The 230,686-nt window shown below is 49.9% G+C and carries 196 protein-coding genes, 2 tRNA genes and 5 pseudogenes (2 of these 203 running past the window's edge); 76 read left to right on the top strand and 127 right to left on the bottom strand.

What is annotated here, in order from left to right; all coding sequences use genetic code 11:
- Positions 1-536, top strand: a pseudogene (locus BV405_RS18115) (IS256 family transposase); its annotated part reaches 559 nt to the left of the window's first position; the annotation flags it as partial.
- A 65-nt stretch (positions 537-601) separates the two neighbouring features.
- Here BV405_RS18115 and BV405_RS10690 read toward each other — a convergent pair.
- From BV405_RS10690 to BV405_RS10720, 7 genes are all read right to left on the bottom strand, one after another.
- On the bottom strand, positions 602-919 hold the full coding sequence (locus tag BV405_RS10690) for a hypothetical protein (protein WP_140054554.1): 318 nt from the start codon (positions 917-919) through the stop codon (positions 602-604).
- Positions 920-930: 11 nt separating this feature from the next.
- Positions 931-3,129 (bottom strand): motility associated factor glycosyltransferase family protein, encoded by a 2,199-nt coding sequence (locus BV405_RS10695; RefSeq protein WP_086480833.1) that lies wholly within the window; start codon positions 3,127-3,129, stop codon positions 931-933.
- Complete coding sequence (gene fliS, locus BV405_RS10700; protein WP_086480834.1) at positions 3,119-3,556, bottom strand: flagellar export chaperone FliS; 438 nt, start codon at positions 3,554-3,556, stop codon at positions 3,119-3,121. The genes BV405_RS10695 and fliS overlap by 11 nt, the downstream gene beginning before the upstream one ends.
- A 37-nt stretch (positions 3,557-3,593) precedes the next feature.
- Complete coding sequence (gene fliD / locus BV405_RS10705; RefSeq protein ID WP_086480835.1) at positions 3,594-5,336, bottom strand: flagellar filament capping protein FliD; 1,743 nt, start codon at positions 5,334-5,336, stop codon at positions 3,594-3,596.
- A gap of 40 nt (positions 5,337-5,376) precedes the next feature.
- Complete coding sequence (locus BV405_RS10710) at positions 5,377-5,802, bottom strand: flagellar protein FlaG (RefSeq protein WP_176330117.1); 426 nt, start codon at positions 5,800-5,802, stop codon at positions 5,377-5,379.
- A gap of 150 nt (positions 5,803-5,952) precedes the next feature.
- On the bottom strand, positions 5,953-7,119 hold the full coding sequence (locus tag BV405_RS10715; protein ID WP_086480836.1) for a flagellin N-terminal helical domain-containing protein: 1,167 nt from the start codon (positions 7,117-7,119) through the stop codon (positions 5,953-5,955).
- 139 nt (positions 7,120-7,258) lie between these two features.
- Positions 7,259-8,464 (bottom strand): flagellin N-terminal helical domain-containing protein, encoded by a 1,206-nt coding sequence (locus BV405_RS10720; protein ID WP_086480837.1) that lies wholly within the window; start codon positions 8,462-8,464, stop codon positions 7,259-7,261.
- Between the two features lie 304 nt (positions 8,465-8,768).
- Here BV405_RS10720 and BV405_RS10725 point away from each other — a divergent pair.
- The 5 genes and pseudogenes from BV405_RS10725 to BV405_RS10740 form a co-directional block, all read left to right on the top strand.
- Positions 8,769-9,145, top strand: a pseudogene (locus BV405_RS10725) (transposase); the annotation flags it as partial.
- A 225-nt stretch (positions 9,146-9,370) separates the two neighbouring features.
- Positions 9,371-10,234, top strand: a pseudogene (gene istA, locus BV405_RS10730) (IS21 family transposase); the annotation flags it as partial.
- A 63-nt stretch (positions 10,235-10,297) separates the two neighbouring features.
- A pseudogene (locus tag BV405_RS10735) lies at positions 10,298-11,445 on the top strand (IS3 family transposase).
- Positions 11,446-11,463: 18 nt separating this feature from the next.
- The gene (locus BV405_RS18020) at positions 11,464-11,595 is read left to right on the top strand and encodes a hypothetical protein (protein WP_281251668.1); all 132 of its coding nucleotides are present in this window, start codon (positions 11,464-11,466) and stop codon (positions 11,593-11,595) included.
- An 18-nt stretch (positions 11,596-11,613) separates the two neighbouring features.
- Positions 11,614-11,994: pseudogene (locus tag BV405_RS10740) on the top strand (IS110 family RNA-guided transposase); the annotation flags it as partial.
- Between the two features lie 242 nt (positions 11,995-12,236).
- Here BV405_RS10740 and BV405_RS18025 read toward each other — a convergent pair.
- The 14 genes from BV405_RS18025 to BV405_RS10810 all read right to left on the bottom strand — a co-directional run bounded on the left by BV405_RS18025 (position 12,237) and on the right by BV405_RS10810 (position 28,075).
- Positions 12,237-13,400: a flagellin N-terminal helical domain-containing protein gene (locus BV405_RS18025; protein ID WP_086480840.1), complete on the bottom strand. Its 1,164-nt coding sequence runs from the start codon at positions 13,398-13,400 to the stop codon at positions 12,237-12,239.
- A 146-nt stretch (positions 13,401-13,546) separates the two neighbouring features.
- Positions 13,547-14,725 (bottom strand): flagellin N-terminal helical domain-containing protein, encoded by a 1,179-nt coding sequence (locus BV405_RS10750; protein ID WP_086480841.1) that lies wholly within the window; start codon positions 14,723-14,725, stop codon positions 13,547-13,549.
- Between the two features lie 305 nt (positions 14,726-15,030).
- On the bottom strand, positions 15,031-16,314 hold the full coding sequence (flgL, locus tag BV405_RS10755; RefSeq protein WP_086480842.1) for a flagellar hook-associated protein FlgL: 1,284 nt from the start codon (positions 16,312-16,314) through the stop codon (positions 15,031-15,033).
- 5 nt (positions 16,315-16,319) lie between these two features.
- Positions 16,320-18,506, bottom strand: a complete 2,187-nt coding sequence (flgK, locus tag BV405_RS10760) for a flagellar hook-associated protein FlgK (protein ID WP_086480843.1) — start codon at positions 18,504-18,506, stop codon at positions 16,320-16,322.
- 58 nt (positions 18,507-18,564) lie between these two features.
- On the bottom strand, positions 18,565-19,560 hold the full coding sequence (gene flgJ / locus BV405_RS10765; protein WP_086480844.1) for a flagellar assembly peptidoglycan hydrolase FlgJ: 996 nt from the start codon (positions 19,558-19,560) through the stop codon (positions 18,565-18,567).
- An 81-nt stretch (positions 19,561-19,641) separates the two neighbouring features.
- Positions 19,642-20,727, bottom strand: a complete 1,086-nt coding sequence (locus tag BV405_RS10770) for a flagellar basal body P-ring protein FlgI (protein ID WP_086480845.1) — start codon at positions 20,725-20,727, stop codon at positions 19,642-19,644.
- Between the two features lie 9 nt (positions 20,728-20,736).
- Complete coding sequence (gene flgH / locus BV405_RS10775) at positions 20,737-21,399, bottom strand: flagellar basal body L-ring protein FlgH (protein ID WP_086480846.1); 663 nt, start codon at positions 21,397-21,399, stop codon at positions 20,737-20,739.
- 44 nt (positions 21,400-21,443) lie between these two features.
- The gene (flgG, locus tag BV405_RS10780) at positions 21,444-22,229 is read right to left on the bottom strand and encodes a flagellar basal-body rod protein FlgG (RefSeq protein ID WP_086480847.1); all 786 of its coding nucleotides are present in this window, start codon (positions 22,227-22,229) and stop codon (positions 21,444-21,446) included.
- Positions 22,230-22,257: 28 nt separating this feature from the next.
- Positions 22,258-22,998 (bottom strand): flagellar basal body rod protein FlgF, encoded by a 741-nt coding sequence (locus tag BV405_RS10785; protein WP_086480848.1) that lies wholly within the window; start codon positions 22,996-22,998, stop codon positions 22,258-22,260.
- Positions 22,999-23,227: 229 nt separating this feature from the next.
- A complete protein-coding gene (locus BV405_RS10790; protein ID WP_086480849.1) occupies positions 23,228-25,351 on the bottom strand; it encodes a flagellar hook-basal body complex protein in 2,124 nt (707 codons plus the stop codon).
- A gap of 25 nt (positions 25,352-25,376) precedes the next feature.
- Positions 25,377-26,084, bottom strand: coding sequence for a flagellar hook assembly protein FlgD (locus tag BV405_RS10795; RefSeq protein ID WP_086480850.1), 708 nt, complete (start codon positions 26,082-26,084; stop codon positions 25,377-25,379).
- Positions 26,085-26,099: 15 nt separating this feature from the next.
- Positions 26,100-26,552 (bottom strand): flagellar basal body rod protein FlgC, encoded by a 453-nt coding sequence (gene flgC / locus BV405_RS10800; protein ID WP_086480851.1) that lies wholly within the window; start codon positions 26,550-26,552, stop codon positions 26,100-26,102.
- A gap of 2 nt (positions 26,553-26,554) precedes the next feature.
- Positions 26,555-26,956: a flagellar basal body rod protein FlgB gene (flgB, locus tag BV405_RS10805; RefSeq protein WP_086480852.1), complete on the bottom strand. Its 402-nt coding sequence runs from the start codon at positions 26,954-26,956 to the stop codon at positions 26,555-26,557.
- Positions 26,957-27,151: 195 nt separating this feature from the next.
- Complete coding sequence (locus tag BV405_RS10810) at positions 27,152-28,075, bottom strand: hypothetical protein (RefSeq protein ID WP_140054560.1); 924 nt, start codon at positions 28,073-28,075, stop codon at positions 27,152-27,154.
- 47 nt (positions 28,076-28,122) lie between these two features.
- Here BV405_RS10810 and cysC point away from each other — a divergent pair, with 47 nt between their 5' ends.
- The gene (gene cysC / locus BV405_RS10815; RefSeq protein WP_086480854.1) at positions 28,123-28,731 is read left to right on the top strand and encodes an adenylyl-sulfate kinase; all 609 of its coding nucleotides are present in this window, start codon (positions 28,123-28,125) and stop codon (positions 28,729-28,731) included.
- Here the strand turns inward: cysC and BV405_RS10820 are convergent.
- From BV405_RS10820 to BV405_RS10835, 4 genes are all read right to left on the bottom strand, one after another.
- The gene (locus tag BV405_RS10820; protein WP_086480855.1) at positions 28,726-29,880 is read right to left on the bottom strand and encodes an acyl-CoA dehydrogenase family protein; all 1,155 of its coding nucleotides are present in this window, start codon (positions 29,878-29,880) and stop codon (positions 28,726-28,728) included. The genes cysC and BV405_RS10820 overlap by 6 nt on opposite strands.
- Before the next feature lie 55 nt (positions 29,881-29,935).
- The gene (locus BV405_RS10825) at positions 29,936-30,697 is read right to left on the bottom strand and encodes a 3-hydroxyacyl-CoA dehydrogenase (RefSeq protein WP_086480856.1); all 762 of its coding nucleotides are present in this window, start codon (positions 30,695-30,697) and stop codon (positions 29,936-29,938) included.
- 154 nt (positions 30,698-30,851) lie between these two features.
- A complete protein-coding gene (locus BV405_RS10830; protein WP_245832295.1) occupies positions 30,852-32,543 on the bottom strand; it encodes an AMP-binding protein in 1,692 nt (563 codons plus the stop codon).
- A gap of 361 nt (positions 32,544-32,904) precedes the next feature.
- On the bottom strand, positions 32,905-33,474 hold the full coding sequence (locus tag BV405_RS10835) for a TetR/AcrR family transcriptional regulator (RefSeq protein WP_086480858.1): 570 nt from the start codon (positions 33,472-33,474) through the stop codon (positions 32,905-32,907).
- A gap of 264 nt (positions 33,475-33,738) precedes the next feature.
- Between BV405_RS10835 and BV405_RS10845 the strand changes: the two genes are divergently transcribed.
- Entirely contained in the window at positions 33,739-34,920 is a 1,182-nt protein-coding gene (locus BV405_RS10845) for a thiolase family protein (RefSeq protein ID WP_086480860.1), read from the top strand.
- Positions 34,921-35,039: 119 nt separating this feature from the next.
- Here BV405_RS10845 and BV405_RS10850 read toward each other — a convergent pair whose 3' ends face one another.
- Positions 35,040-36,974 carry a methyl-accepting chemotaxis protein gene (locus BV405_RS10850; RefSeq protein ID WP_086480861.1) on the bottom strand — a complete coding sequence of 645 codons (1,935 nt, stop codon included), beginning with the start codon at positions 36,972-36,974 and terminating at the stop codon, positions 35,040-35,042.
- A 386-nt stretch (positions 36,975-37,360) separates the two neighbouring features.
- On the opposite strand from BV405_RS10850, the gene BV405_RS10855 reads away from it, so the two are divergent.
- The 3 genes from BV405_RS10855 to BV405_RS10865 all read left to right on the top strand — a co-directional run bounded on the left by BV405_RS10855 (position 37,361) and on the right by BV405_RS10865 (position 40,317).
- Positions 37,361-37,969, top strand: coding sequence for a hypothetical protein (locus BV405_RS10855; protein ID WP_086480862.1), 609 nt, complete (start codon positions 37,361-37,363; stop codon positions 37,967-37,969).
- Between the two features lie 82 nt (positions 37,970-38,051).
- Positions 38,052-38,789, top strand: a complete 738-nt coding sequence (locus BV405_RS10860; RefSeq protein ID WP_086480863.1) for an oxygen-binding di-iron domain-containing protein — start codon at positions 38,052-38,054, stop codon at positions 38,787-38,789.
- A gap of 331 nt (positions 38,790-39,120) precedes the next feature.
- A complete protein-coding gene (locus tag BV405_RS10865) occupies positions 39,121-40,317 on the top strand; it encodes an amino acid aminotransferase (protein WP_086480864.1) in 1,197 nt (398 codons plus the stop codon).
- A gap of 97 nt (positions 40,318-40,414) precedes the next feature.
- Here BV405_RS10865 and BV405_RS10870 read toward each other — a convergent pair whose 3' ends face one another.
- On the bottom strand, positions 40,415-43,141 hold the full coding sequence (locus BV405_RS10870; RefSeq protein WP_086480865.1) for an EAL domain-containing protein: 2,727 nt from the start codon (positions 43,139-43,141) through the stop codon (positions 40,415-40,417).
- Between the two features lie 597 nt (positions 43,142-43,738).
- Between BV405_RS10870 and BV405_RS10875 the strand changes: the two genes are divergently transcribed.
- A complete protein-coding gene (locus BV405_RS10875) occupies positions 43,739-43,951 on the top strand; it encodes a hypothetical protein (protein ID WP_086480866.1) in 213 nt (70 codons plus the stop codon).
- Here the strand turns inward: BV405_RS10875 and BV405_RS10880 are convergent.
- Positions 43,948-44,607 carry a DsbA family protein gene (locus BV405_RS10880; RefSeq protein ID WP_217895627.1) on the bottom strand — a complete coding sequence of 220 codons (660 nt, stop codon included), beginning with the start codon at positions 44,605-44,607 and terminating at the stop codon, positions 43,948-43,950. The two genes, BV405_RS10875 and BV405_RS10880, sit on opposite strands and share 4 nt — an antisense overlap.
- A gap of 129 nt (positions 44,608-44,736) precedes the next feature.
- On the opposite strand from BV405_RS10880, the gene BV405_RS10885 reads away from it, so the two are divergent.
- Positions 44,737-45,444 (top strand): 16S rRNA (uracil(1498)-N(3))-methyltransferase, encoded by a 708-nt coding sequence (locus BV405_RS10885; RefSeq protein ID WP_086480868.1) that lies wholly within the window; start codon positions 44,737-44,739, stop codon positions 45,442-45,444.
- Between the two features lie 159 nt (positions 45,445-45,603).
- Here the strand turns inward: BV405_RS10885 and hemH are convergent, their stop codons facing one another.
- The 32 genes from hemH to rpsB all read right to left on the bottom strand — a co-directional run bounded on the left by hemH (position 45,604) and on the right by rpsB (position 82,189).
- Positions 45,604-46,647, bottom strand: coding sequence for a ferrochelatase (gene hemH, locus BV405_RS10890; protein WP_086480869.1), 1,044 nt, complete (start codon positions 46,645-46,647; stop codon positions 45,604-45,606).
- Between the two features lie 174 nt (positions 46,648-46,821).
- Complete coding sequence (locus BV405_RS10895; protein WP_140054563.1) at positions 46,822-47,106, bottom strand: DUF6482 family protein; 285 nt, start codon at positions 47,104-47,106, stop codon at positions 46,822-46,824.
- A gap of 158 nt (positions 47,107-47,264) precedes the next feature.
- Positions 47,265-49,046: a GGDEF domain-containing protein gene (locus tag BV405_RS10900; protein ID WP_086480871.1), complete on the bottom strand. Its 1,782-nt coding sequence runs from the start codon at positions 49,044-49,046 to the stop codon at positions 47,265-47,267.
- 270 nt (positions 49,047-49,316) lie between these two features.
- Positions 49,317-50,291: an RNA polymerase sigma factor RpoS gene (gene rpoS, locus BV405_RS10905; protein ID WP_086480872.1), complete on the bottom strand. Its 975-nt coding sequence runs from the start codon at positions 50,289-50,291 to the stop codon at positions 49,317-49,319.
- A gap of 500 nt (positions 50,292-50,791) precedes the next feature.
- Positions 50,792-51,772 (bottom strand): DUF368 domain-containing protein, encoded by a 981-nt coding sequence (locus BV405_RS10910; RefSeq protein WP_217895628.1) that lies wholly within the window; start codon positions 51,770-51,772, stop codon positions 50,792-50,794.
- A 72-nt stretch (positions 51,773-51,844) separates the two neighbouring features.
- Entirely contained in the window at positions 51,845-52,519 is a 675-nt protein-coding gene (locus BV405_RS10915) for a protein-L-isoaspartate(D-aspartate) O-methyltransferase (RefSeq protein WP_086480873.1), read from the bottom strand.
- Between the two features lie 9 nt (positions 52,520-52,528).
- The gene (gene surE / locus BV405_RS10920; protein WP_086480874.1) at positions 52,529-53,299 is read right to left on the bottom strand and encodes a 5'/3'-nucleotidase SurE; all 771 of its coding nucleotides are present in this window, start codon (positions 53,297-53,299) and stop codon (positions 52,529-52,531) included.
- 63 nt (positions 53,300-53,362) lie between these two features.
- A complete protein-coding gene (gene truD / locus BV405_RS10925; RefSeq protein WP_086480875.1) occupies positions 53,363-54,499 on the bottom strand; it encodes a tRNA pseudouridine(13) synthase TruD in 1,137 nt (378 codons plus the stop codon).
- An 87-nt stretch (positions 54,500-54,586) separates the two neighbouring features.
- Positions 54,587-55,066, bottom strand: coding sequence for a 2-C-methyl-D-erythritol 2,4-cyclodiphosphate synthase (gene ispF / locus BV405_RS10930; protein ID WP_086480876.1), 480 nt, complete (start codon positions 55,064-55,066; stop codon positions 54,587-54,589).
- Positions 55,067-55,094: 28 nt separating this feature from the next.
- Positions 55,095-55,841 (bottom strand): 2-C-methyl-D-erythritol 4-phosphate cytidylyltransferase, encoded by a 747-nt coding sequence (gene ispD / locus BV405_RS10935; RefSeq protein WP_086480877.1) that lies wholly within the window; start codon positions 55,839-55,841, stop codon positions 55,095-55,097.
- A 25-nt stretch (positions 55,842-55,866) separates the two neighbouring features.
- Complete coding sequence (ftsB, locus tag BV405_RS10940) at positions 55,867-56,226, bottom strand: cell division protein FtsB (protein ID WP_086480878.1); 360 nt, start codon at positions 56,224-56,226, stop codon at positions 55,867-55,869.
- A gap of 172 nt (positions 56,227-56,398) precedes the next feature.
- Entirely contained in the window at positions 56,399-57,694 is a 1,296-nt protein-coding gene (gene eno, locus BV405_RS10945) for a phosphopyruvate hydratase (RefSeq protein WP_086480879.1), read from the bottom strand.
- Between the two features lie 218 nt (positions 57,695-57,912).
- Positions 57,913-58,785: a 3-deoxy-8-phosphooctulonate synthase gene (gene kdsA, locus BV405_RS10950; protein WP_086480880.1), complete on the bottom strand. Its 873-nt coding sequence runs from the start codon at positions 58,783-58,785 to the stop codon at positions 57,913-57,915.
- Between the two features lie 134 nt (positions 58,786-58,919).
- The gene (locus tag BV405_RS10955) at positions 58,920-60,557 is read right to left on the bottom strand and encodes a CTP synthase (RefSeq protein ID WP_086480881.1); all 1,638 of its coding nucleotides are present in this window, start codon (positions 60,555-60,557) and stop codon (positions 58,920-58,922) included.
- A gap of 251 nt (positions 60,558-60,808) precedes the next feature.
- Entirely contained in the window at positions 60,809-62,359 is a 1,551-nt protein-coding gene (tilS, locus tag BV405_RS10960; protein WP_086480882.1) for a tRNA lysidine(34) synthetase TilS, read from the bottom strand.
- A gap of 162 nt (positions 62,360-62,521) precedes the next feature.
- Positions 62,522-63,493, bottom strand: coding sequence for an acetyl-CoA carboxylase carboxyl transferase subunit alpha (accA, locus tag BV405_RS10965; RefSeq protein ID WP_086480883.1), 972 nt, complete (start codon positions 63,491-63,493; stop codon positions 62,522-62,524).
- Positions 63,494-63,920: 427 nt separating this feature from the next.
- Positions 63,921-67,406 carry a DNA polymerase III subunit alpha gene (gene dnaE, locus BV405_RS10970; protein WP_086480884.1) on the bottom strand — a complete coding sequence of 1,162 codons (3,486 nt, stop codon included), beginning with the start codon at positions 67,404-67,406 and terminating at the stop codon, positions 63,921-63,923.
- 147 nt (positions 67,407-67,553) lie between these two features.
- A complete protein-coding gene (rnhB, locus tag BV405_RS10975) occupies positions 67,554-68,159 on the bottom strand; it encodes a ribonuclease HII (protein WP_086480885.1) in 606 nt (201 codons plus the stop codon).
- A gap of 63 nt (positions 68,160-68,222) precedes the next feature.
- On the bottom strand, positions 68,223-69,407 hold the full coding sequence (gene lpxB / locus BV405_RS10980) for a lipid-A-disaccharide synthase (RefSeq protein ID WP_086480886.1): 1,185 nt from the start codon (positions 69,405-69,407) through the stop codon (positions 68,223-68,225).
- 56 nt (positions 69,408-69,463) lie between these two features.
- A complete protein-coding gene (gene lpxA / locus BV405_RS10985; RefSeq protein ID WP_086481168.1) occupies positions 69,464-70,231 on the bottom strand; it encodes an acyl-ACP--UDP-N-acetylglucosamine O-acyltransferase in 768 nt (255 codons plus the stop codon).
- A 2-nt stretch (positions 70,232-70,233) separates the two neighbouring features.
- Entirely contained in the window at positions 70,234-70,677 is a 444-nt protein-coding gene (gene fabZ, locus BV405_RS10990; RefSeq protein WP_086480887.1) for a 3-hydroxyacyl-ACP dehydratase FabZ, read from the bottom strand.
- A 67-nt stretch (positions 70,678-70,744) separates the two neighbouring features.
- Complete coding sequence (gene lpxD, locus BV405_RS10995; RefSeq protein WP_086480888.1) at positions 70,745-71,815, bottom strand: UDP-3-O-(3-hydroxymyristoyl)glucosamine N-acyltransferase; 1,071 nt, start codon at positions 71,813-71,815, stop codon at positions 70,745-70,747.
- A 52-nt stretch (positions 71,816-71,867) separates the two neighbouring features.
- On the bottom strand, positions 71,868-72,413 hold the full coding sequence (locus BV405_RS11000; RefSeq protein WP_086480889.1) for an OmpH/Skp family outer membrane protein: 546 nt from the start codon (positions 72,411-72,413) through the stop codon (positions 71,868-71,870).
- A gap of 29 nt (positions 72,414-72,442) precedes the next feature.
- Entirely contained in the window at positions 72,443-74,812 is a 2,370-nt protein-coding gene (gene bamA / locus BV405_RS11005) for an outer membrane protein assembly factor BamA (protein WP_217895629.1), read from the bottom strand.
- 38 nt (positions 74,813-74,850) lie between these two features.
- On the bottom strand, positions 74,851-76,206 hold the full coding sequence (gene rseP / locus BV405_RS11010) for an RIP metalloprotease RseP (RefSeq protein WP_086480890.1): 1,356 nt from the start codon (positions 76,204-76,206) through the stop codon (positions 74,851-74,853).
- Between the two features lie 19 nt (positions 76,207-76,225).
- Positions 76,226-77,440, bottom strand: a complete 1,215-nt coding sequence (gene ispC / locus BV405_RS11015) for a 1-deoxy-D-xylulose-5-phosphate reductoisomerase (protein WP_086480891.1) — start codon at positions 77,438-77,440, stop codon at positions 76,226-76,228.
- Positions 77,437-78,252 carry a phosphatidate cytidylyltransferase gene (locus tag BV405_RS11020; protein ID WP_086480892.1) on the bottom strand — a complete coding sequence of 272 codons (816 nt, stop codon included), beginning with the start codon at positions 78,250-78,252 and terminating at the stop codon, positions 77,437-77,439. The genes ispC and BV405_RS11020 overlap by 4 nt, the downstream gene beginning before the upstream one ends.
- Positions 78,245-78,991, bottom strand: a complete 747-nt coding sequence (locus BV405_RS11025; protein ID WP_086480893.1) for an undecaprenyl pyrophosphate synthase — start codon at positions 78,989-78,991, stop codon at positions 78,245-78,247. The genes BV405_RS11020 and BV405_RS11025 overlap by 8 nt, the downstream gene beginning before the upstream one ends.
- Before the next feature lie 49 nt (positions 78,992-79,040).
- Positions 79,041-79,598 (bottom strand): ribosome recycling factor, encoded by a 558-nt coding sequence (gene frr, locus BV405_RS11030; RefSeq protein WP_086481170.1) that lies wholly within the window; start codon positions 79,596-79,598, stop codon positions 79,041-79,043.
- Between the two features lie 10 nt (positions 79,599-79,608).
- Positions 79,609-80,334 carry a UMP kinase gene (pyrH, locus tag BV405_RS11035; RefSeq protein ID WP_086481171.1) on the bottom strand — a complete coding sequence of 242 codons (726 nt, stop codon included), beginning with the start codon at positions 80,332-80,334 and terminating at the stop codon, positions 79,609-79,611.
- Positions 80,335-80,455: 121 nt separating this feature from the next.
- Entirely contained in the window at positions 80,456-81,319 is an 864-nt protein-coding gene (tsf, locus tag BV405_RS11040) for a translation elongation factor Ts (RefSeq protein ID WP_086480894.1), read from the bottom strand.
- Positions 81,320-81,457: 138 nt separating this feature from the next.
- Positions 81,458-82,189 (bottom strand): 30S ribosomal protein S2, encoded by a 732-nt coding sequence (gene rpsB, locus BV405_RS11045; RefSeq protein WP_086480895.1) that lies wholly within the window; start codon positions 82,187-82,189, stop codon positions 81,458-81,460.
- Positions 82,190-82,599: 410 nt separating this feature from the next.
- Here rpsB and map point away from each other — a divergent pair, with 410 nt between their 5' ends.
- From map to BV405_RS11095, 9 genes are all read left to right on the top strand, one after another.
- Positions 82,600-83,373 (top strand): type I methionyl aminopeptidase, encoded by a 774-nt coding sequence (map, locus tag BV405_RS11050; protein WP_086480896.1) that lies wholly within the window; start codon positions 82,600-82,602, stop codon positions 83,371-83,373.
- Between the two features lie 15 nt (positions 83,374-83,388).
- Positions 83,389-86,082 (top strand): [protein-PII] uridylyltransferase, encoded by a 2,694-nt coding sequence (locus tag BV405_RS11055; protein ID WP_086480897.1) that lies wholly within the window; start codon positions 83,389-83,391, stop codon positions 86,080-86,082.
- A gap of 219 nt (positions 86,083-86,301) precedes the next feature.
- On the top strand, positions 86,302-87,498 hold the full coding sequence (dapC, locus tag BV405_RS11060) for a succinyldiaminopimelate transaminase (protein WP_086481172.1): 1,197 nt from the start codon (positions 86,302-86,304) through the stop codon (positions 87,496-87,498).
- Positions 87,499-87,605: 107 nt separating this feature from the next.
- Positions 87,606-87,956: an ArsC family reductase gene (locus BV405_RS11065; protein ID WP_086480898.1), complete on the top strand. Its 351-nt coding sequence runs from the start codon at positions 87,606-87,608 to the stop codon at positions 87,954-87,956.
- A 107-nt stretch (positions 87,957-88,063) separates the two neighbouring features.
- On the top strand, positions 88,064-89,104 hold the full coding sequence (gene dapD / locus BV405_RS11070) for a 2,3,4,5-tetrahydropyridine-2,6-dicarboxylate N-succinyltransferase (protein ID WP_086480899.1): 1,041 nt from the start codon (positions 88,064-88,066) through the stop codon (positions 89,102-89,104).
- Positions 89,105-89,308: 204 nt separating this feature from the next.
- On the top strand, positions 89,309-91,282 hold the full coding sequence (locus tag BV405_RS11075; RefSeq protein WP_086480900.1) for an adenylate/guanylate cyclase domain-containing protein: 1,974 nt from the start codon (positions 89,309-89,311) through the stop codon (positions 91,280-91,282).
- Between the two features lie 428 nt (positions 91,283-91,710).
- Entirely contained in the window at positions 91,711-92,859 is a 1,149-nt protein-coding gene (dapE, locus tag BV405_RS11085) for a succinyl-diaminopimelate desuccinylase (protein WP_086480902.1), read from the top strand.
- Between the two features lie 42 nt (positions 92,860-92,901).
- The gene (locus tag BV405_RS11090; RefSeq protein ID WP_086480903.1) at positions 92,902-93,216 is read left to right on the top strand and encodes a hypothetical protein; all 315 of its coding nucleotides are present in this window, start codon (positions 92,902-92,904) and stop codon (positions 93,214-93,216) included.
- Positions 93,206-93,592: a hypothetical protein gene (locus BV405_RS11095; RefSeq protein WP_086480904.1), complete on the top strand. Its 387-nt coding sequence runs from the start codon at positions 93,206-93,208 to the stop codon at positions 93,590-93,592. The genes BV405_RS11090 and BV405_RS11095 overlap by 11 nt, the downstream gene beginning before the upstream one ends.
- Positions 93,593-93,705: 113 nt before the next feature.
- On the opposite strand, the gene BV405_RS11100 is transcribed toward BV405_RS11095, so the two are convergent.
- Together BV405_RS11100 and BV405_RS18030 are read right to left on the bottom strand one after the other, a co-directional pair.
- Positions 93,706-94,122: a hypothetical protein gene (locus tag BV405_RS11100; RefSeq protein WP_086480905.1), complete on the bottom strand. Its 417-nt coding sequence runs from the start codon at positions 94,120-94,122 to the stop codon at positions 93,706-93,708.
- Between the two features lie 127 nt (positions 94,123-94,249).
- Entirely contained in the window at positions 94,250-94,681 is a 432-nt protein-coding gene (locus tag BV405_RS18030) for a cold-shock protein (protein ID WP_086480906.1), read from the bottom strand.
- A gap of 256 nt (positions 94,682-94,937) precedes the next feature.
- On the opposite strand from BV405_RS18030, the gene BV405_RS11110 reads away from it, so the two are divergent.
- Positions 94,938-95,156, top strand: coding sequence for a SlyX family protein (locus tag BV405_RS11110; protein ID WP_086480907.1), 219 nt, complete (start codon positions 94,938-94,940; stop codon positions 95,154-95,156).
- Positions 95,157-95,270: 114 nt separating this feature from the next.
- Here the strand turns inward: BV405_RS11110 and BV405_RS11115 are convergent, their stop codons facing one another.
- From BV405_RS11115 to BV405_RS11130, 4 genes are all read right to left on the bottom strand, one after another.
- Positions 95,271-95,585 (bottom strand): BolA family protein, encoded by a 315-nt coding sequence (locus tag BV405_RS11115; protein ID WP_086480908.1) that lies wholly within the window; start codon positions 95,583-95,585, stop codon positions 95,271-95,273.
- Between the two features lie 216 nt (positions 95,586-95,801).
- The gene (locus tag BV405_RS11120) at positions 95,802-97,286 is read right to left on the bottom strand and encodes a DUF3422 family protein (protein WP_086480909.1); all 1,485 of its coding nucleotides are present in this window, start codon (positions 97,284-97,286) and stop codon (positions 95,802-95,804) included.
- Positions 97,287-97,503: 217 nt separating this feature from the next.
- A complete protein-coding gene (locus BV405_RS11125) occupies positions 97,504-100,101 on the bottom strand; it encodes an ABC transporter permease (RefSeq protein WP_176330118.1) in 2,598 nt (865 codons plus the stop codon).
- 1 nt (position 100,102) lies between these two features.
- The gene (locus BV405_RS11130) at positions 100,103-100,849 is read right to left on the bottom strand and encodes an ABC transporter ATP-binding protein (protein WP_086480911.1); all 747 of its coding nucleotides are present in this window, start codon (positions 100,847-100,849) and stop codon (positions 100,103-100,105) included.
- On the opposite strand from BV405_RS11130, the gene BV405_RS11135 reads away from it, so the two are divergent.
- Positions 100,848-101,609: an arylesterase gene (locus BV405_RS11135; protein ID WP_342743952.1), complete on the top strand. Its 762-nt coding sequence runs from the start codon at positions 100,848-100,850 to the stop codon at positions 101,607-101,609. The genes BV405_RS11130 and BV405_RS11135 overlap by 2 nt on opposite strands.
- Before the next feature lie 123 nt (positions 101,610-101,732).
- Here BV405_RS11135 and BV405_RS11140 read toward each other — a convergent pair whose 3' ends face one another.
- A complete protein-coding gene (locus BV405_RS11140) occupies positions 101,733-101,993 on the bottom strand; it encodes a DUF1653 domain-containing protein (protein ID WP_086480912.1) in 261 nt (86 codons plus the stop codon).
- 49 nt (positions 101,994-102,042) lie between these two features.
- Complete coding sequence (locus BV405_RS11145; protein WP_086480913.1) at positions 102,043-102,969, bottom strand: DMT family transporter; 927 nt, start codon at positions 102,967-102,969, stop codon at positions 102,043-102,045.
- Positions 102,970-103,106: 137 nt separating this feature from the next.
- Here BV405_RS11145 and BV405_RS11150 point away from each other — a divergent pair, with 137 nt between their 5' ends.
- The gene (locus BV405_RS11150) at positions 103,107-103,619 is read left to right on the top strand and encodes a pyridoxamine 5'-phosphate oxidase family protein (RefSeq protein WP_086481174.1); all 513 of its coding nucleotides are present in this window, start codon (positions 103,107-103,109) and stop codon (positions 103,617-103,619) included.
- A 34-nt stretch (positions 103,620-103,653) separates the two neighbouring features.
- Here the strand turns inward: BV405_RS11150 and BV405_RS11155 are convergent, their stop codons facing one another.
- The 3 genes from BV405_RS11155 to BV405_RS11165 all read right to left on the bottom strand — a co-directional run bounded on the left by BV405_RS11155 (position 103,654) and on the right by BV405_RS11165 (position 106,511).
- A complete protein-coding gene (locus tag BV405_RS11155) occupies positions 103,654-103,986 on the bottom strand; it encodes an Rdx family protein (protein WP_086480914.1) in 333 nt (110 codons plus the stop codon).
- A gap of 161 nt (positions 103,987-104,147) precedes the next feature.
- Complete coding sequence (locus BV405_RS11160) at positions 104,148-105,080, bottom strand: DHH family phosphoesterase (RefSeq protein WP_086480915.1); 933 nt, start codon at positions 105,078-105,080, stop codon at positions 104,148-104,150.
- 240 nt (positions 105,081-105,320) lie between these two features.
- Positions 105,321-106,511 carry an MFS transporter gene (locus BV405_RS11165; RefSeq protein ID WP_086480916.1) on the bottom strand — a complete coding sequence of 397 codons (1,191 nt, stop codon included), beginning with the start codon at positions 106,509-106,511 and terminating at the stop codon, positions 105,321-105,323.
- 225 nt (positions 106,512-106,736) lie between these two features.
- Between BV405_RS11165 and BV405_RS11170 the strand changes: the two genes are divergently transcribed.
- Positions 106,737-107,207 (top strand): RrF2 family transcriptional regulator, encoded by a 471-nt coding sequence (locus BV405_RS11170; protein ID WP_086480917.1) that lies wholly within the window; start codon positions 106,737-106,739, stop codon positions 107,205-107,207.
- A 74-nt stretch (positions 107,208-107,281) separates the two neighbouring features.
- On the opposite strand, the gene BV405_RS11175 is transcribed toward BV405_RS11170, so the two are convergent.
- Positions 107,282-108,544, bottom strand: coding sequence for an MgtC/SapB family protein (locus BV405_RS11175; protein ID WP_217895630.1), 1,263 nt, complete (start codon positions 108,542-108,544; stop codon positions 107,282-107,284).
- A gap of 323 nt (positions 108,545-108,867) precedes the next feature.
- Between BV405_RS11175 and BV405_RS11185 the strand changes: the two genes are divergently transcribed.
- Both BV405_RS11185 and BV405_RS11190 read left to right on the top strand, forming a co-directional pair.
- Positions 108,868-109,680: a hypothetical protein gene (locus tag BV405_RS11185; protein WP_086480920.1), complete on the top strand. Its 813-nt coding sequence runs from the start codon at positions 108,868-108,870 to the stop codon at positions 109,678-109,680.
- 168 nt (positions 109,681-109,848) lie between these two features.
- On the top strand, positions 109,849-110,058 hold the full coding sequence (locus tag BV405_RS11190; protein ID WP_086480921.1) for a PA3496 family putative envelope integrity protein: 210 nt from the start codon (positions 109,849-109,851) through the stop codon (positions 110,056-110,058).
- 20 nt (positions 110,059-110,078) lie between these two features.
- On the opposite strand, the gene BV405_RS11195 is transcribed toward BV405_RS11190, so the two are convergent.
- The 5 genes from BV405_RS11195 to prfB form a co-directional block, all read right to left on the bottom strand.
- Entirely contained in the window at positions 110,079-111,080 is a 1,002-nt protein-coding gene (locus BV405_RS11195; protein ID WP_086480922.1) for a potassium channel family protein, read from the bottom strand.
- 9 nt (positions 111,081-111,089) lie between these two features.
- On the bottom strand, positions 111,090-111,980 hold the full coding sequence (locus tag BV405_RS11200) for a bile acid:sodium symporter family protein (protein ID WP_086480923.1): 891 nt from the start codon (positions 111,978-111,980) through the stop codon (positions 111,090-111,092).
- Between the two features lie 118 nt (positions 111,981-112,098).
- On the bottom strand, positions 112,099-112,467 hold the full coding sequence (locus tag BV405_RS11205) for a hypothetical protein (RefSeq protein ID WP_086480924.1): 369 nt from the start codon (positions 112,465-112,467) through the stop codon (positions 112,099-112,101).
- Between the two features lie 118 nt (positions 112,468-112,585).
- A complete protein-coding gene (lysS, locus tag BV405_RS11210) occupies positions 112,586-114,112 on the bottom strand; it encodes a lysine--tRNA ligase (RefSeq protein ID WP_086480925.1) in 1,527 nt (508 codons plus the stop codon).
- Positions 114,113-114,207: 95 nt separating this feature from the next.
- Positions 114,208-115,306 (bottom strand): peptide chain release factor 2 gene (gene prfB / locus BV405_RS11215; RefSeq protein WP_140054568.1). Its coding sequence is split into 2 segments (ribosomal slippage): positions 114,208-115,230 and positions 115,232-115,306, totalling 1,098 coding nucleotides; the frame shifts between segments, so codons are not numbered across the junction.
- Positions 115,307-115,689: 383 nt separating this feature from the next.
- On the opposite strand from prfB, the gene BV405_RS11220 reads away from it, so the two are divergent.
- Both BV405_RS11220 and BV405_RS11225 read left to right on the top strand, forming a co-directional pair.
- Positions 115,690-116,532, top strand: coding sequence for a hypothetical protein (locus tag BV405_RS11220; RefSeq protein ID WP_086480926.1), 843 nt, complete (start codon positions 115,690-115,692; stop codon positions 116,530-116,532).
- 30 nt (positions 116,533-116,562) lie between these two features.
- On the top strand, positions 116,563-117,036 hold the full coding sequence (locus BV405_RS11225; RefSeq protein ID WP_086480927.1) for a FliG C-terminal domain-containing protein: 474 nt from the start codon (positions 116,563-116,565) through the stop codon (positions 117,034-117,036).
- A 108-nt stretch (positions 117,037-117,144) separates the two neighbouring features.
- Here BV405_RS11225 and der read toward each other — a convergent pair whose 3' ends face one another.
- From der to trmJ, 13 genes are all read right to left on the bottom strand, one after another.
- Complete coding sequence (gene der, locus BV405_RS11230) at positions 117,145-118,563, bottom strand: ribosome biogenesis GTPase Der (protein WP_086480928.1); 1,419 nt, start codon at positions 118,561-118,563, stop codon at positions 117,145-117,147.
- A 112-nt stretch (positions 118,564-118,675) separates the two neighbouring features.
- Positions 118,676-119,818 carry an outer membrane protein assembly factor BamB gene (bamB, locus tag BV405_RS11235; RefSeq protein WP_086480929.1) on the bottom strand — a complete coding sequence of 381 codons (1,143 nt, stop codon included), beginning with the start codon at positions 119,816-119,818 and terminating at the stop codon, positions 118,676-118,678.
- A gap of 1 nt (position 119,819) precedes the next feature.
- Positions 119,820-120,464, bottom strand: coding sequence for a YfgM family protein (locus tag BV405_RS11240; RefSeq protein WP_086480930.1), 645 nt, complete (start codon positions 120,462-120,464; stop codon positions 119,820-119,822).
- 83 nt (positions 120,465-120,547) lie between these two features.
- Positions 120,548-121,825, bottom strand: a complete 1,278-nt coding sequence (hisS, locus tag BV405_RS11245; RefSeq protein ID WP_086480931.1) for a histidine--tRNA ligase — start codon at positions 121,823-121,825, stop codon at positions 120,548-120,550.
- Positions 121,826-121,982: 157 nt separating this feature from the next.
- Positions 121,983-123,092, bottom strand: a complete 1,110-nt coding sequence (gene ispG, locus BV405_RS11250) for a flavodoxin-dependent (E)-4-hydroxy-3-methylbut-2-enyl-diphosphate synthase (RefSeq protein WP_086480932.1) — start codon at positions 123,090-123,092, stop codon at positions 121,983-121,985.
- A gap of 285 nt (positions 123,093-123,377) precedes the next feature.
- Positions 123,378-124,319, bottom strand: coding sequence for a RodZ domain-containing protein (locus tag BV405_RS11255; protein WP_086480933.1), 942 nt, complete (start codon positions 124,317-124,319; stop codon positions 123,378-123,380).
- Between the two features lie 69 nt (positions 124,320-124,388).
- Positions 124,389-125,150, bottom strand: a complete 762-nt coding sequence (pilW, locus tag BV405_RS11260) for a type IV pilus biogenesis/stability protein PilW (RefSeq protein ID WP_086480934.1) — start codon at positions 125,148-125,150, stop codon at positions 124,389-124,391.
- A 74-nt stretch (positions 125,151-125,224) separates the two neighbouring features.
- Positions 125,225-126,379, bottom strand: coding sequence for a dual-specificity RNA methyltransferase RlmN (rlmN, locus tag BV405_RS11265; RefSeq protein ID WP_086480935.1), 1,155 nt, complete (start codon positions 126,377-126,379; stop codon positions 125,225-125,227).
- 232 nt (positions 126,380-126,611) lie between these two features.
- Positions 126,612-127,040 carry a nucleoside-diphosphate kinase gene (ndk, locus tag BV405_RS11270; RefSeq protein WP_086481175.1) on the bottom strand — a complete coding sequence of 143 codons (429 nt, stop codon included), beginning with the start codon at positions 127,038-127,040 and terminating at the stop codon, positions 126,612-126,614.
- Between the two features lie 237 nt (positions 127,041-127,277).
- The gene (locus BV405_RS11275) at positions 127,278-127,601 is read right to left on the bottom strand and encodes a HesB/IscA family protein (RefSeq protein WP_086480936.1); all 324 of its coding nucleotides are present in this window, start codon (positions 127,599-127,601) and stop codon (positions 127,278-127,280) included.
- Positions 127,602-127,747: 146 nt separating this feature from the next.
- Positions 127,748-128,893 (bottom strand): IscS subfamily cysteine desulfurase, encoded by a 1,146-nt coding sequence (locus BV405_RS11280; protein ID WP_086480937.1) that lies wholly within the window; start codon positions 128,891-128,893, stop codon positions 127,748-127,750.
- A 192-nt stretch (positions 128,894-129,085) separates the two neighbouring features.
- Complete coding sequence (iscR, locus tag BV405_RS11285) at positions 129,086-129,559, bottom strand: Fe-S cluster assembly transcriptional regulator IscR (RefSeq protein WP_086480938.1); 474 nt, start codon at positions 129,557-129,559, stop codon at positions 129,086-129,088.
- Positions 129,560-129,877: 318 nt separating this feature from the next.
- Complete coding sequence (gene trmJ, locus BV405_RS11290) at positions 129,878-130,684, bottom strand: tRNA (cytosine(32)/uridine(32)-2'-O)-methyltransferase TrmJ (RefSeq protein WP_245832296.1); 807 nt, start codon at positions 130,682-130,684, stop codon at positions 129,878-129,880.
- Between the two features lie 349 nt (positions 130,685-131,033).
- On the opposite strand from trmJ, the gene BV405_RS11295 reads away from it, so the two are divergent.
- Positions 131,034-131,828, top strand: a complete 795-nt coding sequence (locus tag BV405_RS11295) for an inositol monophosphatase family protein (RefSeq protein WP_086480939.1) — start codon at positions 131,034-131,036, stop codon at positions 131,826-131,828.
- 194 nt (positions 131,829-132,022) lie between these two features.
- Here BV405_RS11295 and secF read toward each other — a convergent pair whose 3' ends face one another.
- The 5 genes from secF to queA all read right to left on the bottom strand — a co-directional run bounded on the left by secF (position 132,023) and on the right by queA (position 138,082).
- On the bottom strand, positions 132,023-132,946 hold the full coding sequence (gene secF, locus BV405_RS11300; protein ID WP_086481177.1) for a protein translocase subunit SecF: 924 nt from the start codon (positions 132,944-132,946) through the stop codon (positions 132,023-132,025).
- An 80-nt stretch (positions 132,947-133,026) separates the two neighbouring features.
- Positions 133,027-134,877: a protein translocase subunit SecD gene (gene secD / locus BV405_RS11305; RefSeq protein ID WP_086480940.1), complete on the bottom strand. Its 1,851-nt coding sequence runs from the start codon at positions 134,875-134,877 to the stop codon at positions 133,027-133,029.
- 75 nt (positions 134,878-134,952) lie between these two features.
- Complete coding sequence (gene yajC, locus BV405_RS11310; RefSeq protein ID WP_086480941.1) at positions 134,953-135,285, bottom strand: preprotein translocase subunit YajC; 333 nt, start codon at positions 135,283-135,285, stop codon at positions 134,953-134,955.
- Positions 135,286-135,735: 450 nt separating this feature from the next.
- On the bottom strand, positions 135,736-136,854 hold the full coding sequence (tgt, locus tag BV405_RS11315) for a tRNA guanosine(34) transglycosylase Tgt (RefSeq protein WP_425435137.1): 1,119 nt from the start codon (positions 136,852-136,854) through the stop codon (positions 135,736-135,738).
- Between the two features lie 160 nt (positions 136,855-137,014).
- Complete coding sequence (gene queA / locus BV405_RS11320) at positions 137,015-138,082, bottom strand: tRNA preQ1(34) S-adenosylmethionine ribosyltransferase-isomerase QueA (RefSeq protein WP_086480943.1); 1,068 nt, start codon at positions 138,080-138,082, stop codon at positions 137,015-137,017.
- Between the two features lie 239 nt (positions 138,083-138,321).
- Between queA and BV405_RS11325 the strand changes: the two genes are divergently transcribed.
- From BV405_RS11325 to BV405_RS11355, 7 genes are all read left to right on the top strand, one after another.
- Positions 138,322-138,408: transfer RNA gene (locus BV405_RS11325), tRNA-Leu, on the top strand.
- A 492-nt stretch (positions 138,409-138,900) separates the two neighbouring features.
- Complete coding sequence (locus BV405_RS11330) at positions 138,901-140,610, top strand: M48 family metalloprotease (RefSeq protein WP_086480944.1); 1,710 nt, start codon at positions 138,901-138,903, stop codon at positions 140,608-140,610.
- A 70-nt stretch (positions 140,611-140,680) separates the two neighbouring features.
- Positions 140,681-141,871, top strand: a complete 1,191-nt coding sequence (locus tag BV405_RS11335; RefSeq protein ID WP_086480945.1) for a site-specific integrase — start codon at positions 140,681-140,683, stop codon at positions 141,869-141,871.
- 87 nt (positions 141,872-141,958) lie between these two features.
- Entirely contained in the window at positions 141,959-142,318 is a 360-nt protein-coding gene (locus BV405_RS11340) for a hypothetical protein (RefSeq protein WP_140054570.1), read from the top strand.
- On the top strand, positions 142,311-142,619 hold the full coding sequence (locus BV405_RS11345) for a YkvA family protein (RefSeq protein WP_086480947.1): 309 nt from the start codon (positions 142,311-142,313) through the stop codon (positions 142,617-142,619). Before BV405_RS11340 ends, BV405_RS11345 begins: the two co-directional genes overlap by 8 nt.
- Positions 142,620-142,686: 67 nt before the next feature.
- The gene (locus BV405_RS11350) at positions 142,687-143,265 is read left to right on the top strand and encodes a hypothetical protein (RefSeq protein ID WP_086480948.1); all 579 of its coding nucleotides are present in this window, start codon (positions 142,687-142,689) and stop codon (positions 143,263-143,265) included.
- A 68-nt stretch (positions 143,266-143,333) separates the two neighbouring features.
- Positions 143,334-143,771: a DUF2787 family protein gene (locus tag BV405_RS11355; protein WP_086480949.1), complete on the top strand. Its 438-nt coding sequence runs from the start codon at positions 143,334-143,336 to the stop codon at positions 143,769-143,771.
- Positions 143,772-143,848: 77 nt separating this feature from the next.
- On the opposite strand, the gene BV405_RS11360 is transcribed toward BV405_RS11355, so the two are convergent.
- Positions 143,849-144,739: a restriction endonuclease gene (locus BV405_RS11360; protein ID WP_086480950.1), complete on the bottom strand. Its 891-nt coding sequence runs from the start codon at positions 144,737-144,739 to the stop codon at positions 143,849-143,851.
- A gap of 431 nt (positions 144,740-145,170) precedes the next feature.
- Here BV405_RS11360 and BV405_RS18120 point away from each other — a divergent pair, with 431 nt between their 5' ends.
- The 4 genes from BV405_RS18120 to BV405_RS11375 all read left to right on the top strand — a co-directional run bounded on the left by BV405_RS18120 (position 145,171) and on the right by BV405_RS11375 (position 149,176).
- The gene (locus tag BV405_RS18120; RefSeq protein WP_425435138.1) at positions 145,171-145,545 is read left to right on the top strand and encodes a DUF4113 domain-containing protein; all 375 of its coding nucleotides are present in this window, start codon (positions 145,171-145,173) and stop codon (positions 145,543-145,545) included.
- A gap of 9 nt (positions 145,546-145,554) precedes the next feature.
- On the top strand, positions 145,555-148,203 hold the full coding sequence (locus BV405_RS11370) for a hypothetical protein (protein WP_086480952.1): 2,649 nt from the start codon (positions 145,555-145,557) through the stop codon (positions 148,201-148,203).
- A gap of 259 nt (positions 148,204-148,462) precedes the next feature.
- A tRNA-Leu gene (locus BV405_RS17685) sits at positions 148,463-148,543 on the top strand.
- Positions 148,544-148,759: 216 nt separating this feature from the next.
- Positions 148,760-149,176 (top strand): GNAT family N-acetyltransferase, encoded by a 417-nt coding sequence (locus tag BV405_RS11375; RefSeq protein WP_086480953.1) that lies wholly within the window; start codon positions 148,760-148,762, stop codon positions 149,174-149,176.
- 38 nt (positions 149,177-149,214) lie between these two features.
- Here the strand turns inward: BV405_RS11375 and BV405_RS11380 are convergent, their stop codons facing one another.
- The 3 genes from BV405_RS11380 to BV405_RS11390 form a co-directional block, all read right to left on the bottom strand.
- Positions 149,215-152,562: an ABC transporter substrate-binding protein gene (locus BV405_RS11380; RefSeq protein WP_086480954.1), complete on the bottom strand. Its 3,348-nt coding sequence runs from the start codon at positions 152,560-152,562 to the stop codon at positions 149,215-149,217.
- A 249-nt stretch (positions 152,563-152,811) separates the two neighbouring features.
- On the bottom strand, positions 152,812-154,746 hold the full coding sequence (locus BV405_RS11385) for an FAD-dependent monooxygenase (protein ID WP_086480955.1): 1,935 nt from the start codon (positions 154,744-154,746) through the stop codon (positions 152,812-152,814).
- Between the two features lie 219 nt (positions 154,747-154,965).
- A complete protein-coding gene (locus BV405_RS11390) occupies positions 154,966-155,463 on the bottom strand; it encodes a M48 family metallopeptidase (RefSeq protein ID WP_086480956.1) in 498 nt (165 codons plus the stop codon).
- Between the two features lie 266 nt (positions 155,464-155,729).
- On the opposite strand from BV405_RS11390, the gene BV405_RS11395 reads away from it, so the two are divergent.
- The 3 genes from BV405_RS11395 (at position 155,730) to BV405_RS11405 (ending at position 158,072) form a co-directional block, all read left to right on the top strand.
- The gene (locus BV405_RS11395; RefSeq protein ID WP_176330119.1) at positions 155,730-156,719 is read left to right on the top strand and encodes a sensor histidine kinase; all 990 of its coding nucleotides are present in this window, start codon (positions 155,730-155,732) and stop codon (positions 156,717-156,719) included.
- Between the two features lie 30 nt (positions 156,720-156,749).
- Positions 156,750-157,121, top strand: a complete 372-nt coding sequence (locus BV405_RS11400) for a response regulator (protein ID WP_086480958.1) — start codon at positions 156,750-156,752, stop codon at positions 157,119-157,121.
- A 129-nt stretch (positions 157,122-157,250) separates the two neighbouring features.
- A complete protein-coding gene (locus BV405_RS11405) occupies positions 157,251-158,072 on the top strand; it encodes a substrate-binding periplasmic protein (RefSeq protein ID WP_086480959.1) in 822 nt (273 codons plus the stop codon).
- Positions 158,073-158,111: 39 nt separating this feature from the next.
- On the opposite strand, the gene BV405_RS11410 is transcribed toward BV405_RS11405, so the two are convergent.
- Entirely contained in the window at positions 158,112-159,119 is a 1,008-nt protein-coding gene (locus BV405_RS11410; protein WP_086480960.1) for a substrate-binding domain-containing protein, read from the bottom strand.
- A gap of 38 nt (positions 159,120-159,157) precedes the next feature.
- On the opposite strand from BV405_RS11410, the gene BV405_RS11415 reads away from it, so the two are divergent.
- Positions 159,158-159,571, top strand: coding sequence for a globin family protein (locus BV405_RS11415; RefSeq protein WP_086480961.1), 414 nt, complete (start codon positions 159,158-159,160; stop codon positions 159,569-159,571).
- A gap of 58 nt (positions 159,572-159,629) precedes the next feature.
- Here BV405_RS11415 and BV405_RS11420 read toward each other — a convergent pair whose 3' ends face one another.
- The 3 genes from BV405_RS11420 to BV405_RS11430 are packed head-to-tail and all read right to left on the bottom strand — an operon-like array spanning position 159,630 to position 161,937.
- Positions 159,630-160,388, bottom strand: coding sequence for a substrate-binding periplasmic protein (locus tag BV405_RS11420; RefSeq protein ID WP_176330120.1), 759 nt, complete (start codon positions 160,386-160,388; stop codon positions 159,630-159,632).
- Between the two features lie 54 nt (positions 160,389-160,442).
- Positions 160,443-161,078, bottom strand: a complete 636-nt coding sequence (locus tag BV405_RS11425; RefSeq protein ID WP_086480963.1) for a FecR family protein — start codon at positions 161,076-161,078, stop codon at positions 160,443-160,445.
- Positions 161,079-161,130: 52 nt separating this feature from the next.
- Positions 161,131-161,937 (bottom strand): substrate-binding periplasmic protein, encoded by an 807-nt coding sequence (locus tag BV405_RS11430; protein ID WP_086480964.1) that lies wholly within the window; start codon positions 161,935-161,937, stop codon positions 161,131-161,133.
- A gap of 308 nt (positions 161,938-162,245) precedes the next feature.
- Here BV405_RS11430 and BV405_RS11435 point away from each other — a divergent pair, with 308 nt between their 5' ends.
- The 9 genes from BV405_RS11435 (at position 162,246) to BV405_RS11470 (ending at position 171,988) form a co-directional block, all read left to right on the top strand.
- Positions 162,246-163,610 carry a YjiH family protein gene (locus tag BV405_RS11435; protein ID WP_086480965.1) on the top strand — a complete coding sequence of 455 codons (1,365 nt, stop codon included), beginning with the start codon at positions 162,246-162,248 and terminating at the stop codon, positions 163,608-163,610.
- Between the two features lie 545 nt (positions 163,611-164,155).
- Entirely contained in the window at positions 164,156-164,323 is a 168-nt protein-coding gene (locus BV405_RS17690) for a hypothetical protein (protein ID WP_176330122.1), read from the top strand.
- Between the two features lie 627 nt (positions 164,324-164,950).
- Positions 164,951-165,892 carry a 1,2-phenylacetyl-CoA epoxidase subunit PaaA gene (paaA, locus tag BV405_RS11440; protein WP_086480966.1) on the top strand — a complete coding sequence of 314 codons (942 nt, stop codon included), beginning with the start codon at positions 164,951-164,953 and terminating at the stop codon, positions 165,890-165,892.
- A gap of 14 nt (positions 165,893-165,906) precedes the next feature.
- Positions 165,907-166,200 (top strand): 1,2-phenylacetyl-CoA epoxidase subunit PaaB, encoded by a 294-nt coding sequence (gene paaB / locus BV405_RS11445; RefSeq protein ID WP_086480967.1) that lies wholly within the window; start codon positions 165,907-165,909, stop codon positions 166,198-166,200.
- A gap of 59 nt (positions 166,201-166,259) precedes the next feature.
- Positions 166,260-167,024: a 1,2-phenylacetyl-CoA epoxidase subunit PaaC gene (gene paaC / locus BV405_RS11450; RefSeq protein ID WP_086480968.1), complete on the top strand. Its 765-nt coding sequence runs from the start codon at positions 166,260-166,262 to the stop codon at positions 167,022-167,024.
- A 125-nt stretch (positions 167,025-167,149) separates the two neighbouring features.
- Positions 167,150-167,689: a 1,2-phenylacetyl-CoA epoxidase subunit PaaD gene (paaD, locus tag BV405_RS11455; RefSeq protein WP_086480969.1), complete on the top strand. Its 540-nt coding sequence runs from the start codon at positions 167,150-167,152 to the stop codon at positions 167,687-167,689.
- A gap of 150 nt (positions 167,690-167,839) precedes the next feature.
- Positions 167,840-168,937 (top strand): 1,2-phenylacetyl-CoA epoxidase subunit PaaE, encoded by a 1,098-nt coding sequence (gene paaE / locus BV405_RS11460; protein ID WP_086480970.1) that lies wholly within the window; start codon positions 167,840-167,842, stop codon positions 168,935-168,937.
- Between the two features lie 428 nt (positions 168,938-169,365).
- The gene (ercA, locus tag BV405_RS11465; RefSeq protein WP_086480971.1) at positions 169,366-170,529 is read left to right on the top strand and encodes an alcohol dehydrogenase-like regulatory protein ErcA; all 1,164 of its coding nucleotides are present in this window, start codon (positions 169,366-169,368) and stop codon (positions 170,527-170,529) included.
- Entirely contained in the window at positions 170,513-171,988 is a 1,476-nt protein-coding gene (locus BV405_RS11470) for an ATP-binding response regulator (RefSeq protein ID WP_086480972.1), read from the top strand. The genes ercA and BV405_RS11470 overlap by 17 nt, the downstream gene beginning before the upstream one ends.
- Positions 171,989-172,105: 117 nt before the next feature.
- Here BV405_RS11470 and BV405_RS11475 read toward each other — a convergent pair whose 3' ends face one another.
- A complete protein-coding gene (locus tag BV405_RS11475) occupies positions 172,106-172,825 on the bottom strand; it encodes a YebC/PmpR family DNA-binding transcriptional regulator (RefSeq protein ID WP_086480973.1) in 720 nt (239 codons plus the stop codon).
- Between the two features lie 310 nt (positions 172,826-173,135).
- On the opposite strand from BV405_RS11475, the gene BV405_RS11480 reads away from it, so the two are divergent.
- Positions 173,136-174,224, top strand: coding sequence for a methyl-accepting chemotaxis protein (locus BV405_RS11480; protein WP_086480974.1), 1,089 nt, complete (start codon positions 173,136-173,138; stop codon positions 174,222-174,224).
- A gap of 118 nt (positions 174,225-174,342) precedes the next feature.
- Here the strand turns inward: BV405_RS11480 and fghA are convergent, their stop codons facing one another.
- Together fghA and BV405_RS11490 are read right to left on the bottom strand one after the other, a co-directional pair.
- On the bottom strand, positions 174,343-175,182 hold the full coding sequence (gene fghA, locus BV405_RS11485; RefSeq protein WP_086480975.1) for an S-formylglutathione hydrolase: 840 nt from the start codon (positions 175,180-175,182) through the stop codon (positions 174,343-174,345).
- Between the two features lie 91 nt (positions 175,183-175,273).
- The gene (locus tag BV405_RS11490; RefSeq protein WP_086480976.1) at positions 175,274-176,398 is read right to left on the bottom strand and encodes an S-(hydroxymethyl)glutathione dehydrogenase/class III alcohol dehydrogenase; all 1,125 of its coding nucleotides are present in this window, start codon (positions 176,396-176,398) and stop codon (positions 175,274-175,276) included.
- A 191-nt stretch (positions 176,399-176,589) separates the two neighbouring features.
- Between BV405_RS11490 and BV405_RS11495 the strand changes: the two genes are divergently transcribed.
- The 5 genes from BV405_RS11495 (at position 176,590) to ahpF (ending at position 183,263) form a co-directional block, all read left to right on the top strand.
- Positions 176,590-177,456, top strand: a complete 867-nt coding sequence (locus BV405_RS11495; protein ID WP_086480977.1) for a LysR family transcriptional regulator — start codon at positions 176,590-176,592, stop codon at positions 177,454-177,456.
- A 229-nt stretch (positions 177,457-177,685) separates the two neighbouring features.
- Positions 177,686-178,771, top strand: coding sequence for an amino acid ABC transporter substrate-binding protein (locus BV405_RS11500; protein ID WP_086480978.1), 1,086 nt, complete (start codon positions 177,686-177,688; stop codon positions 178,769-178,771).
- A gap of 46 nt (positions 178,772-178,817) precedes the next feature.
- Complete coding sequence (locus BV405_RS11505) at positions 178,818-180,503, top strand: diguanylate cyclase domain-containing protein (protein ID WP_086480979.1); 1,686 nt, start codon at positions 178,818-178,820, stop codon at positions 180,501-180,503.
- A gap of 320 nt (positions 180,504-180,823) precedes the next feature.
- Positions 180,824-181,390, top strand: a complete 567-nt coding sequence (gene ahpC / locus BV405_RS11510; RefSeq protein ID WP_086480980.1) for an alkyl hydroperoxide reductase subunit C — start codon at positions 180,824-180,826, stop codon at positions 181,388-181,390.
- A 322-nt stretch (positions 181,391-181,712) separates the two neighbouring features.
- Positions 181,713-183,263, top strand: a complete 1,551-nt coding sequence (gene ahpF, locus BV405_RS11515; protein WP_086480981.1) for an alkyl hydroperoxide reductase subunit F — start codon at positions 181,713-181,715, stop codon at positions 183,261-183,263.
- A 380-nt stretch (positions 183,264-183,643) separates the two neighbouring features.
- On the opposite strand, the gene BV405_RS11520 is transcribed toward ahpF, so the two are convergent.
- Together BV405_RS11520 and oxyR are read right to left on the bottom strand one after the other, a co-directional pair.
- Positions 183,644-184,168, bottom strand: coding sequence for a glycine cleavage system transcriptional repressor (locus BV405_RS11520; protein WP_086480982.1), 525 nt, complete (start codon positions 184,166-184,168; stop codon positions 183,644-183,646).
- A 186-nt stretch (positions 184,169-184,354) separates the two neighbouring features.
- On the bottom strand, positions 184,355-185,251 hold the full coding sequence (gene oxyR, locus BV405_RS11525; protein WP_086480983.1) for a DNA-binding transcriptional regulator OxyR: 897 nt from the start codon (positions 185,249-185,251) through the stop codon (positions 184,355-184,357).
- Between the two features lie 322 nt (positions 185,252-185,573).
- On the opposite strand from oxyR, the gene BV405_RS11530 reads away from it, so the two are divergent.
- Positions 185,574-185,777 carry a hypothetical protein gene (locus BV405_RS11530; protein ID WP_086480984.1) on the top strand — a complete coding sequence of 68 codons (204 nt, stop codon included), beginning with the start codon at positions 185,574-185,576 and terminating at the stop codon, positions 185,775-185,777.
- A gap of 643 nt (positions 185,778-186,420) precedes the next feature.
- On the opposite strand, the gene putA is transcribed toward BV405_RS11530, so the two are convergent.
- Entirely contained in the window at positions 186,421-190,065 is a 3,645-nt protein-coding gene (putA, locus tag BV405_RS11535; RefSeq protein ID WP_245832297.1) for a bifunctional proline dehydrogenase/L-glutamate gamma-semialdehyde dehydrogenase PutA, read from the bottom strand.
- 283 nt (positions 190,066-190,348) lie between these two features.
- Between putA and BV405_RS11540 the strand changes: the two genes are divergently transcribed.
- The 4 genes from BV405_RS11540 to BV405_RS11555 all read left to right on the top strand — a co-directional run bounded on the left by BV405_RS11540 (position 190,349) and on the right by BV405_RS11555 (position 195,138).
- Positions 190,349-190,825, top strand: a complete 477-nt coding sequence (locus tag BV405_RS11540; RefSeq protein ID WP_086480985.1) for an Lrp/AsnC family transcriptional regulator — start codon at positions 190,349-190,351, stop codon at positions 190,823-190,825.
- Between the two features lie 123 nt (positions 190,826-190,948).
- On the top strand, positions 190,949-191,920 hold the full coding sequence (locus BV405_RS11545; RefSeq protein ID WP_086480986.1) for a tetratricopeptide repeat protein: 972 nt from the start codon (positions 190,949-190,951) through the stop codon (positions 191,918-191,920).
- A 156-nt stretch (positions 191,921-192,076) separates the two neighbouring features.
- Complete coding sequence (locus BV405_RS11550) at positions 192,077-193,828, top strand: diguanylate cyclase (RefSeq protein ID WP_176330123.1); 1,752 nt, start codon at positions 192,077-192,079, stop codon at positions 193,826-193,828.
- Positions 193,829-193,971: 143 nt separating this feature from the next.
- Positions 193,972-195,138, top strand: a complete 1,167-nt coding sequence (locus BV405_RS11555) for an MFS transporter (RefSeq protein ID WP_086480988.1) — start codon at positions 193,972-193,974, stop codon at positions 195,136-195,138.
- 90 nt (positions 195,139-195,228) lie between these two features.
- Here the strand turns inward: BV405_RS11555 and rarD are convergent, their stop codons facing one another.
- Both rarD and BV405_RS11565 read right to left on the bottom strand, forming a co-directional pair.
- Entirely contained in the window at positions 195,229-196,146 is a 918-nt protein-coding gene (gene rarD / locus BV405_RS11560) for an EamA family transporter RarD (RefSeq protein WP_245832298.1), read from the bottom strand.
- Positions 196,139-197,185, bottom strand: coding sequence for a hypothetical protein (locus BV405_RS11565; protein ID WP_086480990.1), 1,047 nt, complete (start codon positions 197,183-197,185; stop codon positions 196,139-196,141). The genes rarD and BV405_RS11565 overlap by 8 nt, the downstream gene beginning before the upstream one ends.
- Positions 197,186-197,435: 250 nt before the next feature.
- On the opposite strand from BV405_RS11565, the gene BV405_RS11570 reads away from it, so the two are divergent.
- The gene (locus tag BV405_RS11570; RefSeq protein WP_086480991.1) at positions 197,436-197,888 is read left to right on the top strand and encodes an Lrp/AsnC family transcriptional regulator; all 453 of its coding nucleotides are present in this window, start codon (positions 197,436-197,438) and stop codon (positions 197,886-197,888) included.
- Positions 197,889-198,053: 165 nt separating this feature from the next.
- Positions 198,054-199,310 (top strand): GGDEF domain-containing protein, encoded by a 1,257-nt coding sequence (locus BV405_RS11575; protein ID WP_140054576.1) that lies wholly within the window; start codon positions 198,054-198,056, stop codon positions 199,308-199,310.
- A gap of 101 nt (positions 199,311-199,411) precedes the next feature.
- Here BV405_RS11575 and BV405_RS11580 read toward each other — a convergent pair whose 3' ends face one another.
- Entirely contained in the window at positions 199,412-201,505 is a 2,094-nt protein-coding gene (locus BV405_RS11580; protein WP_086480993.1) for a methyl-accepting chemotaxis protein, read from the bottom strand.
- 306 nt (positions 201,506-201,811) lie between these two features.
- A complete protein-coding gene (locus tag BV405_RS11585) occupies positions 201,812-203,311 on the bottom strand; it encodes an alanine/glycine:cation symporter family protein (RefSeq protein ID WP_086480994.1) in 1,500 nt (499 codons plus the stop codon).
- 464 nt (positions 203,312-203,775) lie between these two features.
- Between BV405_RS11585 and BV405_RS11590 the strand changes: the two genes are divergently transcribed.
- From BV405_RS11590 to BV405_RS11600, 3 genes are all read left to right on the top strand, one after another.
- Positions 203,776-206,910: a PAS domain-containing hybrid sensor histidine kinase/response regulator gene (locus BV405_RS11590; protein ID WP_086480995.1), complete on the top strand. Its 3,135-nt coding sequence runs from the start codon at positions 203,776-203,778 to the stop codon at positions 206,908-206,910.
- A gap of 131 nt (positions 206,911-207,041) precedes the next feature.
- Entirely contained in the window at positions 207,042-207,935 is an 894-nt protein-coding gene (locus BV405_RS11595) for a response regulator (protein WP_176330124.1), read from the top strand.
- Between the two features lie 334 nt (positions 207,936-208,269).
- A complete protein-coding gene (locus BV405_RS11600) occupies positions 208,270-209,979 on the top strand; it encodes a cation:proton antiporter domain-containing protein (RefSeq protein WP_086480997.1) in 1,710 nt (569 codons plus the stop codon).
- Positions 209,980-210,123: 144 nt separating this feature from the next.
- Here BV405_RS11600 and BV405_RS11605 read toward each other — a convergent pair whose 3' ends face one another.
- The 5 genes from BV405_RS11605 to BV405_RS17695 all read right to left on the bottom strand — a co-directional run bounded on the left by BV405_RS11605 (position 210,124) and on the right by BV405_RS17695 (position 215,439).
- Entirely contained in the window at positions 210,124-211,374 is a 1,251-nt protein-coding gene (locus BV405_RS11605) for a diguanylate cyclase (RefSeq protein ID WP_086480998.1), read from the bottom strand.
- A gap of 32 nt (positions 211,375-211,406) precedes the next feature.
- Positions 211,407-213,530, bottom strand: a complete 2,124-nt coding sequence (locus tag BV405_RS11610) for a PAS domain-containing protein (protein ID WP_086480999.1) — start codon at positions 213,528-213,530, stop codon at positions 211,407-211,409.
- Positions 213,527-214,543 (bottom strand): ABC transporter substrate-binding protein, encoded by a 1,017-nt coding sequence (locus BV405_RS11615; protein ID WP_086481000.1) that lies wholly within the window; start codon positions 214,541-214,543, stop codon positions 213,527-213,529. Before BV405_RS11615 ends, BV405_RS11610 begins: the two co-directional genes overlap by 4 nt.
- Before the next feature lie 232 nt (positions 214,544-214,775).
- Positions 214,776-215,180 (bottom strand): hypothetical protein, encoded by a 405-nt coding sequence (locus BV405_RS11620; RefSeq protein WP_086481001.1) that lies wholly within the window; start codon positions 215,178-215,180, stop codon positions 214,776-214,778.
- 112 nt (positions 215,181-215,292) lie between these two features.
- Positions 215,293-215,439, bottom strand: a complete 147-nt coding sequence (locus BV405_RS17695; protein WP_176330125.1) for a hypothetical protein — start codon at positions 215,437-215,439, stop codon at positions 215,293-215,295.
- Between the two features lie 35 nt (positions 215,440-215,474).
- Here BV405_RS17695 and BV405_RS11625 point away from each other — a divergent pair, with 35 nt between their 5' ends.
- From BV405_RS11625 to BV405_RS11635, 3 genes are all read left to right on the top strand, one after another.
- A complete protein-coding gene (locus BV405_RS11625) occupies positions 215,475-215,924 on the top strand; it encodes a DUF2383 domain-containing protein (RefSeq protein ID WP_086481002.1) in 450 nt (149 codons plus the stop codon).
- 107 nt (positions 215,925-216,031) lie between these two features.
- Positions 216,032-217,246 carry an EAL and HDOD domain-containing protein gene (locus BV405_RS11630; protein WP_086481003.1) on the top strand — a complete coding sequence of 405 codons (1,215 nt, stop codon included), beginning with the start codon at positions 216,032-216,034 and terminating at the stop codon, positions 217,244-217,246.
- A gap of 145 nt (positions 217,247-217,391) precedes the next feature.
- Positions 217,392-218,618 (top strand): EAL and HDOD domain-containing protein, encoded by a 1,227-nt coding sequence (locus tag BV405_RS11635; protein WP_086481004.1) that lies wholly within the window; start codon positions 217,392-217,394, stop codon positions 218,616-218,618.
- A 170-nt stretch (positions 218,619-218,788) separates the two neighbouring features.
- Here BV405_RS11635 and BV405_RS11640 read toward each other — a convergent pair whose 3' ends face one another.
- The 7 genes from BV405_RS11640 to BV405_RS11670 form a co-directional block, all read right to left on the bottom strand.
- Entirely contained in the window at positions 218,789-219,109 is a 321-nt protein-coding gene (locus tag BV405_RS11640) for a Rieske (2Fe-2S) protein (RefSeq protein ID WP_086481005.1), read from the bottom strand.
- Positions 219,110-219,134: 25 nt separating this feature from the next.
- A complete protein-coding gene (gene sufT, locus BV405_RS11645; protein ID WP_086481006.1) occupies positions 219,135-219,680 on the bottom strand; it encodes a putative Fe-S cluster assembly protein SufT in 546 nt (181 codons plus the stop codon).
- Between the two features lie 17 nt (positions 219,681-219,697).
- On the bottom strand, positions 219,698-220,930 hold the full coding sequence (locus BV405_RS11650; protein ID WP_086481179.1) for a SufS family cysteine desulfurase: 1,233 nt from the start codon (positions 220,928-220,930) through the stop codon (positions 219,698-219,700).
- 71 nt (positions 220,931-221,001) lie between these two features.
- A complete protein-coding gene (gene sufD / locus BV405_RS11655) occupies positions 221,002-222,306 on the bottom strand; it encodes a Fe-S cluster assembly protein SufD (RefSeq protein WP_086481007.1) in 1,305 nt (434 codons plus the stop codon).
- Positions 222,303-223,055, bottom strand: coding sequence for a Fe-S cluster assembly ATPase SufC (gene sufC, locus BV405_RS11660; protein ID WP_086481008.1), 753 nt, complete (start codon positions 223,053-223,055; stop codon positions 222,303-222,305). The genes sufD and sufC overlap by 4 nt, the downstream gene beginning before the upstream one ends.
- 241 nt (positions 223,056-223,296) lie before the next feature.
- A complete protein-coding gene (sufB, locus tag BV405_RS11665) occupies positions 223,297-224,739 on the bottom strand; it encodes a Fe-S cluster assembly protein SufB (RefSeq protein ID WP_086481009.1) in 1,443 nt (480 codons plus the stop codon).
- A gap of 79 nt (positions 224,740-224,818) precedes the next feature.
- Entirely contained in the window at positions 224,819-225,349 is a 531-nt protein-coding gene (locus BV405_RS11670) for an SUF system Fe-S cluster assembly regulator (protein ID WP_086481010.1), read from the bottom strand.
- Between the two features lie 417 nt (positions 225,350-225,766).
- On the opposite strand from BV405_RS11670, the gene BV405_RS11675 reads away from it, so the two are divergent.
- Both BV405_RS11675 and BV405_RS11680 read left to right on the top strand, forming a co-directional pair.
- On the top strand, positions 225,767-226,012 hold the full coding sequence (locus tag BV405_RS11675; protein ID WP_086481011.1) for a hypothetical protein: 246 nt from the start codon (positions 225,767-225,769) through the stop codon (positions 226,010-226,012).
- A 38-nt stretch (positions 226,013-226,050) separates the two neighbouring features.
- Entirely contained in the window at positions 226,051-228,117 is a 2,067-nt protein-coding gene (locus BV405_RS11680; RefSeq protein WP_086481012.1) for an alpha/beta hydrolase, read from the top strand.
- A gap of 93 nt (positions 228,118-228,210) precedes the next feature.
- On the opposite strand, the gene BV405_RS11685 is transcribed toward BV405_RS11680, so the two are convergent.
- Together BV405_RS11685 and guaA are read right to left on the bottom strand one after the other, a co-directional pair.
- On the bottom strand, positions 228,211-229,524 hold the full coding sequence (locus BV405_RS11685; protein ID WP_086481013.1) for a PepSY-associated TM helix domain-containing protein: 1,314 nt from the start codon (positions 229,522-229,524) through the stop codon (positions 228,211-228,213).
- Between the two features lie 125 nt (positions 229,525-229,649).
- A protein-coding gene (gene guaA / locus BV405_RS11690; RefSeq protein WP_086481014.1) for a glutamine-hydrolyzing GMP synthase crosses the window boundary here: on the bottom strand, positions 229,650-230,686 show its 3' portion. The gene runs 541 nt beyond the window's last position; the window shows 1,037 of its 1,578 coding nt (coding positions 542-1,578); the start codon falls outside the window, past its right edge; the stop codon is at positions 229,650-229,652.

Below are 230,686 nucleotides of genomic sequence, written 5' to 3' on the forward strand. Positions count from 1 at the left end.
GGCTGAATGTACTGGCTGATCTATAGAACCGGAGTGTAAAAGACATTCTGATCGCCTCAGTGGATTGCCTGAAAGGCTTCCCTGAAGCGATTGATACCGTTTTCCCGAAAACCGAGGTGAAGCGTTGTATCATCCATCAGATCCGCAACAGCGTGAAGTGCGTTTAGGGCAACATAACCCAGAATGCGGCCGAACAGACTTTAGACGAGCTGGAAACGAAATGGGGTACTCAGTACCCACTGGTGATCAAGTTCTGGCGGAGCAAGTGGGGGACCTCTCGGTTTACTTCAAGTATCCGGAACAGGTGCGCAAAGCGATTTACACGACCAATGCGTTTGAGGCGATGCACCGCCAGTTCCGTAAACTGACCAAGACCAAAGGTGGCTTAGCCAATGAAAACGCGTTGCTCAAGCTGCTGTACACAGGTACGTTAAGGCATCAGAGCGATGGACGCATCCGGTGCAAAACTGGAACCTGACACTATCGCAGCTGAGCATCCCCTCGAAAGCCGGATCGACGGTTACGTGGATCTGTAAGTAATGCGTGACACAGAACGATGCCCCCCCCTCGGATAGTCTCCATGGCCTAAATCAACTATAAACTAATTATTTTTATAAGCTTGAATTCCTTTCTTAGCTACAACATGATTTTTTGATTCCTGAGCAATTGCTTTCCTCTTATGTGCAGCCAGCAATGCTAGCTGCTTCATTTCTTCCATAAGCAAGAGCCCTTCGTCTTTAATGAATGACTTTTCATGGTCAGAGAGTGCAAAGATCTTAGATTCAAAGAAGAAAATAATATCCTGCTCTACAAGGTCGCACTTCACACTGACACTTACCCAGTCATCAACTGAAGCAGACTCTTTGATATCGGAAAATTGCTTAACAATATCTGACCAAGAAGTTAGCCTATCATGCATTAGATACACCATTAAAACATGTCATATCTTGACTCCTGATCCCAATTTAGAGCACAGGTATCAAAGTCTTCTTTAATGCCAATGAATAGTTTTCTTAGCTCATCAAACTGATTATTAATTACCTGCAACCTTAACTTTTCAGAGACAGGCAGCATAGCTGTAGAGTTGACGATACTTAGAATATAAAGCAATGAACCATCAACAAGCGAGTACATCCAAGCATCTTCATCCGGCAACATATCCTCACTATGAAACGGTATAGAAAAATAATCAACAAGATCCATAGCTTCATCAATACTTTTAAGCGGCTTGATATTCATTATAGCCTTGTCACATAAATCACCGAGCTTCACTTTCACTGACTCCAGTTCACTAAGCAATTTCTGATAACTTTTTTCTGGCATTAGGCTAAAGTGAGCATCAAATACTGAAGTAACAACAGTCTTCTTATCGAATCCAGACAAGCCATTATCTAAATCAATATTTTCCTTTGATAATGGCTCCGAACCGATTATTTTTGCTCCATTACTACAGTTATTGAATGTTAAAGAACCTTCAAATGTTGCATTCCACCCGGTTAAAATTTCTTCTAATACCCTTTTGAACATAGGAAGAAAGCCTGAAGAATAAACCTCCTGATCGCCAAAATTGGATGGATAAACCTCTGCTTTTGGATTGATTTTATAAAGATCAGACTCACCGTCTTTCAGTTGTTCGTACGCACTATATTTGGAATGATGTTTTTCAGGGTCAAGAGTACCCATATCAACACCAAACAAATAAAAGTCCCGATAACCCATTAAAACTGTGGCACTAATAGCGGTATGAACGCAGCTAGGAGCTAAGCGCGGTATGAGAGCCACACCAGAATCTTTTAGAACTTTATAAACTAAAGAGGAGCCAGACTCGATGTCTTTAAGCATCATACCTGAACGGTTAAATAATGTTGCTGTTCTGGGATGAACCTGAGAAACACCTATAAAAATAGTGTTCTTAATCATTTCAGAGAAACTATCAACACCTTTACTTGACTGCTCTATCCACAAGGGAACATGAGCCGTTCGTTCCAACTCAACATGGAAGTCAGGTTCTATACCCATCATAACCAAAGGTCTAAGTGCAGTCCCACAACTAACAATAACAGCTTTATCCTGAACGCTGGCTATAAATTCAAGATCATCATCTAGAGATGGGCCATTACCAATAATAAAAACAGGAAATTTGCTTTGTCCAAAACCCTTAGCTACATTCCTATTTGAAGCAAGGAGAGGAACATTATTCGCTATATTACCCATAGTATGGGCAATACTATATCTCGAGTCATCATAGAAGCCATAACCACTCAAGTAGCTATAAGAAATCGCAGATTTAATATCTTTAAAAATTTCCTGATAAGATTCTAGAAAAAAAGCACTATACAAGTAGGCACCAGCAACATTATGGCGCCCTATGCTGTTCACAACATGAGAGATATCACTTACCAGATCTTTTTGACAGTTATTGATTAGAATTGCAATATACTTACCAGAAGATAAAAAGCGATCTAATATGGCAGCCCAATCAACCAGTTGCATCGAGGCGAAAAAAATATCTGGATTTGGCTCAGCGATTATTAATTTTCGAATATCATAATCCAAGCTCAAGCGCTCAATATCAAAGCCCAAACCAACAGAAAAGATAAACATCAAATTAATCTGTTGTGGCAGTATCCTATTATTGCTTGGCTGAAGCGTTTCATCTTCTTGTTTAAAAAATGAGCTAACGGATATCTCTTCTACTAAGCCTTTCAAGGCTTCATGCTGAAACTGAGCAATTTTGCTTAGAGAAGCATTATGAAGGTAATTAACCTCATCCGGAAGCTCATTAGAACCAGAGCCGATAATGTAGGGGCGTTGAATCGGTGATGAAGAATATTTTTTGAAATTATCTAAGCACTCAACAACGGGATTCTCACCATAGATTACTTTTTCATTCAAACGGTCGAATAAATTTATATTGCCTGATTGATCATATATCAGAAAATACTGTTCCTCACTATATTCTTTGAACATTTCATAAATATCAGGCAAGTGTTGTTTGAACGCTGCCAAATTATCAGTTAGGCGCTTCTCAATAAAAGCGGCAACCAACTCATAGTCTGTAAAACTCTCTGTATCGTTTTTTATATTTCGTGGAGAATTTTTTTCCTGCATAACCTTTTTATCCTGCATCCGTACTTACCTGAGGCCCTTTCTGACGCATATTTTCAGCCTCAATCACAGCATCCATAGGAATTGAATCCCAACCAGCCTTAATTTCCCCCATAACCTTTTCAACAGACTCTATCTTGTCAACCTTCATTTCTGATGAGGCAGTAATCAACTCATTCAGACAGAAATCATACAAAGCAAGCAGATTACCAGAAACCTCTTCATTTTTGTCTGACTGAAGGCTGGCTGCTAGGGTTGTAATAATGGCCTGAGTTTTTGAGATATGAAATGACTTCTTCTCATAGTCCTTATTCTGCACAGCAACCTTTGCCTGCTTTAGAAAGATCATACAGCCATCAAGTAATTTTTTGGTTATCTGATATGGGGATGCACCTTCCAGCCCGCTTTCTACACTTACATTTTTATACTGATTGATCGCTTTATTCATGGTAGAACCTTTATCTTTTGTATTTCACGGATGGGAATTATTTCGCCGCACCCGGTAAAGCAGCAAGTTGAGGGCCAATATACTGCATAATTGAATTCATTTTGGCCATGGTGGCATCTAGGGCTGTAAACTGCTGCTTTAATGTTTTCTCGTAACTTTCGATATAACGCGCATGGGCTTCGTACTGAGCCTCAATATCTTTCATCTGTTCCTGAAAAGAGTCTTCCTTTCCTTTAATAATCCCTGTGAAGCTGACAAAGTTATCAAGTTGAGAGCTAATTTCATCACCAAGTCCAGCTGTTGATGCAGCCCCCTCACCAGCAAAAAGTTTTTGCAGATCTGTCATATCACCAGCCAGTGCAGCATTCAGGCGATCACTATTGGTAGCCAAAGTGCCATCACTCTCAATCTCAAGACCAATAGAGTAGAGAGTGTTTAACTCTGAGTCTGCACCATCTACCTGGCGCGTAATCAGGTTATTCAATACAGATTCCACGTTACGAAGGATGGGGTCGGTACTTAATTTACCGGCAATAAAATTCCCCTCTTCATCTGTTGAACCTTTCAGCTCGTTCATTTTCTCCCGTAGCTTGTTATAGGCGGAAGCAAATGCATCAATTTTCGATTTCACATCACTCTGACTATTGCCTACAGTTAAAGATGCTGTTTCAGCATCTGCAGTACCAGCATCCTTAGACTGCTTAAGCGCGGTAATGGTAAGACCGGAAACGGCAGCATCAAAAGTGTTGGTATCATTTGTAATTGAAACACCATCAACTTTAATCTCTGCATCAGATGCAGCTGTACCAATAACCATATTTCCAGCGCCAGTAGTCAAACCACTCAGGTTAGCTGACTCACCTATCACATTGCCATCCGCATCTTCACCATCGGAAGAGGTAACAATAAGGTTATTACCAGTACCAGTGATTGATGACTGGTAAACTAGCTTCCCATCAATAATGTTAGCGGTTACACCAAAGTTATCATCAGCACTATTGATAGCTGCAACAACAGCATCTAATGACTTTGTTTCATCTGGGTCTATATCAACATTAAAGGTTTTTCCATCAGCCTCAAACGTTAATCGACCTGCCAACCCAGTTTCCTTTGTGCTATCCGCACGTAGGGTCATATCGGCATTCGTCCCAGTAGTAGCAAAGGAGCCAACATTAGCATTGCTGGCCTCAACTGCAACGGTTCCGGATGTTCCCAACTTGAAATACTCGAGTCTACCATCCACTACCTTAGCCGATATACCTGCAGCTTTAAGGTCTGTATCAGCATTGATTTTATCTTTGATCGCCTCAAGTGACTCAGAACCGTCCAGAGTGATGGTTTTGGTTGTAGCAGCTCCAGTAGTGAACGTAAGATCACCCGCTTTACTGAGCGCCGTTGTAGTGCTGGCAAAAAAATCACTTTGGTATTTCTCCGAGCGCCAAAATGATGTTGCCTTACTCCCCTGGGCAAGAGAGACCACTTCAATATCGTAACTAGAAGCAACTGCACTATCGCCAGCTTCAACTTTGATCAGATCTCCACTGGCAGGCTGTGTCAGCGTGGGCGTCATTTTGGTAAAGAGGCTACTGTCTTTCAGTGCATCTGAAGCGCTTTGAAAGTCCGATAATGCACTTTTCAGGATACCAAGGCCCGAAATCGAGTCTTCAATTTGGATCTCTCTTCGAGTCAATTGATTAACTTTAGGCTCTGTTGCTACTCTCACTAAGCCATCTAGCATAGTAGACAGATCCAAACCTGATCCGATACCTAAAAAGTTCATAACGATCTCCTGATAGCGATTTACGCTATGCGTTTAAAATTTAAACTTCGTCTGACAAAAGATTGAAGGCAGAACGGGCATCCCCTTGCAAAAACTCCTTCATCACCTCATCCAGCCTTTTGGCAATAGCAATCGTCTGCTCGGATGGGATCTGACGAATCACTTCGTCCGTGTCTTTATCTACTACTTTTACAATAACTTTCTGCAGCTCTTTCTCAACCTGAAGACGCAAGCTTACTTTTTGAATATCTGCATACTGATTCACTTTTTCAACGGCATCACGGAGATCTTCTTCACTGCCCTCTTTGCCTGCCATTGAGGATTTGAGCTCTTCAATCGCTGAAGCCCTCGCATTTTCCAGTTTAACCCCCGCCTCAGTGGTAACCTTATCAACCTGAGTAGCGGAATTTTTTTGCCGCATATCTGCGCTATGCCCATACGCATCTGTTGAAGAATCAATTTTCATGCCAACCCCCATTCACCATCGGCTTACTAACAGTATAACTTTTATATCGGCCTGTGCAGCTAAAGCTTAAAATGAATTTTGCTGCTTTTTGTAGCCAAAAAAAAAATCCCGCCGAAGCGGGATTTTTGACTGTTAACTGTTGCGTAGTGATTAACGCAGCAGAGACAGTGCAGTCTGAGGCAGCTGATTCGCCTGAGACAGGATCGTAGTAGATGCCTGCTGTATGATCTGGTTACGGGTCAGCTCAGCAGTTTCTGCTGCGAAATCAGTATCCTGAATACGCGCACGGGAATCAGAAACGTTAACTACAGCCGTGGTGTTATTGCGTACCATGGAAGTTAGACCGTTCTGCTCTGCCCCGAGTTTTGCACGCTGCTTATCCACTTGCGTCACAAGATCACTCATAGCATCTAGCAGAGTATCCGTTGCAAATGCATACAGCTCATTCATCTGGGTATCATCCCAACCAGTTGAAACAGCACCTGTTACTGTAATCACATTAGTAAGTGCCGCCTCAATCAATGAGGCGTTAGCTGTAGATGCAGTAGGTTCAGAGGACAGAATTGTAGCCAGCGCAGACATGTTGAACGTAATGCTGTTATCTTTGCCCATTTCATTAGCAGCTACACTATCACCTACAGTGTTATTGAATAGCGCAGAAACTGCATCCTGAACACCAGATTCATCGTTAGCCACCATATAAGCAGCCACCAACTTACCTACCGTTCCATAGTTTTGAATGTTTGTACTATCTAAAGCCGACATGACACCTGTAATACTTTCATCATCAGCAACTTTTCCAAACAAAGCAGCTAATTTAGCATTACCAGTTGTTACTGTATCCTGCTCACCAGAAAAGGCACCCGACTGAATCTGAAACCCTTCTGAAGGAGACTCACCATTCAGAATTTTCAGGGTACCGTAAGCTGTACGATCAGCAATGTCGTTATTCACCTTACCTAGTTTCTCAAATTCCTCTGCCAGAGCACTACGATCGTCACTGGAAAGAGTTCGATTCCCCCCCTGAACAGCCAGCTGCCGCATGCGCTGAATATTATTGGTAATCTCCCCCAAAGCACCTTCAGCGATCTGAGCGATGGATATGCCGTCGTTAGCGTTACGACTAGCCTGATTAAGACCTGTAATCTGAGTGGTCAGACGATCAGAAATCTGCAAGCCTGCAGCATCATCACGCGCACTATTAATACGGCTACCAGAAGACAGCTTTTCAAAAGAACTATTCATGCGTGCAGTCACGTCCATCAGATTTTTTTGACCTGATAGCGATGCAACATTAGTATTTACAAATAAAGCCATAACATAATCCTCAAACTCTATTGCAGCTTTTAAGCCAAACAAATCTGCTTTAATCAAGATCCGCTAGCAACTACAAACTTTTAGCTTCGGCAGGGAAGTTCTGAAAAAAATTCAGACCCCCTATTATTTAAAAGAGCAACTATCGTAGTAAAGACAGTGCAGTCTGAGGCAACTGGTTTGCCTGAGACAGAATGGTAGTAGAAGCCTGCTGAATGATCTGATTACGTGTGAGTTCAGCTGTTTCAGCTGCAAAATCAGTATCCTGAATACGAGCTCGGGAATCCGACACATTTACAACAGCAGTCGTATTATTACGCACCATAGAGGTCAAACCATTTTGCTCTGCACCAAGCTTTGCACGTTGCTTATCAACTGAAGTCACCAAGCCACTCATGGCATCCAGCAAAGTATCCGTCATAAACCCATGTAGCGTATTCAGCTGAGCATCGGAATAACCACCGTCTGAGTCAATTGCTGTTGCCGCCGCTACCCCAACAAAACTACCAGTACCTGTCAGCACAGCTGACATATCAGCTGTTGCATGATCAGCTGTCAGTGTTGTCGTAAGAATCTTAGTCAACTCATCCACATCAACCGCAAAGGCACTATTCTCACCCATTGTGCTCAACTTACCAGCCTGCGCTGCAAAATCAGCACCAAAGATAGCATCAATAGCAACCCCAACATCCGACTGACCTTCTTGGATCATGTATGCTGCCGTGATTTCACCAATGGTACCCAAAGCACTAAGGGCCTCAGCACTGATCAGCGAAATATCGATACCGCCAGCAATAGTACCAGCTTCAATCTCATTTTTAGCAATCTGGCCAAACAAAGATGCCAGCTTAGCATTACCTGTTGTAACAGTATCCTGCTCACCACTAAAGGCACCGGACTGAACCTGGAAACCAGCAGAGTTAGCATCATAATTCAGGATTTTCAGCGTGCCGTAAGCTGTACGATCTGCAATATCATTATTGACGTTCGCCAGCTTTGAGAACTCTTCACCCAAGGCACTACGATCATCGTCAGATAATGTACGGTTACCGCCTTGAACAGCTAACTGGCGCATACGCTGGATGTTATTGGTAATTTCACCCAAAGCGCCCTCAGCGATCTGGGCGATAGAGATACCATCATTAGCGTTACGACTAGCTTGGTTTAAACCAGTGATCTGAGTGGTAAGACGGTCGGATATCTGCAACCCTGCAGCATCATCACGAGCGCTATTAATACGACTACCTGAAGACAGCTTCTCAAAAGAGCTGTTCATACGGGCTGTCACATCCATCAAATTTTTTTGACCTGACAGCGATGCCACATTGGTATTTACGAATAAAGCCATGGGAAACCTCACACTTACTCAAAGCTATTAAGAGCGCTATTAGCTCATGTAATATCCTTATCGGCTGCGCAGAAAGTGACTTTAATTTTTTCTTAGTAAATTTTTATGCCGTACATCAATCGAGTAGGAGGAGGCCTCACGGCCTCCGTCCTCTCACACTACCGTACAAGCGTGGGTCGCATACGGCGGTTTGAATAGACTTTTAGTGATTCGTACCCATCTCGCAATGAGTATAAACTGTCCAGGTTGAATATACCGGACACCTCAAGAAGAGATAAACTCTTCATAACAAGAGGTGCTGCCCATGACTGCAAAACGAAGCTATAAGCAATATCCTCAAGAGTTTAAGGAAGAGGCTGTCGCCCTTGTCATTGAGCAAGGGTACTCTGTCCCGGAAGCGGCTAAATCTCTGGGTGTTGCCACCAATTTACTCTACCGCTGGAAAGACAAGCAGGAACAGTCTAACGGTGAGTCATCTTTGGCAGAGACAGAACAAGAAGAGCTCAAAAGGCTTCGTCAAGAAGTTAAAACACTGCGCATGGAGAAAGAGATTTTAAAAAAGGCCAGCGCTTTCTTTGCGAAAGAAATGAAGTAAAACACCACTTTATTAACACGCACTGCCAGAGCTATCCGGTACGACTGCTCTGTCAGGTCATGAACGTCAGTAAATCGGCGTTCTACGCATAGAAAGCGCGCCCAGCAAAGATTATTGCATATTCTGCCCCAACGTGAACGGTCATTCTGGTCGAACGTGAACACCGATTCTGGCCCAATGTGAACACCCATTCTGGATTGAACGTGAACAGTTTTACTCCGTCTCCAGAATCACTGTTCACGCTCCAGATTCCGCCTCCGCATTGATTTTTCCAACTGGTAACCTGCTCCCTTTTTCGTCTGGAGAGCGGTATGCCAAACAAGAGATTATCAATGCGACAATTACGAGAAATCTTGCGCCTGCGCTTGCAGGCAGACCTCAGCGTCCGGCAGATTCAACGCAGCCTGCGTGTCAGTGTCGGGGCCGTATCCAAAGTCCTCAGCAAAGCGGCTGAGCTGGATATAGACTGGGCAGCCGTGGAGGCTTTGGATGATGTCCAACTCGCCAACCGCTTTTACCCCAAAGCCGATAACCGCCAATCCAATCAGTTTGAGATGCCGAACTGGCGAGAGGTTCATCAGGAACTGTCTCGCAAAGGGATGACCAAGCATCTGCTTTGGGAGGAATATACCCAGCAGTATCCCAACCGCAGTTACAGCTACCCGCAGTACTGCCATCACTATCAGGTCTGGCAGAGGAAGCAGCGCCGGTCGATGCGACAGACACACCGGGCCGGTGAAAAGCTGTTCGTTGATTATGCAGGACAGACGGTTCCAGTGGTGAGCGGTACAACCGGCGAAGTGCGTTTTGCTCAGATCTTCGTTGCCGTTATGGGAGCATCTAACTACACCTTTGCCGAAGCGACCTGGACGCAGAACCAAGCCGATTGGTTAGGTAGCCATCTACGTGCCTTCGAGTTCCTGGGCGGGGTGCCAGAACTGGTGATCCCAGACAACCTCAAAAGTGGTGTCTCCAAAGCCTGCCGATATGATCCTGACGTTAATGCGGCCTACCAACAGCTGGCAGCCCACTATGGCACGGCCATCGTTCCCGCCCGGCCTTACAAGCCGAAAGATAAAGTCAAGGCAGAGGTTGGCGTACAGATTATCGAACGCTGTATCCTGGCACGCCTGAGACACCAAACGTTCTTCTCATTGGCGGAGCTGAACACCTGTTAAATCGACCAGCCTTCTCTAGACACTTATTTGCTTTACAATTTAGTGCCCTGAGGAGATGTCATGAAATCCAAGTTTACAGAAGAGTTTAAGATACAAGCTGTCAAACAGATCACCGAAGAAGGTTATGCCGTCAGCAGTGTTTCTGAACGAATCGGTGTTTCGAGCAACAGTCTATATAACTGGCTGAAGCGGTACGGGGAGAACAGCGAGCAATATCTCCAATCCTCTGAATAGGAAGCACGCATTAAAGCGTTAGAGAAAGAACTGAAGCGGGTGACCCAGGAGCGCGATATCCTAAAGGAAGCCACGGTATTTTTCGCCAACGAGTCCAAGAAAAGTACGCGCTCATAAAATCCCGGCTCACCCTATACCCCATTCGCCTGATGTGTCAGACACTTCGCATCCAGCGCAGCGGATTTTATGCGTCGATGAAGCAGTCTGTGTCTGATCGGGCTAAAGAAGACAGACGATTGCTTGGGTTAATCAAACAATCTTGGTTAGAGAGTGGCTGCGTTTACGGGTATCGAAAAGTCAAAAGTGATCTACGAGACCTCGGAGAAACCTGCAGTAAACACCGGGTAGCTCGTCTTATGAAGCAGGAGGGGTTGAGAGCTCAAGTTGGCTATCGCAATCGTAGAGGTATGTATGGCGGCAAACCCGCTCATGTTGCCGATAACTTACTCAACCGAGATTTTTCTCCCGACCGGCCCAATCAACGCTGGGTAACAGACATTACGTATATCAAAACTCACGAAGGTTGGCTTTATTTGGCTGTGGTGCTCGATCTGTTTTCAAGAGCGGTTATTGGTTGGTCAATGAGCTCACGAATGGAGAGTGAGTTAGTCACACAAGCATTATTAGCCGCTGTCTGGCGTCGCAAACCCAAAGAAAGGGTGCTCATCCATTCAGATCAAGGTAGCCAATTTACAGGTTATGAGTGGCAGGACTTTTTGGCAAAGCACAATCTTGAGGGTAGCATGAGCCGTCGGGGTAACTGCCATGATAATGCTGTAGCAGAAAGCTTTTTCCAGCTACTCAAGCGAGAGCGAATCAAAAAGAAGATCTACCCAACAAGAGCTAAAGCTCGATCAGACATTTTTGACTATATCGAGATCTTTTATAACTCTCGGCGTAAACACGGTCACGCAAATAATCTGCCGCCACTGGTTTACGAACAGGTTGGGGTTAACAAGACAAACACGGTCTAGAGAAGGCTGGTCGATTCAATGTCAAAGAGCGCACGGCAACGCAGTCTTCGTTTACCGCAAGCGCTGTTCATCGAGCTTCAGGAAGCACACGACCACTATTGTTATCTGAACCAACGTATCGCGGTACAGGATCAGAAAATCAAAGCCTGAGTTGAACAGGATGAACTCTGCCAACTGGCGAAAACAATACCGGGGGTTGGCGATATGGTCTCGAGCCTATTGGTCGCGAGCGTCGGCGATGGCCGACAGTTCAAAAACGGACGGCATATGGCGGCATGGATGGGGCTGGTGCCACGACAGTATTCGACAGGTGGTCGAAATACATTGCTGGGTATCAGTAAGCGAGGCAATAAACGATTACGCAGTCTCTTTGTCCATGGCGCAAGGGCTGTGTTAGCACACTGGAAAGCAGAAACAGGTCTGTTCAATCAGTGGTTGGGCAGGCTGCTGGAAACCAAGCCCTACAATGTGGCTTGTGTCGCTTTAGCCAATAAACTGGTGCGTATTGCGTGGGCGGTGCTCAGCAGTAAAACCGCATTTAAGGCTTGAGCGATCACCGGGTTTGCAGGTACTTATGATGATGAAAACGGTTGAACCGTCCGGATAGGATCCCGTTCTATAAAAACAGTAGCGAATACTGTGGTTTTTTTAGGGCTATCCGGCGCGGATGCTCATCGAGGAGCGGAGGACAAGAGCCTCCAACGAGACTCCGAATACATTAGCGCAAAACCACCTCGTCGTTGAAAGTGCTTGCAACAACGAGGGGAGCCATACATTTTATAACTTAGTAACTACCCTAAAAGGGTCAGTGCTGTCTGCGGCAGCTGATTAGCTTGGGATAGAATGGTAGTCGACGCCTGCTGAATAATCTGATTACGGGTCAACTCAGCAGTTTCTGCTGCAAAGTCCGTATCCTGAATACGGGATCTAGAGTCCGAAACATTAACAACAGCGGTTGTATTATTCCTCACAACAGAAGTCAGACCGTTTTGCTCTGCCCCTAATTTAGCGCGCTGCTTATCTACCTGAGTAATCAAATTACTCATCGCATCCAGCAATGAGTCCGTCGCAAATGCTGTTAATTCATTAAACTGAGTCCCATCATACCCTGTTGATACAGCTCCGGTGAGGTTCAAAACACCTGATACAGCCGCCGCTACCAAAGACGCATTAGCTGCTGATGCCGTCGGCTCATTAATCAAAATCGTTGCTAGGGCAGAGGCATTGATCGTTACTCCGTTATTAACACCCAGCTCGTTAGTGGCAATAGAAGCTACATAATTATTAAACAATTCACCTACAGCATCGCTAACCCCAGACTGGTCGTTTACGACCATATAAGCAGCAACTATCTCACCTACTGTGCCATAGTTCGCAATAGTAGCACTGGTCATATCTGACAAATTAGCGGTGATAGACTCGTCATTCGCGATTTTGCCGAACAAAGCTGCAAGCTTAGCATTTCCTGTAGTAATGGTATCTTGCTCTGCAGCATAAGCACCTGTCTGAATCTGAAAACCTGCAGTCGGAGAGTCTCCATTAAGAATTTTTTGTGTACCAAAAGCGGTTCTATCAGCGATGTCATTATTGACATTTAGCAGCTTCTCGAATTCTTGTCCAAGCGCTGAACGATCCTCTGATGACAAGGTTCGATTCCCCCCCTGAACAACCAGCTGACGCATGCGCTGGACGTTGTTAGTAATCTCGCCCAGCGCACCCTCAGCAATTTGGGCAATAGAAATACCATCATTTGCATTACGTGTTGCTTGCTCCAATCCAATGACCTGAGTAGTAAGACGATCAGAGATCTGAAGCCCTGCTGCATCATCTTTAGCACTATTGATGCGACTACCGGAAGAAAGCTTCTCAAAAGAGCTATTCATACGCGCAGTCACATCCATCAAGTTTTTCTGGCCGTTCAAAGCGGCTACATTGGTATTTACGAATAAAGCCATTTTAAGCCTCGTTATTTAATTCAATTGTTACAAGATATAGTCCGCAAGAACGGAGATACAGATACAGATACAGATACAGATACAGATACAGATACACAAATATGAAGGGATCCTTTCTTGACAAGGATAACCCACCGAAAAAAGTCTTACCCCAAAAGTGTCAACGCTGTTTGTGGCAACTGGTTAGCTTGGGATAAAATGGTAGTTGACGCCTGCTGAATGATCTGATTACGAGTCAACTCTGCAGTCTCGGCAGCAAAATCTGTATCCTGAATACGCGAACGTGAATCAGATACATTCACTACTGCAGTTGTATTATTTCGCACCACCGAAGTCAGGCCATTTTGTTCAGCACCTAGCTTAGCACGCTGCTTATCGACCTGCGTAATCAAGCCACTCATCGAATCCAACAAAACATCTGTAGCAAAACCATGAACAGTATTTAACTCCTCACCCGACCAATTTGATACAGTTGTCAACTCAGATGATAGCCCAGTAATGTTTGCACTAACCAATATAGTGGCAATTTCAGAGGAGTTGGCCGCCGATGCAACTGTTTCTTTAGTTAGAATAGTAACCAAGCTACTTACATTAACCTCTGCTGCTGCGGTTGTTCCAAGCTCGCTGACATTACCCTCTACAGGAGTGAAAAGGGCAGCTGCAGCCAGACTGACGGCGGAAACATCATTTACCATCATATAGCCTGCAATTAACTTCCCAGCCGTGCCCATCGCCCCCAAATCAGAAGCCGTCGCATTAGTTATCAGCGACAGCGCACCTACCCCAGACTCGTCAACTGCGACCTTACCAAATAAAGCTGTTAGCTCAGCATTACCAGTAGTAATAGAATCCTGCTCTCCAGCATAAGCCCCAGTCTGAATTTGAAATCCAGTTTCTGGAGATTCGCTATTGAGAATTTTCTGCGTACCAAAGGCTGTACGGTTAGCTATACCATTATTTACATTTAGCAACTTTTCAAATTCTTGGCCAAGGGCTTCACGATCATCCGATGACAAAGTTCGATTCCCGCCCTGGACAGCCAACTGACGCATGCGTTGTATGTTATTTGTCATTTCTCCTAAAGCGCCCTCTGCAATCTGGGCAATCGATATTCCATCATTGGCGTTACGGGTAGCCTGCTCCAAACCGATTACCTGTGTTGTCAAACGGTCAGAGATCTGAAGGCCCGCGGCATCGTCTTTTGCACTATTAATTCGACTGCCAGAAGACAACTTCTCAAAAGAGCTGTTCATACGTGCAGTTACGTCATTCAGGTTTTTCTGGCCGTTAAGAGCGGCAACATTAGTATTTACAAATAGAGCCATATTCAGTCCCTTCCGTTCTAACTGGTTTTGGACGCGCGACCCAAAAGCCACATATCAAATTAGTATCGTCAGACACAGCTAGTCTATTGTTATGCACCTGACTTTACCTTACAGCAAAGCAAACACCATGCCACAAAAAAAAACACTTAAAAATCAACAAGTAAACAGTCAGTACCGGCAAAAACTAAAATCAGAATTCAAAAACGGCAAGGTTATAATCTTAGGTAGGAAAAGAATGGCCGTTGTGGCTATAAAAATGCCGCTCATCTGGAGCGGCATTTTCTAGTTTGGATAATTCACCTTCGTTAACTGATGTAATTAAACAGGCTTAAAGCTGAGATTTTACTGAAGGTCTGCTGAGAGGCCTGAAGCGCCGTCTGCTCAAGCACGAAACGACCAGTGGCCTCCGCATAGTCCAGATCCTCGAGATTGCTTACCTGCTCTTTCAGGAAAATCTCAACACTAGCATTATTACCACCAACAGCCTCAATACTGTTACGCCGAGTCCCATGCTCAGTTCGAGCAACCTCAACACTATTCAGCCAACTATCCAGATCATTAAGGGAGGATGCCAGCATATCTTTATCTTTATCCGCCCCAGAAAAACTGGCAAGAGTAGTCGCCAAACGCTGCATTCCCGTAAGCATATCCTGCTTTTCGTTATTTACACGTAAAGTGAAAGTATCACCAGCAACAGGAGCCTGGTCTGCAGGTGCTGGAGGCACAACCGGCAACGATAATGTCAGATCTCCCGTTGAAGCATCAGCGCCACTATTCAAATAATCAGCTAAAGCCTCTAGAGTGTTTGCTGTACCAACTGAAGGTGCAGATAGATCTATGATGCTACCGGTAGGCCCAGTAACAACAATTTCCGGAGGAACAGTAGCGTCGTTGGTAATCTCGATCTGATAATCACCAATTTGATGCCCATCTAAGAAGGCATGACTTCCAGTAGATGAAATATCACCTGTGCTTGCATTCTGGTCTGACGGATAACTCTTTAAAGCATTTTCAGCAAATAAAGCAGAAGGGATATCTTCAAAAATCTCTTTGCCCGTCATATTTAAAGCCGAGCGCACGCTATCCGAAGTTTGCACTGAACGCTCTTTCGAATCCCCTTGATAGCTATAGCTACCATCTGATTGCTTAGCGAAAGGGGCGGTGTCTACTTTACTACCGGAGAAAATGTAATTGCCTTGCTCATCTTTGGTATTGATCAGCTTTTCAAGCTGATCAGTAATTTCACGCATCTCAAGCCCGATAGTCTTACGCCCATCATCGCCAATTGCATCGTTATTAGCCTGGATCATCAACTGACGAGCACGCTGGAGACGATTATGAATCGTCTCCAAGGTAGACTCACTTGTACGTAAACTTTTCTCTGCATAATCAATATTCTTGCTGTACTGTTCCATGTTCGCCAGCTTGTTCTTGGCATTAAACGCCAAGGTACTGGCCACAGGATCATCGGAGGGGGTTAATACTCTTTTACCAGTACCCAGTTGCTGTGAGGTATAAAATAATTCTGTCTGCTTTTTGAGAATACTGTTGGTATTGTTATGGTTAATCAAAGAGGTAGAAACTCTCATTTTTATTATCTCCCTACAGCATTAATCAAAGATGAAAACAGCTGCTGCGAAACAGCAATTAACTGTGCCGAAGCGTTATAGGCTTGCTGAAACTTAACTAAGTTTGCTGCTTCTTCATCCAAATTAACACCCGACACTCCTTCACGCAGATTAATACTCTGCTCAAGAATCGCAGCACCGGACTCCGCATTAATTTTAGCTTCCGCAGTTTGAATCCCAACAAACTCAGCAATATGAGAGTATGAATCCTGGTACGTCACTTTTCCGTCATCAATAACGCCTTTTGACTGAAGGTCGGAAATTGCTGCGCCATTGGAATTATCGCCAAAACCATCGGTATTAAAACCAATCAGAACAGCATCACCAGCTTGAGGGATCCCCCCCAAATCCATTGTGAAGCCCCAATCATCAGGAATGACATTCTGGGTTTCCCCTAGCGTAAAGCTCTGGGTTGAAAACTCATAGTCAGCTGCTGGAGTTGTATATGAGGAGTTAGGAATAATGATTTTGTATTCCATCGTGGAATCACCTGTTGTGTAATTACCGTCAGGATCAAACTCCACCTTGACGCCGTTCGGTAAATCCACGACCTCATTGATACCATCGCCATCATTATCAGGCAGATAAGCTTTAATACTGCCATCGCGTTGATCAAAATATACGCTTGGTAGTTCTGGTGTATCCGCAGAAAATGAGGCTGGCACACCAGAGGATTTGAAGACTTGGTTAACTTCACGTGAAATAACTTCAACAGATCCTTTGTTATAAGATGCTTCTATGGCACGCATTGGTGATGCTAGCGCAATCTCATCACCATCAGTGATTTCTCGCTGAATATCCATTGCTCCATTACGAGTTGGTGAAATGGTAAAGTCATCCCCTTCATACACTCGATCTGCGGCAGAGGATGGTATTGAAAAGGCAAAGCCATCTACCTCAATATTTCCAGAGCGTAAATCATCAAGAGAAACCACAGACTTATTAGTAGCCGGAGTTGTAGAGGTATCAGTAAAACGCAGTTTATTACCTTCAGAATCTCGTAGGGTAAAGGTTGCGTCAGGCCCTCCAGACAAAGCGCTTAATCGATAATCTTTGTTAGTCAAAGCAGATGGATCTCTAATTTCCACCTGAAGCCCCAAGCTGCTATTAGAATTGTTATCTTGGTATGAAGTCACCCGTGATTCCATCAGCTCACGTTCGTTCACATCTCGAAAAAAATGACCACCTAAATCATTATTTAGATTCATCCCAAGCTTATGCTGATCATTGAAAGTTTCCGAAATTGTAATGGCTAATCGACCCAACTCATTCATAGCAGGGTTAAGAACCTCCTCACGAAAGCGCAACAAGCCTCCCATCTCCCCGCCGGTAACAAGATCCGTAATCATCTTGTCACCTTCTTTTGGATCAGTGTAATACACATCTAAAGCATTTTGCTCAGAGCGCCCTGGAGCTGCTTTTATACTGAAAGAGTCTTCATTGATAACCAACGGAAAACCATCACCAATGAATACAGACACTGTCCCATCTGATACTTCTGTGGTCTTAACACCAACATACTCACTCAGTTCACGAATTTTTTCATCACGCAAGTCCAGCAAATCATTAGGCGGAAGACCACCGCTTCGTCCATTAGAGCGAGAAATCTCTTTATTTAATTCAGCAATAGCTCCGGATATCCGGTTAATATCCAAGATATTCGTTGCCATCTGTGTATTGAGATTATCACTGGTATTTTTGTACCTATCATGAACCAAGTTAAATCGATTAACTAAAGTTTCAGCCTGGGACAAAACCAAGCCTCTTAAAGGCTGAGAGTCAGGCTCATCATTAAGCGATTCCATTGCTGCAAAAAAGTCATTTAATACAGCTCCTGGGCTTGAAGACGGATCAGCTAAAAGATTATCCAGCTGTTTTGCATAGTCCAATACAGCCTCATACTCTTTGGCAAGGCTTGTATCGTTTCGCACCTGCTGGGTAAGAAAAGACTCTGAGATACGACGAATCGTCGTGGTCATCGCACCAGTACCAAAATAGCCTTCACCAGTACCATAGGCAGGTGTCGTCTGCTGAATAGCCTGCTGACGGCTGTACCCAGGAGTATCCACGTTTGCGATATTGTGACCCGTAGTGTTCAGTGCATTCTGGTGAACATGGGTACCCGAATAACCTAATTTAAGAAGATCTGTCATCGTTCCGCTCCAATATCAAGAACCTCATTTGGCTCTTAACACAGTGAATAACCCGGCATCATCCCTGGCTATTTTGATAATTTTTTACGGCAACAGTCATACTGGTGCTGTTGATAATTCGTTGAATTTTTTGCGCATAGGCCGGATCAGTTGCGTAACCTGCATCCTGCAGGCCTTTAGTAAACTTAACCGGATCTGAAGCATGCTTCAGTGCTTCGGTATAACGAGGGTTACTCTTAAGAAAATCAGCATAATCTTTGAGGCTTGCTTCATAGTTATCGTAAGCCCTGAAAGGAGCTTGCTCTCTCTGAGCGACACCACCACGGTACTCAAGGGTAGAAACAACAGCAGACTTACCTGACCAACGGCTATCCGCCTTAATACCAAACAGGTTAAAGCTGTTCTTACCCTTTTCATCGTGAATCATGTAGCGTCCCCAGCCTGTTTCCAGAGCAGCCTGAGACAACATCACCTTCGGATCAACACCCAGCTCTTTTGCCGCTTTTTCAGCGATAGGGTACAGAGAGCGGACAAAGTCTTCCGGCGACGAGAACCCTTTTTCGATTCGTTTAGCTTCCTCAGCAGCTGCAGCTTTTTCAGCACGCTCAGCAGCAAACTTCTCACGCCAGCTCTGCATCAACTCGGGATCAAAACGACTGGCTGGGAAACGGCTTCCACGATCAAGCATTTCCTGAATAGAGATAGGATTACGGTTTTTATCGGCTTCGGTCTCAAGACCATAGTCTTTACTCAACTGCCGAACCAACACATCAGCCAAGCCGAAAGTACCACCCTCTGTGATAGTCACTGCCATCTGCTCATCGAACATCTGCTGATAGAAACGAACCTGCTCACTATCAAAAATTCCGTCTTTAGAAAGCAGCTCATTGGATTGGCGGGCATTTTTCATGATCATTTGAACCATCATGGCTTCAAACTGAGCGGCAACCTCTTTCAGCGCCTCGGGATCATCTTCCCTAGCCCCCTTTCTCAGAGACTCCAGTCCCTGAACATCGGTGACAACCCGCGCCTGATCATATCTGCTATTAATCATTTACCTGCCCTTCCAAAGCTATTGCCGCTTTCATCAATACAGGCTTTACCAGCAAAGTCTATGCCATCAAACAAAGACAGCTTAGATAACCACCAGATCTGCTTTCAACGCACCCGCCTGCTTTAAGGCCTCCAGAATCGCCATCAGGTCACCAGGGGCAGCCCCAACCTGGTTAACGGCACGAACAATCTCATCCAGTGTCACGCCAGGGGCAAACTTAAACATGGTTGAGTCATCCTGACGAATATCAATATTGCTAACCTGCTGGACAGCAGTCTCACCATCGGCAAGCGCATTGGGCTGAATAACTTCAGGAGCCTCTTCAATGGTTACTGTAAGACTACCGTGGGTCACCGCTGCCGGGGAGACACGTACATTTTGACCGATAACAATTGTCCCGGTACGCGAATTAATAATAATTTTTGCTGACTCTTCTCCCGGCTGAACCTCAAGGTTTTCCAGTACAGACAGATAGCTGACTCGCTGAGAAGGGTCTCGCGGAGCACGGACACGAATAGATACAGCATCATAGGCCTGAGCGACATTATCACCCAGCAGATCATTCACCCGCTCAGCAACCCGCTTCGCGGTTGTGAAATCAGGGCGATGTAGATTAAAGGTGATACTGTCGCCGTTATAGAAATTGTGAGCAACAGCTCGCTCTACCGTTGCACCATTAGGAATACGACCTACACTCGGCACATTAACCTGAATCCGTGAACCATCTGCACCTTCAGCTCCAAGACCACCAACAACCAGGCTACCCTGTGCCACAGCATAGGTATTTCCATCCGCGCCACGTAACGGAGCCATCAACAGGGTGCCACCGCGTAGGCTTGCCGCATTTCCAATAGAACTCACGGTTACATCAATACGCTGGCCCGGCTTGGTAAAAGGCGGCAATTCAGCATGGATAGTCACTGCAGCAATGTTTTTCGACTTAGGGTCGACACCGGGCGGCAAAGTAATGCCGAACTGGCTCATCATGTTGGCAAATGTCTGGTTAGTAAAAGGGGCTTTATCACCGGTTCCACTAAGGCCAACAATAAGGCCGTAACCAATCAGCTGGTTGGTTCGCACACCTTCAACGTTGGTAATATCTTTTAGGCGCTCAGCATGAGCTAAAGCGGCAACCATCATCAGAACAATTGAGATTAAATAGCGCATACGAGGCTCCTAGAATGGCCACCAACTACTGTTAAAGAAACGCGTCAACCACCCCTGCCGAGTTGTATCAGCCAAATCACCTGTACCACTATAGGTCAGCCGGGCATCCGCCAACTTGGTCGACATTGCCGTATTTTCCGGAGACACGTCATCCGGACGCAACAAGCCACTCACACGAATAACCTCTGATCCATTAGTCAGATTCAGCCACTTCTCCCCTTTCACCAACATCAGGCCATTTGGATAAATCTGATGAACCGTCACCGTAATACTTCCTTCAAGACTATTACTCTGACCTGTCGCTCCCTTTCCTGCAAAGGAAGTATCATTTTGAATACTTGTAGCCAGATCTACCGGCTGCTGTCCAAAAATAGTCGGATTCGCAATAGTGACGTCGTTCGATTTTGACAACGACGCATTTGTCGATTTTTTTGAGCTGGTGGTTTCGGTCAGTAACACCGTAATCACATCTCCGACACGGTAGGCCTTGCGATCACCATAAAGAGTCATACTGTAATTCTGCTGATACAGAGAACCATTACTGGCCGGTGGAGGAGCAATATGACTCGGCTGAACAGGCGCATAAAAAGGATCATCCGGTTTGATCATCTCTTCTTTAGACTGACAACCTGCCAATACAAACGCCAAAGTAAGTGCCATTATTCGCTTCATACCTAACCCCACCTCAAACCATCAAATCGCCGTAACACCCAGACTTACAAAGTCTGTGTCAGATTACGCAGCATACCATCCGCAGCTGATACTACTTTAGAGTTCATCTCATAAGCACGCTGGGTGGAAATCATATTCACCAACTCTTCCACAGCATTAACATTGGAGTTCTCTAGCATCCCCTGCTCAGTAGTTGCCAGACCATCATCACCCGGCACACCTACAATTGGAGCTCCGGAAGCAGCAGTCTCTTTAAAGAAGTTACCGCCAATAGACTGCAAACCAGTAGGGTTAACAAAGTCCGCAATAGTGATCTGACCAATCTCTTCTTCCTGAGCCTCGCCAGGCAGACGAACAGCGACAATACCATCACGACTGATACTCACTGACTGAGCGTTCTCTGGCACCTGAATCTCAGGCTCTAACAGAAAACCTGTGGCCGTCACGATCTGCCCCTCAGCATTCACCTGAAACTGTCCATTACGGCTGTAGCTAAGCGTCCCATCAGGCATCTGAATCTGGAAGAAGCCCCGACCATCAAGCGCCATATCCAAAGGCTGCTCGGTAACCTGCAAGCTGCTTGCCGTGTGCATTTTCTGAGTTGCAACCGTACGAACACCGGTACCCAGCTGCAGACCTGAAGGTAGCTGAGTATTCAGAGAAGACTGAGCACCTGGCTGACGAACCTGCTGATACAGCAGATCCTGAAAAATAGCTCGTTCTTTTTTAAAGCCAACCGTGCTGACGTTTGCCAGATTGTTTGAAATCGTACGCAGCTGTGTGTCCTGTGCGCTTAAACCTGTTTTACTGACCCATAAAGCTGAATGCATTGTCTTATCCTCAATTCGGTTTCAGTTGTTAGCTCATACGCATAACAGAAGCGGCCGCAGCCGAGTTTTCATCAACGGTCTTCATCATCTTGGTTTGCATTTCATACTGACGCGTTAATGACAAAATATTGATCAGTTCCTGAGCGGCATTGACGTTACTGGACTCAAGAAAACCTGATTCAACGGTAACGAAAGCATCTGCCGGAGCTGCCTCGCCGGAGCGAAGACGCATCAAGCCATCTAAGCCTTTTTCCATCTGCTGCTTGTCTGGGTTAACCAACTTAATACGGTCTACCTGCGCCAGTTCGTTAGCAGCCGCCCCCTGAGCCTGCACAGAGATCACGCCATCAACACCGATCTCAACGTGAGCCGCGGGTGGAATTACGATTGGCCCACCTTCACCCATCACCGGAAGCCCCTTGCCGGTTCGTAAAACACCGTTAGGGTCGATGACCATCTCACCAGAACGAGTGTAGGCCTCATCACCAGTATTCGATTGCACCGCAATCCAGCCATCACCCTGAATCGCAATATCAAGAGCACGATCAGTCTGAATAAAAGTTCCGCTTTGCATATCAGTAGCCGGGCGTTCCGTCAGCGCATAAACCCGGGTTGGAAAGTGCTCGCCAAAAACAGGCATTGCACGAGACTGTTCAAAGTCTGCTTTAAAGCCTGTCGTGTTTGCATTGGCTAGGTTATTAGCCCGGGCTGTTTGCGCCATCATATTGTGCTTGGCACCTGTCATGGCGATATAAAGCGCTTTATCCATAATGACCTACCTCGTAATCATCCTTTGCACTAACTGTCACAGGACAACATCAAAAAGGGTGAGCCTTTGCCGTTTTCCTTTAAAACCGGAAACTTACACCGCCTAAAAACGGCAAAGGGCTTGCAACTACCTAAGTAATTGCAAGCCCTATGCCAAGAATGCATTTCCGACACCCCAGAAAGAAAAAAGCCTCTCAAATAGAGAGGCTTTTAAGGTCAATATCAGTCTATCATCGCAGATTAATAATCGTCTGAGTAATGGTGTCTGCTGTCTGCAGCGTTTTGGCGTTTGCCTGATAATCACGCTGTGCGATAATCATATTCACCAGTTCCTCGGAGAGATCCACGTTAGAATCCTCTAATGCCTTGGACATAATATTACCGGCAATACTTACACCCGGCTCATTAACAACCGGATCACCCGAGGTTGTCGATGCTGCCCACATGGTACCACCCACCGGAGTGAGACCCTGCTCATTGCGGAAGTTAGCTAAAGCAACCTGACCAATCAACTGGGTCTGACTATTGGTATAGCGAGCGATAATCGTACCGGACTCATCAATATCTAATCCAGCCAACTCACCTGTCGCATAGCCATCCTGATAAAGAGAGTTAGCTCCAAAGGCACCTGCGAACTGAGTAGTATTGGTTAAATCAATCTCAAAAATCTGAGGTTCATCTGAACCGTTTTGGTTGCCTAACCCATCTTTAGGCACCCAATCCTTAATCTTCATTGTTGGAAGCGGCTCATCCAAAGCCCCAAACTCTGTAAAGTTAAAGGAGAAGTATTCCGGCGTATTGGCATTAGCATCTGTAACCATTTCACCATCAACCGAAACATACATATGCCAACGGTTTTCAGCCGCCTCAGATTCAAGCGCATTCAGAACCTTCAACATCGTCTCAGATGCTGCAGTATCATCCCCCCAATCCTTTTCTACATCCTGAAGAGCATTCAATGCTAGCTGATACACACCCGCTTCTTCAGTCCCCGGATTTGCATCCCGACGACTTTCAAGCTCCGTTACAATAGCATCATATTGGGCCTGATAGTCCTCTCCGAGAGTAGTGTATGGCGCATTAAAAGCGGTTCTCAGATTCCCAAGATTTAACTCATCTGTTAATGGATCGGCACCTGCCGTTAAAACATTCGACCTCAGATCACCTGTAACTTTATCAATCCCAGCATACGCTCGCTGACCGCCTGACAGAGTATTTTCAAGCTCAGATAAAGCACCATCAAAAACCCCTTTGGTTATTGTACCCGGTACAGTAGGCAGATAATCATTAATCGCACTGTAGACCTCTTCATAAAACTCTTTAATTCGTCCAGACGAGCTATCCACCATGCCTTCTAGAGCCGTTTTTATGCTACCAATGCGATTGGCATATTCCGCTTCAATTTCACTTGTATCAGCTGTGCCATCATTATTACCATTTGCGTCCGCACTAGAAATCGGATCTGAGCCGTCAAAGTTCCCTGCAATACTGAAACCACTACCTACAGCATCAAATATCGCCTGAATATCTGAATCAAGAGTGTCGTCAACACCTGCACCATTATTTCCAGAAGCACCCGCATCTCCCGGAAAAATATTTTCACCCTCATTAATACTGGTGTAGTTGCCAGTACCATCCATCACACCTTCAACACCATATCGTGCGGCACCAATCAATGTCTGGATAGCCCGTGTCGGCTCACCATACTCAGGCAAATACGGCGGCTGCTTAACAAAGTATTGTGTCATGGTGTGAGAGTTACCCAGGGTATCGTAGAGCACAGATGGGTAAATATGGGTATAAGTATCCGAGTCATTAGCATCAAAAATGTAGTTAGTCGGCGGCTCAGCACGAGAATCAAGGTTGAAAGCAATATCAACCTTGGAGGTTGCATTCGGCTCAACATTACTCTGCGAGATATAAATATTATCAATCACCCCCACAGAGATATCATCACCGTTAGCATTAGCTGGATAGCCTTGTAATTTCTGCCCCGTTGAGCTAATGACAAAACCTTCCTTGTCGATACCAAACATACCCGCACGGGTATAACTGGTCGTGCCATTACCATCTTTGACAATAAAAAAGCCGCTGCCGTCAATAGCAAGATCCAAGCTATTCTGAGTAAAGGTGGTGCCGCCCTGGCCGAATTGTTGAGCGATATTGCTTACACGAACACCATTACCAGTTAATCCCGTAGCAGAACCCAGACCTGATTTTGCATAAACATCGGCAAATTCAGCACGGGAACGCTTAAAACCAACAGTGCTGGCGTTTGCAATGTTATTACCAACAGTATTCAGATTCTTTTTGGCTGCTGACAGGCCAGAAATACCAAGACTGAATGTACCCATAATCTATAATCCTTCTTTTCTAAATTTAGAAAAATTCATTCACTTCGCTTAACGCAATCGAGCCTTTACCGGCAAGGTTTAGCCACACTTCGCCGCCATTGGCGATGGTGACACTGTTCACGTTAGCGTTGGTATAAGTCGTCAAGCTGTATGACTGACCTTCAATCTCAGCGCTGGACACAACCTGATAAAGACCAGGCTCCGCCATTTCGCCATTATCCATCACACCATCCCATTCAAAGTTAATCTGACCTTCTGAAAAATAGCCTGATTCGTTTCGATATTGGCTGGTATCGATAGTTTTCAGCACCTGACCGTTATTATCCATAATCTTCATATCCATGTTATTGGCTGAGGCAGGCACAAAAACACTACCAGTCAAATTACCACCCTCAATGAGATTGCCGATATTGGACTGAATCTGAACTTTACGACCAACCAGCGCAGAGGCCTGCAGCGCCTGTGAAGATTGCAGAGAAGTAATAAAACCCTCTGTAACCTTATTCAGGTTCTGAATACCTTCCACCATGGAAAGCTGTGATAGCTGAGCCATATATTCCGCATTACCTTGCGGCTCGAGAGGATCCTGATTATTCATCTGTGCAATCATGAGCTTCATAAACTCATCTTTACCCATCTCGTTACGCTTGGCAGCTTTTGCGGCTGCGTCAGCCTGATTACGGGCATCAATACTGTTGTTTGCCCAAAACTCGCTACTTGTGTCTATTGCCATGACCCACTACCTCGCTTACTGGCCTAACGTCAAAACACGCTGCATCATCTGCTTAGCGGTGTTCATGACTTCAACATTGGTTTGGAATGAGCGGGAGGCCGACAGCATATCCGCCATCTCTTCCACCACATTAACGTTAGGATAGAACACGTAACCTTCTTCGTTCGCCATCGGATGATCCGGCTCGAAACGTCTCTGCAGCGGCGCATCACTCTCAACAATACCGCGCACCAGAACACCTTCTCCTGCACTGTCACGAGGATCAAAGCTGGTCACCGGATTGCCGATTTCACCCTGCTTATAGTTTTCCAGCATAGGAGCAAAAACCGCCTTACGGGCACGATAGGTCTCATCAACACTACTACTAACACTCTGTGCGTTAGCCATGTTACTGGCAGTAGTATTCAGACGCAGAGTCTGTGCACTCATGCCGCTACCGGCGATATTGAAAACCTTACCTAAAGACATAATTATTCACTCCTCAGCGCTTTGCTCAGCCCTTTGAACTTACTGTTCAGAAAGGTAAAGCTGGACTGGAATTCAAGAGCATTTCGAGCGTACTGAGCCTGCTCGATATCCGTTTCTACCGTATTACCATCAACAGCTGGCTGAGTCGGAATCCGATACTTCAGCGAACTTTCAGTCGCTACGGCCTCTGCAGGGATATGACGCGCATTTGTTCTTTGCAGCTCCATGCGGTCACGGTTCTCATATTCCCCCCGCAGGATGCCTTTAAAATCCAGATCACGCGCTTTAAAACCCGGCGTATCTGAGTTTGCCAGATTGTTAGCCAGTATCTCTGCCCGCTTGGTTCGCACGGCCAGCGCTTCATCATGAATACCCAAGGCGTTCTTAAAGCTGATTGCGGTCATAATTTGCCCCACCTATTTTCTTTGGCCTTATAGATACAATCATCATGCCAAAAGAAAAAAAACCTTTAAAAACATACAGATAAGAAGATCAACAAAAACCAAAAAATTTAAAAAAGACAAAAAGGAAGATCATTGCCGCTTTTTTCGCAGGCGAAAAAAAACCGCCCGCAGGCGGTTTAGCTATACGCTATAAAATTAAGGGATATCAAAAAATGCATTCAATCCACTTTCTGTTTTATGGCGTGCAACCAAGGTAAACAGCTTGTCCGTTTCTATCAATTTCGCGCGCCCTTTATAGCGTTCTTCACTTTGCTGTGAGTTCAAAACCATTGTGTATTTGTTCAGACTACCATTATTAGTGACCGCAGGAATTCTTGGGTTGGACTTTACCCAATCAAAAATCTCCTGCTCTGGTCGATGGTGATCACTATATTTTGTTTTTAGGTTCTGTGCTTCTGGTAACTGGTAACGTGATAAGGTTGCATTCTGCTTATCCATAACAATGTTGGGTAAGCCATATTGACTGATGCAGCCCGATATAAAATCAGCAATGCCGGATATGTCAAAGAAACTAAAAAACTCGCTATCCAAGCGCTCAATAACAGCCTTGGCAGATTGGGCTTCCTCAGAAGAGAGGAACGGAGAGTAATAATCTGATGTATTCTCTTCAGAGAACAAATAATCCTCAAATTCAGACAAGACGGGTTGTCTTGCCTGCCGCATGCAGTCGTACTGATAATAGGATAAAGCCCTATCAAACGGCTCTCTGAAAACGGAAACCCTTTTGATCTCAGAGCCCAGGCAGTTATAGTGGTTACCTGCATTATGTGAAGAGATGAAAAAGCGATTTAGGAAGTCACCATAATCGTTCAGCAAGGCCCGCCAATCTCTGTCTTCATCACAACGAGCAATTAATGTACGAGGGAATGCTTTTGCCTCAATCGATAATCTCATACAGATCGTAATCGCTGAGTGGATACTCATTCCTCCACACTTTTTGATATGGTGAAATAAATACTTCTCGTCCTGACGGGTAACGGGCTGCACATAAGAGGGAATGAACTGAGCAGAATATCCGTTAGCGGTAAGTATCTGATTGATCTGTCCAATAAGATCCATAAGTTTTCTCCAAAATTTTGCAAACCATAACACACTGGGTAATACCTATGAAAAGCAACAATGTCCTGACCCGACACCTAAGCTCAATCCAAGGGCACCAGCACGCTTCACTAAAAAAACAAAAGCCTTGTGTTTTATGGTTCACGGGGCTCAGTGCCAGCGGGAAATCCTCAATTGCGAACCAACTTCAGAGCATGCTGCATGAGATGGAATTCCATACCTATCTCTTAGATGGCGACAATGTCAGACTTGGTCTCAACGCTGATCTTGGATTTAGCGCTGCGGACAGAAAGGAGAATATCCGAAGAGTCTCGGAAGTTGCTGCCCTCTTTGTTGATGCAGGGATTATTACACTCTGTACTTTTATATCCCCTTTTGAAAAGGACAGAAATGAAGCAAAACGTATTATAGGTAATGATTACTATATCGAGATATTTATAGATGCGGACTTGGATATCTGTGAGCAACGTGATCCGAAAGGAATCTACAAAAAAGCAAGGTCAGGAGTAATCAGAGACTTCACGGGCATTGACTCACCATATGAAGTCCCTGCTATGCCAGATATTCACGTAAAAACTGCCCTTAACAGTATTAACGAATGCGCAGATCAGATACTTGAATACCTTGTTCGATACGATAGGCTAGAGGCACTATAAACCTTTCAAAATCTCCCGGGCAATAATAACCCTCTGAATCTCGCTGGTACCTTCATAAATTGAAGTAACACGGGCATCCCTCGCGAAACGCTCCAGCGGATACTCTTTGACGTAGCCATTCCCCCCCATCAGCTGTAGTGCGCTGTAGCAGGCAGTATTGGCTTTTTCCGTGGCGAAAAGCTTGGCCATGGAGGCTTCTTTAGCAAAAGGTAGTCCCTGTTCTTTTTTCCAGGCTGCACTCATCAGCAGAAGACGTGCTGCCTCAAGTTCGGTGTAATGATCAGCCATCATCCACTGCAACCCCTGGAAACTCGCCAGTGGCTTACCGAACTGCTCACGCTCTTTGGTATAACGTGCTGCATAATCCATTGCCGCACTACCAATACCCAGCGCCAGCGATCCGATACCGATACGACCGCCTGCAAGCTCGGCCACCGCGATACGGAAACCATCATTCAGTTTGCCTATGATCGCTGAATCAGGAACACGACAGTTATCAAACAGAACTTCATTGGTGGCAGAGGCCTTCTGCCCCATCTTATCTTCTGCCTTACTGATCTTAACGCCCGGGTTATCGGCATCTACTAAGAAACAGGTGATACCTTTACCCTTAGGTGCGTCTTTATCAGTAACCGCCCAAACCACAAAAACACCTGCGTATTCGGCGCTGCTGATCCACTGCTTAGCACCGTTAATCACCCAGTCATCACCCTCTTTAACAGCACTGGTACGCATGCCGGATGGGTCAGAACCGGCATTGGCCTCACTCAGGCAGAAACTACCTGCCGGAAACTCACCGCTGCAGATTTTGGGGATATATTTCTGACGCTGCTCTTCGTTACCCACAACCTGAATCACTTCAGCTACCATATTGGTGACTGACATGGTGACGGCAGTGGAAGCACAAGCACGGGCAATCTCAGTCATCGCAACACTGAAAGCCACAACACCTGCTTCGGAACCACCGTACTCAGCTTTGACGTTGAGCCCCATAAAGCCCAACTCAGCCAGCTTATTCAGATTAGAAAGCAGGATTTCACGGTTACCGGTTTTATCCAGCTCCGCTGCAACCGGTTCCAATTCAGTCTCGGCAAACTTGCGAGCCATATCCTGAATCATCTGCTGCTCTTCGGTTAATGCCATCTGCATAGCGCTACCTCATTCTTTTAATCAATAGCTCATCATTCACAATCGCTTGATTGGCTTACGCCATGCGGATTGCACCATCCAGACGGATCACTTCGCCGTTGAGCATCGTGTTCTCAATAATATGGCAGGCCATTGCCGCAAATTCCGCAGGCTTACCCAGACGCTTAGGGAATGGAACAGAGTTGCCCAGCGCTTCGACTGCTTCTTCCGGGATATCGCTCATCATCGGCGTTTCAAAAACACCCGGAGCCAGCGTCATCACACGGATACCGTGACGGGAAAGCTCACGGGCCAGTGGCAACGCCATACCGGCAACGCCCGCTTTAGAAGAAGAGTAAGACGCCTGACCGATCTGACCATCAAAGGCAGCAATCGATGCCGTGTTGATAATGATGCCGCGCTCGTTATCCGCCATAGGTTCATTTTTCGCCATCGCCTGGGCTGCCAGACGGTTGACATTGAAAGTGCCCACCAGGTTGATATTTACACCCTTGGCAAAGAGTTCCAGCGAGGCAGGATTCAGGTCACGATCCAGCAGTTTCTGAACCACAACAATACCGGCACAGTGAACAACACCGTGCAGGCCACCATAGGATTCAACCGCCAGATTAACGGCGCTCTGTACATCTTCTTCCGAGGTGATATCAGTACCAATAAAGCTTGCACGCTCGCCCAGCTCAGCCGCCAGATCAATACCGGCTTTATTGATATCCGCCAGAACAACATTCGCACCCTGCTCGATAAGACGTCGGGTTGTCGCTTCACCAAGGCCTGATGCCGCACCAGTTACCAGAAATGTTTTGCCTGAAATTTGCATCTTGATATCTCTCTGTGTCGTCTTACCGGACTCTTATCAGTCTGTGGTCCGGCGCTGTTTATTTATGGATAAAGTTAAAGCTCTGACAGGAAAAAGAACGCCGGATCAGATCCGGCGCTCTTCCCTGATAATGACTTCTTCCGGAAAGCAAGGCTTAAGCTGAAACTGCCTCATCCTCGGCTTGTTTCCGCAAAATAAAACGCTGAATTTTGCCGCTTGGTGTTTTAGGCAGCTCATCAACAAATTCGATTTCCCGTGGGAAGGCGTGAGTCGACAGGCGTTCACGAACCAGATTCTGGATATCCTGAACCAGTTCATCTGATGCTTCATGACCATCACGCAGTACAACGTAAGACTTGATGATATGGCCACGCTTGGCATCCGGTTTACCTACCGCAGCACTCTCTGCAACCGCATCGTGCTCCAGCACTGTACCCTCCACATCTGCAGGGCCTACGCGGTAACCTGCCGTGGTGATAATGTCATCGTCACGGCCACTGAACTGGTAACAACCATCACGGTTCTCAAACACCATATCGCCGGTCAGGTAATACTTACCGTGGAAAGGTTTCTTCTCCTGCCAGGTATAACCCTGGAAGAAGAACGCCGGAGAGTTTTCCATATCAACCGCAAACTGACCTTCCTCGCCTGGACTGACTTCATTGTAGTCAGCATCCAGTGCCACCACGCGGTAACCCGGCAGGGCATAACCCATAGCACCGATGTGAACATTGTGCTCCAGTGAATGGTGGTTACAGCAGGTCATACCGGTTTCTGTCTGACCGTAGTGATCCATGACCGGACAGCCCAGTACATCACTGACCCAGTTCACAACCTCAGGGCTCAGTGGCTCACCTGCCGAGCTGGCACGGCGCAGTGCCAATTTGGGCTCCATCTCTTTGTGCGCATCACTGGCCATCATCATGCGATAAGCCGTTGGCGCTGCCGCAAGATTAGTAATCTGATACTTCTCCAGCATCTCGTAGGTGTTTTCAGTAGTGAAACCCGCTTCATTAAAGTGAGTCGCCACCCCCATACACAGAGGACCTGTGATCGCATAGTAAAGACCGTAAGCCCAGCCCGGATCTGCTACGTTCCAGTACTTATCATCCTGCTCCAGGCCAATGGCATACTTCATATAGATGTAGAAGCCCAACAGCGCCTTCAGCGGAACCGCAACACCTTTGGATTTACCCACAGTGCCGGAGGTGAACATCTGCAGGAAAGGCTGCTCTGCATCCAGAATAACCGGTTCAAACTGATCGCTCTGTGCTTCCAGTACACTGGCAAAGTGCAGGTCACCTTTTGCTCCGGCTTCGGAGGCATGATCACAAACCTGAACAACCGGCGGCAGGCCTTTAACCTGATCAAACTTATGACGGTTAGCCGCATCAGTAACCACAACCTTGGCATCGCACTGACTGATACGGTATTCGATCGCCTCATAACCAAAGGCAGTAAACAGCGGCTGATACACAGCGCCGATACGCCAGGTACCCAGAACAACAACCATCAGATCAGCAGTACGTGGCAGCATGCAGGAGATACGATCGCCAGCTTTCACGCCCTGAGAAGACAGGAAGTTTGCAAACTGCGCCGACTTTGCCTGCAGCTCAGCCCAGGTATGCTTTGAACTGGTGCCGTCGGCTGCTTCACAGAAAAGACCGACTTCATCGCCGCGGCCCGCTTCAACCTGCTTATCGCAGCATTCCACACAGGCGTTAAAACCTGTTTTAAGGCTACCGGTGAACTGAGCTTCCACCTGATCCATAGAGAAATCAGCCATAAAAGCCGCGTAGTGCTGCTTTTCAGCAGAGGAACTTGTCATAGGGTTTATTGTTGTCATGAGGATCTCCGAATATCCAACGCCTGATTATTTTTATTCGTGGCTGGCGGCCGGCTCTTACAGACATAAACAGTTTACGTAAACGTCATCCAGTCGCTCCAAAAAAAGCGCTCTACAGATAACTAGCAAGCGCTCGGTTTTTACAACAATTTAGCGATCCTTTACCGGACACGCAAGCCCCCGAAGTGCATTTTTCTACTCTTGGGCAGGCTCACTCAAGTCTCTATGTCGCTCATATCAGCCTCAATTTGCAGCAAGCTTTTGATCTGAAAACAAAAAAAGCCCGCCAAATAAAACATAAGGCGGGCTTTAATTGAGATTTCACTCTATAGATCAGAAAGAGGCTTATCCGACCTGATGATCAGCCAAGGCCGATCAGTTCCCCCAATGCCTGAGCCAGATCATCCGGCGTTTTCTCACCCTCAGCATCGTACCACTGCACCGTCCAGTTCAGCGCCCCCAGTGCAAAGCGGCGGATCAACGGCTGGTCGCCTTTGATCAGTCCTGCTGCGACACAGTCATCAATCACCTGCTGCCAGAGCTGTTCGTACTGATCACGCATATCGATCAACACATTCAGGGAATCGTCTGTCAGGCTTCGCCACTCATAAAGGGCAACCACGTGTGCATTTCTGTCGTTCAACAGGGTGCTCAGATGCGCTTTGGCCAGCGCTTTAAAACGCTCCTTGGGATCCGTCAGGCCCGTTAAGGCATGATCAGCAATCGCCATAGCGCTTTCCATACCATCCTGAATAACAGCGCAGAGAATCTCCTGCTTGTCGTTAAAGTGATGAAAGAGGCTACCGGACTTGATACCCATGGCATCAGCCAGCATACGAACCGTTGTCCGCTCGTAGCCTTGCTCACAGAACAGGCGAGCTGCGATAGCCACCAGTTCCTTGCGTCGTTTTGAATTATTAGTTAGAGTCATCTCAAATCTAGCGCTTGCTTGGTTTTTTGATTAATTGCCAACAAATTAACCACAATCCCCCCAAAGTGGTCAAATTTAAGAAGCAGATAATCTTGCTGCAGTGCGCATAAACACTGAGGTTCGGTGAAAAACTGCTCTTTTAGCCGGACGTTAACGCTTTTTTCAAAAAAGCCATCCACACTCATCGTTCGTGATCGAATCGCGGCACAATTCCAATTACTCCGCCTTCCGATCCGGATCCAATAACAAAAAAGGGTTTCAAGCATGAAAGAAGATGCAGTTGTAATCGTTTCCGGAGCACGTACTCCAATGGGCGGCATGATGGGCAGCCTGAGCACTCTGACCGCTCCTGAGCTGGGCGGCGTTGCCATTGCCGATGCGATCCGTCGCGCCAACCTGCAACCTGAAGATATTCAGGAAGTGATTATGGGCTGTGTTCTTCCGGCAAGCCTTGGGCAGGGGCCTGCTCGTCAGGCTATGATGAAAGCTGATATCCCGGTATCCACAGGCGCAACCACCATCAACAAGCTGTGTGGTTCCGGTATGAAAGCCGCCATGCTGGCTCACGACCTGATTAAAGCTGGCAGCAACGACATCATGGTTGCCGGTGGTATGGAAAGCATGAGTAATGCACCTTACCTGATGACTAAAGCCCGTAGCGGTATGCGTCTGGGTCACAGCGAAGTGAAAGACCACATGTTCCTGGATGGTCTGGAAGATGCCCGAACCGGCAAGCTGATGGGGGTTTTCGCTCAGGAGATCGCCGATGAGCGCGGCTACACCCGTGAAGCGATGGATGATTTTGCTATTGGTTCTCTGAAAAAGGCGATGGCTGCCATCGATAACGGCAAACTGAAAGCGGAAACCGTGGCGGTTACCGTTTCCAGCCGTAAAGGCGATGTGGTTGTTGCTGATGACGAGCAACCGCACAATGCGAATCTGGATAAAATCCCGACTCTGCGCCCGGCGTTCAAAAAAGACGGCACCGTAACCGCAGCAAACTCCAGCTCCATCTCTGATGGTGCATCTGCTTTGGTACTGATGCGTGAGTCAGAAGCTGAAAAACGCGGCCTGAAGCCTATGGCACGCTTTGTTGCCCACGCGACCAATTCCCGTGAGCCATCGGAATTTACTTTGGCGCCAATCGGCTCTATCGAGAAAGTGCTGGCTAAAGCAGGCTGGTCTATCGACGATGTGGATCTGTTCGAGATCAACGAAGCTTTTGCTGTCGTGACCATGCTGGCGATTGATGGCCTGAATATTCCGGCAGAGAAGGTCAACATCTACGGCGGTGCCTGCGCACAGGGTCACCCGATTGGCTCCACCGGCTCCCGTATTCTGGTAACTCTAATGCACGCGCTGCAACAGGAAGGAAAGAAACGCGGTATCGCTTCTCTGTGTATCGGTGGCGGTGAAGCTACTGCAGTAGCCGTTGAGTTACTGTAAGCCTTTTAGTAACTCTATCCTTTTAGTGTCTCTATATAGAAACTAAAAGCATCAAAAAAGCCGTCCAGCTTAAGCTGTGACGGCTTTTTTTGATCAATGGTTATCAGCTATTTAATGTGTTAAACCTTAAACCGGTCTACTTTCTGCCCCAGTTCATTCACCAGAGCTTCCAGCTCACGACTTGTTGTTGCCGCCTGATCAACGACTTCAAAGGTCATACGGGCTTCAGCCACAATCTGTTCCAGCGCCTGGGTCATGCTTTGGGCACGGGATGACTGATCTGAAGTCATGCTGGTGATCTCTTCAAACATACGATGCAGGTTATCCACCGAGCTACTGACATTAGCCAGACGTTCATCGGACTGACGCATCCCATCAATACTGTTACGGGCTACTTCACTGGCATCGTTAATCGCTTTAACCGCCTGCTTGGTTCCCAACTGCAGCTGATCAATCTGCTGCTCAATATCTTCAGTGGATTGCTGCGTCTTACTCGCCAGCATACGCACTTCATCAGCCACCACAGCAAAACCACGACCGCTCTCACCGGCTCGGGCTGCTTCAATAGCCGCATTCAGTGCCAGCAAATTGGTCTGTTCTGCAATGGACTTGATCATATCCAGCACATCACCGATCTGATCACTCTGGGTCGCAAGGCTGTTGATCACCTCGGCAGTTTTCTCAACATCCGTTACCAGTGCTTCGATGTCGTGACGCACACGACGGGAGATCATCGAGCTTTGGTTTGTCTCTTCACGGATCTGATCAACATTCCTCAGGGTTTCAGCAACACTCTCACTCTCTTCTGCCACACTTTCCGCAATATACGCTACGGAATCGGAAGCCTCGGAGGCTGCACCCTGCTGACGCTCTGTCGCCTCAGATGCCTGCAATGTGCCCTGATGCATAGTGCCCACCACTTCCGTGGTATGACGGGACAGCTGCTGCACATCATTGATAATCACCTGAATCGCTTCGACAAAGTGATTCACCTTCTCCGCCATATCGGTAATTTCATCGCTGCCTTTCACCTTAATACGCTGGGTCAGATCGCCTTCTCCGGCAGACAGGTCTTCCAGTGCATCCGTCAGCACATTCACACGGCGCAACAGGCGAACCGACAGCACAACCACCAGAACCACCACCAGCACGAGAGCACTGATAACAGAAACCACTGTCATCTGGGCGACAAGTTCATCTGATGAGTTCTCGATACTCTTGCCGATGCTTTCACGGGCGGCATCATTATTTTCATGAATCCCATCCAGACGCTTCTGCAACTCAGCAACGGATTCTGCACCACCAGCATCAATACTGGCTTTAACCGAACTGATACTTTGCTCAATCAGCGAGTTAAAACCGGTTTCCATTTTGCGGGTGCTTTCAATGACCGCATCCCGACTGACCCCCAAAACCAGACGGCCAATCACAGCACCATTCGGATTAATAGGCTGTTCGATAACAATCAGGCGCTCATGCTTTTTCGCAGCATCGATCACCTTGTCCAGAGAGTTATCGCCGGAGCCGGTTTTCATCAGCTCTTTAACCAGATCGCTTTTCCGGTTCAGATAACGGGTCAGGCGCTTACCGTAACCATCATAAAAACCCGCAAATACAACATGTTCACTGTCGTGAGCCATCTTTACATATTGGGTTAACAGAGGCGTATCACGATCCCAAACCGCCTGAGGAGCAACGGCCGCCAACAGCACCGCCATATTGCGGGATGTCTCCATCAGGGAGCTTTCCAGCAGAGCTACCGTGGCGTCTTTTTCCTGCTCAAGCTGAGCACGCAACTTAGTAGACAGGTCATCGGAAACACTCTGAGTCATCCGGCTGATCTGTGCCTGAACGCCATTACTGGCAGCCTGAAGTTCGTCAGAGACTTTTCCGTTTTCAATACTCAGACGACTCCGGATATCAGAGATAAGATTTTGGCCACCAGAAGTGGTCAGAAAGATAGTCAGCAGGGTTTGAATACCTGCCAGAAAGACAATAGCGATAATTACCGGGCGAAGTAATCGGCTATTCAGTGCAAATGACTGCTTCGACATAACAGTACCTAAATTCTTTTAGTAACTTGTGGTTACCTACCCTTCGGCAACATCATCATGCCTTAGGTATATTTATTATTTTTCCGGGCTTCAGATCCATAAAGCCTCAGACCTTGGGCAAAAGAATAATACTTTCGTCGCACAATAAAAACCGATTTATTACGCTTTTTTCAATCAAAAACCGCACCATTTTGCTGCAAAATCCGATTAAAACACGCTATTTTCGTGCAAAGCGGAAAAATCTAATTTTTGTACGTTTCCTGCCGATTATTACCTTCTGCTTTACGTGGCTATTCCCGTCAGCAAATGGTTGTCATCTTCCGACGGGCTAACCATAATTAGCTTAGTTTAAATATTCCTTTAATTGCCTGTCCGTGGTGTTTGCAATGCATTCCAGAAGCAAGAACAGTGCACACTTTTTTATTAACGCAGCGACCGTAGCTGCGGAGCTGAGTGAAGTTCTCACTGAAGCGAAAAATATCTCCCTGGAAGCCATGAATGCGAAAGCACTGGTGGCCCGGGCGGGCGATAACGTTCGTACCTTCAAGCCGATCACAGACTTTATGGTTGAACTGGCCAATGACACCATCTGGCTGGTAAAAGAGATCAACCGTGAAGCTCTGGTGCTTTCCCGGACGTCGCTGAACGAACTGCACAGCTCTGACGCCAATGCTCGCTTTGCAACCGCTCAGCAAAAAGCATCTGCCGCGCCTCATGTGGAAACCCTCGATCCCATCGCGAAAGAAGCCTACAACGAGCATCACCAGCAATCGGTTCAGCTAAGACGCCACATGCGTAAGCTGTTTGAACTGCTGGATGAGATCGAATCCCGCATGCTGGCTGCAAACGTGGTAACCGCGACATCCCGACTGGAAGCCGCTACTGCTGCCGACAGCTATCAGGCAAGCCTTGAAGGGATCGTGATTAAGCTGGAAAAAGCTGCCAACCGTATCAAACATATTGCAACCAAGTGCCGACATTCTCTGGAGCGGTGATCTGAAGATCACCCTCTGTACCTAATTTTCGTTGTCATCCGTCTGTACAGGGACGCCAACAGGAACCAAACCGGACTTAATTATGAAAGTTGTAAAACTCCATGAAGGTCGCAGCCACGAATGGCTGGTTTTCGGACGAGATGAAGAGCGTCCCAGCAAGATCATCGATACTAACCAGTACATGATCAAGACGACAAATCACGCCATCATGCTCGATCCGGGCGGCATTGAGCTGTTCTCCGCCATGCTGGCTGCTGTGGTTCACCATGTGCCGGTTAATCAGATTACTCATCTGTTTGCCTCGCATCAGGATCCGGACATCATCTCATCGCTGGGTCTGTGGGATAAAACCCTGCCCCACGCGGAACTGCACGCTCCCTGGCTGTGGGAAGGCTTCCTGCGCCATTTCGGCTGCAACAGCATCCGCTACAACCCGCTGCCTGATGAAGGTAAGAGCATTCGTCTGGATGACATCGAGATTCAGTTTATTCCGGCGCACTACATGCACTCTTCCGGTAACTTCAGCGTTTACGATCCTCAGGCAAAAATTCTGATGAGTGGTGATATCGGTGCTGCTCTGCTGCCGGATGGCGCACCTCTGTTTGTTGAAGATTTTGATGCCCACGTTGAAAAGATGCGTCTTTTCCACCAACGCTGGATGCCATCAAACCGCGCGAAGAAGGACTGGGTACGCCGTGTACGCCAGCTGGATATCGAGTATATGGCACCTCAGCACGGCGCTATCTTTAAAGGCCGAGATGTGCAGCGCTTCCTGGACTGGCTGGATGAGCTGGAAGTCGGCACAGGTATCGGCCACTAATTCAGGTCGATAGCAGCCATAACAAAGCCCGGTGAGAAACAGAAAAATCATCGGGCTTTTTCTTTTCCGAAAATATTTTCCACTATAAATCCCCTGCTCGTAACTTTTTCCATACACCTGAAAAGCGCTAACTCTGCATATTCAGACCCGTTTCCCCTGCCGTAAAAATATCCTTACACAACCCTGCCTCTTTCCGGCCTAAAGTGCCTTAACCTGCCGGTAAACCCCGCCTGAAAAGGCGTTACTATCAGTAGGTTATAACGGGCTACTTTCACAACGGTCCCGCCAAAAACAATAACTTTGAAACTGTTTTACTGCTTTGGAGCCATCCATGTTTGAGAATGTAAAAGCGATTCCCGGAGATGCCCTACTGGCCCTCATGATGGAATTCAAACAAGATCCTACGCCAACCAAAATTGATCTGGGTGTCGGTGTTTACAAAGACGACGCTGGTCTGACTCCTATTCTTCCGGTGGTAAAAAAAGCAGAAAGCCTGATTCTGGAAAATGAACAGAGTAAAGGTTATATCGGCCCTGCGGGTGCGCCGGAACTGGCACCTCTGCTGCAAGGTCTGATGCTGGGTGAGAACCACCCTCTGATTACTGAAAAACGCATCGCAACCACTCAGACTCCGGGCGGAACCGGTGCTTTGCGCGTTGCCGGTGATCTGGTTAATGCTCTGAATCCGGAAGCAAAAATCTGGGTAAGCGACCCGACCTGGTCTAACCACTTCCACGTTTTTGCAGGTGCCGGTGTCGAAGTACGCACTTACCCCTACTACGATGCACAACAGAATGCTCTGGCCTTTGACAACATGCTGGATGCGATTCGCCAGATGCCTGCCGGTGATGTGATTCTGTTGCACGCAAGCTGCCACAACCCAACCGGTATCGATCCGACTCTGGAGCAGTGGAAGCAGATCAGCGAGGTTGTGTCAGAGCGAGGACTGCTGCCACTGATCGATTGCGCCTATCAGGGTTTTGGTGACGGTCTGGAAGAAGATGTTCAGGGTCTGAAGCTGATTCTGGAGAAATGCCCGGAAGCACTGATCACAACATCCTGTTCTAAAAACTTCGGCCTATACAACGAGCGTATCGGTGCATTAAGCATCGTTGCGGCTCAGGCTGAGCATTGCAGTAATGTGTTCTCTCAGGCTTGTAACTGCATCCGTGCGAATTACTCCAACCCACCAGCTCACGGTGCGGCTATCGTCACTACAATTCTGGCTGATACCACACTGCGCCAGCAGTGGGAAACCGAACTGGCGGAGATGCGTACCCGTATTCACCGCATGCGTACCGAGCTGGTAAAAAATCTGGACGCTCTGTCTTCGGAGCGTGATTTCAGTTTTATCACGGCGCAGAAAGGTATGTTCTCTTACTCAGGTCTGAGCAAAAGCGAAGTGAAATATCTGAAAGAGAAATACGCGATCTACGCCGTTGATTCCGGCCGTATCAATATCGCTGGTATCAATGACAGCAATCTGGAGCGTCTAAGTCAGGCGATCTCCGAAGCGATCAGCCGTTAATCACTCTGATCCGCTTCGACGAAAAAGGGCCGCTTTTATGCGGCCCTTTTTTATGCGCCTGATTAGCAGGTCTCAGCTCACCAGCTCTTAATCGCGCCTAGCTCACCATCATGGTGCTTTCAGGATCTACCGGCACCGGCAGAATACCGTGTGATTCGGTGTGATGGATAAAGGCTCTGAAGTCAGCCGCCATCATAGGCTTGGCAAACAGATAGCCCTGCCCCTCATCACAGCCCTGCTGCTTCAGCCATTCGAACTGAGCGAAGGTTTCGATCCCTTCGGCAATTACAGGAATCTTCAGATTTTTACCCAACTGTAGTGCTGCAGCAACCACCGCTTCATTCTGCCCCGGCATACCTTCAGCGATCATGGTATCGCGCACAAACTCCTGCGCCAGCTTAAGGCGGCCGATCGGCAGACGCTGCAGGTACAACAGTGACGAATAGCCGGTTCCAAAGTCATCGATGGAGAAACGGAGACCCAACGCCCGCAAGCGATTCATCACCATTTCTGCCTGACGAATATCCTGTACCAAGACCGTCTCTGTAATCTCCAATTCGATATATTGCGCTGGCAGCTGATGACGTTCCAGAATCGCCTCAACCTGTTCTACAAAGCCCTGTGCCAGCAGCTGCAATGATGAGACATTGACACCAATACCGCCAAAATCCACGCCCTGATCCAGCCAGCGACGTGCCTGACGGCAAGCCTCATTCATCACCCAGCGTCCAATATGGTGAATCAGGCCGCGCTCCTCAGCCAGAGGAATAAAGGTCGCCGGTGAGATCATCCCCCGCTCCGGGTGGTGCCAGCGAATCAGCGCCTCGCAGCCAATCACTTTCTCCGTCTGTAGCCCGATCTGGGGCTGGAACATCAGGAAGAGTTCGCCATTGTGCTGAGCACTTTCCAGATCCTTCGCCAGCAGGGTATTTTCAAAAATCCGCTGACTCATCTGTTCTTCATGGAAACGGTAGTGTCCCCGCTGTTCCCGTTTCACTTCTGACAGGGCAATATCCGCCTGCTCCATGACCTGCTCGATGGTAGCCGGACCATCCATCCAATGAGAGATACCAATACTGGCGCTGATCCGCAGATCGTGACCATCCAGAATCATCGGTTGAGTCAGAGTATCCTGCAGATGCTCTGCCCACTGACGGATCTCCTGCACGTCCTTAGGCTCATCCAGCAGAATGGCGAACTCATCACCATCAAGTCGCCCGAGGAAACCTGAAGGCGGTAAAACCCGCCTGATCAGCTCTGCCACCCTATACAGCAGCAAATCACCAATACGATGCCCCAGGGAGTCATTAATCAGCTTGAAGTGATCAAGATCGACAAACATAACGGCAAAGGAATTGCCCTGAATATTGAGCTTATTCACCGCTCCCTGCAGACTCAGCTTAAAGCGCTCACGGTTGGCCACACCGGTTAACTGATCAAAGTAAGCTAATCGGCGCACTTCATCCTCAGAGCGCTTACTCTCTGTAATATCCATAATAGAGCCGCAAAGACGCACAGCCCGCCCCTGTTTGTTCCACAGCGCCTGACCACGCATCCTTATCCACAGCCAGTTTTCCTGTTCGCTGCGCACCCGGTAGCGAACATCCAGAACCTCATGCTGGGCGATGTGAGCTTTCACCGCATCCTGAACCAGAGCACGATCCTTAGGATGAACCCGCTGCAACCACATCTCTGTGCTCTGCCACTCCTGACCACACTCGGGAGCACGCTGTCCCAAAATCTCCAGAAAACGCGGTGCAAGATAAAGATGGCCAGTTTCAAGGTTCCAGTCCCAGATACCATCATTCGTTCCACGGATCGCCAGTTCAAAGCGCTCTTCACTGACCCGTAGGGCTCGTTCGGTGACCAGTCGCTGATCCACTTCACGGCGCAAACGGCGCACAGAGAAAAGAGCAAAAATAACCAGGGCCAACAGAAACAACGCCAGCGCAAAACCGGCATAACGATAAACCTGTTCTTTGTTGATCACCCCTGACATCTCTGGATGTAGCCAGCGGCGATGAATCAGGTCCCGCTCAGCATCACTGATGCTGTACAGTCCCTTTTCCAGCATAGAAACCAGTACATCCAAATCCTTACGGGTCGCAAAACGAACCGCATAACTGTAATTAGCATCACCACTGACATCCAGATTACTGATGCCCTCACGTTTGATATGCCACCAGGCGCTGGCAACCACAGAAATCGCAGCATCAGCATTGCCGGAAGACACCGCCAGCATCAGATCACGGGAGCTTTTTAGTTCCAGCAGGCGAATATCGGGATTAAAGAGTCTCAGATGTTCAACAATGGCAGTGCCACGAATAACCGCAACGGTTTTACCTGCCAAATCATCCAGAGTCTTAAAGCCCGGCGAGGTTTTACGAACAAAGATCTTGTTGGCCAGAAAGGTATAGGGAGAGGTAAACAGCAGGTACTCTTCGCGGTCTGGTGTTGCAGAGGCAGCAAAGACCATATCCACTTCACCATGCTCTGCGCCCTGCAGCAAAGCAGAATAGGACGGATAGAAGCGGGTCTTAAAATTCAGAGGTAGCTTGTCTTCCAGCAACGCCAGAAAATCCATCGCAACGCCGCGATAGTGGCCATCGTCATCCTGAGACAACGTATGAGGCGGTACAAAGGCGATACCGACAGTCACAACGCCCATACGCTGATCCAGCCATTGCTGCTCCTGAGCTGTCAGAGCAACCTCAGCATCGTCATTACTGCCTGCAAATACTGGTGAAACAAACATCAGAAGCAGCAATAACAGGACAAAAGCCGCGAGATTCATCTCACGACGACAACATCCCTGTAAGTACATTTTGCCTACCTCGGGTAAGATAAAATTTAAATACCTAATATTACACAAGATAACATTAGAACACCCGAAGCCAGATCATTATTTCATTGTGTAACTGCTTATTTCAGCGAAAAAGCCCCAGCAAATTCACGCATCAAAAATACAGCTTAAACACCTTGATACAGATCAAGCGAAGCTGTTTTTTTAGACTTATCGGTTAACATCAAAAGTAAAACTCGCCATCCTCTAAATCCCACATAAAACATCTGGAAAAAACAAAAATCATATCCAGTGAGGGAATGAATGAAACATTCAACATCATGCAGGAGCATTTTTTACCGCAGCGATCAGCTGTTGGTAGAACTGGAGTCTCTTTTGGGACAGCTGGAGCATAAACGCTCCCGACTTAAGGATAAGATAGGAGGTGTGGTTTCTTCGGCGAAAGGCCGCAGAAGAGCAGGGATCAGATCTCAGATCTGATAGCTCACTCCCTTCGGTGTGCTGGTTACAAAAAGATGCATTTAAAAGATTTATTAAATGCATTGCTTTTGCTCCAATACAAAACAAGACAAATAAATACAGCTTTATGCGTCATGTTAACCGAAGGGAGTCACCCTCATGTCATTGGATACACTTCGCCAGATCGTAGCCCTCAACCAGAGAATTTCTGACAGCAACGACCGCTTTGTTACCGACTTCAAAGCCATCATCGAAAAACTCGACGCCGGACGCGAAAGCATGATGCAACATGCTGATCAGCTGAAATCGATGAAGAAGCCGGAATCCGCTAATTGCGAAACACCACACTCCTCTTCTATCGTGAAGGCTTAAGCCTTCAGCCGCTGGTGAATCTGGTCGATCATCACCGAAGCGTCTTTGTAATCCAGAGCGATTTCAAACCACTTATCCGCAGTTTTCAGTACCAGAGTCGGAAAGCTTCTTGCTCCCAGGTGGTGATTAAAGGCTAATTCCTGCTCGAACTCTTCATTAACGTCCGGTCCGACAATCGCCTTTTCAAACGCACTGCGATCCATACCAACACTCTCTGCGCAATCTGCCAGGGTATCGATATCGGACGGATTTTTAGCCTTCAGATAGTAAGCTTCCTGAATGACTGCAATCATTGCATCCGCTTTACCCTCTTTTCTTGCCAGAAGAAGTGCACGGCAAGCCGGATAGGTGGAGCGTCTCGGCTGGCACTGTGTCCAGAAGTCATGGTTGAAACGGGTACCCACTGTCGCTTCTATCTTCTTCCAGATAGCAGCGATCTGCTCCTGCTGACCTTCCGGCATCGGCTCATCACTATCCGGGGCCAAACCGCCCGCCAAGGTGTAATAACCCAGCTCAGGGAAAGTCTTCCGGATCTCAGCCAGAACAGGCTTAAACGCCCAGCACCAGCTGCACATAGGGTCCATGATATAAACAAGTGCGGCCTGCTCATCCTGAATCAGCTGCTTTAGATAATCTGTCATTGAATTCGTGGCCATAACAAAACCTTTATCTTGCCCTTTCTCACCGCAACTCAGCTATTCTCATTTCAACAAATAGCCTTGTGCCGGACTTGCATTGCGGGCTGGTGGGATTATGATGCCTGCTTCTTAAGGCAGGGTATAACGATGAATTTAATCTTACTGTATGAGTCGGACTTTATCAGCGAGGATAAAGTTCATCTGACGGATCACAGAGCGCAACATATCCAGAAAGTACATCGGGCCGAAGTTGGCGACCAGCTTAAGGTTGGCCGGCTGAACCAGCTGATGGGCTCAGGTATTGTTCTGCAGTCAGACTCTGATGGGGTCATCCTGCAAACCACTTTCTCTCAGGAACCGCCAGCACCTCTGCCGCTGACCCTGATTCTGGCTCTCCCCCGCCCCCGTATGCTGGCCCGATCACTGCAGCATATCAGCACCCTGGGCGTAAAACGTCTGATCCTGCTGAATACCAAACGGGTGGAAAAAAGCTACTGGATGTCTCCGGAACTAAAGCCGGAAAAGATTCACGACAATTTGATTCTGGGGCTGGAGCAGGCGAAAGATACTCTGCTGCCGGAAGTGATTCTGGAAACCCAGTTCAAGCCTTTTGTTGAAGATCGTTTACCTGAGATTGTTGCCGGAACCCGGGGACTGGTAGCACACCCCGGTAGCCCGGATGCCTGTCCGCGTGGTCTTGAGGAAGAAACCACACTGGCGATCGGCCCAGAGGGCGGCTTTATCCCTTACGAGGTGGAAAAGCTGGTGGAAGCAGGTCTGCAGCCGGTGCACCTTGGAGATCGTATTCTGCGGGTAGAAACAGCGGTGACGGCACTGCTCGCCCGTCTGTTCTGACAAGAGTGTTTTGCTTAAAAGAGCGTTGCTGACACTTTCATCTCGCTTTCCGCAACAGAGACATTAAAAAGCCCTGATCACCATTTGGCGGCAGGGCTTTTTAGATTGCGTCCCTAAGAACGGATTAATATCCGGCCTGAAAAGTCAGCCGGTTCAGTATCAGGCACAAACCTTCTCCTGAATCAGATCCGCCAGCAGGCCGATATGATCGTCCCGGGCGTTCAACGCTGGAACATAACTCAGGGATTGGCCACCGGCTTCGCAGAAGATATCCCGGTTTTCGACCTGAATCTCTTCCAGGGTTTCCAGACAGTCAGCAGCAAAGGCCGGGCAGATCACATCCACCTTGCCGATCTCCTGCCCCCACTGCTCAAGGGTTTTATCGGTGTAAGGCTGCAGCCACTCTTCTCGGCCAAAACGGGACTGGAAGCTGCACAGCCACTCGCTCTCCTTCAAACCCAATCTTGCCGCCAGCTGCTCAGCCGTATGATGGCAATGCTGCGGGTAAGGGTCACCATTATCAGCATAACGCTTCGGGATGCCGTGGAAGGAGATCAGCAGACGCTCTCCCTTGCCATGCTCCTGCCAGTGGTCCTTCACGGATTGCGCCAGTGCATCCAGATAGCCATCGCGACGATAATAATCACGGATAAAACTGATCGCAGGGAATTCAGGTCGCTTGGCAATCACTTTAGCCAGCTTATCAAAGACTGCACCTGTGGTTGTTGCGGAATACTGTGGGTACAGCGGCAGTACAATCACCTCTTCCACGCCCTGATCCACCAGATTCTGCAGGCCTTTGGCCATGGCAGGATTACCGTAGGTCATCGCCAATTCTACCGGCAGATCCAGACCGCGTTTCTGCAGTTCAGCTTTGACTGCACTTTGCTGCTGCAAGCTGATAGCCAGAAGCGGAGAGCCCTGTTCGGTCCAGACCTCGGCATAGGCTTTCGCCACACGCTTAGGACGAACCTGAAGAATAATCCCGTGCAGAATCGGACACCACAGCCAGCGGGTCAGATCCACGACACGACGATCATGAAGAAATTCAGCAAGATAGCGTTTTACCGCCTCAGGGGTGGGAGCATCAGGCGTACCCAGATTTACCAGAAGTACACCCTGACGAAGATTTGAAGCACTGACGTTACGCTTAGATTCGGTAGCGGCAGACGCTGCGTTTGCAGCTAAGGTCACATCGGACATCGTTATTCCCTGTTTACAACACATCAACCCGGCCTGATCACTCACGTTGGTTTAAAACGTGGCTCAGTATCTGAGGCTCTTATACGGTGTTGCTATGATAACGTGTCCTGAGGAATAAAAAAAAATACCTGAAACTATTTTAGCTGCCTTTTTACAGGCAAAAGCTGCAGGGGATCAGGCGATCTGAGCGCGCCAGCCCTGGTTCATTACCGGCTGAGCCAGTGCAGAAAGACGGGAAAGAATACGGCGGGATTTAACCTGCTGAACCCCCAACTGCTGCAGCATATCGCGGGCGGTTTCTTCATCACGGAATACCAGAGGCTTACCCTTTTGTCCCTGCAGACGGTAGTTAGCCTCGCCATGACTGATCTCAACAGTGAAGTACACGCCTTCATGGTGAGACTGGATCTGAATATCGGTTGCCGGATGCTGTTCCAGATGATGGTGTAATTCTGTCATTTTCATAGTCATTATCTCATTATCATGTCTTATTCGCGGTTGGCGTTTTTACCAACCCTTCGTTTCTTACTTTCAGTAATACCTGTTATACGCAGGCTAAACGACAGAATTGCGACATTTCCATGACAGTTCGATGACAGCCGTCAAAGGAGTAGTTATCAGGCCAGACACTCTTCCGATTCTGAGAACAGATTCACAACAGAGCCGGCTAGTTGCGCTACCAGACTGTTGCCCTTGGCATGCTTGGCCTCGTGTTTGATATGACTCAGCTGGCTGGCAATCTCTTTCGCTGAGCCAAAATCTGCGGATTCCGAATCGATTGCCGCGACCGAGATACTCATCAGACCAAAAAAGCGTTTTTCACCAAAACGATCTTCCGCCCAGATGCCGCCATCGCCTAAGTGATCCGGACTGTAGAAACTGCGACGATACTGGCTGAACTCTTCCAGAGCCGCCTGCACATAATCCTGCCAGTTTGTACTCTGGAAAATCACCACGTAATCATCACCGCCGACATGACCGACAAAATCCAGCTGAGGATGACTGTGTTTTTTCAGCAACTGGGAAACACTCAACAGAATGTCATCGCCTTTGGCATAACCATACTGATCGTTATATGGCTTAAAGTTATCCAGGTCGAAATAACAGGTAACAAAGGAGGCCTTGGTCGCAATCAGCTGATCGATATGCTCCTGAATCAGCACATTACCCGGCAAGCCGGTCAGCGGGTTGGAGTTCTGTGCGCTTTTCAGCTGCATCTCGGTGATCATTTTCAGCAGATCAATCACCTGTCCGATACCGTAGTAATAACCGTTTTCCGTGATGATAAAGTCTTCTTCCAGACGATTGCGGTTCCTTTGAGTGACCAGCTGGCTGACCTTTTCCATACGCATGTGGCGCTCTACGGTCATAAAGCTCTGATCAAGAATCTGGCTGACCGGCTTTTTACTGTAAAGGTCACGGCCGAAGGCCTTACTCAGTTTCTGCAGCAAGCGGGATCGTTTGATCATACCCACCGGAACACCGCCGGATACCACAGGAACAGAGAACCAGTGTTCATTCTGCTCAAATATATCCACCACCTCTTCCACCAGGGTCTCAGGGGTCACCGGAGGGATATCCAGCTTCAGGCGACCTATCTGCCCATCATCCTTGTACATCTCTCTACTCTCCTTGATCTGTTGCCAGACCATCTGAGTTGACTGGGATACTTCCCGAACCGGGTGGGGATGCGGTCGGGCAAAATAATAGCCCTGCAGATAATCCACACCGATCTCTGACAGAGCTTCAAATTCCTGGCGGGTTTCGATTCCTTCAGCAACCACCTGGCTGTTAACCGCCCGGGCAATCTCAACGATTGAACGGACGAAGTCCCGTTTAACCTTATCTTTATCAATACCAGAAACAAAGTGACGGTCGATTTTGACGTATTCCGGTTGCAGCTCAGACCAGAGCCTTAAACTGGAATACCCAGCCCCCAGATCATCCAGCGCAATGGAAAAGCCTTCGCCCTGATAATGTCGAACCGCCCGACACATAAGCTCGTAATCATGAGTTGGCGAATGTTCGGTGATCTCAATAACCACCTGATCCGGTCTCAAGCCGTAATTATTCAACAGGTCTAATGTTAAACCTTTGTGATGATCTGCTTGCAGCAGGGTTTCAGGTGTCACATTCAGGAAAAGCTTCCCCGGCAGTTCCTGACGGGTAAAGTTTTCAATGGCACGGCTGCGGCAAACCCCTTCCAAAGCAAACAACTGCTGCTGGCGTTTGGCCTCTTCAAACAGACGAATAGGGCTGCAGAAATAGCTGTCAGCTGGCCCACGGCTGAGGGCCTCATAGGCAAAAATAGACTGGCCCTCGGCACCGATAATCGGCTGAAACAGGGTATTGATCTGTTGAGACTCGATAATTTCGAGCAACTCGGCGGTATGTGCCATTGAAATGTCATCTCCAGTAAAGCGGCACAGGTCTACCCCTGTGCAATAGGAGCAATTACACCAGCGAAAAATGACAAAATTGCTACAACACCGACTTAAGGATGCATAAGAGATGAAACTTAGATTTCAATCAAGAAGTCATTCCGGTCTGACAATTCCTTTTAACCGTTAGCGGATTTAAGCAGCCGGGGCTGTCCCGGGCAGCTTTTGAGCAGGCAATAAAAAAGCCATGGTGTGCACCATGGCTTTAAGCAAGCGGAGATCAAAGGGTCAGTCTGCAAACACAGACTCGATTGAGATACCCTGTTTTTCCATCATGCGACGCAGTCGGCGGAGGGCTTCTACCTGTATCTGACGCACCCGCTCGCGGGTCAGGCCGATCTCTTCACCCACCTGTTCCAGGGTTGAAGGTTCGTAGCCATGCAGACCAAAGCGGCGAACAACCACTTCAGACTGTTTCTCAGTCAGTTCAGAGAGCCAAAGATCCATATGCTGAGTGAAGTCATCTTTCTGCAGCACAGAGGCCGGATCCATATCTTCAGCATCAGCAATGGTTTCCACCAGAGGCTTATCCATATCACCACCCACAGGGTAGTCCATGGATGTGACACGTTCGTTAAGACCCAACATCTTTTCAACCGCTTCTACAGGACGATCCAGAGATGCTGCAATCTCTTCAGCAGTGGCTTCATGATCCAGCTTTTGGGTCAGTTCACGCGCGGCTCTGAGATAAACATTCAGCTCTTTCACCACATGAATCGGCAGACGAATGGTGCGGGTCTGATTCATCAGGGCACGTTCGATGGTCTGACGAATCCACCAGGTCGCGTAGGTAGAAAAACGGAAACCGCGTTCAGGGTCGAACTTCTCTACCGCACGGATCAGACCGAGGTTACCCTCTTCGATAAGATCCAGCAGGGAAAGTCCGCGATTCAGATAACGTCGCGCAATCTTAACCACCAGGCGGAGGTTACTTTCGATCATACGACGTCGGCCAGCCTCATCGCCTTTACGGGCAAGACGGCCAAAATAAACTTCTTCTTCAGGGGAAAGGAGTGGGGAGAATCCGATCTCGTTCAGGTAGAGCTGGGTGGCATCCAGACTTTTCTCAGATTTATCTTCACGCTCTAGGGCGCGTTCGAAATCTGCTTCTGCCTGCTTCTCAGCAGAGAGTGAGTCTGAATGGTTATCTGTATCTAATACAGTGTCCTGCTCTGTTTCAAAATCATGATCTAAAGTCGTCATAGCAGTATTCCCATGTCCTGTGGTGAGGTCTTTTTCTGAAAAGCACCATCACTATTATTTTTATCGATACAGGCCTGTGACTGGGTGTTGTGACTGCTCTACTTCCGATGTATCAAAATTATCACAACCGACCAAAATGGCCTTTAGTGCATTGTTTGAACATTTGCGCTCAATTCGTTGAGATTGTTGATACTGATTCGCTTACCACGAATCACCAGGTCTTTTGCAAAGCACTTAACCAGTTGATTTATAATAGTTTTTACAACTTGGTCAGTTCGAAATGCTTTGCGACTTTACAGATGACTAAGAGACTTCTCGGTCACCCCGTACCTATGACGCTATAACTTTCGTAGCAGGGTGTGCAACTGTTTTTTTTAATTCTTCAAAAAAACATCAATGAATAAAATTCACTGCGGAGGGAGAGGCTGCCTGAAAAATATCAAACAGCCTTGAAGATCAGTAAGATAGACAAATCAATCAGGATTCATCATTTGATTAATTTATTTTTCACCCTGACGATTAAAAAACCAGACCAGAGCAAAACCTAAAAACATCAGAATTATTGCCGGAACCAACTGGGCATTCATTCCGGTTAATTGCTCATAGGCCGATGGCAAAAGATTGTCATGGGTAATGGGGGCCGCCTTGCCGTGGCTGTCGATCTTGTACGACACCACCTGACGCCAGGGCCAGATCTGAGACAAAGACCCGATCAGTACACCGGTCAGCAGCGCCAGCGTCATCTGACGGAATCGATGGAACAACCAGCTCAGCACCTGAGAAAAACTCAGAATGCCCGCAGCACAGCCACCGGCAAACCAGAGCATGGTGATCAGCTCCAGATTCTTCACCGCATGCATAACGCCGCCATAAACGCCCATGATCAGTAGCAGGAAGCTACCGGAGATACCCGGTAAAATCATCGCGCAGATCGCAATAGAACCGGCAATAAAGACGTGAACAGGATTACCCACATCCAGTGTCGGCATCAGCTGGTTTATCAGCATCATCAGAATGACACCACCCAACAGAGCAAGGGTAGTTTTCCAGCTACGATCCTTAATCTCTCCGTAAATACTAAGTACCGAGGCGCTCACCAGCCCGAAGAAAAAAGCCGACAGTAAAACCGGCTGCTCTTCCAGCAGATAACTGATCACATGGGCCAGCAGCAAAATACTGCTGAGAATGCCGCCCAGCAGGGTCAGCAGGAAAGTACCATCTACCTTCTGCCAGACCGCTTTAAACCCTTCCTTACGCCAGGTTATCAGCAAGGACGGATTGATACTGCGGATCGACTCGATCAGTTGCTCATAGATACCTGTGATAAAGGCAACCGTACCACCGGAAACCCCTGGTACAGCATCGGCCGCCCCCATCGCCATACCCTTGATGAAAACCCGTATACCGTACTGATGATGCTTAACGCGGGATTGTGTAAGACCTGACGAGGATGAGTCAGAAGAAGGATTCGGCGTGCTCAAACAGGATACTCCCTAAAGAAAACAAATTCGGATAATCAAAGCCAAGACATCTGCGGATAAAACCCGATGAAACTAAACCAGTCCCGGCTGCAGAGGAACAAAATGGACAGACTCTAGCACTTCTGACTGATGACCGGACTCACTCCGGCAGACCCTTGTCAGCCATTGCTCTTCACCACTGCCGACAGGTACAACCATAATGCCGCCTTCAGCCAATTGTTCCAGCAACTGGGGCGGTACCGATTCAGGAGCTGCGGTAACAACAATCGCATCATAGGGAGCTTTTTCATCCCAGCCCTGATAACCATCGGCATGGTGCAGTTGGATGTTATTCAGTGTCAGCGCCTGAAAGCGCTCTTTCGCTTTAGGCTGAAAACCCGCAATACGCTCAAGACTGATCACCTGATCAAACAAACTTGCCAGAATAGCAGTCTGATAACCGGAACCGGTGCCTATCTCGAGGACTTTTTTCGGGCGCTCCGGCAAAGTCAAAAGCAGCTCAGTCATACGGGCAACAACCCAGGGCTGAGACAGCGTTTGCTGATAACCTATCGGCAGGGAGATATCTTCATAAGCCCGATGAGACAGGGCTTCATCGAGAAAAATATGCCTTGGCATACGAGCCATCAGAGTCAACAGCTCTTCGTTCTCAATCCCCTGTTCTTTCAGGCGATCCACCATACGGTTTCGGGTTCTCTGGGAAGTCATCCCAATACCCTGCAGATTCCATTTCTCAGACGCGTTCATCCTGACTCCTTAATCGGCGACCAGCTCAGTGGCAGAACTCACAGATACCAACCAGTTGGCGAGATTGTCGCGGGCTTTCTCCTGAGTCAGGTCGACATGCAAAGGCGTGATACTGATATAGCCTTCGGCAACCGCATGAAAATCGGTTTCTGGCCCGGCATCACGGGTGCCGCCTGCGGCAGGAATCCAGTAACGCTGCTTCCCTCGCGGATCCAGTACTGGCTCAGGCTCACCGGCAGGATGGCGTTTACCCAAACGGGTCAGGCGAATGCCCCGGATCTCCGAATAAGGCCGATCCGGAACATTGATATTCAGAATGCTGCCTTCAGGCAGATCCAGCGAGTGATAGCCGTCCAGCAGACGAGCCACAAATTCAGCCGCGGTATCAAAATGTTTTTTACCCGCCAGAGATACTGCAATGGAAGGCACCCCCAAAAAACGACCTTCTGTTGCCGCTGCCACGGTGCCGGAATAGAGCACATCATCACCCATATTGGCACCGTGATTGATTCCGGCAATCACCAGATCCGCTTCCGACTGAAACAGCTGAGACAAGCCCATATAGACACAGTCGGTTGGTGTGCCATCGATACTGTGAAAACCATTCTCCATGGTTTCAGGGCACAAAGGGCGACTTAGAGTCAGGGAATTACTGGCACCGCTGCGGTCACGATCCGGAGCAACAACGGTTACTTTTTCAGCTTCTGTTTTAAGACGTTCGGCCAGAACTCTCAGTCCTTCCGCACGAACCCCATCATCGTTTGATAAAAGTAATTTCATTCTCTAAGGCCTCTTCGTGCTCTTATTCTAAGATTCAACCGATTATCAGATTCAGCCGGATAACTAGCGATCTTCCGCTTCGGTGAAGCTACTGTCCCAACGGGCGACTTCCCGCAGCATGGAGGTAGCGAAAGTGCCCACCGGTAGCATAAAACTCAGAACCAAATCGGTCTGGCCGTTTTCCTGCTGCCAGTCCCAGTGCAGATGCTCAGGGATCAGACGCAGGGCACGGCGCTCAGGATTTAAACCGGAGCTTTCGATGCCTGCAGCTAACGCCGGATAACGACCAACCACTTCCGCTTCCAGTTCGCGGGCTGCTGCAGTGACTTTAGGCTCACCAGCCCCCCAAAGAGGCCCGGTCGGGTGAATCACACCATCTTCCAGTCGTTGCTGAACATCGGCATCGCCCAGCTCAATAGCAAACTGACTGCGACTACCCGAGAAGGTCGCCACATCACCTTCCAGCCATGCCTGCCAGTTATCACGCTCAATACGCTCTGCCAGAACACGGTTAAACAGCCAGCTGCGCAGCGCGGACAACATCATAGCGCGGCCATCTTTGTCACGCTTACTGAGTTTCAGGGATTCACCCGCCTCAACACGCATGACCGCCTTGCTCAGGTTGTTGCCTTTGCGGCCAAAACGCTGTTCGCCAAAATAGTTCGGCACGCCTTGAATAGCGATCTTATCCAGCAGGGCTTCTGCCGCAGCCTGATCACCGTCAAAGCCACGCAGGCGGATGGAAAACTTATTCGCCCGATGCACACCACGTTTCAGTTTCTTGCGGTGACGGATCGCTTTCAGGATCTCAACACCTTCAATACAGAACTCACTCCAGTCCGGAGATTCCAGACCAGGAATATGCACACTAAACCACTGTAACGTCACCGCATGACGATCTTTCATGCCGGAATAGGAAACCGCGTTAAAACCGACCTTGGCAAAACGCGCCAGCTGACGGGCGACCCAGTCGGTATTGTTGCCGCGTTTGCGAATCCAGAGGAAGTGATGCTCGCCTTCACCTTCCGGCTCAAAGCCCAGAATCTCCTCCACCTGAAAATCTTCAGGCTCAGCCCGAAGCTGTGCTGTCGCAACCGGGCCTCCCCAGGCATAAGGAAATTCCAGAGACAGCGGGCATACCAGATCCTCTTCCTCGTAGAAGGGTTTACGGTTTTCCGGTGCAGATGTGGATTCAGACATTCACTCAGTTCCAATTAAAAGAATACAGGGCCAAGGCCCAAAAATTGTTCAGTCGACAGACGTATGCGCTACGGGGAACCCAGAGCGTTAGGAATCAGCCTTGATCAGCAGCGCAACAGCATGGGCTGCAATACCCTCTTTACGACCGGTAAAACCCAACTTTTCAGTTGTCGTCGCTTTGACATTAACCGCTGAAATATCGACTTCCAGATCCGCTGCCAGATGAGCCCGCATCGCTTCAATATGCGGAGCCATTTTAGGTGCCTGGGCGACTAAGGTGCTGTCGATATTACCCACAACCCAGCCCTCTGCTTTCATAAGGCTAACCACATGGCGCAGCAGGTTGCGGCTGTCAGCACCTTCAAATTCAGGATCCGTATCCGGGAAGTGTTTGCCGATATCACCAAGGCCTGCAGCCCCCAAAAGCGCATCGCACAGCGCATGAATCAGGACATCACCATCAGAGTGTGCCAGCAGGCCTTGTTCGTAAGGAATACTAACACCGCCCAGAACCACATGATCACCGGGGCCAAACTTGTGTACATCAAAACCGTGACCGATTCGCATGGTCTCTCCTCAGATGAATAGGAATAAATTAAGACGCTGACCCGTTCTGCCCTGATACTTGCTGCTCCAGCTGCGCCCGGATAAAAAGCTCTGCAAAGGCCAGATCATCAGGGTGGGTCACTTTGATATTGTCTCTGTGCCCGGCGACAAGCTGAGGACTAAAACCAGCCCATTCAAGTGCCGATGCTTCGTCCGTAATCGTAGCGCCAGCAGCCAAACCGTCTTCCAAGGCACGATACAGCCTGCCAAAGCGGAACATTTGAGGTGTCAGAGCATGCCAAAGCGCGTTGCGATCTACCGTCTCAGAAACAGAACCATCCGGGTTGCTACGTTTCATGGTATCGGCAACCGGTAGCGCCAGAATCCCGCCAATAGCAGAATCTTTAAGCTGAGCTACCAGATCTTCGATATCGCTTTCCCGCACACAGGGGCGGGCGACATCGTGCACTAATACCCAGTCATCTTCAGATGCTTCGGCTGAAATCGCTTTCAGGCCATTAAGCACCGAATCCGCCCGCTCTTTACCACCGGCGACTTCCCGCAGAGAAACGCCCGTTGGCTTTTGAATAGCAGGCCAATAAGGATCTTCCGGATTAAGACAGATAACAAACTCCGCCTGAGGCAGAGCTATCGCCAGACGCTCCAGAGTATGTTCGATAATAGGACGGCCATTTAACGGCAGGTACTGCTTAGGACGATCCGCCTGCATTCGAGAGCCGACACCGGCAGCAGGAATAATCAGCCACATTTTGGGAGTGGTGGATAATTGACTCATAACGCACCCAGTCTTTGAATTCTGATCACTGGCTGACCACTTCCGGCTGACTGAGGCTACCGGGCTGGGATGCTGAAGAGGGAGAGGAAACCACTTTATTCTTCTGCCTGGATTCATCAATCAACAGAAAGAAGGTTTCGTTAGGGCGCACCATGCCCAGCTCATAGCGGGCGCGCTCTTCGATAGCGTCCAGACCGCTTCTCAGGTCAGCAACTTCAGCGGCAAGGGCATCATTTCGCTTAGCCAGCTCGGCATTTTCAGCCTTACGGACTTCAATACGGCTTTCCAGCTGCCAGGTTTCCGGCAAACTGCTCTCTCCAAACCACAGACGAAGCTGCAGTAAGACGATCAAGACCACCAGAATTAAATTAAGAAAACGAAACATGGGTTCGGTCTGTATCCCGATAGTAAGCCATCGATATCGGCCAGAGGGCAAAAGCGCAGGCCATTGAGAAAACAGGCATTATGAGTGAAAAAGCAGCGACAAAAAAGGGGAACCCTAAGGCTCCCCTCTTTTTACCGGCCCTTACGGGCAAGTATCAGATCTGATCGGCGAATTAAGCCTGACCTTTGATCTCTTTCAGACCGTTGTAAACGGCTTTGTCACCCAGCTCAGCTGCGATTTCCAGCAGGCGGTTGTACTTAGCAACACGGTCAGAACGGCACAGAGAACCAGTCTTAATCTGACCCGCAGCAGTACCTACTGCCAGATCAGCAATCGTGGTGTCTTCAGTTTCACCGGAACGGTGAGAGATCACGGCAGTGAAGCCCGCATCTTTCGCCATCTTGATCGCGTCCAGAGTTTCGGACAGAGAACCGATCTGGTTGAATTTGATCAGGATAGAGTTACCGATGCTTTCTTCGATACCACGAGCCAGAATCTTAGTGTTGGTTACGAACAGGTCGTCACCTACCAGCTGAACTTTGTCACCGATCTTCTTAGTCAGGTAAGCCCAGCCTTCCCAGTCAGACTCATCCAGACCATCTTCAATAGAAACGATCGGGTAGTTTTCAGTCAGAGCGGCCAGGTAATCACCGAAACCTTCTGCGTCGAATACTTTACCTTCGCCGGACAGGTCGTATTTGCCATCTTTGTAGAACTCAGATGCTGCACAGTCCAGAGCCAGAGTGACGTCTTTGCCCAGCTCATAGCCTGCGTTGCTGATCGCTTCTTTGATCACAACCAGCGCTTCTTCGTTAGAAGCCAGGTTAGGAGCGAAACCACCTTCGTCACCTACCGCAGTGTTCAGGCCTTTTGCCTTCAGAACCGCTTTCAGTGCGTGGAAAATTTCAGTACCGCAACGCAGTGCTTCGTTGAAAGAAGTGAAGTTAACCGGCTGAACCATAAACTCCTGGATATCAACGTTGTTATCCGCGTGCTCACCACCGTTCAGGATGTTCATCATAGGCACAGGCATAGAGAACTGACCGGCAGTGCCGTTGATCTCTGCGATGTGTGCGTACAGAGGCATGCCTTTGTCAGCCGCTGCTGCTTTAGCGGCTGCCAGAGAAACCGCCAGAATAGCGTTAGCGCCCAGAGTCGCTTTGTTCTCGGTACCGTCCAGTTCCAGCATCTTGTTGTCCAGCGCACGCTGGTCCGCAGCATCCATACCGATCAGGGCGGCACGGATAGTGGTGTTCACGCCTTCAATAGCTTTCAGAACACCTTTACCCAGGTAACGGCCTTTGTCGCCATCACGCAGTTCCAGCGCTTCGCGGGAACCGGTAGAAGCACCGGAAGGTGCGCATGCACGAGCACTAACGCCGGATTCCAGAATTACTTCGGCTTGTACCGTTGGGTTACCACGAGAATCAAGCACTTCAAGTGCTTTGATATCAACGATTGCTGTCATTTGGATTTTTCTCCAGGTTTGCTTAATAACGTAAAGCGATTCAATAAGGTTTTATCGCTCCCTGAGGGGAACGGCAGAGCTCTTTAACTGAAAGCTCTCTAACTAAAAATTCTCTAACTGAAACGACCGGAGCCAGTCTGGTCAGAACAGCTCCGGTCAGAAAATCAGGCTGAAAAGCAGCAAAGGCTGTTTATCAGCAACACCTCAATATCCGGATATTATCGGATATCCAGAGGGGCAAAGTCTTTAACCAGATCGTCGATGGCTTTCATCTGAGCCAGGAAAGGCTCCAGCTGCGCCAGCGGCAAAGCTGACGGGCCATCACACTTGGCCTTTTCCGGATCCGGGTGTGCTTCCAGGAATAAACCAGCAATACCCAGCGCCATACCGGCACGACCCAGCTGAGCCACCTGATGACGACGACCGCCGGAAGCTGCCCCCATAGGATCACGGCACTGCAGTGCATGAGTGACATCAAAAATCAGCGGCGCGCCTTTACAGGCTTTGCGCATCACATCAAAGCCCAACATATCCACAACCAGATTGTCGTAACCAAAGCTGGAGCCGCGTTCGCAGATCATCACCTTGTCGTTACCACACTCTTCAAACTTCTCCACCATGTTGCCCATCTGAGCCGGGCTGGTGAACTGCGGCTTTTTGATATTGATTACCGCACCTGTCTGCGCCATCGCCTGAACCAGATCGGTCTGACGGGCCAGAAACGCCGGTAGCTGAATCACATCAGCTACTTCTGCTACAGGCTGAGCCTGGTAGGGTTCGTGCAAGTCGGTGATCACAGGCACATTAAACTGCTGTTTAATCTCTGCCAGAATCTCCAGACCTTTTTCCAGACCCGGACCACGGTAGGAGTGGATCGAGGAACGGTTCGCTTTATCAAAAGACGCCTTGAACACATAAGGAATACCCAGACGCTGAGTCACCTCAACGTAGTGCTCAGCAATCTCCATCGCCAGATCGCGGGATTCCAGAACATTCATGCCACCGTAAAGTACGAACGGCAGGTTATTGGCACACTGAAGACCAGCAAACTCAATGATCTTGTCGCCCTGTAAAGAGTCAGGCTGTGACATGACGATCCCTCAATCAGATAACGGTTACAACGAGGCATAAAGGATGGCCGGAGCAGAGCGTTAACTCAGATATTTATCCGACCAACTGAAAGACAAAAGCCCTTAATTAAAAGGGCTTTTGCATTCGGTAGCTATCAGGCGTCCTGAGAGGCTGCCTTTTTGGCGAGACCCGCCTCAACAAAACCGGTGAACAGCGGGTGGCCGTCACGAGGCGTCGAGGTGAATTCCGGGTGGAACTGACACGCCACAAACCATGGGTGATCTTTCAGCTCAACCATCTCAACCAGAGATTCGTCACCGGAGCGTCCGGAGAAGATCAGGCCAGCTTTTTCCAGATCGCCAACAAACTGGTCGTTAACTTCATAACGGTGACGATGACGTTCAAAGATCACATCTTCACCATAGATTTCACGAGCCTTGGAGCCTTTCAGCAGCTTACAGTCCTGAGCACCCAGACGCATAGTACCGCCCAGATCAGAGCTGTGATCACGCTCTTCAATCTTACCTTCAGGGTTTACCCATTCAGTAATCAGACCAACAACCGGATGGGTTGTGTCGTGGGTGAATTCAGTCGAGTGCGCGTCAGCCATGCCTGCAACGTTACGGGCGTATTCAATGACCGCAACCTGCATACCCAGACAGATACCCAGATATGGAATCTTGTTCTCACGGGCAAACTGAGCGGTCAGGATCTTACCTTCAACACCACGCTCACCAAAACCACCCGGAACCAGAATCGCGTCTTTGTCTTTCAGACGGTCAGTGCCGTTGCGCTCGATCTCTTCAGAATCGATATATTCGATATTAACCTTGGTACGGTTCTTAATACCGGCATGGTCAATCGCTTCGATCAGAGACTTATAAGCATCCAACAGCTCCATGTACTTACCAACCATGGCGATGTTGATGCTCTTCAGAGGATTCAGTTTAGCGTCAGCGACCGCAACCCACTCAGACAGATCTGCCGGAGGGCACTGCAGGCCGAAACGCTTAACCACGATCTCATCCAAACCCTGAGCGTGCAGCATGCTCGGAATACGATAGATGGTGTCTGCATCTTCCAGAGAGATAACCGCTTTCTCGTCCACGTTGGTGAACAGAGAAATTTTACGGCGTTCGTTAGCTTCGATAGTCACTTCAGAACGGCACACCAGAATGTCTGGCTGAATACCGATAGAACGCAGTTCTTTAACAGAGTGCTGAGTCGGCTTGGTCTTAGTCTCACCAGCAGTCTTGATGTAAGGCACCAGAGTCAGGTGCATAAACATAGCGCGGTCAGAACCCACTTCTACCTTCAGCTGACGTACCGCTTCCAGGAACGGTTGGGACTCGATATCACCTACGGTGCCACCGATCTCAACCAGAGCAACATCACAACCTTCAGCACCCGCGATTACGCGGCTTTTGATCTCATCAGTGATATGAGGAATCACCTGAACGGTACCACCCAGATAGTCACCGCGACGCTCTTTACGCAGTACGTGCTCGTATACACGACCGGTCGTAAAGTTGTTGCGCTGAGTCATCTTGGTACGGATGAAACGCTCGTAGTGGCCAAGGTCAAGGTCAGTCTCTGCGCCGTCTTCCGTCACAAAAACTTCACCGTGCTGGAAAGGGCTCATCGTGCCCGGATCAACGTTAATATACGGATCCAGCTTCAGCATGGTAACTTTCAGACCACGGGCCTCAAGAATAGCGGCCAGAGATGCGGAGGCGATGCCTTTTCCCAAAGAAGAAACAACACCACCTGTGACGAAGATATATCGCGTCATGGATAACCTGTTTTATGCTGCAAATAAGAAAGAAGGGGGGTACTAACTTTTTGTCCCTGACGGCTGTCATAGGTACAAAAATAGATGGGAGTGCAGGATACCAGAAGGCCTTAGCTATCACAATTCAGAAGGCGGTAATTCATTAAGAAAAACCGGAACATTGAACAAAAAACCTTGTGCAGTTTTCAATACACCCTTTTGATAACAACATCGGATTCTTAGCAATCGCTAAGAGCTTTGAATATCGAAGCTCACTGACCTTGTTTACGGGAGATGATAACCGGTAGAGTTGCGACCCCCTGATCATCCTCTAACACTCTGATATCCCACCAGAAAACGCCCATATCGCTGGCACTCTCAGACTCTGAACCAACAGCATCCGCAGTCATCAGTGGCGACCAGGCACCAATCAGATGACTTTTACCCGCTTCAGTTTCCAGCCAGAACAGCCTTACCTGCCCCCGCAGCCAGGCAGGCACGCCTGTTTCCTGCAATAGTTTTTTCAGCGCTTTATTACCACGGCGCGGCAGGCGAAGAGACTCACCGCCCTCTCTTAGCGCTAACCTCAAAGACGCCGATACAGGTAGATACAGAGCACCAGCTTTCTGGGCAATCTGCCCCTTTACTACCGGCTCGACCTGAAAGCCCACGCCCTCTTTTACCAGACTGAAAGTGCCGCCATCACTCAGGCTATCGGGAGACCAAGATACAGAAACAGCATCTGAATCACTGGTCTGATCAGCCGGTGCAATCTCCTCAGCTTTTTCCGCCCCCCATTCCTTAAAAGCTGATTCATCCGTTAATTGAAGAATCAGCTGATCCCGATATCGACGGATCTCATATTGGGGTCGCCTAAAAAGAGGCTGAGCATCATCCTGAGCCATAACCAGCTCCTCGATGATAGTCATAATCTGACGGTAATCCGGCGGTAAGATGCCGGCACTCTGCAGCCAGAAACGCAACACATTCCGCTGCCGAGCCGCCGATAACTCCAGCAGTGCTAAACGAGAGAGCGAGCCCGCGGGGAGCATAACCCGCTCCAGATCGATCTCAGCCAGATCATTATTCAGACGGTCAGCATCAGCCAACACCTGCGCACTTCGCCCGGCGACCTTTATCAGATGCGGCCAACGTGACTTAAGCCGGAGGGTGATCTCATGGCGCAGAAAGTTACGGTCAAATTCAAGACTCTGATTTGACTCATCCTCAACCCAGCTCAGGCGTTTCTCTTCTGCATAAGCTTCAAGTTCTGCTCGCGGATAAGACAGCAAGGGACGATAAAGACGGCCCAACCCCAGAGGTCTTTCAATCGGCATTCCGGATAATCCCTGAGCGCCTGCGCCACGCATCAGTCGAAGGAGCAGGGTTTCCAGCTGATCATCGCCGTGATGAGCCATCAGAAGAAGATCTCCATCCTCCAGGCAGTTTTCAAATACCCTATAGCGCGCCTTTCTGGCCTGCTCTTCAATGGATGAAGTGCCATTTAGCTGAACACGTTCAACCAGACAATCAACCGATACCGAGCGGCTTTTTTGACCAGAGCGGCTTTCCTGAACAGAGAACTTTCCTTGAACAGACAGCCTTTCCCGATAGCATCGACACAGATTCAAACAGTGCTCCGCCCACCGATCCGCATTAGCACTTAAGCCGTGGTGAACATGAATCACCCTGAGGGATTTCTGACGTGAAGCACAATACTGCACCGCCAGATCCAGCAACACCACAGAATCCAGCCCACCACTCAGCGCCAGCCAAAGCTGGTTATGATCTGGTAATCCATCAAGCAGTTCAGGTGTCAGCATCTTGGCAAATTTATTTCAGGAGGTTGAAGAATTCATTCTAAGAGGATTGAAGTGCAGATCTTAAGGCAAAAAATAACCCCGACAAGCAAGGCTCATCGGGGTTATTAGAGACATTCAGGTCAGTAAACCCGACAGGTCTTTATCTTACCAGCTACCAAGCTTTTACCAATTGCCTAGCTCAGGATTACCGGCATAGTAAGACATCAGACGCTCGTAACGACGCTCAACCAGCTGCTCTTTGCTCAGACCACTCAGGCGATCCAGAGTTTCCAGCAGTTGCAGTTTCAGATCTGCCGCGACTTTCTCTGCGTTACGGTGCGCACCGCCCAGAGGCTCTTCAATCAGGCGATCAACCAGACCCAGCTCGTGCAGACGACCCGCAGTTACACCCATCGCTTCTGCCGCATCGTTAGCACGATCAGCACTCTTCCACAGAATAGACGCACAGCCTTCCGGAGAAATTACCGAGTAGATGGAGTTCTTCAGCATGATCAGTTCATCACACACACCGATCGCCAGTGCGCCACCGGAACCACCTTCACCAATCACGGTAGAGATGATAGGTGTCTGCAGACGGGACATAACCGCCAGGTTGTAGGCAATCGCTTCACTCTGACCACGCTCTTCTGCGTCGATACCCGGATAAGCTCCCGGAGTGTCAATAAAGGTCAGGATCGGCATTTTGAAACGCTCAGCCATCTCCATCAGACGGCAAGCCTTACGATAACCTTCCGGACGTGGCATACCGAAGTTACGGCGAACCTTCTCTTTTACAGAGCGACCTTTCTGGTGGCCGATAATCATTACCGGCTTGTCATCCAGACGGGCAATACCACCAACCAGAGCAGCATCATCGGCAAAGTTACGGTCACCGTGCAGCTCATCAAAGTCAGTAAAAATGTGCTCAACGTAGTCCAGTGTGTAAGGACGCTGAGGGTGACGAGACAGCTGAACCACCTGAGCCGGAGTCAGGTTGGAGAAGATATCTTCCATCAGCTTCAGGCTTTTACCCTGCAAACGGCTGATCTCTTCAGAGATATTCAGCTCGTTGTCATTGCCAACCAGACGAAGTTCATCAATTTTTGCTTCCAGCTCTGCGATAGGCTGTTCAAAGTCCAGATAGTTGGGGTTCATAGGTCCACGCTATTAAAATTCTATGCTTACGATTAAAAGCACACAGTCGCTATCAGAGCGCCTGTGAATAAGTCTTGTCCTGCCCGGCAATCCACACGGAGGATGGTTGCGATATTGGGCGTCGATTGCTTCAGAATAAGGGCTTCTGAAACATCTTCATTGTGGGGCTATCAACCTCAGCAGCCTGTTGGCTCTGGGGAAAACCCGCCACGTTTAAAACCGACAATAGTACGGCAAAGACCGCCTAAAAAAAACCTCTGCCGGTGGCTAAAGCGTTTCTGAAAAGTCACGGTCTGTTACTTTTCCCCTGTTTTCTGCCATCAGAAAGGCTAACCGACGCTTCAGGACAGAAATTCTTACTGTTTCAAACACAGGCGCTTGCTCAACACCTGTCGCTTCAAGTGATTAAACAGCAAAAACAAACAGCTTAGTCACCATAGGACAGGCGAACACTCTTCAGTCCAAAACCATCATAAAGGCTGTAGATAAGTTCATCGCTGGGGACTACGCGCCATTGATCCGACAGGCGAACGCGGCCGGATACTTCCGGGCGTTTGTAGGTAATCTCGACGGCAACGCCCTCATCAGGATGGGAAACCGTAAAGGGCTGCAACTTGCTTTGCAGCAGATCGAGATGTTTCTTGCCGATCTCTTTCTGATCCCACTTCAGCTGCAGACTATCACTGTAGCGAATACGGGATGCCAACAGGCTGGTTACCGCCTTAGCGCGAACCCTGAGACTGCCGGAATAATCATCAAAGCTGACATCCCCCTCAATCACTACCAACTGATCCTTCTGCAACTCCGCACGATGCGCTTCAAAGAGATCACCAAAGACAGAAACTTCGACCCGACCGGAGCGATCATCCAGAGTTACAAAAGCGATGGTGTCGCCGCGCTTACTCTTCATGGTGCGAATATCGATAATTAGTCCGGCCAGCTTCTGAGTCTCTCGGCTGGCGGCCAGATCACTCAGGCGAAGACGGGCAAAGCGACGCACTTCCGCTTCGTACTCATCAAACGGGTGACCAGTCAGATAGATACCCAGAGTATCTTTTTCACCTTTCAGACGCTCTTTGTCGGTCCACTGACGCACATGACGATGCTCAGCATAAGGATCGGAATCCTCTTCCGCTTCCAGCTCGCCAAACATATCCATCATGCCGATATTGGCGTTCATATTGCTCTGTTCAGCCGCCTTGAATGCATCCTCAAGACTGGCCAGCATGACAGCACGATTCGGCCCCAGCTTATCCAGCGCACCGCTTCGGATCAGCGCCTCAACCGTACGCTTATTCAGCTTGCGGGAATCGGTACGGGAGCAGAAATCGAACAGGTCTTTAAAAGGGCCGCCCTCTTTACGGGCCGCCACGATAGAATCGATCGGGCCTTCACCCACACCCTTAATCGCCCCCAGGCCGTAAACAATCGCGTTGTCATCGTTAACGGTAAACTTAAAGTCACCGGCATTCACATCCGGTGGCGTCAAAGGCAGCTTCATGTGGCGGCACTCTTCCACCAGAGTTACCACCTTATCGGTGTTCTGCATCTCAGTGGACAATACTGCAGCCATAAAGGCTTCCGGATGGTGACGTTTCAGATACGCGGTCTGATATGACACCAATGCATAAGCCGCGGAGTGGGATTTGTTAAAACCGTAGCCGGCAAACTTTTCCACCAGATCAAAGATGTTACCCGCAAGATCTTCATCGATATTGTTGTTCTTACAACCTTCAATAAAGCCACCGCGCTGCTTCGCCATCTCTTCCGGCTTTTTCTTACCCATCGCACGACGCAGCATGTCCGCGCCACCCAGGGTATAACCCGCCATCACCTGAGCGATCTGCATCACCTGCTCCTGATAGAGGATGATGCCGTAGGTCGGTTTCAGTACGGGTTCCAGACTTTCGTGCTGATAATCAGGGTGTGGATAAGAGATAGGCTCCTGATTGTGCTTACGCTTAATAAAGTCGTCTACCATGCCCGACTGCAGCGGCCCCGGACGGAAGAGTGCTACCAGTGCCACGATATCTTCAAAACAGCTGGGTCTCAGACGCTTAATCAGGTCCTTCATACCCCTGGATTCCAGCTGGAATACCGCAGTGGTTTCCCCCTGCTGCAGAAGGTCAAAGGTTGGCTGATCATCAAGGGGAATCTCGGCAATATCAAAGTCGGTATTACCCGCCTTCTCGTGCATCACCTTGATCGCCCAGTCGATAATGGTCAGGGTTCTCAGGCCCAGAAAGTCGAACTTCACCAGACCGGCTGCTTCTACGTCATCTTTGTCGAACTGAGCAACAAAACTGGAGCCGCCCTCTTCACAGAAGATCGGCGAAAAGTCCGTCAGTTTAGTCGGGGAGATAACAACACCACCGGCGTGTTTGCCAGTACCACGCACCGTACCTTCCAGCTTAAGGGCCATTTCCCAGATCTCACCGGCGTCTTCATCGGTGGCCAGAAAATCTCTCAGCTGCTCTTCCTGCTCATGGGCTTTTGCCAGCGTCATCCCCACTTCAAACGGGATCATTTTGGAAAGCTTATCCGCAAGACCGTAGGGCTTACCCTGTGCCCGGGCTACGTCACGTACCACCGCTTTTGCCGCCATGGTACCGAAGGTTGCAATCTGGGATACCGCATTACGGCCGTAGGTCTCTGCCACGTAGTCGATGACGCGGTCACGGCCGTCCATACAAAAGTCGACGTCAAAGTCGGGCATGGAGATACGTTCCGGGTTAAGGAAACGTTCGAACAGAAGGTCATATTCCAGCGGATCCAGATCGGTAATCTTCTGGGCATAGGCCACCAGAGAACCGGCACCGGAACCACGACCCGGACCTACCGGAACACCGTTATTTTTCGACCACTGGATAAAGTCCATTACGATCAGGAAGTAGCCGGGGAATCCCATGGAAATAATGGTATCCAGCTCAAAATCCAGACGCTCCCGATAGATCTTCTCTGTTTTCGGAAAATCCGGGGCACTGGTATCGAACAGCTGTTCCAGACGCTCAGTCAAACCATCATGCGAGACCTTACGGAAAAACTCATCCATGGTCATGCCTTCCGGAATCGGGAAATCAGGCAGGAAGTATTTGCCCAGCTGAACCTCAATCGTACAACGCTTAGCGATCTCAACACTGTTCTGCAAGGCTTCCGGAATATCGCTGAACAGCTCCGCCATCTCTTCCTGAGACTTCAAATACTGTTCTTCGGAGTAACCTTTATTACGGTGCGGATCATCCAGTGCACGGCCTTCACCGATACACACACGGGTTTCGTGGGCCCAGAAATCTTCCCGCTCGATAAAGCGCACATCATTGGTTGCAACTACCGGGCACTGACACTCATCCGCCAGTTTTACCGACTCGTGCACACAGAGTTCATCATCCGCGCGGAAAGTACGCTGCAGCTCAAGATAGAAACGATTCGGGAAGACCTGCATCCATTTCTGCAGCGCTGCGCGAGCTTCCGGATAATGTCCGCCAACCAGTAAACGACCCACTTCCCCCTCTTTCGCACCGGACAAGGCGATCAGGCCTTCAGCCTGCTCAGCCAACCACTCCTCTTTCAGGATATTCCGACCCTGATGCTGGCCTTCCAGATAGCCACGGGAAACCAGTTCGGTCAGGTTACGATAGCCGGTGTTATCCATCGCCAGCAGCGTCATACGGTATGGCTTGGCCGGATCATCAACATTCTCTAACCAGATATCCGCACCGGAAATAGGTTTGATGCCAGCTCCCTGCAGCGTCTTATAGAACTTAACCAGCGCAAACATATTGGATTCATCGGTGATCGCCAGAGCTGGCATCTGCAGCTCTTCCAGTTTGCCCGGAAGTTTTTTGATCTTTACCAGACCATCAACCAAGGAGTATTCGGTGTGTATGCGCAGGTGAACAAAAGAGGGGTTCATAAAGGTCTCGCAGGGATAACGATAAGGTCACACATTAAAATGGCGGACTGGCAGCGGTTTTACGACATCGATGAAATAAAAAACTAACCGCTGGCCATCCGCCGATTCAAGATCGACAAGTATAGAACAGTTTTCGTACAGCTCTGTCTACAGATCGAGACGTTGCTGAACCGGCTTGAAGGATCGGCGATGCTGAGGAATAGGCCCGAGCTTCTCAAGCGCTTCAAAATGCTGTTTGGTGGGGTAGCCTTTGTGTTTGGCAAAGCCATAACCGGGGTATTCAAGCTCAAGTTCTGCCATCTGGCGATCCCGATGAACCTTTGCCAGAATAGAAGCCGCACTGATCGCACTATGGCGAAGATCGCCTTTAACAACGGCCATAGAAGGACAAGGCAATTCAGGACAGCGATTACCATCCACCAGCACAAACTCAGCGGCAGGCTTTAAACCTTCAACTGCACGCTGCATCGCCAACATGGTGGCGTGCAGGATATTCAGGCGATCAATCTCTTCAACAGAACATTCGGCAATATGCCAGGCCAGCGCTTTCTCTTTGATCTCATCAAAAAGCAGCTCGCGTTTCTTTTCACTGAGTTTTTTGGAATCGGTCAGACCGGCGATGGGCTGCTCGGGGTCAAGAATCACAGCAGCAGTAACAACTGAGCCAACCAGGGGCCCGCGCCCTACTTCATCCACTCCGGCAAGCAACTTACCCTGATAGGGGATTTCCAGTTCAGGCCAGTCTTGTGCCATGTTCGCCTCAATGATTAAGTCGTTTAAATATTCGGTTTGAAGGAGTTTTTATGAGCTAACGGGCTAACCCTGATGTTCCTGAATCAGGTCGGAAAGCGTTTTTGCCGCAACCTGACTGGCTTCTCGCTTCAGCTCATGGTGCATCTGATAGAAACGCTCAACGAGAGCACGATAATTATCCGGATTCTGCAAGCGATCCAGAAGTAACTCGCTCAGGGACTCGACATTCGCCTTATCCTGAATCATCTCAGGTACCAGAGTCTCACCTGCAATCAGGTTCGGCAGCGAAATATGATCAACTTTGATCATACGGCTGATAATGGCGTGGCTTAACCAGGCCATTTTATACGCAACGACCATCGGCTTTTTCAGCAGCATCGCTTCCAGAGCAGCAGTACCGGATGCCAGAAGTACCGAATCTGAAGCACTCATCACCTCACGGGACATACCATCATAAAGATGGAAGCACTGCCTTAGCTCAGGTTTAACCTGCGCAAGCTGTTCTTCAATCTGCTGACGTCTCAGCTCGTTGGCACAGGGGATTGCAACCTGAAGTTCCGGCATCACCTCACAGCATCTGAGTGCTGTATCGATAAAGGTTTGGCCGAGGTATTTCACTTCGTTACTACGACTACCCGGCAGAACAGCAAGAACAGGCTGCTCTTTGGAAAGACCAAGCTGATCACGACAGGCGTTCTGATCGACATCCATCGGCAACTCATCTGCCAGAGGATGGCCTACAAAGGTCACCGGAATATTCTTACGATGATAGAACTCTGCTTCAAAAGGCAGCAGGGTCAGCATGCGATCAACACAACGGGCAATTTTCTTCAGGCGACCTTGTTTCCAGGCCCAGACCGATGGCGATACATAGTGCGCGACAGGAATACCCGACTCTCTGACCCACTCTTCAAGGGTCAGATTAAAGTCAGGCGCATCAATTCCCACAAAGAGATCAGGTTTTTCTTTCAGGCAGAGGTCGCGAACCTCCTTACGGATATTCAGCAGTTCACGCAAACGCCCCAGTACTTCCACCAGCCCCATGACCGACAGACGATCCATCGGCCAGTGGCTGATAAAACCTTCCTGCTGCATTCGGGGACCGCCGATACCAAAAAACTCCGCCGTTGGGTGGAGTTTTTTGAGTTCACGGATCAAGCCGGATCCCAGAATATCACCGGATAACTCTCCGGCTACAATGGCAATTTTCAGAGGCTTTTGCGGAGCAACCTGTGCCTGATCAGACATGCACGTCTTCCTGTCAATCTATCGGCTGATTTAAATGCCGGCGCAGCATAGAGCACTTAGCGAATGATGCCGCGACCAGATCCTTTAAGGCTTTTGATAAAGACAGACAACTCTTCACCAACTTCGCCACTTTCAAGCTCGCTGATAGCGGTGTCCAATCGCAGGCCTTTACGGAAAACCGTCTTATAGGCACGGCGCAGCTCACTGATTGCATCAGCGGAGAAGCCACGGCGCTTGAGGCCTTCAGCATTGATACTGTGGGATTCCGCAGGATTACCACTGACCATCACATAGGCCGGGATATCTTTCGAGATATAGCTTGCGCCGCCACACATGGAATGAGGTCCGATATGACAGAACTGGTGAATCGCCGATGCGCCACCAATGATAGCCCAGTCACCAATCTTAACGTGACCAGCAATAGAAGCATCTGAAGCGATAATGGTGTTATCACCAATAACAACATCGTGAGCAATATGCACGGTTGTCATGATAAGGTTATTGCTACCGATCCGGGTGATACCTTCATCCTGCACCGTGCCCCTGTGGATAGAGCAACCTTCCCGAATTTCATTGTTATCACCAATAATCAGACGAGTAGGCTCGCCAGCATACTTCTTGTCCTGACAATCTTCGCCAATGGAGGCAAACTGAAAGATCTTATTGCCTTTGCCGATGGTCGTCAGTTTAGTGATAACAACATGAGGACCAATCCAGGTACCAGCCCCGATTTCTACATCCGGGCCGATAATGGAATAAGGTCCGATCTCGACATCAGCGGCAATAACCGCTGATGGATCAACAATAGCTGTTGGATGAATCAGACTCACAGTTCTCTCTCTGCGCACAAAATTGAACCCTGACAAGCGAGTTCACCATCAACTGTAGCTTTACAGTCGAAACGCCAGATACCACGGCGAGGAGTACCTACAACTGTAGCCTCAAGCTTCAGTTGGTCTCCCGGAACAACAGGACGCTTAAAACGTACCTTGTCACTGCCAACGAAGTAGTAGATATGACCATCAGCCGGTTTCTTTTCCATGGTTTTGAAACCAAGAATACCTGCAGCCTGAGCCATAGCCTCAATAATCAGCACACCAGGCATAACCGGGTGATGAGGAAAGTGTCCATTAAAGAATGGCTCGTTCACCGTTACATTTTTGTAGGCAACGATCGACTCACCCAGCTCCATCTCTACAACACGGTCAACCAGCAGAAAAGGATAACGGTGGGGTAAGTATTCTTTAATTTCGTTAATGTCCATGACCATTCATTCAACCTCAAAAAAACCTGACTGCCACGTAGCAGCAGGTGCGCATAATGCGCTTCTGTCTGTTTTAAGTTTTTTGCTTAACTGCGGGTAATGACAAGCTTTTTTCAATCTTGCTCATTCGTTTCGCCAGACTATCCAGCTGGTTAAAACGTACCGCATTTTTGCGCCATGAGCGCATATCTGACATACCCGTACCTGAAGAGTAATGCCCAGGTTCACGAATATCACCGGTAACATTGGTGGTCATATTCAGTGTGACACCGTCACATATCGTTAAGTGACCGGCAATGTTACTGGCGCCGCCGATAAGACAATACCGACCAATAGAGCTACTGCCTGCAATGCCAACACAACCAGCAATGGCAGTGCCATCACCAATTTTTACATTATGGGCAATCTGAACCTGACTATCGATAATCACATCTGAGCCAATCACAGTGTCATCGAGAGCCCCACGATCAATATTGGTATTGGCACCTATTTCAGAACGGTCGCCTATGATAACACCACCCAGCTGAGCAATCTTTACCCAGCGACCATTTTCAGGCGCAAATCCAAAGCCATCACCACCAATAACGCAGCTGCTATGCAAGGTTACATCGCGACCCAGAACAACTCCGTGATATAGCGTGACATTGGGATACAAACGGCAATCTTTTCCGATAATCGTGTTTCTGCCAATAAAACAGTGGCTGCCAATTATCGCGCCATCTTCAACAACTGCATCCGCTTCAATGACGGCAAAGGCATCAATTTGAGCCAAAGAGGATACGGAAGCATCAGGGTGAATAACAGCCTGAGGATGAATACCGGGAGAGCAAGGCTTAACCGGATCAAATAGCTGGGTTAAGCGTGCATAACCTGCGTAGGGGTTATCTAGGACTATACAGTTAACGGGACATAGCTCGGACTGAGCGGATTTGAGCAAAACAACACCAGCCTGACAATCCGCCAAATGTTTCTGATAAGCCGGGTTTGCCAGAAAGCTGGCCTGTGAGGATGTCGCTTTTTGCAGTGTTGCCAAGCCATCAATACGAACTGAAGCGTCGCCATGCAGCTCACCACCTACTATCCCTGCTAACTCTCCCAGAGTGTATTCAAGGCTAACCGCATGAGCTTTTGGACGATCGGACATTCACAATTCCTTACTGGGAAGGCTTCAATATTTCGGCTGTGGTCTTAGGAGCTTATTGCACGGCTGACTGCATTTTGTTCAGTTGAATTATTACATCCTGAGTAATATCCAGCCTTTTATGCACAAAGGTAACTGCCTGGCGATCCAGAAGAAGATCAATTTTCTTAGCCTCGATCACCTGACGCACCGCATCATCCAGCTGAGGTCTCACACCGCGTATATAAGCCTCCTGACGCTGACGCTGCTCTTTCTGCAGACGCTGCCCAAGAAACTGGTACTCCTCAGCTTTTTCCTGAATATCCTTGCTTAACTGGCGCTTCTCGTCAGCACTTAGGGTTTCAGATTGAGCTTTAAGCCTTTCCTGAAGCTGTTTTGCCTCTTCGGCAAGACTGCGGATTTCCTGTTCATCCTGACTCAGGGCTTCACGGATACTTTTAAACTCTTCTCGCGCCTGATCTGTCCCAAGAAGAGCAGCCCTCCAGTCAAGTACCGCAATTTTCGTAGGTACAAAATCAGAGGTTTGCTCTGCTCTGGCAACACCTGAACTTATGACCAACAGCATAAGCAAGTTTGCACAAACAACCAGAAGACGCGTCATAAATCTTGTCCTTTTATACTCTTCTAAACTCAGAATGTCTGACCAATAGAGAACTGGAAGAACTCTGTATCATCATCGCTCTTAGCATTAAGCGCCTTAGAAACACTGAAATCCAGCGGTCCAATTGGTGACAACCAGGTTAAACCTAAACCTGTTGACCAACGTAACTCTGACAGATCAACACCTTCGGTACAGTTTGTTGATACCCGACTGCATTCCGTCATAAAGACATTACCGCCATCGAGGAAGACAACAGTCTGCAGACTACTTCGGTCTTCTACAAACCAAAGTGGATAAATCAACTCGACACCTGTCTCAACAAGGACGTTGCCGCCAAATGCTGAGGGATCATCACCGTCGGTAGGGGTACTCTTCGGCCCCAATGAGTTACCACGATAGCCGCGAACAGAGCCTAAACCACCAGAGAAATAATGTTCATAAAAGGGTAGCAAGCTATCACTGCCGTAACCATCGGCATAGCCCAGATCTGTTCGGAATTTCACAGAATAATCATCATCCAACGGGATGAAATAGCGGTTTTTATATTCCAGAGTAAAGAAGGTCATATCACTACCTGGCACTGCTATTTCAGCCGATAGCTTGTTGTAGCTACCGTCAGTAGCCATAACGCCCCGATTTAGCTGATTGTCAGTAATATAGCCACCAAGCTTAAACGCAGAGTGGTTATCCCCTTCATCTTCAATAAAGGTTAGCACTTCCTGAACCGGATCATCTCCTGTGTAAATACGAGTGTTATCCGCACCAATCGTTAGACCTACACGAGCTGTTTCAGAAATGGGATAGCCAAAGTTGACCTTGGCACCATAGGAGTCGGTTGCAAAACCGCTGATATCGGAATCTTCCAGATTACTTTCCTGATAAAAGACATTGATACCGCGACTCACACCATCAAGGGTGTAGTAAGGATCAAAGATAGAAAAGTCGAGTTTCTGCACAGTGTCACTTCGGCTCACATTGAAGCCGACATTTGTCCCACTTCCCAGAAAGTTTGACTGTTTAACACCGGCTCCAAAAATCACACCGCTGTTTTGTGAATAACCAATGGAAGCACTCAAACTCCCGGAAGGTTGCTCTTCAACAGTGTAATTAACATCAATCTGGTCATCCACACCAATAACACGAGGTGTATCTACCTGCACAAACTTGAAGTAACCCAGACGCTCTAATCGGGTTTTTGAGTTTTTAATCTCATCGGTTGACGCTGAAGCTGCCTCCATTTGAGTAATTTCCCGGCGTAACACCTCATCTTTAGTCGTCACATTACCGGTAAAGCTCACACGGCGAACGTAAGTCCGCTTTCCAGGCGCAACCATGATATTAAGCGTTACAGTCTGATCATCATGAAGATCGGGCACTGCGTTAATATTGGCAAAGGTAAAACCTTCTTTACCCAAGCGTTTTCGGATTGCTTCGGTGGTATTAACCATCTTAGTTCGGGAGAAGGTATCCCCCGGATTAAGCTCAATAAGCTCAAGAATTTCATCCGGCTCAACGACCAGATCACCGCTAAGCTTAATCTCTTTAACCTTGTAGGATTCGCCTTCAGTCACATTCACCGTTATATAAACATCTAATCGATCAGGGCTCACAGAAACCTGTGTCGAATCCACATTAAATTTCAGGTAACCGCGGTCAAGATACCAGTTACGAAGGCGTTCAAGATCCCCCTGAAGCTTAGGTCTTGAATATTGACTGGCCGATGTGAAAAGCGACCAATGCGACTTTGCCTCCAGCTCAAACCGCTTGGCAAGAGTCTCATTATCAAAGCGATCATTACCGGTGAAGTTGATATGTCGAATGGTCGCGACATCACCTTCACGAATTTTCACGTTCAGATTGACCTGGTTGTTACCAGCTGGCTCAATTTCTGTATCGATACTGGCACTGTAACGACCCAAACCGTGATACATACGCTCGAGTTCAAGTTCAACCTGCTCAAGTGTTACACGCTGCAGAATCTGGCCAGCCTTGAGACCAGATTGAGCAAGCCCCTCTTCAAGCTGTTCCGTTTTGATCTTATCGTTGCCTGTGATCACAATCTGATCGATTGCAGGACGCTCTTTCACCACGACGATCAACAGAGACCCATCACGCTCCAGGCGCACATCATCAAATAAGCCTGTTTCAAAAAGCGCCTTACTCGCTTCAACCAGATCCTGACTATTAACCTGCTGACGAAGCTCAATAGGGAAGGCACTGAAAACACGGGATGCCGAAACCCTCTGCAAACCTTCAACCCGAAGATCATCAAAAACAAACTGAGCCGCAGAAACCGGAGAAATGATGCTAAGCCCTGAAATAAGAAGAGTAGCGGCAAGTACTTGCTGGACTTTCAAAAGCCGCTTGATAGGGCTGAACTGTTGTATACGGGTGATCATAAAGGTCCAATATCCGTAAGAGACGAATTAACCAAAAATTAAAGACGCATCAGGTCGTTATAGAAAGCGATCATCATAAGACCAGCGAGCAACATCATACCAATTCGCAAACCAAACTGCTGAGCCTTTTCGGGCACCGGCCGGCCTGTAACTGCTTCTATCAGATAAAACAGAAGATGGCCGCCATCCAGTACAGGAATAGGCAGCAAGTTCAGCACACCAAGGCTGATACTGATGTAGGCCAGGAAAGTCAGGAAACTCTCTAACCCACCTTTCGCAGAATCACTGGCAACCTGCGCAATGGTGATAGGCCCACTCAGATTATCGACAGAAATAAGACCTACAATCATCTTCCGGATGGAATCCAGCGTCAGCACAATCATATCTGCCGTTTTAACAACGGCATGAGTCGCTGACGCAATAAAGCCATATTGAACTTCTCGCACCATGCCTTCAGGCCACTCTGCAGGCTTGGGAGCGGCACCGATATAGCCAATTTCGCGACCGTCATCCAGTCGCTTTAAACGAGGGGTAATCGAGAGACTCTCAATTCTCCCGCCACGATTTACCTCAAGAGCCAGTTTCTGATCAGGAGCCGTCTGAACCAGCTGCACCCAATGCATCCAGTCTTTAACAGGACTACCATTAACCGTCAGCAATTGATCTCCAGCCAGAAGACCTGACTGAGATGCCGCGCCATCCGGTAAAACCTGACCGATGACAGCTTCAAGATGTGGAGAGAAAGGGGTAATACCAATAGCTGTCAGCGGATTAGGTTCTTTTTCACCCGCCAACCAGCGTTCAACCGATAGCGTATGCTCGCTTTGGCGATAACCTTGCCATTCCTGAGTCACAATACGGATCTGACCGGTGTCACCAACTCTGCTTAAAAGCTGAATGCCAGCATCCTGCCAATTATAAACCGGCTCACCATCAATACTAATCAACTCAGATTGAGGCTCAATACCGGCTTCAAAAGCCAATGAATCAGACTGTACTGCACCAACAACAGGAGCCAGGGCACTGGTACCGGAAACAAACAGGACCCAGTACGTCAGGATAGCCAGCAGGAAGTTTGCAACAGGGCCTGCCGCAACAATAGCGATACGCTTCCAGACAGATTGCTGATTAAAAGCAAAGGGGCGTTCGTCTTCCGAAACCAGCCCTTCACGTTCATCCAACATGCTGACGTATCCGCCCAGTGGAATCCAGGCGATAGCATATTCAGTACCGGTTTTATCAAACCACCGGTACAGCGGCTTACCGAAGCCCACTGAAAACTTCAGTACTTTGACACCGCAGCGTCGTGCAACCCAGAAGTGACCGTACTCGTGTACCGTCACCAGAATACCGAGAGTTACAATTAACGCTAAAACCGTATGCACAACACCCATTTACGCTCTCCGAAAATCTTTACTGCGCTTTGACGCGATGCACGGCTAAATGTTCAAGATAAGGTTCACAGACCTCTCGGGCTTTGCGGTCACTGGCCAGAATCACATCCAGTGTATCTGCAGGTTCTACAGCAATAGCATCCAGCGCATATCGACACAGAACAGGAATTTGCTCGAAGCCAATCTTGCGATCAAGAAATGCCTGTACTGCAATCTCATTAGCTGCATTCAAAATAGCCGGAGCCGTACCGCCCAGAGTGAATGCCTGACGGGCAAGCGCCAGACAAGGAAATGCCACTTCATCCGCAGGCTCGAAGTTGAGCTGAGCTACTTCAAAAAGATTCAGAGTCTTCACTCCGGAATCAATACGTTCCGGCCAGGCAAGACCATAAGCGATTGGCGTACGCATATCAGGATTACCCATTTGAGCAATCACAGAACCATCGTTATACGCCACCATGGAATGAATAATACTTTGCGGATGAACGACAACCTGAATCGCCTCAGGCTGAACAGAAAACAGCCAGCAAGCCTCAATCAATTCCAAGCCTTTATTCATCAGACTTGCAGAGTCGACTGAGATTTTCTGCCCCATGGACCAATTAGGGTGTGCAACCGCCTGCTCAGGCGTCACCTCACTCAACTGCTCAGAGGTAAAACCACGAAACGGGCCGCCGGATGCGGTCAATAAAATCTGACTGACACCCGACTTTGACAGACTCGCATCATCAAAGTGAGTCCCCAGGTCAGGCAAGCATTGAAAGATCGCATTGTGTTCGCTATCGATCGGCAGAAGTTCAGCACCGGAGCGTTTTACCTCATCCATAAAGAGCTGACCGGACATCACCAGAGCCTCTTTATTTGCCAGCAAAATACGTTTACCGGCTTTTACCGCTGCAAGTGCCGGTAACAATCCCGCTGCACCAACAATAGCGGCAACAACGATATCGACCGTTTCATCTGAAGCAATTTGCTCTAAAGCTTCAGCACCAGTCAGAACCTGAGTCGACAGATGGGAGATTTTTTCAGTCAGAAGAGCTGCCGCTTTTTCATCAGGCACAACCGCGAATGCAGGCTCAAACTGCTGACAGATATCTGCCAGCTCCTGAACTCTCTGATAACCGGAAACAGCATAAAGCGAAAAACGGTCAGGATGACGGGCAATAATATCCAGCGTACTACCGCCAATGGAGCCTGTACCACCCAGCAGCGTGATCTTCTGAGGCTGACTCATAAACTTAGCCCGGTCAGCTTAAGGCTCAGAACAAAAAGAGGCACTGCAGCAGTCAGACTATCGATACGGTCCATAACCCCGCCATGACCCGGCAACAAATTACTGCTGTCTTTCATACCCCGATGGCGCTTAACCATGCTTTCAAACAGATCACCCAGCACAGATACAGCGGTCACCAGCAGTGTGATCACCAGCAAGGTCAACATCTGTTGCTGTGAAAGCGACCAGTACTGAGCACATACCAAAGCAAGCACCGCAGTGGCTGCCAGACCGCCATAGACACCCGCCCAGGATTTACCAGGACTCACTTTAGGCGCAAGCTTAGCTTTGCCGAATCGACGACCGGCAAAGTAAGCACCAATATCAGCACACCAGACGAGAAGGAGAATATAGAGCAACTCTTCCTTGCCTAACCAGAGACTGGTGCGCAGCTCGACAAAACCAACCCAACAAGGAACTAATACTGCGAAACCGATCAATAAACGTGCAGGCGTGGATTTCCAGAGGGCATTCTTCGGATACTTAACCACAAACCATAATGCTGCCAACCAACCACCGGCAGCAGCATAAAGAATCGCCAGATCCAGCTCAGCGGAACGAACATCGTTTAAGCCCAATAGCGCAATAGCCATCGCCAGGGGATAGATCAGGCGACCAGAGCCGGTCACACCGGAAAGGTTTGCCCATTCCCAGCTGCCCACTAAAACAATCGCAGAAACAAACAATATATAATAATCAACGGGCAGGCCAAAAAGCCCCCATAGCGCAAGCGGCGCCATAATCAAAGCGGTTAACACACGCTGTTTAAGCATCGGCTTTTCCTTCTACTTGTTCACTGGTTTTACCAAAGCGTCGCTGACGCCCGGCAAAATCTTCAATGGCTTCAGCCAATGCCTGTTCTTTAAAATCTGGCCACAGAAGTGGACTGTAATAAAACTCACTGTATGCAAACTGCCACAACAGATAGTTACTGATGCGCTGCTCACCGGCAGTACGAATACAAAGGTCTGGCGGAGGGAGATCACCCAAAGAGATATTCTGATTAAACAGTGTCTCTGTAATCTCTTCCGGTTTTAATACGCCATCAGCAACCTGCTGAGCCAACAGCTGAGCAGTATGCACAATATCCCAGCGCCCACCGTAGTTAGCAGCAACATTCAGCTGCAACCCACTGTTACCTTGGGTCAGGGCTTCCGCATCGGCTATTGCCTGCTGAATTTCAGGGGAGAAACCTGCCTTATCGCCAATAATGCGTAAACGGATATTGTACTTGTGCAACTTTTTCACTTCCCGACGCAGGGAGATCAGAAAAAGCTCCATCAGAGCATTAACTTCTTTCTGTGGTCGCTGCCAGTTCTCACTACTGAAGGCAAACAGAGTCAGAACGTCTACACCCTGGTCAACACAGCCTCGGATAACCGCGCGCACTGCATCCGCACCAGCTTTATGACCCGCTATACCCGGAAGAAAACGCTTTTTAGCCCAACGGTTATTACCATCCATGATGATGGCGATATGACGGGGAATATTATTTTGCTTCTTAGAATCCATGAATCGGCAACACTGTGGCACCCGCCTGAACGGCGGGTGCGGAGGAAGATCAGACCTGCATCAGATCTTTTTCTTTTGCAGCCAGCAGAACATCTGCCTCGGCAACGTATTTATCAGTCAGCTTCTGAATCTCGTCTTCTGCACGACGCTCTTCATCCTCTGTGATCTCCTTCTCTTTCAGCAGATCTTTAACAGAGCCGTTAGCATCACGACGGATATTACGGATCGCAATTTTGCCGTTTTCAGCTTCCTGACGCGCCTGACGAATGAAGTTCTTACGGGTTTCTTCGGTCAGAGCAGGCATAGGCACACGAATCACAGTACCGGCAGTACTTGGGTTCAGGCCCAGATCAGACGTCATAATCGCCTTCTCAATCGCCTGAATCATAGTACGTTCCCAAGGCTGAATGCTCAGGGTACGTGCATCTTCCACGTTGATGTTTGCAACCTGACTCAGAGGCGTCGGATTGCCATAGTAATCAACCGATACGCTATCCAGAATGCTTGGGTGCGCACGGCCAGTACGGATTTTAGCGAAAGCCGTGGTCAGAGACTCCAGGCTCTTTTTCATCCGCTGTTCTGCATCAGTCTTAATTTCGTTGATCACGGAAGTTTCCTCAGTCAATTAGTGTGCCTTCATCACCGCCGACAACCAGATTCAGCAGTGCGCCCGGCTTATTCATATCAAATACACGAACCGGTTTATTGTGGTCCCGAACCAAACAAATCGCGGTCAGATCCATCACTTCCAGTTTCTGTTCCAGAACACTGTCATAACTTAAGTGATCATATTTCACCGCGTCGGAGAATTTCACCGGATCTTTATCATAAACCCCGTCCACCTTAGTGGCTTTAATCACAACATCAGCGTCGACTTCGATACCGCGCAAACAGGCGGCAGAATCAGTGGTAAAGAACGGGTTTCCGGTTCCGGCGCTAAAGATTACCACATCTCCGGTATTCAGATAACGGATTGCGGAGCGACGATCGTAGTGCTCAACCACACCGCTCATTGGAATCGCAGACATCACACGGGTACGGATGTTGGCACGCTCCAGCGCATCACGCATCGCCAGACCGTTCATGACGGTTGCCAGCATTCCCATATGGTCACCGGTTACGCGATCCAGACCGGCCTGACTTAAAGCGGCCCCACGGAACAGGTTACCACCACCGATAACCAGACCAACCTGAACACCAATACCTACCAGCTGACCGATCTCCAGCGCCATGCGGTTCAGAACCGCAGGATCGATACCGAAGTTCTGCTCACCCATCAGGGCCTCGCCGCTTAGCTTTAAAAGAATTCGTTTGTACTGTGATGGTTTTTCATTCGCTGGCATCTGGGCAGCCTCCGGCAAGCAAGGGTCTATATAAACAGAGCGTAAAAACAGGGTGTCATATCGCACAATGGCGCGTGCAGCTTTCGCTGCACACGCCATTGAATTACATCAGAAATGCGAATTAAGCCAGTTGCTTACGCACTTCCTCTGCAAAGTCTTCTTCAACTTTCTCGATACCTTCACCCACTTCAAAACGGATGAAAGACTGTACTTCGCCGCCGTTAGCTTTAACGAAAGCAGCAACAGTCTGAGATGGATCTTTAACGAAAGCTTGTTCTACCAGGCTGTTCTCAGCCAGGAACTTCTTAACGCGACCAACAGCCATCTTCTCTTTGATCTCTTCAGGCTTACCTTCCATATCAGGTTGAGCCATGATGATCTCTTTCTCTTTCTGCAGCTCTTCAGCTGGCATGTCTTCCGGACGAGCAACGCGAGGGTTAACTGCTGCAGCGTGCATAGCAACGTCTTTAGCAACTTCAGCGTTTGCACCAGTCAGTACAGACAGAACGCCAATACGGCCACCGTGTACGTACTCGCCAACGATACCGCCAGCTGGAGCTTCTACGATCGCTGCACGGCGTACAGAGATGTTCTCACCGATTTTCTGAACCAGAGCTTCACGCGCTGCTTCCAGATCGCCAGCCATAACAGCAGCGATATCAGTTTCTTTAGCTTCGAATACTTTATCAGCAACAGCCTGAACGAAACCTTTGAAGTTCTCGTCACGAGCAACGAAGTCAGTCTCAGAGTTAACTTCCAGAACAACACCGTAGCTGCCGTCAGCCGCTACTTTAGTTGCTACTGCACCGTCAGCTGCAACACGGCTAGCTTTTTTAGCTGCCTTCATGCCGCTTGACTTACGCAGGTTTTCGATTGCCAGTTCGATGTTGCCATCAGTTTCTTTCAGTGCAGTTTTGCACTCCAGCATGCCTAAGCCAGTACGCTCACGCAGCTCTTTAACCATAGATGCGCTGATTGCAGCCATGATGAATAACCTCTTGATCTGATATGAAAAACCGGATTTGCAAAAGGGGGCTTACGCCCCCTTCGCAGAGTTAACTGTCGTCGCTGATCAAAATATCAGCGACGTATGACGGCTCTGTAACAGAGCCGGCACAATCAATTACTCTGCAGACTCTTCGCTAACTTCTACGAATTCGTCTTCAGAAGCGCTGCCTTCTTTGCCTTTCAGGCAAGCGTTAGCAACACCCTGTGCATAGATCTGAATCGCACGGATCGCGTCGTCGTTACCAGGAACAACGAAGTCAACGCCGTCTGGGTTGCTGTTAGTATCAACGATACCGATAACAGGGATACCCAGTTTGTTCGCTTCATTGATCGCGATACGCTCGTGGTCAACGTCGATTACGAACAGAGCGTCCGGCAGACCACCCATATCTTTGATACCACCGATAGAGCGTTCCAGCTTAGCCATTTCACGAGTGTTCATCAGAACCTCTTTCTTGGTCAGCTTGTCGAACGTACCATCGTTCTGCATCGCTTCCAGATCACGAAGACGACGGATAGACTGGCGGATAGTCTTGTAGTTAGTCAGCATACCACCCAACCAGCGGTGGTTTACGTATGGCATGCCAGCGCGAGCTGCTTCTTCTTTAACCACTTTGCTTGCTGCACGCTTAGTACCAACAAACAGAACTTTGTTTTTGCCGGAAGACAGCTTCTCAACAAAAGACAGAGCATCATTCAGCGCAGGAACAGTGTGCTCCAGGTTGATGATATGGATCTTGTTACGAGCGCCGAAAATGAACTTAGACATTTTCGGGTTCCAGTAACGGGTCTGGTGACCGAAGTGAGCACCTGCTTTCAGCAGATCACGCATAGAAACTTGAGACATTTTGACTCCTAGAAATTTAGGGTTAAACCTCCACACACCCCATAATCCAACCCTTTGAAAGCCAAAACTTTCGCCGGGCACCCAGAACTACGTGCCGGTGTGTGTGTGTCGTTTAGGTAATTTAGGTGCGCTACAGACAAATGCATCAACCACACAGCCGAAGTTATTCAGCTATACGGGACACAGTTTGCATATAGGCGCGCGGCTTTATACCACAGAACAAGTTTAATATAAAGAAAGCAGCAGGAATCGGCGGATTTTTACTGTTGAAAAAGCAAGCTATGAATTTATTTCCGACAGAAAGAGTCAATTTTTTAATTTTATCCCGTTCAGCCACTCCCACCCTTTCCCAATAAGGGTTACCATTTCAGCACATTATTTATCTGAACTGATGGCAAAATAGATCTGATATGACTGCAATTATCAAAACACCCGAAGAAATTGAAAAAATGCGCGTGGCTGGCCGTATGGCTGCTGAGGTTCTGGAAATGATTGAGCCTCACGTAAAAGCGGGTGTCAGCACTGAAGAGCTGAACCGTATCTGCCACGACTATATCGTAAATGAGCTGGATGCCATCCCCGCCCCCCTGAACTACCACGGCTTCCCTAAGTCGATCTGCACCTCTGTTAACCAGGTGATCTGTCACGGCATTCCAAGCGAAAGCAAGGTGCTGAAAAACGGCGATATCATCAACATCGACATCACCGTAATCAAAGATGGTTACCACGGCGACACCAGTAAGATGTTTATTATTGGTGAAGCCAAAATTCAGGCACGACGCCTGTGCCAGGTGACTCAGGAATGTCTGTATAAAGCTTTGCGCATCGTAAAACCAGGCACCACCCTTGGCGACATCGGCGAAGTGATTCAGAAGCACGCGGAAGCCAGTGGCTTCTCCATTGTGCGCGAATACTGTGGTCACGGTATCGGTAAAGGCTTCCACGAAGAGCCACAAGTTGTGCACTACGGTAAAGCCGGCACCGGTATGAAGCTGGTAGAAGGTATGACGTTCACCATCGAACCTATGGTGAATGCAGGAAAACGTCACTGCAAAGTATTAAAAGACGAATGGACTGTAGTGACAAAAGATCGTAGTTTATCTGCTCAGTATGAACACACCATTCTTGTGACCAAAGATGGCTGTGAAATCCTGACCCTGAGAAAAGAAGAAACTGATCTGTAACATACGGACGCTCCCATGCCACTGACACCCTATGAGTTTGAACCAGATCCATCACTGTTTAACAAACACACCTTTAAACAGCAGCTGGCTGAGGCTAAATCCACCATTAGCCTCTTTAAACAAACCATCCAGAGTGTTCAGGAAAAATTAGACCAACGCTTCTTAGACGGTGCCGATATCCGGGATCTGGTTCATGGCCGGGCCTGGTTTATCGACCAGCTATTAAGCGTGGTCTGGGAGCAGTTTGACTGGCCGGACAACAATATCAGCCTGCTGGCAGTAGGTGGATATGGCCGCGGTGAACTGCACCCTCATTCCGATATCGACCTGTTGATTCTCCTCCGTGATGACGACGACACCCCCTACCGGGATAGTCTTGAGCGTCTGATTACCTTTATGTGGGATATCAGTCTGGATATCGGTCACAGCGTCCGCTCCCTGTCCGATTGCGAGCGGGAAGCCAAAGCCGATATCACCGTTGCCACCAACCTGCTGGAAAACCGCACTATTGTCGGCCCAGACAGCCTGCGCGAAGAGATGATCAAGCGCCTCGGCACAGAGCACATGTGGAGCAGCAGTGAATTCTTCGAAGCCAAGTGGCAGGAACAGATCAAGCGTCACTACAAGTACAACAACAACGAATACAACCTTGAGCCCAATATCAAATCATCACCCGGCGGCTTAAGAGATATTCAGATGATCGGCTGGGTGGCCAAACGTCACTTCGGCACTCATACCCTTGAAGGCCTGATGCGGGAAGGCTTCCTGACCGAATCCGAAGTCCGCATTATGGAACAGGGACAGGCATTTCTCTGGCAGGTGCGCTACGCCCTGCACATGACCGCTAAACGCGCCGAAGATCGTCTGCTGTTTGATCATCAGCGAACTCTGGCGGAGCTGTTTGGCTACGCTGATAACGATGAACGTCTGGCTGTTGAGCAGTTTATGCGCCGTTATTACCGCGTGGTAATGTCGCTGACCGAACTGAACGATGTACTAATGCAGCACTTTGATGATGCCATCCTGCAATCCCAGCATGAAGCTCAGGTCGAGATCCTGAACAAACGCTTCCAGATCGTAAACGGCAAGATCGAAGCCACCCATAACCGTGTCTTCGAGAACAACCCTTTTGCCCTGCTGGAAATTTTCCTGCTGATGGCGCAAAACCCGCAGATCGAAAGTGTTCGCGCGTCGACCATCCGACTGCTGCGGGATAACCGCCACCTGATCGACGAAAGCTTCCGTCAGGATATTCGTCACTCCTCCCTGTTTATGGAGCTGCTGCGCAGTCCGGGCAATGTTGCCCGTCAGCTACGCCGCATGAGCCGTTACGGTATTCTGGGTAAGTATCTGCCGGAGTTTGGCTATGCCATCGGCCTGATGCAGCACGATCTTTTCCATATCTACACCGTGGATGCCCACACCCTGCTGCTGCTGAAATTTATGCACCGCTTCCAGAAGGAGGAAGCACGCAAAGAATTCCCCTATGCCGCACAGATTTTCCATCGCCTGCCAAAGCGTGAACTGGCCTATATCGCCGGTCTCTACCACGATATCGGCAAGGGCCGGGGTGGTGATCACTCGGAGCTGGGCGCGAAGGATGTGCTGCAGTTCTGCGAGCGCCATCATCTGAGTAAGCATGATGCCCGCCTGGTCAGCTGGCTGGTAGAGCATCACCTGCTGATGTCCATGACAGCCCAGAAGAAAGATATTTCCGATCCGGAAGTGATTCAGGAATTTGTCATGACTGTGCGGGATGAAACCCGACTGGATTATCTCTACATACTGACTGTAGCCGATATTAACGCGACGAATCCAAACCTCTGGAACAGTTGGCGTGCCACCCTATTGCAGCAGCTTTATGTTGAAAGCAAACGCGCTCTGCGTCGTGGCCTTGAGAACCCGATTGACCGCCATGAATGGGTTGCTGAAACCCAACAGGATGCACTGGTATTCCTGAAAAAATGGGGCGTGGAAGAAACCCGTATCTGGCCGCTGTGGAACCTGCTGGGTGAAGAATACTTCCTGCAGGACAGCGCCCGTGAGATCGCCTTCCAGACCGAACAGATTCTGGAACACAAAGAGCCGGACATGCCGCTGGTTCTGGTGACCAATCCGAAGAAAGTGGAACAGGTCGGCGGCACCAAGATCTTTATCTACACCAAAGAGCAGGACCACCTGTTTGCGGCCACCGTTGCCGCCATGGAACAACTGGGTCTGAACATTCACGACTCCCGCATCAGCACCTCCAGCAACGGCTACACGCTGGATACCTATATTGTGCTGGAGAGCAACGATGAGCCGATTCGGGACGAAGCCCGCATCGAAGAGATCAAACAGGTTCTGATCGAAGAACTGGATGATCCGGCTGACTACAGCGAAATTGTCCAGCGCCGCACACCGCGCCAGCTGAAACACTTCACCATGCCGACACAGGTGATTATCAGCAACGACCCGGTAACCCAGCGCACCACACTTGAGGTGATCACACCGGATCGCCCGGGACTGCTGGCCCGTATCGGCCGTATCTTTGTTGAGATGGATATCAACATCCTCTCCGCGAAGATCATCACCCTGGGTGAGCGGGTAGAGGATATCTTCGTGATCACCGATCGCCATCTGGGGCCGATCAGTGATCCTGAGTTGTGCGAAAACCTGCGCGCCCGTATCTGTCGTGATCTTGATGAGCAGGTATCAAACGGACATTAAAACCGTTGATGAGCAAAGCTGTCAGAACAAAATGCGAAGGCGATCTCAGGATCGCCTTCTTTATATCTCTGCAATTCAATAAACCTGTACCCCAAAACCGCCCCCATCAAACCAAAGATAGGCTTCTTTCAACCTGTAAAAAGCCCAGCGGGTTTGTCGGTCTCTACCGCCTTGATTATAATGGTCGGCCAAATAAATACCCTGATGATGGAAGCCGGTATGAATCCAGATCTGAACCGATTACAGCCTTACCCTTTTGAGAAGCTGACCACCCTGAAAAATCAGGTGACACCACCTTCAGATCTGGAACACATTGCGCTTTCCATTGGCGAGCCCCGTCATCCGGCTCCGGAATTTGTACTGAACAGCCTGCGTCATAACCTGAACCGCATCAGCAACTACCCGACTACCAAGGGACTGCCTGAACTGCGTGAAGCGATTGCACACTGGTGTCAGCGTCGTTTTATTCTGAAACCAGATACCCTGACCGCTGAAGACCATGTCCTGCCCGTTAACGGTACCCGTGAAGCGATCTTTGCCTTCACTCAGGCGCTGATCGAGCGAAAGCCGGGGGCTTTGGTTGCCTCTCCGAATCCGTTTTATCAGATCTATGAAGGTGCCGCTTATCTGGCTGGTGCCGAGCCTTACTTTATGCCGTGCCTGGCTGAGAACGGCTTTATCCCGGATTTTGATGCTGTGCCTGCGGAAATTTGGCAGAACACCCAACTGCTTTTCCTGTGCAGCCCGGGTAACCCAACGGGCGCCGTTGCCAGCCTTGATGTGCTGAAAAAGCTGATTGCGCTATCTGACCAGTACGACTTTGTAATCGCCTCTGACGAGTGCTACTCCGAAATCTATTTCGATGAGCAGACACCACCACCGGGGCTGCTACAGGCATGTGCTGAACTGGGTCGTGACGACTATAAAAACTGCGTGGTTTTCCACAGTCTGTCGAAGCGCTCTAACCTGCCGGGTCTGCGTTCCGGCTTTATCGCCGGTGAAGCTGAGCTGATGCAGAAGTTCCTGCTCTACCGCACCTACCACGGCTGCTCCATGCCAGTTCAGCATCAGCTGGCCAGCATCGAAGCCTGGAACGATGAAGATCACACCATCGCCAACCGTGCGGTATATACCGAGAAGTTCGAGCGTGTAGGCGAGATCCTGAAACCGGTACTCAACTTCGACCTGCCGGAAGCCAGCTTCTATCTGTGGCCTGAAACGCCGATCAATGAAGAAGCTTTCGCCCAGAAATTGTTCGAACAGCAGAACGTAACCGTACTGCCAGGCAGCTACCTGTCCCGCACGATTGATGGCCAGAACCCGGGCAGTAACCGTGTTCGTATGGCGCTGGTTGCAACGATGGACGAGTGTGTCGAAGCCGCTCAGCGTATCCGCCGTTTTGTAGAATCGCTTTAACCATCTCTCAGCCCCTGATGCTCACCATCATAAAGGCGGAACATCAGGGGCGGATCATCGATGTTTAACATCGTATTTGACAGACAAACTATCTAACGAGGCCGCTAATGCCCCTGACGCTGTACGGTATCCCCAACTGCGATACGGTCAAAAAAGCCCGCACCTGGCTGGAGAATAACCAGCTGGACTATCAGTTTCATGATTTCCGCAAAGACGGACTGACAGAAGCCGACCTGACTCTGTGGTGCAATGCACTGGGTTGGGAGCAGGTACTGAACAAGCGCAGCACCAGCTGGCGTGCACTGGACGCCGCAGATAAAGAAAATCTGGATCAGGCAAAGGCAATCGCTCTGATGCTGGCCAGCCCGACGCTGGTTAAGCGGCCTGTTCTGGCTAAAGACGACCAGTTTAAAACCGGCTTTAAAGATACGGACTATCAGGCGTTCTTTGCTCTGTAACCGATCGGCGAATGCCCTTTGATTTTCTGAATCAACAATTTAAGACCCTATACTTTTAACCGTAATTTTTAGGCAGCCCTGCTGTCTCGACCTCTTCGGGAGTTAACATGACTGCATCACCTTTTTTCAGCTTTGGCTTTGGCGTTGGTACTCAGAACAGCAAAGGCGAGTGGCTGGAAGTTTTCTACGCACAACCTCTGCTGAACCCTGCAGTAAGCCTGATCGAAGCGATCACTGACACTCTGGGTTACCAGGGCGGCAATCAGGCGATCGAATTCGCTGGCGACAAAGCAACCGCTCTGGCTGCAGCTCTGCAGGCGGCTGGTGAAGCAGAACAGGCCGCTCTGGTAGCTTCTCTGGCTGACAGCAAGCGCCCTCTGATCGCAACCTTCATTGAAGAAGATACCGATCCTAAGTCTGTTGCTGAGGTTTACCTGAAGCTGCACCTGCTGTCTCACCGTCTGGTTAAGCCTCATGGCACTAACCTGAACGGCATGTTCGGCCTGCTGCCAAACGTTGCCTGGACCAGCGAAGGCGCTATCGACCTGAGCGAACTGCCACAGCGCCAGCTGCAGTCCCGCCTGAACGGTAAGACCATCTCTGTGGATTGCGTAGACAAGTTCCCGAAAATGACCGACTACGTTGTACCAGCTGGTACCCGTATCGCAGATACAGCTCGTGTACGTCTCGGTGCATACCTGGGTGAAGGCACCACCATCATGCACGAAGGTTTCGTGAACTTTAACGCAGGCACTGAAGGCCCGGGTATGATCGAAGGCCGTATCTCTGCTGGCGTTATGGTTGGTAAAGGTTCCGATCTGGGCGGTGGCTGCTCCACTATGGGCACTCTGTCTGGTGGCGGCAACATCATCATCTCTGTGGGCGAAGGCTGTCTGCTGGGCGCAAATGCTGGTATCGGTATTCCTCTGGGAGATCGCTGCACCGTTGAAGCGGGTCTGTACATCACTGCCGGTTCTAAAGTGAACGTACTGGACGGCAGCGGTGAACTGGTTGAAGTCGCACGTGCCCGTGAACTGGCTAACAAAGATGACCTGCTGTTCCGTCGTAACTCTCAGAACGGTGCTGTTGAGTGTCTGACCAACAAAACCGCGATCGAGCTGAACGAAGCACTGCACGCGAATAACTAAGCCAAACTTAGCTGTTTCAGTGCATCAGAAAAGCGGCCAACTGGCCGCTTTTTCTTTGTCTGCTATTCCTGATAAAAGCTTACGCATCGATTAAACACTCAAAGTTAATAATCTCTTTCTCTCAATCCACTTCCGTACGGATGACAAGATGATAGCCAGCCCCTAAACTGGAAAACTCATTTCAGGATTAGCAAGTCATCATCTATGTCTGCCTCACCCTCCTCTTCCAAAGCGACGCGTATCCTTTCTTCAGGGAACAAGTTTGACGCCGGATTTCAGCTCAGCTTTAAAAATGAAATCTCCCTTGCCCTTGATCCTGAGGAGACCTTGCTGTGTCAGGCACTTAAAGCCGGAATCCCCCATGTGCACGAATGCGGCGGACAGGGTCGCTGTTCCACCTGCAGAGTTGTCATTGAATCCGGACAGGAAAACCTGAGCCCTGAGACAGACAAAGAGAAACGCCTGAAGGCCCGAAAGCAGCTACCCCATGAAGTGCGTCTGGCCTGTCAGTGCAAGGCCAAAGGTTCCGTAAGCCTGCGCCGTGTTATCCGGGATGAGTTCGATATCCGCAACGTGCTGGAAAATGGCATTGTCCCCAGCGCCCGCAGCCACAGTGTGGCCATTCTTTTCTGTGATATCCGCAACTTTACTGAATTCAGTCAGCAGCACCTGCCCTACGATATTACCCATATGCTTAACCGCTACTTTCAGGCCATGGAGCAGGTGGTGATTCAGCATCAGGGTTATCTGGATAAATATCTCGGGGACGGCTTTATGGCCATTTTCGGGCTTGAAAGCCCGTCATCAGTAGCCTGTTCTCAGGCGGTTAACGCTGCACTGGAGATGCTAAGCACCCTGAAAAAGCTGAATGACTATTTCGAAGAAGCTTTCGCCTACCGCTTTCAAATCGGCATCGGGATCGACTTCGGCCCCGCCCTTCTGGGTGAGTTCGGCGGACCACAAAAACGAAGCTTTACCGCCTTGGGTCCAGCGGTCAATCGTGCCTCCCGTATTGAAGCGCTGACCAAAACACTGGGTAAAAACCTGCTGATTTCTGATGCCTTGTATCAGAAGCTTGCCTCGTCCGATAACCGTCTGAACGAACAGATTCTGAACCGATATTTCCTAAACTCGGATCTGGTTTCCCTGAAAGGGATCAGAGAAGCCGTTCGCGTTTGGTGTTTTTCGGACGACAACTCAGCAGACCGTTCCGAAGGTCACTCAGATGACAGCCAAACAGCAAACAATAAGATATCCTCAATAGAAAGCCTGTCTCAGACAAATGCTGACATTCCGTCTCATCAGACAACCGACGATTTTTCCGACCCGGAGCATCTCAGTATGGATTTTGCAGTAGATAACCTGGCCGAAGTGATCGGCAGCCCCGCCATTGCTGTTGTTGCAGCCTACGATCCAACCGGACAAAGCGATACCATCGATATGGCTATCGCGAAAGTCAGCTTCCACGATGATAACCATCTGACGGTAAACCTGCCTCTTGGGCATAAATTCAGCAAAGGGGATCTGCTGACCATCCATCTGGATAACCGTACCGGGGTTGATGAATATGATGCGGAGCTAAGGGTGTTTCGTAGCTCTTATAAAGCACGGGTCAGGGCCGTGGCGGGTAATCAGCTCACGGTAGATTATCGCGAGTTCAGCCTGGTTCATGGTATGTCTGAGGCCCTTGCTCTTAGAGAACCGGGTTATCAATATCCAAGTGATGAGCGGAAAATGCGGGAACTGCCCATTACTCCTCTGGTAGAAGTCCCGGAATTTAACACCGACGAGTACACAAACAAGATAGGTGTTCTTGTCACTCGCACCCCGGAACAGCCTCACACCACAGTGATGGCATTCTTATCCACAACGGAAGATGACATTTTTATTATCTCCTTCCCCTCCACCTTCAAAGTTCAGCAACTACAGAGGGACATACGCTGCTGTTTTGCCATTGACCAACGCGCCAGTTTCACCTTTGAGAATGCCATCGAGTGGAACTATGTGCTGATCGACGCCATCGCTTATGAGGTTCCGGAAAAACATCCGCTTTATCAGCCGGTTAAAGCCGCCTTTATCGATAAGAACCCGTGGGAAGTTGCCTTCTTCTCGGATCCGAATGTGCGTCTGTATCATCTGAAATGTCAGTCTACTTTCTGCCCTGCCAGAGGTGCATAGGCATCACACAGTTTATGTCCACAGCGGGACTGAACCCGCCTGTGGATAAACTGGAGATAACCCTGCTAACTGTAGTCTTTATGCCATCTGGCGACGACTGATTATTTTTTGACCACTCTTTTCGGAAATCTCAAACCGATTTTCCAACTTGCCGGTTTTGGCAAAACGATCCGTTATTTCCACAGCCAAACTGAGTCAGACTGTGGATAAGCTGGCGATAACTACAGCAAGCACAGAACTGACGTTAGCTGCAGAAAAGTGTCTATTTTTTAACCAGATCATCAGCATTCACCCTCATTACAAGGCCGCCGCTTTCCGGTATCATGGCGGGCTGATTAAAAGTGCTCAAACAGCCCGTTTACTGCCGTTCAGCCAAAGCTGAAATGACCCTATTTTTTGATACACCAAAACACAGGAACTCTTGTCCCATGTCCCAGACCGAAGCTTTGTCGCCGACGCTACAGCTTGCCTTTGATCTTATCAGCCGCCACTCCGTAACTCCGGAAGATGCCGGATGTCAGGAATTGATGATTGAGCGTCTGGAAGCGATCGGTTTCAAAATCGAGCGCTTGCGATTTGGCAATGTGGACAATTTCTGGGCACGTCGCGGCACCGAGGCACCTGTACTGGCGTTTGCCGGTCACACCGATGTTGTACCAACCGGCCCTGAAGCCAACTGGAAACATGCCCCTTTCGAGCCGATGATCGACGAGAAAGGCATGCTGTACGGTCGCGGTGCGGCGGATATGAAAGGCAGTCTGGCGTCTATGGTTGTCGCCTGTGAAGAGTTTGTTGCTGCTAATCCGAATCACAAAGGCTCTATCGCATTCCTGATCACCTCAGATGAAGAAGGCCCAGCGGTTAACGGCACGGTCAAAGTGGTTGAGCACTTAGAGGCCCGTGGCGAGAAGATGACCTGGTGTATCGTGGGCGAGCCATCCAGTACTCACCACACCGGCGATATCATCAAGAACGGTCGTCGTGGTTCTCTAGGCGCTAAGCTGCTGGTAAAAGGCATCCAGGGCCACGTGGCTTATCCACATCTGGCACGTAACCCGATTCATCAGGTTGCTCCGGCACTGGCAGAACTCTCCACCGAGCACTGGGATGAAGGCAACGAATACTTCCCGGCGACCAGTTTCCAGATCTCCAATATCAATGGCGGTACAGGTGCTACCAATGTGATCCCGGGTGATGTGGAAGTGGTGTTCAACTTCCGTTTCTCTACCGAGCTGACTGCCGATCAGATTAAGCAACGGGTGCACACGATTCTGGACAAACATGAGCTGGAATATGACCTGCAATGGACTCTGAATGGCCTGCCCTTCCTGACCCCTGAAGGCGATCTAGTCGATGCCTGCCGTGGTGCGATTCTGGAAGCCACCAATATCACCACAGAACTATCCACCTCCGGTGGTACCTCCGATGGCCGCTTTATCGCACCAACCGGTACTCAGGTGGTTGAGCTAGGCCCTTGTAACGCTACCATCCACAAGGTGAACGAGCATATTCTGGCGGATGACCTGAACAAGCTGACCGGCATCTATCAGGGCATCATGACGCGTCTGCTGACCTGATAGCACGCTAAGTCTGATGACTCAAAACAGGTTCTGAACGCTATGAGTCTTAGAAAGCGTCTGATCAAAATGTCTCAGAATACCCAGCAGAATCTGAGGCGGGTCACTATAGGCACCATCATCTTTTTTGTTGGTGCCGGCATGCTAATGTGGGCGGAAGGGGCAACCCATCTTGAGCCCCTGCGTCGTGAGCTGGTTGCCCTGCTGTCACTGGCGACCATGGGCATAGGTGCATCACTGGGACTGCTGGGGTATCTTGGCTTAAGCGCTTTTCGTATTTATCGCTTTCTGAGCATGGATGTTAATGACGACAGCCCGCGCACAGGAAAAAGAACGGATCATAACGATGACAACTGAAGTTTTTCCCGATATCGAAATTTACGTACAGGACCCGGATCTGGAAACCATCGAAAGCTGGTTTAAAGAACTCTTCGCCAGCTACTCCGAGCCGAAGCGCCTGGATAAACGCACCTTGCTTTATCAGGCGGTAAAAGCCGACGGCACCGAAGTCCCTGTGCATGTGGTAGAAAAAGCAGCCGGTAAATACTGGAGCATCTGGTTCGACAGCCCTGAAAGTGGCTGGACAACGGATATCGAATGCGCCCGCGCTGCGTTTGCCTTCTTTAACAGCACCATTCGCTGCTCCGTTGGCTCCTGGGAACCGGATCAGCCGATGGATCTCTGGTGGCAGATCAGCAAGAAAGGTGAAGGCGAAATCAGCTGGCCGGACTAAGCTCTATTTTCCACTGCAGACGATTTGTCCTGATCAGCTTCACTAAAAGGCCAAAGTTTAATGCTTTGGCCTTTTCGCTTTCAGGCAGGAATACGTGGTTACTCTGAGCAGGATTACAGCTCACGGAAGAGGTCGAAGCTATCCAGCAAGCGATAGAGGATTTCCGGTTTCGCCGTCAGGCAACGACGGATCGCTGCAGGAATGTTTTTTCGGGTTTTACGGCAAAGCCCTGACTGCTCTTTAAAACGTATCTCAAGACCACGGGCACTGCGCACCTCGGTATGCCCGGGTGAAATCTCCAGCTGAATTCCCAACTGCTCATCCATCAGGCGCTGCATCTTCTGCAGGTCATCAAAGTCACTGACCGCTTCTAACCGAGTGATCAGCTTCTTTTCCTCCGTCAGAGTCAGACGAAGAATACGGATATCCTGCTGTGTGCCCTCAATCAGATCCTGATGACCGCACTCGCAGACACCTGGCGGACAAGGCTGGCGAACCGGAAAAGGAATATTAGGTAGCGATGCGGACAAAGACAGCCTCCTGCCGAAAGAGAAACCGAGTCACTATCAGCATAGCCAAGCCGCTGAAAAGCAGGCAAAAAAATACCCGGTCACTTCACAGGAAAGTGCCGGGTATCTTTTGTACAGAACTTAAGACTTAACTAATAACAGTCACGTCCTCAGCCTGCAGACCTTTATCACTGGTGATAATGGCGAAGCGAACACGCTGCCCTTCTGCCAGTGAACGATGGCCGGTGCCGCGAATCGAACGGAAGTGAACAAAAACATCACCACCGGAATCACGGGTAATAAAACCAAAACCTTTAGAAACGTTAAACCATTTAACGGTGCCCATTTCACGGTCATCATTCTCATCATTAGCAATATTCGCTAACTGAGGTGTCAGGTAATTCAGAACCGCAGTGCCTAAGAAGGTGGTCAGAAAAAATACAATCGCTGCAGGCACATAATGTCCATTAGCACGCAATCCCTGTTCTCCTGACTGAGTTGCCAGATCGAGAACAAACGGCCCAACAACGGCCATAACCACACTGATTAACACACAACGAACAAAGGAATTTTTGCTCATACTTACTCTCTCATAAACAATTAGTTATTATTAAAATTCACTTAAAAAACAAAGAACTAACACTCAAGCTAGTCTTTACGAGTGCTTTCCCATGGTTCTTCAAAAAGCAATAAAATGAAGTAAAGACCAGCAGAGCTGTGGTATAGAAGGCTGGTGTCGCACACTTCATCTTGTCGCCACTAAGCAAGGCTCTATTATACAGAGCATCCCCGGCACTTGAAGTGCCTGAATCCTAACCCTTGTCAGGAATCAAAACATGCCAGAAGACAGAATCGACGAACTGGAATTCAAGCTCGCCTTTCAGGACGATACCATAGAAGCTCTGAATAACGTAATCGCGGAACAGGATAAAAGAATTCAGTTATTAGAAGACGCTGTTCGCGAGCTTTATAAGGAGATAAAAGAAAAAGGCGAACAAAATAATTCAGGCATAGAAGAGTTCGATCCCTCTAAAGAGATCCCCCCGCATTACTAGGCCTGTAGATAAAAAAACCACACGAAGGGTAAAACGAACCTTAAAGATCAATGGAAACGGTTGGCACTGAGAGAGCAGTCAGCTCTGAGCGTGAAAAGTGCCAACCCTGATCTGTTATTTATCGTGCTTGCTGCCACCCAGACAGTTCGGAGACGCAGGCACTTCTCCACCCCGGCTTTGCCACTCTTCCGGCGTGTAAGCATGAATCGCTAACGCGTGAACTCCGGACTCCAGCTCATCACCCAGCACACCATACACTTTCTGGTGACGCTGTACCGGACGCAGACCTGCAAACACCTCTGAAACTACAGTCAGCTTAAAATGCGAGTTCTCACCACGGCTGTGCTTGTGACTTTCATTTTCCACAGAGATCACCAGAGGTGACAGCTGATCGGTGAGTTTGCTTTCAATGGTCGCTTGTACAGACATAAGAAGGTCCTGTGTTCAAAGGTGTTGAATTTCATCTTGAGATGGCCATGCCAATTCGATAACGCAGATTCGGCATTGATGTACAGATAATTGGGCTGATCATTAAAAAAGAAAGGCCAGCATCAGCTGGCCTCACTTTAGCGCTATCGGGATAAAAAGCAATCCCTACCACAACGCTTGGTTTTATGCTCTGCATTCAGAACCGGATCAGACAGATCAAATATCCGGCTCTGAATTACTGGCTTTCATAATGGCTTTTTTCACCCTATGGGTCAGCCACCAAACCAGTGCCACGACAACAGGAACAGAAATCCCCGTAATCAGATCTTTGTTCACGGCGAAACCAGCACTGTAAGCAGCGCCAACCAGAATCTTGACCAGACTCACCATGTAGTAGCTAATCGCCGCGATAGAAAGACCTTCTACCGTTTCCTGCAGACGCATCTGCAGCTTGCCCCGACGATCCATGGATGAGAGCAGACTCTGGTTCTGCGCTTCAATGGTCAGATCCACTCGGGTTTGCAGCAGATCACCGGCACGTTCGATACGACGCGCCAGATCCTCCAGTCGCTCACTGATAGATTCACAGGTATTAAAAGCGGGCGTCAGACGACGTTCCAGAAAGGAGCCGATGGTGAAATAGTTTTCTACCTGCTGCTCCCTCAACTCATCCATTCGCTTCATCACCAGCGAGTAATACGCCCGCATGGCAGAGAAACGGTAATTGGTATTGGTGCGCCAGCGTTCAACCTGAGCAGCAAGCTGAGACAGATCCGTCAGCATCTTGCGTTCATCAGCGTGGTCTTTCATATCCGCTGCACTGGCAATAATCGCCGCCAGTTTACGATCCACGTCCTGCAAAGAAGGACCCAGACGACGTGCTTCCGGAAGCGCCAGCAATGCCATCAGACGATAGGTTTCCATCTCAACCAGACGCTGCAGCAAACGACCGGTCTGGTTATTGTTCAGGCCGTGGTTGTGGATCAGGAAACGGCCAAAACCATCACCGTGCAAACGGAAAGCACTCCAGACGGTGGCGTCACCATCCATCAGACTACCGCTGACCAGACGCTGACCTTCAAAACTGGTTTTCAGCTGCTCACGATTCAGTGCTGGCTGACTGGCATCCAGCATCTCAATGTGGAATGCCGCGACCACTTCACCCGGCATCTGGCGCAGCCAATCCTGAGGAATCAGCTCAAGGGCTGTGGAGTTAAACGGCTGCTCACTGGTCTCAGGGCGAATAAAGGTGTAGGTGACAAATTCCATGTGACGACCACAGCGGAACTGAAAACTACCAAAATCAGCCTGATAGAAGCTGCAGTTCTCCGCAGGCATATTCACGCCATAGCGCTGACAGAGATTCTGCAGATGGGCGAATTCACGATCGCGATCTTCTTCCGGAATCAGTACCGCAAGACGCGAAACCCGGGCAGGGGTTTGTACGACAGGAAAAGGCCGGGCGTGCAGTTCGTTATATAGCTCATCCCGGCGGGGATGGACCCGAAACGGCAAGCCAGCATTGTTATCTGTAAAGTTATCGCTGGCAGGAAAACGATGATCTGCCAGCTCTGCGCTGTCGATCGCCTCTTCAGGGTCTACTGACAGCGTGTTCTCCTTCGTCAGCAGATCCTGATCTGCTGACGAAGCATTAGAATTTGACGCAATTTCCGATGAATGGGGACGTGCCTCTGCGCTCATGGTCTATCGATATCCTTGTATTTTTTTATCGGCGACCGGTCGGAACTCCATCAGGGTCAGGACGAAGCTGAACGAGTAGCCCAAAGCCTGCGACCGGAGGATAGCCGGTCAGGCTGGCACTCATCAAAAAAGCCGGTGCAGCTCTTTGTTCATTATATTCAACACCCGTTGAAGGGTTATGCAAAAACGGCTCCAGCCCAAGGGGCAGAAAAGTCTGCTATCCGGCACGTAAGACCTGAAGTGGCGGCTGTTTCACCACAAAGCGTGTGCCCCAGAGACCCGCCAAGGTAATAATGACCGCCCCGGACATTGGCAGAACCAGCCAATGAGTAAAACTTAGACTATAGTCTAAGTCAAACAGATTCCGGTACAGCAGAAAGGCGGTCAGTTCAGATGCCATCAGCGCCAGCAGTCCGGCAACAAGTCCAAGTAAAACAAACTCATAGCGCTGAATGCTGCGAATCATACTGCCTGATGCTCCTAAAGTGCGATAGAGCGCCCCCTCCCGCAATCGTTCATCCAGACTATTTTTCACCGCCGCCAGAAGTAGTACCAGCCCACTGAGCAGGGTAAAGCCGAGCATCACCTCAATCGCCAGGGTTACCTGCTCCAGAATCTGGCGCACCTGTTCCAGAATCTGGCTGATATCCAGCAAGGAGACCGCAGGGAAGCTTTTCACCAGATCCGGCACGATACGCTTCTGTTGCTCAGACAAGTAAAAACTTGCCAACAGGGTCTGCGGCATCTGTTCCAGCACACCTGGCGGGGTAATCACGTAGAAATTAGGCTGGAAGTTATCCCAGTTCACCTGACGAATGTTGGTCACTTCACCCGTGATAATCTGCCCCGCAAGATCAAAGCTCAGGGTATCGCCCATGCCTAAGCTCAAACGCTCCGCCATACCGGATTCCAGAGATAAAGGAATTGGTCCTTCAGAACCGGTCTGATAGTTTTCTCCCCACCAGCGACCCGCAATCACTTGATTATCATCCGGCAGATCCGAACGCCAGGTCAGGTTCAGCTCCCGGTGCAGGGCGTTATCTTCCTTCGCTTTTTCCGGCACAGCATCACGGGCAGGCTGACCGTTAATCTCGGTCAGACGACCGCGAACAATGGGATACAGCGGCGAGCGCTCAACCTGAGCCTGATCCAGTCGTTGCGCAAAAGCTTCACTTTCATAGGGCTGGATATTGATGGCAAAGTAATTCGGTGCACTTTGCGGCAACTGCTGTTGCCAACTGGCCAGAAGATCATTTCGGATCAGCGCCACCAGAGCCACCACCATCAACACCAGACCAAAAGCCATCACCTGCGGCAAAGCAGTCTGCTTATGACTATACAAGCTACGAACCGCCAGTCTTGGTCGCATTGGCAAACGCGGACCGATCAGTTTCAGTACGCGGAACAACCCCAAGGTCAAAAGAGCCGACAGCGCCAACACAGCAACCAGTCCTACCGTTAACCATAGGGTCAGGCGGGCATCTGAGCTGTACCAGTAGATCATTACCACCAGAGCTGCCAACGCCAGACCATACACCACAAAAGAGGAGGGCGAGGTCATCTCCAGATCACGACGGAACACTCTTAACGGTGAAACATTGCGCAACTGACGCAGAGGTGCACTAGCAAATCCCATCAGCAGAAGAATACCCGTGCCAATAGAAAGCCCCCAGGGCTGCCAGCCTGCTGATGGCAGATAAACCGGTAACATATCCGCCACCAGAGAAGTACCCGCCAACTGCAGCAGATACCCCAGCAGGGCACCGCTTAACGCCGCAGCCACGCCGAGCGCCAGCAAAAGCCGCAGATAGATGCCGCCCATAACCGGTGCCGCAAAACCAAAGCTTGCCATTACCGCCACCGTATCCTGCCGACGACGGGCAAAACGGCCCGCTGCCATGGCAACCGCAACGCCGGAGAGAATTACCGCACCGATACTCGCCAGTTGCAGATAACGCTGAGCGCGATCGAGTGCTGAGCCGACGGAAGGCCTGTCTTCACGAATATCCAACAGACGATGGGAAGGTTTCAGCTGAGGTTCCAACCAGCTTTTGAACTGATCGATCACTGCCAGATCACCGGCAAACATATAACGGAAACGTACCCTGCTGCCGGGCTGAACCACACCGGTTTCATCAACATCGCTGAAGTTGATCAAAGAGCGGGGATTCAGGCTCATAAAACCACCGCTGCGGTCCGGCTCTTTATGAATAATACGGGTAATCGTGAACAGCTTACGGCCGATCTCCACCTCGCCGCCGATGGCAGCATTAAGAGCGGTTAACAAACGCCGATCCACCCAGACTTCACCGGGAGCAGGTAAGAGACCATCACTGTCCACATACCGAACCTCAACATCTTGGGTCGCTATCTCCTGACGCTGCAGCCTGCCCTCCCCTATAGAAGACTGTTCCAGTTCCAAGCCTCCCTTTAGCGGATAACCACTGCCCACTGCTTTAACCGCAGATAACTGAAAGCCGTTATCACCCGCCACCATACTGGCAAATTCCAGCGAGGGTACTGCCTCAAGGCCTCGATCACGGGCTTCCTGTAGCCAACGATCGTCAATCTCACGGGGGCTGCGTAATACCAGATCACCACCCATCAGCTGAGCGGCTTGCTGCTCCATACCCCGCTGCAGACGGTCGGCAATAAAACCAGTCAGGGCAACCGTCATCACCGCCAACACCAAAGCGGTAAACAACAGATTCAGATCACCGGAACGCCATTCCCTTGCCAATAGCTTAAAGGCCATCGGCCACTGAGCCACCTTGCGCTTAGTCCCTTTTTCCTGACCTAGCCTGTCTTGCGTCATCTCAGGCCTCCTCTGCAACAGCAACCGCCGCTTCTTCATGCAGAAGGCCATCACTCAAGGTCAGGCGACGCTGGCAGTGTTGCGCAAGATTGGCGTCATGGGTCACCAGAATAAGCGTGGTGTTATTCTCTTTATTCAGGGTAAACAGCAGATCGATAATGGACTGACCAGTAACACTGTCCAGATTGCCGGTTGGTTCATCGGCAAACAGCACCAGCGGATCACCAGCAAAGGCGCGGGCAATCGCAACGCGCTGCTGCTCACCACCGGAAAGCTGACGGGGATAATGTTTGGTGCGCTCGCCCAAACCGACACGCTCCAGCCATTGACGGGCTTTGGCCTGATAATCTTTCTCCCCAGCCAGCTCCAGCGGTAGCATGACATTTTCCAGTGCCGTCAGGTGCTCTAAAAGCTGAAAGGACTGAAAAACAAAACCCACCTGCTGACGCATCTGCGCCCTGCCCTCTTCGTCCAACTGGCTCATCGGCTGATCGTTCAACCAGATCTCACCACCGGAGGCCTGATCCAATCCCGCCAAAAGACCGAGCAAAGTTGATTTACCGGCACCGGAACTTCCGAGAATCGCCACACTCTCACCGGCATAGATCTGGCAGTTCACACCTTGCAGAATATGCAGTTCCTGACCATCCGCATCGGTGACCGTTCTGATCAGCTTGTCGGTGCGTATAACGGATTTGATCTCTGTGTTAGCATTTTTTTCACGATTTTCAGAAGCGGGAGCCTTCATGTCGATTCAACATCCTTTAACGGTGAACGGTACGGCGAAGAGCCAAATACTGGCCGGTGTTGCTATCAGTGCTTATCTTTCTACGTCTGTTTTGTCGTCAACGATCAGACGTCTGTTCAGTTTGCTTGTTTTGTTGATGCTGCCTTTTCTGCTGCTGACCGCAACTCAGGTTCAGGCAGGCGATTCCCCTCAGTCCAAGCAAACGCTACTGGTTCTGGGCGATAGTATCAGTGCAGGTTACGGCCTGCGTCAGGGACAAGGTTGGGTTGACCTACTGGATAAACGGCTAAAGCAGCAGGGTTATGAGACACAGGTGGTCAACGCCAGTATCAGTGGTGAAACCACTCAGGGAGGACTCACCCGTCTGCCTGCTCTACTCCGACAACATCAGCCGGATCTGGTTCTGCTCGAATTAGGCGGTAACGACGGCTTGCGAGGTCTGCCGCTGCACCTGATGCAGAATAACCTCAGTCGTATGATCGATCTTAGTCGTCAGGCACAAGCAACGCCCGTATTACTGGGCATTCAGCTGCCACCTAACTATGGCCGTCGATACACCTCTGCCTTCGCTGCTGTGTATCCAGCACTGGCTGAACAAAAACAGGTCGCAGTAGTGCCTTTTATTCTGGAGAAAATTGCCATCTACCCGGATCTGATGCAAAGCGACGGTATTCACCCCAAAGCCGAAGCCCAGCGCCAGTTATTGGATAATATCTGGCCAAGCCTTAAACCACTCTTAAAAATGTCTGAGCAGGGTTAACGCAGAGCCTTTAGTTTCTGGTTTCAGGCTTCCTGCTTCTGAACAGAAGTAAAAACGGCACAGCTCTGACTGGAACTGTGCCGTTTCTGTTTACTGGGGCAGATTCACCATGCCTGATCGAGCTTACTTTGCGTCAATGGCTGCCAGCTGATCCGCACAAGCCTCAACCAGCGCAAATCTTGGCTGTAGTTTGCCCTCTACCTCAACCTGTTCGGTGAACATACTGGCCGGACGTACCCAAAGCCCGCGCTCACCATACAGCGCACGATAAAGTACCAGGGTTTCCTCGGTTTCACTGTGAGTTACTTCGCCCATCACCAGATAACGCGGGCCTTTATAGTGTTGGTAGATTCCGGTTTGAATCGACTCTTTTTTAACCGACATCGCAAAATTTCTCCGTAACAAAAAGGTGTGTTCAGGCTTCAGGGCTGATCTATTTAAGTGCCGCTTTCAACGCATCTTTCTGGGCTCTGCTTTTATGCTGTTGAATCAGAAGGCCGCCAATAATAAAGCCAAGACCGATCAGGGTGGATGGATAGATGGTTTCTCCCAACAGGAAATAGATCAGAATCAGAGAGATAAAGGGCGACAGAAAGATCAGGTTGCTGATTTTCGCAGTCTGAGAGGTCAGACGCATTGCTGTCAGCCAACAGACAAACGCCAGTCCCATCTCAAAGGTTCCGATATAGGCTGCTGCTGCCAGACTCTGCCAATCCGGCACTATCAAGAGCCCCTGCCAGAGGTTTACCACCAGCAGAATTGGCAGCGCCATAACAAAATTCAGCAGAAGCCCAACCACAGGCTCTCGCTGATCTTTGGTGTTCAGAATCCAGTACCCCGCCCAGATCAGGGTACTGAACAGCGCCAGCCCCACACCCGGCAGGTTGCTGAACTCCAGCCCGAGCACATTTCCCCGTGTAGCAATGACCAGAACACCACCATAACAAACAAGACCAGCTAACAGATCCTGCACCCTCAGTTTCTGCCCTAAAAACGGTACTGACAAAAATGCCAGCGTCAGTGCCCAGGAGTAATTCAGCGCCTGAGCTTCCTGAGCAGGCAGCAGGTCATAGGCCGCAAACAGAATCACATAATAAAGCGCGGGATTCAGCGCGCCGAAAAGGACCGAAGCCCGCCATTGAGCAGGCGTCAGATCACGAATCAGGGCCCATTTTTTCTGAACGGTTACGGTCAGCATTAGGGTGACGATAGAAAAGATTGCTGCCCACAGCAGTAGCTGAACCGGAGCTAACTCTCTAAGCCCCAGCTTGAAGGCGATGGCGACGGTGGACCACATAAGAACGGCGGTCAGCGCAAAGAGGAAAGCACGCTTGTCCTGCGCCTGTTGACTGTTTGTCATGGAGACTCCTGTAAAACCCTCTCCGGGGTATGACGTTAACGGAAAGGTTAAGCTTGGGTAAAAGCCGTCAGATGATATAGTCTTCTATTCCGCCTCTGACGGTATTGCAGTTTGATGGCTTTTCAGTGGAGATGACGATGACCAGCCCAACCCCTAAAAACACTCTGACCCTCAGTGATATCCAGGCGGAACAGCATCAGTTCCGACAAAGCTGTAAGACTCTGATTCTCGCGACACTGAACTCTGATGACTGGCCGGAAGCAAGCTACGCTCCCTTTATCGAAGATGAAGCGGGTAATCACTATATCTTCGTCAGTGAACTGGCTGCTCATACTCAGCATCTGCTGGAAAATAAAAAGGTTTCCTGGATGTTGATCGCGGACGAGCAGGATACCCGACAACTCTTTGCCCGACAGCGTTTCACCTGTGTTGGTCACGTTGATGTGATCGCCAGAGAGGCGGCAGAATTTGCCGACAGACTGGAGCAGATGCAAGAGCGCTTTGGAGAAATTATTGATCTGCTGAAAGGTTTAGGAGATTTCCATCTGCTGAAACTGATGCCGGAACGAGCAACCTATGTACGGGGTTTCGGTCAGGCCTATGCGCTCTCCGGTGACGGGCTGAATCAGATCGAACATCTGAAGCGCTAAGCGTCACGCCTTTCATCCCATCTCAATCAGAATCCTACTCAGATCTGGAGCGCACCGGACTGTCGGAATGCCCTAAAGAGCGCTCCGGATCGATGGCATCCCGAATCCGCTGCTTGATCACCTTTGACTCCGGAAAACCGCCATCGGCTTTGCGCTCCCAAAGCAGCGTCTCTTCCAGCCAGATTTCGTAACGGCCACCGGTTGAAGGTGCCAAAGCCACTTCCTGCAAATAATCACTGAAGGTGTAAAGAATCTCCTGTGCGATCCAGGCTGCGCGCAGCATCCAGTTACATTGGGTGCAGTAATAGATGGTGATTTTGGGCTTTGGCTGAGATTGCGCAATCTCACGAGCGGTCTGGTCTGACATGGGTCTCTCCGAAGGACGGATTCAGCATCTTTAGAGATCAGCGAACGATCTTTGGTGGAAGTAGAAACAAACAAGCCTTCGGCTCAAAGAACCGAAGGCTTGCGATGCCCTTTTAAAGGCTTGCAGTGCTTTTATCCGGAGCCGCTTAAACGACCAACAGATCAGCCGTCAGCGTTGATCTTAGCGATAATAGCTTGCAGAGATTCTGCAGCTTTATCGTTATCAACCTGACAGGTACCAGCATTCATGTGGCCACCACCGCCATACTGCAAGCAAAGTTCGCCAACATTGGTGTTAGAGCTACGATCCAGAATCGATTTACCGACAGCAAATACGGTGTTCTGCTGCTTCAGGCCCCAAAGTACGTGAATGGAGATGTTGCACTCAGGATACAGGGCATAAATCATAAAGCGGTTAGTCGCCCAGATCGTGTCTTCTTCACGCAGATCCAGAACCACCAGATTGCCGTGAACGGTACTGCAGCGTTTGATCTGCTCAACCGCTTTCGCTTCCTGCTCAAAGTACAGTTCAACACGCTCTTTAACATCTTCCAGCTTGAGGATGTCATCGATGTTGTGATGCGCGCAGTAATCGATCAGCTGCATCATCAGTTGGTAGTTAGAGATGCGGAACTCACGGAAACGACCCAGACCCGTACGGGCATCCATCAGGAAGTTCATCAGTACCCAGCCTTCCGGCTTCAGGATCTCGTCACGGCTGAACTGAGCAGAGTCACCCTTGTCTACCGCTTCCATCATATCGTTCCAGGAAGCCGGGAACTTGTCTGCACCGCCGTAGTAGTCATAAACCACGCGTGCCGCAGAAGGCGCTTCAGGATCGATAATATGGTTATCAATGCTGCTGTCGTTACGCAGAGTCTCACTCAGGTGGTGGTCAAACGCCAGATGACAGCCTTTTACGTAAGGCAGGTTGGTGGTGATATCCGAACCTGTAATCTCGATTTTGCCATCCTGCATATCTTTAGGATGCACAAACAAAATATCATCAATCATATCGAGGTGCTTCAGCAGCACCGCACACACCAGACCGTCAAAATCACTGCGGGTAACCAGTCGGAACTTTTGACCTGACATCAGTCTCTCCTGTCTCTTTGTCGGGCACGCTCAGACTGCGCACCACCCCTGTTTCTACTCTGCTGTTTCTACTCAGAAAAACATCGTTTTATCTGAGTTTCCATTCTGAGGTTAAACATATCATTTATCGGCACCTCAGAGAACAAAACGCCCTGACTAAAACACGTTCAATGTGGGTATTTTTCAATCTTAGCGCAAAAAGCAGCTGAGCATTGTTACAAGACTCACAAAAATCAGCGCCTAAACCGAAGTTGAACCTTGTACATCCCGCTTCTGCCGCTGGCTAATCCACCAGAGAGCGATCAGCATAATGCCCAGCAGCGGAATCGGCAGCAGATTCACCCATTGCCAGCCCAGACCATGGATAACCTGCCCCGCATAAAGCGATGCCATCGCCTGAAGACCAAACACTGCAAAGTCATTAACCGCCTGAGCTTTGAAGCGCTCTTTATGATCGTAATATCGTGTCAGAAGCGTGGTAGAACCAACAAACAGGAAGTTCCAGCCAACACCCAACAACACTAACGCCCACCAGTAATGCATCAGGCCGTGGCCGCTTAACGCCACCAGACTGCAAGCAAGTAACAGCAGAGTACCGAGGCTCATCACCCGACTGACGCCTAAAGTGCCGATAATGAGCCCCGTCAGCAGTGATGGCAGATACATAGCCGCAACGTGACTCTGGATAACCCGCGCTGTTGCTTCAAGGGAGTGGCCGTCCATCACATGCATGCTGATCGGCGTTGCCGTCATGATAAAGCTCATTACTGCATAGGCCGTAACACCACCTAAAACAGCAATAAAGAATCCGGGACGACTTAACAGAGTCTTTACCGATGGTTTGTGATGCGTATCCTCTTCCGCACTCAGGGTTTTGGTAGGTCGAATCATCAAAAGAAGCACCAATGCCAACAGAATCAGACCTGCCAGCACCACAAAGGAACCGACAAACTTCTGCTCAAACCAGTTTGCGGCTACCTGAGCTAATTCCGGACCGATAAAAGCTGCAATAACACCACCAACCAGTACAAAAGAGATCGCCTTACCGGTTTGCTCTTTGGATGCACTTTCTGCGGCAGCAAAACGATATTGCTGAACAAACGCCAGATGGAAACCAACCAGCGCAGTAGCTGTCACAAAGAGAGCAAAAGAATGGATGCTTAACGCAAATGCAGCTAACAGATTGGCCAGAACACCACCAAGGGCACCGAGCATAAAACCGCGCTTTCGTCCGAGACGCTGCATGATCATGGCAGCAGGAATGGTACTCAGTGCCGTACCGATAACCATGAAGGCAACAGGCAGTGTCGCCAGACGCGGATCAGGGGCTAAATCACCTCCGATCAGGCCTCCGATAAAGATCACAACCGGAGCGGCAGACATTGCAAGGGCAGAAGCTAATGCCAATAGCAGTACGTTACGAAGGTTCACAAAAGCTCCTTTTATCAATTAAATTAGAGTCTTAGCTTGAAATAATGTTAAACAGGTCACACTTTGTCGCCAAGTTGTACATAAAAAGCTGCATTTGATTGCAAAGATATACAATGCAGACAGCAATAGCGTGTTAGAATTGTTGTCATAGAGTGAGTAATCCTGCATGGAGTCGCAGGAAGATACCACAGGGCTTAAATTAGGAACTATAGGGGGTCGTGCATCATGCAACTTACCCGTCAAACAGATTACGCAATCCGGGTATTGATGTTCCTGGGTGTGCAGCAGTCTGACGAACTGGTAACTATCAGTGATATCGCGCACCATTTTGAGATCTCGCGCAATCACCTGATGAAGATTGTTCACAAGCTGGGTCAGCTGGGCTATATCCAAACCGTTCGCGGTAAGTATGGCGGCATGCGCATCAATATGGAAGCGGAAGAGATTTCCATCGGCAAGATGGTTCGTGACTTCGAAACCTCGCTGGAAATCGTCGACTGTGAAAAGCTGATCTGCCCATTAACAGGTTCATGTGACATGAAGCCTATGCTGAAGAAAGCACGTGATGCTTTCATGAGCGTGGTTGATGAATATACCTTGCGTGACCTGCTGAAGAATCCGGCAGACATCCGCACCCTACTGGGTCTGGATCTGAAAGAAGGTGAACTGCCTGTACAGGTAATGGCTGCCTCTTAATCCGCAGCCGAAAAGCTTTCTTACACAAAACGGCATGATAGCTATCTATCCTGCCGTTTTTTTGTGCCTGTTATTTATGCGGACACCGCCAACAATCCACCTACCAAAGACGCGATCCAAAGCGGAGCTGTCGCCTGAATAGCCAGAGCTCGCCCACCGATGACGGCGGCCATCGTCCCTTTAATAACCGAATTAACGATAGCCGCGATCACGATACCCAACATCGCAATATTCAGAGCAAGACCATCCCGGCTCATACCCGATAGAGAAAGGTTTATCGGATCGACATCGGCAATACCGGAAGCTGCCGCCAGAATCAGTATCCCCGCATCTCCGATGCTGTCCTGCAAGGCGCTACTGAGCAAAAGAATTACCGCCAGCAAAGCGCCAAACCCCAAAGCCGATGCCAGCGAGAGCGGTGTTGAGGGTGGCGCCACATCATTAGGTACCGTCTGACTTCCCTGATAAAGCAGAAACAGAGCCGGAAGATAGACGACTGCCATCATCACCAATATTGGAATCAACAACAAAGACACCAGATCCGGATTGATCACTCCAGCCACCAGAAGAACCCGAGGGAACATGGTTCCGCAGGCGAAAAGAATGCCTGCAGCTAAAAGAGGAGCCGCCTGCTTTGACTCACGCGCCATACGAGAGAACTGCAGAGTAAGCGCCGTGGAAGAAACCAGACCAGCAAAAAGCGCCGTCAGCATGATTCCTTTCCTCGCACCGGCAATCTTCATGGCGAAGTAACCGACAAAGGAGATACTTGAGATCAGTACCACCATCCACCAGATTTCATAGGGATTCAGCGCCTGCCAGGGCCCCATCGCCTTGTCCGGCAGAATCGGCAGCACCACGACCGAAATAATCAGCAGCTCCAAAGCAGCCCAGAGCTCCTTTTTCTCCAACAACCAGAGCCAACGATGCAGCACACTTTTGAGACTCAACAACAAGGTCGTTACCACAGCCGCAGCAGATGCCTCAACTGCATAGCCCTGCATCACCAACGCCCCAAAACTAAAAGCCAACAGTGCAGAAATCAGGGAAGTGAGAGACACATCATTGCCGGGTCTTTTCTGATGCTGAATGTACGATGCGGTTAGAGCACCTGTCAGTCCCAGAAAGAAGATTCCCAACAGATAGCCACCCAGCTCCTTTGACAGCAAAGAACCCACTGCCCCCAACAGCGCAATCAGTCCATAGGTTCTTAAGCCGGCAATGCGGGATCCATCTTCCATCTCACGGGTTCGCCAGCCCCGCTCTACCCCGATCAAAAGCCCCAGAGATAGGGCTACTGCCATCAGGCCCATGGAGTGGGTATCACTTATCTGCACGGTAAAATCCTTCTATCCGACCGCCGCCAGCCCGAGAAAATTATTCCCCGGTAAGCTTATGGATAATAACGGAAGCACCCACTTACTAATGGATGCTATTTGCCGCTTAAGTATATTGGCTATTTACAGTAACATACACCGCTACCCTGCTTTCGTGGCCTGCAAAAAGCCCGCTGAAACAGGTGTTCAGGACACAGGTATCCATGCGTTCTACGGTCACTTAGACCGGTTTAAGTAAGAGCTAAACGCAGTATGATCGGTACCGGTACAGGGATCTGCTATCGGCGTTACATCGCTTTCATCTTCAAGGATCAGTTGGCTTTATGAAAATTCCTACTTTAGTTACCCGCCTGGGTGCAGCGTTAACCTTCAGCATCAGCTCCCTGACAATGGCAGACATCAGCCTTACTTATCAGTCTCAGGCAACGCCTGAGCACCGCAGCACCATTTTGGTAAGCGAAGACTACATCCGCTTCGAAAACCCTATGGCACCTGAATTCTTTATGTTGTTCGATGTTAAGCGTCAGCACATGACGCTGGTAGACAGCGAAAAACGCAGTTACAGCATTCTGGATCGCGAAACTCTGGAAAGCCTGTCTGAGCAGATCGAAGTAACCCGCCGCGCCATCATGGCTGAGCTGGAAGCCGGTATGAAGGTTGCGAACGACGAAGAGAAAGAACAGATGGCTGAGATTCTGGAGCAGATCCAGCAGCTGGCTCAAGCACCGGAAAAACAGCTGGTGGAATATCAGCCGATGAACAGCCAGCAGGAAGTGAATGGCTACAACTGCCAGATGATTGAAGCTCAGGTAAACGGCGAAACACAGGCTAAGCTCTGCGTGGCAAACTCGTCTGAAGTCGGGATCCCGGAAAGCGCTATGAATACACTGGAGTCTTTCCACAATTTCTCCAGCGGTGTACACCAGCAATTGAACCCAGGTGACACTACTGAGCTGCTGTTTGTGATGAACAGCAAAAACCAGCTGCCGGTCTCCATCAAGCGAACTTATCCGGCCAGCGCTCAGGATGAATATCGCCTGACCGATGTGCAAACACTGACCATTCCAGCCTCTGCTTTTCAGGTGCCGCAAACCTTTGAAGCCAAAGATATTGAAGATGCCTTTATTGTTGAATAACTTCGATAGTTTAAAGACGTTAGCAGCATTTAGATAACATTAAGCTCTTTTAGCATCTTAAGGCTCCGGTAATTATTTTTACCGGAGCCTTATTTTTTTCTTTACCAGAAATAATTTTCCGTCTATATAAGCACCGAAAATAAACCTTTTTTCTGGAGAGACTTATCAATGGGCCGTGAAGACGTATCCTTTGATGATACCGATGATGTTTTTGATGATGCCGACGACGCTATTGCAGCGGATGACGAAGAAAGGGAACTGAGTAAAAAGGCAACATCTCTGGACAAACGCCGTCTGATCGAAGATCGCCTTGAGCAAAAAATGCTGAAGCGTAATATCGACGATTACTATGACTTTGATGATCTGGACGACGACTGATTACGTCATCGTCCCTTGAGTCAGGCCTTGCCGCGCTTATCTAAGTTCGCAGGCGGAAACGGAGGTTCATCAGTATCAGACTGTTGAGCCTCCTGTTGTTTCTGGCGGTCTTTATCAAGGTTTTGTGGGCTGTATTTCTCGCGGGGTTTGTGAGAGTACGGTTCGGATTGTTCCAAATCCACATCAAACTCCAACTGCAGACTCTGCTCCTGCAAAATCTGACGCTGAAACTCCAGCATTCGACTGATGTTATCTTCCAGCCGCCCCATCCGGGATTCCATCCGGTCAATCCGGCGCAGCAGCTCTGATTCCTTATCGATCACCTCTTCTTCCTCTTTGGAGAGAAAGTACACCGAGAAGCTTGCGGTCAGCAGTGAGAAGAGACCGATTCCCATCAGAATCAGAAAAGCGCCTACCAACTTACCCGCAGGGCTGATGGGTACCAAATCACCGTAACCTACCGTGGTTATCGTCACCAACGCCCACCAGATGCCATTCCAGGGCGTATCAATTGCAGGGTCGATAATCGAGATCAGAGTACCTGCCAGCACGACAAAGACAGCACTGACCAGAAGCGTCGTGCCCAGATTATTCCGTGCCAGAATCGCATGCACCGTTGACCCCATCGGCATCAGTAGAGACAGAATCAGCACCACCCGCAGCATTCGCAGAATACTGGCCATGGAGCTATCACCCCAGAGAATCGGCAAGCCCAGCAACAGAATCACCAGATTCATCCAGTTAGTGCGGATATAGCGCCACCGCTGATCAACCAAAGCGGTCAGCAGCAGGGTTTCACCAAGGAAGAATAGCCAGATCAGAACGTCAGTTGCCCGATGAAAATGCGGGTCGACATCACCGGATAAACTCAGGTACCAGGCGATAAGCATCCAGAGCGCCAGAAATAGCATTGGCCATTCCAGCCATTGCGCCCAGCGTCTCGCTTTTGGATTCTCATCTCCGGCAACGCCAGCCAGTCCCAGCCAGCGCCCCAGAGATGAGGAGGATTTCAGTGCAGACATAGCAGCGGGTTAACTCTGGCCCAAAGCAGTTTGCTGGCTATTGAGAACGCGCTTACCCCACCAGAGGCCAAACAGCATGCTAGGCCCCCACATCAGAATGCCGTAGATCACAGGAGGCACAGACATCACACTGTTGCCCAGAATAGCGCCTGTGACCAGAAGCGCTGTACCACCATTCTGAACACCCACCTCGATGCCGATTGTCAGCTGCTGAGGCACATTCAGGCCATTCACACGGGCGAACAGATAACCCAGCCCCAAAGCCAAACTGTTCAGAACAATTACCGGCCAGCCAACAGCGGCCAGAAAGTCCGGCATCTGAGTCCAGTGCTTAGCGACAATACCTATGATAACCATGGCCAGAAAACCGATGGAGAGCGGCTTAACCACCTTAGCCAACTTCTGACTCAGTTCAGGTTTCTTCCCGTGTAACCACATGCCGATCGAAACCGGTACAACAGTAATGACAAACAGGCGCAGCATGGTCTGTGCAATAGGCAGCTCAATAGGTTGAGACGAACCCATCCAGTGATCCAGCGACAGCTGAGTTAGCAGCGGCATAGTGAAAGGCGTGATAACAGAAGCAAAAGCGGTCAGGGTGATCGAGAGCGCCACATCGCCACGACTGAGGAAAGTCATCATATTAGAGGTCGCACCACCCGGTGCAAAAGAAAGCACCATCAGGCCGACAGCCAACTCAGGTGGCAGCTGGAACAGTGTAACCACGCCGAAAGCCAGAAGAGGTACAAACAGCATCTGGCCGGTTAATCCCACCAGCACTGCACGGGGCAAGGTGAAAACACGACCAAAATCAGCCGGCCGTAAGGTCATGCCCATTCCGAGCATGATAATAAAAAGGGCAGCTGGCAGAACCACCCCTAACAAAATTCCGTTGGACATGGTTTAGCTCCCGCTACCCTTTTTATGTGATCAGCCTCTCGTCCGACGTGTTCCGGCTTCAATACACCTGAAAACACGTCAAAACAGAAAAGCGTCCTTGTTACCCTGAAGCCCTGCGTTATTGGGCAGAGTCTTCCAGATCATCAATACTGGCTGATTTCAGGCTGTTTTCGTAATCCAGATCAAACACCATGACAGCCGGAGACAGCTCGATAAACTGTTCAAACTGCTCAAAGGTCAGTTCAGGCCAGGACGCTTCGTTGTCCTCCCAGGATTTCAGCTCATTCTCCAGAATGTTCAGCCAGAACTCCTGAACCATATCATTGAGCTGATCTTCATCCTCAATCTCAGGAACCAGGTAAACCGTTGCTTCTTCGTTAACATCTGCCAGCGTTAAAGGCTCACTGCCGTCTTCAAGGTTGTTGATCCAGTCAACAAACGCCTGAGTCAGTTTTACCGTCATTGCAGAACGATTCAGCATTTTCATTGTGTATCTCCAGAAAGTTCTTACGAACCTGAAAAAATCATTCGGCCCACGTGGCCAAACTTATAAGCCGTCTTACATAAATAAAACCCCGGAATCCAGAGGATACCGGGGTTGTGGATTACTTAGAATCCGCTTCTGGTCGCATATGCGGGAACAGCAGTACGTCACGGATCGACGGAGCGTTGGTGAACAGCATCACCAGACGGTCGATACCGATACCTTCACCGGCAGTCGGTGGCAGGCCGTATTCCAGCGCACGGATGTAATCCTGATCGTAGTACATCGCTTCATCATCACCGGCATCTTTCTCAGCAACCTGCTGCTCAAAACGCTCAGCCTGATCTTCCGCATCGTTAAGCTCCGAGAAGCCGTTTGCAATCTCACGGCCACCCACGAAGAATTCAAAACGATCCGTCACAAACGGGTTGTCGTCGTTACGACGTGCCAAAGGAGAAACCTCAGCCGGGTATTCAGTAATGAAGGTTGGCTGCATCAGCTTGTGCTCAGCAACTTCTTCAAAGATCTCGGTGTGGATCTTACCCAGCCCCCAGATCGGTTTAACATCGATCTTCAGAGATTCAGCAACCTGCTTAGCGGATTCCAGATCCTGCAGGCTCTCTTCGGAAATCTGTGGCGCATGCTTCAGGATCGCTTCGATCATGGTCATGCGCTCGAATGGCTTACCGAAGTCATAGGTGTCTTCCTGATACTGAACCACAGTATCACCCAGTACATCCTGAGCGATGGTGCGCAGCATATCTTCGGTCAGATCCATCAGGTCCTTGTAGTCCGCGTAGGCCTGGTAGAACTCCAGCATGGTGAACTCAGGGTTGTGACGGGTAGAAAGACCTTCGTTACGGAAGTTACGGTTGATCTCGAAAACTTTCTCGAAGCCACCCACAACCAGACGCTTCAGGTACAGCTCAGGTGCGATACGCAGGAACATATCACGGTCCAGCGCGTTGTGATGAGTCACAAACGGACGTGCTGTTGCACCACCCGGAATCACCTGCAGCATAGGCGTTTCCGCTTCCATGTAGCCACGCTGGCTCAGGTAGTTACGGATACCGCTAACCACTTTAGCGCGGATTTCGAACGCTCTGCGGGATTCCTGATTCATGATCAGATCCACGTAACGCTGACGATAACGCATCTCCTGATCAGTCAGACCGTGGAATTTATCCGGCAGCGGACGCAGAGACTTGGTCAGCAGCTCACACTCTTCGATGTAAATGTACAGATCGCCTTTACCGGACTTATGAACCGGACCGGATGCACCCACGATGTCACCAAAGTCCCAGCTCTTGATGTCGGCACGAACTTCTTCCGGCAGCGCTTTTTTGTCCACGTACAGCTGAATCTGGCTGCTCATGTCCTGAATAACGATGAAAGGACCACGCATACGCATGATACGACCGGCAACAGATGCCTTACGGTTCAGCTGCTCCAGCTCTTCCTTATCCTTATCACCCAGCTCAGCCTGCAGTTCAGATGCCAGTGCATCACGGCGGAAGGTGTTCGGGAAAGCGTTGCCTTTTTCGCGACGCTCAGCCAGCTTGGCGCGACGCTCAGCGATCAGTTTGTTCTCTTCTGCTGCCGCGGCTGCGCTATCTAAGGGAGTGTCTTGCTGCTGTTCTGTAGCCATGGGTCTCTATCATCCAAAACATGGGTCAATCGGATATTCAGCGCCGACCCTTGTCAGCGCTCTCATATGATGCGGCAAAAGCGATAACCGTTCGGTTACAGCCCCTGCTTAAGGCTCGCTTCGATAAAGCGATCCAGATCTCCGTCCAGAACCGCCTGAGTGTTGCGGTTCTCAACGCCGGTACGCAGATCTTTAATACGGGAATCATCCAGTACGTAAGAACGAATCTGGCTGCCCCAGCCGATATCAGACTTGGTATCTTCCAGCGCCTGCTTCTCAGCGTTACGTTTCTGCATCTCCAGCTCGTACAGTTTCGCTTTCAGCTGTTTCATCGCACGGTCTTTGTTCGCGTGCTGAGAACGTTCAGTCTGGCAGGAAACCACCACGTTGGTCGGCTCGTGGGTAATACGTACCGCAGAGTCGGTGGTGTTTACGTGCTGACCACCAGCACCGGAGGAGCGGTAGGTATCAATACGCAGATCTGCCGGGTTGATATCCACTTCAAAGCTGTCATCAATCTCCGGGGAAACAAACACCGAGGAGAAAGAAGTATGTCGACGGCCGCCGGAATCAAACGGTGATTTACGCACCAGACGGTGAACACCGGTTTCGGTACGCAGCCAGCCATAGGCGTACTCGCCTTCAAAACGAACGGTCGCACTCTTGATACCGGCAACTTCACCGGCAGATACTTCGATCAGTTCCGTTTTAAAGCCGTGGGCATCGCCCCAGCGCAGGAACATACGCAGCATCATGTTGGCCCAGTCCTGAGCCTCGGTACCACCGGAGCCGGACTGAATATCCAGATACGCGTTGCTCTCATCCATTTCACCGGAGAACATACGACGGAATTCAAGCTTCTCCAGCTGAGCTTTCAGGTCATCCAGCTCGCTCTGAACCTCTTCAACCGTGCCTTCGTCGTCCTCTTCAACCGCCATATCCAGCAGGTCCTGAGCATCCGCAAGACCGGTATCCAGATTGTCGATGGTCTCAACAACCAGCTCAAGGCTCGCACGCTCTTTACCCAGCGCCTGAGCTCGTTCCGGCTCGTTCCAGACTTCCGGCTGTTCCAGCTCGCGGTTAACTTCTTCTAGACGGTCTTTCTTTTCAGCGTAGTCAAAGATACCCCCTAAGAACGTCTGTCCGCTCAGACAGGTCCTTAATGAGGTTATTGATCGGATTGATTTCTAACATGATGCTTGAAGCTCACAACATACAAATAGTTAAGGTGCATTCAGCACTGGCAAAAATTAAACGCGCACTCAGCACTGACAAATCATTCAAGTGCCTTAAGCACTTAACGCCCCGTAAAGAAACGGCACGTTGAAAACTGTGTGGTTAAAACAGGAGCGTAATTCTAACGAATCCCCCACAGACCTACCAGCAATACCCGATGGAAAGCCACGCAATGCCAATAAAAATGCGTAATACAGCGCCTTAACCAAAGACCACAGAATCATCACCGGAATAGTGGTGCAGAAGTGATAAGATGCCCTTAAAATGAAATGATTACGGATGCACAGCTCCAAGGCTCCGTGGCAGAATATGCGTAATGACTCAGCGTTAGGAAGAAACAGATGCAGATCAAGGTGAAACCGGTATCAGGACACCGGTTAGAGATCCAGCTGGCGGAAAGCCAGTTACTCCTCCCGGAACAATCCTGTCAGGAGATGCGCGATGCTTTAATCGCTCAGGTGGAGCAGTTTGCCCTGCATCCTAAGTCCCGCTGGGAAGAGGCCCGCAGCCAGTTCCACCGTCTGCAGCCGGCACTGGCGCATCTGGAACAGTTCAACGATAACGAACTGGCACTTCTGCTGCGCGAGTACGACTTCACCCTGCTCTACCGCTTAGCCCAAAGCAAACAGATGGACAGCCTGCTGGCCAAACTGGAAAAAGCACTGGGCCGACGTGAAATAGACCGCCTGACCCAGAACGCAGAAAAACTCCCCCTGAAACCCCTTTGGGAAGTCAACGAACGTATTCAGGGACTGATTCGTACCATCGAACGTATGACTGATGAAGGCGAGATTCGCCCGCCACGGATGAATATCAAAGATAATGCTGATGCCGCACCGGTAGCTCTGGCCGCCAGTACCGACGCAGCCTTTATCCGTCAGCTGCTGAAAAAGCTGGATAGTTTCCCCGAAAAAGCCCTGTTCGCCGTCTTCAAACAGGTTCCACCCCGCCAACTGGCTAAACTCTGGTTTATCTGTGAAGAGATGTCGGAAGCCAGCTTGCTGGGTAAGTTTCTTAAGCTGATTCCTGCGCCGATGCAGGAAAAACTCAAACCGGCCAAACCTGATTATATTGCACCGGCTGACGCCCGTAAGACAGCACAACTGGTGATTGAAGTGGTTAAAGGTCTGCAGAAAAAGAAAGCCCCGGAAGCGTCCAAGGGCTCAGGCCCGGTTCTGGTTTAAGCGCCGACATGATCGATCAGGAGTAGCACGATGAGTTTTGAAGTTTTCACACTGGGCGAACACAGGTACAAAATCAGCAAGGACTTTTTCTCCACTCAGCTGGAACTGGCTGACGCCATGGAGCTGATCTCCAAGCTGGATGAACAGCTGGGTCTTAACCCGCCACAGTCTCAGGGCGAACCGAATTTTATCCATCTGGGCCGCAAACTGCTGAAGACGCTGACCCACATGGACAGCAAGAGCATGCAGACACTGATGCATACCGCATCACGGGATCAGCTGGTGGATATTATGCGCACGGTTAAAGGCACCAAGCTGGAAAACCGCCTGATGACCCACACCACCAAACGAAATAAGCAGGCGATTCAGAGCGATGTGCTCTACAACCAGCCGATTAAACCGCTGGAAGCCCTGCGTGCCTTTACCGAGTTTTTTTCGCTGGTGGAAAAACTGATCGATGAGGAACATATCACTCTGATTGATCCTAACGGTGAGTATTACTAACCCTTTTGAGCACCCGCTCTGAACAACCTTATTCAGGACGGGTCTCAGGTACAAAAAAAGCCCTGAAATCTGAGATTTCAGGGCTTTTTTATTTGCAGCAGAAGCGTCTTAACGGCGCTTCTTACGCTCGGTACGTGCGTCTTTGGTCAGGTTCAACTGACGATCTTTCGCCTTCTGACGATCATCCTTATCACTGTTGTCATAAGGGTTATGACCGGTACGGAATTCGAAGCGAATCGGCGTACCTTTAACCTTCAGCACTTTACGGAAAGTATTGGTCAGGTAACGCTTATAGCTTTCCGGCAGTGAGTCAGTCTGACTGCCGTGCACCACGATAATCGGTGGATTCTTACCGCCCTGGTGTGCGTAACGCAGCTTGATACGGCGGCCACGTACGATCGGCGGCTGGTGCTCTTTGACAACGTCTTCCAGAATCGTCGTCAGACGGTTGGTCTGCCAGTGGCTCATCGCAGAATCAAAAGCGCTGTTGATCGACTTATACAGATGGCCCACACCTGTACCATGCAGAGCTGAGATAAAGTGAACATCGGCGTAGTTTACAAAACCCAGACGACGGTCCACATCCTCTTTGATCTTGTCTTTAACGTCAGTATCCAGACCATCCCACTTGTTCACCGCAATCACCAGAGCACGGCCGCTTTGCAGCACGAAGTCCAGCAGGTGCAGATCCTGCTCAACAATACCGGTACGGGCATCGATCACCATCACGGCTACGTTACATTCACGTACCGCTTCCAGTGTTTTGATGATGGAGAATTTCTCAGCAATCTCGGTAACGTTCTTACGACGACGAATACCCGCGGTATCGATCAGGGTGTATTCCTGACCATCACGCTCAAACGGAATCGCAATTGCATCACGGGTGGTTCCCGGCTGGTCGTAAACCACCACACGCTCTTCACCCAGAATACGGTTTACCAGCGTGGATTTACCCACGTTCGGACGACCAATAACACCGATGCGTACACCTTTGTGTTTCAGCTGATCGTGCAGCTCTTCCTCTTCGTCCGGCTCCGGGAAAGGCTCCAGAATATGTTGGATCATCGCGGTGACGTTACGGCCATGGGCGGCAGCAATCGCGATCGGATTACGCTCCATACCCAGAGCGTAGAATTCTGCAACAACCACATCCGGATCAGAACCGTCGGTTTTATTGACGATCAGCCAGGCATCTTTGCCCTTTTCACGCAGGTGCTGAGCGATCATCTGATCTGCAGCAGTCAGACCCGCACGGCCATCCACCAGAAACAGAACGATGTCTGCTTCTTCAATCGCCAGCAGAGACTGTCCCGCCATCGCGGAGTCGATACCGTGCTCATCGCCACTGATACCGCCTGTATCAATTACGATATAAGGCTTGCCACCGACTTTACCCTCGCCATATTTACGGTCACGGGTCAGACCAGCAAAGTCAGCAACCAGAGCGTCACGACTGCGGGTCAGGCGGTTAAACAGTGTTGATTTGCCCACATTCGGGCGGCCCACCAGGGCAATAACAGGATTCATTCAGGTATCTTCAGTTCTTCAACAGGTGCATGCATTGGGCACACACAAAAAGTGTCACGCTACAGTCTCTGCAATCGGGCAAGGGATGAGGGCCCTCGCCTTTGTTGTGGTCTTACTGACGGCGGATCGCCATCAGACGGCCATTCACGGCTACAGCGTATAAAGTGTTTTCCGTGATGATCAGCGGTTGTTCAATACCGCTGGCATCCGCTTGGATGCGGCCCACCACGTGGCCATCGGCCAGCGAGATCAGATGAACATAGCCCTCATAATCTCCCACAGCCAGAGTATCGCCCCAGATCACCGGAGCCGTCAGACGGCGGCCGCTCAGAGCATCCTGATTCCAGAGCACACCACCGGAACGCGCATCCAGCGCGACAATATTGCTGCCTTCATCCACGTAGAGAATATTGCCGAAGCCCTCTACCGCCGGATAAAAGCTTGAATCTTTACGCTCCCAGATACCGCGACCACTGGACGGATCCAGTGCGATCAGGCGGCCCTGATAGCTGGTTACCACCAGCATACCTTTGCTGGTCAAAAGCGGCTGGCCATCAACATCCACCAGACGCTCAATATCGGTACGACCGGATGGAACGGCAACACGAACATCCCACGCCAGCTGGCCATTACGGTTATCCAGCGCAACAACCCGGCCATTGGCAAAACCGGCAAAGGTTGCAGAAGGAACAACCAGAGGCGTGGCCGTGCCATGCAGAGTCAGCAGCGGCTCAGAGCTTTCGTAGTTCCAAAGGGTACGACCTGTACGTTCGTCCAGTGCCGAAACCTTACCGTCAGCGGTCTGTACCACAACCTGATGAGCTGCAGTATTAACCTGAGGTGGCGTCAGCACCTGAGTGCTCAGACGGGTGCGCCATAAAACCTGACCGCCGGAAGCGGACAAGGCGATAACCTCACCGTTCTGAGTGCCCAGATAAAGCTGTCCCTGATTATAGCTAAGGCCTGAGCTGGCACCGCTGTCCAGGTTTGCTTCCCAAAGGAATTCACCTTTATCAGCGTTCCAGGCCGTCAGATTGCCTTCACGGTCGATGCCGTAAATTTTTCCTTCGGCAATCACAGGCGGCAGCAGATAGCCCAGCTCACCCGGCCCTTTGGCTGCAAAATCCTGCCAGACAATATCCAGCTCAACTTTCTCATCAAAACTGGTGAGATCTTTTGGCGGATACTGGGGCTCAGGCAAACTGCCACAAGCCGTCAGCAACAGAGCCAGAACCGGGGTCAGCCAGCGCAACATATCAGGCTCCCAGGTCTGCCAGTTTCATATCGATAACCGGACGAGCTACGCCTGATGCCGCGAAAGCCGCTTTAGCGCTTTCATAAGCAGTACGGGCTGCTTCTTTGTCGCCCATCTCGGTCAGAATGTCGCCTTTCAGCTCTTCTGCATTGCCTTTGTAAGCATCGGTTTTCAGCGCTTTCAGCAGATCCAGCGCCTGCTGGTTGCTGCCTTGCTGCCAAAGAATCTGCGCCTGACGTACGCCAGCCACTTCTTTGATCATGGCACTTTCGGTTTCAGCATTCAGCTTGTTCAGTACCGCTGCGGCGGCATCAAACTGATCACCGTCCACCAGCAGTTTCGCCTCAAACAGTGCAGCGTAATCGGCATACAGAGAACCTTTATGCTCTTCCTGCAGCGTCACCGCCAGATGCTTAGCGGTTGCACGTTCTTCATCGGTCATTTCAGGCTTGTTCATTACATCGATCAGCTGCTCGTAGGCAGAAGAAGCGGCTTCCGCTTTCGCCTGCTGATCCGCCTGCCACCATTTCCAGCCGCCAACAGCTGCAACCGCCAGAACTAGGCCTATGATGAGGGACTTACCGTTGTCCGCCCACCATCTTTTCATCAGTTCAATCTGTTCTTCTTCGGTACGTAATTCAGACACCGGATATCTCCTGTGGCAATGTCATCCTGAAATGGGCCCTGGTTTCCGGCACAGGCCCAATCGATAGTGTTTAAACGGGCTGCTTACAGCCCGGAGTCCTGCAGGAAGTCGATCAGACCGGAAATACTAACGGTCTCCTGATCACGGGCTTCACGCAGGAATTTAACGGCTACTTCACCGTTGGTTACTTCATTTTCACCCAGAATCAGCGCAATCGATGCACCACTCTTGTCGGCTTTTTTGATCTGGTTTTTAAAGCTGCCACCACCACAATGCATCTGCGTACGGTAGTTGGTTTTCTCGCGCAGCATCTCACCCAGCAGCAGACCGTGAGTAGCCATGCCTTCGCCAACCGCTGCAATAAAGATCTGCGGTTGGTTGCTGACGTGTTCCGGGATCACATCCAGTGTTTGCAGCATCAGAATCAGACGCTCGATACCCATGGCAAAACCAACTGCTGGCGTTGCACGACCACCCAGCTGTTCAACCAGGCCATCATAACGACCACCTGCACAGACAGTACCCTGAGAGCCCAGTTCCGTTGTGGTCCACTCAAATACGGTTTTGCAGTAGTAATCCAGACCACGAACCAGACGCGGGTTCAGCTTGTATTCAATACCGGCTGCATCCAGCATGCTGCACAGCTGCTCGAAGTGCTCTTTGGATTCCTGATCGATGTAGTCTTCAAATACCGGTGCACCATCCAGCAGTGCCTGAGTATTCTGATCTTTACTGTCCAGAATACGCATCGGGTTGGTTTCCAGACGACGCTGACTGTCTTCGTCCAGCTCATCTTTACGGGCTGACAGGAATTCAACCAGCGCAGTACGGTATTCGGCACGCGCCTCGGAAGAACCCAGAGAATTCAGTTCCAGAGTTACGGATTCATACAGCCCCAGCTCTTTCCAGAGACGGGCGCTCAGAATAATCAGCTCGGCATCAATATCAGGACCTGCCATACCGAAGGTTTCCACACCGATCTGGTGGAACTGACGGTAGCGACCTTTCTGCGGACGCTCATGGCGGAACATAGGGCCCTTGTACCAGAGACGCTGAATCTGGTTGTACAGCAAGCCATGCTCTTCACCGGCACGGACACAACCGGCAGTACCTTCCGGACGCAGTGTCAGGCTGTCACCGTTACGGTCTTCAAAGGTGTACATCTCTTTTTCAACAATATCGGTTACTTCGCCGATAGAGCGTTTGAACAGAGCCGTCTGCTCAACGATCGGCATACGGATCTCCTGATAGCTGTAACGCTTCAGCAGATCAGCAACCGTTGCTTCCAGATACTGCCAGACGGCACTTTGTTCCGGCAGGATGTCATTCATCCCACGGATAGCCTGAATTTTCTTAGCCAAAATCAATTCCTAAATACTGTCTTTTCAATCGGGTATCGTAGCGGCGGTGCACAGCCTGCTACGGAAATCTTGTTGAACGCATCCTCAAAGGTGCGTTTGTGCTGACCATAAAAAACGAGCAGTGTCGGCACTGCTCGTTTTACACACCAAAAGCAGATTAGCTTTTAGCGATCAGCTGAGCGTCAGCCTCTTCTTTCAGGCGGGCACGCTCACGAATCATCTGCTCAAGCTCAGCAGCAAGGTTGTCATTACCCAGCTTCTGGGCTGGCTTACCATCGATATAAACCAGATTTGGCGAACCACCGGTCAGACCCAGTGCAACCTCTTTCGCTTCACCCGGACCATTTACCACGCAACCAATCACAGCAACATCCAGCGGTGTGCGTATATCTTCAAGACGGGTTTCCAGTTCGTTCATCACGCCAATCACATCAAAGTTCTGGCGGGAACAGCTTGGACAGGCAATAAAGTTAATACCGTTACTGCGCAGCTTAAGGCTCTTCAGAATATCAAAGCCTACCTTGATCTCTTCAACCGGATCAGCGGCCAGAGAAACACGGATAGTGTCGCCGATACCATCCATCAGCAACATGCCAAGACCCACGGACGATTTAACGGTACCGGAACGCAGGCCACCGGCTTCGGTGATCCCCAGATGCAGGGGCTGCTCAATCTGGCTGGCAATTTTACGATATGCAGCCACGGTCATAAAGACATCAGATGCTTTCAGACTCAGTTTGAAGTCCTGAAAATCCAGTCGATCAAGAATATCGATATGGCGCATAGCAGATTCCACCAAAGCATCCGGTGTTGGTTCGCCATATTTCTTCTGCAGTTCCTTCTCCAGAGAGCCAGCATTCACACCGATACGAATCGGAATACCATGGTGACGGGCTGCATCCACCACCTGACGAACACGGTCGTCACTACCGATATTACCCGGGTTGATGCGCAGACAATCGACACCCAGATCCGCCACTTTCAGGGCGATGCGGTAATCAAAATGGATATCCGCCACCAAAGGCACATTGACCTGCTTACGGATCTTACCGAAAGCCTCAGCAGCATCCATTGAAGGCACAGAAACACGCACAATATCCGCACCAGCTTCTTCCAGGCGACGAATCTGCCCGACAGTCGCGTCAACATCACAGGTTTCTGTATTGGTCATACTCTGTACCGAGATGGGCGCATCGCCACCTACCGGCACATTACCTACCATAATCTGACGGGACTTACGGCGTTTGATCGGGGATTCAAAATGCACGGACTTGTCTCTCTCTTTAGCAAACGGTCGTACTAGCGTTCTAAACGTTCCAACTCACTAAACTGCTCTTTGGAAGGCCGCTTTTACAAAAGCGATCTTTCTGAATTCCTGTTTCTCATAAGTGGCCATCGACGACTGACAACCACAGAAATACACTTTCATTTCTGCTCCGGTCTTAAAACAGCAAAGCTCCGGCCAATAAATTGACCAGAGCCCGACCGGAAAAAGGGGCATTTAAAGCCCCTATTTTAATCTAATGTCGCTCTGCTTCACCATCCGGTTTTATTATTCGCCCAGAGTAAAGCGCGCAATATTATTGCGATTGGTGTGAGGCTTCAGATCAACCTCTTCACCCTGATAGGTCACAACAGCGCCACCGGCATTACCGATCATCAGTTTGAATGGCGGCAGGCCTTCAACAACAGACTCTTCGCCAGCCTGTTTCAGGTTGGCAACAACCTTGATATCACGACCATCGGTGACCTCTACCCAACACTCTTCAGTAAAGGTAATAGTGAAACGCTCCTGCCCCATAACAGCCTGGCCGATCTCTTCTGGCGTTGGCTCCTCAGCAACAGCGGTTGTTTCTGTGGCTGCGTCATCGGCAGTCACTTCTGTATTCTCTGTGACGGCATCAGCAGCTTCCGTCGCATCACCTTCTTCTACTGCAATAACCTGCTCTGTAATAGGGCTTTCTTCTGCACCGGAAAGATCCATCTGAGCGATAATGGTTTCACCTTCTGAGGTTTCAACAGTTACGGTATCGCTCTGCACCAGACTCAGCGGTTCAGCACCATTACGGCTCTGCCACCACATGATCGACAGGGCGATCAACGCGGCCACAACAGCCAGCGTTGTGTACTTAATCAAAGGATCAGAGAAGCTGCGCTGTGGCTTAATCGTCTCAACCGGTTTATAACGCTCTTCCGGCTTAGGTTCTTCATTGAAGTTAGCGTTGTAAGCATCGACCAGAGCCTCAGCATCAACACCGACCAATTTAGCGTAGGCACGCAGGTAACCACGAACAAAAGTTGCACCAGGCAAAGCGCTGTAATTATCGTCTTCGATCATCTGCACAAAAGAGTGCTTCAGATTCAGCTGCTCAGACACTTCACGGGTGCTGAGCTGCATGCGCTCACGGCCTTTTTTCAGCTGCTCGCCCGGCATGTTTTCCGGTAGCTGAACATCAGCCTGAATATCGTCCTGAGTGGCTAGAGTATCGGTCATGATCGGATAAATTCCTTGCGTCTCGGTTCTTTCGTTTTCGTCGTTTTATTATGTCGTAGACTTTTCGTTCTAATTCGCCTGCTTCAGCCGGGACAATTCAGATAAATAACGGCTGCGTTCTGCGTTTTTTCCCAACTGTTCGGACAGCCGGATGCCTAACATTAACCCCCGCTCGGAGGCATTGGCAACTTTCAAATGTTGCTGTAAGTAACCCCATGCATCCAGAGGACGGTTTTGTGCATATTTGAGTGATGCTAACTCTAACAGGGCACGGCTTGAGTTACGATCTAATTGCAGTGCTCTTTTAAAAGAAGATTCTGCTTTAAGGGTCTGATTCAGCTGTAGCTGGCAAAGCCCCAGATTCTCAAAAGCCAGTCCGCGATTGACATACAGGGTATCACTGACGGTAATTTCCAGCTGTTTGCAGGCTTCCGGGTAACGCTGTTGGCCATAGAGAAACGCAGCATAGTTGTTGCGGGCAACAGAGAACTGACCACCTTCATCCAGCGCTTTCTCGAAGTGGACTTCAGCAAGCGCTTTCTCACCTTCCTGCTGGTAGATCAAAGCCATGCCATGCAAAGCATCAGGGGATTCATCGTCCAATGCCAGCGCTTTAACAAAAGCACGCTTGGCACGATCCGTATTACCCCGCTCCAGATAAGCGAAACCAAGCTGAGTGTAGGAATTGACACTTTTCTCGATGGCAGGTTCACTCTGTAGCGGCTGCTCAGGCTGAGCGGAACACCCCACTAACATCAGAGCTAGCAGCGCCATCAGAAGATGGACTGACGTATGCACTTTTTTCCGGATCATATCGGTTCGAAGTGCCATAAATATCCTTTTCGGTCAGTCGTTATCGTCACAAAAGAGAACTGCTATCTTACTGAAGACAGCAGAAAGATCCATTAGCCTGCATCAGGCTTCTGAGCAGCATCAACCACTTCAACAGCCTGGATCAGCTGATCGCCGCTGGCGTATTTGGCGCTACGACGGGTACGATCCATCACCTGACCTACCAGCTGACCACAAGCAGCGTCGATATCATCACCACGGGTACTACGCACGGTCACCACGTAACCGGCATCGATCAGCGAATCGCGGAAACGCATAATCGCATTGCGGCTCGGACGCTTGTAGTCATTGTTCGGGAAGGGGTTAAACGGAATCAGGTTGATCTTACAATCCAGCTTGCGCAGCACTTTCGCCAGCTGAACCGCATGCTGCGGCTGATCATTGACTCCGGCGATCAGGGTGTATTCGATGGTGATAGAACGGTTATCACCCAGAGTATCCAGATAGCGCTGACAGGTTTCCAGCAGCTGGTGAATCGGGTACTTCTGGTTGATCGGCACCAGCTCGTTACGCAGCTCATCATTCGGCGCGTGCAGGGAGATCGCCAGAGCGACATCGATCTGACCAATCATTTTCTCCAGCTGAGGCACAACACCTGAGGTACTCAGAGTGACACGACGCTTGGAAAGCCCATAACCCATATCATCCAGCATCAGACGCATGGAAGACATTACAGGTTCAAAGTTCATCAGAGGCTCGCCCATGCCCATCATCACGACGTTGGTCACCGGACGGTTTGCACTATCGGTACGAGGGCCAAAAGAACGCTGTGCAACCCAAACCTGACCGATAATCTCAGCCGGAGTCAGGTTACGCTGGAAGCCTTGTTTACCGGTTGAGCAGAAACTGCAGTCCAGTGAACAGCCCACCTGGGAAGACACACAAAGAGTACGGCGCTTCTCATCCATCGGAATCAGAACGGTTTCAATGCAGCTACCGCCATCAACCTTGAGAACCCATTTACGGGTGCCATCATCGGAGAAATCCTGATAAACAATTTCAGGACCACGAACTTCAGCAACCTCTTTCAGCTTGGCACGCAGCACCTTGCTCAGGTTGGTCATATCGTCAAAGTTATCCACACCATAATGGTGAATCCACTTCATCACCTGCGCGGTACGGAAACGCTTCTCACCGATAGAATCGAAAAAAGCCTCCATCTGAGGAGTAGTTAAACCCAGTAGATTGGTTTTTGTTTGTTCGCTCATATCGTCGTACCGGTAAAAAGTGAGGTGGCTCGTTTGACGGATCGTTCTGCTTTTTAAAGCGGCAAAAACCACTACAGAAGACCACAAAACAACCTGAAAGAAGTCGAAAATCCTTTGTAAACAATGCATTGAAACACTGCCTACAAAACCACAAACAGCCACTCAAGGTGGCTGTTTGTGTTTGGTCTGAATCAGTCTGCCGAAGCGGTCTCATTCAGACCCGCATCAGAAATTAACCGCGTGGGCAGATTTCGTCAGCGTTAAAGAAGTAAGCTACTTCGCGCTCTGCAGAAGCTGCAGAATCAGAACCGTGAACAGCGTTCGCGTCGATAGACTCAGCGAAGTCACGACGGATAGTACCTTCAGCAGCTTCCTGTGGATTAGTAGCACCCATCAGGTCACGGTTAGCCAGAATTGCATTTTCACCTTCCAGAACCTGTACAACAACAGGACCAGAAGTCATGAACGCAACCAGATCACCAAAGAAAGGACGCTCTTTGTGTTCTGCGTAGAAACCTTCAGCCTGCTCTTGAGACAGGTGGATCATTTTAGCTGCAACAACCTGCAGACCAGCGTTTTCGAAACGCGCAATGATCTGACCAACAACATTTTTAGCTACTGCATCAGGCTTGATAATAGAAAGAGTGCGTTCAACCGCCATCGGATAGTTCTCCAACGTATGTTCTGTGAAAAGTGCGAACACCGGAAAGTATGAACAGCAAAGTGTTTGACATTTCCATGTTCAGCCATAAAAACCCGCGAAGTATACGCAGGTTGATTTCAAATTAGTATGTTGTGCTGCGACTTTATGGCAAAAAAACGTAAAAAAACGCCAACGCACATTTGAGTGCCGATCAAACAGACTAAGCCTGCTTAGACACTGATGCTGCCAGCAGAGTTAAACGCTGAAACTTTCGCCGCAACCGCACTCATCTTTAACATTCGGATTGTTGAAGCGGAAGAAGCTGTTCAGCCCCTGAGTGACATAATCCACTTCACTGCCATCCAGAACATCCAGCGCTTCAGCGTCGATAATCACTTTAACGTCGTGCTGCTCAAAAACGTGATCTTCTGCGGCCACTTCATCAGCAAAATCCAGCACATAAGAGAAACCGGAACAACCACTTGGCTTCACCTTAACCCGCAGACCTTCGCCTTTACCTCGATCAGCCAGACACTTACGAATATGGCCCGCTGCTGATTCTGTAATTGTAACTGCCATAACGGACTCCTTAATCGGCTCCACTTTAGCTGAGCCAGATCGTTTAATGGTTCAATTCGTTTTCGCCCACCACCTGTTCAGCGGCGGCGCATAAGGCATCAGGTAATTAAAGGCCTGATACCAAAATCTCTAACGGTGACTTTCGGCTAGCTTCTCAGCGCGGTTACCGCGCGGGTGACACTGGCGATCGCCTGTTCCACTTCTTCTGCTGTGCAGAATCGCCCCCAGCTGAAGCGCAGAGAACTCAGCGCCTTATCCCGTGGCAAACCGATACCACTCAAGACATAGGATGGATCAACACTGGCGGAGTTACAGGCAGATCCTGTAGAAACCGCTACATCTTTCAACGCCATGAGCAGAGACTCACCATCCACTCCGGCAAAGCAGACATTCAGAATACCGGGATAGCCGGATTCCAGATCACCATTAACTGAGACCGCATCCAGCACAGAAATTCCCTGCCAGAACTGCTGACGCAGAGTCGTCAAATGATCAAAATCCTGCTGGAGGCGTTCTGTTGCGATCTTCATCGCCTCCGCCATACCCACAATCTGATGGGTAGGAAGCGTGCCGGAACGCATGCCTCGCTCATGGCCACCACCGTGGATCTGAGCGGCAACTTTCAGATCCGGATCACGACGCACATAAAGCGCGCCCATCCCCTTAGGGCCGTAGATTTTGTGTGCGCTGAAGGAAACCAGATCGATCGGCATATTCGCCAGGTCCATCACCACCTTGCCGCCAGCCTGAGCAGCATCGACATGGAAGACCACACCTTTTTCGCGTAGCAGCGCACCAATTTCCAGGACCGGATTAATACTGCCCAGCTCATTATTGACCCACATAAAAGAGGCCAGAATCGTGTCTTCTCGCAGGGCATCTGCAACCTGCTCAACGGAGATCACACCCGTGCTATCCGGCTTAAGGTAAGTCACCTCAAAGCCCTGAGTTTCCAGCCAGCCACAGGTATCCAGCACCGCTTTATGTTCAATGGCGGAGGTGATGATATGCCGCCCCTGTGCTTTTCGGGTCTCAGCCACGCCTTTCAGCGCCAGGTTATTCGATTCGGTCGCACCGGATGTCCAGACAAGCTCCCGCAGATCACAACCAACAGACTTAGCAATGGTCAGACGGGACTCTTCAACCGCCTGCTCCGCAAACCAGCCCAGCATGTGCGCACGGGATGCCGGATTGGCAAAACAACCATCGGCTGTCAGGTATTGCATCATCTTTTCCGCAACCGCAGGATCGACCGGAGTGGTTGCAGCGTAATCCATGTAGAGGGTTTGCATTGTCTTGATACCGGATCAGGCCACGGCAGTAGTGGCTGGTTAGTAGCAACGTTCGTTAAGATTCGTCTGATCAGCAAGGTGAACAAACAGGCCCCGAACAAGACCGGACTGCCAAAACGAGGGCATTATATAGCGCTCAGACGACAAAGCCAGACCGGGGTCTGGCTTATCAGAGGCAGTCCTGAGACCAGATTACATCAGAGCAACCTGAATCTTATTAGCATTCTCTTCGCCTTTCAGACCACAGGCTTCGCGGGCAGATGCCTCGTGCTGGCGAACCAATTCACCCAGACTGATACCGTTCAGGAAGTCATGAATCTGATCGCTCAGCTGACACCATAGATGGTGCGTCAGACACTCACGACCATCTTTACAGTCGCCTTGCCCCTGACAGCGGGTCGCATCAACAGATTCATTGACGGCATCAATCACCTGAGCGACAAAAATCTCATCGCTTTCGCGGCTTAACTGATAACCACCACCGGGACCACGGACACTGCTAACCAGCTCATTGCGACGCAGCTTGGCAAAAAGCTGCTCAAGATAGGAGAGAGAGATCTCCTGTCGCTTTGAAATATCCGCCAGACTCACCGGCCCCTCAGTAGCATGTAGCGCCAGATCCAGCATCGCTGTTACTGCATAACGCCCTTTGGTCGTCAGCCGCATCGTGTTATCCCCAATAATTCTGATAAAGCCCCGGTAACCCGAGCCTGACGAGCAAGCTGTCGTAACACAGACACTAAATCTGAATTAAGACACCGATACAGTAATTGCCCATCGATAAAGACTTTAGTTTACCTTCAATGATCAAGCATTATGATAACCCCTACTGTTTTGGTCAAGTATTGAGCTAAACAAAGGGCTTATAACTGTGTTAGCGGGTGTAACGCAGCCCGAACGACTGCGCTGTTATTTTCAGGCTATCTCAATAATAGATGCCTGAACATCAGAACGCTCAATCAAGAGGTCTGAGCACATTACTAGTCAGGACTTAGGGCGCTTAGCCTTCAGATCCGCTGCCTTCTCGGTCGCGGTCAGAATACCCCGCAGGATATTCAACTCGGTCTGATCCAGTCGGGCACGCTGATAAAGTCGACGCAAACGCTGCATCAGGTTACGGGGGTTTTCCGGGTCATAAAAATCCAGATCGGTAAGCACCTGCTCCAGGTGCTGATAGAAACGCTCAACACCCGCAGCATCCGCCCAATCCACATCCCACTCATCCTGCCAGTCCGGCAAAGTGGCATCCTGAAGCTCCAGCCATTTCACCCGCAACTCATAAACCAAAACCTGAACCGCTGCGGCAACATTCAGTGAGCTGAAGCTCTCATCAGTCGGAATATTGACGTGAAAATGACATAGGGCCAGCTCTTCATTAGTCAGGCCCCGATCTTCACGACCAAAGACAAGCGCAATCTGAGCATCCGGCTGAGCCATGCTGGCTTTGGCTGCTTCATCCGCCATCTGGCGAGGAGTAATCAGCGGCCAACAGAGATTACGCTGACGGGCACTGGTGCCAATAACAAGCTGGCAATCAGCAATGGCGGCTTCCAGATCATCAACGATCATGGCCTGATCCAGAATCTCATCTGCGCGAGAGCTTCGGGCGTAGGCCTCAGCGTCCGGCTGCTGTTTTGGGGCAACCAATGTCAGCCGGGACAACCCCATGTTTTTCATCGCCCGGGCTGCCGCACCGATATTTCCGGTATGGGTAGTATTTACCAGCACAATCCGGACATTGCTCAACAATCCCGCAACACCTGCTGCCACTTCACTTGTATTAGCCGACATGGCTTTAAACACCTCTGTATATCCACCCTGCCCACCAATCAGAATCAGCAGGTGACAGATAAAAACGTAAATTTTTTATTCCATGAACCTGCAATCATCTTCATCATCGATTTATCCGCAACGCGGGCTAAAACAGTAAAGATGAATAAATTTTCTCTGCAAACTCAACCAACTAGCACCACTCTAACATCTGTTGAAAGCTGACAACACACCGTAATTTTCACTAAAAACTCTCATCTTCAGGCTGTTTTTGCTGTTTTTCTCCTTAAATCAGCCCTCGATTTCCATTTTTTTTCTGGTATGATGCGCGCCTTCGTTCTTTAACAATGTTTCATCTGACGGTAATCGCATGCATCCAATGGTTCAATTGGCGCTGCGCACTGCGCGTAGTGCTGTGCAAAATTTTCAGCGTATCAACGAACGTCTTGAGTTCGCTCGTGAAGACAACAAAATCGAACAACTTCTTGATGACACCGCTCGCTCTGTTGAGGGCTACATCATCAATCAACTGCGCCGTGCTCACCCAGAGCATAGCTTTAAAGGCCAGTATGAGCGCCTGATCCCTGGTGAAGGGGAAGGCAAAGAGATTCTTTGGAATGTGCAGCCGACTCACGGATGGAACAACCTAGCCCGCTCTATTCCTCAGAGCGCGGTCTCTATCAGTATCGAAATCAAAGAAAAAATTGAGCACGTAGTTGTGATCAACCCGTTCACTGGCGATGAATTCTATGCATCCCGTGGCCGTGGTGCTCAGCTGAATGGTCGTCGCATGCGTGCCAGCAATCAGCGTTCAATCGAAGCGGGTAAATACGCTCTGCCACTGCCAGATCTGAACAGCCGTGGCCGTAATTTCCCGATCTACATGGGTATGACTCAGCAACTGGGTCAGGTTGCAGAAAGCTTCCACAGCAGCGGTTGCATCCTGCTGGATATGCTGAGTACTGTAACCGGTCATACCGATGCCTGCGTTGCCTTTGGTGCAAAAGATCAGGAAATGCGTATCGCCGCTGTTTTTGCTAAAGAAGCAGGCTCACTCATTGGTGCCATTGACGGCAGCCCTAACTTACCTCAGGATGGTAACCTTATCTTAGCGAACCCTAAGATGTACAAGGTACTGCTGCAGATTGCCAAGTCGCACCTGTAAGACAGACCTGATGGTTTAGCTTTCCTTCTCTACGAAAGCAGACGCCCCAGCCCAAAAGGCTGGGGCGTTTTTTATTGCCTGTCGAAAGCCACGATTAGAGTAAGAGGCAACCGGAAGGGTTCCAGTCCAAAGACATAAAAAAACCGGCTCGCTGAGAGCCGGTTTTTTCTGATACCAGATTAGCCAAAGGAGCGTTAAGGACGGTCGTCCTCAATCTCACCTTCTTTCTCAGGCACCATCAGATCTTCACGATCAATGTTCATCGCCAGCAGTACGTTGGCAGCGACATAGATCGAAGAGTAAGTACCCACAAAAACACCAACCAGCAAGGCAATCGCAAAGTTGTGAATCAGCTCACCACCAAAGAAGAAGAGTGCAAACAGCACCAACAAAGTGGTTAAGGAGGTGATCAGGGTACGGCCCAGCGTCTGGTTCAGAGAGACATTAACGATGTCTTCCGGAGTACCGGTACGCAGACGACGGAAGTTCTCACGAATACGATCCGATACCACGATAGTATCGTTCAGCGAGTAACCGATTACCGCCAGTACTGCCGCCAACACCGTCAGATCGAAGTCCAACTGAAGAATTGAGAACAGACCCAGCATAATGATGACATCGTGCGCCAAGGCAGCTACGGAGGCCACTGAGAACTTAAGCTGGAAACGGAAGGCAACGTAAACCATTACCAGACCCAGCGCCAGCAGCATGCCCAGACCACCCTGGTCACGCAGCTCTTCACCCACCTGAGCACCAACAAACTCGGCACGCTTCAGCTCAACCTCGTAAGCGTCATTACTGCGAATAGCCGCCAGTACATCATCACCTACCGTTGGTGAGAAGCCTTGCGCCAGACGCACCAGAACATCCAGATCACTACCGAAGTTCTGTACGGTGACATCTTCAAAACCGGCATTTTCCAGCTCGCTGCGCAGATCGTTCAGCACAGGGGCCTGCTGGAAGCTGACTTCAACCAGCGTACCGCCGGTAAAATCCAGACCCAGTTTCAATTGATTTACCGCCAGCGACACTAGTGACAAGAGCACCAGCGCGATGGAGATATATCCAGCGATTTTACGCTTAGCCATAAAATCGATGGAGCGATTGATCCGTGACATAAACATTCCCACTCTAAAGGGTTTCACACCTTGTCAGGCAGCAGTCACGCCGCCCGACATGATCAAAGACTTTGAACCGCTCAGATCGACAGCTTCTTCAGCTGGCGGCCACCATAAATCAGATTCACCTGCGCACGGGTTACCATAATGGCGGTAAACATGGAGGTGAGAATACCCAGCGACAGAGTCACTGCGAAACCTTTAACCGGCCCCGTGCCCACTGCGAACAGAATCACAGCAACCAGCAAGGTGGTCAGGTTGGCATCAAAAATGGTGACAAACGCCCGCTCGAAACCGGCATGGATCGCCATCTGTGGCGACTGGCCGTTCTGCATCTCTTCTTTAATACGGGAGAAGATAAGCACGTTCGCATCCACCGCCATACCCAGCGTCAGTACGATACCGGCAATACCCGGGAGAGTCAGCGTCGCGGACATCATGGACATCAGCGCAGCCAGCAGGATCAGGTTAACCGTCAGAGCGACGTTAGCAATCAGACCGAACACACGGTAGAAAGCCAGCATAAAGATCACAACCAGTGCCATACCGATCTGAACCGAGGTCACGCCCAGTTCAATGTTCTCTTTACCCAGACTAGGACCAATGGTGCGCTCTTCCACAAAGTAGATAGGTGCTGCCAGAGAACCGGCACGCAACAACAGAGCCAGCTCAGAGGATTCACTTGGGGAATCCAGACCGGTAATACGGAAGCTGTTACCCAGCGCGCTCTGAATGGTTGCCAGTGAGATGATGTGCTTTTCAACGTACGGCACACGCTTCTCAACTTTCTCGCCTTCAACCTCTGCGATGTGAGTCTTAACCTTATGCTCCACGAACAGCACCGCCATACGACGACGGATGTTGTTACGGGTTGCACGGTTCATCAGCTTACCGCCCTGGGTATCCAGATCGATATTTACCTGTGGACGACCGTTTTCATCAAACGCAGACTGAGCATTGGATACGCTGTTACCGGTAATGATGATGTCACGCTCAAGAACCGCACGACGGTTTTCATTATCTCGGAACGGGTACTCTTCAGTATCCAGAACGCTGGCATCTGAACTCGCTTCCAGACGGAACTCCAGGTTTGCAGTTGCACCCAGAATACGTTTCGCTGCTGCTGTATCCTGTACACCCGGCAGTTCGATCACGATACGGTTACGGCCCTGACGCTGAACCAGAGGCTCAGAAACACCCAGCTCGTTCACACGGTTACGCAGGGTCGTTAAGTTCTGCTTAACCGCGTAATCCTCAATATCACGAGCCGCCTGTTCAGACAGCGTCAGATCCAGGAACAGCTCTTCACCCTCGGTGCGCTCGGTCTGAACAAAGTCAGAGAACTCTTTACGCAGCAGGGATTTGGCCTGATCCAGATATTCTTCATTGGTAAAACGAATGCTGATCACACCCTCTTCACGGGTGATACGGCGATAACGCAAACGCTCGCTACGCAGCAGCGTTTTCATCTCGCTGATATAAACTTCGTTACGCTGCGCCAGTGCTTCCTTCATATCCACTTCCATCAGGAAGTGCACACCGCCACGCAGGTCCAGACCCAGTTTCATCGGGCCGGCACCCAGATCCACCAGCCACTGAGGCGTGGTTGGCGCAAGGTTCAGAGCAACAACAAAGTCCTGGCCCAGAGCTTCCTGAATCAGGGTCTTGGCCTTCAGCTGGTCTTCGTCATGCTTAAAACGGATGATGCCGTTGTTGTTCTCAATCTCTTCGCCAAAGTATTCGATGCCGGCTTTATCAAGGGCACGGGTTACCTGGCTGATATGACGTTCACTAATTTGTACAGAGCCACGTTGCGGGGTCAGCTGTACGGCAGGATCATCCGGATACAGGTTTGGCAGCGCGTAAACAACGCCCATAGCCACAACCACAAGAATCAGCAGATATTTCCAGAGGGGATATTTATTGATCATGAGCTGTTACGTTCCTTAAAACACCCGCTCGTAAAACCGATACTGCCGGCAGATGCCGGCAGTATCGGGATGTACTTAGATAGACTTGATCGTGCCTTTAGGCAGAACAGCGACTACAGACGCTTTCTGTACATTGACTTCAGTGCCTTCGGCTACTTCCATCACAACGAACTCGTCAGAAACTTTAGTGATACGGCCAACCAGACCACCACCAATTACCACTTCGTCACCTTTAGCGATGCCGGATACCAGCTCACGGTGCTCTTTGGCACGCTTGCTTTGCGGACGCCACAGCATGAAGTAGAAAATAACCACGAAACCAACCAGCAGGAAGATCTGGCTCATTGCACTTGGATCAGCTGCTGCCGCGCCACCTTCAGCGAACGCTGGAGAGATAAAAAAGCTCATTGATGAGTCCTCTATTATTTTTACTAATGTTTAGGATTGCGAATCTTACTTAATAATCGCTTCGGATCTTTCCTGTTTTATTCAAAACCAGACCCGGTCAATATCTGACCCGATCAGACAGGATCAAGATCCGGCGGTCTGTTCTTCAAGCTGTTTGCAGACAACTGACTGGCAACATCCGGCTATCTGCCTGAGATGCGGCCAATTCCTGTAAATACAAGGGCAGCTCCTCCGGCTTAATGACCGGACATGAGCCGCCCCTGGGTTATAACAGCGATCAAGTTATAACAGCTTGATCGAATAACAGCTTGATTGAGTTATAACCGCTTTATATTACGGCTACGTACTCTACAGGCCTGCAATACAGCCGAACCGGATTCGGACAACACTTGTCACCACCAGTTCCCTTACCGCTTTCGGGTAGAGGCCTAAACCGCTACGACCGAGAAATTACTCTGCTAATTCAGGCACTTCCCGGCCCAGACGGGCGTAGAAGGCACTGACAAAGTCGTCCAATTTACCCTGTTCAATAGCATCACGCAAACCAGCCATCAGACGCTGGTAATAGCGCAGGTTATGGATGGTATTCAGCTGAGCACCCAGCATCTCTTTACACTTATCCAGATGATGCAGGTAGCTGCGGCTGAAGTTCTGGCAGGTGTAGCAGTCACACTCTTTTTCCAGCGGGCTGTCATCGTGACGATGTACCGCATTACGGATCTTGATTACACCATCAGCAGTGAACAGGTGGCCGTTACGGGCGTTACGGGTCGGCATCACGCAGTCGAACATATCGACACCACGACGCACGCCTTCCACCAGATCTTCCGGCTTACCCACACCCATCAGATAGCGGGGACGATCTTCCGGCATTCTCGCTGGCAGGTAATCCAGTACCTTGATCATCTCGTCTTTCGGCTCACCTACCGACAGACCGCCAATAGCGTAACCGTCAAAACCGATATCGGTCAGGCCTTTCAGAGAGACATCACGCAGATCTTCATACATACCGCCCTGAATAATGCCAAACAGTGCAGATGGGTTATCGCCGTGAGCATCCTTGGAGCGTTTTGCCCAGCGCAGGGACATCTCCATGGAGTCTTTGGCTTCTTTGTGCGTTGCCGGATACGGGGTGCACTCATCGAAGATCATCACGATGTCGGAACCCAGATCACGCTGAACCTGCATGGAGCGCTCTGGATCGATAAAGACTTTTTCGCCATTAACAGGAGAACGGAACTCAACACCCTTCTCGCTGATCTTGCGCATCGCACCCAGACTGAACACCTGAAAGCCGCCGGAGTCAGTCAGAATCGGGCCTTTCCACTGCACAAAGTCGTGCAGGTCGCCGTGCTTCTTCACCACTTCAGTGCCCGGACGCAGCATCAGGTGGAAGGTGTTACCCAGAATGATCTCAGCACCAATCTCTTCGATATCACGGGGCAGCATGCCTTTAACCGTGCCGTAAGTGCCCACAGGCATAAAAGCAGGGGTCTGTACCTTACCGCGTGGGAAAGTCAGTTCACCACGGCGAGCCTTACCATCAGTGGCTTTCAGCTCATACTTCATAAAACATTCACGAGACATAGCAAAATCCAAGGGGCAAAACGCCCGTCTGTTAAGTGTTTCCGGCAGGTTCGCTGTTAATCAGCGTCCGCCGCATTGCGAGGGTTTATCCGCTATGTCACCTCGCGGAAAAACCGGTCGCGCTTTAGATCGTTTTAAAACCTTACTGGGCGCTAGGCGGCAGATCCGGATCCGGATTGGCGGTGATAAACATGGCATCACCGTAACTGAAGAAACGATACTCTTCCGCTACCGCCTCTTTGTAGGCCTGCATCATCGTCTTGTAGCCTGCCAGCGCACTAACCAGCATCAGCAAGGTGGATTCTGGCAGGTGAAAATTGGTCACCAGCGCATCCACCACCTGAAAACGATAACCCGGGTAGATAAAGATATTGGTATCTGTCTGTACCGGCTCGATCTCACCCGGTGTTGAACTCAGCTTGGCAGCAGTTTCCAGACAACGCACACTGGTCGTACCCACGGCGATCACACGATTGCCACGGGCTTTGGTTGCTTTGATCTGTTCGCAGACTTCCGCACTCACCTGCACAAACTCTGAGTGCATGTGGTGTTCAAAAATATTATCCGCTTTAACCGGCTGAAAAGTACCTGCACCTACATGCAGAGTCACAAAAGCGGTCTCTACGCCTTTATCTGCCAGCGCCTGCAGCAGAGCTTCGTCAAAGTGCAGACCCGCTGTCGGGGCCGCCACCGCACCGGCATTTTTGCCGTAAACCGTCTGATAACGCTCGCGGTCTTCCAGCTCATCTTCACGATCGATATAAGGCGGCAACGGCATGTGACCGATTTTTTCCAGTAGCTCCAGCAGGTCTGCCGCAGGATCAAACTGGATCTCGAACAGAGCATCCTGACGACCCAGTACTTCAACTTCAGAGCCATCCTGCAGAATCAGTTTTGCACCGGCTTTTGGCGAGCGGCTGGAACGGATATGCGCCAGCGCACAGTTCTCTTCCTGCAGACGCTCCAGCAGAATTTCGATCTTACCGCCGGTTTCTTTCTGGCCAAACAAACGCGCCGGAATCACACGGGTGTCGTTAAACACCATCAGATCACCGGGCTGAGCCAGTTCGAGAATATCGGTGAAACGACCATGATGCAGCGACCCCGCCTCACCATTCACCTGCAGCAGGCGACTGGCGGTACGTTCTTTGGTCGGGTAACGGGCAATCAGGGATTCAGGCAGATCAAAAGCGAAATCAGTTCGTAGCATTGGATATCTTCAGAGTTATCTGCAGGAGAAATGAAGACCGGAATATTATCGGAAAGCCGTAATGAAGTCATTGACGGCACTGGAGATTCTTTTATAATGCCCCGCACTGTTGTACAGATAACTTAACATTCAAAGGGTTATCCAGTACGAAGTGCCGGTGTGGTGAAATTGGTAGACACGACGGATTCAAAATCCTTTGTACTATCAAAAGAGCGCTGGCAGAATAGCCCCAAATTAGTGCCAGTGTGATGAAATTGGTAGACATGAGGGATTCAAAATCCCTTGCCAGCAATGGCGTGTCGGTTCGAGTCCGACCACTGGTACCATCTCCTTGATTTACAACGCTTTTCTAGCTTTTCATTTTTCTCTCGACCACACTCAGATTTTTAGTCTTCACGCCTGAATTTTGACATTTAAGCCACTCTGGTACGCTCGCTCTCATTTCCTAAACCGCTTTTCCCTCCGGTCTATTTCCGGGTCATGTGTGCTTTTTTTGTGCGCATTGATATCCTGAAATCTGGTACAAATATCCCAAACTCTCAAAGACTTAGCGCATTAGTGCAGCATTAGCAGCAGACCAGAAACTCCGGTTTTCCGGGTCGTCTCCGGGTCGCTTCCGGTTTTAGGTAGCTTAACCGAAGCTGAGTGCGCCAACTTGCATTAGCAATAAGAAGTATTCATCAGTTAGAATTAAACAAGTAGTTTTAAGGTGTGACACGGAAAGTCGGACTCTTATTGCAAAGGGACTTAAATCACTCTCCCCTAAAGCAGTTCGCTCTCCCTCGTCGCCATCGAGTTTATGACTTCAGGGCTGAACAATGGATAGTAGCAAGCGCTTTACAAAAATCTCCTCAGGTATTGTTTCCGATAGCCAGACTGGTCTGCAGTGGACAACTTTTGTTATCGGCCAAAAGAAAAATGAGTCAGGTGTCTTTTCTGGTGATGCTAAGGCCTTCTCTTGGCGACAGCTCAATGCACTGCTCAAGAAGCTCAATACCGAAAAAGGATTTGCAGGCTACAAAGACTGGCGTATCCCCTCCGCTCAAGAAGTTCAAGAGCTGTTTACAGCGGACTCCAACTCGGAGGTAATCTCTAGTGATGATGATTCAGTATTCTGGACGTCCACCCGTGACAGTGAAGGCATGGCCTTCTCCGCTCAAAAGCCTTTGGCAAGAATTCAAAGCATGCCGTCTACGGAAAAGTTAGCCGTTAGACTTGTCAGATCACAACAAAGCACAACTGAAGATTCCGGTAACATAGAGACACCGCCAACTGAAAGGGCGGATGTCATTTCGAATTTAAAAAGTAATGTAAATCAGGCTCTCAAGCGAACGGCGGCTGATACAGAAGCTCTGCGTGATAAAGGTGTAGCAAAGCTTAAAGATGCAGGGCTGGATCAAAAATTACAGAAGGCTCGGGATAAGGTTGATGAATTAGCCCCTAAAGGACAAAAGATCCTTAAAGACAAAATCGCCTTGCTAACAGATGATACCGAAGAAGAATCAGGGTTACTTGCAAGGTACGATAAGAAAACCAAGCGGATAATTTACTTATATCTTGCGATGGTTTTCCTGTCCGGTTTCTTCTTCATCTACATCATGCAGGTCATCCTCTACATCATAACCTTGTTCAGCGACAGTTCGGAGGGCATGACTTTCTTCGGTACGTTATTCCCTTTCTTTGACGGGGAGTACTACAAAGCCTCGTATTACGCGACTCTGTTCCTAACGCCTGTCATCCTGATTGGTTCTCTTTTTGCGTGGTTCCAAAACTCGAATGGTCGAGCCGTGGCAAAAGCCTTTAATGGTAAAGAGTTAATACCCGGTCACATCAAGAACAAGAAACTCCAAAAACTTGATCTGATGGTTGAGGAAATGGCAAAGCAGGCCAATATACGGAAACCCGCTGTGTTCATCATTAAAGACTCTTCAGTAAACGCCTTTGCAGCGGGTAAGTCTGAAGAAGACTCTATTATTGGTGTTACAACAGGACTGCTACAACGATTTGATCAACAAGAGATACAAGCTGTCGTTGCCCATGAGTTCGGGCATATCATCAATAAAGACGTCAAAATCAGTATGCTCGCTATGGCAGCTGTATTCGGCTTCTCATCAATCGCTGTTGTTGCTCTAGCAATCTGGATGTCTCGCAACCTATTATCCGATGGCAGCACGCAAGGCCGAGCACAACTTTCGTTATGGTTCGGGGCACTAGCTCTTCTCGTTCTTCTAGCGGGAGGTATCATGGCTCTTTGTGGTTTCTTAATGCAGAAAGCGATTTCTAGGCAGCGTGAATTTTTTGCAGACGCGGAGTCCGTAAAGCTTACAGGGTCGAATAAAGGCTTGATATCAGCCCTTGAGAAAATAAGGGATAACACCTATCCAACAGCAGTTGAAAATAAGATGAGCCTGCAATTTTCTCATGCCTTCATTTTTGGAAGTAAGATTTTCAACCTACTTGATACTCACCCTCCGCTTGATGAGCGAATTGAAAGGCTCAAGTCTGAAGATGCCCGAAACGACTTATAGATAATCCCGTAACAAACCGTTTTTCAAACATATATTACTTCTCTGATATCCATTCATTCGGAGGAGGCTTATGGAAAAACGGTTTCGTTTTACCAATGACAAGATCCGTGCGTTACCCCCTAACCCGCCTGATGCCCGTGGTACCGATATGGAGTTTTCCGATTCCGAGGTCATGGGGCTTAAATGTCTGGTGGGCAAATCCGGTAACAAGCGTTGGTTATTGCGCTATCGCAGTCCGTCCGGGAAACGTCGCAGTATTGCATTAGGTCGCTTCCCGGATATGGATGTGGCCTTGGTGCGTAAAGTGGCGCGTAAACAACTCACCCAGATTGCTGAAGGCATTGATCCTTTAGAGGTTCGGGACGAGGTTAAAACACAGCCTACCCTCAGTGAGTTCTTCTGGGACACACACTTCCCGTTGATAAAAACCCGCAACCGTACCTGGAAGCAAGATGGTCAGCGATTCCGTACCTTGGTAGAACCTTACTTGGGTGTGGTGCGATTGGCTGATATAACGGTGGCTCAGGTTCAGCAGTTGCAACTGACCTTATCTCAAGGCGTTAAAGGGCGATCACCGTTAGCCCCTGCTACGTGTAACCGGGCGCTGGCCTTGCTTAAAACCATTGGTGCCCATGCCTTGCGCTTGGGTTTAGTGGAGGTCAATCAGGCCGCTAAGATTCCGTTGTTGCAGGAGAATAATATCCGCACTCGGTTTCTGGATCTGGATGAGTCTAAGCGCTTATTGGTGGCAGCAGCTGAGTTTAAGAACCGTTCGATTGGTGGGCTGGTCGCTATGTTGTTACTGACGGGTTGTCGGGTATCTGAGTTAAGGCTGGCAACCTATAGCAACTTAGACCGTAAGAACCGGGTACTGACGATTCCCCACTACCAAACCAAGAACAAGCAGGGTCGGTTGGTCTATCTAACCGATAAGATGTTGGAGGTGTTGGATTCTGTTCCGCCCAAAGAGGGTAATCCGTACCTGTTTCCGGGGCGGCTTGCCGGAAAGCCCCTTAATAACTTTCGGGTGGCGTTTGATCGGATTCTGCGTGCTGCGGGTATCACTGATGTTGAGAATATCTGTCTGCATACACTGCGCCACACGACGGCCAGTAATATGGTCTCTGCTGGATTGCCGTTAAGTGCGGTCAAAGCACAGCTGGCACACCAGTCGATACAGAGTTCTGAACGCTACGCCAAACTGACCCCGAAGTCCTTACAACAAACCAGTGAACAGGTATCCAAGCTGTTCTCTGATTAACCCTATCCATTTTTAATTTACTCAACCGCGATTAGCCCGATGGCCTCCTTTGGTCATCGGGCTTTTTTACGTCTGGAGGAAAGCTCTATGTTACTGATTAACCGTTGGCCGAAAGTCTCTGACTTTGAATTACCGTCCAAGACGGTGACGGATCTGATGAACCTGTTGAAAGAACCCTTTGAGGATGAAGCAGCGACTCAAAGGGCTTGGCAGGAACTAGGAATCGCCTTGATCGTTATTGGCCCGAATGACTCGCTGAGTACCTTGGAAGCTTTTAGTGATCGTATGGTGGAACAGATCCGCTTCGCTTTGCAGTATCCCGAAACCGAAGATGCGCTCTCGGAGGATTATCAACTGGTACTGGCAATCACCAGTGATAACGGGGGTGGTTTCTATCTGTTGATCCATCGTGAAAGTCCGGTACTGGAGGAGTTGAAGCATGGCTAATTTCTCCACGCAGGAGCTGATGCGTAAGCTCCGTTCAATTCCCGGCATGACTCAGATTACCGATAAGGCCGCGTTGCTGTATGTGGTCTTTGAAGATAGCGACACCCCCCAATGGGTTAAGGCTGCGATTGTGGCAGCTTTGGCCTATCTGATTAACCCCGCTGATGCTGTACCTGATCCCTTACCGGGTGTGGGTTACAGCGATGACCTGACGGTGCTGATTGGTGCTGTCGGTACGATCAAAGCCTACATCACGGCTCAACACCGAACCCGTGCCCAACAACTGCTGAAACGGCTTTAAAGCCCGTTAAGTTCTGCATTTCACAAGATTCTACCTACTAATAGAAATACTCAAAGGAGGCCATCCAATGGCGACTAAGCGTAATACTGGCAATCAATTCGATGCAAAATCCGATCCTTCCCTGAACGAAGACTCCGTGGAGGTGACGCTTGAAGAAGCCTTAGCGGAAGAAGCTGCTGCGGATGCGGATGAAAAATCCACTAACAGCAGTCCCTCAAAAGTACCTAAAGCCAAAGCCGATACCCCTGATCCCGATGAAGGGTTTACGATCCTCGTTGAAAAGGGTGAAGCGAATAAGATCAGCCCCAATGCTGAGGGTCTTATCTTCTATCAGGTGGCGAAGAAAGATGAGGATGGCAGTCTCTACGTCCGTATTGATAGCAATGAAACCGGAGGCTTACACAGCCGGGAATGGATTGCTTTGACGGACATTATTGAGCTGCTGCGGGGTCAGAAAAGTAATGACTTCAGCACCATCCTGAAATCCGTCATCGTGGGTAAGAGCCGGAACAACACCAGCTTTTTGGCGGGTATTCTGCGTTCCGAAGGCATTGCTCTGATTCAGGCATCACCCGAAGGCATCTTCCTGCACCGTCTGGCGGCTAACTTTGATGCTCAGGCTGAAAAGCTATTAGCCCTCTCTTAACCCATCTAGCTCGTCATACCTTCTCGCTACCAGCCCGGTAGCCCACTTACTTTTCTGGACGTTTTATTATGAGCATTCTGATTATGACAGAAGGCCTTGCTGTGCCTGTTCATCCGAAGCTTGTGGATATTTTGGTATTCCACATGACTCCGATACTGGCGAATGCAAAGGCTGTGACCAATAAGGACAGCATCACGCTGAACTTCCGTGACCCTGACTATTCAGCAGAGTCTGGTGGCTATCATCCCGTTGAGATCAAGCTGACCTATCAGGAACACCAGTGGTATCTCGACTACATCACCGACTTCTCCTACGTTGGACAAGGCTGGGATGTTGAGCTGGCTAAAGAACTGGATTTTGACTTTGCCTTAGAGCGTTGTCAGACCCGTTATTTACCTGAAGTGGATCTGTCTGAGGCAGAAGAGCTGTACCAGCTGTTTGAGACGAACTTCATTGCCTATTACGAAATGGAGGTGTTCACCGTTGTGGTCACGCTGACCCAGTGACCGGAAACCGACAGGAAATGGACAGGAGCAGTACGACTGCTGCTCCTCGGTCATTTTTTTAACTGGCCTCGAATAGATCACAGTTCTTCTGAGTCGAAGAAATCATTATCTAGCCCTTTGACTTCATAGGTGCTTTTTATCTGAACACCAACATTAAACTTATGCATTAAGTCGACCAGTTTCGAACCATCGATGAGTATGATTGTATGATGTGCATCTCGGGCTTTTACTTTAGCTTTTTCATCAAAGTTTGACGTTGTTACAAAAATTCCTTTTCGAGTATCCCCACTCATTGCCCCGATAAAGTTTCTGATATCCGTTTCTCTCACTTTTTGCTCGCTGTATCTCTTTGCTTGGATATATATCTTTTCAAGGCCGAGCTGATCTTCATTGATAATTCCATCAATTCCGCCATCGCCGGATTTAGAGGTCTCAATAAAGTCCCCGTACCCCATCTTTTTGAGCAAGATGAGAATGATTTTTTCAAAAGCATACGGATCGACCTCTTTCAGCCTAATCAGTAACTCATCTTTGACTTCCTGCTCAATCTGATCAAAACCGAGATCAATCAGGTCTTGGGGGCTAGCATCACTATTTTGTAAGTGGCTGCCGCGAGAAGCTTTTTGTTGTTCGGGCTCATAAAAGCTGATGACATCTGACTTAATGTTTCGCAGCGATAATGCTTCCGATGACGTGTTCAGACCTTTTTCTGTAATTTGAACAAACCCTCTCCTCGGATAAACAACAAGCCCCCCTTTCTTAAGGTATGACTTACCCCATGCGATCCTATTTTCGATAACACGTGCACCGCTTTTCGTTGTTTTTTCAAGGAGATCTGAAGGGAGGTCTGAATAGTACTGCTCCTCGACGGCTATCAGCAGATCTCTCCCTTTCATGACGTCACCGTTCTTGAGGACTTCTAATATGGGGAGAAAAGTCTCGTTAAATTTTGGCAGTTCCCTTGTCACTTCAGTGTCCTCATTAGTTATTCAAGACAAACTTCATATATACCCGAAGTTTACATGCTTGAGTTCCAGCTAGGCTAGTGACTGGAAACCGGCAGGAAATGGACAGGAGCAGTACGACACTGCTCCTTGTTCTTTCTTTTTTTACCCGATAAACCGAGTCTTATGTTTAAGCGATACCGAAGTGCGCAAGAATCAGGGTTTACGTCTGAAGGGATTTAAGATCCCTTTAGCCTGGAAGTAGGAATTAGGGGGCTAGAAAAGTACTATTGGGGTGCTAAACACGATGGCATAAGCCCGTAGGGGGTATAGATACGCGATCATCAATCAATGCGAGAGGCCGTATCCAACTATGTTGTTCGCGGTGCCGAGTAGCTCCGGGGTGAACGTCAAACAGCACGTTTACTGACGGTGTTTCTGCGTACCAGTCCGTTCTGGAGAATGAGCCTCAGTATCGCGCGTCTAAGAGTCATACTTTCTCAGTGCCGACTTCGGATACCCGTGAGCTACTCAACATCAGTTCACAGCTTTTACGAGCGGTATGGCGGGACGGCTACCGCTTTGCAAAAGCTGGGATCTTATTGTCTGATTTCTACCCTGAGGGGCCATTTCAGCCTGAGCTGTTCGATACACCAACGAAGCCATCAGATCCACGGTTGATGTCTGTTGTGGACATCGTCAACAGACACAACCGTGGAGGGGTGTTCTTTGCCAGTCAGGGGATTGCACGAACATGGTCTTTTAAACGGTACTACCTTTCGCCAATGTATACAACTCAATGGTCATCACTACCACGGGTCAAACAATGAGGTTTGATAATGAGAAAACATGAAATCAAAAATAAAAACACTAAAGAATTGGAAAAAATATTATCAGACAACAAGCTAAAAACAGGTGTAGATATAGATAAATTAAAGTGCAAGGAAAAGTTCAACATAACTTGCACGGTATGTAACTTTGAGTTCTCAAACTCTCTCGACAATATGCGCAACACCAACAACTATTGTAAAGTTTGTTCATATGCCAAGACGATAACAGAAAAATTCAACTACCACTCGAAAGATCACAATATAATAAACTACGAATACTCTGAAAGTCTTAACCCAGAACTAACTGGAAAAAAAGGAAAACCGCGACATGGAGCTGTAGCAACCATAGTTCATAAAACCTGCGGTACAGAAATCAAACACGAGCTCCACCTTCTTAAGAGTATTTTTACTGAAAGCCATGTTGGCAATGGTATGAGATTATTAAGATGCGACTTCTGCTCTGGAATTGAAGAACTCAATAAAATAGAATTAGAAATAACAAGACTAAAAAAATCCAACCTTATCGAATCCGCGAAAGAAATATGGGGTGATAAAACAAAAATAAAAGCAACCAATGGGGGCTATATAGTAAGTACACCAAGCCTTGAAGGGATTTACCCGAACAATGAGATTCCTGTTCAATCTATAATGCCAAAAAACGTAAAAGGGAGAATTAAAGGCCAATTAGAAGAAGAGTTTATAAGCGAGAAAATGCTATCCAAACTTATAAACGAAGATAAAACACTCATACATAAAACAGAAAAATTAATAGAAGAAGCCAGACTATATGGAGCAGAAATAAAAAACATAGCCTACATACCACCAAAAAATAACAGACTTTATCAAGGAAGCAGTCAGAAAACAAAATACAGAAAACAAGGTGAGTACTACACTATATCAACAGCAAGCGGAAATACCTCTTCATTAAAAACTCCTTTTAGATTGAGAGAGACTCTATTTGGAAGAAAGGAAATAAGAAGAAGCCAAACTCTATTGCTTTGCATTCTAAAAGAATTATTTCCTTACAATGAAGATGGCGACCCTGTCATTTGGGAGGAGAACAATAGAAAGATTCTAGAAAACAACTGGGAGATTGACATAAGAGGTAGTAATTTAATTAAAGAAAACAATGGATTAATGTTCGAATACCAAGGACACCAGTCACACTTAGAATGTATAAAAACCATTACAAGGGACAAGAAAAAAATTGAAATATCAAAAAAACTTGGATACATACTTATAGTAATAAATAGATTTAAAAAGGAATGTGTAACAGCAGCAACAGAGGCTACATTAAGAGCTATAAAAAAACATGAGATGCACCACAAAATATCTCCACTCATAAACAAAAAAATCCAAATAGAAAACATCGATAGAGACTACAAGTCAAGTATAGAAAGAAAAATAAGAGAGGTCTATGATGCAGCTAAAAACATAGAAAAAAGATACAAACACAAGATATTATCAGAAAAAAAATCATTTATAAAAAACGAAGTATTACAGTACAAGTGCGGCAACTGCGGAAGCAATAACAGCATTGAAGCAAAGCATTTCATTACTAAAAACACTGTTTACTGCCCGAACTGCCAACACCAAAAAAATAGTGAATATGCTTGCAATAGAAGAGCAGAAGAATATAAGTCACAACTGAAAAATATCTGGAATGAGATAGATGAAAATATAAAAAGTCAAATTATAGAAAAACCAAAATCATCAACTATAAAATGCCCACAGTGCGATAAAGAAGTAAAATTCACTGGTGATAAGAATGCACTATCAAAATGGATACTACATTTTTCAAAGTTTCTATGCCCATACTGCTTAAACAAAGGAAAAATTATATTCACAAATGAAGCTGGTTTAAAGCAATGCATAAAAGCCGAAAAAAAATGTAAAAAAATAATGTCTGAGCTTTCCTTTGGCGACCCTGAAAAATGGTACAATCACATAGAATTTGACAATGAAAAAAATGAAGTTATTTTAACCATTGAATGTAACAATGGCCATATATCAAAACACCCGCCTAGGAAATGGACTCAAATATTAAATTCAAAGAAGCGAAATATAATTGACAGTTACTGTAGTCATTGCCATGAAATATCACATGGATCATCATACGATGACGGCGTCCACTTAGAAAGGCTAAAAAAGTTCCATCCAAGTGCATACTTCATACATGAAAGGAGAAATGGTTTTTTTAGAGCTTCGTGTGGTGAACACTCGAAAATCGGTGAATTCGATTTTGAGCACCCTGAGTTTCATATTGACCCCCATATTTTGGGCCACCGATTTAGAAAATACAGCCGTGGGGAGACATCGTTTTGCTACATGTGCTCCTTAGAATTCTCATGGCAACTTCCGGGTGGTAAGAAAACAATGTCGTCAATTAACTTGAGATTAAAACATCGTGCAGCATTTATTGCCGATATGTTGGGCGAGCATTCCATTGAAAACGCTTCATTAAGAAAAACTAAAAATTTGTACGAAGAGGATGTTACCTCAAGTGAAACTATTATATTTCAGTGTCATGACGTCAATCATCCAACTATTAAGACGACATTTAACAACCTATTTAACAGACATAAGCCCGGCTATTGCAAAATCTGCTTAGCGAAAGTTTTCGTTTCAAGGTTTTCTGATCTTACAAACAAATACTAATAATGGCTTAGATAGCAGTAAATTTTCTGTCGAAACTGTTTGCCTGCCCCTCCCTTGCTTTGACGTAAGCCCGTAGGGGTATAGATAGAGAGTCAGCGCCAATCTTTTGTAGATCGTTTTTCTGCGGTCTCGGTCTCGATCCTGTCTGTTCGGCCTCCCCTCTAAAACTATCAGTAGCATGTAAAGGTATCTCGGGGCTTCTGCCCCGTGCCCCATGGTGAGACGCTGGACGGAAAAAAACCTGAACGCCTAAGTAGTTACCGCTTAGTGATAGTAGCTACCACGGATTCAAAATCCGTTGCCTCACGGCGTGGCGGTTCGAGTCCGCCCACCGGTACCACTAAATTCCTCAACAAAAGCTCACAGCAATGTGGGCTTTTGTTGTTTCTGGGCCACATAAAATCCGTGCCCATACTCGCCCGCCTTTAATCACAAAGTGCTATGCGCAGTTAATGACGATTCGTTATCTGTCCTACCGCTACCCACCAAGATATATATCAAGCCGCCGACCTTTTAACGATCATGATCTGAACCATGGAGAGGATGACGCTGAACGATGCATATTGAAGTAATCACAGAGCCAACACACGAAGAGATCCAGAGTGTCATTGACGGAGTTAACCGTCATAACGCGCCGCACTTTGCAGCGATCCGAAGCCAGGACTTCACCTGTTTTGTGTACGATGATAATGGTGAAAAATCCGGAGGCTTGTATGGCGAACTTTGGGGAAACTGGTTGCTGGTTAAGTATCTCTGGGTCAGTCCGGGGTCAAAAGGAAAAGGCCTGGGGCGCGAGCTTCTGCAGAAAGCGGAAGCCTTTGCAATAGACAAAGGCTGCCACTCTGTCTTTCTCGATACCTACAGCTTTCAGGCTAAGCCTTTTTATGAAAAGCAAGGCTATAAAGTCGAGATGGCACTAACACAATATCCGGTAACAGATACCCGTTACTACTTAAGAAAGACGCTGAAATAAACTCAGCCCCCGTTAACTGATGAGCCTTTAAGTCCGGGTTAATCCAACCAGGCAAACCGATCTTTAAGTTTTACCTCAGCGATAGCTGATGTTTTGGCTCGCCTTTGCTCTGCTTGCTGAGCTGCGGCCTTCATCAGCTGACTAAATGTAGCAAAGCTCTCGGGGTGCATTTTAAACAAGGCTGACAATGCCGATGGTGTAACTTCCCAGACATTAGTCTTAACGACAGCCTTAACTTCTGTCTTTGCAAAATCGTTATCAGAGAGGATTTCAGTATTGACGGGGTCATGATGCCCCAGACGCTGAACCTCCAGCCATTGCCCATCTTTATTTTCTTCCATAACAGCAACTACGCCGGTACGAAGGATATAGAGCGAATGATTTTGAGCGCCACTTCGCACCAGATATTCCCCAGCCTCAAACTCTTTTTCTTCCACTAACGACTCCAAATCCTTACTAAAAGCTTCGGGCAGACCTGAGAAAAGCTCATGTTTTCCAAAGTTCCGGGTATCAGTCATATCCATATGCGGCCCAAGAAAGGCTTTATGCAACTCAATGCGCTGCATCGGAGGCAGGTAGTTAATACCTGCGGACTGAAAGTTAGCAATAATCTGACTCCAGACCTGATCAACCACCTGCATAGTCAATGCATAGTCTGTGTATGAGAAAATCAGCTTGTACTGGGCAATCCCGTCTTCCACTCCGGCAAATGGGCATTGAGGTGGCGGGTTTGTCACTACATTCGGATGCTTGTATGCAGCACTGATAAGCAATGCCTTAACCTGAGCAACGTCATGCGCCGGATGAACACCAATCTTTAGTATCTGGCGGGTTTCACCATCATTGCTGCTGTAATTGATAATTGGAGAATCCGCTACCGGTGTATTCGGAATGCTGATTTCATGCTTAACACGGGTTAGTAGCCGGGTCGCTCGCCAATTAACATCGATCACCTGCCCTTCGTGCTCACCGATTCTGACCCAGTCTCCAACCCGAAAAGGGTGCTCCAGGTTCAATGCGATCCCTGAGAAGATGTTTGAGAGATTCATCTGAACCGCCAGACCTACAATCATTGCCAGCATACCTGAAGTGGCAAGAAGGCCTGTCAGCTTCTGGTTGTAAACAAAGGCAACAATCGCGAACAGCGCCAGCGTATAAATGATAAAGGCGACCATATTCTTGATAATACCGGGAACAGGTCTGCCTGTTTTCAGTTGCAGCGTTTGCCAGATAAAAACCTCTGCGGCTCTGACCAGAAGGATCGCTGGAATAATCCACCACAAAAGATCATAGATATGCAGTATCCACCGCTGAACATGAACCTCTAAAGTGGGAAACAGGCTGAGACTCAGCCAGGTTTCGCTGGCACTCAGTATTAATGCAGAAGAGAGTCCCAACAGCCCCCAGCGAATTCTGGCCAGCAGTATTCTTGCTCGTATTGCTTTGGTCCATATGTATCGAGAAAAGTAGATAGCCAGAAACAACCCTATACCTATCAGAGTCAGTAGCTTTGAGTGTGTTTCAGGAAGAGCATCAGCCAGCCTGAGCCCTGTCTTTTTAAGATCGATCACAAAGTGAAACTGGGAATAGGGTACCGATGCATCAGTAATATTGATGTATTGAGGAACGCCTAAACTATCGACATTAACACTGCGCTCAAACATTTGAGCATTACTGACCTGCCAGCCGTCCAGATCATCCGTCAACAGCTGCTCTTTCACCTCATCGGTCAGGTGCTTATTTCCCGTTAACCCTAACCCCATAACATCAGCAGCATACAGATGACTATTTCGGTCCATCTCCAGATTTCTCAGGGAAAAGCCGATTTTGATCTGCTCCCGGCGCTCGATATCATCGATAAAGTTATTCCTGAACACACCCTTAACTCTGAACGCCTGATAATAAATATTATTGGCTTGTGTCTTGATATAGGGTGAATTCAGGGACAACTCATCAACGGCGTTGCTGAATTTGATCTGGCTGGGATCAAAAGCCCCCCGGTATCGGAACCAAAGGGTAAAATCCAGTTCACTGGTATTGCTCTGATCATCAATCCGGCGAATATGATGCAGCTTAACGCCGGTAAAAATAACCGACTTTTTATACATATAGCGCTCGCCAACCTGGACTATATGACCTGATTGCAACTGATGCGTCAGATCGATAATTTTGCTGGCATCCGGGATATCGCCGTATTGTTCCAGGCCTGATACCGCGGTTTTGTCATGCAGTACGGCGATAAACATCGGCTTGATGGCATCCCCCTTTTCATCGAAGTAATTCAGCCCTGTCACACCGGATACAGCGGTTTTTGGGCTGTTTATATTCTGGAGCGTATTCAGCAAAGCACCGCGCCGCTGTTCGACAGGGGCATCAGATTCATCAGCAAAAGCGCTCTGACTCTCAGCAATAGCTGTCACTATCACCTTGGCCGTATCGTAGCCATAAGCCGCGGTCCAATCCGGGTTATCCCGATATTTTTCCCGATACAGTTTTCTCATATCCTGAGCTGCGGCATTAGCAACATCAAAAACAATTGGAGCTGTGATATAGAGCCCGTTGCTGTAATGCCCCGGATACATTTTTTCCATTGGGAAGTTATCAAACCCGTTGAACAAAGTGCTTGAGTAGAGGGAATCCGGGCCCATTAACGGATTCTGTACACCAAGGTCTTTCAGAGCCCGGATAACCTCTATTCCTTGCCGGTCCTGAAGCGACAGAAAAATCAGCCCTGCCTTTTCGCCCCGTTTAGCAACGGCCTCAGCAATCGCCTCGTATTGCTTAGGGAGATCAGAGGTCATATCCAGCGTATAAGATTCAATCTGCTCAACGCCATTTCTGAGCGCCTGTTCTTTAAACACTTTCCCCAGAAAAGCACCGTAACTGTTGCTCTCTGCAATAATCGTAAGTCGATCCTGATTCAGAGTTTTAGCCGCGTAATAAGCCAGAAACTCCCCTTGGCTGGCATCATTAAAAATGGTGCGAAAATACCAGGGGTTATTCTTTGTGACATTTGGGTTAGTTGCGCTAAAGCTGATCGCAGGGATACGTGCCTGTTGATAGATCTGACCGGCGGCGGTGGATGTTGAGCTGTAGTTATGACCAATAACAGCAATCGCCCGGCCATCTCGTACGATTTGACGGGCAACGGCGACCGCCTGATCCTTATTATTGCCATCAACATAACGGTCAACCTGAATACGGATGCCGTTATGAGTTATTCCCTGAATCTGATTCAGATACAGTTCGACGCCATTTGTACCGGAAGAAGCTTCCTCATAAGGACTGACAACAGCAATGTGAACGGTCTGATCCGCATGCGATATGCCAGAAATAAATGAGAGCCAGAATATAAAAACAGCCGATGTCAGTTTACCGATACGCACGCCGAAAGCCCCTTAATTCATAGGGTCACAAGAGTCCTGCAACCTTGGATGTAAAATACTTGTACATCATTCATTAAGAGACGTCTGAAAAAACTTATTATTCTTTGAGTTAACACATACTCATAAGGAGGAGGGGGCTGAGAGACGGGATGACACAATGATTCAATCTGCATAACCTCTTTCTACGCACAAAAAAGCCGGAAACAGACACGTCCATTCCCGGCTTGTAGTTTCTATCTCAACTGACGCTTAGTTTTGCTCGATCATAAAATGATCAAAGAACTTAGCCAGTTCCTCATGCGCCGTTACGGGCAGGATGGTGGCAACATGCTGGTCAGGACGAACCACGACCACACAGCCATTTTTCCGATCGACACCGCGCAGGTCAAAGACGTCATTACCAACCTGAGACTGGAACACTTTCTCATAGTCATGCAGGCCGTACTTACCCTTAGCTGGCCACAGATAAGGATGCAGGTCGTGCATAGACAGATCCTGCTGCTGGAAGACCGCATAGGTATCGATGACAGAATCGATATCTGCAGCTTTCGGCGTGTATTTCACCACTGGTGAGGCGGCATCATTCGCCAGAAAATCGATCAGCTTATAAGCATCCGACGATGTCTCGGCAGGGCTCTGCTCACCGCCAAAGACAAACAATCGCCAGCGGCCATCGGCTTTAACCAGATGCCCAAGGTGCTGAATACGCCCATCTGCCGTGCGCTGCGCTTCAGCGGAATGGAAACGCTGACCAATTTTAAAGCCCGGGGCCAGATGCTGATTTTCCTGTCCGGTACAGATATATGACGGGTAATATTCAATGGCTGTTCCGGATACAAAGCCACTTTGGCGCTTCATAAAGGCTTCGATCTTAGCGGTATCGACTCTTGCCTGATCCGAGTTATCGCCAGCCGCAGGACGGGTTGCCACCAGCTTTGATAGTTCACGGTCAGCATCGATCAGCTGTTGAGCAACCTTACGACGTTCTGTTTCATAGGTGTGCAGCAGCTTAGGATCTGCTTTGCCCTGCAGCACAGAAGCCAGCTTCCAGCCGAGGTTGAAGGTATCCGGTAACGAGGTGTTCAGACCCCAGCCACCTTTCGGGCTGTGGGTATGGCAGGCATCACCAGCCACAAAGGCTCGTGGTGTCACGCTCTCAGGACTGCCAACCGGTCGGTTATCAAAGTGCTCCGCGATACGCTGCCCCACTTCATAAATCGACCACCAGGCCACTTCTTTCACATCCAGCGTGTACGGGTGGAAAATCTTTTGCGCTTTAGCCACAAGATCCTTTTCGGTCAGCTTCACATCACTGGCACGCTTGTCCTTACCGAGCAGATCCAGCTCAACGTAAAAGCGGCACAGATAGCCGCCTTCACGGGGAATCGTCATGACTGCACCGTGATCTTTCGACTGAATAAAGCTCTTAACCCGGATATCCGGAAAATCGGTATTCAGCAGGATATCCATCACGCCCCACGCTTTATTCGCGGAGTCGCCCTGCAGTTCAATTCCCAGACCTTTACGTACACGGCTACGGCCACCGTCACAGCCGACGATGTAACGTGCCTTAACGGTTTCAACTTTGCCGTTGCCTTCCTCATCCGTGCGCTTGAAGGTTGCGGTAACCGGGTATGCCGCCAGATCCTGTGTCAGGCTGTCATCAATCTCCAGATCCACCAACTCGCGGCTGTAATGCGGTTCCAGCTTGGTGATGGAGTTACGCATACCATCGATCAGCAACTCATGCAGACGCGCCTGATTCACAATGCCATGGGTAAATTCAGACAGTCCGGCGCGGGCATCGGCGATCTTTTCGGTGCGTTTAATATTTTGCGGGTTGGCCGCATCAGGTTCCCAGAAGGTGTTTTGCTTCAGCTGATACGTCTCTTTAACAACCATTTCGCTGCTGTTAAAGGCTTCCATAATCTCTATCGTGCGGCATGAGATACCATCAGCACGGCCAAAAAGCAGCGGGCCCGGTGCCATATCAACAATGCAGGTTTTGATATCTTCAAACTCAGACATTTGTCGTGCCATGGTCAACCCGGCAGGGCCTGTACCCACAATCAGGACATCAACCTGAGAGGGCAGATCAACAACAGGAGGATTCGGATAAGGTTCCCTTGCAGCGTCAGGAACCTGATAATTTCCGGGCTTAAAGCCATTGAGGTGGTATTGCACGATATGCTCCTTTTACAGGCATTGAATCGATATTATTATTTTTGAAATAGTTAACATGTTAATCTTTTGCAAGTCAACCAACTTCAAAATCTGTGCTGGTATCGAAACATCGGCTATCGCGAAAAAAACGGATGGACAGCCAATAAGAAGCATAGCCTCTGGTAGCTTTGGCTGCGTAGGCAGCTCTCCCCTATCAATCGATATCTTTGATCGATGGGTTCAGTACAGGCTTTCCTGTTCAATCTCCTGCCAGGTGAGCATCAGTCTGAGATCCAGTTCCAACTGGAAGTAATCCGGCTCCATGTGCTGACACAGCTGGTAGAAACTTTTGTTGTGATCCCGCTCTTTCAGGTGGGCAAGCTCGTGTACCAGAATCATTCGGAGAAAGTCTTCCGGGCAGCGCTTAAAGCAGGGGTCGATGCGGATCTCATGACTGGCTTTTAGCTTGCCGCCATGGGCTCGGGTGATATGAGCGTTCAGCCCTAGGGCGTGGTGCAGCACACTGACTTTGGGATCGAAGATAATCTTTTTCAGTGGCGGCGCTTTTTTCATATAACGCTGCTTCAGATCCTGCCCATATCGATAGAGCTGATCATTACTGCTGAGGTCATGTGCGCTTGGGTAGCGTTTCAGTAAATACTCCTTAAGCCTGCCCTGCTCAACAAGCTGACGAACCTGCTGCTGGATATTGTCTGAGTAACCGCTTAGATATTTCATAAAAACCCTGAACCCTACTTCACTTGTACCCGATCTGACATCTGGCGGAATGCCTGTTGGTAAGCTTATATCAATGGCAGGATTGTACGCCTGAAAGCCCTGATTAGGCAGGTTAGTTTCCCGGCAAACTGTATGTGGAATGTTCAGAAAACACTTTTGACGAAAAACATTCATTATAAAAACAGCTACCTGTTTCACAGTCTGTTATGCTTCATTTAAACCTCAAATTTCGAGGTGTTTTCGACCTTTCTGAGTGGACTACCCCTATGGCTCACAAAGCACAGCGCCAGCACCAACTGGAACAAAAACTTCGTGCCAGTAATCGCCGTCAGCTTTTAATCGGTCTGATCTCTTTTACTGTTTTCACCTCCATTCTGGTGAGCTACGACAGCTTCGATGCCTTCTATGATTACTCCCGCAGCCATGAAGACTGGGATCTGGATGAATGGGTTCTGGGCTTGTTTGCTGCACTTGTGACAACCGCTATCACCTTTGGCATCAGTACCTGGCGCTATAACAGTATTCTCAAGCAGGAAATTGAGTACCAGGTGAAACTTGAGCAGGAGCTGGCACAGGCGCAAAAAATGCAGTCGTTGGGTACGTTGGCAGGCGGCATTGCCCACTCAACCAACAATCATCTGCAGCCGATTCAGACTCTGAGCAGGCTGAGTAAGAAGCAGCTGCCAGATGATCATGCGCTGCAACTCGTACTGGATAAAATCCTGCTGGCATCGGAACACGCTCAGGAGGTGTTAGGCCAGCTATTGCGCTTCAGTCATCAGGAAAACCGCGAGAAGCGCCTTTGTGATCTCAGACATGAGCTGGAACAGAACGCGACGCTCTACCACTCCGCCATTACTTATCCGGATCAGCTTAAACTAACACTGACCGACAAGCCTTGCTCTGTTGCTCTGACCACCAGTGAAAGCGCCGATATCCTGCTGGCACTGATCACCAATGCTGAAGACAGTTACGACAATAAAAATGGCCCGATTCATGTTGAACTGAAACACCGTCAGGATCAGGTTGAATTGACCGTTGCCGATCAGGGATGCGGGATGGATATGGCGTTACAGCAACGTATTTTCGAACCCTTCTATACCAATAAAGCCGTGGGCAAAGGCACAGGTCTTGGCCTGTCGGTTGTGCACGGATTAGTACAACAGGTGGGCGGCAGCATCTCTGTGGACAGTACGCCGGGGCAAGGCAGCCAGTTTACCATCCTGCTGCCGTTGTCGGCCACCACATCCGATTAAAAATAAGAATTCTGAAATAAGGTTAATACGATGAAACACATTCTGTTAATTGATGACGATGAACTGGTTCGCTTTGCGCTCTCGATGGCACTGGAGATGGCTGGCTTTAAGGTGACACAGGCAGAGCATGGCGCAGATCCTGTGATCCGTGAAGCCCTAAGTCAGGGTCTGCCCGATCTGGTCGTCAGCGATATCATTATGCCGGAAAAAGAGGGGATCGAATTACTGATGGAGCTAAAGCGCCAGCATCCGGATCTGCCGGTTATCTGTATCTCAGGTGGCGGTCGCCTGACCAGTACCGATTACCTGTCCGGAGCTGAACTTTTAGGTGCCAGCGCCGTATTCAAGAAACCGCTGGATGAAGATCAGTTGATCGCAAAAATTAACGAACTGATCGGATAGATCTGTTGGCGCCATCTGCTGTTCGGACAAACCTGATACACCTGACGTTTCATGGCTTTTGTCTATACTCAAGACTGCACTACTGAGCGCACCGCTATAACGCGCACGAATCAACGGTAGGAACAGCAGATGAAATCGCTTTTTCAGCTCTCAGGCAATATCTTCAGCATCCACAAAACCTCCACCACGGCCTTGCAGATTGGCGGTGGCCTGGCACTGGCCCTCCTGACCCTTTTAGCAAGTCCGGCGGTTAAATCAGAACCCTCGTTCATCATGGCCTTCGGACGTGATCCGGACCAGGATCCCCAGTACCGCTTTTATGCCCAAATCTATAGTGAAGCCTTCAAAGAACTGGGTTATCAGTTCAGCTACAAGGTGATGCCCAGTAAGCGCAGCTCTCTGAATGCGAATCTGGGTAAAGTGGATGGCGAGCCCCAGCGTATCGCCAGTTACAACCAGACCTACCGCAATATGGTTCGGGTTGAAGAACCAATTTTTATCAACCGGACGATTGCGATCACACTGAATCCGGAGATCCGCTTGAATGGTCTGGATAGTCTGAAGGACATGCCTTATCGGGTGGATTATCTGAGAGGGTCAGTCTGGAGCAGAGAAAACCTGCAACCTCTGGTGCCGGAAGATCAGCTCACCAGCGTGGATACCGCATCAATAGGACTGAATCGCCTGAAAGCTGGGCGAACCGATATTTTTATCGGGCTTGAGGTGGTGATCCATAAACAACTGCAGGATCCGGAGTTCAGAAATCTGGCTGTTCGTCAGGCCGGGGTTATCGGGCAGAATTACTCCTACCCGTTTGTGCATAATATGCACCTTGAGCTGGCTCCCAAGCTAAACGAAGTACTGCTGCAAATGAAGAATGATGGCAGGTATAACCAATTCCTTTTTCAGAACATGCCGTATCTGAAAGAGGTCAAACATTCCGGCCTTTGATTTAAAGCTGTTCACCTTGCCTTTCAGAACGGCAGTCACTCACTCTTCAAGCAGGCAGCCCTCTTCTGCTGTGCAGTAGTAGAAGCCAAGGTAATTGATCTCCTGCTCCGGCTTCTGGCCGGATTTCAGATAGCGATACATAAGTTCCGCACTATACCGCCCCATCTCAAAGGGACGCTGTCCAATGTTGACGGTTGAAAGTTTTTTCTCCAGCGCCTCCAGTTGCATAGGTTCCGCATCTGCGGAAATTACGACGAGTTCTTCTGACGCTATCTGATCACGATAAGGCATGATTTCAGCAACATAATCCGGGGAAAACTGAGCAAACCCCGCCACAGCGAGAAAAACCGGCGGCGTAGGCTGAGACAGCACAAACTTCAGCTGGCTCAAAGCGATATCACGCTTGCCCAAGGTATAAAAAGGACAACGGTGATACTCCTGCCAGCCATTCTCGCCATCCAGACGCTGGTTCGCATCATCACCGGACAACGCATAGCGAACACCTCGAATACGTTCATTGAGATTAGGAGTAGCATCACTGCCGGACTGCAGGCAGATCTGAGTAAGCCCATTCTGTTTATAGCGTTTGGCGTACTCACCCAAAGCGACACCAAAATCAAAGTTATTGGTGCCAACATAGGCCAGCCGGTACTTGTGATGCTCAGGTAGCAGATCCGAGTCAAACGTAATCACCGGAATATGCTTATCCCGGGCGATACCTAGAATACGCTCGACCAGAAACCCTGAATGGGTGGTTGATATCAGTATGCCGTCGGCGTGCTCCTTGAGTACCTTTTCCACCACATTAGCCTGACTGCGAGGATTCTGATAATCCTGCGGACCATCGTAGATACAGATCAGATCATCGACACTGGCTGCAAATAGAAGACATCCCTGATAGGCCTGCTCGTAAAAGCTGTCATTTTTCGTTTTTCCGATCACGGCGACTTTGAAGTCTGCCATAGCAGGCTGCCACCCGAAAAACAGGCACAGAATCACAATAAGGCCCGTACAGATCTGTTTATCTGAACCCTGAACCATTTTCATGCTACGCTCTGAAAAAGAACAATAAAGGCGCACTTATTATGTCGATATCCCGTCAGCAGATTCATCTTATTCAGGACTCCTTTGCTCAGGTCGAGCCGATTGCTGATCAGGCCGCTGAGATTTTCTACAACTACCTGTTTTATTACGCCCCAGAAACCCGCCCTATGTTCAAAGGTGATATGAAATCACAGGGCCGGAAGCTGATGAGCACGTTAAAAATTGCCGTCAAAAGCCTCGAAGATCTGGAAAGCCTGGTTCCGGTTTTACAGAAACTTGCCCGGGACCATGTTAAGTATGGTGTAAAAGCCGAACACTACACTCCTGTGGGTAACTCACTACTATATGCTCTGAGAGACGGACTGGGCGACAGCTGGACTCCGGAAACCCGTCAGGCCTGGGTAGATGCCTATCGCCTGATCGCTAAAGTGATGAAAGAAGCTGCATACTCCTGAGCCCCCCTCATCAACACCAGGGTTTACCGGCCAGTTACTCAACTGATCCGGTAAACCCTCAGTAGATATATCGACCCACGATCTGCGCTAACTCACCACTTTGTTCCATCGACGCTAAAATTTCCTCCAGTGCGATCAACTGAAACTCTGGCGTTTTACTACTGACAATCAGCCACTGCGGTACCGTTCTGAACTTGGTTTTAACCACTCTCAAAGGGTAGGGCGAAACCTTCACCAGATAGTTCAGCCCAAGATCATGGTAGTAAAAATAGCGTAGTCGATGCGGGGAAGTGCCGATCAGCTTAAGCGGGCTTTCAAGATCGTTAAAACTATCATTCACCAGAGTCGCACCGATTTTCTTCTGTAAAAAACGCGCTGATGAAGTGCCATATAGCGCCCCCACAGAGTCTCTTGCAGCAATAATTTCTTCAAAGGACTTCGGGTCGTGCAGATCATCACCGTGAGTCACAACCACATTGCTGACCTGATAAAGCGGGGTTCGGATATAGTGAAAGCGCTTCTCCCGCTCTGCATTCCTGCCAGCCCCGCAAAACACAGTCCCCGGAATGGTTTCAACCTGACTCAGGATACGTTTGATGGGCAGATAGTGGTTATCCACTGCCGACGAGATCGCTCGCTTATCCAGCTCACGAATGATGGAGCGGTAGAGTTCGCCGCACAGCCCCGGGCTATCCGGTGAATTAAGAAAATATTTCGGCTGAGAGTTTTGTTGCAGGAAGCTGATATCAGCCGCAGCCAGACGCTCCAGCGTGACAAAAAAAGTAAAAAGAAGCAGAACTCGCATCAAAGACGTCATAAGCGCCCTCATGTCAGATCATCAGGCTTCCTGCCGGTAAGAGATAAAATTCTGTTAGGGCTCAAGCAACGTGGATTCAATAGCTCGCTGAATTTTCCAGTCCGGCCAGATCCGGGCATCGGTCGGAGCCCTCCCCTTTACCACGGTAACACCTTCCCCGGGCAAGCGAATCTCACTAATGCCATCAGCGTTACGAACATAGACACCTTTACCAGAAAACATCGCGACATCCAGATCGCCATTGAAAATAAAGCCACCCCAAAAATCTGTACCACGAATCCCCATCGTAGCGACCGGAGTTTCCACTTCAAAAGAAGGCTTTGGCAAATGGCCTATAGCACCGGTTACCGCCCGAAAAGCACCGGACAGGAGTTTGAAATGCGCATCTGAAGTTTTCGCTTCAGCATTGAACCGATAACGGGTTATCTCAAACTGAGTATTTGCCGCCAGAGTAATTCGGGAGTTATCTTTCAATCTGAGCTTAAGACCACCTTTACCTGTGGTTAAACGATCCCCTTCCTGCAATAGGGTATTACCGGCTGGTGTGATGGCTTCTCCTTTACGCATTAAACCAACCTCTCCCTGAATTTGATCAATATTACCAATAGGCAGGTCTGTGCCCTCTGACCAGGCAGGGCGCACGGTTGCAAGAAGAACGAATGAGAACAGGTAGAGTGACCATTTTTTCATTATCTTAGATCTCAGCTTCCATTTAGCTATCGGCTTAATTCTTTTGTGTCGGCTAATCGCCCTGATAGGCCGCCTTCAGGGCTTCGCCATGGGCTTCTCGAGCTTCAGCCAATGCCTGCCAGAAAAGTATGGGTGCCTGTGGGTATTTTTTTGCCAAACGGTGGGAAAGAGGCAAATACCAATCTGCTGAAAAGAAGGGAATGGGCAGTGGCTTAACATCAGATTCCAAACCTTCCGAGCGAGTCAGGTAATCACCAATAGAGCTTTCCAGAACATAACCATCCAGCCGATGTTTGGCCACCAGATTGAGACCATCCGCCGGCAGATAACTGGAACGGCTTTTCACTCCGAGCTGCTGCAGTTTTTTTTCAGCCACATAACCCAAAGGCGCAGAGACACCGGTCACGATTCCGGTAAATGCTTTACCATCCCAATCCAGGGCTGAGTCTCGTCTGGCGTATATCTGATAATTCACCTGCCATATTTTATAGCGCTCATCCGGCTGCTCCTGATGCTTGGGAAATACACCCCACTTTTCACGCTCAGGCTGCCAGATAGCAGCAAAAATGCCATCAACCTCACCAGACTGAAGCAACACGATACAACGCTTCCAGGGCTTATTGATGAATTCTGCTTTAACACCCAGTTTGCCCGTAGCCTGAATCACCAGATCCGTTAAAACGCCGTTTTTGCCCTCAACGACCAGACCATCTTCTGCCTGACGGATAAAAGGCAGGTAATTCTGGTTCTCATAGCAGAAGGTCATCTGCTCAGGCAGGCCGTCATTGGTAGCTTGCACACCGGCAGCACACAGCATAGAGCCAATAAAGAAACATAGAGATCGCAGAGAAAACACCATACGCACACTCACACCGAATCAGATTAACCTGAGTATAAGTAACTCCTTTAGGATTTGCCGGAAGCAGATCGCATTTTGTCTTCAGCTTTACCAAAAGCGTCAACATTTAACGCCCCCTTCAAATAATACATTTACCTGTCATTGCATTTTTTCTGGTCTTTTTTTTCAAAAAAGCGACCTGTTTTAGCAGTTATTGCCTACATTACCGCCGGATAAATTGATATTACCTAGGCCAAGACTAATATACTCCCCCACCTTAAATAATCCGGACACATTTCCGATAACAATAACGATTGAGGGTAACGCGTATGTCGAACGACGCTTTCGCAGTGGACGCGACCAAACAAACCGGCAGCCTTTGGAAGTTTATTCTTCCTTCTCTTCTTGGCCTGCTGCTCTTTATGACCCCGGTAGCCTACGACGGTAGCGTTACCATCCCCGTAGCCGTACTGGCAGGCATGTTTAAAGGCCTGTTGGGCGATAATGCTCCTCTGGTTGTTACCGGACTGATCTGTATTGCTGCAGCCCTTTCTGTTGTTACAACCTTCTTTAAGCCTCTGCACAACCATAACCTGATGAAGGTTCTGTTCCTGACCAGTTATCCCTGGCTGGTAATGCGGGTACTGGGCGCAGCTTTTGCGGTTATGACCATCAATGAAGTCGGCCCCGGCATGATCTGGCACGAATACACAGGCGCTCTGGTTCTGAAAGAACTGATGCCGACCCTGCTGGCGGTTTTCCTGTTTGCAGGACTTCTGCTGCCTCTGCTGCTGGATTTTGGCTTACTGGAACTGACCGGCAGCCTGATGAGCAAAATTATGCGCCCTCTGTTCAATCTGCCAGGACGCTCCGCTATCGACTGTACAACCTCATGGTTAGGCGATGGCACCGTAGGTGTGATGCTGACCAGTCAGCAGTACGAACAGAAGATGTACACCAAACGTGAAGCTGCAGTTATTGCAACCACCTTCTCTGCGGTATCCATCAGTTTCGCACTGGTTGTGATCGCTCAGGTCAAACTGGAACACCTGTTTATCCCTTTCTACCTGGCTGTTTCTCTGGCGGGTTTTGTCGCAGCACTGATAATTCCTCGTCTGCCACCACTATGTTGGAAGTCTAATCAGTACGATGATGGCACCGAAGCAGAAACCTGCGAGCTGGCCAAAAAGCCACTGAAAGAACTGTTTTCACTGGGCGTGCAACAGGCAATCGCCCGTGCTGAAACCAGCCGTGGCTTCAAAGCTGTTCTGGTGGATGGCAGCAAGAACGCTGCAGAAATGGTGTTCTGTGTACTGCCGGTTGTGATGGCGGTGGGAACTCTGGCACTGGTGATTGCTGAAAACACCTCTATCTTCAGCATTCTGGGCGCACCTTATGTGCCTCTGCTTGAGCTGCTGCAGATTCCGGAAGCGGTAAAAGCGTCTGAGACACTGGTGGTGGGCTTTGCGGATATGTTTATCCCATCCATCATGGCGGCTTCTATCGAAAGCGAAATGACCCGTTTTGTGATTGCTGCGGTTTCCATTACCCAGCTGATCTATCTGTCTGAAGTAGGTGCTTTGATTCTGGGCAGTAAGATTCCGGTTAATATTCTGGAACTCTTTATCATCTTTATCCTGCGCACTCTGATCACTCTACCAGTGATCGCAGGTGTTGCTCATCTGGTGTTCTAACCGGAAGCATCAGAAAGATAAAAGAAAGGGCTATCTTCTTCCCCTAACTCTACTAAGGAGGGAGGGAGATAGTCTGATAATCCTCTCAATCAAGACGGCTGTTTAAGCTGATCACAAATAACTTCCTGAGCCTTGCCAGAAAAAAGCTGGTAGGTCATCGAGGCGCAAAGCGATCCCTGAGCCCTGCAGCGCTCACAAGGTAACATGCTCCTCTTGGGCGGGACTGATGTATTAACCCGACCCAGGTTTTCTATTTTTGATGTCACAGAAGAATTCATATCAGCTCTCTTACTCCAAGATTTACACTCAGAATAAAAGCTCAAAAAAAATACATCCAGTTACAAAATTAAACCATTTCTGACATTCAAGACCTTCCTAAAGTAAACAAATCAGCCGCACACCGAGAACCGGTTCTCATAATTGCACAGTGTTACATATCGCAGAAAAAAAGCTGTAGAAAGCCCGGACACCGCTACCTAGAATGCCCGCAGTTTTTCAGTGGATTAAACTCCTTGTCCAGTGACTCTCCAGAAAGGATGCCTGACATGCCCCACACCAACCTAAATAAACGCCTGAAACGCACCTCTGACCTCTGCGATGAACTGACTCTGGTTATGTCAGAAATTCAGTTCCGACTGGAAAGCCGTCGCAATAAAATGCGGGATAATATGGAACGCATGGCTCGCGGTCTGAAGATTCATGGACGCTGCTGATTATTCTACAGGATCAACATTCGACAGAACCGGGATAACAGGGAGGCAACAGAGATTGCCTCTTATGTCATAACTCAAGCCAGCCCTCCCATCACAGCTCTAAGCTTAAGCTCAGCTTCTTCGTGGCTTACAGCCCTTACTGAGCACGTCTTGCTTCCCCCCTATCTCTGATTATTACGCTCGGCTGAACGCTTTCCTAACCAAACGACACCAGCCTTAAAAGAATATCTGCTTGCGAGTTACCACTTATGGGCATCCAGTTCTTTTGAACGCTAAATCGCACCAGACATGCGTCTTTAGCTGCCGGATCTGCGGAAACACTCGCTATCGCCTGAAATAAATTCAGGCAAAGCCTAAAGCGATACACTTTGATGTTTTGCATTTTAAAAAACGTGTCATATAATGCGCAGCTTGGGATATGAAAAAGGCAACGCAGTCATGCTGCTTTGCCTATTATTCAAAGAGGCACGCATTCGACACTAGACAGAATGCGTTCTGATTTGCTGCAACCTGCCTGCACAAGTGACCTAAGTTGTTGAAACTTAAAGTTGATACAAAAAGTGTCTACCACTGAGTCAAATCAGTTACACGGCTTGGCAGATAATAAAAAGATCGGAGAGCATAGATATGACGCCCGAAGAACAAAATTTCATGCGTAAGATCGAAGCGGAAGAAAAGATCGAGCCAAAAGACTGGATGCCGGAGCAATACCGCAAGAACCTGATTCGCCAGATTTCGCAGCACGCGCACTCTGAAGTGATCGGTATGCAACCGGAAGGCAACTACATTACCCGTGCGCCATCACTGCGTCGCAAAGCGGTACTGATTTCTAAAGTACAGGATGAAGCGGGTCACGGCCTGTACCTGTACAGCGCTGCAGAAACTCTGGGCATCTCACGTTCTGAGATGATCGAGCAACTGCAGAGCGGTAAAGCAAAATACTCCTCCATCTTCAACTACCCGGTACTGACCTGGGCAGACGTTGCCGCTATCGGCTGGCTGGTTGATGGTGCTGCGATCGTAAACCAGGTATCACTGCAACGTACCTCTTACGGTCCTTACTCCCGCGGCATGATCCGCATCTGTAAAGAAGAGTCTTTCCACCAGCGTCAGGGCTACGAAGCCATGCTGTCTCTGGCTAAAGGTTCTCCGGAACAGAAAGCAATGGCTCAGGACGCTCTGAACCGTTTCTACTGGCCAGCACTGATGATGTTCGGTCCTCACGACTCTGAGTCTGCTCACTCCCAGAAATCGATGGAGTGGAAGATCAAGCGTGAAACCAATGACGACCTGCGCCAGAAGTTTGTTGACCAGACTGTTAAGCAGATCGAAGTTCTGGGTCTTGATCACCCGGATAAAGCGATCAAGTGGAACGAAGAACGTGGCCACTACGACAGCTCTGATCTGAACTGGGACGAGTTCTGGAGTGTGATCAACGGCAACGGTCACTGTAACCGTCAGCGCGTTGAACACCACATTGCCGCTCACGACGAAGGTGAGTGGGTACGTGATGCCATCACTGCATACAACGAAAAGAAAAGAGCTAAAAAAGCTCAGCAAGCAGCGTAAAGGGGAGAACGAACATGTCTGTTATTACTGAAAAACTGGAACTATTCGAAGTATTCATCCGCTCCAAGCGTGGTCTTGACCACAAACATGTTGGTAGCCTGCACGCTGAAGATCATGAGCAAGCTCTGGAATACGCACGCGATTGCTACACCCGCCGTAGCGAAGGCGTAAGCATCTGGGTTGTTAAGTCTTCTGACATCTGTGCTTCTCAGGAAGACGATGCGGATAGCTTCTACGATCCAAACGATGACAAGCCATACCGTCACGCCACTTATTACGTTCTGCCTGACCCTGTAAACAACATGTAAGCACGCTTTTCAGTGTTATTGCCTGAAAGCAACGTGGAAAAAGGTTCGGAGAAAGAATAATGAGTGAAGCAATCAAAGCGGCAACGCTTGAATACGCCACCCGTCTGGGTGACGACTCAGTTGTACTGGGTCACCGCATTTCAGAATGGATCAGCTACGGTCCATTCCTGGAAGAAGATATCGCATACGGCAACGTGTCCCTCGACTACATCGGTCGTGCCCGCATGTTCTACACCTATGCCGCAGAACTGGCTAACGACGGCCGCGACGAAGACGATTTCGCCTACATGCGAAATGATCGCGAATACCGCAACCTGCTGCTGATGGAGATGCCGAAAGGTGACTTCGCCTACTCTCAGGTGCGTCAGCTGTTTGCCGATGTTTACTACACCTATCTGCTGCCTGAGCTGCTGAAATCCAAAGACGAAACCCTGTCTGCGATTGCCGCTAAAGCGATCAAAGAAACCAAATATCACCTGCGTCGCAGCCGTGATTGGGTTCTGCGTCTGGGCGATGGTACCGAAGAGAGCCATAAGCGCACTCAGAAAGCGGTTGATGCTCTGTGGGGCTACACCCACGAACTGTTCGATATGGACGAAACAGAGCAACTGCTGGCTGACGAAGGTATCGGCGTAGACGTATCCAAACTGCATGATGCGTGGCTGGCTAAAGTGACCGAAATCCTGACGGAAGCGACCCTGACTGTTCCAACTGAAGAGTGGGCAGTTCGTGGTGGCCGTACCGGTTATCACACTGAAAATCTGGGTCACATGCTGACTGAGATGCAGATCGTTCACCGTTCTCACCCGGGCTGTAAGTGGTAATAATCACAACAGTTCTTGGGAAGTAATCCCCGGGATTAACGGAACACCTGCAGCAAAACTGTGATAACTGAGTCGCTGGTGCCTGTTAAACAGCAGCGCATCAGCCCGTTTGAGGTACTCGCGCCATGACAGAAATCCCATTAATGCCGGTTGAACAGTACGAGCGACTGCAGCTGCGCAGCAATGAAGCGGTTAAGGATCTCTGGGATCTGCTGGATGCTGTAAAAGATCCGGAAGTTCCGGCTCTCAGCCTCTGGGATCTGGGTGTACTGCGTGACATCGAACGCAACGGTGAACAGATTGTCGTGACCATCACGCCAACCTACTCCGGCTGCCCTGCCATGAATGCCATGGCTGACGATATCACTCAGGCACTGAATGATGCCGGTTTTGCCGATGTTGAGATCAAAACCAAGCTGGCACCGGCCTGGAGCTCAGAATGGATGACTCAGGAAGGTCGACGCAAGCTGCGTGAATACGGTATCGCGCCTCCGGAAGATGCTGAGCTGGATGAAGACGGCTTAACACCGGATGCCCATGCCCTGTGCCCGCACTGCAGTTCACGTAACACCCGCCGGATCAGTGAGTTTGGCTCTACTGCCTGTAAAGCCCTGTTCCAGTGCAACGACTGCAACGAGCCTTTTGACTATTTCAAAAAGATCTGAAGAAAACCCAGATCCGGAAATTTAACCGTCAAAAGCAGCACAGAATTCGGAACTACAAAAATAATCAGAGAACCCGCTCCGGATGTTTCACTACCGGTGCCGGTTCCGGCGAGACTCCGCTGAGTCTGCCAACAGGATATAGGTGACATCATGTCTGACACCCAGTTTTACACACTGAAAATCGCGGATGTGCAGCCGGAAACGGACACCGCGATCTGTGTAACCTTCGATGTTCCTGCGGAACTGAAAGAGAAGTTTAACTTTATTCAGGGTCAGTTCCTGACTCTGCGCGCTATGATCAATGGTGAAGACGTTCGTCGTTCTTACTCCATCTGTTCCGGTGTAACCGATGGCCACATGCGTGTGGGTATCAAGCGTGTTGATGGCGGTCGTTTCTCTAACTACGCCAACGACGAGTTCAAGCCGGGCATGGAAGTGGAAGTGATGCCACCTCAGGGTAGCTTCTACTCAGAGCTGAAAGCTGACAACGCCAAGAACTACATGTGCATCGCGGCAGGTTCCGGTATTACACCGATGATCTCCATCATGAAATCCGTGCTGGATATCGAACCAAACAGTAAAGTTACCCTGATCTATGGTAACCAGCGCAGCAACACTGTGATGTTCAAAGACGAGCTGAACTTCATCAAAAACCGTTACATGAGCCGCTTCCAGTGGATCAACGTAATGGATTATGAAGATCAGGGCGCTGACCTGCTGAACGGACGTATCGACAATAAGAAAGGCTATGCACTGCAGAAAGCCGGTCTGATCGATATTAAGAGCACCGACGAAGCCTTCATCTGTGGCCCTGAAGCCATGATGACTGAAGTATCCCGTGGTTTCCGTATGGAAGGTCTGAGCGATGACCAGATCCACTACGAACTGTTCGCAAGCTCTTCTGCGGATGCGGAAGCGACTCTGGCGAAAGCACACGCCCGTGTTGAGCAGTACGGCGAAGACAAAACCTCTAAGGTTACTGTCATCGCTGACGGCCGTTCTGTCATGTTTGATCTGGCCACTGTCGGTCAGAACATTCTGGATGCCGGTATGGAAGTGGGTATGGATCTGCCTTACTCCTGTAAAGGCGGTGTTTGCTCCACCTGTAAGTGTAAACTGGTGAAAGGCGAAGTGGAGATGGATATCTCCCACGGTCTGGAACAGCACGAGATCGATGCTGGTTACGTTCTGAGCTGTCAGGCGCACCCGATCTCCGACGAAGTGGTACTGGATTTCGACCAGCGTTAATCGCCACTGCGTTCGCTCACTTTAAAAGCCCTGATGCCTGTCAGGGCTTTTTTTATGCCTTTCAATTCGCTATCCGCCGCCAAGACCAGAAACTACTACTTCAGTACTATTTTCCACCCAGCCTGCCCTGAAATGCTGCCCGTAAGTAGCATACTGATCACCTGCCAGCCGCACTAGGATTCTAAAAGCAGCACCTGACAAAACTGAGCGATTACCCTAGACAGAGCAGGGTTTTAAAGGGCTTCAGGCAAAACAGATCCGCCCTTTGACAGATAAAAAAGTCTAGCTGCAACCCCCAACAAAATTTGAGATGCTGTCACCCCGCACATGGACGTTACGGAAGCAGACCGGCTACAACTGTCGCAAGGCAGCAGCCCGAAAGATAACAACAATAAAAGAGCAGGCTTCAGGCCTGTCAGTGGTCACCGATGAGTAACGCAATCTCCAATCTGAGAAAATTCGTCTCTCCCGAAATCATCTTCGGTGCAGGCGCCCGCAAAACCGTAGGCAACTACGCCCGCAGTTTTGGCTCCAAAAAAGTTTTTCTGGTCTCCGACCCCGGCGTTGCAGCGGCGGGTTGGCTGGAAGATGTCAGAGCCGCTCTCGAAGCCGAAGGTATCGAGAGCGTGATCTTCACTCAGGTCTCCCCCAATCCCAGAACCGACGAAGTGATGCAGGGCGTTGAGCTGTATCAGGCAGAACAATGCGACGTGATCGTTGCTGTGGGTGGTGGCAGCCCGATGGACTGCGCCAAGGGCGTGGGCATTGTCTCGGCCAATGGCGGCCACATCCTGAATTATGAAGGGATCGACACCATCGATCTGCCGATCCCGCCACTGATTTTTATCCCGACCACAGCCGGCACCTCAGCAGACGTTTCTCAGTTCGCCATCATTTCCGATCAGAACGAAAGAGTAAAAATATCCATCGTCAGTAAAGCCGTGGTGCCTGATGTCGCCCTGATCGATCCGGAAACCACGGCAACCATGGATAATTTCCTCACCGCCTGTACCGGTGTTGATGCCATGGTGCATGCCATTGAAGCCTTTGTTTCCACCGGCGCAGGCCCGCTCACCGACATGCACGCGCTGGATGCGATCCGCCTGATCAACAAGAACCTGCCACAACTGGTTGCCAACCCACTGGACAGCGAACGCCGTGAAGCCGTAATGCTCGGTTCTATGAAAGCGGGTCTCGCCTTCTCCAATGCGATTCTTGGGGCTGTTCACGCGATGTCCCATAGTCTGGGTGGTTATCTCGATCTGCCCCATGGACTCTGTAACGCCATGCTGCTGGAACATGTGATCGACTTTAACTATCGGGACGCTCAGGATCGTTACAAGGTAATTGCGGAAACACTGGAACTGGAAACCCACAACCGGAGCAGTCAGGAGATCCGCCGAGTCCTTGTGGATAAAGTGATCAACCTGAAACAGGAAGTTGGCCTGTATCAGACCCTGTCTCAGCAAGGAGTAAAAACAACCGATCTGCCGCAACTCTCCGAAAAAGCACTGGCGGATCTCTGCATCCTGACCAACCCCCGTAGTTCCAACCAACGTGATCTCGAAGTGGTTTATGAAGAAGCGCTCTGATCTGACACAGCGTCAGGAGCTCAAAAATCGCTCTGAGACAAAAACCAGCTCCGACCGGAATAGCGAACAGTCACGTGGCGAGGCACTGACCCACCTGATCGGCCTTGGAGAGCAGTCCGTTCGTAAAAGCTACTATCCGGAACTGCTCACCAAACTGGAAGAGCTGGAACAGGAAAGAGACCGTTATTCCCAACTCAACGCCACACTGGAACAGCTGAATGAAGAACTGGAAGTTCGCGTACAAAAACGTACTCAGGAACTTCAGGCCGTTAACGCCCAACTCCGGCAGGAGATTGATGAGCGCCAGCAAATTGAAGAACAACTGAAACAAGCCAAAGAAGCAGCCGAAGAAGCCAACCGTAATAAAGACAAGTATTTTGCCGCGGCCAGCCACGATCTGCTGCAACCAATGAATGCTGCTCGCCTGCTGGTATCCGCTCTCAGAGAACGCACACTGGCTCCCGCTGATGAAGGGCTGGTTGAGCGCGTGCATCTGGCTCTGGAAAACGCTGAAGATCTGATCAACGACCTCTTGGATATCTCACGTCTGGATCAGAATGCCATTACCCCGGATCTGAGTTCTATGCAGTTGAACGCTCTGCTGCACTCTCTGGATGCTGAATTTCAGCCCGTAGCTCAGGTGAAAAAGCTCAGACTCAATATCCTGCCCACCAGCCTTGCTGTGTGTAGTGATTCCCGCTTGCTGATGCGGATTCTGCGTAACCTGATCAGTAACGCGATCCGCTATACCCCGGAAGGTAAGATTACTGTCGGCTGTCGCCGGACATCTGAACATGTCCTGATTCAGGTATGGGATACCGGCGATGGCATTCCCACCGACCAGCTGGAGATGATCTTCAAAGAGTTTCAGCAGCTGGATCAGCATCGGGGTAAAAACCGTCAGGGACTGGGACTCGGTCTTGCCATTGTTGACCGTATCGCCCGTATGCTGGGCCACCCGGTTCAGGTCGCCTCGGTCGAGGGGCAGGGTTCCTGCTTCAGTGTTCGGGTGCCCCGGGCTCATTTCCAGCCAAGGGTACCCACTTCTCTGCCACCAGCGAGCTTCAGACCATCAGGGGATGTGCTCTTCCAGCGCTCGGTTCTGGTGATCGACAATGAAGAGAGCATTCTGGTCAGTATGGAGGCACTTCTGCAGCAATGGGGTTGTCAGCTGATCTGCGCACCGGATCTGGAAGAAGCCCTGGCGCTTTGTGAAGATGAAGAATTTGAACCTGAAGTGATTCTGGCTGACTTCCACCTGCACGATAACCGCACAGGTACCGAGGCGATCACCGCCTTACGCCAGCACTATCAGAGGGAGATCCCGGCCATTGTACTCACCGCAGATCGCAACAGTGAGCAGCGTAAGCGCTTTAACGATGCCAAGCTGCCGGTACTCAATAAGCCGGTGAAACCGGGCAAACTCAGGGCACTGATCCAGCATCTGCTGGAATCCTGAATATAGATATCACGTATGCTCCGAACACAAAAAAACCTGCCGCAGCAGGTTTTTTTGGTTTCCGGTATCGTCAGCGACCATACCGGAAAAAGTCTGGACTCAGGAACAGCGCCAAACTTAGTACTCAGCGTTGTGGTAGACGTTCTGTACGTCATCCAGGAAGTTCAGCATATCCAGGAACTTGTCCATGGTTTCCACATCTTCACCGGAAATAGCGGTCATGTTATGGGGAACAAACTGGATCTCATCCACTTCCAGCTCAACACCTTCACCAACCAGTTCCGTGATCGCTGTTTTAGCTTTCGCGTAATCGGTGTGTGGTGCGAATACGGTCAGTTTGCCGTCTTCGTTTTCGATATCCGTGACATCAACATCCGCTTCCATCAGCGCTTCCAGTACTGCCTCTTCGTCATCGAAAGCAAATACGAAAATCGCGCTGTGGTCGAACATGTGGCTTACGCTACCCTGACCACCGATTTTGCACTTAGCTTTGTTGAAACAGGTACGAACATCCCCAAAGGTACGGTTCGGGTTATCGGTCAGACAGTCCACGATCACCATGGTGCCGCCAGGGCCAAAACCTTCATAGCGAGCTGTGGAGAAGTCTTCGCCACCACCGCCTTTTGCCTTATCCAGAGCTTTGTCGATTACGTGACCCGGAACCTGGTCTTTCTTCGCACGGTCAATCAGACTACGCAGAGACAGGTTACCATCCGGCTCTACACCACCGGCTTTCGCACAGACATAAATCTCACGGCCATATTTGCTGTACAGCTTGGCTTTAGCGTCCGACGTTTTAGCCATGGACTCTTTTCGGTTTTGAAAGGCTCTGCCCATACCACTATCCCGTTTTATTTGTTTAAAAACCGGATTTTACCTCTAAGCCGGACGCTATAAAACTCTCTTGAGATAAAACTCGCTGATCACAGGCAAAGAGTATCCCGTTATCCATAACCGGCAGAGCTCCATCAAATCCCCACCAGACAAACACCTGCTCAGATCAATAAAAGTCTAATTCCAGAAATGTTAATAATCTGTAACAATGTTACAAAAGAAAACAAAAGCGTAGAATGAAGATTCTTTTTATAAGCATCTATTTAGATTCACAGCCCATTCATCTGTAGATTCTCCCGAGGTCGATACTCTTATGTGGTTCAGCAACACTTTAAAAGACGAAAATGCCGCGCTGAAGCAGGAACTCGCTCAGCTAAAACAGCAGCATCAGACGGAGATTCAGCAGCTGCAGGAAGTGATTGAGGAGAAGGAAAGCCATATCCGCCGGGTGCAACAGGCCTCTGAGGATTTCGCGAATATCATGCCCTGCATTCTTCAGGGCGGCGATATGCTGAATACCATCCGCGAAGGTCTGGCAAGCAATGCAGAAGCTCTGATCGAAGAGCGCAAAGCCCAGAAGCAGATGAATGATGTTTTTGCTGAAACACGGGATGCACTGGTTCGTCTTGAAAACCGCGCCAGCTTTATCAGCGAGCACGCCGGAAAAAGTATGGATGCGGTATCCGTTCTGGATGAAACCGCTTCCGGCATCAGCCGTCTGGTTTCTTCTATCCAGGAGATTTCCGATCAGACCAACCTGCTGGCACTGAACGCCGCGATTGAGGCGGCGCGTGCCGGGGAAGCCGGACGTGGTTTCGCCGTTGTAGCCGATGAAGTTCGTCAACTGGCAGCCAAAGCTCATGAAGCCAGCAGTCAGATCGAATCCCTGATTACCAAAGTAATCTCCCAGACCAATGACATCAAAACCATGGTCAGCGAAAACCAGCAAAGCACCGAAGAGATCTCCGCGTCTTCTTCCCAGATTGATCATGTGGTGGAACAGGTATTGGAACGCTCAACCCACATGCAGAGTGTGATCAGTGACTCCACCACATCCGCATTTCTGAATACAGTGAAGCTGGATCATGCCGTGTGGAAGAACAATGTTTACAGCCTGATCGAGAAACAACAGTTTTCCAGCCAGGTGAATGCCCATACCGAATGTCGTCTGGGTAACTGGTACTTCAACGGTTATGGTGCCAGCCACTACAGCCATCTTCAGAGCTTTAAAGATCTGGATCGCCCCCACAAGCAGGTGCATGAGTGTGGTCGCTCTGCCCTTCAGGCAGGTGCTGCCGGCGATACCAAAAATATGCTGAAATACCTGCAGTGTATGGAAGACGCCAGTCTGGAGGTGATCCGCTGTATTGACCGCCTGATGCAGGACACCCGCAGTCTCTGACTCTGAATTTCAAGCTTCTGAAGTCAAAGACATAGGATAAAAAAAGCCGCTGCTGATCAACCCGATCTACAGCGGCTTTTGTTTTCTGCCCTACCGGAAGCTCCTGGATTATGAATCCTCAGGCTTTCAGGTAACGGCTATGAAACGCCAGATGCTCTTCGATAAAGCTGGCGATAAAGTAGTAGCTGTGGTCATAACCTTCCTGCATGCGCAGCTGCATCGGGTATCCCGCTTGTTCTGCCGCCTGAACCAGAAGCTCAGGTTTCAGCTGCTCTTCAAGAAAGCTATCCTCTGTGCCCTGATCCACCAGCATCGGCAGATGCACCTTAGCCTGACGGATCAGCCCACAGCTGTCGTAGGCTTTCCAGCTTTCACGATTCGCACCCAGATATGCGGTAAAGGCTTTTTCACCCCAGGGTACATTCACCGGATTCACAATCGGGCTGAAGGCAGATACCGAGCAGAAACGCTCAGGATTTTTCATCGCCAGAGTCAGCGCACCATGCCCACCCATAGAGTGGCCAGCTAAAGCCCGTTTCTCAGTTACAGGGAAAACCGACTCGATCAGTTCCGGCAACTCATTCAACACGTAATCTTCCATACGGTAATGCTTCGCCCAAGGCTCCTGAGTCGCGTTCAGGTAAAAGCCTGCTCCCTGTCCCAGATCGTAGCCATCATCATTAGCCACATCCTCACCACGGGGACTGGTATCCGGTGCAACCAGTGCAATACCCAGCTCTGCCGCCATTCGATGAGCGCCAGCCTTCTGCATAAAGTTCTCATCGGTACAGGTCAGGCCCGACAGCCAATAGAGCACAGGTACAGGGCCGACTGCTGCCTGAGGCGGCAGATAGATGGCAAAACGCATCTCGCAGTTCAGCACCTGTGACCGGTGACGATACTGCTTATGCCAGCCGCCAAAACTACGGTTACGGCTGATATTTTCCAAAGGTTCCATAGAGTTCTCCTGCTGAAGGCCGGATGCCCATCATCTCTCAATGGGGTATCCGGCTCTGTCATAACGTCCGCTCAATAATCTGAAATCGAGCTTAGTAATGGATAACACTTCGGATCGACTTACCTTCATGCATCAGATCGAAGGCTTCGTTGATCTTCTCCAGCGGCAGGGTGTGAGTGATAAAATCGTTCAGGGCAAACTTGCCAGCCAGATAATCTTCCACAATGCCCGGCAGTTCAGAACGACCTTTAACACCACCAAACGCGGAACCACGCCATACGCGGCCAGTTACCAGCTGGAACGGACGGGTGGAGATCTCCTGACCGGCACCGGCCACACCGATGATGACAGATTCACCCCAGCCCTTATGGCAGCATTCCAGAGCCGAACGCATCACATCAACATTACCGATACACTCGAAGGAGTAATCCACACCGCCATCGGTCAGCTCAACAATCACTTCCTGAATCGGCTTGTCGTAATCTTTCGGGTTGATGCAGTCTGTCGCACCTAGCTTCTTCGCCAGTTCAAACTTGGACTCGTTAATATCGATACCGATAATACGGCTGGCTTTCGCCATGGTGGCACCAATAATCGCCGACAGACCGATACCACCCAGACCAAAGATGGCAACGGTTGCGCCCTCTTCTACCTTGGCAGTGTTCATCACCGCACCCATACCGGTAGTCACACCACAACCCAGCAGACAGATCTCTTCCAGAGGCGCTTCTTTGTTCACCTTGGCCAGAGAGATTTCCGGCAGTACGGTGTACTCAGAGAAGGTCGAGCACCCCATGTAGTGGTAGATCGGCTGACCATCTTTATAGAAACGGGTCGTGCCATCCGGCATCAGACCTTTACCCTGAGTCTCACGCACTGCCTGACACAGGTTGGTTTTGCCAGATTTGCAGAACTTGCACTCGCCACACTCAGCGGTGTACAGAGGGATAACATGATCGCCTACCTGCAGACTGGTCACACCTTCACCCACCGCTTCAACAATACCGCCACCTTCGTGCCCCAGAATGGCTGGGAAAATACCTTCCGGATCATCACCGGACAGGGTGAAGGCATCCGTGTGACACACACCGGTGGCGATAATTTTTACCAGTACTTCACCTTTCTGCGGCGGCATCACATCCACTTCTTCCACAGAAAGAGGCTGGTTAGGGCCCCAGGCGATAGCAGCACGGGATTTGATCATTGGCTGGGTCATAACAGGCTCCACTTACTGACAGCTTTTCAGCTGATGACAAAATAACGTTGAAAAAACGTATCCCTCAGGATCGATGGCGTAAGTTTAGTCATTACCCTTAAAAGCATAATCACCTAAAATATAAATTCACTTTTACCACCATGTAACAATCAACAAACCACTGAAGCCTGCAGCCAATAACAGGAGAAGCGATGAACTGGGAAGGTATAAACGAATTTGTCGCCGTGTATGAAAGCGAAAGTTTCACACAGGCATCCCGACAACTGGACTGCTCAACCGCTCAGGTCAGCCGTCAGGTGGGTCAGCTGGAAAAGCGACTCGGCAGCAAGCTTTTCTATCGCACCACCCGCAAGGTTTCCGCCACCGAGGCCGGCCAGATTTTCTATCAGCACTGTCGCCAGATTCTGGATGCGCTGGATGATGCCGAAAGGGCACTGACCGATCTGCAGGCGAGCCCCCGAGGCAAACTTAAGATCACAGCGCCGGTCGCTTATGGCGAAAGCCACATCGTGCCTTTGCTGAATAACTTTATGCAGCGATACCCGGATCTGGAGTTGCAGTGCCACCTGACCAACCAGACGCTGGATCTGGTGACTGAAGGTTATGATCTGGCGATCCGACTGGGGCGACTGGGTGATTCCAGCATGATCGCCCGCCGCCTATCCAGTCGCAGACTTTATGTTTGTGCATCACCGGCTTATCTCGCCCGATATGGGGAACCCCATACCCTGTCCGAACTGAATCATCACAGCTGTCTGCAGGGAACTCTGGACTACTGGCGTTTTCGTTCACAGGGGCAGGAACGAAATCTGAGAATTCATGGTCGTATAAGGTGTAATAGTGGACATGCCTTGCTGGATGCTGCACTAAAAGGTTTAGGGATCACACAGCTGCCGGATTATTACGTGGATGAGGCTTTAAAAAGTGGTCAGCTGGTCAGCTTGCTGGAGCCTTTTCAGGGTGATGATGAGGGTATCTGGGCGCTTTACCCACAGAACCGTTTGCTGTCACCAAAAATCAGGCTGCTGGTGGACTATCTTATTGATTCTCTTAAATAAAAACCAACTTAATGGGTTTTGCATAAAATTCAGCAACAGATCAATAAAAACCAAGATTTATTGCTTCAAATCTATAACTGACATTTAAAAGTTATATAAATCAGCTACACTGCCGATACCCCACAAAAATTATGACAATAAAATAAAACCCCTTGTTGTTCAGCGTCATTTTCATCGTCACCTGTTTTAGAGCCGACACGCTGATCCGGGATGTTCAAGGATATCCGAGATGCCAAAACGTTTTTTCTCATTTTTCTCTTCTGCTTCACATCAAGCATCTGCCAAACGTCATCTTTTTTCTGGTAAACCTTTCGCCCTAGCACTCCTTTCCGGTGCATTGACTCTGACTCCTCTGGCTCAGGCCACAACTGATAGCGGAACGAAAGATATCGTTGTCGAGAAAGGCGATCTTGACTGCGGCGTTTTTCCGGATGATCCGGGGCGCAGCGCCATCAATGACAAAGGCCGCTGGGAAGGCTTCTATGTCGATTTCTGCCGTGCAACCGCCGCTGCGGTTTTGGGCAATCCTGAATTTGTCAATTTCATCGAAGTGGGTGCGACCACACGCTTTACCACTCTGATGGAAAAGAAAACCGATGTTGTCATGTACAGTTCCACCTGGACGCTGGGACGCGAAAACCTCTATCAGGTTGAATTCCCGGCAATTTATCTGCTCGACGGTCAGGGCTTTATGGTGCGTAAAAGCTCCGGTATCCGCCAGCTGTCAGACCTTCAGGGCAAACGCATCTGTGTAACCGCTAACACCACCACCCATGACAATCTGGTTGATACCTTCAACTCCCGCGGCTACAAAGCTGACATCATCTTCGCCAATGGCGACAGCTTCTTCCGTGGCAGCTGTGATGCTTACAGTGCCGACCGTATGAATCTGGCAACTAACCGAGCCAACCGTGCGGATAACCCGAAAGACTACATCGTACTGCCTGAGATGATCTCCCGCGAGCCAATCGGCCCTAAGGTGCGTAACGACGATCCTGAGTGGTCACGCATCATTCGCTCCGTCGTACACGCTGTCATTCTGGCGGAAGAAAAAGGCATCACCTCGGTTAATGTTGATCAGGTGCTGGCAACCTCCAAAGATGTCGAAGTGCTCAACCTGCTGGGTAAAACCGGTGATATCGGCACTCAGCTGGGTCTTGACCCTCAATGGGCCTATCGCATTATTAAATCCGTGGGCAACTACGGTGAGATCTACAACCGCCACTTCGGCCTGGGAACCCCGATCAATATGGAACGTGGACTTAACCGTCTGTGGAATCAGGGCGGAGCGCTATTTGCGCCTCCGTTTAAATAACTGATTCTCCGGGCATCCGGTTTCATATCTGATTAAGAGTTCATCTATGGGCAGTTTGGGAAATTTTTCCGGCAAAATTGTGAAGAGCATAGGCTTCCGGCTGACACTGTTTCTGGCAGCCGGCCTTGCGCTCTACCTGGTGATGGCCGCCATGAGCATTCAGGCTCTGCTGCAACAGACTGAAGGTCTGAAGGAGCTGAGCGGCCTGCACTACGAGCGCGCCCTGACCGCAGCAGAGCTGTCACGTGATGCGGAAGTGATCGCAGCACAAACCTTTGAAAGCATCCTCAGTACCAACCGCAGTGTGAGTCAGGAAGGTGCCGTTGATCAGGATCTGGTCGACCTCTACCGCTATGTGCGTAAACAGCTAACCGCCACCAATGAGAAAGAGCAGGGTTATCTGGATGAGATCGATCTCTGGCAGAAACCTTACTTTGCCAGTCTTGAAAAGCTCGCCCAGCGTATGGAAGAAGAACGCCGCCTGATGCAACAGGAGCAGGAGCTGCTAAACGATCTGCAGGGGTTCAGCGACCAACTGATGGAGAATTCCTCTGCATCCTCCTCCAACCTGATTGGACAGCAGATTATCAACACCTGTCTGATCGCCCTTAAAGCAGAGAAAAACGGCCAGCTACACCGACTGGAAAGATCCGCTGAACGCTATCTGGAGCAGCTTTCCGGCACACCGGTACTGGCTCAGGAACTGCGACCTCTGATCACCCGTACCTTTGACCTGAGAAAACCTCTGATTCTGAGCCACAGGGCAACTCTGGCTTCTGCCCGTGAAGCCCGCCTCTATTCTCAGCGCCTGACAACCAGCAGCTACAACTACTTCCAGAGCCTGAAGAACACCGCACACCTCGCCGCCCGTGACTACGAAGCCTCTGCCCAGCGTGCGTTTATGATGGTAGGCGTCTTCAGCGTTATCTTCCTGATCAGTATTCTCGCCATGGTGGTCTTTATCCGCCGCCGTCTGGTAGAACGTCTGGATCACCTGAGTGACACCATGAGTGCTCACGTAGCCGGTGATCCGAAAGCCATTCCTACCGATGGTGAAGATGAGATCTCGGTCATCGGTCAGGCCTTTGAGATTTTCGTGAATGCCCGTAACACCGCTGAGCAGCGTTTAAATCAGGCTCAGGAAGAAACCGAACAGGCCAACCAACAACTGCGTAAGCTGAATCGCCAACTGCTGGTTCTCAGTGAAACAGACCCGCTGACCGGGGTTGCCAACCGCCGTTACTTTGACCAAAAGCTACAGGATCACTGGCAGATGGCACTCAATCTGAGAGAACCTCTGGCTCTGGTGATGTGTGATATTGATCGCTTTAAGGCTTATAACGACCACTTTGGTCACCAGGCCGGTGATGAGTGTCTGAAGAAGGTAGCTGACACTCTGGATGAGATCGTTCATCGTTTCCCGGATACTCTGCTGGGGCGCTATGGCGGTGAAGAGTTTATTTTGCTTCAGGGGAGTTCCTCTCCGGAACAGATTCATCAGCTGGCAGAAGCAATGCGCCTTGCGATTATGGAACAAAACCTTGAACACCCGGACTCCGATCACAAGATCGTTACCCTGAGTCTGGGTACCGCCATTATTCAGCCCGACAGCCACTCATCCATTGATCAGCTGATCCAGCTGGCGGATGACGCGCTTTATCAGGCCAAAGGGGCAGGCCGGAACCAAACAATTACTGCCGGTTCAGAAGTTCGGTCTGAAGCCAGCTCCTGAGCGATATTCAATAGAGCATACAGCCGGACGCTTATCAGATAACGTCCGGCTTTTTATCGCTCCCGATCTGGCCTGAGTGAATATCAGGCAAAACAACCGCCACCGACTACAATCAGAAAAGCTTAAAACAAACATCACAAATTGATAGGAAACACCTATCAAAACAATCAGCCTAATCAATTATCTCACTCTAATAGAACCTCCTATACTTCTCCTGACTTCAACGAAAGGGGCTCTGAAAAAAGCAACTTTCAGAGAACCTAAGCCGTTACGCTTTGTATAGAAAAAGCGCTTATTACTGAAAAGACAGGAGCTATAACATGCCTCAAGCTATCAACACTGAAATCAAGCCATTTGCAGCAACTGCTTTCAAACAGGGTGAATTCGTAGAAATCACTGAAGCAGACGTTAAAGGTAAGTGGGCGGTATTCTTCTTCTACCCAGCAGACTTCACTTTCGTTTGCCCTACTGAACTGGGTGACGTTGCTGACAAATACGAAGAGCTGCAGAAAATGGGCGTAGAAGTGTTCTCAGTATCCACTGACACTCACTTCACTCACAAAGCATGGCACGACAGCTCTGAAACTATCGGCAAGATCAACTACTACATGGTTGGTGATCAGTCCGGCAACATCACTAACAACTTCGGTGTAATGCGTGAAGGTATGGGTCTGGCAGACCGCGCTACTTTCCTGATCGATCCTGAAGGTGTTATCCAGGCGATGGAAATCACTGCTGAAGGTATCGGCCGTGACGCTGACGACCTGCTGCGCAAGATCAAAGCGGCTCAGTACGTTGCTGCTCACCCAGGTGAAGTTTGCCCGGCTAAGTGGAAAGAAGGCGAAGCAACTCTGGCTCCTTCTCTGGACCTGGTTGGTAAAATCTAAGTCTTCCTACCCGAAGCACTTTATATATGGAATGCCACTCTGACATTCCATACCCCTCAGAATCTGCCATCCGGCAGGTTCTGAGAGCCTGAGGCTCAAACTTAAGCCAGTCAGGCAAATGCAATAAACGCATGATCTGTTCTGCAATTTAACATCGGTTCTACCCTGAAAAATCAGTTCTGCTTTAACCATCAAAAGCATGCTACGGCATCGCTTTGCCTGAATTTTATCCCGGCATTGCTCTCTCAGGACCGTTAACCGACAGAACAGGCCGGATAACCGTAACAAGACGGATAACTTTTAACTAAGTGGATGAATAACCATGCTTGACGCAAATCTGAAACAACAGCTGGATGCCTATCTGCAACGCCTCGTTAATCCGATCGAGTTGACGGTATCCGTAAACGGCACAGCAAAGTCTGATGAATTGCTGGAACTGGCCCGCGAAATTGAAGGCCTGAATGACAAGATTTCTCTGGTGGTTGATGAAACCCCAACCGGACGCGCACCACAGATGGTGGTTGCACCTAAAGGTGAAAAAGGTCGCGTAACCTTCGCCGGCATCCCGATGGGTCACGAGTTTACCTCTCTGGTGCTTGCATTACTGCAGGCTGGCGGCTACCCGTCAAAAGAAGACGAAGCCCTGCAGGCTCAGGCAAAAGGCCTGACCCGCGAACTGAATTTTGAAGTTTATGTCTCGCTCTCCTGCCACAACTGCCCGGACGTAGTTCAGGCGGTCAACCTGATGGCGATCCTGAATCCGAACATCACTGCCACCATGATCGACGGCGGCGTATTCCAGGATGAAGTGAAAGAGCGTGAGATCATGGCGGTGCCTTCTGTTTACCTGAACGGCGAACTGTTCGGTAACGGTAAGATGACCCTGGCTGAAATCCTGAACAAGGTGGATGACGAAGCCGATGCCAAAGCCGCTGCGGCTCTGGCTGACAAAGAAGCCTTCGACGTACTGGTTGTTGGCGGTGGTCCTGCGGGCGCTTCTTCTGCCATTTATGCCGCCCGTAAAGGTATCCGTACCGGTCTGGTTGCTGAGCGTTTTGGTGGTCAGGTTTCCGATACAGTAGGTATCGAGAACTTTATCTCTGTGCCTTACACCGAAGGCCCCAAGTTAGTAGCACACCTGGAAGAACACGTTAAAGAATATGACGTGGATATCATGAAAACCCAGCAGGCGGTTGCCCTGAGAGATATCGGCGCTGGCTTAAAAGAGGTCGAACTGGCAAACGGTGCAGTACTGAAATCCAAGTCCGTGATTCTGGCTACCGGTGCCCGCTGGAGAGAGATGAATGTACCTGGTGAAGCTGAGTACAAAGCTAAAGGTGTTTGCTTCTGCCCACACTGCGACGGCCCGCTGTTTAAAGGTAAACCGGTTGCTGTGATTGGTGGTGGTAACTCAGGTATCGAAGCGGCGATTGATCTGGCCGGTATCGTAGAACACGTTACTGTACTGGAATTTGGCGATACCCTGCGCGCTGATGATGTTCTGGTTAAGAAAGCAGAGTCTCTGCCCAACGTGAAGATCATCAAAGAAGCGATGACCACTGAAGTGTTGGGCGATGGCAAAAAAGTAACCGGCCTGACCTACAAAGATCGGGCAACCGATGAAGTCCACACCGTGAATGTAGACGGCATCTTTGTACAGATTGGACTCGTGCCGAACAGTGAGTTCCTGAAAAACACGCTGGAACTGAGCAACCGTGGCGAAATCATTGTCGATGCCCATGGCCAGACCAGCATGTCAGGTGTTTTCGCGGCAGGCGATGTGACCACAGCCCCTTACAAACAGATTATTGTTTCTATGGGCTCCGGTGCCACCGCTGCTCTGGGTGCTTTTGACTATCTTATCCGTTCATAAATGGCTGATTCGTTCGTAAAGAGCTGATTCGCTCTTAAAACTGAATCCTGTCGGGAACCTCACGGTTCCCTGACAGCATGCTCGACCCGTTTTACTCGCTTGATCGATTTGTCAGCTGCCAAGTTCACTTTTTGGCCTTGGCTGACTCGAGTCCAACCGATACGCCGCTTTTTATTGAATCCGGATATCCGGTTCCTGAACAACCGGCTTTCCCGATAAAGAGTGACGTATTGTTTTGCCGAAGGGGTTCTTGTCGGAATCCCCTTCGGCTTTTTTTTGCCCTGGATTTCATACAATCACATCACTGAGAAAATCCAGACATAAAAAAAGACAAACCTGAGTTTGTCTTTTTAGACACCGAGAAATTTGAGCCGGAAATGCTAGCCTGCTACTTTCTCTTCACTGTTAAATTCGATCATCAGATCGCTGCCCAGAGCTTCAATTGCTTCTTCCACCTGCGTCAGGGTAACGCTCTCGGGAACAGTCAGAATCATATCCGCCTTGAACAGCATCTCGGAACTCATCGGCGCAGGCTCGCAACAGGTATCCAGCTCTTTTACGTTGACCTGCAGAGCACTCAGTACCTGCGACACCTCTTTTACGATGCCGGGTTTGTCGTTACCCACAACCGACAAAGAAACGGTAGAACCTGCCACCACATGGGCACCGGCCTTAGCTGCCGTCACGGTTAAACCGAAACGCTCCAGAGCCACCAGATCGTCCACCAGTGCATCGGCCTGATCATCAGCCACGGCAACGGTCAGAATACCGGCAAACTTATCCGCAAGATGGGACATACGGCTTTCAAGCCAGTTACCGTTATGTTTAACGATGGTTTCGGATACTTTTTCCACAAGACCGGGTTTATCATCACCGATCAGGGTTAATACCAGTTGTTGTGACATAACCTTTCTCCGCTCTGTTTTTTTATTATTACCAGAAACTCTTGTCTGCGGTGCTCCACATCAGGGATACCACAGCTGGACTGTTCTTTAGTGATAGCACGCTTTGATGCGCTTTCAAATAACTTTTTATGACAAAACAAGGTGTTAGATGACCTGAAACCCGCTTTTAGCCAGCCCTTACTGCCATCAGAACAGTTCTTTCATCACCTCGCGGACACAACTGACCACCTCCCGGACACAGGTCATTCGGGAGTAGTTCGGTCGAATCAGCAGGGAGATATTCCGGGTAGGTTCCGGGGTCTGAAAACGGATATAACGGATACGATGAGTATCTTCCAGATTATGAGTGGCAAGACGTGGCAGCATGGTCATCCCGATGCCACTGGCCACCATATAGCGCAGGGTCTCAAGGCTTGTAGCCTGAAAACGGTGATCCTCTTTAGCCCCCGATGTAAAGCAGTAACCCAATGCCTGATCCCGCAGACAGTGACCATCTTCCAGTGTGAGCAACTGTTGATTGTTCAGGTCATCAAAGGTCACTTTCTCTTTATCAGCCAGAGGATGCTGAGGCGATACCGCAAGATCCAGAGGCTCTTCAAACAGATCGTAGCGTTCAACTCCCTGCATTTCATCCAGCCAGGGCAGAATCAGCAGATCCAACTTACCCTCATTCAGCTCACGCATCAGCACCTTGGTCTGCTTCTCATGCAGGTAGAAATTGACCTTCGGCAGACGTTCGTTCAGAGGTTCCATCACATGAGGCAGCAGATAGGGTGCTAACGTCGGAATCATGCCCATGTGCAGATCACCGGCAAGGGGATCCAATAGGGTGCGGGCGGTCTCTTCAAACACCTGAGCGGCACTGAGCACGTTACGTGCTTCTTTCACCAATTGTTCGCCCGCTGGCGTTAACATGACATTTCTGCGGTGTCGCTCAACAAGCTGCAGGCCCAGCTGCTCTTCCAGCTTCATAATCTGGCCACTTAATGTCGGCTGGCTGACAAAGCAGGCTTCAGCCGCCTTACCAAAGTGCTTGAAGCGATCAATCGCATCCAGATATTCCAGATCCCGCAGCTTTACCATAGATACACCCTTTTAATATTCCGAAATCCTACAAGGTTTTACCTATGCTAGGACGGCTCCTTGATCACCGCAAGGGGATTTCATCTTAACTACCTGCTAATAGATACAAAAAATAACCATCTAATAAAATTCAAACGCTTGAAATAAAAGTGATACAGATCAAAATACCGCAGCGCAAAAGTTACACAAGATGACACACCAATAACAATACAAAATAAAAGGTTATTTGGCATGTCATCTGCAGAGCATTAAATGGATACCAGAAATGCTTACCAACTAATCAGTAGGGATACAGATGAATTCAGGTTTAATGATAGTGAAAATGGCAAAGCCAGTTAAAAATACAGATGTGGCCGAGATCTCTGTTTTCAGAAAAAAACAGTGTCTGGACAAGAAGTTAGAACACTCTCTGCAGCTTGAGGCAGCCATGGTTGAACTGCAACAGGAGTTCCGTAACCGTAGTCAGCGTATTTCTCAGCACGTTGGCCGTCTGGGTCAGCTTTTGGGCGTTAAACACGTCGCCTGAACTGTTTTAGGGCAAAAACCTTCCTCATCAATCCGGCTTGCCCGCAGAATGATCCTTGCAAGGATCAGCACCGATCATTCTGAAGCCACGACAGAGAATAGACTCTCCAAACAAAGACTTCACCAGATGTCAGCCGGGTAAACAAAGCGCACAGCAAAAAATTCCGGGCAAAAAAAAGCCCCGGTTAAAAACCGGGGCGACTCTCCGAATAACGGAAAAGCTCCACAAAAATTTGTGGCATCCACCAACGAGGGTTTGGGGATAGACAAGTACAAACAACAATTCCAACGAACGGTCTGTATCTCATTACCTTGGGAAGAAACGAGATACATCTAAAAGTGAGAAGATTGCATCTTGCGACACTATCTCAACACCCTTAGTTAAAGCTGGGCAGACCCGTCGGCACACGAACGGCCCTGCCCAAAAGGGTTTTACGAAACATCCGATCCTGCCGGTTGATCCGCTAACACCTGATTACAGGTGCTTCGATTAAGACGCTGAAACCACGAACGCCTTAATGCTCAAAACTTTGCTCAATAACACTTTGATCATCAGTGCTCTGCTAATCAGCCAAACAACACCGCAGAACACTCATGATCAAAGACTCACCGGCTATAAACCGGCGAGTCTTTAAAGCTAACGCTTAGTTAGTGGATGCGATCAGGCTGGCGTTACCGCCCGCTGCCGTTGTATCCACACACAGGTGACGCTCGTGTACGAAACGCTCCGGCAGGTGTGCTTCGGTCAGCAGTGGCAGCAGAACACCATCGCGTTTTGCCAGCACTTCACGGTAAGCCTTCAGCACGTCTGCTGCCGCGTTACTGGCGATAGCATCAATACCGGTCAGGCCTGCCAGAACGGAAGCGTCAACTGCACCATCCAGACCGACAATCGGCAGGCCGGCAGAAGCCAGCTGATCGGCCAGTGCTTTAACGCCCGGCGCAACCACGACAACACGGTTACCCTGAGCCAGAGCCACAGCCGCCTGTTGAGTAGCGCTGTCCAGATCAGGACCTGCACACAGCACCAGACCACGGGCGTGGAAGCTCAGACGGTTCAGCTCACCGGTCGGCCCCGGCATTTCGCGGGTAACCAGCAGAGCAGAATTCACATGAGCGGCCAGTGCACCCAGTTGCTGCTCAACCTCTTTCGTTGCCTGAGCCGCTTCTTTAACGGTCAGTTTCAGCGCGCTGTTGATTGCGTCCTGCAGCTGAGCTTCAGCCACCAGATCACCCTGCAGAGCTTCGCCGCGATTCTCGCCTGCAATATGCTTAAAGCGACGAACATACAGCGGGCCACCGGCTTTAGGACCAGTACCGGACAGACCTTCACCACCGAACGGCTGAGAACCAACGATTGCGCCGATCTGGTTACGGTTCACGTAGCAATTGCCCACGTGTACACGCTCGGTCACATAGTCGATACGGGAATCCATACGGGTATGCAGACCAAAGGTCAGGCCGTAACCGCGACCGTTGATATCCGCAATCACCTGATCCAGCTCGCTGGCTTCAAAGGTGCAAACGTGCAGCACAGGACCGAAGATCTCTTCTTCCATCTCGTTGATGCTGTCCAGCTTGATCACAGTAGGCGGAACAAAAGTACCGGTTGTTGGCACTTCATAAGTTTTCAGGCAGCGACCCTGCTCTTTAAACTTGTTGATGTGCGCCATGATCTTGTCCTGAGCCAACTTGTCGATCACAGGACCTACATCGGTGCTGATCAGCCATGGGTTACCCACGGCCAGTTCATCCATAGCGCCGTACAGCATCTCCAGCAGGTGACCGGCGATATCTTTCTGCACATAAAGCACACGCAGTGCAGAACAACGCTGACCAGCACTCTGGAAAGATGAAGCCAGAACATCACGAATCACCTGCTCAGGCAGAGCGGTAGAGTCCACGATCATGGCGTTCATACCACCGGTTTCAGCGATCAGAGGCGCTTCCGGAGACATGCTTGCTGCCATAGAACGGTTGATATGCTGAGCAGTAGCGGTAGAACCGGTGAAACACACACCGTTGATGCGAGCATCAGAAGTCAGCGCCGCGCCCACAACCGCACCGGCACCCGGCAGCAGCTGAATCACATCTTTCGGGATACCCGCTTCGTGCATCAGTTCAACCGCACGAGCCGCCATCAGAACTGTTTGCTCGGCTGGTTTCGCCAGCACAGCATTACCTGCAGCCAACGCCGCACAGATCTGACCGGCAAAAATCGCCAGCGGGAAGTTCCACGGAGAGATACAGGTGATCAGGCCACGAGCCGTGCCATCTTCATTGTGCAGTTCCGCTTCATTCGGGTAGTAAAGTGCGAAATCCACTGCTTCACGGATCTCGGCGATACCATCCAGCAGAGATTTACCCGCTTCACGGGTTGCCAGAGCAAACAGCTCACCGGCGTTCGCTTCCATCAGGTCTGCAAACTTACGAATACGCGCACCACGCTCTTCAACGGACAGGGCTTCCCAGGCTTTCTGACCTGCCTGAGCTGCAGCAATAGCGGTTTCGATATCTTTTTCAGACGCTTCCACAACCTGACCGACAACATCCTGATGGTTTGCCGGGTTGATCACGGTTTTGGTGCCAGCACCTTCAACATCACCGGCAATCATAGGCGCAGCCTGCCAGTTGTGGTTCAGGTACTCTCCACGCTCTTTGTCCAGCTGCTCAACAGTACGGATATCAGTGATATCCCAGCCTTTGGCGTTACGGCGCTTGTCACCATAGATATCCGCAGAACGGGTGATCACAGGGTTAGGAATACTGTCCAGAGCCAGTACCGCATCGAACGGATCACGGGCGATCTGCTCAGGAGCAATAGAGGTGTCAACGATCTGGTTTACAAAGGAGCTGTTCGCGCCGTTTTCCAGCAGACGACGAACCAGATACGCCAGCAGATCCTGGTGCGCACCAACAGGTGCGTAGATACGGCAGCGAACTTTGTTTTCCTGCACAACCACATCGTGCAGAGATTCGCCCATACCGTGCAGACGCTGGAATTCAAACTTATCCAGATCGTCCGCCAGATTCATAATCGCCGCGACAGAGTGCGCGTTGTGGGTCGCAAACTGTGGGTAGATGCGGTCGGTCATTTTCAGCAGCTTAGTCGCGCAGGAAACGTAAGACACATCGGTGTTCACCTTACGGGTGAATACCGGGAAGCCTTCCAGACCCATAACCTGTGCGCGTTTGATCTCAGCATCCCAGTACGCGCCTTTCACCAGACGTACCATGATCTTACGATCCAGCTTCTCAGCGGTGGCATACAGCCAGTCCAGCACGAAAGGTGCGCGCGGGCCGAAGGCCTGAACCACGATACCGAAGCCATCCCAGCCTGCCAGCTCAGGACGCGCCAGGACCGCTTCAATCACATCCAGAGACAGATCCAGGCGGTCTGCTTCTTCCGCATCAATGTTGAAGCCCATGTTGGCTTCTTTCGCCATCAGCGCCAGTTGGAAGGTACGCTCAACCAGAACGTCCATAACGCTGTCGTATTTACCGAATTCATAACGTGGGTGCAGCGCAGACAGCTTAACGGAGATACCCGGATTCTTACGGATATCATCAAATTTGCAGCTTGGGGTCAGTTTATTGATCGCATCAGCGTAAGCACGGTGATAACGCAGCGCATCGGCATCAGTACGTGCCGCTTCACCCAGCATATCGTAGGAGTAGGTGTAACCGCGGGATTGCTGTTTCTTACCGTTTTTGGTCGCTTCTTCAATGGTGCGGCCCAGTACAAACTGACGGCCCAGCTCTTTCATCGCCTGCTTAACCGCCGTACGGACAACCGGCTCGCCCAGACGCTTGATCATAGCGCGCAGGGTGTTGGTCAGGCCTTTCTCGTCAGTCGGTGCAATCAGCTTACCGGTAACCATCAGGCCCCAGGTAGAGGTGTTAATCAGTGCAGATTCAGACTGACCCAGGTGCTCCTGCCATTTTCCGGGAACAATTTTATCTTCGATCAGTTCATCAATCGTTTCAGCATCCGGCACACGCAGCAGCGCTTCTGCCAGACACATCAGGGCGATACCCTCTTTAGTGGTCAGGCCATATTCCGCCAGAAAGTTTTCCATCATCGAAGGCTTTGCAGACGTACGAACGCGGGTAATCAGCTTCGCCGCTTCGTTAGAGATCTGCTGTCGTGTCTCGGCAGACAAGCCTGCCATCTCAACCAATGCATTAACCGAACGGGTTTCATCTGCCAGATAGTGATCACGGATCGCATCTCGGATTGCGGTCGTGTTCGCAGCGGCATTTGTTGTAGTCTTCATTGCCTGAGTCATATCGACACCTTTCGTTATTGTGGAAACATAGGCGAGCATTCTAGCTTTAGCCCTATAGCCTTTTTCCCTATATTTTTTTCATTTTTAGATTTCTGTTTTATTTTTTTGCCCTAAAATCAGTGAATAGTTAAAAAAAATATTCCATAAATAGAGATTTTACCTATACACTAAAAACACCCCTGCTAAAGGCCTATTTCATAACGAAAAATGGACACAAGCAGAGTCTCAATAAACTGTCGGTTGGCACTTCGCTAACCTCTGTCTTCTATCAGGTGTCATTAAAATGAAACGCACAGATGATCTGGATCGCATCGACCACGCCATTCTTCGCGAACTGCAGAAAAATGCCCGCCTGACGGTAACAGAGCTAGCTTCAAGGGTAGGACTCTCTAAAACACCTTGCCAGTTACGCATGAAAAAGCTGGAGGAACAGGGCTTTATTCTGGGTTACGTTGCACTGGTAAATCAGAAACGCTTAGGGGTAAATCACATCGCCTTTGTGCAAGTAAAGCTGAGCGATACCAAAACCAAAGCACTGGATGCCTTTAATGAAGCGGTACGTCAGATTCCGGAAGTGGAGCAGTGCCACATGATTGCGGCAGGCTTTGACTACCTGCTGAAAGTACGTACCACTGGCATGGAAGACTATCGTAAGGTTCTGGGCGAACAGATCTCGACCCTGCCTTACGTGCTGCAGACCAGTACCTACGCAGTTATGGAAAGCGTGAAGGATATTGAATCGCACCTGCTCAACCCCTGATATCACTGGGCGATCAGCAAATCTGACCAAATCTATAAAAAAAACAGGGTTATCCCTAATACCTATTCTGCTTACATAGATTTACAATGCCCCCGCGATTCAATATCCCCGCGAGGCTTTATCATGTCCTTCTGGCAGATCTCACCATCATCCGCTGCTTCCGTGTCTTTTTCTGCGCCTGAAAAACACCCTTCATACGCTCTGCGACTGCTGCAAATCAGCCTGCTTCTGGTGTCCCTGGTGCTTTCTACGGAAGCGGGAGCCAACTTTGATAAAGGGATGCGCTTCTACGATCAGGAGCTGTACACCCACGCCTTGAATACCTTTCTGAAAGCGGCTGAAAAAGGCGATGCCAGAGCCCAGCTCATGGCCGGTCGTCTGTATGAAGATGGTCGCGGTGGTGACTATGATCCGGCTCAGGCTCATGTCTGGTATCAGAAAGCTGCGGATCAGGGGCTGGCTGAAGGTCAGTATCTGCTGGGGATGCAATATCTGGAGCGCGGCGACCTGCCCCGCCATCAGGTAGATGCCATCGGCTGGATCAGGAAGGCTGCGGAACAGGGTCTGACCGAAGCTGAGTTCCAGCTGGGACTCATGTACAAACAAGGTGCGGGAACCGGCACCAGCTTTCAAAAAGCGGAAAAATGGTTCTACAAGGCAGCTCTTAAAGGTCACGCCGATGCCCAGTACCAACTGGCACTGCTGGCAGAAGATGGTGCCGGTGCCAAACAGAACTATCGTGCCGCTCTGAACTGGCACACCCAAGCCGCCAAGCAGGGTCATGCCGAAGCTGCTCTGGCTCTGGCTTATCTGCACTATTACGGCCTTGGTACTCATATCGATATGGATCAGGCAGCACAATGGCTACAGAAGGCTGCAGATTCCGGCATTTTAGTCGCCCAGTATAATCTGGCGGTGATGTACGAAGGTTATCCCCGCCTGAAGCCTAACCTGACTGCTTCGCTAAAGTGGTACAAGTCAGCCTGCGAGGGTGGTTACTCCCGCGCCTGCGATGGCTACCGCAAGATGGAAAAGGTTCATCATGAACGGCTTGAAGGTGCGCTGGAAGGCACACTGGAAACCGCTGAATACTGATTCATCCCAGATCTGAAAAACGAACAACAGTGCGGCAGGATGCCCTGCACTGAATCCCAGCCCGCTCCGATTCCCCGGAGTCCGCTGCCGATGCAACAGAAAGCCGGTGATATTGACTCACCGGCTTTCGTTCTCCGAGTGCAAAAGGAGTGCTCCATGAGTTTAAAACTGCGCTTTGCCCTGTTCTCCATCATTCTGATTGTTGTCTCCTCGTTTGCGGCCTGGTCATCCGTCAGCTCGCTAGTGGAAGAGGTGATCGAAGAGTGGGCGGTTCGCTACGCGGAAAAGCAGGTGCTGTATGACCGTCAGCGTACACTTCAGCCCCTGATCCGGGAGCTGGCTCTGTCACGTCAGTTTGCTCAGTCCACAGCCCTGCTTAATTTTGCCCGTAACCCGGAAGATCCTGATCTGCGCAGTCAGGCGCTGAAAGAGATGGAAAACTTCCGCTATAACTTTCTGGAGATGAACTACTTCGTTGCTCTGCATAAAAGTGGTGAGTACTTCCATAACGACGCCAATAACACCTACCAGAACAATCAGCTGCGCTATGTGCTGAATCCTGATAACCCTGCCGACAGCTGGTTTTATAGCCTGATCGAGCAGAAGCGTGAGATCCACGTTAACGTCAACTGGGATGCAGAACTGGATGTCACTAAACTCTGGATCGATATTCTGCTGACCGACGGTGATCAAGCTCTCGGGGTTGTCGGCACAGGTCTGAATCTGAACGCCGTACTGAACCGGGTTGCTCAGGAAAGTGAGCCCGGCGTGACCAATATCTTTGTTGATCACTCCGGCGCGATCCAGCTGCATCAGGACAGTAGTCTGGTGAACTTCTCCAGTTTCACTCGCCCTTCTGACCAGCTGCACAATGTCGAACAGCTGATTGACGAGCAGGAAGACAAAGCTCTGTTACGTCTTGCGATGCGTGAAGCCTTCCGCCAGAAAGACGAAGTAATCAGTTACTACATCAATATCGAAGGCAAACGCAGCCTGATGGCGGTGGCTTATCTGCCGGAAATCGACTGGTATGAAGTTACCCTCATTGATATTGAAACCCTGCTGCCAATGGACAGATTCAGCGGTATGTTTCTGGTTTATGGCCTGACACTGATCGCCATGATCCTGATTCTGAATCTGGCGATCCGCTTTATGGTCTTACGTCCGGTCAGCAAGTTGAATAAAGCGATGGAAGCTCTGAGTGAAGGCAAGCTGCCGGAGAAAGCACTCAAGGGGCAGGCAGAGATCGGACATCTGATGCAACACTTCAATCAGCTGGCCCACTCGGTCGGTCAGACCCGTGCCGATATGGAGCACCAGCTGGAGCTTAGCCAGAAAGAACTGGAGCGCGCCAAACGTACTGACCTGCTGACCGGCCTGATTAACCGCCGCAGCATGCTCGACCTGCTGGATGAGCAACATCGGAAAACACCGAACGACAGCAACCTCTGCTACAGCCTGATCTGGCTGGATCTCGATTTTATGAAAGAGATCAACGACAGATACGGCCATGGAAATGGTGACCGCGCCTTGCAGAGTGTCGCTGAGATTATGCGTAAGCATATTGACGATGCGGTGCTGGGTACCTCATCCCGCTGGGGCGGCGACGAGCTGCTGGCTCTGGTGAGTCACACTCAGGCCTATCAGGTGCTGGCGATTGCTGAAGCGATTCGCCTGGAAGTCGAACGTAGCCGCCCGGCTTACGCAGAACAGTCGCCGCACCATATTCCTCTAACCATCAGTGTCGGAGCCTATGTGGTGAAAAAGGGCGATAGTCTGAATGAGGCACTGCATCACACCGATACCGCGCTTTATCGCGCTAAGTCGGAAGGCCGTAATCTGGTGCGTCTGTCTAACGAGACCAACCTGAATCTGAAAAACAGCCGTGAAGGCGTAACCAACCCATAAAAATAACGTGATTCAGGCGATCTGATCACAGGATCGATTTTTCCCCGCGCCATTCGCGGGGAAAAGCCTTCCGGTCGTTCCTTCCCGACCATCAGCTATGCTAACGTGACCGCCCCGAAACCCTGTCTGGTGTAGCTATCCTCATGCCTGAATTTTCCGCTCTGGTTTTTGCCACCGCCATCAGCATGCTCTATCGCAGCATCATTACGGTGATCGCACCGGAACTGTCCCAGGATCTCAATCTGACCGACAGCGAACTGGGCACCCTCGCCTCGCTGTTTTTTGTCGGCTTTGCCGCAGTTCAGCTACCGGTCGGCATTGCGCTGGACAGATTAGGCCCCCGGCTGACTATCGTCAGCTTTATGCTGCTGGCGATAACCGGCACCGCACTTTTTGCCAGCAGCGACCAGCTCTGGATGGCTTATACCGGACAACTCTTGATCGGAGCGGGGTGCGCCCCTCTGATGACAGGCTCTATGGTGGTGATCTCCCGCCGCTTCTCCGCTGAACGCTTTGCTTATATGACCGCTCTGGTACTGACGCTGGCCAACCTTGGCGACCTGTTCAGCACCACCCCCTTTGCCCTCATCGCTGAAGCCCTTGGCTGGCGAGGCGCGCTCTGGATCATTCTCGGAATCACCAGCTGTTCAGCGCTGGCTTGCCTAATCTTTTTAGGTCGTGATCGTCAGGCTGAAGGCAGTGAGCCGGAAAGCCCGCTGCAGACGATTGGCGGTATGGGAAAGGTGGCACTGATCCGTCAGCTCTGGCCGATTCTGCCGCTGGTACTCACCGGCTATGCAGCACTGATGACGATACGGGGACTCTGGGCAGGGCCCTGGTTATCAGAAGGTTATCAGCTGGATGCTGCAGAGCGGGGTTATCTGCTGCTGGGTATGTCACTGATGATGACGCTGGGTATGTATCTCTACGGTCTGCTGGATCGACAGACTGGCCAGCGAAAACCTCTGGTGATGGGCGGAACGCTCTTGCTGATTCTGTCGCTGATCCTGATCAGCCTGCCCACTCCGCCATTCTGGCTGGCAGCCTCCGGACTGTTAATGGTGGGGCTCTTCGGCTACACCTACGCACTGGTGATGGCCCACTGCCGGGGCTTTATTCCGGCTCAGCTCATGGGTCGTGGCGTTGCCTTTCTCACCCTCGTTGGCTTTTTTGGGGTCGGCATCCTGCAGGCGATTTCCGGCTGGCTGATGGATCACTTCCACTCCTACAGCCTGCTGCATGCTAGTCTTGCGGGAATACTGCTGCTGGCTCTTGCAAGCTATAGCCGCAGTGCCCCGCCTCAAAGCTAAGCTTAATTTTTATATTAAGCTCATCGGACTGTTCAGTTACAAGCTGTTCAGCACTCTGCAATCACCTGCCTGATATTCAATAATGAGCTATTAAGCAATGGGCTTTGCCCTTGCTGCCGCCAGCTTTTTACGGGAGTTCAGGTGGCTCTCGCCGGTAAAGAGCAGCAAACCAAACCAGATCATGGCAAAGGTGATCAGCTTACTGGCGTCCATCGGCTCGTGATAAACAAATACCGCCAGCACAAAGGTGATACTGGGGGCCAGATACTGCACAAAGCCGATCATCGATAGCGGCAGTCGACGGGCTGCTCCGGCAAAGAACAGCAAAGGGAAAGTGGTCACCAGACCGGCTGCTACCAGGAGCAGGTCGGTTTGCAAGCTCTGGTGACCAAAAACCAGTAAGCCCTGAGACTGCATCCAGAACAGGGAGATCAGCCCCACCGGCAATACGATCAGGGTTTCAATAAAGAGTCCCGGCACCGCTTCCACCACCAGCTGTTTACGCAGCAAGCCATAAAAGCCAAAACTGAAGGCCAGTACCAGACCTACCCAGGGCAGGCTGCCAAACTCGATCAGCTGGTACAGCACTCCCAACGCAGCAAAACTCAGTGCCAGCCACTGCATCGGGCGCAAACGCTCCGACAGAAAGATCATACCGAGAAAAACACTGATCAGCGGATTGATAAAGTACCCGAGACTGGTTTCCAGAATGCGGCCTTCCGCCACCGCCCAGATAAACACCAGCCAGTTCAGAGAGATAATCAGCGCTGTGATCACCAAACCACCTAACAGCCGGGGCTGTTTAAAAACGGCAGCAACCTTGCCTAAACGACCGGTAAAGCCGATAAACAGCAGCAGAAACACTACAGACCAGATAATTCTGTGTACCAGCACCTCAAAGGCCGGCACATGCCCTACCGCCTTGAAATAAACAGGTGCGATACCCCAGATGGTATAAGCCGCCAGCGCAAAGTAGATACCCTGACGAAAGTCTTTATCTTCAGCCACGTTCAGGCACCTCATTATTAACCGCATTTGTTGAAGTAGAGGTAGTGCTGCCAGTAATCAGATACTTATGCCAGAAGTCATCACTGGCGTAACGCAATACCCGGGTAACCACAGCCACCAAAAGCAGACTGAATGCCAGACGGAACCAGAGCGCAGCAGAAATATCCGCGCCCATCACCATAATCAGCAGGGTGTCTTCAATCAGACTGTGGCAGACACTCAACAGCAGCATGGCGGCAAAAATATCTTTCTTATCGATATGACCTTTGCGGGCTTCTTCGATCAAAAGGCCACCGCCAAAAGAGAGGCCGAGGGTCATGCCGACAATAGTCAGACTGGCAGCTTCCGGACGAATCCCTAACAGGCGTAGCACCGGCTGCAGCAGAAAGATCATCAGCCGTTCGACATGGATCCAACGAAGAAAACGCAGCAGACTGATCAGGGTGGCGATAACGACCACGATCATTGCGAAGCTCTGCAGCTGCTGCCATGCCCAAAGCAACAGCGAGGTTTGCTCTTTGGGAGCCTGCCAGATCAGCTCTGCCGGTTGCTGCAACCAGCCGAAAGCATCGTAGATATGGAACAGCAGCATGCCGAAGATCAGCGCTGTCAGCATACGCATCATAAAAGCAGCGACCAGACGCACACCGGCCATCTGCACAATACGCACTTCTATCGGCAAACTGTGGGCGATCAGCATCATGCCACCCAACACGCTGACCTGAGCAACGGTCATCGGATAATCCGGCGCCAGCTGAAAGAAGATGATCATCGCAGCATAGATATTGGTCATCAGGTTGGTGGCGAGCACCAGCCCCATCGCCTCCGGTAAGCCCACCAGAGTCATCAGAGGTTCAAGGAAATGGGCAATCACAGGAATTGCACCCAGCTCCTCCAGAATCTTGACGATAATCAGCACCGGAATCATCAGCTTGAACAGCATCCAGCTGACGTTAAAAATATCCCGCCCCAGAGCAGGAAGAGTCTGGCGACTGAATTTCTGCCACCAGAGAGATAGGGAAAATGTGTTCGGAGTCATAGGGTCACACTGCTAAGCAAAACACTTTATAAGTATCGAAATGGGGTACTGATATAACGACCCCTTTTGTTCCGGCTCTACGGCCTGAGACTTGCGAAACCGGAAATCAGCAAGTGTACTCCGCTTTATTTTTCAGAAATTTCTTTTACTGCCCTTCAAACCTTTCTATATTTCTTATTTATCGCGAAAACATTAAAAAATTAGAAAAAAGAACACTCAAACAAAATATTATTAACCACAAGAAAACCCTATGGATCGTATTGATAAGAAAATCCTTAACCTGCTGCAGAAAGACAACCGCATCAGCAACCAGAAGCTGGCAGAAACCGTGGGACTTTCAGCACCCGCCTGCCTGAAGCGGGTGAAGAAACTCCGGGAAAGTGGCGTCATCATGGCAGACGTTTCCATTGTCAGTCCTCAGGTGGTGGGTCACCTGATCAATGTGATTGTTGAAGTGGAGATGGACAGAGATACCTTGGATGTTTACGACAGCTTTAACCGCCAGATGAGCGCCTGCCCGGAAGTGACCCAGTGCTATCAGGTCACCGGAGAGGTGGACTTTGTACTTGTGGTACTGGTGCCGGATATGCAGACCTATGAAGCCTTCGCTCGGCGGGAGCTCGCCAGTAACGCCTATTTAAGGAAGTTTCGCTCCCTTATTTCCCTGAGACGGGAGAAATTTCGCACTGCAATCGAGCTCTAATCATTCATGCGATTAACATCTATTGACGTACCGCAATGGAATCGCATCTAGTCATCAGCCCCTCTTTGCCCCGTCGGAAGTTCTGATTACATTAGCCTTTCGACTAATCCCCACGACACAACTGGCACTAAGAAAAAGAATAAAGTGCCCAAGGATGAAGGCAAAGTGGATACACTTATTCTCTCGATCTACCAACTTTTTGGTGTCAATTCTAAAGAGCAATTTGCAGATCTGGTCAGCGCCAAAGACCACCAGGAAATTATTCGCCAGCACAGGGCGGATCTGATCGCCAGCCGTATATTCCCCTTCGCCATGCTGTTTGGTGTTGTTGTGCCTGTTTGGGGCATTCTGGATCTGATCTATTTTCCGACCGATATTGCGCTGACTTTTGTTGCTATGCGAATCGTCTCTGGTGTCGCTTTCTTTGCACTGGCGTATATCACCCGTAAGGTGCGCATCGGTATGAAACGGGCGCTCACCAGTCTGATGGTGATGCTGATGATTCCAACCCTCTTCTATCAGCTCAGCACTCCGCTGATTGCTAACACCGAACTGAACGGCATGGCGGCAACCCTGATGCACCTCTATGGCTTGCTGCCCTATGTGGTAATCGCCTCTCTCGCTCTGTTCCCGTTGACGCTGAAAGAGTTCTCTCTGTTCTCTGTCGTGCTGGTGGCTCTGGCAAGTTTCGGCCTCTATCGCAGCGAAGGCAGTGACGTGAACATGTTGCTGGTTCAGCTCTGGCTGCTGCTGGTGATTCTGGGCGTTTCCATGTTCTCCTCTCTGCAACAGGTGCGCTATCTGATCTCCCAGATGGTGAAAGCCAGTTACGATGGCCTGACCAAGTTGCTGACCCGCCGCGCAGGCATGGACATTATGGAATCTCTGTTCCGGGCTACCGGTCTGCAGCAATCGAACTTCTCTATCCTGTTTCTGGATCTGGATAAGTTCAAAGGCATTAACGACACTCTGGGTCACGATGCCGGTGATGAAGTATTACGCCAGGCCTCTAAGACCCTGAGCGAAAGCATTCGTCGGGGTGATGCCGCGATCCGCTGGGGTGGTGAAGAGTTCCTGATTCTGCTGCCGCACACGGATTCTGAGTCCGCTAAAAATGTGGTTGCCCGTATTATGGAGCGCGGTTTGGCCAAACTACCGGACGGCACACCAGTCACCGCCAGTATCGGCCTGTCAGAACAGCATGAGGACGATACCCATAGCTGGAAGGATCTGGTGGATATCGCTGATAAGCGTCTGTACAAAGCCAAACAAACCGGTCGGGCAAAATGTATTGCACCGGATGGTAGCGAGGTGCACTTCCCGAAAGGCGATTCTGAAGCTGTCGTTGTGATCGAAGGCGAGAACGCCTCAGCTCAGGGCAAGGCTGATCAGGAAAAAGCAAAAGAGATGGCAGAAGCCTGATCAGAAGCAGAAACCTTTTGATTAACGGATCTGTTAACCTCATGCACAACAAAAAGCCCCGGCATCTGCCGGGGCTTTTTGGTTCAGAACATCTGACTGGGTCAGTAACGGAAGCGGTTCAGCTGAGATTCCAGCTGCTTCACCAGCTCCAGCAGCGCCTGACTCTCCTGATTGGCAGCCACAGCGCCATCTGCTACAAGGCTGGTTTCATCACTGATATTGACGATATTACGGGTAATATCTTCCGTTACCGCCCGCTGCTCTTCCACCACACTGGCCATCTGAGTGGTCATATTATCGATCTCGGCAATCGCTCCCACCACCTGATTCAGGTGCGTGGAAGCTTCCTCCGCCATCTGCAGACAATCATCAGACTGACTGTTACCCCGATGCATCGCTTCCAAGGCTTCTTTGGTGCGCTGTTGCAGCTGGTCGATCAGTCCCTGAATCTCTTCCGTGGACTCCTGAGTTTTCGAGGCCAGTGTCCGCACCTCATCAGCGACAACCGCAAAGCCCCGACCGGATTCACCGGCACGAGCCGCCTCAATCGCAGCATTCAGCGCCAGCAGATTGGTCTGCTCCGAGATGCCCTGAATGGTCTCCACAATCTGGCTGATATTGTTACTGTCTGCCGCCAGCAGTTCCATCAGCTCAGAGGTGCTTGATACCTGCTCGGACAGCTGCCGAATGGAGTCTGCACTGCGGTTTACATTGGCCGCACTGTTATCCACCGAGTCTTTCGCTTCGCTGGAGGAGTTTGCCGTTGTGGTAGCGATCTGCGCCACTTCACCGGCAGATGCTGACATCTGATTGATAGCGGTTGCGATCTGATCGACCTCTGCCCGCTGCTTCTCAATACCCATGGTGCTGTTGTCAGAGATCTCTGCCGCACGGCGGGCGGAGCCTTCCACATCCCCCATGGCAGAGGCGATATCTTTTACAATCTCATGGGTTTTATGGATAAAGGCATTGATGTTACGGGACAGCTCGCCCACTTCATCATTGCGTTCAATGGTCAGACGCTGAGTCAGATCGCCATCCTGAGAGGCCAGTTGATTCACCATATCCGCAGCCTTACGGATAGGTGCCGCAATGCCCTGAGCGATCAGCATCAGAAGTACGATACCGGATACAGACACCACAATACCGATAATAATGGTGGTCGCCATGCTCTCCCGGAACTGGCCAAGCATCGATTGCTCAACCTCTTTAGCTCCCGCCAGAACCCAGCTGGCATCCTGATGGATAACCACAGCCCAAGGAGTGGTTACGCCTTCCGGCGCGATGGGCTGAACCGACCAGAACTCACCACCAATCTGACGGGTTGCGGCTTCTCCTTTCTGCACACTTTGCAGCAGAAAGTCTTTCGCAGCGCCGTTATAGATTTTAGCCAGTTCAAGCTTGCCATCAGAGTCCGCTGCCACAAGGCCTTTATTGCTCAACATAAAGACCTGCCCCTGACCGCCATACAGCGCCTGATCCGCCTTATCCACCAGCGCTTTCAGGAAGCTCAGTTCCATATCAATCCCTGTCATGCCAACCACACGGTTCTGCACAATCAGAGGAACCGTAATCGAGGTACCGACAATCGTTTTACCACCGGCTTCCCATGAATAGGGTTCAATCAGACAGGTGCTACGGGTCTCAATCGGACAGGTGTACCAGTCACCATAAGTTTCACCGGCGGCGATTGCCTCTTCGACTTTATCCATACCAAGGGTTCGATAGCCCAGCGAACCATCACCATTCAGGAACCAGTATGGAGCAAACTGACCGTTGGCATGGGTATGGATCGCACCACCATGGAGCATGTCGTCATTAACGGCATTCTTCTCCCAAGCGATGTATGTCCCCATCACAACTGCTTTGTTCTGAGAAAGGACATCACGAGTGTATTCATAAAAGCGCTGACGGCTGGTTTCAGAGCCCTGATCGGCAATAAAACTGACAGAGGTATCGGCCAGTGCTTTGGCAACAGAAAGAGCACGACTGAGTTCAATCTGGGTTTTACCAGCTTCTGCCGAGGCAGATGCTGACAACTGGGCCAACGCTTTATTGGTGAGTTCAGAGACCACCAGTGTTTGGGTTTGTTGTTCTACTTCGCTGTTTTTCCAGGCAAAAGCAGCCAACAGAATGACAGAGGAGAGCGCCAGACAGGCACCTGTGGCAAGGGCGATGCGGGTTTTAATTTTCATAGAACGACCTAAAGGATTATTTGTTATGTCTGCCGGTTAATAAAACTCCCTGATGACGCAGATATTCCCTTTAAAATTCGTTGCTGAGACCTGTGTGCTTATTAATGAATCTTTTTTTTATATCTATAGCACATATCCTGCCAGCCCGATGTTGCCGAACAGTGAAAAGGCCCTGATGTGAAACATGCTCCGGGGAAAAATCACAGCAAAAAAAATGACGCCTACCCCATGAGGGTAGGCGCCATTCTTTTTGGTGGCCAGTGAAGCTCGTTCACCGGCACACCGGATCTGTCGTCGCGATTGTTATTATTCGCCCGCCTGCTCTTTCTTAGCCAGACGTTTTTCCCAGTAAGTAGCACCCTTGATGCCCAGCTTCTGAGGATCAAAAGTAAAGTCGGTTACACCGGCTTTCTGCTGATCTTCGTAGTCTTTCAGCACCTTCATAGTCGGCTTAGACATGAAGAAGATGATGATAATACCTACGATGTTCAGCCACGCCATCAGACCAACACCTACGTCACCCAGACCCCATGCCAGATCAGCAGCTTTAACCGCGCCGTAGAAAGTAGATGCCATGATGGCAACTTTCAGAGCGAAGATCAGACCCGGAATGTGAATGGTGCGCTTCAGGTACGCCACATTGGTTTCTGCAATGTAGTAGTACGCCAGAATAGTGGTGAAGGAGAAGAAGAACAGCGCCAGTGCAACAAACGGCTTACCAAAACCAGGCATAGTGGTTTCGATTGCCATCTGAGTGAATACCGGACCGTTAGCCGCGATGTCCGCCGCAAGGTTCTGAACCAGGAATGCATCACCAACGCCATGAACGTTGTAAGCACCAGTGATCAGAATCATAAAGGCAGTCGCTGAACATACGAACAGGGTATCGATGTAAACAGAGAATGCCTGAACCAGACCTTGCTGTGCAGGGTGATCAACTTCAGCTGCCGCTGCAGCGTGAGGACCAGTACCCTGACCGGCTTCGTTGGAGTAAACACCACGCTTAACACCCCAACCGATAGCAGCACCGAAGCCCGCCATTGGAGTGAAGGCATCGCCCAGAATCATGCCGATAATTGCTGGCAGTTCAGAGATGTTCAGCAGAACGATCACACAAGCGATGATGATGTAACCCAGCGCCATGAAAGGCACAACAACCTGAGTGAAGTTAGCGATACGCTTAACGCCACCGAAGATGATGAAGCCCAGAACCAGAACCACAGCCAGACCAGTGAAGATCTTAGCAGAGCTCAGCTCGCCCATACCGGTCTGGATCATAGTACCAGCGCCGAAGGTTGCTTCTACTGCGTTACCGATACTGTTCGCCTGAACACCCGGCAGCAGCAGACCACACGCCATGATCGTTGCGATTGCAAAGATCCATGCGTACCACTTCTGACCCATCGCTTTTTCGATGTAGTAAGCAGGGCCACCACGGTACTGACCATCCTGCTCTTCTTTGTACAGCTGAGCCAGCGTGGATTCAGCGTATGCGGTAGCAGCGCCCAGGAAGGCAACAACCCACATCCAGAAAACCGCACCCGGACCACCGAAACCGATAGCTGCAGCAACACCAGCGATGTTACCGGTACCTACACGGCCGGACAGAGAAACTGCCAGAGCCTGAAAGGATGAGATACCTTTGTCAGAGCTTTTTCCGGAAAATAGCAGACGCCACATTTCGGAAAAGTGTCTGACCTGAACGAAGCGGGTCAGTACGGAGTAGAACAGACCAGCGCCCAGACACAGATAGATCAGTGCCGGACTCCAGATAATGCCGTTCATAAAATCGACAAATGCTTGCATTAAAAATGCCTCCCGTTAGAGGTAAGCGCTTAAGCGCTTTATAGTTCTTAGATTTATAAGTGGAGCGATCGTAAAACGCGTATTGCGGACGACAGTCCAGAGGAAGGATTTTACATAAGTAGAAACAGAAAAGTACTCTGATTTTCACCCTTATCAGTGATAAAAAGCCTGAAATCAAACCAAATACAACAGATCCATTCAGATAAAGTGATTTAGACAGCAACACTTTCTAAGAGACTAATATAGCAATCTGCCTGCAGCCCCCTAAATAGCGGCATCACATTAGATGATTAGTACAAGTTCCTAAAAAACACGCTGACTTTGCTGACAAAGACTAAAATCAGCATCAATACAAGTGTGATGAAGTTGTATGCCTGGCCGATATAACAAGTGTTACAATTTCCCGTTAAGCAGCACAGACTCTGGCTTTCAGATCAATTTATATACCGGTTTAAGGACGATACATGCACGCGCTGGATGAGAAGGACGTTAACACCTCTTCAATAAGTTCGCTTTTTCTGCGTACCTTTGTGCCGCTGGCTCTGATCGTTCTTCTGGTCGCAGGTCTGCTGATTCGTATGCTTTACGAGAACGAACTCAGTCTGATCAAGCTAAACGAAGAGACACTGCTACAGCGCAGCACCATCAGCCTGCAGAAAAGCCTGCAACCGCCTCAGGATCACCTGCTCAGTCTGCGTCAGGAGCAGCCGGTTCTGGATGGCCTGATGAATCCGGATTCCAACCTTGAAGGCATGGAGGCCAGCTTTGCCTCTATGCTCAGCCGTAACCCCAACTATTTTCAGATTCGCTGGATCGATGAACTGGGACAGGAACGCCTGCGAATGGAACCCGATCCTGACAGCGCTAAAGGCTATCTTCGCGTCCCCACCGAAGATCTGCAGAATAAAATCGGTCGCTACTATTTTCAGGGCACTCTGGCTCTGGGGAAAGGCGAACAGCTTTATCTCTCCCCCATGGATCTGAATGTCGAGTTTGGTGTTATCGAACAGCCCCTGCGCCCGACTCTCCGAATGGCAATTCCCCTTTACATTGAGAATGAAAACCACGGCCTGATCATTGTCAATATTGATGCCCGGCAATACCTGAGCGACCTGCAACAGATTCTGGAAAATGACGCCAAGCGCATTCAGCTGATCAACCCGGAAGGTTATTGGCTGCAGCATCAGGACAATAATCTGGAGTGGGGTTTTCAGCTCAGCCACGGCAAGGCTTTCAAAAAGCAGCATCCGGATATCTGGCAACAGATGCACAGCTACAATCACAGCCAACTACTGAAAAACAGCGGTCTGTGGAGCTGGGAAACCCTCTACCCGGACGATGATCCCAAGACCTTTAACAACCAGACACTGGGTTTTCTGTTACTGCATCAGCCGGTTTCTGTGCTTAACGCTCTGCGTTTACAGTACTGGGGGGGCGGTCTGCTACTGACCCTGATACTGCTGATCATCGGCGGCTTTGCTCTTTATCGTCTGCTGCAGGCACAACAGGCACAACGTCAGGCAGAACGCAACGCACTGGAAAATCGTATTCACGCTGAACAGCTACGGAAACAGCGGGAAGATGAGCAGCGTTTCCGGGTGATCTTTAACGCCTCACACACTCCGCTTCTGGTTTGCGACAGCCGAGGCAATATCTCTCTGGTCAACCCGGCGCTGGAAAAACTCTTTGGCTACAGCGCCTTCGAGCTCACCGGCCTGCCCGTAGAGCACCTGATACCGGTTGAGCTACGCAAGGGACACGTTAAAGAGCGCACAGATTACCTGAACCACCTGCGCCCCCGCCGAAAGATGATGAAAAACGGTCAGAGCCTGCAGGGTATGCGTAAAGATGGTGAGCTGATCAATGTTGAGATCGGCCTCAGCCCCTACGAAGTCGATGGCGAAATTTCTATTCTGGCAACACTGGAAGATATCACCAGCCGCCTGGAATCTGAGCGCCAGCTGAATGAGCTGCACACCCGCCAGACCCGACATCTGGAACGCGCCCGGGAAGATGCCGAGCGCCTTGCCCGGCTGAAAAGTGATTTTCTGGCCAATATGAGCCATGAAATCCGCACGCCACTGAACGCCATCATGGTGCTGGGTGAACTGCTGAATCAGGAAGAACTGCCTGAAAATGCCCAAACCCTGAGTAAGAACATTCAGCACGCCGGTGACAACCTGCTGCATATCGTCAATGACGTGCTGGATTTCTCCAAAATCGAAGCTGGCGGACTTTCCATAGAACATACGCCTTTCAGCCTGAAAGAGATCTATGCACAGATTCTGTCTATCTGTGAGGTTCAGGCGCAGCAGAAAGGGCTGAAACTCCATCTGAATACCGGCGGGACAGAACGTCTCTTCCTCCTTGGAGACCCCTACCGGCTGAAACAGATTCTGCTCAACCTGATCAGCAATGCGATCAAGTTCACTCAGGAAGGTCGGGTGAATGTACATATTCAGCCTCAGATGCTCGGCAAGCTGGAAGCCACGCTGAAGTTCAGCGTCTCGGATACCGGACCGGGTATCTCACCGGAACAGCAGGAAGTGATCTTCGATGCCTTTGCTCAGGCTGATAGTTCCGTCACCCGTGAGTTTGGTGGCACAGGCCTGGGGCTGGCGATCAGTCGTAAGCTGATTCAGCTGATGGGCAGCGAACTCAACCTCAGCAGCCAGCTAGGTCAGGGCAGCACCTTCAGTTTCATCCTGAGCCTGCCACTGGCAGAGGCCAGTCAGGTTGAAACGGCAGACCCGCAAGCGATTAAAGAGACCTCTCTTGAAGGCAAAACCCTGCTGGTTGTGGATGACAGTGACCTGAACCGGGATATCGCACAACGCATTATCCTGCGCGCCGGAGGTAAGGTCATACTGGCTGAAAACGGCGCAGAAGCTCTGGCTAAAACCGGTGAGCTGACTTCGCCACCGGATCTGATTCTGATGGATCTGCAAATGCCGGTCATGGATGGCTACGAGGCCACACGCCAGATCCGCCAACTACCGAACTATGATCAGGTGCCTGTTATCGCCCTTACCGCAGGCATTACCGAATCGGCCCATGACGAGGCGCTGAAATGCGGAGCTGATCAGGTACTGACCAAGCCTTTCACCATCAGTCAGATCATGGCCTGTCTGCAGGATCATCTGCCGATGCAGAACCCGCAACCGGCCAGCAAACCAGCGTCAGAAAGTCCGAGTACCTCTGAGCCTGCTACGGAGAGCGAACGGGCCGGTGAAGCCAATGACAGAGGCGAAGCCAGCGAACTGCCATTACTGGATGAAGCCACCGCGATCTTTAACTGGGGCGACAAAGAATCCCTGCAGCACTTTATGAAGCAATTTGAATCCCAGTATGGCAAAAGCTGTAAAGAGATCGAACAGTTGCTGGATGCCGGCGAGCGGGATAAAGCGGAAGGGCTTGCACATAAGGTTAAAGGGGCTGCTGGCAGTCTTTATCTGTGTGCCTTGCAGGCAGAATTCAGCGGGCTAGAGCAACAACTCAGAGAAGGAAAAGAACAGATAGAAACGATTAAGAAACAAAACCTTCCCTCGGTTTCTGCTACTTTAAGCAGAACATTGGACTTAATCGCAAACTACACCTGATGGCAAATATCCGACTATAATAGTCAGCTATAATCAGAAGTCGTTTACCCCTGAAATTCTGGCGTCTCCGGAACTCAGGTTATTAAAGAGTTAACCCGGCAAAGAGGCCGGACATCAGTAAGGATATGACCATGGGACCCTACCAGATTCTGTTAATCGAAGATGAAGAGATCATCGCCGGGTTCATCGAACACACTCTTGCGAAAGAGGATATTCAGGTCACTCTGATGTCCAACGCCGAGAGCGCGTGGGAGCACCTGCAACATAAATCCACGCGGGTTGATGCTATTCTGCTCGATCGTAACCTGCCGGGCATGGACGGACTGGAGTTTCTCCATCGTCTGAAGCGTGATCCGGAACTGCACCGTATTCCGGTCATAATGGAAACCGCTGCCTCCGATCAGGAAAGCATCCAACAGGGCATCGATGCCGGTGCTTATTACTATCTGGTAAAACCCCTGCAGCGGGAACTGCTGATCCCTATCATTACCGAAGCTGCGAACCAATACCGCGACTACTGCAACCTGCAGGAAACCCTGAACGACAACTCAAGGGCACTGCAGCTGCTGAACTCAGCAGAGTTCACCCTGCGTACTCTGGGCGAAGCCCGTCTGCTGACCAACGCTCTGAGCCAGTTATTCCCCGATCCGAAAAAGGTCTCCACCGGTCTTCTGGAGCTTCTGGTGAATGCCGTTGAACACGGTAACCTGAATATCAGCTACGAAGAAAAAACCCATCTGCTGATGAGCCGTCAGTGGCATGAGGAGATCGAAAAACGCCTGCGGGATCCTCAGTATCAGGAGCGTCTGGTTCAGGTGAAATTCCGTCGTGAAGCCAGCCGGATTGTACTGACCATCTGCGATGAAGGTGACGGTTTTGACTGGCGTCCATACCTTGAGATTCAGCCAGAGCGTGTTTTCCATCTGCACGGCCGGGGCATCGCCATGGCACGTCGAATCAGCTTTGATACCCTTGAGTATCAGGGCTGCGGAAACTGCGTTGAAGCAACGGTTCAGCTGGGATAATCCGCTCGCTTAGGCTAAGATACCCGGCGTTTTGTCGGGTTAATGCCCGACAGAAATGACAGGCGGTACTGAAGCAGTCTTCCCCCCACAAAAATCCTCCGGACAGCTCTTTATGTCCCTGAGGCTTCAGCTGTTTTCACCTATACTCTCTGTCACTCTTTCTTGAACTGAGCCTGCCCGGGTATGAGTTCATGCAATAGGCGCAATAAAAGCGCAATGCCTGCGAAGTAATCTGGAACCAAACAACTGGAACCGAATCACCGGAACAGGTTCTTAGCAGGATCATTCAGGTTTTTTCCTGAAATAGGCTCATCGCAAACAACGGAACAAGCGAATGCATCTGGATAGTTTTATCACCTCAGCCTTAATGGTTTTAATCGCCACCTCGATAGCGGTTGCTGTTTTTAAACACTTTGGACTGGGTTCCATACTTGGACTTCTGGTGGCAGGTATTGCTGTCGGCCCTCACTCTTTTGGACCGACGGTCACCACGGAAGTGGAAGATGTTCGTCACTTTACCGAGCTGGGCGTGGTAATGCTGCTGTTCCTGATCGGTCTTGAGATGAAGCCTGCACGACTCTGGTCGATGCGGCGGGAAGTATTCGGTCTGGGCCTGCTGCAGATTCTGCTGTCCGGTGCGGTGATCGGTGCTTACTTCCTGTTCTTTGAACCTCACTGGACCAGTGCACTGCTGATCGGTCTGACTTTTGCGCTCTCCTCCACCGCCATGGTGCTGCAGATGCTGCAGGAGAGTGGTGAGATCAACAGCCGCCACGGTACAGCTTCATTCTCGATTCTGCTGATGCAGGATCTGGCAATCGTACCACTGCTGGCGATCGTACCGATTCTGTCTCAGACCGGCCGTTTGTCCTCTGATGTTCCTATGTGGCAACAATTCGGCACCGTTGCGGGCATGCTGATGCTGATCGGCGTCTTTGGCCGTTATATCCTGCCGATGACTCTGGATGCTCTGTCTAAGCGCGGCAACAAAGAGGGCTTCCTGCTGGTGGTAATGATGGCGGTTTTCCTCTCTGCCTGGTCTATGCACTACGCCGGTATCTCTATGGCTCTGGGTGCCTTTATCATGGGTATGCTGCTATCCGGTTCCAAATACCGCATTCAGGTTCAGGCATTGATCGAGCCCTACAAAGGCATGCTGATGAGCCTGTTCTTTGTAGCGGTAGGTATGTCGATTGATATCGGCGCTCTGGCGGCCAAACCTCTGCTTTTTGTTCAGCACGTTGTCGTCATCGTGGTGCTGAAGTTTATCGTACTGCTGGGGCTGGCGATGGCCTTTGGCTATATCCGCCAACAGGCGATCCGTATCGCGCTGCTGCTTTCTCAGGGCGGTGAGTTCGGCTTTGTACTCTTTGGTTCCGCTAAAGCGCTGCAGGTGATCAGTGACGAAACCTTCGTTCTGGCGGTAGGTGTGATTTCGGTTTCTATGGTGGTCACCCCTCTGGCTCTGAAAGCGGCAGATATGCTGAACGCTTTGCTAGCCAGTAAAGATACCTCTGAAGAAGCCCCTCAGATCGAAATCCCCGCACAGGACTGCAAAGGCCGGGTGATCATCGGTGGTTTTGGCCGTGTCGGTTATACCGTTGCTACCCTACTGCAGGAGCGTGGCGTTCCCTTTGTCGCCTTTGATACCAACCCGACCCATATTGCCAAAGGTCAGGAACTGGGTATGCCGGTTTATTACGGTGACGTAGGGGATCATCATCTGCTGGAAGCAGCACACATGCACGATGCTGCTCTGGTGGTTATGACCATCGACCATACGCCATCGGCGCTGCGCGCAGTTCAGCATATTCGTAGTGACTACCCGAATGTGCCGATTATCTCCCGTGCCCGAGATCTGGCTTCCTGTAACGAACTGATCGAAGCAGGTGCAACTCACGCCTATCCTGAAGCGATGGAAAGCAGTCTGCATCTGGGCGGTGAAGCCCTGAAGATGATCAACGTGAAGGATAAGGAAGTAACGAACCTGCTGGATGCAGTTCGTGAAGATGGCTATCAGGCTCTGGTAACGGATAAGAGTTAATCTGCCAGACAAATAGTGCATGTCGTAAAAAAGGTGCTGTCAGCAGTTTTGAACTGCGAACAGCACCTTTTTTGTATCCGGCTAAAAGGGTTAACAGAGAGGGTCAGGCATCTGCGCCTCAGGTAAAAACCTTCGTCGTCGGGATTATGAGGCTTCAGCCAGACAGGTCTGATTCCGGCCGTTATTTTTCGCCTGATAAAGGGCCTCATCCGCCGCTTTAATCAGCTCCTCAGCACTGGCGCAACCCAGCTGAGTACGCTCAGCAACGCCGATACTGACATGAATACTGAAGGGGGCAGCCCCTTCAAACCGCATGTCTCCCACCGCTTTTCGGATACGCTCTGCAGCGCTGAAGGCTCCATGGGAATCCTCATCCTGCATAAAGATCAGAAACTCTTCGCCGCCGTAGCGCCCCATAACATCACTGTCTCTCAATGTCGCCGAAACAGAGCGGGCAAATCGCACCAACACCTCATCGCCCATCAGGTGACCATGCTTGTCGTTAATCTTCTTGAAGTGATCAATATCCAGCATCAATACCGCTAACGGCCAGTCCCGACGCTCTGCCAGACTGACCGCCTGCTCGTATGCCTGCATCAGACTGCGGCGATTGAGGATACCGGTCAGATCATCGGTCATCGCCAGATTACTCAGCTGCTGCTCTTTCACTGCCGCGCTGTGGAGATTGCTCTTTAAACGCAGGAACACCAGATTCACCAGATACCCCAGTATCCAGAGGGAGAAAAACAGGCCGACATGCGCCTTTTTCACATTCTCTTTCATACCGGACACCAGACCATCGATATCGGCACGGGGAAAACTCAAACTCAGGCCACCGCGAATATCGCCTTCCCGGTAGCCCTGCTTACGATGACACTCCAAACAAGGCTTTTCTGCGACCAAGGGCTCCATATAGCGATAGTGATCATTCACCAGCCCATACTTCACCTTGGCACTTTCATTCTCAAACGCGATAAGAGCGGCTCGCTCCCATGTATCGGCAGCATTATTTTCATTCAGAGGCTTAAGGCTGGTGAGATGGATTTCGACATCCGAGCCTTTCAGAAGCTCTCCGATCTGACGGGTCATATAAGCCGGATTCACCATGGTCAGGGCAATGCCTTTAGGCGTGACAATATCCCGTTCATCGACTTCTAACAGAGGGTTTGCCGGGGTTTCGTCGGTGATTGGCACATAGACGCCACCATGGCGGGCGTTCCAGAGCCGGGTAGTCTGAATCAGGTGGAAAACAGTTTGTCCCTTAATGTTCACCATCTGCAGGGTTGCCTGCTCCAGTGAGCGCAGGTTAAACCATAAGGAAAACCCCACTACGGCAAGGCATAGCAGGGTTAACCAGATAAGGTTCAGCGGCGAAAGCCGATAGTTCTTTTTCAAATGCGAACGCCTTATACATCGGCCAGATATGATCAGCTGGCCTGATTTTCCTGATCAAAGTCGCTCATATAGGCTTCGTAAATACTGAACTGATTGCGGCCAGCCTGCTTGGAGCGATACATAGCAAGGTCAGCATAACGCAACAGAATATCACCGGTTTTGGCATCGTTCGGGTAGAAAGCAACCCCGATACTGGCAGTAACACGGCACTCGTTACCCTCAATCATATAAGGTTTACCAATCACTGTAATCACTCGTTCAAGACCTGAAACAACATCCTCAGGCTTGCTGAGTTCCGTGAACAGGAGCACAAACTCATCGCCTCCCAGACGGGCGATGGTATCGCTTTCCCGCATGCAGAGATTCAGACGTCCGGATACCGCTTTCAGCAGCTCGTCACCGACATCATGTCCCAACGTATCATTAACCTGTTTAAAGCCATCCAGATCCATCATGGCAACCGCCAGTACATCGCCACTTTGCTGGCTGTCCTCCAGTAGCTGCACCATACGATCTTCCAGCAAACGACGGTTCGGCAAGCCGGTAAGCGCATCATAAAACGCCATCTTCTTCAGCTGCTGACGACTCTCTTCCAGCTGCTTCTGCACCGCCCTGATTTCCGTCAGATCCATGTGGGTTCCCACCAGACGGGCAACATGGCCATCATCATCTTTTACCACAATCGCGCGGGACAACACATAGAGCCAGTGCCCCTGCTTATGGCGCAGACGGAACTCCACTTCATAGAGATCCTTTTTACCGACCACACAGCGGGCGACCTCTTCTTTGGCCAGATGCAGGTCATCCGGATGAACCAGCTGTTCCCAGACTTTAAAGTCATTTTCCAGTTCGTCATCGGCGTAGCCCAGCATACCTTTCCAGCGCGGGGAGAAGTAAACCAGATTGTCGCTGATGCGCCAGTCCCAGAGGCCATCATTGGAGCCCAGCATCGCCAGTTCAAACTGTTGCTGGCTCTCCTGAAGCGCAGCCTCTGTCTGTTTCTGGTCACTGATATCGGTGTGAGTACCGGTTACCCGAAGCGCTTTGCCATTTTCATCACGCTCAAAAACCATCCCCCGGTCAAAGAACCACTTGTATTCGCCGTTCTTACAGCTCATTCGATAGACGGTACGGTAGACCTCTTTATGACCGGCAAGATGGTCTTCCATATCCTTCATCGCCTGAGGCAAGTCATCCGGGTGAACCCGGTCAGACCATTCCTCCAGCGAATCGCCGATCTCGTCTTTGCCGTAACCCAGCATGACTTTCCATTGATTGGAATAGAACACCTTATTGGTGCGCAGGTCCCAGTCCCAAACGCCATCACCGGCACCATCCAGAGCTTTAACCCAGCGCTCTTCACTCCGGCGCACCGCTAGCTCTGCTTCACTGACCTGATCCGCCAGCTCGTTAAAATTACGGGCAACATCCATCAGTTCACAGTTGCCAGTCATCTCGACCCGCGCCAGCACATTGCCTTGAGCAAACTCCTTCATTCGCTGACGGATCTGGTTGAGAGGCCTGATCACAGAGCGCTTAAGAATCATGGAGATCAGAAAGGCAACGGCCAGAGCAAAACCCAGATGACGAATCCACTGATCAGGTTTCCAGATATGCTGCTGCAGCGTCGCAATTGCCGGAGCCATGTTGTATTCCACCACCAGCACGGCAAGACTCTCCGGACGGAGAGAAGTACTTCGTTCCAATAGCGTGATCGGCATAACGGCACAGATTTTATTCGCCCGATCGGGATGTTTTTCGATCACGGGGCTAAATTCAGAAACGGCCTTGCTGACCCAGATCCCCTGATAACAGCTGATATTTTTAGTGGTGGAGCCTTTCAATGCCAGCTTATTAGCCAGCAGCACCCGGCCATCATCCACAACCGCGATCATCTCAAACCCCGAGTCACCGGAATATCCTGTGATATAGCTCTCGGTCGTGGTCCGGTTATCATTCAGCATCAGATCGGAGACGGTTTGCCACATACGGGCAGACACATTGTGAAAACGCTGCTCCTGACGAGCCTTTTCCTGAGGGATCAGGGTGTACTCGTACTCTACCCAACGATCCAGAATTACCAGAGTGATCATCAGAATACTGATAATCAGGGTCAGCCCCGGATTAAGACGCCAGCAGTTCCTTAATTTGATCATTCACCAGCCCCTGGTAAAAATTGGTCCGTTAAAAACTGAGCAGAGATATCAACATCTTCAGCAATCAGACCCGCCTTCAGCATCAGCTGCTCAAGAGTACGAATCTGAGCCATAAATTCCTCAGAGTTACCTAACAGCATACGGTTTTCCTGAAGCCCCGGAATATGTAACCCCTCAAAACTTTGCCAAACCTGATCCGGCGCAATTTTCAGACGGGCAGACATAACCCGTGCGGATTCAGCACGGTTGCGGGACATATAATCCAGCGCCGAAAAATGGCCTTTCAGCAGATGACTCAGCTGGTCGGGTCGTGCCTCAGCCGTTTCAGCAGTCGTCACCAGTACATCCATAATGCGACGCGGGGTTTCGCTACTATCAAACAACACATGTGCGCCTTTAGCTTCTAACAGGGATTTAAACGGCTCGAAGGTAACCACTGCGGCAACATCTTCCTGCTCCCACATGGCGATATGCTGATTCACACCGGCGTTATGGACAGCAACTTCATAGCCTTCAAGGCCAGCTCTCTCCAACGCCCCCTGCAGCATAATGGCTCCTACCGCAGTCTTCTCCACTACAAGGGTACGTCCGGCCAGATCCTCAAGGGACTGAATCTCCGGCTTGGCAAGCAGAACATCCGCGCCCTGAGAGAAATCCATCACCGCAATCACCCGGAGGTTTTTTTGGCTGGCCATCAGAGTCAGAGCTTCATCCATTGTCAGCGCAGCGACATCCAGTTGTCTGGATTTAAACGCGCGCAACACCTGAGTGGCATTGACCTTTTCCACCAGAGAAACCTGAGACTCATCAAGAAAGCCTTTATGGCGGGCCAGATAGAGGCTTTCATAACCCGGCCAGATATTGGTGCCGACTTTCAGTGGCGGCTGAGGAGATTCGCAGCCCTGAATCAGGAGCGCTGACAGTAAAATAAGTGGCAATAACAGATAAGAGATCCAACCAGTCCGGAGCCGGGCTGAACCGGAGAAGGATCGGGTACGGAGATAGGTCTTCATAGACACCCCATGCAGATAGCGCGTTATTTTTATTAGCTTTTATGGCAAGCCTGCATTAACAAAAAAGCCGGTTTCGGAGAAACCGGCTTTTGAAAATAACCTCTTACGGATCGAGAGAAAAGCGGATTCACTCTATAAGTTACATTCTATCTCAGCTTTCAGCGCTTTTCGTAACAACTTATGTAACACCCTAATAAAGTTAGCGTTAAACCTTAGTCGAAACCAAAAAGCTCTATTGCAACCCCACCAGAACCGGCGGCAGCTGCCATTGCAGAAAAATGCTGGCCACTAACACAAGATAGCCTAATAACATCATCTGATGTCGTTGCAGGTAAAACGCCGCAAAGGCACAACCGGCATAAGCCAGCCAACAGATCCCCTGCACAAAAGCGGTCCAGGCAACGGCCAGATCAAAACCGGCCTGCCAGCCAGCAAACGCTAACTGTCCTTCAGGCAGTCCCGATGCGCCGGAGCCCACGATACCCCACCATTCCTGCAGGGAAAACAGCGCCAAAGGAGCGATAAAGAAGACAGGCAACATCCAGATAAACAGCAGGTAACGCTGATGGTCCCGGCTAATGGATGAGTCTTCGCTTCGATCACTAAAAGTGTGATTTGAGTAATCCACAGATGTCATCTGAACACCTCCCGGTGATTCTCGTTATTGTTCGACAAGGTTGATCGGCTAGCCAGCCCCTTTAAAGAAGGAGCCGATACTAGGTCCCGGCAGTGACAATTGAATGACAGCTCTAATACGAAACCGGGACAACACGGATCAGCACTTTCAGAGGATTCAGCAAGTTACGTACCAGATGCGAAACAAGGCCTGAAAGGATGATGTCAACATCGCCTTCCGTCGTAGCCATGGCATAGCCACCCGACAGCTTTAGCGTCATAATGCGGGTAACTCTTTATGGCCTGAGGCTTATTTATGTTGCTTGATGAAGCTCAAACAGCGGTTTCCGATCTGTTGGAAGCCCTGCATGAATCACTGGATGATTATCAGGACAATCTTCAGCGCCTGCATAACGCTGAGATTGCTCAGGAGTTCAACGACGCCATGAATCAGCGCACAGAATTGCTGAATGCACTGGAAGAGCGCGTAAAAGAAGAACTGTCCCTGCGCCCCCGCGCGGCAGATACCGAGCGTGAAGACTTCCATCACCTCTGGAGCAAACTGAAAAGTCTGGTGTTTGATGGTCAGGAACTGATGCTGAAAGAACGGGCCGAGCAGGAACGTCAGCTCATCAGTCTGGTCGCACGCTGCGAAAGCTATGACTATCCTGAAAAGGTAGACAGCCAGCTGAAACAACTGCATCAGCATCTGACCGAACAACTGCGCCAGATTAAACAGTTTCAGCAATCGATTACTCAGCCCTGAATCAGGAATAACAAAAGATTTATTTAAATTAAATCTTTTCAATAGCTGCGTTATTTCCGTTGGGATATGATCAGGGATAATCAAATCTACAGCCACGGAGTGCTCTGATGGACTCTCTCAACCAGTTTTGCATCACACGCCTGACTTTCTGCGATAACGATCTGATTCGTCGCGGCTTTGAGCTGGCGTACCATGATACCCAGCACACTACCAACCCGCTGGAGATCAGTGCAAAAGTTGCCAGTTTTGCCTTACTGGATTACGGCCTTGATCAGGCCGGAGAGAATGGCAAGGTACTGCTGACGATCACCCAGCCCTGGCTGGCCAATGCCAGCATGCTACCTGTGGCAAAAATCAAAGATCGTCTGGTGCTGCAGCTGGGGGATGATATCGAGCCTGATCCCATTACCCTGAGCGCCCTGCAACAGATTCGGGCCAAGGGCTTTCTGATCGCGATTGCCGGTTATACCCCGGATGATCCCCGTAAACCTCTGCTCACAGGCGTCGACATTGTCAGTGTGAATTGTCAGAAATTTATTCTCGGGGATCTGAAAAAATTACATGCCGAACTGAAGAAGTATCCCCTGACCCTAATGGCCAGCCGTATTGAAAGCTGGCAGGCCTTTGAAAAAATTCGCGCCATCGGCTTCGACTTTTATCAGGGTGGCTTTATCGGCAAGCCGGAACTGCTGGACACTCCGAAAAACAGTGCCAATCGCATTCTGCTGGTGAAACTGATGACCCTGCTGTTTGATGATAAAAGCAGCATCGACAAGATCGAAAAGGTGATCGAGCAGGAACCCACCCTCTTCTATCGCCTGTTGAAGTTTGTGAACTCCGCTGCCTATCGTTTACCTAACAAGATCGACAGCCTGCATCAGGCAGTGATCTATATTGGCACCGAGACACTAAGAACGCTGGTGGCGATTCTGGTGTGGGCAAAGGACGATCACAAAGCCTATACCGTTCTGCCGCAGATTCTGACCCGGGCAAAAGCCTGTGAGTTACTGGCAAAAGAACAGGGGCTGGCTCCCGCTGATCGCTACTTTACACTAGGCTTTCTTTCTCTGTTGGATGTCGCCCTCGATCAGCCTCTGGAAAAACTGATCCGTAGTCTTTCAATCTCTGAAGAGATGCAGAAGGCATTGCTGGAAGATGAAGGCCCGCTGGCCGACGTACTGAACTTTGTCCGCCAATGGGAAAAAGCCAACTGGAGCTTTCTGGAACAGCATCGCATGTTCTCTCTGGAGCGCACGCCGCTATTGATGCAACAGGCACAACGCTGGGCGCTGGAGACGGAGCAAGAGATGCAGAAAGCCTGAATGAGTTACTTTAATCGGCACCATCTGAATCCGTGTTCTCTGATATTTCAGGACGAGCAAAGGATGACGATATCAAAAGCCACTGACATGACACAGCCGCAAGCTTGTTCTGCGGTCGTCCGTTAATGCTACACAGGAGCCATCAGTGCCCGAATTGAATTTAGCCGAGGACGCTTTCTTTCTTGCCAGACAGGCAATTGCTGACCGCGATCTGAATCTTGTCGGCTACGAGCTGCTTTATCGACGAAATCAAAGTGCGACCACGGCCGATGTACAGGATCACCTGCAGGCAAGTGCCCGGGTTTACTCCACCGCCCTGCTGGATCTGGGTGTTGGTCAGCTGGGTTCCGGCCTTCCCGTTTCACTTAATGTGCCTCAGTTCTGGCTGGAGCAGGATGAACTTTTTCCGACCGTCACCAGCAAGGTGGTTCTTGAGGTACTGGAACAGGTTCAGCCCACTAAACAGGTTATTGAAGCGCTGCAACGTCTGCGTCGAAAGGGCTACACCATCGCCCTTGATGATTTTGTACTGACCGAAGGCAATCAGGCTCTGATCCAGTGTGCCCAGTGGATCAAGCTGGATACCCATGATTACAGCCAGGAAGAACTGGAAAAAACCGTACAACAGCTGAAAGCCTATCCGGTAAAACTGGTGGCAGAGAAGATCGAAAGCTGGCAGGAGTATCGTGATCTTGAAGCGATGGGCTTCGATTATTTTCAGGGCTTTTTCCTGTCACGGCCACGGGTTTTCAAAGGCCACCAGACCAACAGCAATCAGAAGGTACTGCTGGATCTGCTTCAGCAACTCTATAAAGAGGATATGAACGTTGAAGAGCTGGTCGATACCATCGTTAAAGATCCCGGTATGACCTATCGCCTGCTGCGCCATATCAATTCCGCAGGCTATATGTTCAAAAAAGAGATCAACAGCATTCATCAGGCGGTTGTTTTGCTGGGACAGGAGCGATTGCGCTCCATGGTCAGCCTGCTGCTCTGGAGCAAGAGCCCGTACCGTACCAGCTCACAACTGCCTTCGATTCTGGTGCGTGCCAAAGCCTGTGAGGAGTTGGCCCGCTTTTACGAGCTGGATCAGATTCAGTCCTGCTTTACCGTTGGCGTACTATCCAACCTGCATTTAGCCTTGGGTATGGAAGCGAATGAGATGGCGAAACTGCTGAAGCTGGAACCCGCCATTGCCGACGGCCTGCTAGGCAAGGGAGTACCCGGCGAGATACTGCAACTGGTCATCGCCTACGAACAGGGCGACTGGGACGCAATGGAAAAATCCAGCTGGTACCGCCCGGAGGCCAATGTCTGCTTTATGAACGCAGTCACCTGGGCAGACACAGTGGTCGATCAGATGGGTCACTAACCGGCAAGACTCTGCTCTGAAACTCTGGTCTGAAAAAAGCAAAAGCCCCGATAACCTGCTGATATCACTTCAGGTTATCGGGGCTTTTTTGCAATTCAGCTAACGGCTTTCCAACTCAACTAACGCATCCTGGCTGCGCGTTAAATCAGGATTAAAGCTGATTGCCTGGCTTAATCTTCCGGCTCGTCAGAAACCTCTACCACTCCATCAACGATACGTACCGGATAAACATCGATATCCTCATACGCCGGTGGAGCGGTCACTTCACCTGTACGCAGGCAGAAACGTGCACCATGACGAGGGCAAACGATCTCGCCATCTTCAATGCAACCATCTTCCATTGAGCCGCCATCGTGACTGCAGACGTTTTCTACTGCTCGGAATTCGCCATCAACATTGGCCACCAGCAGCTCGATATCGTCTTCGGTAGTGACTAACTGAAATTCGCCCTCTGCGATGGCCGCAGCGGCATCAACCTTAATCCAACCCATGCTATTGCTTTCCTTCAAATCTAAATCAGAACATACCGGTTTCGAGCTTGGCTTCTTCGCTCATCATGTCGCGGTTCCAGGGCGGGTTAAAGACGATCTCCGTCAGAACCTTGGATACCTGAGGCGCACCCAGAATCTTACGGCGGGCATCCTCGGCGATCACATCGCCCATGCCACAACCCGGTGCCGTCAGGGTCATCTTGATGATAACCACGGTTTCACCGGTCAGCAGCTTATCGATACGACAGCCATAGACCAGACCCAGATCCACGATATTGACCGGAATTTCCGGATCGTAACAGGTACGCAGCTGTTCCCAGACAAAGTCTTCCAGTTCCTGAGCGCTGGCATCTTCGTGCAGCGTCGGACGGGATTTAGCCTCACCGCCGATGGCATCCAGATTGTAGCTCTCGATCAGGTAGAGACGGCTTTCGAAACCAACACTAACGCTGCCGCCTTTGGCCTGCATTACCGTAACCTCACCACCTTCCGGCAGGGTAACGGTTTTACCAAAGGGGATGGAGATTGCATCCACATCCCGGCTCAGAATGATCTTGTCGTTCTTCTTCATAATGCTTACAGTCCGCCTTAGCGCAGCATATCGCAGGCACGGTTCAGCGCCGCAATAAAGACATCCACTTCTTCTTTGGTGTTGTACAGCGCAAAGGAAGCACGGGCCGTAGCATCAACACCAAAGTGATGCAGAACCGGCATAGCACAGTGGTGACCGGTACGGATCGCAACACCCAGCTGATCGATCAGTACGCCGATATCCTGCGCGTGCACGCCATCGATCACAAAGGAAATTACACCAGCTTTGTGTTCTGCATTGCCCAGAATACGCATACCCGGAATCTGCTGCATCTGCTCGGTGGCATACTTCAGCAGAACCTCTTCCCAGGCGGCGACCTTGTCCAGATCCGCCTTCATCAGCCAGTCACAGGCAGCACCCAGACCGATACCTTCAGCAATAGCAGGGGTACCCGCTTCAAACTTGTGCGGCAGACCCGCGTAGGTGGTTTTCTCGAAGCTGACGTGGTCGATCATATCGCCACCGCCCTGCCAGACCGGCATTGCCTCCAGCAGCGCTTCTTTGCCGTACAGCACACCGATACCGGTCGGGCCATACATTTTATGGGCTGAGAAAGCGTAGAAATCGCAATCCAGCTCCTGCACATCCACCTTCAGATGCGGCACAGCCTGAGCACCGTCCAGCAGTACCGGAATCTCATGCAGGTGCGCCAGCTGAATGATCTGCTTGACCGGGTTGATGGTGCCCAGCGCATTGGAAACGTGAGTTACCGAAATCAGCTTGGTTTTGGCGCTGATCATGGCGTTCAGCGCCGCCATATCCAGCTCACCGTCTTCATCTACCGGAATCACTTTCAGCACGATACCCAGCTGATCCCGCAGAATCTGCCACGGCACTATGTTGGCGTGGTGCTCCATCATGGAGACGATCACTTCATCACCGGCTTCCAGCTGACGGCCAAAGGTATTGGCCACCAGATTGATGCCTTCGGTGGTGCCGCGAACAAAGATCACCTCTTTGGAAGAGCGCGCATTAATAAACTGACGCACCTTCTCACGGGCCTGCTCGTAAGCATCCGTAGCTTCACCGGACAGGTAATGCACACCACGGTGAATGTTGGAGTTCAGCTCCCGGTAGTAAGCATTCATGCTTTCGATCACAGCTTCCGGCTTCTGAACCGTCGCGCCATTATCGAAATAAACCAGCGGCTTGCCGTGAACCTTGCGCTCAAGAATCGGAAACTCTTTCCGCAGTTCCAGCATGTAAGCCGCCAGATCGGCTTCGTTCATGTCAGATCCGGTTACATGAGCTTTTACAGGAGCATTCATCTCAGACATTCCTTCAATCGCGCCAGCCTCGTTTACACGAGGCCTTTCAGGTTGAACTTCTCAGGCAGACGACCCGCTACCGCTTCTTCGATACGGTCATGAACCGCTGAAATTTCGATGCGATCGATCACTTCGTTGGCAAAAGCCAGTGTCAAGAGACCTCGGGCCATCTCTTCACCGATACCACGGGAACGCAGGGCAAACAGGGCGTTCTCATCCAGCTGACCTGTGGTGCTACCATGGGAGCACTTCACGTCATCGGCGTAGATTTCCAGCTCAGGTTTGGTGTCGATCTCCGCTTTGTCCGACAGCAGCAGGTTGGCGTTGGACTGATGCGCTTCGATTTTCTGCGCATCTTTATGCACAACGGCGCGGCCATTGAACACGCCACGGGAGCGGTCGTTCAGAATGCCTTTGTAATCTTCGTTGCTATTGGTGTGCGGCGCATTGTGGTTAACCAGGGTGTGGTTATCCAGATGCTGACGACCATTACCCAGATACAGACCGTTCAGGTTTACTTCGGCACCTTCGCCGCTCAGTTCCACCTGAATATCCTGACGGGCCAGCTTGCCACCCAGACACACATTGTGTGAGGTAAAGCGGCTGTCACGCTTCTGTTCCACATGCAGGCTGGCAATGTGATATTGCTTAGTGCTTTCCTGCTGCAGCTTGTAGTGAGTGATATTAGCGCCATCAGCCAGATCCACTTCGGTCACCACGTTGGTCAGGTTGGCGGATTCTTCGCTACCGGCATAATGTTCAACGATGGTTGCCTGCGCGTGCGTACCCGCTTTGATCAGAATACGTGGCTGAACCAGTACAGGATTTTCCTGTTCGGTTGCAACAAACTGCAGGTATACCGGCTGTTCCAGCACCGCATTAGCGGCCAGATCAATCAGTACACCATCCTGAAACGCAGCCAGGTTCAGCGCGGTAAAACCACTGAAGTTCGCGGCTGCTACCTGACCCAGAACCGGCTTGGCCGCATTGGCATTTTTCGCCAGCGGCAGAACCTGAACACCCGCAGGCAGGTTACCCAGCGTGGAAGCGCTTTCAGAGAATACACCGTCAACAAACACCAGACGGATCGCATTCAGACCCAGACTCTTCTCGTTCGCCAGCGCTTCAGCATCTGCCGCTTTCGGCAGCGTGAAGCTGCGCTTAGCCAGTGCTTTAACGTCGGTGTATTTCCAGTTTTCCAGACGGGCGTGAGGCAGGCCCAGCACCGCAAACTGTTCAACCGCACCCTGACGCAGGTCGGTTAACCAACCCGGACCTTCGCTGATCTGCGGGGTTACCGCGCTCAGCCACTGATCGGTAAATTCGGCAAGACTCATTGAGCAGCCTCCTCGATCACCCAGTCGTAACCACGTTTTTCCAGTTCCAGCGCCAGAGACTTGTCGCCGGACTTGATGATTTTACCGTCGGACAGTACATGGATATGATCCGGTACGATGTAGTCCAGCAGACGCTGGTAGTGAGTCACCATCACGATGGAACGACCGGCATCACGCAGGCTGTTAACACCTTCAGATACGATTTTCAGTGCGTCGATATCCAGGCCGGAATCAATCTCGTCCAGCAGCGCCAGCTTCGGCTCCAGAATCAGCATCTGCAGGATCTCGTTACGCTTTTTCTCACCACCGGAGAAACCTTCGTTCACAGAACGGTGCAGGAAGCTGTTGTCCATTTTCATAAACTGCAGCTTTTCGCGTACCAGCTTCATGAACTCAGGTGCTTCAATTTCAGGCAGACCCAGGTGCTCACGCTTAGCGTTCAGGGCTGCTTTCAGCAGGTAAACGTTTTTCACACCCGGAATTTCAACCGGATACTGGAAACCCAGCAGCATGCCTGCGCGGGCACGTTCTTCAATTTCCATCTCCAGCAGATCTTCACCTTCAAAAGTGATGCTGCCGCCGGTGACTTCATAACCGTCACGACCTGCGATAACCGCAGACAGGGTGGACTTACCGGCACCATTCGGGCCCATGATGGCGTGAACTTCACCCGGATTGATGGTCAGGGTCAGGCCTTTCAGAATCTCTTTGTCTTCAACACTAACGCGCAGGTCTTTAACTTCTAACATGTGGTTTTAACCTTTTCTGTGGATGGCGGCCTGCTTCGGCTGCACCATCAAATCTGAATTCTTTGTCTGTCGAGCTGTATCGGCGTTACCGGCGACTGATCGGATCGGGCTGCTGTGTATCTGCTCAACGAAGCCATGGATGGCGAAGTCCGGTTCCTCGAAACAGGGATGTTTCGGGAGCCGGAAGCAGATACCGGCAGACCGTTCTAAACTCCGGTCTCAAGCCCGCTGTTAATCCAATTTAACCAACCGCGCCTTCAAGGCTTACGTTCAGCAGGGCTTCCGCCTCAACCGCAAACTCCATCGGCAGCTCTTTAAATACGTCTTTACAGAAACCGTTTACGATCATGTTCACCGCATCTTCTTCGGAGATACCGCGCTGACGGCAGTAGAACAACTGATCTTCACCGATCTTAGAGGTAGTCGCTTCGTGCTCCACCTGCGCCGTGCTGTTGGCGATTTCCTGATACGGGAAGGTGTGCGCGCCACACTGATCGCCGATCAGCAGGGAGTCACACTGGGTGAAGTTACGCGCGCCCTTGGCACCCGGCAGCACCTTCACCAGACCACGGTAAGACTGGTCGGAACGACCGGCGGAAATACCTTTGGAGATAATGGTGGAACGGGAGCCTTCACCGATGTGGATCATCTTGGTACCGGTGTCCGCCTGCTGCATATTGTTGGTTACAGCAACGGAGTAGAACTCGCCGACGGAATTTTTACCCTTCAGCACGCAGCTTGGGTATTTCCAGGTCACCGCAGAACCAGTTTCCACCTGAGTCCAGCTGATTTTGGAGTTATCACCACGACACTCGCCACGCTTGGTTACGAAGTTGTAGATACCGCCTTTACCGTTCTCATCACCCGGATACCAGTTCTGCACGGTAGAGTATTTGATGTTGGCGTTTTCCAGAGCAACCAGCTCAACCACAGCGGCGTGCAGCTGGTTTTCATCACGCATCGGCGCAGTACAACCTTCCAGATAAGACACCTGAGCATCGTCTTCACAGATGATCAGGGTACGTTCGAACTGACCTGTATTCTGGGCGTTGATACGGAAGTAAGTGGACAGCTCCATCGGGCAGGTAACGCCTTTAGGAACAAACACAAAGGAACCGTCAGAGAACACAGCAGAGTTCAGCGCCGCGTAGAAGTTATCGGTTACCGGAACCACAGAACCCAGGTACTGCTTGATCAGATCAGGGTATTCTCGGATCGCTTCTGAGATAGAGCAGAAGATAACGCCGGCTTCACCCAGCTGCTCTTTAAAGGTGGTGGTAACCGATACGGAGTCAAACACCATATCCATCGCCACGCCCGCCAGAGCTGCACGCTCGTGCAGAGGAATACCCAGCTTCTCGTAGGTTTCCAGCAGTTTAGGATCAACTTCGTCCAGACTCTTCGGACGGTCTTCCGAAGACTTAGGTGCGGAGTAGTAAGAAACGGCCTGAAAATCGACCTGTGGGAAGTTCACATGGGCCCATTCAGGTTCTGCCATCTCTTTCCACTGTTCGAAAGCGGCCAGACGCCAGTCCAGCATCCACTGTGGCTCTTCTTTCTTAGCGGAAATAAAACGGATCACATCTTCATTCAGGCCGGGAGGCGCGGTATCAGACTCGATATCGGTTACAAAGCCTTGCTTGTACTCACGACGTACAAGCTGCTCCATCTCTTGACTTGCCATTGGTCTCTCCTCACCCGGTTAAAGGTTCTGTCGGAAGCTAATTCGATTCTTCTGACCCTGCGGCGTTGGCCGGAGGATCTTATTCTGTTGCCAGCGCCACGAGAGGAATCTCGGCGCTGACGTTATCTTTATCGCTTTGTTCTGCGTTTGGTTTTGCTGAGCCGGAGGTGTGAATGTCATTACCGGACATCCACTGCAGCTGCAGGGGCTCTTTCTGAGCCAGCTGAACCAGAGTGATGCTCTGCAGCAGCTGATGCATGGCTAAACTGACCCGCTGCCAGTTATCCGCCACACCACAGGTATCCTGCAGATCGCACAGCGCGTCTTCCTGACTGCAATCGGTCATTGCGAAGGGGCCTTCAATGGCAACAATAATGTCACTGGCGGTGATCTGTTTTGGCGGACGGGACAAACCGTAACCGCCCTGCGCGCCACGATGAGACACCAACAGGCCGCTTTTCTGCAGCATCTTCAGTGCTTTGCTCACCGTAGGTTTGGGAATCTGTACCTGTTCCGCAATATCGGTGGCGGTAAACAGCTGATCCGGCGTGCGGGCAATGTGTGCCATCAGCACCGCCGCATAGTCGGTCATTTTGCTCAGTTTCAGCATGGTTTTACCTTCATCGTCATAGTGGACTATTTTAGTCCCATTTAACTTTGAACAAAACCCTTATACCCGAGTTTTTCACTCTGTTTTGCAAGATAACGGCGATTAACCGGTTTTTGATTGGGGTTTTACCGACGTTCGAAGCAAGTTATTGAGAATCGTTTTCAACAAGAAGCACAAAACCACCACTCCCAGACTCTCGCTTTTGCTATATGCGGGGATTGGAATAAAACCCCAAACGACTAGAATAGAAACATCGACAGACGGATCTGCCCACCTGCCAACGATGAAAGCTGACGGAACTCAACACTCTCCGTCAAAGTCATATCAGCGTCAGAAGATTCGACTATCCTATCTATTTTGTATCAACCCCCAGCGTATCCCGCCAACGGCGGATACAGCCTTATCGGAGACCCAAGCATGCCCCTGTGGTTACAACTGGTGATTATCTTTATCGTTTCAATCAGCGGTATCGCCTTTCATATTGTTCTGATCAAAAAGATTCGCGTCTGGGCGATTAACGATCAGATCAACGCACTTTCCGGCGATAACTCAGCGAAAAAAGCGCACCTTCAACAGGTACACCAGCAACTACTGGCCGACAAGGTTCCCCATAAACACCATCAGGATAAACTGACAGCCGCAGCCGAAACCTTTAAAGGCTAAGCGAAGCAACCCAGGCTTTATCTCAGGAGAAGGATTTTATGTTTGCCACCTTTAACAAGTTTTTAACGGATAACGGGCTTCCGACGGATGCACCTGCGTTCAGCGAACTCTTTCCGGGAAGAGCGGTAAACAGCCCTCTGCCGCTGACCGCAGATGCGCTGGAAACCCTGCTGATGACCAGCAGCGCAGACAACCCTTCTCATCTGAGAGGCACCAAACACTGGATGAGCGAGATGAACGGCCTGATGCTGAAACAGATGCTGCAAATCTCCCATCTGCAGAGCCAGATCTTCCGTCCTTATGGTCTTTTGCCGTCACTCTTTACCGGCTGGGCGCAGCCTCTGATTCAGGCGACTGAAGATGCAGTCGCCAAAGGTGAGTCGCCGGATCTGATTACCCGTGCCGATCAGCAACTTGATGCGGCTTATGCTCAGCAGTTGAAAGCTCTGGTGGCGCACTTTGCAACGGATACCGACACAGAGAATGCCCGCTTCAATCCGGAAACCTGCCAATGGGCCTGCGAAACCCTGCAGGGGCAGACCTGGCTGGCGACCCAACTGAACAATTTCCGCTTGCTGGAATGGCAATATCATAGTCGTGGCCAGACTCATCTGACCGCTATGAAAGACCTGCTGCGCTCTCTGTTTCAGGTGATTACCGGACAGACCTTCAGCGCCGATGAAGATCAGCCTTACCGAAAGAAAAACGCGGAAGGCCAATGGCGGGACAGCGATGAGGATTATCTGAAAGCCTGCGAGGAACGTCTGTTAGCGCTGCTGAAACATGATGCCTTTGATCTGAGAAATTTCGCCCTGAATTCCCCCCACGCCAAACTCGGTGCAACCCCATGGGAAACGGTTCCGGGTTCTGAGCTGTACACCGTTAAGCTACGCCACTACCCAAGACCGGAAGGTGTGAAGGCCAACGGCAAAACCCTGTATATGGCCAGCCCTATGATCAACCGCTGTGAGCTGTTTGATCTGGCTCCCGGCAAGTCGGTGATCGAAGGCATGCTACAGCTGGGCTACGATCTGTATCTGGTGGATTACGGTAATCCGGGGCCGGATCAGTGCCAGCTGGGTCTGGATTTCTACGGCAAAACCGTGCACGACACCTATCTGGATCTGATTCTGGAACGTCATCCGGAGCAGAATATCGAGGTGATGGCCTACTGTATGGGCGGCACTCTCTTTATGCCGTATCTGGCACGCCGTATCGAAGAAGCCCAGATCACTGGTAAAGATGTGAAGGTGCGTCAGGTGGTACTGATGACCACGCCGATTCTGTTTGATGACGACACCAGCGGCCACAAGCCGATGCGGGATGTGATCCGTAAAGATTACGATGCCGACGTAATGAGCCTCTTCTACGGCAACTGCAACGTATCACCTTACGCCATTGAAGCCGGTATGCACACTATCCAGCCCGGTGTGGAACAGACCGTTCTGGAAGGTTTCTATGGCCGGGCTAACTTCCCCGGTGCAATCGAAGATGCCGCACCTTTTCTGAACTGGCTGCACAGCGGCACCCGCTTCCCGGCACGTGCCCACCGTGAGTGGATTCAGAAAATCTTTATGGATAACCAGATCTGGAAAGGCGAGTACTGCCTGCCGTCCGATCTGCCGGAGCTGGATGGCAAACCGGTAAATATGGATGTACTGAACAGCGCTGATATCGCCCTGTTCGATTACTGCGGTCAGCGCGATCCCATTGCACCGGTTGGCTCCTGTAAAACCAGCGAACGCTGGGGTCGCAAAGCCGATAACCAACAGATGGTTCGTGGCGGTCTGAACCGTACCATCGAGAAAAATATCGGCCATATTTTTGTCGTCAGCCACGCGCTGCTGGGTGAATTTCTGGAAGCGGTAACTGACTTTTTAGCGGATGAGCCACCGGCTTATCAGAGCAAAAAGCCAGCGCCTGTTACTGCAAAAGAAGCTCCGACTGCAAAACCTGCAGCCCAAAAAGCTGCTGCAAGCAAGACTGCCGCGAGAAAGCCTGCGGCAAGAAAAGCGACCCCGAGAAAAACAGCTGCAGCCAGCAAAACTGCAGCAACTAACAAAACTGCACCAACTAAGACAGATTCCGGTAATACGGAATCCTGATAGCGCTTGGTAAGTGCTACTGAAAAACAAAAGGCGTGCTTCGGCACGCCTTTTTTGGTCACTAATGCAGTAATCACAATGGGCGGTATCCGCTCAGTTTTTCACCGACTTCGCAGCCTGTTTCTTTTTCGCAGCACTTCTACGACGAGCCCGATACTTAAACCACCAGATCCTAAGACCGGATACCGTCAGCCAAATAGAGGCCACAACCAGCAAGAGACTCAGCAGCTTGCTCCACCAGCCCAACTCTGACTTATGCACAGCCTCAAAACCCACCGTCATCGTATCCACTGCGCTTTCGCCCGTTGCCTGATAGCGCGCCAGCAAAGCTCCACTTTGCGCATCAAACCAGACACTGGTTTTGGCACTGTCCTGTGAATAATCCAACGAGGAATAACTGCGATACAGGTAAGTGCCTTTGAAAGCAGAATGAGATAAACCGATCGACTGCAGCAACTCAAACCCTGCCTCTTTCGCCCAGGCTTCCGTCAGTTGCTGTCCGGTTGCTACCGCCTGCTCCAGACTCATCGGCTGCGCCTGCCCCATGGGCGATGTCTTAATGATTTTATGGGCCAGCTGTCGCTGTTCAAAAGGGTCAAACACCCCGTAATAGACGGGCTTCAGATTAAAGCTAAGGCCGGATAAAAGGAAAATAACCATCAGCGGTGTAAACACTAATCCCAGCCAACGGTGGTTGAAGAAGTCTTTCTGGAACCGGCTTTTGCCTGAGCGGTAACGCCAAAAGCTAAGCCAATGCAGCAGATCATGCCGGAAAGAAACCCGCGTTTTTTTCGTATGATGCGGCCAGCTCAGATAAACACCCACTGGTACTAACAACAACCAGAGCAAGGTCAGCCAACCCAGCACCAATCGCCCTTCTTTACCCGCCAGTATCGAGTAGTGCAGCTTATAGATAATCGGCAGCAGGTTTCGGGTTAAAGGCTCGCTTCCGGTGGGATGATATTCTCCCCACTTGCGACCACCCAGCACCTCACCGGTATAGGGATTAACAAAGATCTGACTGTGAACCGGCGCATGGTAATTACCAAAACCGTCACGTGTTCCGGCAATCCAGAACACCGCCGCAGGCTGCACACCGCTTTCCCGCCCCTGTTGATAACCGGGCAGTGTGTAAAACTCCAGATCAAACCAACTGATTCGGGATTGTGGATAAACCTGCTGCACCCGTGCCTCCAACTGAGAAACCGACAGAGGCTCTGCATAAAGGTCATGCTGCTCGATCAGCATGATGTCCGCATTCAACCACTGATCCAGCTCCTGCTTGTAAACCAGCACACCACCGGTAAGCGTTAACAGCAGCACCGGCAGAATCAGCAAAAGCCCCAGCCAGCGGTGGAGCAGAAGGAAGGTATGGCGGTTCACGGCAGGAACAATCCTTGTCGACATTTGAGGATTCCAATCAGAAAAACAGACATAAAAAAACCTGCCGATGCTGAAGCAAACGGCAGGTTTTATCAATCCGATCCTAGCAGGTCAGATCCAAATAGACCTAACCCGTTATTTATCGGATCTTATTCCCACTCAATGGTAGCTGGTGGCTTGCTGGATACATCGTAAGCCACGCGGGAGATACCGCTGATCTCGTTGATGATACGGTTGGAAACCTTCTCCAGCAGCTCGTATGGCAGGTGCGCCCAGCGAGCGGTCATAAAGTCGATGGTTTCTACAGCGCGCAGAGACACAACCCACTCGTAACGACGACCATCACCTACTACACCTACGGATTTAACCGGCAGGAAGACAACAAACGCCTGGCTGGTTTTGTGATACCAGTCGAAGTTGTGCAGCTCTTCGATGAAGATGGCATCCGCTTCACGCAGGATATCCGCGTATTCTTTCTTAACTTCGCCCAGAATACGCACGCCCAGACCCGGTCCAGGGAACGGGTGACGGTAAACCATATCGTATGGCAGACCCAGTTCCAGACCGATCTTGCGCACTTCGTCTTTGAACAGTTCGCGCAGTGGCTCAACCAGTTCCATCTTCATATCTTCCGGCAGGCCGCCCACGTTGTGGTGCGACTTGATCACGTGTGCTTTACCGGTTTTAGCGGCTGCAGACTCGATCACGTCCGGGTAGATGGTGCCCTGTGCCAGGAAGTTAACATCTTTCAGCTTGGCAGCTTCTTCGTCGAATACTTCGATGAAGGTGTTACCGATCACTTTACGCTTGGCTTCCGGATCAGATACGCCTGCCAGTTTGCCGAGGAAAAGCTCTTCAGCATCGGCACGGATCACTTTAACGCCCATGTTCTTAGCGAACATGTCCATGACCATATCGCCTTCGTTCTTACGCAGCAGACCGTTGTCTACGAATACGCAAGTCAGCTGATCGCCAATCGCTTTGTGCAGCAGCGCAGCAACAACAGAAGAGTCCACGCCGCCGGACAGACCCAGCAGAACTTTCTGATCACCAACCTGTGCACGAACACGTTCGATCTGATCTTCGATGATGTTGGCTGCAGTCCACAGAGCTTCACAACCACAGATTTCCATCAGGAAGTGTTCCAGCAGACGACCACCCTGCAGGGTGTGCGTTACTTCAGGGT

Origin of the sequence: Oceanospirillum sanctuarii, from assembly GCF_002150805.1 — a bacterium.
Taxonomy (GTDB): Bacteria; Pseudomonadota; Gammaproteobacteria; order Pseudomonadales; family Halomonadaceae; genus Oceanospirillum; species Oceanospirillum sanctuarii.

Excerpts from the sequence above, each read along its gene's own strand:
- BV405_RS10690 (WP_140054554.1), bottom strand. The coding sequence starts at position 919 with ATGCATGATAGGCTAACTTCTTGGTCAGATATTGTTAAGCAATTTTCC.
- BV405_RS10695 (WP_086480833.1), bottom strand. The coding sequence starts at position 3,129 with ATGCAGGATAAAAAGGTTATGCAGGAAAAAAATTCTCCACGAAATATA.
- fliS (WP_086480834.1), bottom strand. The coding sequence starts at position 3,556 with ATGAATAAAGCGATCAATCAGTATAAAAATGTAAGTGTAGAAAGCGGG.
- fliD (WP_086480835.1), bottom strand. The coding sequence starts at position 5,336 with ATGAACTTTTTAGGTATCGGATCAGGTTTGGATCTGTCTACTATGCTA.
- BV405_RS10710 (WP_176330117.1), bottom strand. The coding sequence starts at position 5,802 with ATGAAAATTGATTCTTCAACAGATGCGTATGGGCATAGCGCAGATATG.
- BV405_RS10715 (WP_086480836.1), bottom strand. The coding sequence starts at position 7,119 with ATGGCTTTATTTGTAAATACTAATGTTGCATCGCTATCAGGTCAAAAA.
- BV405_RS10720 (WP_086480837.1), bottom strand. The coding sequence starts at position 8,464 with ATGGCTTTATTCGTAAATACCAATGTGGCATCGCTGTCAGGTCAAAAA.
- BV405_RS18020 (WP_281251668.1), top strand. The coding sequence starts at position 11,464 with ATGTCAAAGAGCGCACGGCAACGCAGTCTTCGTTTACCGCAAGCGCTG.
- BV405_RS18025 (WP_086480840.1), bottom strand. The coding sequence starts at position 13,400 with ATGGCTTTATTCGTAAATACCAATGTAGCCGCTTTGAACGGCCAGAAA.
- BV405_RS10750 (WP_086480841.1), bottom strand. The coding sequence starts at position 14,725 with ATGGCTCTATTTGTAAATACTAATGTTGCCGCTCTTAACGGCCAGAAA.
- flgL (WP_086480842.1), bottom strand. The coding sequence starts at position 16,314 with ATGAGAGTTTCTACCTCTTTGATTAACCATAACAATACCAACAGTATT.
- flgK (WP_086480843.1), bottom strand. The coding sequence starts at position 18,506 with ATGACAGATCTTCTTAAATTAGGTTATTCGGGTACCCATGTTCACCAG.
- flgJ (WP_086480844.1), bottom strand. The coding sequence starts at position 19,560 with ATGATTAATAGCAGATATGATCAGGCGCGGGTTGTCACCGATGTTCAG.
- BV405_RS10770 (WP_086480845.1), bottom strand. The coding sequence starts at position 20,727 with ATGCGCTATTTAATCTCAATTGTTCTGATGATGGTTGCCGCTTTAGCT.
- flgH (WP_086480846.1), bottom strand. The coding sequence starts at position 21,399 with ATGAAGCGAATAATGGCACTTACTTTGGCGTTTGTATTGGCAGGTTGT.
- flgG (WP_086480847.1), bottom strand. The coding sequence starts at position 22,229 with ATGCATTCAGCTTTATGGGTCAGTAAAACAGGTTTAAGCGCACAGGAC.
- BV405_RS10785 (WP_086480848.1), bottom strand. The coding sequence starts at position 22,998 with ATGGATAAAGCGCTTTATATCGCCATGACAGGTGCCAAGCACAATATG.
- BV405_RS10790 (WP_086480849.1), bottom strand. The coding sequence starts at position 25,351 with ATGGGTACATTCAGTCTTGGTATTTCTGGCCTGTCAGCAGCCAAAAAG.
- BV405_RS10795 (WP_086480850.1), bottom strand. The coding sequence starts at position 26,084 with ATGGCAATAGACACAAGTAGCGAGTTTTGGGCAAACAACAGTATTGAT.
- flgC (WP_086480851.1), bottom strand. The coding sequence starts at position 26,552 with ATGTCTTTAGGTAAGGTTTTCAATATCGCCGGTAGCGGCATGAGTGCA.
- flgB (WP_086480852.1), bottom strand. The coding sequence starts at position 26,956 with ATGACCGCAATCAGCTTTAAGAACGCCTTGGGTATTCATGATGAAGCG.
- BV405_RS10810 (WP_140054560.1), bottom strand. The coding sequence starts at position 28,075 with ATGGATCTTATTGGACAGATCAATCAGATACTTACCGCTAACGGATAT.
- cysC (WP_086480854.1), top strand. The coding sequence starts at position 28,123 with ATGAAAAGCAACAATGTCCTGACCCGACACCTAAGCTCAATCCAAGGG.
- BV405_RS10820 (WP_086480855.1), bottom strand. The coding sequence starts at position 29,880 with ATGCAGATGGCATTAACCGAAGAGCAGCAGATGATTCAGGATATGGCT.
- BV405_RS10825 (WP_086480856.1), bottom strand. The coding sequence starts at position 30,697 with ATGCAAATTTCAGGCAAAACATTTCTGGTAACTGGTGCGGCATCAGGC.
- BV405_RS10830 (WP_245832295.1), bottom strand. The coding sequence starts at position 32,543 with ATGACAACAATAAACCCTATGACAAGTTCCTCTGCTGAAAAGCAGCAC.
- BV405_RS10835 (WP_086480858.1), bottom strand. The coding sequence starts at position 33,474 with ATGACTCTAACTAATAATTCAAAACGACGCAAGGAACTGGTGGCTATC.
- BV405_RS10845 (WP_086480860.1), top strand. The coding sequence starts at position 33,739 with ATGAAAGAAGATGCAGTTGTAATCGTTTCCGGAGCACGTACTCCAATG.
- BV405_RS10850 (WP_086480861.1), bottom strand. The coding sequence starts at position 36,974 with ATGTCGAAGCAGTCATTTGCACTGAATAGCCGATTACTTCGCCCGGTA.
- BV405_RS10855 (WP_086480862.1), top strand. The coding sequence starts at position 37,361 with ATGCATTCCAGAAGCAAGAACAGTGCACACTTTTTTATTAACGCAGCG.
- BV405_RS10860 (WP_086480863.1), top strand. The coding sequence starts at position 38,052 with ATGAAAGTTGTAAAACTCCATGAAGGTCGCAGCCACGAATGGCTGGTT.
- BV405_RS10865 (WP_086480864.1), top strand. The coding sequence starts at position 39,121 with ATGTTTGAGAATGTAAAAGCGATTCCCGGAGATGCCCTACTGGCCCTC.
- BV405_RS10870 (WP_086480865.1), bottom strand. The coding sequence starts at position 43,141 with ATGTACTTACAGGGATGTTGTCGTCGTGAGATGAATCTCGCGGCTTTT.
- BV405_RS10875 (WP_086480866.1), top strand. The coding sequence starts at position 43,739 with ATGTCATTGGATACACTTCGCCAGATCGTAGCCCTCAACCAGAGAATT.
- BV405_RS10880 (WP_217895627.1), bottom strand. The coding sequence starts at position 44,607 with ATGGCCACGAATTCAATGACAGATTATCTAAAGCAGCTGATTCAGGAT.
- BV405_RS10885 (WP_086480868.1), top strand. The coding sequence starts at position 44,737 with ATGAATTTAATCTTACTGTATGAGTCGGACTTTATCAGCGAGGATAAA.
- hemH (WP_086480869.1), bottom strand. The coding sequence starts at position 46,647 with ATGTCCGATGTGACCTTAGCTGCAAACGCAGCGTCTGCCGCTACCGAA.
- BV405_RS10895 (WP_140054563.1), bottom strand. The coding sequence starts at position 47,106 with ATGACAGAATTACACCATCATCTGGAACAGCATCCGGCAACCGATATT.
- BV405_RS10900 (WP_086480871.1), bottom strand. The coding sequence starts at position 49,046 with ATGGCACATACCGCCGAGTTGCTCGAAATTATCGAGTCTCAACAGATC.
- rpoS (WP_086480872.1), bottom strand. The coding sequence starts at position 50,291 with ATGACGACTTTAGATCATGATTTTGAAACAGAGCAGGACACTGTATTA.
- BV405_RS10915 (WP_086480873.1), bottom strand. The coding sequence starts at position 52,519 with ATGAACGCGTCTGAGAAATGGAATCTGCAGGGTATTGGGATGACTTCC.
- surE (WP_086480874.1), bottom strand. The coding sequence starts at position 53,299 with ATGAAATTACTTTTATCAAACGATGATGGGGTTCGTGCGGAAGGACTG.
- truD (WP_086480875.1), bottom strand. The coding sequence starts at position 54,499 with ATGTCTGAATCCACATCTGCACCGGAAAACCGTAAACCCTTCTACGAG.
- ispF (WP_086480876.1), bottom strand. The coding sequence starts at position 55,066 with ATGCGAATCGGTCACGGTTTTGATGTACACAAGTTTGGCCCCGGTGAT.
- ispD (WP_086480877.1), bottom strand. The coding sequence starts at position 55,841 with ATGAGTCAATTATCCACCACTCCCAAAATGTGGCTGATTATTCCTGCT.
- ftsB (WP_086480878.1), bottom strand. The coding sequence starts at position 56,226 with ATGTTTCGTTTTCTTAATTTAATTCTGGTGGTCTTGATCGTCTTACTG.
- eno (WP_086480879.1), bottom strand. The coding sequence starts at position 57,694 with ATGACAGCAATCGTTGATATCAAAGCACTTGAAGTGCTTGATTCTCGT.
- kdsA (WP_086480880.1), bottom strand. The coding sequence starts at position 58,785 with ATGTCACAGCCTGACTCTTTACAGGGCGACAAGATCATTGAGTTTGCT.
- BV405_RS10955 (WP_086480881.1), bottom strand. The coding sequence starts at position 60,557 with ATGACGCGATATATCTTCGTCACAGGTGGTGTTGTTTCTTCTTTGGGA.
- tilS (WP_086480882.1), bottom strand. The coding sequence starts at position 62,359 with ATGCTGACACCTGAACTGCTTGATGGATTACCAGATCATAACCAGCTT.
- accA (WP_086480883.1), bottom strand. The coding sequence starts at position 63,493 with ATGAACCCCAACTATCTGGACTTTGAACAGCCTATCGCAGAGCTGGAA.
- dnaE (WP_086480884.1), bottom strand. The coding sequence starts at position 67,406 with ATGAACCCCTCTTTTGTTCACCTGCGCATACACACCGAATACTCCTTG.
- rnhB (WP_086480885.1), bottom strand. The coding sequence starts at position 68,159 with ATGGCACAAGACTGGCCTGAACTGGAAATCCCCTATCAGGGTAAGTTG.
- lpxB (WP_086480886.1), bottom strand. The coding sequence starts at position 69,407 with ATGTCTGATCAGGCACAGGTTGCTCCGCAAAAGCCTCTGAAAATTGCC.
- fabZ (WP_086480887.1), bottom strand. The coding sequence starts at position 70,677 with ATGGTCATGGACATTAACGAAATTAAAGAATACTTACCCCACCGTTAT.
- lpxD (WP_086480888.1), bottom strand. The coding sequence starts at position 71,815 with ATGTCCGATCGTCCAAAAGCTCATGCGGTTAGCCTTGAATACACTCTG.
- BV405_RS11000 (WP_086480889.1), bottom strand. The coding sequence starts at position 72,413 with ATGACGCGTCTTCTGGTTGTTTGTGCAAACTTGCTTATGCTGTTGGTC.
- bamA (WP_217895629.1), bottom strand. The coding sequence starts at position 74,812 with ATGATCACCCGTATACAACAGTTCAGCCCTATCAAGCGGCTTTTGAAA.
- rseP (WP_086480890.1), bottom strand. The coding sequence starts at position 76,206 with ATGGGTGTTGTGCATACGGTTTTAGCGTTAATTGTAACTCTCGGTATT.
- ispC (WP_086480891.1), bottom strand. The coding sequence starts at position 77,440 with ATGAGTCAGCCTCAGAAGATCACGCTGCTGGGTGGTACAGGCTCCATT.
- BV405_RS11020 (WP_086480892.1), bottom strand. The coding sequence starts at position 78,252 with ATGCTTAAACAGCGTGTGTTAACCGCTTTGATTATGGCGCCGCTTGCG.
- BV405_RS11025 (WP_086480893.1), bottom strand. The coding sequence starts at position 78,991 with ATGGATTCTAAGAAGCAAAATAATATTCCCCGTCATATCGCCATCATC.
- pyrH (WP_086481171.1), bottom strand. The coding sequence starts at position 80,334 with ATGCCAGCGAATGAAAAACCATCACAGTACAAACGAATTCTTTTAAAG.
- tsf (WP_086480894.1), bottom strand. The coding sequence starts at position 81,319 with ATGGCTGCAATCAGCGCATCTATGGTTAAAGAGCTGCGTGAGCGTACT.
- rpsB (WP_086480895.1), bottom strand. The coding sequence starts at position 82,189 with ATGTCTCAAGTTTCTATGCGTGATCTGCTGAAAGCAGGTGCTCACTTC.
- map (WP_086480896.1), top strand. The coding sequence starts at position 82,600 with ATGACTGCAATTATCAAAACACCCGAAGAAATTGAAAAAATGCGCGTG.
- BV405_RS11055 (WP_086480897.1), top strand. The coding sequence starts at position 83,389 with ATGCCACTGACACCCTATGAGTTTGAACCAGATCCATCACTGTTTAAC.
- dapC (WP_086481172.1), top strand. The coding sequence starts at position 86,302 with ATGAATCCAGATCTGAACCGATTACAGCCTTACCCTTTTGAGAAGCTG.
- BV405_RS11065 (WP_086480898.1), top strand. The coding sequence starts at position 87,606 with ATGCCCCTGACGCTGTACGGTATCCCCAACTGCGATACGGTCAAAAAA.
- dapD (WP_086480899.1), top strand. The coding sequence starts at position 88,064 with ATGACTGCATCACCTTTTTTCAGCTTTGGCTTTGGCGTTGGTACTCAG.
- BV405_RS11075 (WP_086480900.1), top strand. The coding sequence starts at position 89,309 with ATGTCTGCCTCACCCTCCTCTTCCAAAGCGACGCGTATCCTTTCTTCA.
- dapE (WP_086480902.1), top strand. The coding sequence starts at position 91,711 with ATGTCCCAGACCGAAGCTTTGTCGCCGACGCTACAGCTTGCCTTTGAT.
- BV405_RS11090 (WP_086480903.1), top strand. The coding sequence starts at position 92,902 with ATGAGTCTTAGAAAGCGTCTGATCAAAATGTCTCAGAATACCCAGCAG.
- BV405_RS11095 (WP_086480904.1), top strand. The coding sequence starts at position 93,206 with ATGACAACTGAAGTTTTTCCCGATATCGAAATTTACGTACAGGACCCG.
- BV405_RS18030 (WP_086480906.1), bottom strand. The coding sequence starts at position 94,681 with ATGAGCAAAAATTCCTTTGTTCGTTGTGTGTTAATCAGTGTGGTTATG.
- BV405_RS11110 (WP_086480907.1), top strand. The coding sequence starts at position 94,938 with ATGCCAGAAGACAGAATCGACGAACTGGAATTCAAGCTCGCCTTTCAG.
- BV405_RS11115 (WP_086480908.1), bottom strand. The coding sequence starts at position 95,585 with ATGTCTGTACAAGCGACCATTGAAAGCAAACTCACCGATCAGCTGTCA.
- BV405_RS11120 (WP_086480909.1), bottom strand. The coding sequence starts at position 97,286 with ATGAGCGCAGAGGCACGTCCCCATTCATCGGAAATTGCGTCAAATTCT.
- BV405_RS11125 (WP_176330118.1), bottom strand. The coding sequence starts at position 100,101 with ATGACGCAAGACAGGCTAGGTCAGGAAAAAGGGACTAAGCGCAAGGTG.
- BV405_RS11135 (WP_342743952.1), top strand. The coding sequence starts at position 100,848 with ATGTCGATTCAACATCCTTTAACGGTGAACGGTACGGCGAAGAGCCAA.
- BV405_RS11130 (WP_086480911.1), bottom strand. The coding sequence starts at position 100,849 with ATGAAGGCTCCCGCTTCTGAAAATCGTGAAAAAAATGCTAACACAGAG.
- BV405_RS11140 (WP_086480912.1), bottom strand. The coding sequence starts at position 101,993 with ATGTCGGTTAAAAAAGAGTCGATTCAAACCGGAATCTACCAACACTAT.
- BV405_RS11145 (WP_086480913.1), bottom strand. The coding sequence starts at position 102,969 with ATGACAAACAGTCAACAGGCGCAGGACAAGCGTGCTTTCCTCTTTGCG.
- BV405_RS11150 (WP_086481174.1), top strand. The coding sequence starts at position 103,107 with ATGACCAGCCCAACCCCTAAAAACACTCTGACCCTCAGTGATATCCAG.
- BV405_RS11155 (WP_086480914.1), bottom strand. The coding sequence starts at position 103,986 with ATGTCAGACCAGACCGCTCGTGAGATTGCGCAATCTCAGCCAAAGCCC.
- BV405_RS11160 (WP_086480915.1), bottom strand. The coding sequence starts at position 105,080 with ATGTCAGGTCAAAAGTTCCGACTGGTTACCCGCAGTGATTTTGACGGT.
- BV405_RS11170 (WP_086480917.1), top strand. The coding sequence starts at position 106,737 with ATGCAACTTACCCGTCAAACAGATTACGCAATCCGGGTATTGATGTTC.
- BV405_RS11185 (WP_086480920.1), top strand. The coding sequence starts at position 108,868 with ATGAAAATTCCTACTTTAGTTACCCGCCTGGGTGCAGCGTTAACCTTC.
- BV405_RS11190 (WP_086480921.1), top strand. The coding sequence starts at position 109,849 with ATGGGCCGTGAAGACGTATCCTTTGATGATACCGATGATGTTTTTGAT.
- BV405_RS11195 (WP_086480922.1), bottom strand. The coding sequence starts at position 111,080 with ATGTCTGCACTGAAATCCTCCTCATCTCTGGGGCGCTGGCTGGGACTG.
- BV405_RS11200 (WP_086480923.1), bottom strand. The coding sequence starts at position 111,980 with ATGTCCAACGGAATTTTGTTAGGGGTGGTTCTGCCAGCTGCCCTTTTT.
- BV405_RS11205 (WP_086480924.1), bottom strand. The coding sequence starts at position 112,467 with ATGAAAATGCTGAATCGTTCTGCAATGACGGTAAAACTGACTCAGGCG.
- lysS (WP_086480925.1), bottom strand. The coding sequence starts at position 114,112 with ATGGCTACAGAACAGCAGCAAGACACTCCCTTAGATAGCGCAGCCGCG.
- BV405_RS11220 (WP_086480926.1), top strand. The coding sequence starts at position 115,690 with ATGCAGATCAAGGTGAAACCGGTATCAGGACACCGGTTAGAGATCCAG.
- BV405_RS11225 (WP_086480927.1), top strand. The coding sequence starts at position 116,563 with ATGAGTTTTGAAGTTTTCACACTGGGCGAACACAGGTACAAAATCAGC.
- der (WP_086480928.1), bottom strand. The coding sequence starts at position 118,563 with ATGAATCCTGTTATTGCCCTGGTGGGCCGCCCGAATGTGGGCAAATCA.
- bamB (WP_086480929.1), bottom strand. The coding sequence starts at position 119,818 with ATGTTGCGCTGGCTGACCCCGGTTCTGGCTCTGTTGCTGACGGCTTGT.
- BV405_RS11255 (WP_086480933.1), bottom strand. The coding sequence starts at position 124,319 with ATGACCGATACTCTAGCCACTCAGGACGATATTCAGGCTGATGTTCAG.
- pilW (WP_086480934.1), bottom strand. The coding sequence starts at position 125,150 with ATGGCACTTCGAACCGATATGATCCGGAAAAAAGTGCATACGTCAGTC.
- rlmN (WP_086480935.1), bottom strand. The coding sequence starts at position 126,379 with ATGAGCGAACAAACAAAAACCAATCTACTGGGTTTAACTACTCCTCAG.
- ndk (WP_086481175.1), bottom strand. The coding sequence starts at position 127,040 with ATGGCGGTTGAACGCACTCTTTCTATTATCAAGCCTGATGCAGTAGCT.
- BV405_RS11275 (WP_086480936.1), bottom strand. The coding sequence starts at position 127,601 with ATGGCAGTTACAATTACAGAATCAGCAGCGGGCCATATTCGTAAGTGT.
- BV405_RS11280 (WP_086480937.1), bottom strand. The coding sequence starts at position 128,893 with ATGCAAACCCTCTACATGGATTACGCTGCAACCACTCCGGTCGATCCT.
- iscR (WP_086480938.1), bottom strand. The coding sequence starts at position 129,559 with ATGCGGCTGACGACCAAAGGGCGTTATGCAGTAACAGCGATGCTGGAT.
- trmJ (WP_245832296.1), bottom strand. The coding sequence starts at position 130,684 with ATGTCGGCTAATACAAGTGAAGTGGCAGCAGGTGTTGCGGGATTGTTG.
- BV405_RS11295 (WP_086480939.1), top strand. The coding sequence starts at position 131,034 with ATGCATCCAATGGTTCAATTGGCGCTGCGCACTGCGCGTAGTGCTGTG.
- secF (WP_086481177.1), bottom strand. The coding sequence starts at position 132,946 with ATGTCACGGATCAATCGCTCCATCGATTTTATGGCTAAGCGTAAAATC.
- secD (WP_086480940.1), bottom strand. The coding sequence starts at position 134,877 with ATGATCAATAAATATCCCCTCTGGAAATATCTGCTGATTCTTGTGGTT.
- yajC (WP_086480941.1), bottom strand. The coding sequence starts at position 135,285 with ATGAGCTTTTTTATCTCTCCAGCGTTCGCTGAAGGTGGCGCGGCAGCA.
- tgt (WP_425435137.1), bottom strand. The coding sequence starts at position 136,854 with ATGAAGTATGAGCTGAAAGCCACTGATGGTAAGGCTCGCCGTGGTGAA.
- queA (WP_086480943.1), bottom strand. The coding sequence starts at position 138,082 with ATGCTACGAACTGATTTCGCTTTTGATCTGCCTGAATCCCTGATTGCC.
- BV405_RS11330 (WP_086480944.1), top strand. The coding sequence starts at position 138,901 with ATGGATAGTAGCAAGCGCTTTACAAAAATCTCCTCAGGTATTGTTTCC.
- BV405_RS11335 (WP_086480945.1), top strand. The coding sequence starts at position 140,681 with ATGGAAAAACGGTTTCGTTTTACCAATGACAAGATCCGTGCGTTACCC.
- BV405_RS11340 (WP_140054570.1), top strand. The coding sequence starts at position 141,959 with ATGTTACTGATTAACCGTTGGCCGAAAGTCTCTGACTTTGAATTACCG.
- BV405_RS11345 (WP_086480947.1), top strand. The coding sequence starts at position 142,311 with ATGGCTAATTTCTCCACGCAGGAGCTGATGCGTAAGCTCCGTTCAATT.
- BV405_RS11350 (WP_086480948.1), top strand. The coding sequence starts at position 142,687 with ATGGCGACTAAGCGTAATACTGGCAATCAATTCGATGCAAAATCCGAT.
- BV405_RS11355 (WP_086480949.1), top strand. The coding sequence starts at position 143,334 with ATGAGCATTCTGATTATGACAGAAGGCCTTGCTGTGCCTGTTCATCCG.
- BV405_RS11370 (WP_086480952.1), top strand. The coding sequence starts at position 145,555 with ATGAGAAAACATGAAATCAAAAATAAAAACACTAAAGAATTGGAAAAA.
- BV405_RS11375 (WP_086480953.1), top strand. The coding sequence starts at position 148,760 with ATGCATATTGAAGTAATCACAGAGCCAACACACGAAGAGATCCAGAGT.
- BV405_RS11390 (WP_086480956.1), bottom strand. The coding sequence starts at position 155,463 with ATGAAATATCTAAGCGGTTACTCAGACAATATCCAGCAGCAGGTTCGT.
- BV405_RS11395 (WP_176330119.1), top strand. The coding sequence starts at position 155,730 with ATGGCTCACAAAGCACAGCGCCAGCACCAACTGGAACAAAAACTTCGT.
- BV405_RS11400 (WP_086480958.1), top strand. The coding sequence starts at position 156,750 with ATGAAACACATTCTGTTAATTGATGACGATGAACTGGTTCGCTTTGCG.
- BV405_RS11405 (WP_086480959.1), top strand. The coding sequence starts at position 157,251 with ATGAAATCGCTTTTTCAGCTCTCAGGCAATATCTTCAGCATCCACAAA.
- BV405_RS11410 (WP_086480960.1), bottom strand. The coding sequence starts at position 159,119 with ATGAAAATGGTTCAGGGTTCAGATAAACAGATCTGTACGGGCCTTATT.
- BV405_RS11415 (WP_086480961.1), top strand. The coding sequence starts at position 159,158 with ATGTCGATATCCCGTCAGCAGATTCATCTTATTCAGGACTCCTTTGCT.
- BV405_RS11420 (WP_176330120.1), bottom strand. The coding sequence starts at position 160,388 with ATGACGTCTTTGATGCGAGTTCTGCTTCTTTTTACTTTTTTTGTCACG.
- BV405_RS11425 (WP_086480963.1), bottom strand. The coding sequence starts at position 161,078 with ATGAAAAAATGGTCACTCTACCTGTTCTCATTCGTTCTTCTTGCAACC.
- BV405_RS11430 (WP_086480964.1), bottom strand. The coding sequence starts at position 161,937 with ATGGTGTTTTCTCTGCGATCTCTATGTTTCTTTATTGGCTCTATGCTG.
- BV405_RS11435 (WP_086480965.1), top strand. The coding sequence starts at position 162,246 with ATGTCGAACGACGCTTTCGCAGTGGACGCGACCAAACAAACCGGCAGC.
- BV405_RS17690 (WP_176330122.1), top strand. The coding sequence starts at position 164,156 with ATGCCCCACACCAACCTAAATAAACGCCTGAAACGCACCTCTGACCTC.
- paaA (WP_086480966.1), top strand. The coding sequence starts at position 164,951 with ATGACGCCCGAAGAACAAAATTTCATGCGTAAGATCGAAGCGGAAGAA.
- paaB (WP_086480967.1), top strand. The coding sequence starts at position 165,907 with ATGTCTGTTATTACTGAAAAACTGGAACTATTCGAAGTATTCATCCGC.
- paaC (WP_086480968.1), top strand. The coding sequence starts at position 166,260 with ATGAGTGAAGCAATCAAAGCGGCAACGCTTGAATACGCCACCCGTCTG.
- paaD (WP_086480969.1), top strand. The coding sequence starts at position 167,150 with ATGACAGAAATCCCATTAATGCCGGTTGAACAGTACGAGCGACTGCAG.
- paaE (WP_086480970.1), top strand. The coding sequence starts at position 167,840 with ATGTCTGACACCCAGTTTTACACACTGAAAATCGCGGATGTGCAGCCG.
- ercA (WP_086480971.1), top strand. The coding sequence starts at position 169,366 with ATGAGTAACGCAATCTCCAATCTGAGAAAATTCGTCTCTCCCGAAATC.
- BV405_RS11470 (WP_086480972.1), top strand. The coding sequence starts at position 170,513 with ATGAAGAAGCGCTCTGATCTGACACAGCGTCAGGAGCTCAAAAATCGC.
- BV405_RS11475 (WP_086480973.1), bottom strand. The coding sequence starts at position 172,825 with ATGGGCAGAGCCTTTCAAAACCGAAAAGAGTCCATGGCTAAAACGTCG.
- BV405_RS11480 (WP_086480974.1), top strand. The coding sequence starts at position 173,136 with ATGTGGTTCAGCAACACTTTAAAAGACGAAAATGCCGCGCTGAAGCAG.
- fghA (WP_086480975.1), bottom strand. The coding sequence starts at position 175,182 with ATGGAACCTTTGGAAAATATCAGCCGTAACCGTAGTTTTGGCGGCTGG.
- BV405_RS11490 (WP_086480976.1), bottom strand. The coding sequence starts at position 176,398 with ATGACCCAGCCAATGATCAAATCCCGTGCTGCTATCGCCTGGGGCCCT.
- BV405_RS11495 (WP_086480977.1), top strand. The coding sequence starts at position 176,590 with ATGAACTGGGAAGGTATAAACGAATTTGTCGCCGTGTATGAAAGCGAA.
- BV405_RS11500 (WP_086480978.1), top strand. The coding sequence starts at position 177,686 with ATGCCAAAACGTTTTTTCTCATTTTTCTCTTCTGCTTCACATCAAGCA.
- BV405_RS11505 (WP_086480979.1), top strand. The coding sequence starts at position 178,818 with ATGGGCAGTTTGGGAAATTTTTCCGGCAAAATTGTGAAGAGCATAGGC.
- ahpC (WP_086480980.1), top strand. The coding sequence starts at position 180,824 with ATGCCTCAAGCTATCAACACTGAAATCAAGCCATTTGCAGCAACTGCT.
- ahpF (WP_086480981.1), top strand. The coding sequence starts at position 181,713 with ATGCTTGACGCAAATCTGAAACAACAGCTGGATGCCTATCTGCAACGC.
- BV405_RS11520 (WP_086480982.1), bottom strand. The coding sequence starts at position 184,168 with ATGTCACAACAACTGGTATTAACCCTGATCGGTGATGATAAACCCGGT.
- oxyR (WP_086480983.1), bottom strand. The coding sequence starts at position 185,251 with ATGGTAAAGCTGCGGGATCTGGAATATCTGGATGCGATTGATCGCTTC.
- BV405_RS11530 (WP_086480984.1), top strand. The coding sequence starts at position 185,574 with ATGGCAAAGCCAGTTAAAAATACAGATGTGGCCGAGATCTCTGTTTTC.
- putA (WP_245832297.1), bottom strand. The coding sequence starts at position 190,065 with ATGACTCAGGCAATGAAGACTACAACAAATGCCGCTGCGAACACGACC.
- BV405_RS11540 (WP_086480985.1), top strand. The coding sequence starts at position 190,349 with ATGAAACGCACAGATGATCTGGATCGCATCGACCACGCCATTCTTCGC.
- BV405_RS11545 (WP_086480986.1), top strand. The coding sequence starts at position 190,949 with ATGTCCTTCTGGCAGATCTCACCATCATCCGCTGCTTCCGTGTCTTTT.
- BV405_RS11550 (WP_176330123.1), top strand. The coding sequence starts at position 192,077 with ATGAGTTTAAAACTGCGCTTTGCCCTGTTCTCCATCATTCTGATTGTT.
- BV405_RS11555 (WP_086480988.1), top strand. The coding sequence starts at position 193,972 with ATGCCTGAATTTTCCGCTCTGGTTTTTGCCACCGCCATCAGCATGCTC.
- BV405_RS11565 (WP_086480990.1), bottom strand. The coding sequence starts at position 197,185 with ATGACTCCGAACACATTTTCCCTATCTCTCTGGTGGCAGAAATTCAGT.
- BV405_RS11570 (WP_086480991.1), top strand. The coding sequence starts at position 197,436 with ATGGATCGTATTGATAAGAAAATCCTTAACCTGCTGCAGAAAGACAAC.
- BV405_RS11580 (WP_086480993.1), bottom strand. The coding sequence starts at position 201,505 with ATGAAAATTAAAACCCGCATCGCCCTTGCCACAGGTGCCTGTCTGGCG.
- BV405_RS11585 (WP_086480994.1), bottom strand. The coding sequence starts at position 203,311 with ATGCAAGCATTTGTCGATTTTATGAACGGCATTATCTGGAGTCCGGCA.
- BV405_RS11590 (WP_086480995.1), top strand. The coding sequence starts at position 203,776 with ATGCACGCGCTGGATGAGAAGGACGTTAACACCTCTTCAATAAGTTCG.
- BV405_RS11595 (WP_176330124.1), top strand. The coding sequence starts at position 207,042 with ATGGGACCCTACCAGATTCTGTTAATCGAAGATGAAGAGATCATCGCC.
- BV405_RS11600 (WP_086480997.1), top strand. The coding sequence starts at position 208,270 with ATGCATCTGGATAGTTTTATCACCTCAGCCTTAATGGTTTTAATCGCC.
- BV405_RS11610 (WP_086480999.1), bottom strand. The coding sequence starts at position 213,530 with ATGATCAAATTAAGGAACTGCTGGCGTCTTAATCCGGGGCTGACCCTG.
- BV405_RS11615 (WP_086481000.1), bottom strand. The coding sequence starts at position 214,543 with ATGAAGACCTATCTCCGTACCCGATCCTTCTCCGGTTCAGCCCGGCTC.
- BV405_RS11620 (WP_086481001.1), bottom strand. The coding sequence starts at position 215,180 with ATGACATCTGTGGATTACTCAAATCACACTTTTAGTGATCGAAGCGAA.
- BV405_RS17695 (WP_176330125.1), bottom strand. The coding sequence starts at position 215,439 with ATGACGCTAAAGCTGTCGGGTGGCTATGCCATGGCTACGACGGAAGGC.
- BV405_RS11625 (WP_086481002.1), top strand. The coding sequence starts at position 215,475 with ATGTTGCTTGATGAAGCTCAAACAGCGGTTTCCGATCTGTTGGAAGCC.
- BV405_RS11630 (WP_086481003.1), top strand. The coding sequence starts at position 216,032 with ATGGACTCTCTCAACCAGTTTTGCATCACACGCCTGACTTTCTGCGAT.
- BV405_RS11640 (WP_086481005.1), bottom strand. The coding sequence starts at position 219,109 with ATGGGTTGGATTAAGGTTGATGCCGCTGCGGCCATCGCAGAGGGCGAA.
- sufT (WP_086481006.1), bottom strand. The coding sequence starts at position 219,680 with ATGAAGAAGAACGACAAGATCATTCTGAGCCGGGATGTGGATGCAATC.
- BV405_RS11650 (WP_086481179.1), bottom strand. The coding sequence starts at position 220,930 with ATGAACGAAGCCGATCTGGCGGCTTACATGCTGGAACTGCGGAAAGAG.
- sufD (WP_086481007.1), bottom strand. The coding sequence starts at position 222,306 with ATGAGTCTTGCCGAATTTACCGATCAGTGGCTGAGCGCGGTAACCCCG.
- sufC (WP_086481008.1), bottom strand. The coding sequence starts at position 223,055 with ATGTTAGAAGTTAAAGACCTGCGCGTTAGTGTTGAAGACAAAGAGATT.
- sufB (WP_086481009.1), bottom strand. The coding sequence starts at position 224,739 with ATGGCAAGTCAAGAGATGGAGCAGCTTGTACGTCGTGAGTACAAGCAA.
- BV405_RS11670 (WP_086481010.1), bottom strand. The coding sequence starts at position 225,349 with ATGCTGAAACTGAGCAAAATGACCGACTATGCGGCGGTGCTGATGGCA.
- BV405_RS11675 (WP_086481011.1), top strand. The coding sequence starts at position 225,767 with ATGCCCCTGTGGTTACAACTGGTGATTATCTTTATCGTTTCAATCAGC.
- BV405_RS11680 (WP_086481012.1), top strand. The coding sequence starts at position 226,051 with ATGTTTGCCACCTTTAACAAGTTTTTAACGGATAACGGGCTTCCGACG.
- BV405_RS11685 (WP_086481013.1), bottom strand. The coding sequence starts at position 229,524 with ATGTCGACAAGGATTGTTCCTGCCGTGAACCGCCATACCTTCCTTCTG.